The 200967-nt window shown below is 55.4% G+C and carries 145 protein-coding genes, 1 pseudogene and 1 riboswitch; of the genes and pseudogenes, 58 read left to right on the top strand and 88 right to left on the bottom strand.

Annotated features, from left to right (window positions below; genetic code table 11):
• The first annotated feature begins 267 nt into the window (after window positions 1-267).
• The gene (locus tag IE099_RS14640) at window positions 268-747 is read left to right on the top strand and encodes an FG-GAP repeat domain-containing protein (protein ID WP_189571251.1); all 480 of its coding nucleotides are present in this window, start codon (window positions 268-270) and stop codon (window positions 745-747) included.
• A 77-nt stretch (window positions 748-824) separates the two neighbouring features.
• Here the strand turns inward: IE099_RS14640 and IE099_RS14635 are convergent, their stop codons facing one another.
• The 15 genes from IE099_RS14635 to IE099_RS14565 form a co-directional block, all read right to left on the bottom strand.
• The gene (locus IE099_RS14635; protein WP_189571248.1) at window positions 825-1790 is read right to left on the bottom strand and encodes a toll/interleukin-1 receptor domain-containing protein; all 966 of its coding nucleotides are present in this window, start codon (window positions 1788-1790) and stop codon (window positions 825-827) included.
• 11 nt (window positions 1791-1801) lie between these two features.
• Window positions 1802-3076: a restriction endonuclease subunit S domain-containing protein gene (locus tag IE099_RS14630; protein ID WP_189571245.1), complete on the bottom strand. Its 1275-nt coding sequence runs from the start codon at window positions 3074-3076 to the stop codon at window positions 1802-1804.
• A complete protein-coding gene (locus IE099_RS14625; protein WP_189571242.1) occupies window positions 3073-4716 on the bottom strand; it encodes an HsdM family class I SAM-dependent methyltransferase in 1644 nt (547 codons plus the stop codon). Before IE099_RS14625 ends, IE099_RS14630 begins: the two co-directional genes overlap by 4 nt.
• A 203-nt stretch (window positions 4717-4919) precedes the next feature.
• A complete protein-coding gene (locus IE099_RS14620; RefSeq protein ID WP_189571239.1) occupies window positions 4920-8033 on the bottom strand; it encodes a type I restriction endonuclease subunit R in 3114 nt (1037 codons plus the stop codon).
• Window positions 8034-8185: 152 nt separating this feature from the next.
• On the bottom strand, window positions 8186-8896 hold the full coding sequence (locus IE099_RS14615; protein WP_189571237.1) for a 3-keto-disaccharide hydrolase: 711 nt from the start codon (window positions 8894-8896) through the stop codon (window positions 8186-8188).
• A 10-nt stretch (window positions 8897-8906) separates the two neighbouring features.
• Window positions 8907-9473: a hypothetical protein gene (locus IE099_RS14610; protein WP_189571235.1), complete on the bottom strand. Its 567-nt coding sequence runs from the start codon at window positions 9471-9473 to the stop codon at window positions 8907-8909.
• 29 nt (window positions 9474-9502) lie between these two features.
• Entirely contained in the window at window positions 9503-10651 is a 1149-nt protein-coding gene (locus IE099_RS14605; RefSeq protein ID WP_189571233.1) for an ABC transporter permease, read from the bottom strand.
• A gap of 3 nt (window positions 10652-10654) precedes the next feature.
• Window positions 10655-11791 carry an ABC transporter permease gene (locus tag IE099_RS14600; protein ID WP_189571231.1) on the bottom strand — a complete coding sequence of 379 codons (1137 nt, stop codon included), beginning with the start codon at window positions 11789-11791 and terminating at the stop codon, window positions 10655-10657.
• Window positions 11788-12474, bottom strand: a complete 687-nt coding sequence (locus tag IE099_RS14595; RefSeq protein WP_189571229.1) for an ABC transporter ATP-binding protein — start codon at window positions 12472-12474, stop codon at window positions 11788-11790. The genes IE099_RS14600 and IE099_RS14595 overlap by 4 nt, the downstream gene beginning before the upstream one ends.
• Before the next feature lie 2 nt (window positions 12475-12476).
• Window positions 12477-13877, bottom strand: a complete 1401-nt coding sequence (locus tag IE099_RS14590; RefSeq protein WP_189571227.1) for an efflux RND transporter periplasmic adaptor subunit — start codon at window positions 13875-13877, stop codon at window positions 12477-12479.
• A gap of 104 nt (window positions 13878-13981) precedes the next feature.
• Entirely contained in the window at window positions 13982-14389 is a 408-nt protein-coding gene (locus IE099_RS14585) for a hypothetical protein (RefSeq protein WP_189571225.1), read from the bottom strand.
• A 37-nt stretch (window positions 14390-14426) separates the two neighbouring features.
• Window positions 14427-17861 (bottom strand): trypsin-like serine protease, encoded by a 3435-nt coding sequence (locus IE099_RS14580; protein ID WP_189571222.1) that lies wholly within the window; start codon window positions 17859-17861, stop codon window positions 14427-14429.
• 60 nt (window positions 17862-17921) lie between these two features.
• A complete protein-coding gene (locus tag IE099_RS14575; RefSeq protein WP_189571219.1) occupies window positions 17922-18644 on the bottom strand; it encodes a metallophosphoesterase family protein in 723 nt (240 codons plus the stop codon).
• A gap of 94 nt (window positions 18645-18738) precedes the next feature.
• Complete coding sequence (locus tag IE099_RS14570) at window positions 18739-20040, bottom strand: hypothetical protein (protein WP_189571216.1); 1302 nt, start codon at window positions 20038-20040, stop codon at window positions 18739-18741.
• A gap of 245 nt (window positions 20041-20285) precedes the next feature.
• On the bottom strand, window positions 20286-22289 hold the full coding sequence (locus IE099_RS14565; protein WP_189571213.1) for an ABC-F family ATP-binding cassette domain-containing protein: 2004 nt from the start codon (window positions 22287-22289) through the stop codon (window positions 20286-20288).
• Between the two features lie 479 nt (window positions 22290-22768).
• On the opposite strand from IE099_RS14565, the gene IE099_RS20860 reads away from it, so the two are divergent.
• The gene (locus IE099_RS20860; RefSeq protein ID WP_189571210.1) at window positions 22769-22906 is read left to right on the top strand and encodes a hypothetical protein; all 138 of its coding nucleotides are present in this window, start codon (window positions 22769-22771) and stop codon (window positions 22904-22906) included.
• A 3-nt stretch (window positions 22907-22909) separates the two neighbouring features.
• Here IE099_RS20860 and IE099_RS14555 read toward each other — a convergent pair whose 3' ends face one another.
• The 4 genes and pseudogenes from IE099_RS14555 to IE099_RS14535 all read right to left on the bottom strand — a co-directional run bounded on the left by IE099_RS14555 (window position 22910) and on the right by IE099_RS14535 (window position 32313).
• On the bottom strand, window positions 22910-28834 hold the full coding sequence (locus IE099_RS14555) for a LamG domain-containing protein (protein ID WP_189571207.1): 5925 nt from the start codon (window positions 28832-28834) through the stop codon (window positions 22910-22912).
• A 17-nt stretch (window positions 28835-28851) separates the two neighbouring features.
• Complete coding sequence (locus tag IE099_RS14550; RefSeq protein ID WP_189571204.1) at window positions 28852-30288, bottom strand: hypothetical protein; 1437 nt, start codon at window positions 30286-30288, stop codon at window positions 28852-28854.
• Window positions 30289-30544: 256 nt separating this feature from the next.
• Window positions 30545-31816 (bottom strand): annotated as a pseudogene (locus IE099_RS14540) (serine/threonine protein kinase).
• A 146-nt stretch (window positions 31817-31962) separates the two neighbouring features.
• On the bottom strand, window positions 31963-32313 hold the full coding sequence (locus IE099_RS14535) for an SH3 domain-containing protein (RefSeq protein ID WP_189571201.1): 351 nt from the start codon (window positions 32311-32313) through the stop codon (window positions 31963-31965).
• A gap of 128 nt (window positions 32314-32441) precedes the next feature.
• Between IE099_RS14535 and IE099_RS14530 the strand changes: the two genes are divergently transcribed.
• Both IE099_RS14530 and IE099_RS14525 read left to right on the top strand, forming a co-directional pair.
• Window positions 32442-33854 (top strand): ATP-binding protein, encoded by a 1413-nt coding sequence (locus IE099_RS14530; protein WP_189571198.1) that lies wholly within the window; start codon window positions 32442-32444, stop codon window positions 33852-33854.
• An 18-nt stretch (window positions 33855-33872) separates the two neighbouring features.
• Window positions 33873-35129 (top strand): tetratricopeptide repeat protein, encoded by a 1257-nt coding sequence (locus IE099_RS14525; RefSeq protein WP_189571195.1) that lies wholly within the window; start codon window positions 33873-33875, stop codon window positions 35127-35129.
• 115 nt (window positions 35130-35244) lie between these two features.
• Here IE099_RS14525 and tsf read toward each other — a convergent pair whose 3' ends face one another.
• The 3 genes from tsf to IE099_RS14510 all read right to left on the bottom strand — a co-directional run bounded on the left by tsf (window position 35245) and on the right by IE099_RS14510 (window position 37260).
• Entirely contained in the window at window positions 35245-36114 is an 870-nt protein-coding gene (gene tsf, locus IE099_RS14520) for a translation elongation factor Ts (RefSeq protein WP_189571192.1), read from the bottom strand.
• Between the two features lie 38 nt (window positions 36115-36152).
• Window positions 36153-36836: a 30S ribosomal protein S2 gene (gene rpsB / locus IE099_RS14515; protein ID WP_189571190.1), complete on the bottom strand. Its 684-nt coding sequence runs from the start codon at window positions 36834-36836 to the stop codon at window positions 36153-36155.
• Window positions 36837-36999: 163 nt separating this feature from the next.
• Window positions 37000-37260 carry a TIGR03643 family protein gene (locus tag IE099_RS14510; protein ID WP_189571188.1) on the bottom strand — a complete coding sequence of 87 codons (261 nt, stop codon included), beginning with the start codon at window positions 37258-37260 and terminating at the stop codon, window positions 37000-37002.
• 259 nt (window positions 37261-37519) lie between these two features.
• Here IE099_RS14510 and IE099_RS14505 point away from each other — a divergent pair, with 259 nt between their 5' ends.
• Window positions 37520-38053: a fasciclin domain-containing protein gene (locus IE099_RS14505; RefSeq protein WP_189571186.1), complete on the top strand. Its 534-nt coding sequence runs from the start codon at window positions 37520-37522 to the stop codon at window positions 38051-38053.
• A gap of 65 nt (window positions 38054-38118) precedes the next feature.
• On the opposite strand, the gene IE099_RS14500 is transcribed toward IE099_RS14505, so the two are convergent.
• The 4 genes from IE099_RS14500 to IE099_RS14485 form a co-directional block, all read right to left on the bottom strand.
• Window positions 38119-41469: an ArnT family glycosyltransferase gene (locus tag IE099_RS14500; RefSeq protein ID WP_189571184.1), complete on the bottom strand. Its 3351-nt coding sequence runs from the start codon at window positions 41467-41469 to the stop codon at window positions 38119-38121.
• Window positions 41466-42821 (bottom strand): hypothetical protein, encoded by a 1356-nt coding sequence (locus IE099_RS14495; protein WP_189571182.1) that lies wholly within the window; start codon window positions 42819-42821, stop codon window positions 41466-41468. Before IE099_RS14495 ends, IE099_RS14500 begins: the two co-directional genes overlap by 4 nt.
• The gene (locus tag IE099_RS14490; protein WP_189571179.1) at window positions 42818-44239 is read right to left on the bottom strand and encodes a permuted SH3 domain-containing protein; all 1422 of its coding nucleotides are present in this window, start codon (window positions 44237-44239) and stop codon (window positions 42818-42820) included. Before IE099_RS14490 ends, IE099_RS14495 begins: the two co-directional genes overlap by 4 nt.
• Window positions 44240-44575: 336 nt before the next feature.
• The gene (locus IE099_RS14485; protein ID WP_189571175.1) at window positions 44576-45577 is read right to left on the bottom strand and encodes a glycosyltransferase family 2 protein; all 1002 of its coding nucleotides are present in this window, start codon (window positions 45575-45577) and stop codon (window positions 44576-44578) included.
• 241 nt (window positions 45578-45818) lie between these two features.
• On the opposite strand from IE099_RS14485, the gene IE099_RS14480 reads away from it, so the two are divergent.
• Window positions 45819-47240, top strand: coding sequence for an efflux transporter outer membrane subunit (locus IE099_RS14480; RefSeq protein ID WP_189571171.1), 1422 nt, complete (start codon window positions 45819-45821; stop codon window positions 47238-47240).
• 26 nt (window positions 47241-47266) lie between these two features.
• On the opposite strand, the gene IE099_RS14475 is transcribed toward IE099_RS14480, so the two are convergent.
• Genes IE099_RS14475 through IE099_RS14465 form a run of 3 tightly spaced genes read right to left on the bottom strand, consistent with a single transcriptional unit; the run spans window position 47267 to window position 51663 of the window.
• Entirely contained in the window at window positions 47267-49756 is a 2490-nt protein-coding gene (locus IE099_RS14475) for a PAS domain S-box protein (protein ID WP_189571169.1), read from the bottom strand.
• Window positions 49757-49758: 2 nt separating this feature from the next.
• Window positions 49759-50292: a heme NO-binding domain-containing protein gene (locus tag IE099_RS14470; protein WP_189571166.1), complete on the bottom strand. Its 534-nt coding sequence runs from the start codon at window positions 50290-50292 to the stop codon at window positions 49759-49761.
• Between the two features lie 9 nt (window positions 50293-50301).
• The gene (locus IE099_RS14465; protein WP_189571163.1) at window positions 50302-51663 is read right to left on the bottom strand and encodes a sigma-54-dependent transcriptional regulator; all 1362 of its coding nucleotides are present in this window, start codon (window positions 51661-51663) and stop codon (window positions 50302-50304) included.
• A gap of 56 nt (window positions 51664-51719) precedes the next feature.
• On the opposite strand from IE099_RS14465, the gene IE099_RS14460 reads away from it, so the two are divergent.
• Window positions 51720-52067, top strand: coding sequence for an Hpt domain-containing protein (locus IE099_RS14460; RefSeq protein WP_189571159.1), 348 nt, complete (start codon window positions 51720-51722; stop codon window positions 52065-52067).
• A 14-nt stretch (window positions 52068-52081) separates the two neighbouring features.
• Here IE099_RS14460 and IE099_RS14455 read toward each other — a convergent pair whose 3' ends face one another.
• From IE099_RS14455 to IE099_RS14440, 4 genes are read right to left on the bottom strand one after another with little or no spacing between them, the layout of a single operon-like run.
• Window positions 52082-52777: a phosphorylase family protein gene (locus IE099_RS14455; protein WP_189571157.1), complete on the bottom strand. Its 696-nt coding sequence runs from the start codon at window positions 52775-52777 to the stop codon at window positions 52082-52084.
• A gap of 4 nt (window positions 52778-52781) precedes the next feature.
• Window positions 52782-56264, bottom strand: coding sequence for an REP-associated tyrosine transposase (locus tag IE099_RS14450; protein ID WP_189571154.1), 3483 nt, complete (start codon window positions 56262-56264; stop codon window positions 52782-52784).
• A 60-nt stretch (window positions 56265-56324) separates the two neighbouring features.
• Window positions 56325-56711, bottom strand: coding sequence for a GxxExxY protein (locus IE099_RS14445; RefSeq protein ID WP_189571151.1), 387 nt, complete (start codon window positions 56709-56711; stop codon window positions 56325-56327).
• 54 nt (window positions 56712-56765) lie between these two features.
• Window positions 56766-57866: a homocysteine S-methyltransferase family protein gene (locus tag IE099_RS14440; RefSeq protein ID WP_189571148.1), complete on the bottom strand. Its 1101-nt coding sequence runs from the start codon at window positions 57864-57866 to the stop codon at window positions 56766-56768.
• A gap of 176 nt (window positions 57867-58042) precedes the next feature.
• Between IE099_RS14440 and IE099_RS14435 the strand changes: the two genes are divergently transcribed.
• Window positions 58043-59143, top strand: coding sequence for a type IV pilus twitching motility protein PilT (locus IE099_RS14435; protein WP_189571145.1), 1101 nt, complete (start codon window positions 58043-58045; stop codon window positions 59141-59143).
• Here IE099_RS14435 and IE099_RS14430 read toward each other — a convergent pair.
• The 7 genes from IE099_RS14430 to IE099_RS14400 form a co-directional block, all read right to left on the bottom strand.
• A complete protein-coding gene (locus tag IE099_RS14430; RefSeq protein ID WP_189571142.1) occupies window positions 59140-60411 on the bottom strand; it encodes a nickel-dependent putative hexonate epimerase in 1272 nt (423 codons plus the stop codon). The genes IE099_RS14435 and IE099_RS14430 overlap by 4 nt on opposite strands.
• A gap of 81 nt (window positions 60412-60492) precedes the next feature.
• Window positions 60493-64002, bottom strand: coding sequence for an ATP-binding protein (locus IE099_RS14425; protein WP_189571139.1), 3510 nt, complete (start codon window positions 64000-64002; stop codon window positions 60493-60495).
• Window positions 63999-65243 carry a metallophosphoesterase family protein gene (locus IE099_RS14420; RefSeq protein ID WP_189571136.1) on the bottom strand — a complete coding sequence of 415 codons (1245 nt, stop codon included), beginning with the start codon at window positions 65241-65243 and terminating at the stop codon, window positions 63999-64001. Before IE099_RS14420 ends, IE099_RS14425 begins: the two co-directional genes overlap by 4 nt.
• An 81-nt stretch (window positions 65244-65324) precedes the next feature.
• On the bottom strand, window positions 65325-67442 hold the full coding sequence (gene thiC, locus IE099_RS14415) for a phosphomethylpyrimidine synthase ThiC (RefSeq protein WP_189571134.1): 2118 nt from the start codon (window positions 67440-67442) through the stop codon (window positions 65325-65327).
• 98 nt (window positions 67443-67540) lie between these two features.
• A riboswitch (TPP riboswitch) is annotated at window positions 67541-67646 on the bottom strand.
• A 177-nt stretch (window positions 67647-67823) separates the two neighbouring features.
• The gene (locus IE099_RS14410) at window positions 67824-68885 is read right to left on the bottom strand and encodes an aminopeptidase (RefSeq protein ID WP_189571131.1); all 1062 of its coding nucleotides are present in this window, start codon (window positions 68883-68885) and stop codon (window positions 67824-67826) included.
• Entirely contained in the window at window positions 68882-69307 is a 426-nt protein-coding gene (locus IE099_RS14405) for a hypothetical protein (protein ID WP_189571128.1), read from the bottom strand. The genes IE099_RS14410 and IE099_RS14405 overlap by 4 nt, the downstream gene beginning before the upstream one ends.
• Window positions 69308-69521: 214 nt before the next feature.
• Window positions 69522-69869 carry a P-II family nitrogen regulator gene (locus IE099_RS14400; protein WP_189571266.1) on the bottom strand — a complete coding sequence of 116 codons (348 nt, stop codon included), beginning with the start codon at window positions 69867-69869 and terminating at the stop codon, window positions 69522-69524.
• Window positions 69870-70060: 191 nt separating this feature from the next.
• Here IE099_RS14400 and IE099_RS14395 point away from each other — a divergent pair, with 191 nt between their 5' ends.
• Window positions 70061-70399 (top strand): hypothetical protein, encoded by a 339-nt coding sequence (locus tag IE099_RS14395; protein WP_189571124.1) that lies wholly within the window; start codon window positions 70061-70063, stop codon window positions 70397-70399.
• Window positions 70400-70553: 154 nt separating this feature from the next.
• On the opposite strand, the gene IE099_RS14390 is transcribed toward IE099_RS14395, so the two are convergent.
• Together IE099_RS14390 and tig are read right to left on the bottom strand one after the other, a co-directional pair.
• Window positions 70554-71198 carry an ATP-dependent Clp protease proteolytic subunit gene (locus tag IE099_RS14390; protein ID WP_189571121.1) on the bottom strand — a complete coding sequence of 215 codons (645 nt, stop codon included), beginning with the start codon at window positions 71196-71198 and terminating at the stop codon, window positions 70554-70556.
• Window positions 71191-72537 (bottom strand): trigger factor, encoded by a 1347-nt coding sequence (tig, locus tag IE099_RS14385; protein WP_189571116.1) that lies wholly within the window; start codon window positions 72535-72537, stop codon window positions 71191-71193. Before tig ends, IE099_RS14390 begins: the two co-directional genes overlap by 8 nt.
• Window positions 72538-72720: 183 nt before the next feature.
• Here tig and IE099_RS14380 point away from each other — a divergent pair, with 183 nt between their 5' ends.
• Together IE099_RS14380 and IE099_RS14375 are read left to right on the top strand one after the other, a co-directional pair.
• Entirely contained in the window at window positions 72721-72951 is a 231-nt protein-coding gene (locus IE099_RS14380) for a hypothetical protein (protein WP_189571113.1), read from the top strand.
• Between the two features lie 77 nt (window positions 72952-73028).
• Window positions 73029-75539 carry a c-type cytochrome domain-containing protein gene (locus tag IE099_RS14375; protein WP_189571111.1) on the top strand — a complete coding sequence of 837 codons (2511 nt, stop codon included), beginning with the start codon at window positions 73029-73031 and terminating at the stop codon, window positions 75537-75539.
• A gap of 433 nt (window positions 75540-75972) precedes the next feature.
• Here IE099_RS14375 and IE099_RS14370 read toward each other — a convergent pair whose 3' ends face one another.
• On the bottom strand, window positions 75973-76476 hold the full coding sequence (locus IE099_RS14370) for a hypothetical protein (protein WP_189571107.1): 504 nt from the start codon (window positions 76474-76476) through the stop codon (window positions 75973-75975).
• Between the two features lie 103 nt (window positions 76477-76579).
• On the opposite strand from IE099_RS14370, the gene IE099_RS14365 reads away from it, so the two are divergent.
• Window positions 76580-77407: an MBL fold metallo-hydrolase gene (locus tag IE099_RS14365; protein WP_189571104.1), complete on the top strand. Its 828-nt coding sequence runs from the start codon at window positions 76580-76582 to the stop codon at window positions 77405-77407.
• A gap of 12 nt (window positions 77408-77419) precedes the next feature.
• Here the strand turns inward: IE099_RS14365 and nadA are convergent, their stop codons facing one another.
• From nadA to rpmI, 5 genes are all read right to left on the bottom strand, one after another.
• Window positions 77420-78355, bottom strand: a complete 936-nt coding sequence (nadA, locus tag IE099_RS14360) for a quinolinate synthase NadA (protein ID WP_189571101.1) — start codon at window positions 78353-78355, stop codon at window positions 77420-77422.
• A gap of 432 nt (window positions 78356-78787) precedes the next feature.
• Window positions 78788-80041 carry a M48 family metallopeptidase gene (locus tag IE099_RS14355; protein ID WP_189571098.1) on the bottom strand — a complete coding sequence of 418 codons (1254 nt, stop codon included), beginning with the start codon at window positions 80039-80041 and terminating at the stop codon, window positions 78788-78790.
• A 130-nt stretch (window positions 80042-80171) separates the two neighbouring features.
• Window positions 80172-80426 (bottom strand): 30S ribosomal protein S16, encoded by a 255-nt coding sequence (gene rpsP, locus IE099_RS14350; RefSeq protein ID WP_189571095.1) that lies wholly within the window; start codon window positions 80424-80426, stop codon window positions 80172-80174.
• 226 nt (window positions 80427-80652) lie between these two features.
• The gene (gene rplT / locus IE099_RS14345) at window positions 80653-81024 is read right to left on the bottom strand and encodes a 50S ribosomal protein L20 (protein WP_189571092.1); all 372 of its coding nucleotides are present in this window, start codon (window positions 81022-81024) and stop codon (window positions 80653-80655) included.
• Window positions 81025-81124: 100 nt separating this feature from the next.
• Complete coding sequence (gene rpmI, locus IE099_RS14340; RefSeq protein ID WP_189571089.1) at window positions 81125-81340, bottom strand: 50S ribosomal protein L35; 216 nt, start codon at window positions 81338-81340, stop codon at window positions 81125-81127.
• 649 nt (window positions 81341-81989) lie between these two features.
• On the opposite strand from rpmI, the gene IE099_RS14335 reads away from it, so the two are divergent.
• The gene (locus tag IE099_RS14335) at window positions 81990-82415 is read left to right on the top strand and encodes a hypothetical protein (RefSeq protein ID WP_189571086.1); all 426 of its coding nucleotides are present in this window, start codon (window positions 81990-81992) and stop codon (window positions 82413-82415) included.
• Between the two features lie 10 nt (window positions 82416-82425).
• On the opposite strand, the gene IE099_RS14330 is transcribed toward IE099_RS14335, so the two are convergent.
• Window positions 82426-86046 carry a zinc metalloprotease gene (locus IE099_RS14330; RefSeq protein WP_189571083.1) on the bottom strand — a complete coding sequence of 1207 codons (3621 nt, stop codon included), beginning with the start codon at window positions 86044-86046 and terminating at the stop codon, window positions 82426-82428.
• A 90-nt stretch (window positions 86047-86136) separates the two neighbouring features.
• Complete coding sequence (hemL, locus tag IE099_RS14325; protein ID WP_189571081.1) at window positions 86137-87423, bottom strand: glutamate-1-semialdehyde 2,1-aminomutase; 1287 nt, start codon at window positions 87421-87423, stop codon at window positions 86137-86139.
• Window positions 87424-87554: 131 nt separating this feature from the next.
• On the opposite strand from hemL, the gene lpxK reads away from it, so the two are divergent.
• The 5 genes from lpxK to IE099_RS14300 all read left to right on the top strand — a co-directional run bounded on the left by lpxK (window position 87555) and on the right by IE099_RS14300 (window position 93321).
• Window positions 87555-88787, top strand: coding sequence for a tetraacyldisaccharide 4'-kinase (lpxK, locus tag IE099_RS14320; RefSeq protein ID WP_229809529.1), 1233 nt, complete (start codon window positions 87555-87557; stop codon window positions 88785-88787).
• 139 nt (window positions 88788-88926) lie between these two features.
• A complete protein-coding gene (locus IE099_RS14315) occupies window positions 88927-90069 on the top strand; it encodes a DEAD/DEAH box helicase (RefSeq protein WP_189571078.1) in 1143 nt (380 codons plus the stop codon).
• Window positions 90044-90355 carry a GIY-YIG nuclease family protein gene (locus IE099_RS14310; RefSeq protein ID WP_229809528.1) on the top strand — a complete coding sequence of 104 codons (312 nt, stop codon included), beginning with the start codon at window positions 90044-90046 and terminating at the stop codon, window positions 90353-90355. Before IE099_RS14315 ends, IE099_RS14310 begins: the two co-directional genes overlap by 26 nt.
• A 67-nt stretch (window positions 90356-90422) precedes the next feature.
• Window positions 90423-92036 carry a bifunctional GNAT family N-acetyltransferase/carbon-nitrogen hydrolase family protein gene (locus IE099_RS14305; protein WP_189571074.1) on the top strand — a complete coding sequence of 538 codons (1614 nt, stop codon included), beginning with the start codon at window positions 90423-90425 and terminating at the stop codon, window positions 92034-92036.
• 775 nt (window positions 92037-92811) lie between these two features.
• Window positions 92812-93321, top strand: coding sequence for a PEP-CTERM sorting domain-containing protein (locus tag IE099_RS14300; RefSeq protein ID WP_189571071.1), 510 nt, complete (start codon window positions 92812-92814; stop codon window positions 93319-93321).
• A 38-nt stretch (window positions 93322-93359) separates the two neighbouring features.
• Here the strand turns inward: IE099_RS14300 and IE099_RS14295 are convergent, their stop codons facing one another.
• The 4 genes from IE099_RS14295 to ilvB form a co-directional block, all read right to left on the bottom strand.
• Window positions 93360-93950: a DNA-3-methyladenine glycosylase I gene (locus IE099_RS14295; protein ID WP_189571068.1), complete on the bottom strand. Its 591-nt coding sequence runs from the start codon at window positions 93948-93950 to the stop codon at window positions 93360-93362.
• A gap of 4 nt (window positions 93951-93954) precedes the next feature.
• Window positions 93955-94470 carry a DUF2059 domain-containing protein gene (locus IE099_RS14290; RefSeq protein ID WP_189571065.1) on the bottom strand — a complete coding sequence of 172 codons (516 nt, stop codon included), beginning with the start codon at window positions 94468-94470 and terminating at the stop codon, window positions 93955-93957.
• A 12-nt stretch (window positions 94471-94482) separates the two neighbouring features.
• The gene (ilvN, locus tag IE099_RS14285) at window positions 94483-95019 is read right to left on the bottom strand and encodes an acetolactate synthase small subunit (RefSeq protein ID WP_189571061.1); all 537 of its coding nucleotides are present in this window, start codon (window positions 95017-95019) and stop codon (window positions 94483-94485) included.
• A 122-nt stretch (window positions 95020-95141) separates the two neighbouring features.
• Complete coding sequence (ilvB, locus tag IE099_RS14280; protein ID WP_189571047.1) at window positions 95142-96872, bottom strand: biosynthetic-type acetolactate synthase large subunit; 1731 nt, start codon at window positions 96870-96872, stop codon at window positions 95142-95144.
• Window positions 96873-97259: 387 nt separating this feature from the next.
• Between ilvB and IE099_RS21020 the strand changes: the two genes are divergently transcribed.
• Genes IE099_RS21020 through recR form a run of 3 tightly spaced genes read left to right on the top strand, consistent with a single transcriptional unit; the run spans window position 97260 to window position 113641 of the window.
• On the top strand, window positions 97260-112184 hold the full coding sequence (locus tag IE099_RS21020; protein WP_189571044.1) for a chitobiase/beta-hexosaminidase C-terminal domain-containing protein: 14925 nt from the start codon (window positions 97260-97262) through the stop codon (window positions 112182-112184).
• A 22-nt stretch (window positions 112185-112206) separates the two neighbouring features.
• On the top strand, window positions 112207-112974 hold the full coding sequence (locus IE099_RS14270) for a hypothetical protein (RefSeq protein ID WP_189571042.1): 768 nt from the start codon (window positions 112207-112209) through the stop codon (window positions 112972-112974).
• Between the two features lie 58 nt (window positions 112975-113032).
• A complete protein-coding gene (gene recR, locus IE099_RS14265) occupies window positions 113033-113641 on the top strand; it encodes a recombination mediator RecR (protein ID WP_189571039.1) in 609 nt (202 codons plus the stop codon).
• Between the two features lie 80 nt (window positions 113642-113721).
• Here recR and rpoD read toward each other — a convergent pair whose 3' ends face one another.
• Window positions 113722-115575 (bottom strand): RNA polymerase sigma factor RpoD, encoded by a 1854-nt coding sequence (gene rpoD, locus IE099_RS21050; RefSeq protein ID WP_189571036.1) that lies wholly within the window; start codon window positions 115573-115575, stop codon window positions 113722-113724.
• 119 nt (window positions 115576-115694) lie between these two features.
• Window positions 115695-117494, bottom strand: a complete 1800-nt coding sequence (gene dnaG, locus IE099_RS14255) for a DNA primase (RefSeq protein ID WP_189571033.1) — start codon at window positions 117492-117494, stop codon at window positions 115695-115697.
• 130 nt (window positions 117495-117624) lie between these two features.
• Between dnaG and IE099_RS14250 the strand changes: the two genes are divergently transcribed.
• Window positions 117625-119142 (top strand): DUF481 domain-containing protein, encoded by a 1518-nt coding sequence (locus tag IE099_RS14250; RefSeq protein WP_189571030.1) that lies wholly within the window; start codon window positions 117625-117627, stop codon window positions 119140-119142.
• Between the two features lie 67 nt (window positions 119143-119209).
• Here IE099_RS14250 and IE099_RS14245 read toward each other — a convergent pair whose 3' ends face one another.
• The 3 genes from IE099_RS14245 to IE099_RS14235 all read right to left on the bottom strand — a co-directional run bounded on the left by IE099_RS14245 (window position 119210) and on the right by IE099_RS14235 (window position 123578).
• Entirely contained in the window at window positions 119210-121948 is a 2739-nt protein-coding gene (locus IE099_RS14245; RefSeq protein WP_189571028.1) for a vWA domain-containing protein, read from the bottom strand.
• Window positions 121949-121966: 18 nt separating this feature from the next.
• Window positions 121967-122413, bottom strand: a complete 447-nt coding sequence (locus IE099_RS14240; protein ID WP_189571025.1) for an OsmC family protein — start codon at window positions 122411-122413, stop codon at window positions 121967-121969.
• Window positions 122414-122576: 163 nt separating this feature from the next.
• On the bottom strand, window positions 122577-123578 hold the full coding sequence (locus tag IE099_RS14235; protein ID WP_189571023.1) for an endonuclease/exonuclease/phosphatase family protein: 1002 nt from the start codon (window positions 123576-123578) through the stop codon (window positions 122577-122579).
• A gap of 231 nt (window positions 123579-123809) precedes the next feature.
• Between IE099_RS14235 and IE099_RS14230 the strand changes: the two genes are divergently transcribed.
• On the top strand, window positions 123810-125651 hold the full coding sequence (locus IE099_RS14230) for a sulfatase-like hydrolase/transferase (RefSeq protein WP_189571021.1): 1842 nt from the start codon (window positions 123810-123812) through the stop codon (window positions 125649-125651).
• 117 nt (window positions 125652-125768) lie between these two features.
• Here IE099_RS14230 and IE099_RS14225 read toward each other — a convergent pair whose 3' ends face one another.
• From IE099_RS14225 to dnaX, 4 genes are all read right to left on the bottom strand, one after another.
• Window positions 125769-126056, bottom strand: coding sequence for a YbaB/EbfC family nucleoid-associated protein (locus IE099_RS14225; RefSeq protein ID WP_189571019.1), 288 nt, complete (start codon window positions 126054-126056; stop codon window positions 125769-125771).
• Between the two features lie 280 nt (window positions 126057-126336).
• Window positions 126337-126675 (bottom strand): hypothetical protein, encoded by a 339-nt coding sequence (locus IE099_RS14220; RefSeq protein ID WP_229809527.1) that lies wholly within the window; start codon window positions 126673-126675, stop codon window positions 126337-126339.
• Window positions 126676-126875: 200 nt separating this feature from the next.
• The gene (acpP, locus tag IE099_RS21090) at window positions 126876-127214 is read right to left on the bottom strand and encodes an acyl carrier protein (protein WP_189571011.1); all 339 of its coding nucleotides are present in this window, start codon (window positions 127212-127214) and stop codon (window positions 126876-126878) included.
• A gap of 12 nt (window positions 127215-127226) precedes the next feature.
• Window positions 127227-128768, bottom strand: a complete 1542-nt coding sequence (gene dnaX, locus IE099_RS14210) for a DNA polymerase III subunit gamma/tau (RefSeq protein ID WP_189571008.1) — start codon at window positions 128766-128768, stop codon at window positions 127227-127229.
• 293 nt (window positions 128769-129061) lie between these two features.
• On the opposite strand from dnaX, the gene IE099_RS14205 reads away from it, so the two are divergent.
• From IE099_RS14205 to IE099_RS14160, 10 genes are all read left to right on the top strand, one after another.
• Entirely contained in the window at window positions 129062-130579 is a 1518-nt protein-coding gene (locus tag IE099_RS14205) for a cellulose synthase family protein (RefSeq protein WP_189571003.1), read from the top strand.
• Between the two features lie 9 nt (window positions 130580-130588).
• A complete protein-coding gene (locus IE099_RS14200) occupies window positions 130589-131236 on the top strand; it encodes a L,D-transpeptidase (protein WP_189571002.1) in 648 nt (215 codons plus the stop codon).
• Window positions 131237-131298: 62 nt separating this feature from the next.
• The gene (gene rpsT / locus IE099_RS14195; RefSeq protein WP_189571001.1) at window positions 131299-131568 is read left to right on the top strand and encodes a 30S ribosomal protein S20; all 270 of its coding nucleotides are present in this window, start codon (window positions 131299-131301) and stop codon (window positions 131566-131568) included.
• Between the two features lie 678 nt (window positions 131569-132246).
• Window positions 132247-132915 carry an RNA polymerase sigma factor gene (locus IE099_RS14190; protein ID WP_229809526.1) on the top strand — a complete coding sequence of 223 codons (669 nt, stop codon included), beginning with the start codon at window positions 132247-132249 and terminating at the stop codon, window positions 132913-132915.
• Complete coding sequence (locus IE099_RS14185; RefSeq protein WP_189571000.1) at window positions 132899-133498, top strand: anti-sigma factor; 600 nt, start codon at window positions 132899-132901, stop codon at window positions 133496-133498. Before IE099_RS14190 ends, IE099_RS14185 begins: the two co-directional genes overlap by 17 nt.
• On the top strand, window positions 133499-133990 hold the full coding sequence (locus IE099_RS14180) for a hypothetical protein (RefSeq protein WP_189570999.1): 492 nt from the start codon (window positions 133499-133501) through the stop codon (window positions 133988-133990).
• A complete protein-coding gene (locus tag IE099_RS14175; RefSeq protein WP_189570998.1) occupies window positions 133987-134688 on the top strand; it encodes a DUF1573 domain-containing protein in 702 nt (233 codons plus the stop codon). The genes IE099_RS14180 and IE099_RS14175 overlap by 4 nt, the downstream gene beginning before the upstream one ends.
• Window positions 134685-135125, top strand: coding sequence for a rhodanese-like domain-containing protein (locus IE099_RS14170; RefSeq protein WP_189570997.1), 441 nt, complete (start codon window positions 134685-134687; stop codon window positions 135123-135125). The genes IE099_RS14175 and IE099_RS14170 overlap by 4 nt, the downstream gene beginning before the upstream one ends.
• A complete protein-coding gene (locus IE099_RS14165; protein WP_189570995.1) occupies window positions 135122-135559 on the top strand; it encodes a GNAT family N-acetyltransferase in 438 nt (145 codons plus the stop codon). Before IE099_RS14170 ends, IE099_RS14165 begins: the two co-directional genes overlap by 4 nt.
• Before the next feature lie 145 nt (window positions 135560-135704).
• A complete protein-coding gene (locus IE099_RS14160) occupies window positions 135705-137027 on the top strand; it encodes a sulfatase-like hydrolase/transferase (RefSeq protein WP_345778126.1) in 1323 nt (440 codons plus the stop codon).
• 267 nt (window positions 137028-137294) lie between these two features.
• Here the strand turns inward: IE099_RS14160 and IE099_RS14155 are convergent, their stop codons facing one another.
• From IE099_RS14155 to IE099_RS14130, 6 genes are all read right to left on the bottom strand, one after another.
• Window positions 137295-139706 carry a tetratricopeptide repeat protein gene (locus IE099_RS14155; RefSeq protein WP_189570992.1) on the bottom strand — a complete coding sequence of 804 codons (2412 nt, stop codon included), beginning with the start codon at window positions 139704-139706 and terminating at the stop codon, window positions 137295-137297.
• Window positions 139707-139762: 56 nt separating this feature from the next.
• Window positions 139763-141712: a VWA domain-containing protein gene (locus IE099_RS14150; protein ID WP_189570988.1), complete on the bottom strand. Its 1950-nt coding sequence runs from the start codon at window positions 141710-141712 to the stop codon at window positions 139763-139765.
• 12 nt (window positions 141713-141724) lie between these two features.
• Window positions 141725-142729: a VWA domain-containing protein gene (locus IE099_RS14145; protein ID WP_189570987.1), complete on the bottom strand. Its 1005-nt coding sequence runs from the start codon at window positions 142727-142729 to the stop codon at window positions 141725-141727.
• Window positions 142722-143378 (bottom strand): VIT1/CCC1 transporter family protein, encoded by a 657-nt coding sequence (locus IE099_RS14140; protein ID WP_189570985.1) that lies wholly within the window; start codon window positions 143376-143378, stop codon window positions 142722-142724. Before IE099_RS14140 ends, IE099_RS14145 begins: the two co-directional genes overlap by 8 nt.
• Entirely contained in the window at window positions 143375-144268 is an 894-nt protein-coding gene (locus tag IE099_RS14135; RefSeq protein ID WP_189570979.1) for a DUF58 domain-containing protein, read from the bottom strand. The genes IE099_RS14140 and IE099_RS14135 overlap by 4 nt, the downstream gene beginning before the upstream one ends.
• Window positions 144269-144353: 85 nt before the next feature.
• The gene (locus IE099_RS14130; protein WP_189570977.1) at window positions 144354-145952 is read right to left on the bottom strand and encodes a transglycosylase domain-containing protein; all 1599 of its coding nucleotides are present in this window, start codon (window positions 145950-145952) and stop codon (window positions 144354-144356) included.
• 221 nt (window positions 145953-146173) lie between these two features.
• Between IE099_RS14130 and IE099_RS14125 the strand changes: the two genes are divergently transcribed.
• Window positions 146174-148801, top strand: a complete 2628-nt coding sequence (locus IE099_RS14125) for a tetratricopeptide repeat protein (RefSeq protein ID WP_189570975.1) — start codon at window positions 146174-146176, stop codon at window positions 148799-148801.
• A gap of 4 nt (window positions 148802-148805) precedes the next feature.
• Here IE099_RS14125 and xerA read toward each other — a convergent pair whose 3' ends face one another.
• Window positions 148806-149705, bottom strand: a complete 900-nt coding sequence (gene xerA / locus IE099_RS14120; protein ID WP_189570973.1) for a site-specific tyrosine recombinase/integron integrase — start codon at window positions 149703-149705, stop codon at window positions 148806-148808.
• Window positions 149706-149968: 263 nt separating this feature from the next.
• Between xerA and IE099_RS14115 the strand changes: the two genes are divergently transcribed.
• The gene (locus IE099_RS14115) at window positions 149969-150748 is read left to right on the top strand and encodes a hypothetical protein (protein ID WP_194598392.1); all 780 of its coding nucleotides are present in this window, start codon (window positions 149969-149971) and stop codon (window positions 150746-150748) included.
• A gap of 3 nt (window positions 150749-150751) precedes the next feature.
• Here the strand turns inward: IE099_RS14115 and IE099_RS14110 are convergent, their stop codons facing one another.
• Genes IE099_RS14110 through IE099_RS14100 form a run of 3 tightly spaced genes read right to left on the bottom strand, consistent with a single transcriptional unit; the run spans window position 150752 to window position 154420 of the window.
• Window positions 150752-153133: a tetratricopeptide repeat protein gene (locus IE099_RS14110; protein WP_189570969.1), complete on the bottom strand. Its 2382-nt coding sequence runs from the start codon at window positions 153131-153133 to the stop codon at window positions 150752-150754.
• Window positions 153134-153139: 6 nt separating this feature from the next.
• Window positions 153140-153562 carry an ExbD/TolR family protein gene (locus IE099_RS14105; RefSeq protein ID WP_189570967.1) on the bottom strand — a complete coding sequence of 141 codons (423 nt, stop codon included), beginning with the start codon at window positions 153560-153562 and terminating at the stop codon, window positions 153140-153142.
• A gap of 15 nt (window positions 153563-153577) precedes the next feature.
• Window positions 153578-154420, bottom strand: a complete 843-nt coding sequence (locus IE099_RS14100) for a MotA/TolQ/ExbB proton channel family protein (protein ID WP_189570965.1) — start codon at window positions 154418-154420, stop codon at window positions 153578-153580.
• Window positions 154421-154566: 146 nt separating this feature from the next.
• On the opposite strand from IE099_RS14100, the gene IE099_RS14095 reads away from it, so the two are divergent.
• Entirely contained in the window at window positions 154567-156120 is a 1554-nt protein-coding gene (locus tag IE099_RS14095; protein ID WP_189570963.1) for an excinuclease ABC subunit UvrC, read from the top strand.
• Between the two features lie 46 nt (window positions 156121-156166).
• Here IE099_RS14095 and IE099_RS14090 read toward each other — a convergent pair whose 3' ends face one another.
• Both IE099_RS14090 and IE099_RS14085 read right to left on the bottom strand, forming a co-directional pair.
• Complete coding sequence (locus tag IE099_RS14090; protein WP_189570961.1) at window positions 156167-156781, bottom strand: hypothetical protein; 615 nt, start codon at window positions 156779-156781, stop codon at window positions 156167-156169.
• 12 nt (window positions 156782-156793) lie between these two features.
• Window positions 156794-157306, bottom strand: coding sequence for a hypothetical protein (locus tag IE099_RS14085; protein WP_189570959.1), 513 nt, complete (start codon window positions 157304-157306; stop codon window positions 156794-156796).
• Window positions 157307-157657: 351 nt separating this feature from the next.
• Here IE099_RS14085 and IE099_RS14080 point away from each other — a divergent pair, with 351 nt between their 5' ends.
• A complete protein-coding gene (locus IE099_RS14080; protein WP_189570957.1) occupies window positions 157658-157984 on the top strand; it encodes a hypothetical protein in 327 nt (108 codons plus the stop codon).
• Window positions 157985-158013: 29 nt separating this feature from the next.
• Window positions 158014-158988: a hypothetical protein gene (locus tag IE099_RS14075; protein ID WP_189570955.1), complete on the top strand. Its 975-nt coding sequence runs from the start codon at window positions 158014-158016 to the stop codon at window positions 158986-158988.
• 36 nt (window positions 158989-159024) lie between these two features.
• Here IE099_RS14075 and IE099_RS14070 read toward each other — a convergent pair whose 3' ends face one another.
• The 5 genes from IE099_RS14070 to IE099_RS14050 all read right to left on the bottom strand — a co-directional run bounded on the left by IE099_RS14070 (window position 159025) and on the right by IE099_RS14050 (window position 162608).
• A complete protein-coding gene (locus IE099_RS14070; protein WP_189570953.1) occupies window positions 159025-159588 on the bottom strand; it encodes a sugar O-acetyltransferase in 564 nt (187 codons plus the stop codon).
• Between the two features lie 157 nt (window positions 159589-159745).
• Window positions 159746-160378, bottom strand: coding sequence for a lipoyl(octanoyl) transferase LipB (gene lipB, locus IE099_RS14065; RefSeq protein WP_189570951.1), 633 nt, complete (start codon window positions 160376-160378; stop codon window positions 159746-159748).
• Between the two features lie 9 nt (window positions 160379-160387).
• Window positions 160388-160891 carry a crossover junction endodeoxyribonuclease RuvC gene (gene ruvC, locus IE099_RS14060; RefSeq protein ID WP_189570949.1) on the bottom strand — a complete coding sequence of 168 codons (504 nt, stop codon included), beginning with the start codon at window positions 160889-160891 and terminating at the stop codon, window positions 160388-160390.
• An 18-nt stretch (window positions 160892-160909) separates the two neighbouring features.
• Window positions 160910-162049: an OmpA family protein gene (locus IE099_RS14055; RefSeq protein WP_189570947.1), complete on the bottom strand. Its 1140-nt coding sequence runs from the start codon at window positions 162047-162049 to the stop codon at window positions 160910-160912.
• A gap of 133 nt (window positions 162050-162182) precedes the next feature.
• Window positions 162183-162608: a hypothetical protein gene (locus IE099_RS14050; protein ID WP_189570945.1), complete on the bottom strand. Its 426-nt coding sequence runs from the start codon at window positions 162606-162608 to the stop codon at window positions 162183-162185.
• Between the two features lie 178 nt (window positions 162609-162786).
• Here IE099_RS14050 and IE099_RS14045 point away from each other — a divergent pair, with 178 nt between their 5' ends.
• Window positions 162787-164268: a TrkH family potassium uptake protein gene (locus tag IE099_RS14045; protein WP_189570943.1), complete on the top strand. Its 1482-nt coding sequence runs from the start codon at window positions 162787-162789 to the stop codon at window positions 164266-164268.
• A 102-nt stretch (window positions 164269-164370) separates the two neighbouring features.
• On the opposite strand, the gene IE099_RS14040 is transcribed toward IE099_RS14045, so the two are convergent.
• The 3 genes from IE099_RS14040 to gltB all read right to left on the bottom strand — a co-directional run bounded on the left by IE099_RS14040 (window position 164371) and on the right by gltB (window position 170251).
• On the bottom strand, window positions 164371-164865 hold the full coding sequence (locus tag IE099_RS14040) for a hypothetical protein (protein WP_189570941.1): 495 nt from the start codon (window positions 164863-164865) through the stop codon (window positions 164371-164373).
• Window positions 164866-164901: 36 nt separating this feature from the next.
• Window positions 164902-165501, bottom strand: a complete 600-nt coding sequence (locus tag IE099_RS14035; protein WP_189570939.1) for an FHA domain-containing protein — start codon at window positions 165499-165501, stop codon at window positions 164902-164904.
• Between the two features lie 136 nt (window positions 165502-165637).
• Window positions 165638-170251: a glutamate synthase large subunit gene (gene gltB, locus IE099_RS14030; RefSeq protein ID WP_189570937.1), complete on the bottom strand. Its 4614-nt coding sequence runs from the start codon at window positions 170249-170251 to the stop codon at window positions 165638-165640.
• Window positions 170252-170663: 412 nt separating this feature from the next.
• On the opposite strand from gltB, the gene IE099_RS14025 reads away from it, so the two are divergent.
• From IE099_RS14025 to IE099_RS14010, 4 genes are all read left to right on the top strand, one after another.
• On the top strand, window positions 170664-172862 hold the full coding sequence (locus IE099_RS14025) for a bifunctional alpha,alpha-trehalose-phosphate synthase (UDP-forming)/trehalose-phosphatase (RefSeq protein ID WP_189570935.1): 2199 nt from the start codon (window positions 170664-170666) through the stop codon (window positions 172860-172862).
• Between the two features lie 9 nt (window positions 172863-172871).
• The gene (locus IE099_RS14020) at window positions 172872-174722 is read left to right on the top strand and encodes a glycoside hydrolase family 15 protein (RefSeq protein ID WP_189570933.1); all 1851 of its coding nucleotides are present in this window, start codon (window positions 172872-172874) and stop codon (window positions 174720-174722) included.
• A gap of 48 nt (window positions 174723-174770) precedes the next feature.
• Window positions 174771-175340: a DUF4256 domain-containing protein gene (locus tag IE099_RS14015; protein WP_189570931.1), complete on the top strand. Its 570-nt coding sequence runs from the start codon at window positions 174771-174773 to the stop codon at window positions 175338-175340.
• Window positions 175341-175422: 82 nt separating this feature from the next.
• Window positions 175423-177225, top strand: coding sequence for a M14 family zinc carboxypeptidase (locus tag IE099_RS14010; RefSeq protein ID WP_189570929.1), 1803 nt, complete (start codon window positions 175423-175425; stop codon window positions 177223-177225).
• Window positions 177226-177247: 22 nt separating this feature from the next.
• Here the strand turns inward: IE099_RS14010 and IE099_RS14005 are convergent, their stop codons facing one another.
• The gene (locus tag IE099_RS14005) at window positions 177248-178357 is read right to left on the bottom strand and encodes an acyltransferase family protein (RefSeq protein WP_268244923.1); all 1110 of its coding nucleotides are present in this window, start codon (window positions 178355-178357) and stop codon (window positions 177248-177250) included.
• Between the two features lie 151 nt (window positions 178358-178508).
• Here IE099_RS14005 and IE099_RS14000 point away from each other — a divergent pair, with 151 nt between their 5' ends.
• From IE099_RS14000 to ftsA, 8 genes are all read left to right on the top strand, one after another.
• The gene (locus IE099_RS14000) at window positions 178509-179498 is read left to right on the top strand and encodes a malate dehydrogenase (protein WP_229809525.1); all 990 of its coding nucleotides are present in this window, start codon (window positions 178509-178511) and stop codon (window positions 179496-179498) included.
• A 10-nt stretch (window positions 179499-179508) separates the two neighbouring features.
• The gene (locus IE099_RS13995) at window positions 179509-180291 is read left to right on the top strand and encodes a thiazole synthase (RefSeq protein WP_189570923.1); all 783 of its coding nucleotides are present in this window, start codon (window positions 179509-179511) and stop codon (window positions 180289-180291) included.
• A 208-nt stretch (window positions 180292-180499) separates the two neighbouring features.
• Window positions 180500-180871 carry a hypothetical protein gene (locus IE099_RS13990; protein ID WP_189570921.1) on the top strand — a complete coding sequence of 124 codons (372 nt, stop codon included), beginning with the start codon at window positions 180500-180502 and terminating at the stop codon, window positions 180869-180871.
• A gap of 212 nt (window positions 180872-181083) precedes the next feature.
• On the top strand, window positions 181084-184113 hold the full coding sequence (locus IE099_RS13985) for a PSD1 and planctomycete cytochrome C domain-containing protein (protein WP_308428525.1): 3030 nt from the start codon (window positions 181084-181086) through the stop codon (window positions 184111-184113).
• 36 nt (window positions 184114-184149) lie between these two features.
• Window positions 184150-185580, top strand: coding sequence for a DUF1501 domain-containing protein (locus tag IE099_RS13980; protein WP_189570917.1), 1431 nt, complete (start codon window positions 184150-184152; stop codon window positions 185578-185580).
• A 92-nt stretch (window positions 185581-185672) separates the two neighbouring features.
• Entirely contained in the window at window positions 185673-186605 is a 933-nt protein-coding gene (locus tag IE099_RS13975) for a D-alanine--D-alanine ligase (protein ID WP_189570915.1), read from the top strand.
• Between the two features lie 7 nt (window positions 186606-186612).
• Window positions 186613-187584 carry a cell division protein FtsQ/DivIB gene (locus IE099_RS13970; protein WP_189570913.1) on the top strand — a complete coding sequence of 324 codons (972 nt, stop codon included), beginning with the start codon at window positions 186613-186615 and terminating at the stop codon, window positions 187582-187584.
• A gap of 4 nt (window positions 187585-187588) precedes the next feature.
• On the top strand, window positions 187589-188803 hold the full coding sequence (gene ftsA / locus IE099_RS13965) for a cell division protein FtsA (RefSeq protein ID WP_189570911.1): 1215 nt from the start codon (window positions 187589-187591) through the stop codon (window positions 188801-188803).
• On the opposite strand, the gene IE099_RS13960 is transcribed toward ftsA, so the two are convergent.
• Entirely contained in the window at window positions 188800-189459 is a 660-nt protein-coding gene (locus IE099_RS13960; protein ID WP_189570909.1) for a class I SAM-dependent methyltransferase, read from the bottom strand. The two genes, ftsA and IE099_RS13960, sit on opposite strands and share 4 nt — an antisense overlap.
• 137 nt (window positions 189460-189596) lie before the next feature.
• Here IE099_RS13960 and IE099_RS13955 point away from each other — a divergent pair, with 137 nt between their 5' ends.
• Window positions 189597-190721 (top strand): phosphotransferase enzyme family protein, encoded by a 1125-nt coding sequence (locus IE099_RS13955; RefSeq protein WP_229809524.1) that lies wholly within the window; start codon window positions 189597-189599, stop codon window positions 190719-190721.
• Between the two features lie 592 nt (window positions 190722-191313).
• On the opposite strand, the gene lysA is transcribed toward IE099_RS13955, so the two are convergent.
• Together lysA and IE099_RS13945 are read right to left on the bottom strand one after the other, a co-directional pair.
• Window positions 191314-192603 (bottom strand): diaminopimelate decarboxylase, encoded by a 1290-nt coding sequence (gene lysA, locus IE099_RS13950; RefSeq protein WP_189570905.1) that lies wholly within the window; start codon window positions 192601-192603, stop codon window positions 191314-191316.
• A 75-nt stretch (window positions 192604-192678) separates the two neighbouring features.
• Complete coding sequence (locus IE099_RS13945; RefSeq protein WP_189570903.1) at window positions 192679-193878, bottom strand: phosphatase PAP2 family protein; 1200 nt, start codon at window positions 193876-193878, stop codon at window positions 192679-192681.
• Between the two features lie 44 nt (window positions 193879-193922).
• Here IE099_RS13945 and IE099_RS13940 point away from each other — a divergent pair, with 44 nt between their 5' ends.
• From IE099_RS13940 to IE099_RS13915, 6 genes are all read left to right on the top strand, one after another.
• Entirely contained in the window at window positions 193923-194642 is a 720-nt protein-coding gene (locus IE099_RS13940) for a phosphatase PAP2 family protein (protein ID WP_189570901.1), read from the top strand.
• Complete coding sequence (locus IE099_RS13935) at window positions 194639-195088, top strand: YiiD C-terminal domain-containing protein (RefSeq protein ID WP_189570899.1); 450 nt, start codon at window positions 194639-194641, stop codon at window positions 195086-195088. Before IE099_RS13940 ends, IE099_RS13935 begins: the two co-directional genes overlap by 4 nt.
• Before the next feature lie 47 nt (window positions 195089-195135).
• Window positions 195136-195564: an ExbD/TolR family protein gene (locus tag IE099_RS13930; RefSeq protein ID WP_189570897.1), complete on the top strand. Its 429-nt coding sequence runs from the start codon at window positions 195136-195138 to the stop codon at window positions 195562-195564.
• A gap of 68 nt (window positions 195565-195632) precedes the next feature.
• On the top strand, window positions 195633-196364 hold the full coding sequence (locus IE099_RS13925) for a L,D-transpeptidase family protein (protein WP_229809523.1): 732 nt from the start codon (window positions 195633-195635) through the stop codon (window positions 196362-196364).
• 64 nt (window positions 196365-196428) lie between these two features.
• Complete coding sequence (locus IE099_RS13920) at window positions 196429-196878, top strand: Fur family transcriptional regulator (RefSeq protein WP_189570895.1); 450 nt, start codon at window positions 196429-196431, stop codon at window positions 196876-196878.
• The gene (locus IE099_RS13915; RefSeq protein ID WP_189570893.1) at window positions 196871-197833 is read left to right on the top strand and encodes a glycosyltransferase; all 963 of its coding nucleotides are present in this window, start codon (window positions 196871-196873) and stop codon (window positions 197831-197833) included. Before IE099_RS13920 ends, IE099_RS13915 begins: the two co-directional genes overlap by 8 nt.
• Window positions 197834-197960: 127 nt before the next feature.
• Here IE099_RS13915 and IE099_RS13910 read toward each other — a convergent pair whose 3' ends face one another.
• The gene (locus tag IE099_RS13910) at window positions 197961-200747 is read right to left on the bottom strand and encodes an autotransporter-associated beta strand repeat-containing protein (RefSeq protein WP_189570891.1); all 2787 of its coding nucleotides are present in this window, start codon (window positions 200745-200747) and stop codon (window positions 197961-197963) included.
• Window positions 200748-200967: the final 220 nt, after the last annotated feature.

The raw sequence follows: 200967 nt of genomic DNA, 5'->3' as shown, positions 1-200967 counted from the left end.
AACGAGTAAGAGATGAATGGCGGAAAGTCTTCGCTCTGAACGCTTGTCCCGACAACAACTCATCGCAACTTGGATTTCCTCCAGTGAAGCGTTCTGATGATTTGGAAGCTGACGTTGACGGCCGATTTGCGATTCTCAGAAAGACACCCTAAAAGTACAGTTTGTTTTGCGTCTTTTTCGGCAACTTCATCTGGAAAACGGTCTAATCCCAAACAGAAGTGGAAACATCATTCCTATGCTTTTTCCAAAAGCCGAGGGGGAGCGTAGATGTTGACCGAGGATTGGGATGGGGATGGAGACAATGATGTCGTGACCAGTCTGGATGGCCACGGCTACGGCCTGGCCTGGTATGAGAACAAGGGAGTGGATGAAAACGGGGAAGTGAAATTTGAGGCCCACGAAATCTTGCCGAAGAATCCCGCCGAACAAGGAGTGGGTGGTCTCCAGTTCAGTCAGCTCCACGCTTTGGTAGCCGCCGATTTGAACGGGGACGGACGACGCGACTTTGTCACCGGCAAGCGCTACTGGGCCCACAATGGCAACGACCCAGGGGCCGACGGGCCGGCTCTCTTGGTGGGATTCCTTAACCGAAAGGTCGCCGCTGGAATTCGCTGGGAGGCGGTCGTGATCGATTCGGACTCGGGGGTGGGTTGCCAAGTTCAAGCTCTCGATCTGGATGGGGATGGCCGTTCCGAAATCGCCTCAGGAAACAAGAAGGGCGTTTCGGTTTTTCGCCAGGCTCTCTAGAGGTAGAGTATAGCTGCCTTTGCGCGTCCTTATCGGCGTCGCCTAAGCTGCCCGCAAGCGCTCGTAAAGAAAGAGCACTAGCGTTGTAAAGGCGCGATGAGGATGGACCAAAAGTATTCGGCGGCTCCCTGTTGGGTTAGAGCTCCTTTTCTTGCTTCGGTATGAAAGGCCATCGCCATGCCCATAGGTTTCAGGCCAAGGCTTTGTTCGCCAACTTCCACGTTTAGGGACTCGTTTATGGTGTTCCTATTGGGAGATGTACCGTAGACGATTCCTCCTCCGAATAATGAGGCTCCGCCGTGGTGAATGTAGGCTTTGGCGACCGAGTCTCCGTTGCGATAGATTTCGGAGAAAAAGCAGGTGGCATCGATAGCCTTGTGGCGGGTCTCAATATCTTCGTAGCGGTCTTGTAGTTCTTGAAGGGTGTTTTTGAAGTAAAGCGAGATATAGTCGAAGGATTCCTCCAAGAAGCGATCTTTGTCTGCTTGAGTGAAGTTTTGGCGCACGCTGAGGTTACTGCTTCGGACCATTCCTTGCACAGGCGAGGCTGGGGTGGGGATGACAAAAGCTTCCGAGGTGGGGCGCGATTGACTTTTGGGTTGAGACGGCGTTTTGGGGAGCGCGTCCTTAATTTGACGGGTCACATCGAGCAAGGCTGAGTCACGGTCTGGCCAGAGGGTGATCGCTTTCCCGTCCTTTGGTGCTGCCAGTAGTTTTCCAAACGGGGCGTCGGTCCAATCGCAAGGGCGAAGAATCACGGGGATGACCCTCGCGGATCCTTCCTGGTGTCGCTCCATCGCACGCGTCATCTCAAGCTCGTAGCAATAGCGAGATGCGAGAAAGTCTGGACTCACTAAAAGGAGGATGACGTCGGCATTTTCAAGTTCCGTGCTGATGGCGGGATCGAGTTCGTCGCCAGCCTTGATACAGCGATCGTGCCAAGATTGGATGGTTCCTGAGCGCTCCAACATGGTGAGATGTTTCTGGAGTTCGTTGCGGAGGGTTTCGTCGACGTGGGAATAGGAGAAGAAGAGAGAGGACATAAGAAACAAGGTTACGATTGCACGGTGACTTGGCCGTTCATGAGCATGGGGAGGAGCCAGTCGCGGAGGGCGGCGAGTTCTTGGTTTTGTTTTTGGTTGGTGAGTAGAAGATCGAACATTGGGGCCGTTTTTCTATGGAAGCCTTCGATTAGTTCATCGCTCGGAAAGGCCATGGGGTGAGAACCGACGACATTGGAATTGACCGCAGGATATGATGCTCCACTCGCAACGGTAGCTAACCTTTTAATGTTGTGAGCTGAAGTCAAAGTTAGATAGGTGAATTCACGGAAAATAGAGTCAATAGGAGAAAATACGGCAAAACCTGTGCTCCCAGTCAGCTGGGTCTCAGACGGACCAATGAGGCAGTAGGAGCGGTTCCCTGGTCGCACTGTGCCGATAACGGTGTCTCCATCACGAAGGATTCTCTTTGCTCGACTGGGAGCTGTTTCCCAAGAATAGTTATTCGTTCCGAGAATCTTTCCACCTTTGGCGTTGGAGAGATCAAGATAGGTGACTTTGTTAGGGGCTGTTCGGTCATTCCACTCGAGCTCGTTAAGCAGCGCTTTTGAGGAAGGTGTATTGGCAGTCCAACCCTCTGGAATCTCGCGGTTGAGTTGGTGGTTGTGGGTCATGGGGCCGCCGGAGGATTTGTAGGGTTTGCCTTCGAGGGTGGGGTCGCCCATGGCGTCGGCTTGGGCGGCGGTGATGGGAAAGTCGAATTGAACAAACCAGTAATCGTAAATCAATTTCGCCAAACTCTCCAACTCCTCGTTGATGCGATTGTTGAGTTCGATTTTTTCGTCGAGGGAACGGAGAATTGCAGCTGTTTGTTTTCGCTGATACGGTGTAATATCTGGAACCAAAAGTTCTTTTGCTGACCCAACATTGAAGTGTTTTTGGATTGCCCCAACTAGTTGACCGCTCACATGAGAGTGAGTCACTGAGTTGATATAGTAACAAATGTAGTGAGGATCAATTTCTTCGCGGCAGCGAACTATTACTAGGTCAGAGCAATTCGCTTCCGGGAGTGTGGTGGGAACAACGCAAGCAACACCAGGATTGCCTGTACGAACAACGATAACGTCTCCAGGGCTCAATCGCGACTTCTTAATTCTCTTGTCGAACTCCTCAGAGATGAATTTGATCTGATCTGGATCAAATTTGAATGGCTTCACATTTTGAGACCGTAAAAAGGGAATTCCGTTTTCGATGTATTCCTGAGCCATTGGCCCAACGTATCCTACCGTGATTTCGCGAGCTAACTCAGTAAGTGGAACAAATTTCATTCGAAGTTCAGTGAGTTGAGTTGCTTCTCAATCAGTTTTTCAAGTCGATGGGCTGCGAGAAAAGACTCAGACAATCGAGCCCTACTCGCTTTAACTTGGTTTTGGAACTCGGTTGCCGAAATATCGAGAAAGTTGATTTTTACTTCAAAATGCTGGCCGGCACTCAGCGAGTAATTCTTCTCAGCAATCTGCTCGTAACTCACCACCACTGACAAATCCTCGACCGCTCTCTTCTCATTAAAAGTGCCAATGATTTGCTCTTCTTCAGCAGCCGAAAGCAGAGTCTTCTCGTTCTTTCCCTCCTTCACTTTCTTGCCGAGCTTGGAGGCGTCTAACAGGACGACGTCGCCGTCGTTGTTGTCGTCGATGAAGAGGATGGAGACGTTGGTTCCGGTGGTGGCGAAGATGTTGCTGGGCATGGAGACCACTCCGGCGAGCATCTTGTTCTCGACGAGGTGTTGGCGAATCTTTTTGTCGATGCCGGATTGGGCAGTCAGGAAGCCGGTGGGCACAACCACGGCGGCACGGCCTCCTTTGGCGAGACTGGTGACGATGTGCTGCAGAAAGAGCTGATAGATCGCCATCTTGTCCTTGGCCTTCTTGGGGACATTGGGGAGGCCCGCGAAGAAGCGCTCTTTGTTGGCCTTGGTATCGAGGTCGTCGCGGTAGTCGGAGAAGTCGAGCTTGAAGGGAGGATTGGAGACGATGAAGTCGAACTTCTCGGGCGCGCCGTCGGTCTTGAGGTGGAAGGGGTAGGGCTCGGAGATGGTGTTGCCCTGAATGACGTTGGGGATGGAGTGGACGAGGTTGTTGAGGATGAGGTTGAGCCGCAGCAGCCCGGAAGATTTTTGGGAGATGTCCTGGGTGTAGATCGCGCAGCGGTCCTCGCCGATGGCATGGGCGAGGTTCATCAGGAGAGTGCCGGAACCAGCGGCGGGATCGTAGCAAGACACGCTGGAGAGCTTTTTCCCAGTGGAGGGCACGAGGATGGCGGCCATGATTTTGGCGACCGCGTGGGGGGTGTAATACTCGGCGTATTTGCCCCCGGCATCGCTGTTGTAATCCTTGATGAGATACTCGAAGAGGGTGGAGTAGAAGTCGAAGCCCTCCGCGAAAATGTGCTCGAAGGAGAAGGTGATGAGCTTGTTGATGAGGGCCTTGGCGAACGGATCGCGCTGGCTGGGGTCGGAGATGAACTCGGTGACGCGGTCAAAGAGCTGGATGCGCGAGCCCCCGGCAGTGCGGACGGAGAAGACTTCGCTATTGAGAGCCGCGATGCCGATAAGGGTGGCGTCGAAGGTCTTGTGGAAGTCCTTCTTGTCCTGTGAGGCGAAGAGGGTGGCGAGGAAATGTTGGGGCTGGAGCTTGGCGGTGCCGGCCCCGAGCTGCATGGTCAGCATCTCGAAGTCGTTATCGGAGAGTTCGGTAATGGCATCTTCCCAAGAGTCAGCTTGGGCGAGCGCGGGCTCGATTTGCTTGGCCTTGTAAGCGAACTTGTCGTTGAGGAACTTGTAGAGGAAAACCTGGGTGATGATCTTGAACTCGGCGGCATCGTTGCCGAGTCCGAAGCGCGCACAAACGGCCTTGAGGTCGTCGATGAGGGTGCGGGCCTGTTCCTGAAATTGGTGGGCGGTGGTCATGTGTCTTTTGAGAAAGGGAGATTCCGGCTCAAGGAGCACGGGCATCTTGCCTGTGAATCGAGGGTCTTCGCTGCGAGGTTGGTAGGCAAGCTTGGTGTGAATTCTGGGTGACAGTCTTGAGGACTATGGTGAAGGGTGGTTTGGAGGGGAGTGAACTCTTGGAGGCAACCGTTCGCAGGCGGGACGCCTACGATCCTTGAGGTCTACGCAGGCTTCTGGCCGTTGAACTCGGCGAGGTATTCCTTCATGAGGAGAGACTTGATGAAGCGGGTGTTGTCTGGATTGAGCGGGAGGTGGTGCGTCTTGTAGAATTGCTCGATGATAAGGCGTTGAAGTTCTTCCTCGGCAAAGGCGGGGACGGTGAGGAGTTGCTTGTTGTTCTGTATCCGGAGATCGGTCTCGAGCTTGAGGTCGGTGAGTGCTTCGCAGAGTTTGCGCTCGTTGTCGGTGGGGTCTTTCTTTTCGAGGAGGCGCTTGTGGATGCGGGCATACTTCTCGTCGTTGTCGTATTTGGCGAGGACCAGCTTGTTCTGGCGCTGAAGCTCGCGGTGGCGCTCGTAAATGGAATCGAGGGCGGCGATGTTGGTAGCCATCTCTTCGGCTGTGACTTCGGTGAGGTTCTTTTTCTCGAAGAGGCGTTTGAGTTCATCGTAGAGGGAGATGAACTCCGGGTCGCCGGGGTCGAAGTTTCCGCCCAAAGCTTCCCGCGTTCGACGAAGAGCTTGCTTGAGCTCGTCGGCGAGGCGGAGTTCGTGTTCGTCGGTTTTGTGGAAGGCGAAGACAATCTCTTCGAGTGCGAGATTGAGGAGGTTGGTGTTGTCGGCGTTGTTCTCGAGCGCGGCCTTTTGATTGAGTAAAGTGAGGCGGAATTCGGCAACGGTTGCGAGGGTATTGAGCTTGCGGAAGTCGAGGGCTTCGAGGTGTTCGTATTGCCCGGAGAGCCGGATGAGGTTGTAGAGGCTTCGGGCGGTATTGAGGGACTTGACGAGGTCGCGGACTTTCTCGCGGTCATTGATTTCGCTGATTTGCTGGTTGAAGACTTCGGCATTGGTGAGGTCGAAGTGGAAGAGGGCGTCTTTGATCTGTTCGATCTCGGCGGTGATTTCTTCGGGGGATTTGAAGAGCTTTTCGTAGTGTTCGAGGTCGTCGCCGAGTTCGGCTTGCAGCTCCTTGAGGTAAGCAGCGTTGGCCTTGTCGAACTCGCTCTGGATGTTGGCGAAATCGACGACATAACCGTAGCGGAACTTCTTGTAGGTTCGATTGACGCGGGTGAGGGCTTGCAGGAGGTTGTGGTCCTTGATGACGCGGCCAAGGTAGAGCTTTTTCAGGCGACGAGCGTCAAAACCCGTGAGGAGCATGTTATATACGAAGAGGAGGTCGGTCTGACCCTCGGTGAAGTCTTCGACCCAAGCTTTGCGCTCCGATTTGGAGCCTACATCATGAAGGATGAGGGAGGCAGTTTTGACTGTTCGGGCTTGCTTGGGAGTGAAGTGATAGGCAGTGGAGTGTTCGGCAACGAGGCCGGGTTGATTGTTCGCTGGTTGGGTGACAGTTCCGTGATTTTTCGCGAACTGTTTGGCCATTTCTTTCGCTTGGTCGGCGGAGTCGCAGATGACCATGCCGGCGATAGTAGAGTCATTGTTGGTAATACGAGCGGTCTCCAAGTCCTGCACGATATACTTGAGCATAGGCGCTACGAACTTGTGGTGAGCGTAGACGTAGGTGCGCTCGGAGGAGCCCTTTTGGACATCGATGGAGGCTAGTATTTCGCGGAGCTCGGCTTGGAACTGGGTCTCGATTTGCTCGCGAATGAGACGCAGAGTGTAGCCGTCGGCGATGGATGCGTTGTAGTAATATTTGTGGATGTAGTCGCCGAAGAGAACTTTGGAATCGAAGGTGATGGCCTTCTTTCCCTTTTCCTTGCTGGTCATCTTTCGCGAAAGAAGAGGGGTGCCTGTGAGGCCGATACGGATCGCTTGCGGGTCGGACTGCTGCAGGTTGGCGAGGAAGCTTCCCTCGGGATTGTAACTGCGGTGGACTTCGTCGAGGAAGTAGACGCGCTGCAGGCCGAGGGCGTAGTCTTGGTTTTTGACAACGTCGGGGTCGTCCTTGAACTTCTGAATGTTAACGACCGTGATTTCGCGCGCACCACCGTGATTGTGAGCCGCAATGTTGGATTTGATGTCTTTGGCGAAGTCCTGGCGGGAGCTAATCTTATGCACGATGAGCCCTCGGGCACTAAACTCGCGACTAGCTTGGTCTAATAGGTCGATGCGGTCGACGATGAAGTAGAACTTGGGGACGATGCCCTTGGGTTGAAAATAATGGGTGAGAAATGCGACGTTGTAATAAGCAAGGGCAGTTTTTCCGCTTCCCTGAGTGTGCCAGATGATGCCACTTCGTTTTCCTTCATCGAGGGTATTGGCAATGGCCTTGGTTGCGAAAAGCTGCGGATAGCGCATGATGTGCTTTTCGTAGCCGAGCTTGGTTTTGACATAAGTGAGGCCGAAGCGGAGAAGAAATTGAAGGCGTGCTGGAGCAAAGAGAGAGGTGAGAAGTCGGTTGGTTGCTGAGTCCGGAGATTTGTTAGTGGCGTATTCCGGTGCATGCTGGATGGACTGCAAGTTGGTGTCACTGAGAATGAAGGATTCAACTTCAGCGTCGAGTGATGGAAGGCTGGGAAGGCTCTCTTTTTCCTCCTCGCGGAAGTAGTTAAAGTGAGCAAAATCTACGGCAGTCGTTGCGTAGTAGGCCCCCTGGATGGGTTCAGGGTCGTCGTCGTCATACTCCATGTTATTGGAGAAGACCATGAGCTGCGTGGCGTTGATGAAGCGGCGGAACTTGGGATTTCGAAAGCGGACATTGATGCGGTCGCGTTCGGCAATCACTCCGTCGCGGTTGTTGGGTTTTTTGACTTCGATGAAGACGAGGGGGAGACCGTTGACGAGAAGCGTGATGTCTGGTCGGAATTCGTCGTCGCCATTCTGGCAAGTCAACTCCGTGACGGCATGGAGCGAGTTATTGGAAAAGTCCTCAAAGTCGATGAGCTTGAGTAGAGAAGTGTCGAAAAGGCGTTCGTAGAATGCTTTGCCGAGATCTTCGTTGTCTAGGAGGAGAGTGAGCTCCTGGAGGGCTCGCGCGTGGTCCTCCGCAGTTGAGGCTGGGTTGAGATTTTGGAGGGCACTAAAGAAAATCTCAGGAAAGATGTTGCTCTCTTTTTCCCAATTAGCCTTTTTGAGTGAAAGATAGCGATAGCCTAGTCGGGTGAGATGCCCCAAGGCAGGAATCTTGACGCGGGAGTCTTCGTTAAAGGCCATTTTCTGATCACGAGCTTAGTGAATCAGTTAGATTAGGCGAGCAGGTTTCTTGGCGAGTCGAGTCTTAGTGAAAACCTCGGAGGCATAACTCACTACATAAGAAAGGCCGTCCGGAGTTTCCGAACGGCCTGGGAAGTGAATGAAAAGGGAAACTACTCAGCGAGAGGGGTGAGGGTGAGCCCCTTGAACTCGACCTCAACGCCTTCGGCTTGCAGGGCAATTTGACCTTTGTCCGCGGTGCAATTGGTGCCGTGGTTGACGAGGTCGCCATTGACCCAGACCTTCAACTCGTTGCCTTTGCACTCGATGGTCATCTGGTTCCATTCGCCCACGGGTTTTTCGGAACCGTCAGTGAGGTTGAGAATGCGGCGGGCATCCTTGGCGGTTCCTCCGAACGCTTGACCTTCTTTGCGAGGGCGGCGAGCTTCCATATTCTCGACTTCGATATTTTCCGCAATGCACCAAAAGTCACCCGCGTCGCCACTATTCATCTGGACCTCAATCGATGCGGGGAACATTCCGTAAAGGGCGCGGGGAGTGGAGGTATAGACTAGAACTCCGCAGTTGCCGGGCTTGTTTGCAAAGCGATATTCCAACTCCAATCGGTAGTCCTGATAGCTGGCATCGGTGATGATGTGTCCGCGAGGAGTGCCCATGCTGACCAGCTTGCCGTCACGGACGATGAAGCTGGGTTTGATATCGGGCTTTTCATCGGCGGCAGGTACATCGACATGCCATCCCGTGAGATCGGTGCCGTTGAAAAGAGCAATGGGCTTGGTTGTGGCCTCGGGCTGCTTTTCCTCAGCTTGAGCAGAAGAAAAGAGAGCGAGCGCGAGACTGCTGAGTAGAATTGGGTACTTCATTTTGTTATGATTAATGGTTCTTGGTCATGAACTCATCTGTCTCACCAACGTGAATCCCTTCGGCGTTGATGATGAGGTTTTGTTCATTGGAGCCCTCCGCGATGGTGCCTACTACGGTGAGGGTCGTCAGCTCCTGGATGCCGCCGAGGCCTTTCAAGCCTTCCTTCACCGGCATGCCTTCATTATCGAGGATCTGGATGGTGGCGATGGAGGTCTTGATGACGTCGGGATCGTCGCAGCAGACGTCCCAGGGAGTCTCGCAATGATCGTCGTCATTGCGATTGCAGGGAATGATCTTGGTTGGGTCACCCAAGACGAGCATGGCCCGGTTTTCAACGAATGGCTCGCTACGTCCCATGACCTCACCAGTCACCGTCACCTTGGTTCCGGGAGTAGGGTTGGCGAAGACCTGCGAGATTGCGACTGGATTCTCTGGAGCTTCCTTCAACAGGTAGCTTTCAAGGCTGAGTGAAGTCTCTCCGACCTCGGTAGGTTCGACTGAGACTGTTTCTTTATCTTTACAAGAACTGAGGACCACGAGGGTACCGAGTCCGGCTAGAAGTAGGATATTGTTCATATTAGTTTGTTACGGTTTGTTTTTTCAAATTATTGCGAGCGAAGTGCTTTTGGCAAGGATGGGGCAAGGGTTCGGAAGGCGGGTGGCAGAGTTCCCACCGTGCCGAGTAAGACCCCGGCAACCAAACCCACGAGAATGACGGTGGGCGAGAGGGCGAGGACGAAGGTCCCTACCGAAAGGGAAACGGTGCGTCCTTCCAAGAGAAAGACTGCCACGAGAAAGGCCACCAGAGTTCCCGTGAGAGATGCGAGCAGCGACTCTTGCAGCAGTGATACCAGCAAGGCCTTGCGATTGTAGCCGATGGCTTGCAGGGTTGCCATTTCGCGAATGCGGGAAGCAAATGCGGCGTAGAGGGTATTGAGTCCACCGAAGATGGCCCCCGCGGCTACCAGTCCGGCGGTGAGCCAGGTCATCACTTTGATGGGACCATAGAACTGAGCCAATTTTTCATAGTAGCGGTCCTCGCGGATGGCGGAGAGTTCGAGGTCGTTGCGCTGTAGGGCAAAGACTTCGAGGTCCTCGATGCTGGCACCATCGGTCCGCACGAGAACGGCGGAAAGGCTCTCACGCTGGGTCAGGGTAGCTAGATCATTTCGGTCTAGCCACAGCTCGGATTCCATCACGGTGCCGGGGGCGGTGAAGGTGCCAGAGATGATGAAGTCCTGGTCCTCGAAGTTCAAAGTCTGTCCCTCTGCGAGATCGCTGGGGGGGACCCCGAGCGCCTTGGCAGAGAGCCGGCCCACCATGATTTCACCGGGACCGGGAAAGTGACCGGATAGTACCTGAAGCTCGGGCCGAACCAGGAGGGAGGGCGGAAGAACTCCGCGAAAGAAGGCCTGAGTCTTTTTCCCGGAAGAAGTGGTTAGTGGTGCCTGATAGACAATCTCGCCCGCAACCGCGACCTGACCCAATTGCTCGGAAAGGCCGCGCACGGAGGTGGCAACTGCGGATTCGGAGGCGAGGGGAACTTCGGAGCGTTCGATGGACTCTTCGGATCCCTTGCCGACGATGATGACGTTGCGAGGAGAACCGGAAGCGGTCAGAACTCCGTCCATTCCGTTGTTGAATGCGACTGCCGCAATGAGCAAAAGGACGACCAGAGCCGAGCCGCCAACGGTCTGTAGAAGCCGAGCGGGATCGCGCAGGAGATTGCGAACAGCATAGGTGAAAGGAAGCATGGCTTAAGAGTTGAGTGAGTTGACGAGTGGGCGGGCGGTTGCTTTCCAAGCGGGAAAGACCGAGGCGATGAGCCCCATCAGGAAGGCGACGATGAGCCCCTTGAGATGGACTTCGGGGGAGGCCTGCAGGGCGAGGGTCAGTCCTTCGTTGCCGAGGGTGAAGCTCTTGAAGTGAAAGAACAGGGCAGAGGAGATTACACCCAGAAGTCCTCCGGTTAGGCCGAGGATGATGCCTTCAATCGCCACTAGGACTCCGATGGCAGGCCGGCTGAAACCGAGGGTTTGCAGGATGGCTGTTTCCTTGACCCGACCCCTGACAACGAGGAGAACGGCGTTGGCCAAGAGGGCGAGGACCGCAACGACGGCTCCGATTCCTAACCACCGGGTGAAGCCAATGAGTTCAATCATCTGCTTGGCGGTCTCGGCGAAGAAGGCTTGCTCGGGTCGGGTTCGAGTGGGTTGTTGATCGGATTGGAAGGTTTCGTCGATTGCCTTGGCAACGCTTTCGAGTTGGTCGGCGGACTCGACTTTGACATTGAACTGGGTCACCACACCTAGACCGATGCGGGAAGCCTGTTGAAGAAAAGGCAGGTGGACATAGGCTACATTGTTGTCCTGCGGCGAGCCGGAGTGAATGATGCCATTGACGTGGACTTTCACGCCCACGGCCTCGAAGGTGTCTCCCACCTTCAGTCCCCGGCGTTGCGCAAAGTGCTCTCCGACCAGAGCTCCGTCGGTTCGTTTTGCAAAGGCGTCGAAGGAACCGCTCAGGACCTCCAAGTCGGCGGTGTAGCTTTTCAGAGTCTCCGCGGGAACGCCGCGAAAGGTGATGACGTCGAGCGACGCTCCGCAGTTGTTGACCGCGATCTGGATGGGGATCACTTCTTTCACTCCCGGGATGCGTTCGATGGTGCTGCCGTAGTGTTCCGGCAGGCGCGAGGTGGAGGGGCAAAAGCGATTCTCGCGATACACCACGAGAGTGGTTTCGTTCGCCTTGGATTGCGTCGAAGTCTCCAGCGAGTGTTGCATCGTTTCCACGGCACTGAATAGAAACATTCCGGCCGCCACACCCAAGATGGTGAGGAGGGAGCGCAAGCGGTGGCGCGTGATGTTTTTGATTGCGAGGGCGAGCAGTTTCATACGGCGGTGGCGGTGACAAGTTGGCCTTTTTCAAGGTGGAGGGTTCGTTTGGCTGCAGCGGCTGCCTTGGGGTCGTGGGTGACCATGACGATGGTCTTGCCATGGTCGTCGGCGAGGCTGGAAAGAAGGGCTAGAATGGAGTCGGCGGACTCCCGATCGAGGTCTCCGGTGGGTTCGTCCGCGACCAGCAGTTCGGGGTTGTGAACAATGGCGCGCGCGATGGCGACGCGCTGCTCTTGCCCTCCGGAGAGTTCGGTGGGGCGGTGATGGGCGCGGTCGGCTAGACCAACCAGTTCGAGCGCCGAGTTCACCTTTTCGCGGCGTTCGGCCTTGCTCATCTTGGAGAGCAAGAGGGGGAGCTCCACATTTTCAAATGCGGAAAGAATCGGCACGAGGTGATAGAGCTGGAAGATATAACCGACGTGTTTCGACCTCCACTTGGCGAGTTGCGCACGGGAGAGTTTAGCCACATCGTGGTCGCCAATTTGGAGAGTTCCACTTGTCGGGGTGTCGATGCCGGCAACGAGATTGAGCAAGGTGGTCTTGCCGGATCCCGAGGGACCCATCAGGGCGAGAAAGTCTCCTTTTTCCACATCGAGGGTCAGGCCCTCGAGCGGAGTGATGGTGACCTTGCCCTTGGTGTAGGACTTGGCGAGGTCGCGGATTTGAATGAAAGCAGACATGGTTAGAAATTGTTAGAGATGATGGAAAGGCGGGCGCCTTCGTCGAGTTTGTTGAAGGGAGGGAGGATGAGTTGTTCGCCGGATCGCAGGCCGTCGCGTACTTCGCGGAAGCCGTCTTTTTCAGAGTTGCCCAGAGTCAGGGAACGGAGTTCGGCGGTGGCCTCAGTGGTCGCGACCCAAGCTTTGGCTTGTTGACCAGAGACTTCGAAGAGGGCTTCGGATGGCGCCATCAGGACGAGGCGTTCTCCAGCGGATGGGGCTTCTTCGGTCTCGCCTGCATCTTTGACAAGAGGGTAGAACTTGGCTCTGACCAGCATCTCCGGACGCAATCGATCGTCGGGATTGGCGATGGCGACTTTGGCTTGCAGGGTATTTCTCGCCAAGTCAGCTTCGCCTGTGATGCGGGTTACCGTTCCGGTGAGAGTGATGTCGTTGAGCAGGTCGGTGGTCAGCTCGACCTCCTGTCCGACTGCCAGCCCGGAGGCCTCGTTCAGAGGGACATCGATTCGGGCCTGCATCTGGGTGGGCTGATAGAGTTCCACAATCAGGGCCGAGGTGGGGTCGTCCATGTCGAGCATACGCTTCTTGCCCGGCTGGGCGTAGAGTTCCAGCACGCGACCAGCAGTGGGGGCGGTGATGCGATGGCGGTCAAAGGCGAGCTGGGCAAGATCGCGGGCAGACTCGGCCTCGGAAAATCCGTTCCCCATTGCGATACGTTGAAAGTCGATGGTGGCAAGCTCGGCTTCCAGACGGGGGATTTCCGATTCCGCTTCGGCGACGAAGGCTTCCTGGCGGTTGGCCTGCATAATGGCAATGTTTGTCTCAGAGAGAGAGGCAGCCCCTTCGGGAAGAGCCTTCAAGCGATTGGCCGTATCCTTGAGTTCCGCCAAGCGGGCCTTCTCGGCTTCGACTTTGGCTTTCGCCGAGACGAGGCGTGCATTGATCTCCGGCACGAGAGAGCAGTGAGCGGCGATATTGGCGCGAATGGTATCAAGATTTCGCTCTGCCTTCTGCAAGTTCAAGCGAGCTTCGTCATCGACCAAGGTCGCCAGGAGGTCGCCCTTTTTGACCGATTGTCCTTCCAGAACGTGGACCTCCTCAACGACCCCATTGACTAAAGCGGGTACTTGAATTGAGTATGGATCGGGTTCCAGCCATCCGGATGCCTGAAAGAGAAGTTGGCGCGATGTGGGACTGCTCGCGGTGGAGCTGGCGTTGCCTCGCAAAGTGACGACTTGGCTGGTTCGAACCTCAACCTTGGGAAGCAAGCGCTCGCCAAACAGGAGTCCGAAGATGATTAGAAAGCCGAGAACAAGTCCGGCGGGGAGGACCCATCCCGGCAGTCCCCGGACAGGTTTGGATTGAGTTTGGGTCTCTGTTGAGACGAGAGAGGAAAGTGACATAGAGTATTCTTAAAATTCATCGGAAAAGTGCTGCTGCCCTCACACAAATGGAGGACGGAAACAAGCAGCGGTGTGCGTGCCCGGAAACCGGGTGGCACGATGAATCAAATCAGAAGGCGACTATGCCGAATGAGAATATCTTTGCCCTGTGGAGGCGGAGGTTCCAAGGGGAAGCTCAAGCGAAAAGCCAATCTGCTACAACCAGCAGGTAGGACCAGAGGAGCCAGTTCCTTGCCTGCGATGGGGGCCGGAATCTGAAAGTCGAAGCTATCACTCGACCAAACGTAATCATCGATCTCCAATTGGAGAGGGACAATGCAGTCGTCGCAAGGCTTCTGTTCGCCGGCGTCCTCATCGTGTTCACAACAATCGGAAGGGGATGATTGTGAGCAGGGATTCTTGCCCAAGAAGAGTGATTCGTGGCAGAGGCAAAAACCCAACGCCAAGTCCTTTGCTCCGACCAGAAAGGTCATGAACAGAACGAGGGTCAGGGATGACAACTTGCGAAACACTGGAGTTACCTTCTCACTGAATTCTAAAAAGTCAATCTCATGGGGTGGTGATGCGCAAACGGTAGAAGGATTCCGGATCGGCCGAGTTGTCGCTGACAGAGAGAATCGAGGTGGTGGGGTCGCTCACCTCGCCGAGAGTCAGCCAGGAATTTTCGGTCAAGTCGGAGGACCTTTGCAGTTGGATGGTGACATCGACCGCAGTGTCGTTGAGGGGGGTGCTCAACGTGAAGTCTCCGCGAGATCCTGTCCACTCGGGAGCGTGGGTTGGCTCGGCCAGATTGGGACTGAGTCCCACTGCGTATTCCATTAGGCCCGGGTTGTCATCACCATCAATTCCGGAACCCGGAGGGAGGGAGAAGGGGGACAGTCCCTGATCGATGACCCATTTCGCGTAGCCGTCCAGTCGGACATTGTCGATGAAGACTGCGTCCTCATTTTCGGAAATGGATTCGTCTTTCAGGTAGAGCCATGTGACCTCATTCCGTCCCGCTTCCAATGGGACGGTGACCTCGGTCCAGGAACTTGTTCCGGACCTGGCGGCAATTTGCCGCCCGTTGACCAAGGTGTAGGCGAGGTCGTAGCTGCCTTCTGAAGAGACCAGCCAATGAAAGCGCAGGGTGCCAGGCCCCATTACAAAGGCAGACATCTCGGCGCGCTGTTCGTCTCCAATCTCGGCACTCCTCGCGGCAGAGCCTCCGGTGATGAATAGCGAAGCTTGAGGCGCAAATCCCGGGGAACCGTTTCGCACTGGCATCCCGCTGAGATCGAGAGCAGTCTCCAGCGAAGTCGAGGGAGAGAAAGGGGATACCGTGAAAAGACGAGAGCTTGCTCCCGCGGAGTTGGTGGAGGTCGCGGTGAAGTCAAAGGGGGCAGTGGCTGCGCCGCGCAAGTGACTGTCTGACTGGAAGATCCATCCGTTCGGCAGTGGTTCTGGGTCTATTGTGTTGTTAGGGAAGTGGGTGGACAGAAGGATGGCGGACTCCGTACCGCTTTCGACCGGAATGGTGGTAGGCTGAGTGAAAACGGGGTCGGCGAGCGAGCGCAAGGTGAAGCGGTCCAGCCAAACGGTATTTTCTCCCCCATCGGCTCCATCGTCTCTAACAAGTCGATAGGTGATGGTGTGGGTGCCTGCGGGAATCTCCAGTGAAACCGGATGCCATCCCGTCTCGCCACTGATGCTGGCGACTTGACTGCTGTCGAGTGAGCAGGAAAAGGTGTCGAAGAGATGCTCGGTGGAGGCTTTCCACCAGAAGGTCAGTTCATCAGGACCATCTACAGTGAAGATGAGAGCGGTGTTGCTGGAGTCGTCGGTGTTCGCCAGGGCGATGGCATCTTCACCATCGAAACTTTCCTCTGTCTGGGCCAGACAAAGATCGGTGTCTCCAGTCATATCCACCGAGAGGGGAACCTCGAAGGCAAATTTGAGGAGGCTTTTCTCAATGATAACGGTGAAGGTTTCGTTGTCGCTTCCCGCGGGATTGGCGGCGGTGAGAGTGAAGGTGTATTCGCCCAGAATCGGGCTGGGCCACGAGATTTCTCCACTTTGGGTGTCGACCGACATTCCCGCTGGTTGGCCAGTGAGGGAATAGCTTGTCGGGGTGTTGAGAGCCTCGGTCTGATAGAGGAAGGAGCTGCCAACATTTCCTCCCGCATTCAAATCCCCCGAGATTTCGGGGGTGATGAAGTCATCGTTAGCGATCACCAGACTGAATGGTTCGGTGATATTGCAGGCCCCTGAAATATTGGAAAAGGCGAATAGGATTCGCTCATTTTCTTCCGGTTCACTATCGGGATTGATGGTGATGTCCATCGTGGCCGAAGTCTGTGGCGGGGTGATGGTGATGCTTTGGGAACCGGGGTCGAGATAGTCCAAGCCTGCTGTGGCAGAGCCTCCAGCAGTGGAGATGGTGAAACTAACAGGCTCGCTGCTGGCTTGCGATAATTCGAATTCGAGGGTCGCAGTAGTGGTGCCGCTGTCACCTTCGACAACCGCAATCTCATCGACCAGAATGCTCACCTCAAGGTCCCGGCCATCCCAAGTCATGGGGGAGGAACCATCCGGTGCCAGCCAAGTGGAAAGTTGCGAGGAAGGACTCCCTCCTCCGGTCCAAGAACGGTAGAAGTGACCATACCAGTCCGGGCGATTGCTAGTATTGCAGGATGCCAGACCTCCGTAGAGCTGACCCACAATTCGGCCACTGCCATCGAAGAGCGGAGACCCGGAGGAGCCTTGCTCGGTGGTTCCATGGTCCCAAGCCGCCACCCGTAGATAGAATCTGTTAGAGTCGGTCGTGTCCTCGTAGTAGTCGGTTATAGTAAGGGGATCGAATTCGAAGGAGATTCGCTTTTCCGCGACCCTGGGGTGATGAATCCCCACGGCTTCGGAAGGAGCACTCGGAGACCGATTCCAGCCCGCAAAGTAGGCTCCGGAATCGGGGTTGACCGGATCATCCAGTTCAATCAGGCACATGTCGGATGAGCCGGATTTTGCCCGCAAGATCGCGCCGCTGTTGAAGACTGTCAGGTCGCCATCACCGGCAGAACCACTAGCGACCGATCCCGGTTGCCGACAGGTGGAGTTTTCGAAATTCCAGTAGACGACCACTGATGGGGAGTTGAACTGCGTGATTCCGCAGTGGGCCGCTGTCAGGAAGTAGGGGGTGCAATCGCCCTCGACATTGTTGATAAGGGCTCCGGTGCAAGTATCGAGACCATTCAAAGTGTAGGCTCCCACAGAGCGAATTTGATCTCGATAGGCTTCAATCATGGCCCCAAAAGGAAGATCGCTGGCATCGCAAACAACATCCACATTGCAGTTGCCTGATAGGTCGCCGCCGATTTTGCCACTGCCTTGCTTGCGAAAGCCATAGTTGACCGCACCCAGACTGAGACGGAGTTCGGAAAGGAGAGCGAGCGGCACCCGGGCTGCCATTCGGACAGTGTCGCTAGTCAGAATCGGGGTCCAGAGCTCGCCGTGCTCGTCGTTGTCACGGGAGGTGAAGGTGATGAACTCTTCGGAGTTTGCCGCCTGCAGGGTCAACTTTCCTCCCGGGGGCATGTGATACTTTTGGAAGGCAAAGTTCAGGGATTCCGCTTGCGGGGCTGAGATTTCCAGTTCCCAAGTGGCGTATCCATTCTCGAATTTCCATTCCGCCAACTGGGAACTGCTTCGATTGATGGGAATAGGGGTGGCGAATCGGAATGGTAGCTTTTTGGCATCCCGCTCTTTCGCTTCGGCGAGTAAAGCGTCGATATCAGGGGCAGGGAGTTCCAGGCGAGAGACTTCGGATGGGCCTGAACCGGCGGCAGAGGATCGGTAGGCTCGCCGATCGGCCTCTGAGGATGTCTTTGTCGTAGGGCTTTTGCGCCCGGCTTCTGAGAGCGGAATGGATGAACCTGACTGTGAGCGGGGCCAAGAGAGGAAGACGGCCAACCCAATCAGCAGTAGGAAAAGAGCGGACAAGCGTCGCATGGCGCAAAGTTAACTGCACCTCCAAGTCTTTGACAACTTCCCATGCCCCGCAGCGGGAGATTAGCGTCCCTCGGCCAATCGTCCGGCCAACATATCGGGGAGGCCTGCTTCGAGAATCTTCTTCTGGGCAGTGACGATGTCGTATTCGAGACGCCGATAGACCAGCACGTTTGCGGGGATATCGTAAATTGCGTAGCAGGCGCGCCAGTCGCCGTTGCGGGGCTGACCGACGGAACCGACATTGATGAAGTATTTCAGGTTCTCGTCGAACTCGACCTGCTCGGCCGGCAATTCGTTGATCTTAGTATCTTTGGCAAAGACCCGGGGGACGTGGGTGTGGCCGTGGAAGCAAATCTTGGTGAACTGGTAGGAGAAGCTCGACATGGCATCGAACTTGTTCGTGACGTAGTTCCAGGTTTGGGGTTGGTCCAAGGAGGAGTGAACGATGGTGAAATCCTCAACCTGCCGGACCATGCGCAGCTTGCGCAACCAATCACGCTGCTCGTCAGTCAATTGCTTGCGAGTCCAGCGCAGGGCTTCGGCCGCCACGGGGTTCATTGCATCGAGCGAGTGCTCGCCGCCACAATCTTCATCGTGATTGCCTTTCACCACCGGACAACCGAGGTCGCGAATGATTTCGAGGCACTCGGAGGGATTGGCGTTGTAACCAACGACATCCCCCAGACAGACATAGTCGGTGCATCCCTGCTCCTTGGCGTCTGCGAGGACGGCTTCGAGGGCTTCCAAGTTGGCGTGGATGTCGGCGAATAGGGCGATGCGCATGTTCTCAGTGGTCGTAGTGGGGAGGATAGCAGGTCGGGGGGGACGTGGCCTAGCCTAAATGCGGTCAATCACAAAGGATAGAATTTTGCCTTTCTCACTTAGCTTCACCAACTTGGTCGTAATGCCATCGCTGAACCGAGTCCATCCACTCGTTGTTGAAGGGAAATTGCTCCGGGTGAAGGAGAGGGGAAAGGTGGTCGGGAACTTGCGCTTTCACGCATTGTTCTTCCAGTTGTTCCCGCACCCCGTTGCGAGGATAGTCATGGCTTTCATCGAAAAGAAAATTGGCCAGATCACGAATGGCGGTGAGCCGATCCGGAAAGATACGGGACTCGTGCACTCGCTCCTCGGGAGGCAAGCCGGCAAGATTTTGCAGGACATAGTAAAGAACCCGCATCGTGGGGAGACTGCTGCTGCCGTATTCCTCAAAGTGCCGGACGACCAGTGGCCAGTTGCCTGACTCTTCGCTGTAATTGGAGGGAAACTTCAAGGGGCTGGCCTCATAAATTTCCTCGAACATGAGGGTGACCCGCTTGATGTCGGTGTTGAGCAGAGGGTTCAGCGCCATGGGGAGCTTTAGTTCGTCCAAAGTAGCTTCGAGTTCTTCCCGCACACCAGCCATGGGAAGACCTTCATTGCGTCGCTGATAATGATTGAAAAGCCCACGCACGATCTCGCCCTTGGAGTCGTAGATCTCGTTTAAGGGAATGCCCTTTTCATCCGGAAACTCATTCTGCAGTGAGAAGAGCTGGCTCTTGATGGAGGGAAAGCGTGAGCGGGGATCGGCGTAGATCTCGCGAGTCAGCGTGAGGGCTTCGCGGCGGCGTTCCGGGACCCGCGACATGAGGTAGAGGCGCTGGCGCTTGACCACGTCAGTGGCTTTCTTGAGGGTGACGGCTTCGTCCAGGACCTCGGTCGCGGCGGCGTAGTCCACATACTCGGGTTTGTAGGTGTCGGACAGCATGCGTGCCTTCATCTCCCGTAGCTTGAGGTCCTCGGGGAGGTTCTCGATACCCTCGTCGAGGTAGGTGATTCCTTTGTTGAAAAACTCATTGCGGCGGAGTTCGCGCTGCCATTCCTCCATCCCCGGTCGATCCCGGTAATCGGAATAGGCATCGTCAGCCGCATAGCCTGCCGCAGCCTGATAGTAATAGCTGACCTGAGGTTGCAGGGTGTGGATTTGCTCGAAAATCGTAAAAATTCCCACCCAATCCTGCTCCTGCCAAGCCGGAACGACCTTGGAGAAATTCAGCACCGAAGCGACCAGCGAGCGTAGGCCTCCCAAGGCGATGGCGGCCGAGGTCTGGCCGATGGCGTCAGAGGTCTTTTGGTCGAGTGGTTCGGCCAAGATCCCGGTCTGCCGCATCTCCCGCCCCAAAGGCCTCTCCAAAGGCATTCGGGCTAATCCTGCAATCAAAAGGAAAAGCAAGAGGATTGAGACTTTCTTGGTGGAACGCATCGAACTCTTTGAAAGATAGGGTTCTCATCCGATCTCGCAAAGCGTAATTGTGAGATCCGCGCGTGAGTGGGGTGGACGTCTCGTCCACCCACCCATCCAAATGAGTGGACGGGACGTTCACTTCACCAACCCTTCGAAAAACGAATAGTAAGAACGCTCGCTCGCCAATTTTCAGGCGGTCTCTAGGACAACTTGGCTTCCAGAGATTCGATTTCGGCCGTCAGGGTGTCCCAGCGCGAGTAGGCGTGGTTGAGCTTGTCGGTGAGAGCCGAGAGGGCGTGGGTGGTTTCTTGGAACTTTTCGGTATCACCGGCCACCTCCGGGCTGGAGAGATGTTCGGAGAGCTTGGTCTGGGAGGCCTCGATTTCGGCGATCTGGGCTTCGAGCTTTTCGAGGTCACTCTTCAAGGGAGCCAGGGCCTGACGGGCAGCCGCTTCCGCCTTGCGCTGTTCCTTCCGGTTGCCGGTGGGCTGGGGCTTGGCCGGAGCGGGCTCCGCTTTAGGTGCAGCGGTTGGCTGGGGCGCCGGGGTCGGCTTCTTGGCCGGAGTGGGGGCTGGGTTGGCTTTTTCCGCCTTTTCCTCCGCTTCCACTTTGTCGAGATAGTAGCTCAGGTTGCCATGGAAGAGACGTGGGTCGTGACCCTGACGAAACTCGATGGTCTTCGAGATGATGGGATCGAGAAAGGCCCGGTTGTGGGATACGATCAGCAAAGTGCCTTCGTATTCCATCAGCGCCTGCTGCAAAATATCCTGCGAGCGCATATCGAGGTGGTTGGTAGGCTCATCCAGAATCAGGAAGTTGGCAGGCCTAACAAGCATGCGCACCAAAGCCACGCGCGAACGCTCTCCGCCGGAGAGGACTCCGATTTTCTTGAAGACATCATCACCCTTGAAGAGGAAGCAACCCAGCACATCCCGTGCGGACAGGGTGCGGCCCCGGGTGGCGACTTGCTCCACGGTCTCCAGGACGGTAAGGTTGGGGTCCAGCTCGTCGGCGTGGTTCTGGTTGAAGAAGCTCGGTAAAGTCTTTGCCCCCAGTTCGTGCGATCCACTAGTGGGCTCTTCTTCGCCAGTAATCAGGCGGCAGAAGGTCGACTTGCCCGCTCCATTTGGCCCCACGATGGCGATCTTCTCCTTGCGCTCGATCTCAAAATCAAAGCCTTCGAAAATCTTGAGACTGCCATAGTGCTTGCCCGCATTTTCCAACTTCGCCACCGACTGGGTGGTGGGCGGTGGGTCGGGGAAGCGGAAAGACACCTGGGACTCGGCCGAATCGATCTCGATGCGTTCGATCTTGGCCAGTTGCTTGATCCGTGACTGGACGAGGGAGGCCTTGTTGGCCGAGGCGCGGAAGCGGTTGATGAAGCGCTCCATCTGCTCGATCTCGCGGTCTTGCGCTTTCTTTTGCTTCAGCCGAATCTCCTGGCGCTCCGCCAGCTGGGTCTCGTAGGACGAGTAGTTGCCCTTGAATTCTTCCGCACGGCCGTGGTGGAAGGCGATGGTGCGCGTCACCAGACTATCCATCAGCGAACGGTCGTGGGAAATGAGCGCAATCGCGCCTCGGTAGGCGAACAGATAGCTTTCCATGAAGGCCTGGGCATTGATGTCGAGGTGGTTGGTGGGCTCATCCAGCAGCAGGATTTCCGGCTCGGCCAGAAAGAGCTTCGCCATCGCAATCCGCATCTGCCACCCCCCCGAGAACTCACCGCAGTCGCGCTCGAGGTCTTCTTTCTTAAAGCCCAAGCCCGCCAGCACGGATTCGATTTTGGGTCGAATCCGCGAGGGGTCAAAATGCTCCAAGGCAATATCGAGGTCGCCCATGCGCTCGAGGACTTTCGAGTAGGGATCGGACCGGGGATCGAGAACATCGAGCTCCTTCTCCAATTCGTCCAATTCCCGCTGCAATTCCTGCGCTTCCCCAAAGGCCGATTCGGTCTCCTCGTAGACCGTCTTTCCCTTCACGTGAATTCCTTCCTGCGGGAGGTACCCGATGCGATAGTGCTTGGGCTTGTTGATTTCGCCCCCATTCGGCTGCAAAGCCCCGCCGATGCACTTCATCAACGTCGACTTGCCCGCCCCATTGTGACCCGCAAAGGCAATGCGCTCCCCATCGTTGATGGAGAAGGACAAATCAGAGAACACGACCCGAGGCCCGAACTCGACGCGGAGGTTTTTGATGGAAAGCACGGGGAGGGCTTAGATCGGCTGGCTGGTCGAGAAAACAAAAAAGCCCACCATCATGGCGGGCAGTAATAGGAGTTCAAATGGGATTCCGGTTACCTCGAGTGAGTTCTCTGTCCTTTGGCCGCGCGTCGCAATGAATTCGATAGCCTTGCTCTCTACGGTGACCAGTTTTTGGGTATTGATTTAGCCGCGTTGAAAATGGCTCTGGCAGCTTCTCCCGAGAACGTTCTCTTATTGGTGATGGTCGCCCGGCTTACTTTGAATCGTAAGGAAAGCTGGAAGGTTTCTTTGTCGGGGGTGGGGTCGTATTGGGCGTGTTGCAGGTTGTTCTCTCCTTCTTGGTCTTCCGTCCTTTGGTTTTTCTTGGAGCGGGGCTCATTCTGGCTGCCATTCCCGGTGGGATGTTTTGGGACAATGAGGCGAAGCTGGGACGATTGGTTTTCGGAGGTCTGATGGGTCTCGTCTATTTCTGAGGCTTCGGCTTGTTCGGGATAGCTGCTACCACTGGAAAATTGGGTGAGACCGTTGGCTCGATGATCACGGTGGCTCTTTTGGCAGCCTTTGGTTCGACGTGGCTGGCGATGGTGTCGGCCTTGCGGCGCGGACGGGCCAATGGGTAATTCTTAATTTGTCCGGGGAGAGGAGAAGTGCTCGAACTTGATCCGGATGTCCTTCACGTCCGATAGATCTTCTTGCGAAAGATTAACGACGGGGATTTCCAGCTCCCAGCGGGTGGCAGCCACGCTCCGTTCCCGGAAGGCGGTGAAGCTGTTCTCGGGGGCGATGGCGGCGTCGTCACTCACGGTGCTTCCATCTTCCACTCGCTGGCGAACGGGAATTGAGATGGGGTTGAAGCGGACTTGGACGTAGCGGTTGGGGAGTAGGGCGGAGTCGCCGTTATTCCAATTCCCAATCGCCCAGTCCCGATTGATGTAGGTCACGAATTCATTCTGAAGCTCGTCCGGACTAGCGGGATTGAGAGTGCCGACGGTTCGGTCGCGGAAGTAGCTGACGTCGCCATAGCGGATTCTGGCCGTGATTCGGTTTTGGGCTGGGGTGTTGGCGAAGGTCATGAGCATCTTGAAGGAGCCAATCTTATCGAGGAATTCATTCTCGCTGAAAAAGGCACCCCCTTGGGGAGTGCGTAGAGTTGAGAAGACGACCCGGTAGTAGGGGGCACGGGGGCCGGTCTCAACAAGGACGAAATTCTCTTGAAACTCGGCATCTTCGAGTGTGCTGGATCCTTCGATGCCAAAGCTATCTTCCCGAAGAGAGAACCAGTCATTCTGAAGGGTGTCGGACGTGCTGGTGGCATCATCGAAAGAGATGAGTGCTTCGTAGTAATCTTCCAGTTCGGGATAGCTGCGAATTTGGAAGAGGGTCTTCAGGCTGCGCTGACCGTCGTTGAACGGTGCGTTCTTCTTGTATTCCAAGGCGCGGGTAGCGAAGAACAACCACTGCTGGGCGAGGGTGAAATCGAAAAGAAAGTCCTGATACTCCTGATGCACTTGGAGACGCTGGTTGGCATCGGCATAGACGCGGTCTTCGATGGTGTTTTCCGCCACTTTGATCTCGTTGAGAAGGCGCTGGATTTCGTCGAGAAGGGCTGCCAGGCGACCTGCTTCCTGACGGAGGTTCGAGGCTGCAATCTGGGAGTCGAGATCCAGCTCCTTCATGTCGAGGAGCCGGGTGGCAATGAAGGCCTTGCTATCAATGTCGAGCGAATCGTTATCAAGGGCCGTCTCATCTTTCATCTGCTGGGTAGCGAGTTCATCTTTCTGGCTTTCCAACTCCATCTTCCCGACCTCTGCTCCCGCTTGGGCTGCGACGTTGAAGAGTTTGGCTCCGAGCACCGCTAGTCCGAGAGGTCCGCCCGTGATGAGTTCTGGATCGAGGGCGTCGGTGATTCCACCCAAGGCGTCTTGGCTGATCTCAATCGCTGCGATTTGATCGTCGATCTTCGATACCTTGTCTCCGTATTCGATGATGAGTTCGTCCCGCTTGATATTGATTCCCTTTTGGTCCTCGACGCGTTTGATCTCGATGCGGATTTCCTGGTTGAGATTATTGATGCGGATGCGATTTCGGGTGATTTCGGCCTTTGCGCGCTCTATGTTCTGGAATTGTTCCCAAACGGCACTTCCGACGTTGAACCAAGGGGTGTCGAAGCCGGCTTCCTCGGGGAACTTGCCGGTGATTTCACGAAGGCGAGCACGGGAGGACGCGATGAGGGCGCTGGCTTCGGTCGTGAGCTTTTCCTGTGATTCTTCGAACTGGCCATTGGAATTGACAGCATCGTTGTAGGCGTCCTTGGCATTTTTTAGCAGGCTGCCCGGGCGGTCCGGGGCGAGCAATTCGATGTAACCATCAAAGGAGTGAAACTTGAGATTGTTGGTCGCCGTGGCGATGTCCGAATTGGGCAACAGCATCAGGAAATCATCGGTGAAACCCAGCGGGTTGGTCTCACCCCGCAGAAAGGACTGGGTGGTGCCGAGCTCCGTGAGTGCCTGGCGCCAGTTGGCGATCGAGCGTTCGAGGCCAGGCGTGTTGTCGTTGGAAAGAACGAGGTCGTCGCCAAAGATGGACAGAAGGGCGTCGCCCCAGCCCTGCAGCTTGACGAGATTCCGGTTTGTGACCTCGAGTGCGACAGCCTGATCGGCGGGCAGGGGATCTCCGGAGACAGGATCGATTCTTTCATCCAAAGCCCGGCGGATGAGGGTCTCAACGAGAAGATTACTACTACGACCGTAGTCGTCGAGAAGCTCGAAGAGCAGGGCCAGGTCCCGGTAGCGGGTTGATTCCCAGGAAACGAGGCCGGAGAGGCCTGCGCTGGTCGCTGCAGGCACGGCTTCGTAGCTGTCATTGTCGTCGTAAAAGTAGGTCTGATAAGGGATGCTGGGGACGAGCTCCCGAAAGGCGTTGAAGACGACGGGCTGCTTGAGGCAATCGATGTAACCCATGATTCCTTTCTCGTAGAATTCGAGGGCTTCGGTCAGCTCCGCAATCTCACTCGTCAGGTTGGTGGTGGGATTGGTGAGCGGGGCGGAGAGACAGGTTTGGTATTTGGAATCACCCTTGATGCCATAGATTGCGGCTAGGTGGTTGAGGCTGTCGAGAAGGAGGCGCTGGGTGAAGACGGAATCAGGGTCGTTCGCGGCCCGAAGCTTGAGGGGAGGGAGAGCGGCTTCGAAGGAGGCTATTTTGCTATCGGTCGCAATCTCAGAATCGAAGAGATCGTAACGCGGCTTCACCAGAGACCCTTCCTTGCGATAGAGCTGATACTGGTAGGATGTGATCGCATTGTTGTTTACGATCCCGGTGATGGGGTTGATGAAGGTGAGGAGGTCGAGAGCGACTGCGGTCTCATTGAGAATCTCGGCAGAAGGGAATCCAACGCCGTAGAAAGGGCCGTTGTTGACACCTGCGATGGGGGCGTCGAAGGGGTTATCTCCGGTATTGTCTGAGGTGTTCCCCGACAGGATGCTATCTCGGAAGGATTCGATGCGACCCTCCTCCCAAGCAAAGATCGCTCCGCCGAAACCTGCGGCCTGCGAGGTGATGGTAGTTGACCCATCCGGGTTGGTTCGAATCCGGGAACCGCCGGTTCCGCCGAGAGCGCTGTTATTCTGAAAAGCGCAGGCCTCGATGCGTAGATTCCCGCGATAGAAGAAGATTGCACCTCCCAAGGCGGCGGATCCTCCGCCGACTTTCGGGTTCTCAAATCCGGCCGCACCATCACAAGCCCCGAAACCACCCGCACCACCAAGATTTCCGGTGATGGTGCCATTGTCGTTGAAGCGCCCACCGGCGGCACCGCCGACTCCGAAAGCACCATCGCCTCCGCTTTTTCGCTGATAGAGCGGGGGATAGGTGAACACGGAATCACTATCATCGTCCCCTCGACCGGGGGTTTGTCCGAAGAAGAGTCTTCCGGTAAAGCTGAGGTCGACCGACTGGGCTCGGGCATTGTAGCTCTTGTTCACCTCAAAGGTGGGAAAACTCCCATTTTGTCCCCCGGTGTCGCAATTCTGGAACACACAGTTGCGGAGGAAGACATCTCCGGAGTGGACTTGAAGGGCGCGAGCCCGTCCATTGCTGGTATCACAATCATCAAAAAAGACGTTTTGAATCTGAACGGAGGCCCCATTGTCGACTAGAAAGCCAGAAGAATTGGTGAAAACGAGACGCCCCGCAGGGATGTCGGCAGGACCGGAGACGAGCGTATTTCGCAAGAAGGGAAAGAAGCTCGCATTGACAATGCGGAAGGTGTTGCTGGTGGATGCCGTGGCGGTGTCGGGTAGCTTCAGGCCGGTCAGGTCAAGGTGACAGACGGTGCCGTCGTTGGCCTCGGCGTTAATGGCCAGGATTGCTTCCTCGATGGCGTTTTCAGCGGAAAAGGAAAAGTTCTCTTCGAAGGGGACCCGCCAGACGTTGCCCGACCGTTGCGTTGACGATACGTTTTTGTCGTAGCGCACTTCAAAGGTTTGTCCGGTGGTCGGTTGGAGAGACAGGGCTTCGCGGGAATACGCAATGGCATAGTAGCCTGTTTTTAGGATTTCGCTCGGCCCCGTTGCCAAATTCCCAAAGTCCACCAGGGAGTCGGTGCGGTCAACGGTGGCGACAATTTGATAGCTGCTACTGCGGTCAGGACGATAGAGAAGATGGTGAACTTGATGTGGAGGGATAGTGAATCCGTCAGATGAACTCCCATGGACATTGTAGTCGAAAGAAAGGCTCACTTCGCCACCGGTAAACTCACTGCGAATGTCGAAAAACCACTCCCGGGGGACGGCATAGGCGACAGTGGAGGGCAGGAAGCGGCCCTTCACTGCACTCTGATTGTGGGCAGCGAGGAAGGAATTGCGAGGGACCCCGCTGCTACCTCCGCTTGTTTGTAAAAAGTCGACATCTGTCAGCGTCAACCCCCCACCAGTTGAAGAAGGGTGGGAGTCGGTTCCGTTGTTGAGAATCCCGATAAGGTCGTAGTCGTAGTCACCCTGGTCTGCGGCATCGCCAGCAAAGAGGTCGGGCACCGGGCGGTTGTTCCCGAACTTGGCCGCGAGGTAATTATTCAGAAGTTCTGATTCCACGTCTTTGAGCCGGCGATTGTAGAGAATCACCTCGCCGATTTCATGGGCGGGATTGCTACCGCTAGAGAAGCTATCGTTACCGATGGAAAAGGTGTCGAAACCGGAACTGCTGGTGGCAGCTATCGACGCGATGAGTCGGCCGTTTTCCCGGATTTCATTGGGTGAGGAGCCACTTCCCGACCGCATGCTCCAGATGCGGAACTGGTCTTTGGCATCGCGTCCCGAGCTCAGATAAGGGCCGCGTGCGGTATCGGGTGCCGTTGGGGAACCCGTGCTGGTCCCGCTTCCCCAGTGAAAGGTGACTTGACCGCTCGGGTCAGGGATCTGGGCGAAGAAATTCCCGTTGGAGCTTCTAAAGAGAACGCTTTGCAAGTCCCCGCTCGAGTCCGTATACTCGGGCGCATCGTAGCGAGTGACGGCGAAAATCGACATTTGTCCAGCGATATTGAGGGACTCGGCCTGCATGGTATCCCGGCCGCTTGACCGGAAGATGACGGCCGAGCGGTTGTTCAGCGGAGCCTCCTTCGCAGTCTCGATGATATCCACCAACTCGGCATCTTCGATGGCAGGAAAGGCTGTCGTTGCGTTGCGATAGACATAGAGGTCGGCGATGGCACCTTGAAAGGCGTCACTCGCATTCGGGACTTTAGCCACATAGTATCGGGTGTTGGACGGCGGTGTATTGGTATTGCCGATAAAGAGAGTGCTCGTATTGGCCGAGGTTCCAAAAACCTCTCCACCATTCACACGGACCTTGACGGATTTATTGGTTCCAAGTCTCACGATGAGATGGATGTGACTCCATTCGTTGGCCTTGAGCTTGAGATTGGTAAAGCGATAAGCGGCAGCAGCCCAATCGTTGACCAAGAGCTCACCGTCATCAAGAGCGAGGGCGAAGCCTCCGCTGGCAGAGGGTTCCGCAGTCAGGATGGGCTGTCGCCCGACCAGGGAAGAGGGCTTGACCCAGACGCTGACTTCGTAGTTACCGGTGAGGGCCTCCAAGGCTGCGTTTGCCGGCAGGGTGATACCGCTGGTGCCATCGAACTCGACTCCGGAACTCCCGTAAAATTTCACCCCGGGCTGAGGGTTTCCAAAATAGGTGCCACTGCGCGTGGAGTCGAAGCGGTCATTGGCGAGACCATTGGCGGAAGACTCGTTCAACTTCAGAGCCAGCACGCAATTGCTATTGGTCAGTGCGCGCGAATCGCGAGGCACGGTATTATCGAGAGTAACCTCCGTTGGGATTCCCTGGTTTTGAGGGGGAAAGAGCGTGCTGTTGTTGGCATGGTTGCGGATGCGGCGGGAAGTCCCGGTGACGAGGTCATATCCAAAGCGGCTGTCCATCCAGAGTTGTAAGTCGGAGCCACCTGTACCGACCCCACCGGGACCATCGCCAGCTCGAGCTACGGGCGAAGAGAAGGCGAGGAGAGCGAGGAGAAAAGAACGAGCGATTTTCACAGGAAAAGAAAGGTTGGTTAGTTGGAAGCAGGAAGAAGGGAGGCTTTGCCGTCTTGTGGCGGCAGGGGACGTTTGATGATCGCGAAGCGGCCTTCGATTGTAGTGGTGAGATGTTCTCCGGTAGTTGGAGGAGGAAGGGTTTCTGTCGAGATAGTGAGACGGTAGGGGTTCTCCGCATTTTCGAAACCATAGATCTCGACCTTGTGTGTTCCTCCGGTGGACTGAAAGGTGTATTCTTCAAAGTTTATAGTGCCTTGAGACGTGTTCAAGAGGGTGTCGCTCCCATTGTATGTTTTCATATCGAGATCGCCATCGCTGTGGAAAAACTCGATGCGGACCGTGACATCGAGTCCGCTTGGCGCATCGAAACTGAAGAAGTCGGGATCTCCTGCGATGGAAAGTCCGTTCTGGTTGAGCACCCCGGGAAGCGAACCCAGGGGAACGGCCGCACCCAAGGAGTCATTGTTCTGGCCGTCGCGGTCATACGCATCGGCTGGAGGGCCGACCACCGGATTCACCCGCCCGACTAGGTGGGTGATTGTTGCATCACCGAGATTGGCCCCTTCGTAGAGAAGGCCTCCGCTCTCCGGGCGCACGACTCCGTCGAGAGTCAAACTGTAATAAGAAGGGAAACCGAATGGGCTCTCGTCGCCGAGGCGGGTATTGCTGACCAGAGTGACCTCAATGTCATTTTCGTCAAAGGTGCTGGTGATGAACAAGCCGCCTTTGCCCGCCGGAAAAAAGTTGCTGTCGTCTGTATTGACAAGGCTCAGTAACTTGATGCTGCCGGATCTGAGTTCTTCGATACAAAAACTGAGTTCGGCTCCGTCCTCGTCGGTGAAGACTCCATCCCAAATGGCATCGTTGTCCTTGATTTCATAGGACTGGGTGACGCTTTCTCCTACAGCAGGGTCCAGACTGAGGGTAACAAAGCGACTTCCCTCAATGGCTCCATCCTCCGCTACTTGAAAGGGAATGACCGCAGTTGAAGCATTGCTCAGGTTCAGAGAGCCTTCCGTCGTCGTGCCGTCGCTTGCCAGAATACTGTAAGGGAGGTTGCCGGAGAAAGGGCTGGAGAAGGAGATGGGGAATCCTCCGTTGGTTCCTTCCAAAAACTCCGTGCCTTCGAAAGAAACCAAAATTTGGTCGCCCAATAAGATGCGATAGAAGCGGCGACCTGTATTTGGCTCCGCTGGACGCGGAACAGTGACGCGATAGGAAGGACCTCCCAGTTCCACAAAAGTAGCGTTGGATTCGATATCCCATTCTTCCGTCAGAAGGGAGTCGCTGCTCTCCAAGGTGAAACTGCTAGCCGAGGTGTTGGCCGGAGCTGCGAAGGTGATGGAAACTTCCGTCGGGGAGACCGCGGGAATTTCTGGTAGGATGGACTGACCGAATACGGCTCCAGAGGAAAAGAAACCAGCCAACAAAAGCCGGAAGAGAGTAGATTTCATGTGATTGAATTCGAAGTAGATGGGTAGGCGGAGTCGAACGATAGCATTTTTCGTGCAATGGTGAGGGTGCTTTGCTGGCTGGTAGAGTCAATGTTAAAAAGATATCATGCAGAGATGAGCTCTTTTCTTTGGTTTAGATGATTTGCAGGTTATACAAAGCAACTCCAACGATCGGCAATTTCACCGCGATAGAACCTCATTCAAAGAGCGTCCGGAGGGACGCTCTTTGAATGAGGTAAAATGGTTTCTTATCCGCTTAGCTTCCCACCGCGAAGCGGCTGAAGCGGTTGATGGTGAGGGTGTCGCCAAGCTCCTTGCCTTTGGCTTCAACGAGAGCGGAGATTCTGAGGTCGGGGTCTTTGACGAAGGCTTGGTTTACAAGGCACTGCTCGCTGTAGAACTTACCGAATTTTCCTTAGATGATCTTGTCGATGATGTTGTCGGGCTTGCCGCTGTTTTCCATTTGCTTGCGGAAGACTTCCTTCTCGGCTTCCACCAGTTCAGCGGGGATGTCGGAGCGGTTGAGTCCAGCAGGGGCAGCCGCTGCTTTGTGCCGCTTGTAAAATTGCGAGGCCAGATAAAGTCCCTCCGGTGGACGAGCGAGGATAGGCTGGTGCGTGAGATAGCGATCGAGGTCGGCTACCAGATCGGAGGGGGACTGGTAGCGACGTTGCCGGTCGACTTCGAGGCACTTGAGGGTGATGCAGTCGAGGTCGCCGCGGAGCTCAGACTTTGTCTCTCTGGTTGATTGCTGCGAGGGCTTCTTGGTGACTGTGCTTCTCTCTCTGGCGTGCGCGGTCTCGGCATCAAAGGGGAGGGTGTCTGTTAGAAGTTCGTAGAGAATCACTCCGAGGCTATAGACGTCACTTCGGGTATCGACATCGCGCGCGTCGGCGAGTTGTTCGGGGCTCATATAGGCAGGGGTGCCCATGAAACGGTCGGCTCGCGTTCTGAAGGTTTGGTCCGGAGAGCCATCGCTGGTAATCACCTTGGCGATACCGAAATCGATCACCTTTACCCGAGGGGGATCCTCGGATGAGACCAAGATGTTGGAGGGCTTGATGTCGCGATGGATGATCCCTTTCTGATGCGCGTGTTGAATTGCCAGACAGGCTTCGCGAAAGAGTTGGATCCGTCTTTCCAAGGGCAGACTGCGCTCCTGGCAATAGCGGGTGAGGGACTCCCTGGCATGGACGAGCTCCATCACGAAGTAGGGCCGCCCCGCTTCGCTGGCCCCCGCGTCGAACACTCGGGCAATGTTGGGGTGGTCCATGAGGGCCAAGGTCTGTCTTTCTTGCTCAAAGCGAGCCAGAACCTCCCCGGTATCCATTCCGATCTTCAGGATTTTCAGAGCCACTTCGCGCTGAACCGGAACGGATTGGTGGGCGCGCCAGACTGTTCCAAAGGTTCCTTCTCCGATCTTTTCCTCTAGGGTGAACGGTCCCAGGGTATCGATTTTTTGGACAGGATCTCTCTGGGTTGACTCTGTGGCAGAGTCAAATTCATCGAGAATGTCTTTGAGTTTCACTGATGCGACTTTGAGCTATCGGGGAAGCGGCAAAAAGCGAAATTCATGTGATTTGGAGAACAGACCAAGTTGGGACTCTGGCGCAGGTTTCATATCGAGCCGGAGTCGAGCCTCTCCTTGGGGATGAGTTGTTTGTCGAGGACACTCTATTCGGCCAACGCGTGGCGAAACAGGTAGTTGGGCAGCCAGCCCTTTTTTCCTTCGTCATCGTGGCACCAGTGCCATCCTCCGAGCTCGAACTCGCTTTCGATGACTTCGCCTTTGCTCACCTTCAGGATTGTGCCGTCGAATTCGTTGGTGACGGTGGCCTGGGGTGAGTTCTCGAGATCCAAATAGTTCTTTGGAACATAGCCGCTGAGTCCGTTGTCGGTTTGACACCAGATCCACTCGGGCCAAGTCGTGTCTTCCTCACCGACTGTTACCTTTTGGCCAAGCTGCAGGTTCAAGGGATTCCGGTCGAGCTCCTCGTAGTCGGCGTTGGCGGTCAGCTTTTTCATGAAGATGGTTTACGAAGATTGAGGGGAATTTGAGAAGGGGGGAAGAGCGGACTGTGTTTTGATTGGTTTTGGCCTTTGGTCCGGACAATTTCGATTGCCTTTATCTCTGCGATGAGCAGTTTTCGGGTATGGATTTAGCAGCGTTGAAAATGGCCTTGGCCGCTTCTCCGGAGAACGTGCCTTTGTTGGTTATGGTCGCCAAGGCGTGTGAGGACGAGTTTGAGCTGGAGGATGCCAAGGAGTTCTGGGAACGGGTGTTGAGCTTGGAGCCTCACAATGCGGAGGCGCAGATGGGAATGGCGCGGTTGCTGGACTTTGATGGAAAAACCTCCGAGGCGATTCTGCGGGTTGAGGTCTTGTGTGCGCAGAATCCCGCGATTGGAGAGGCTTGGATTTTGCGGGCGCGTCTTGCGCTGAAGGAAGGTGATGCGGGGGATGCGCGGGAATTTTATGAGCGGGCGATGGGTTTGGACGCTGGCCTGCGTGACGAAGATTTGCTGGAGCGTATCGTTCGGGCCGGGGGAAGCAAAGCCTCGGGCAACGAGCGCAAGAAGCGCTTGGTGATGACTGGCGACGGTCAGTATGTCGAAAAGTTTGAAGAAGATGACCCGGAGGAGGATGACGGTGAGACCGAGGGCATGGATGCGGTGATGGCTCGGGAGCTCGGTTTGGAGTTTTCCAAGAAGGGGGAAGTGAAGTTTGAGGACGTGGGAGGAATGGAAGCCGTGAAGGAGAATATCCGGATGAAAATCATCTATCCCATCGAGAAGCCTGAGCTCTTCAAAGCCTATGGAAAGAAGGCGGGCGGAGGGGTGCTGATGTATGGCCCTCCGGGATGTGGAAAAACTCTTTTGGCGAAAGCCACCGCCGGAGAAATTGAGTCGAACTTTCTCTCCGTCGGGCTCCATCAGGTGCTAGATATGTATATCGGGCAGAGCGAGCAGAAGCTGCATCAGATCTTCGAACTCGCGCGCAAGTATGCTCCCACGGTTTTGTTTTTTGACGAGGTCGATGCCCTGGCAGCCGATCGTCGCGACATGAGGCAATCCGCAGGCCGGGGTTTGATCAATCAATTGCTGGCGGAGATGGATGGCGCCAATGGAGAGAATGAAGGGGTTCTGATACTCGGGGCGACGAATGCTCCCTGGCATCTGGACTCGGCCTTTCTGCGTCCAGGACGTTTTGATCGTCTCCTCTTTGTTCCTCCGCCTGACCTCGAAGCACGGAAGGAAGTGGTCCGGATTCATGCCCGTGAAAAGCCGGTCGTCAATTTGGAGGAAGACGTCTTGGCCAAGAAAACGGACGGCTTCAGTGGCGCGGACCTGCGGGCGGTTTTCGACCAAGCGGTGGAGTCGACGATGGAGGAGGCCATGAAGAAGGGAAAGGTGATTCCCGTCACCGGCAAGATGCTCGCCAAGACTGCCAAGCAAGTGAAGCCCAGCACCCGCAAGTGGTTCGAGAGCGCGAAGAACTATGCGCTGTATGCAAATCAAAGCGGCTTCTATGATGAAGTGCTCGAGTTTATGGGAATCAAGAAGTAGAGACCCCATTACGTTACTATGAGTTTGGAAAGAGCGGTTCAACTCCGCGACATGCACCGGCCGGAAGAGGCTGAGGCGATGCTCTTGCAGCATCTGGCCGGTTCTCCCGAAGATGTCACGGGACACGTCGAATTGGCGCTGACCCGCTACCAGATGGAGGGGCGGGGGAAGGATGCGCTGGAGTCGATCCAGAGAGCGATCGGGCTGGAGCCGGATATTGCCGACTTCTTCGCGATTCAATCGTTGATCTATAACAAGCTGGGAAAGGACGGTGACTCGCTCGCTGCGGCCGAAAGAGCAATCGCGCTAGATGCGGAGATGGCCTTTGGTTGGGCCGCGAAGGGGGCAGCCTTGGGCTCGATGAAGAAATGGAGTCAGGCCGAGGAGGCTTGCCGAGAGGCGCTGAGGTTGGACGCTGACTACGAGTTCGCGTTGAATCAATTGGCCATCTTTCTGCGCATGCAGGGAAAGGTGGATGGCTCCAGTGCCGAGGTGGCCGCAAGGTTGGAGCGTGATGCCGAGGATCCGCTGGCGCACGCCAATGCGGGTTGGGCTTCTTTTCAGTCTGGAGATCTGAAGCAAGCCGAAGTCCACTTTCAAGAGGCTCTCCGACTGGACCCATCAATGGAATATGCGCGGATGGGATTGCGCGAGACTTTCAAGGCGCGTTCCGTGCTCTATCGCGGCTATTTGAAGTGGATCTTTTTTCTTCAAAAATACTCTGACAAGCAGCAGCTGCTGATCGTTCTGGGTATCTTCCTAGCCTATCGACTTGGCCGGGGGCTTCTCGCCAGTATCGATACCCGATTAGCGATTGCGTTGATGGTTCTCTATCTCTTCTTCGCTTTCGGGACCTATCTTGCCAGCGGGATTGGTGGCTTCCTCCTGCTGAGGGATAAGGCTGCCCGCTTGACGTTGAACCGGAAGGAAAAGCAGGAGGGGCTGTTTGTCGGCGGTGGATTCTTTCTCGGGCTGGCCCTCATCGGATTGTCGTTTTTTGTCTTCAGGCCTCTTGTTTTTCCCGGAGCAGCCCTAGTTTTGGCCTGTATTCCTGGAGGGATGTTTTGGGACAATGATTCCAAGGCTGGCCGATGGGTCTTTGGAGGCTTGATGACTCTTGTCTACGGCTGTGGGCTGGGTCTTTTCCTGAGCATTTTGCTGACCGGCAGCATTGGCGATACGGGTCGTAGTTTCATATCGACCGCGCTTCTGGCCTCTTTTGGTTCGACTTGGTTGGCAATGATTCCTGGCTTGCGTGGGCAGAAGGGAGAGTAGTGTTGAAGGGCTGGAGCGCGCCGAATGAGCTGGTTGTTTTCGGTTCCTTTCCAAACAAAAAAGCCCGCCAATTCAGGCGGGCTTTTGAAAGATATCAGGCGTAAGGATTGAACCCTTAGTTGCCTACCGCGAAGCGGCTGAAGCGGTTGATGGTGAGGGTGTCACCAAGCTCCTTGCCTTTCGCTTCCACGAGGGCGGAGATGCTGAGGTCGGGGTCCTTGACGAACGCTTGGTCAACGAGGCACTGCTCGCTGTAGAATTTGCCAAGCTTACCTTCGATGATTTTGTCGATGATGTTCTCGGGCTTGCCGCTGTTTTCCATTTGCTTGCGGAAGACTTCCTTCTCCGCTTCCACCAAATCGGCGGGAATGTCGGAGCGGTTGAGACCAGCAGGGGCAGCCGCTGCGATGTGCAGGGTGACGTCCTTGACGAGGTCCTTGAAAGCTTCCTGAGAAGGAGTCTCTTCCTTCTCGCAGCTGACTTCGAGGAGAACACCAACTTTGCCGCCCATGTGGATGTAGGAAGCGATGGCGCCGGCGCCTTCGACGTCGAAGCGCTCGAAGCGGGAGAACTGGAGGTTCTCACCGAGCTCAATGACCTTGGCTTTGACCGCCTCGGCCACAGTCATTTCGCCCATGGACACGTTCTGGGCTTCCTCAAGGTTCTTGGCATCGGAGCTCGCAAGCGATTCTGCGATGGAATTGAGGAATGCCATGAAGTTGTCGTTCTTGGCCACGAAATCGGTCTCGCAGTTCAGCTCGAGGAGGATGCCGGACTTGCCGTCAGCGGAGAGCTGGGCAGAGACGAGACCTTCCTTGGCGGCGCGTTCCGCTTTCTTGGCAGCCTTCAGTCCGCTCCGCTCGCGGAGAATCTTGATGGCCGCGTCCATGTCGCCGTCGGTTTCAGTAAGAGCCTTCTTGCACTCCATCATTGCCACGTTGGTGCGCTCACGGAGTTCTTTGACTTGGGATGCAGTGATAGCCATGTCTTTGAGTATTTTTTTAAGTAAGTTCTAGGAGGGGACTACTTCTTGCCTGCGGCGAGGAAGGAGTCGACGAGGTTTTGGAGAACGAGGCGGATCGAGCGCATCGAGTCATCGTTGGCAGGGATCGGGTAGTCCACGACGGAAGGGTCTCCGTTGGTGTCGACGATGCCGATGATGGGCACCTTGAGGCGGCGTGCTTCAGCCACGGCGATGGACTCGCGGGCGGTGTCGACGATGACGACGGCATCAGGCTTCTTCTCCATGCCGCGGATACCGTGCAGGTTGCGCTGGAGCTTTTCCTTCTCACGGTTCAAGGCTGCCAATTCCTTCTTGGACATGTTCTTGAACTCGGGCTGCTTCTCGATGTTTTCGAGGTAGCGAAGACGCTCAACCGACTGACGAATGGTAGTCAGGTTGGTCATCATACCACCGAGCCAGCGGTGATTGACGTAGAATTGTTCAGTGGCTTCAGCTGCCTCTTGGACTGCCTTTTGCGCCTGGTGCTTACATCCGACGAAGAGAACTTTCTTTCCCTTGGAAGAGAGGTCGGCGAGGAACTCAGAAGCTTTGTCGAGCTGACGAACGGTCTCCTCGAGGTTGATGATGAAGATTCCGCCTTTGTCTTTCATGAGGAAAGGCTTCATCTTTGGATTCCATTTGCGGGTCTGGTGTCCGTAGTGAACTCCAGCCTCTACCATCTCTTTTAATAGGTCGTTTACCATGTTTTCGGGTCCCGTGTTAAAGCACAGCGGGCGCTTGCGGATGAACTGCCGCCTTTGCCCTCCGGAATCTCATCCAATGTTGATAAAGCGGCACTAGCCGAAGGGGCGGCGGATTTAGGCGGGAACGAGCCGTTTGTCAATGAAGGGATTGGGAAAAGACGGGCTAGTCTGTCACGAATTCGTCGCTTGAATCCCGGGCCCGGCGAGAAACTCCGACACCCCGCGCTTTCATCAACCTGCGGTGTTTGGTCACTCTTCCCGAAACGCGCTTCCGCCAGAGACGAAAGCTTCTGGCGCGGAGATTGTTACGCATCACTTTGATGACCTCTGCTTCCGTATAGCCAGTAGCGCGCTCGATCTCCTCGAACGTGGTTCGGTCTTCCCAAGCCATTCGAATGATCCGGTCGCGCTCAGAGTCGTTCATGATGCAGAGTTCGGTCGCTCCCGACTTTGTCCAATGATTCTTGAGCCAAACTCGTGGGGCTTGATTGGTTGAAGTCTCAGAAATCAGTTGAAATCGAACTCTCCCGTCGAAACTTACGCCACGAAATCGTCGGGAAAATACTAGAAAAACGGTAATTACAGTTCTTTCGAAAAAAAATGAACTTTTTCCGAGACAGGATTCAATTGTGGTGTTTGTTGCAAACGTCTTCCCCAACGGAGGATTGAACCAACAAACAACTATGAAAATGAAACTAATCCCTACCTTGACCGTCTCAATTGGACTCGCCTTCACCGGAACCGCGCTTGCCGAACATCACAAGGAAGCGAAGGAAGAAAAGCCGGCCGCCGAGGCCAAGGCCCAGCCCAAGACAGTGGTGGAAGCCGCCGCTGGAAATGAAGATTTCTCTACCCTCGTGGCAGCTGTGAAGGCCGCAGGCCTGGTAGACACCCTCTCTAGCGAAGGCCCATTCACGGTATTCGCTCCAACCAATGCCGCTTTTGAAAAGTTGCCCGAGGGAACTGTTGAGACCCTTCTGAAGCCGGAGAACAAGGACAAGCTGGTGTCCATCCTGACCTACCACGTGGTGGCGGGCAAGGTCATGGCAGCTGACGTGAAGACCATGAAGGTGAAAACCGTGCAGGGAACTGAAGCTGACGTGAAGGTGGAAGACGGTAAGGTCACCATCGACAAGGCCAACGTGGTCGCGACAGACATCGTGACCGGCAATGGCGTGATTCACGTCATCGACACCGTAATTCTCCCTGCAGAGTAAGCTCCTCTCATTTCGGAAAACCTAGAACGCCCATCCTGCCACCGGCTGGATGGGCATTTTTGAACTCAGTCGACCCACGCGTTCGATTCCGAGCGGAAGGGGTGGTAGCGCCCGACCGCAGGGTCCCAGAGGTAGAGGTGCCAGAGGTGTGAGCGGTAGACCAGTTGGCAGTTCTTACGAATGAAAAGTTCCTCTCGGGCGCCGGGATATTCCCAACGTAGATTTTTCCCTCGCGAACGGAATTTTTCCCGATTGAGCAGAATCCAAACTCGATTGCCGCTGGAGAAGACGTTCTGGAGCTTGGCGAGGTTGTTGACGACTTCGGCGTCCGCGTTTCGATCTCGCAGAACTCCATTGGCCGAGCGATAGGTGAAGTCGTGTAGAAGTGGTACCACAAGATCGTAGTCGGCCTTTCCGACTTCCATCTTTGCGGCATGGGGGTGGGGTTCGGTGATCATCACCTTGTCCCCCGGGGTCTTTTGCGCTGCCACATGGCGCAGTGGCGAGATGGGATCGCCGAGGAGCTTTTCGGAGTAGGAAGGAGGAGTGCGCCAAGGGCTCCAAGAGATCGTGGTGGCGGTGGCCAGTAGCAACGTGAAGGTGCTGGCAAAGCGAAGCCGCTGTTCCTTCTCGCCAAATTTTTCGGCCAGCTTGATGGCGGTGACATGCATGCCGTGGGCCGCAAGAAGAATCCAGAGTGCGATGAGAGTATACTGATATCGAAAAGAGACTGAGGTAATCAGAAGGTTGCAAGCGGTGATACCTCCAAAGGTGAAGAAGTGGAGAGAGAGGGCTTCTCGTGAACGGTTCTTCAAGGCGGAAAAGAGGGAGACCAGCACGAAAGCGGAGAGGATGAGGTGGAGGCGGGAGTAGCCTATCGCCATGGCGAGAAAGTTACCCGGCTCCCAGAAGACCGGCGAGATTGTCGCCTCCACGTTGGGAGAGACTCCGACGGACCGGGTCATGCATTTGAGCTGAAAGAGCAGGATGTCGACGAAAATGAGAGCCCCCGCCAGGATACAGGCAATTGCGAGCCGGAAGTCGGAGGCAAAGCTGGTGCGGCGCGCAAAGAGGATGAAGACAATACCGATGACCGGACCCATTGTAATCGAGATTTCCTGGCTCAGAATCGCTGCGGTAAAGGCTGCCAAAGACCCAATGCGCCAATTGCCCTTTGGATCCTCCATGACAAATCCCCGGATGAAGGTCCAAATCCCAAAGATGAGAAAGAGCTGCTGCTGTTGATAGAACCGCGCGATGTGGGAGGAAAAAATGAGGAAAGGGTGAAGGGCGTAGAGAAACAGTGCCAGTGCCGCAAGCGTCCGGCTGTGGAAAATCATGATCGCGATTTTCCAAATGATCCAACCCGTGGCGACTCCGGCCAGAACCGACAGTCCCCGGAGGGCCCAGAGGTGGGGGCCGAAGATCCAGGCCGCGGCCCCGGCGAGGTAGTGATAGAGCGGGCTGCGTGAATACCAAATGCCTTCGCCAATCTCGGGGACGCCTTTTTCCGCAATGGCAACACTGGCCTGAATGGAGGCGAATTCATCGTCGTCGATGGGTTGAAAGTCGACCTTCCAAATTCTCAGGAAAAACACGAGAAGCAACAGGGCGGGAAGCACCAGTTGCGAGAGGGGAGGCGGACTGGGAAGGCGCTTTCTACTAGAGATGTAGTAGGTGATTGCCGCGGCCAAGAGTGCACAGCCCAGCGCGACGAGAGGCCAGTGGGGACGCATGAAAAAGAGAATTTCCGAGCGTTCCAAGAAGCTTGATTTGATACCGTAGAATGATGCGGCCGTTAGCGTAGCCGCTACCAGGGGAGGGAAGAGAAACGAGGGGACCTTTTTCCTTTTCCACAACAAGGAGCCGAAAAACACCAGGACTGCCAACGCGGGAGCCACCAGGCGGCGCTTTGATGGTCGTCCCGAGTCGCCCAGATACTTCAGCCGGGGGGCCGTGGAGAGATCCGGTTGGATCGAGGCAACCACGGGGAAGCCTTCTGTCGCATTGAGGTCGGTCTTCAACCAGTCGGAGGCGTTGGTGAATTCCTGCCACTTTCCATCATCGGCCCAACCGTCGATGGCGATGCGGGCGGCTTGATTTTTGCGGTAGTTTCCCGAGCCGCGCGAGGCCAGGCGAATGCGAAGTTCGTTCGACCCCTTCTTCAGTAATCGTCCGATGCCAAAGGCCGAGAATTCTTCCACCGAGCGTTCTTGGGAAAGGGCGAGAGGAAGACGTTTGATGGGCTCTTCCAAATATCCCTTGGGATCCGTGATGCGGCCTTTCTCTTCCTTTTCGCCATATTGGTCAAAGAGTAGTTCGCCCTGACGATTCGCGCTCGGGCGCTCTCCGGTGCGATTCATCTCATTGCGGAATCGCTGGAAGTTGTTGTCAGTGGGGTCGCCATGCTTGGGATCGAGAAAGCGTTCACCTCCCCAGGCGTCGACGGTGTCTTCGCTGTCCAGAAGCGTCGGCATCACCGCCAGGGGACGGCGTCCCTCCCAGCTGACCAACCAATCCCCGCTGGCCAAGCCGAGAGCTGCCTTGGAGTTGGGTTGAATGGGGCGCCCGTTCAACCAGGCGCGATAGGGGACGTTGGAAAGGATTCGGAGAAAGGCTTCAGTCTCTCCGGACTGGCGATCGAATTGGAAGACCAAATCCTTTTTCCCCAAGTCTTCGGTGGGGACCGAAAACAGCTTGCTGGCAAATTCTTCACGAAAGGCTCCATCCGGAATCACACGCAGGGGAGCCAGATTGGGGGCATCGGTTTGTTCGGCCCGGTGCCAGTCGCGGGGTTTCACCTCGGGGCGGGTCCATTCAAACTGGGTGACTCCTTTCGGGACGGGCTCGGCAAGCCAGGATTCGTCCGACCGCAAGGGGATGACGGAGCCGTCCACGAGTGTGATTTCGCCAAAGACGAGGACCCGGGCCCCGGGTTTGCGGGCTTCCACATCGAGCGCGAGGGTGTTGTTCCCTCCGCGAAGTGAAGGGCGAAGGTCGAACCAAACGGGAAGGGAATGATTGGCGTGAAGGGTCCATTGATACTCCCGGGGAAAGTTCAGGGCCATGGCCGAGTCTCCATTGTAGGCTCGTTGACCGGCCTCGCTCAGTCCGTTCTGAAATGGTCTGGTGGGCCGCCAGAGTGAAAAGCCCCCGACGGTGTTGCCATTGCTAATCAGCTCGAAGCCTCCTTCGCAGGCGATTGCGACCCAAGCGGATTTGATTTCATGGGAAATGGCAAAGTCCTTGCGGTAGCAGCCGGCCAGCTGGCTTTTATCCCGGGTCGTGATCCAACTGGCGTCGGGTGGCAGCTCGATGCGATAGGCCACTGTGCCGGATGGGCGCCATACCTCGGCCAAGAGAAGGCCGAAGAGGGCGGTCGCAATCGCGAGTAACAATCGGCGTGGCAGGGTCATGGCTTGCGGGATTTCTCGCGGGCTTCGGCAGCGGCAAGGGTGTGGCCGGCTTCAAGTTCGCCTTGCGCCACCATCAACCAACCGGCGGAGATGACGGCTTTCTTTTCCCGGCGTTGAAAGTTTCCGTAGAGCGAGGCAATGGTCTCGCGACAGTAACGGTTTTCCTCCAGATGATTGCCTTGCAGCGCGAGGAGTTGGAGGTGAAAGAGGGCTTGAATGGCGGTCGGCTCGCGCACACAGACCTGTCGAATGCGCCGCCGGGCCTCCGCGCTATTCCCGGCGTTGAAATCATCGATAGCCACTCGCAGGAGAGAGCGGGTCAACTCGCGATCGAGGGCGGGATTGTGGGGGCCGTCCGCAATCAGATTTTCCAACAGTTCGGCGGCGCGGTGTTGGTAGCCGTCTCTTTCGAGGTTGAGCAGATTCTGATAGCGCGCTTCGGGGACATGGCTTTCTCCCTGAGCGAGCAGGAAGGATCCTTTCTGGGCGAGAACTCCGCTATCGAAGCTCAAGGCAGGCATGGCCTTGCAGGCAGAGTTCAGGTGGTCGAGCCCCGCCTCCGCATCGTCGTTGAGGGCTGCCACGCGGGCTTTTTTCAGTGAATAGGATGCGGTGGTAATCGGGATGCAGGCCAAACCGAACCAGACTAGAAAGGCCACGCCGAAGGTCGTTGCGCAGAGCCTGAACTCGTTGGCCCGGGAGCCATGTTCCTCGTCTTTGCGCCGCCAGCCAAGCCAGCCACAGAGAAGGAAGAGCAAGCCAAGTTGGCCAAAGACCCAGCCCTTGGAGACGAATTGGCAAAAGACCGGATTGTAGCCCAACCACCAGATGAGATCGGGCACCTCTGCGATCCCGAGAGACCAGGGAGCGACGAGGGGAGGTCGGAAGGCGGCGAGTCGCATGGGGGGATCCTCCATGTCGACGGCTGGAGCCTGGCCCTGGTAGCGGGTGCCATGGGCGAGGAAAACGTCGCCGCCCAACCACGTGATGGTGTCATGCTGTTGCTGGAGCCAGGAGAGGTGACCACTGGTCTCGTCATCGAAAACGATGACTGCCTGGGGATAGGCGATGAGGAGCACGGGCATCAAGCAGACGACCCTCATGGAAAGAAAGGGACGGCCAAAGAGGCGCAGGCCCAACGCGGTTGCGAGGCCCAGGGTGAAGAGAGTTTTCCAGAGAGAGGTGGCGGGGGCATCCACTGTTTCCTCCGGCCCGAGGGGGACTTTCATCCAAGGCAAGGCGATGGCACCCAAAAGAAGAAGGATGCCTAAGGCGAGAGCCCCCAAGGCGGCAATCTTGGTGAGGGACCACTGCCATTTGGGCCATAGTTGGAGCAGTCGTTCGAGATTCATTCCCAGCCGTCTTCCGAGACAATCTCGATCTCGTCTTCAGTTTTCAACCCCCAGTGACCTTCGGAGATCACACGGTCTCCGGACTCCAAACCGCTGAGAATCTCCGCTGCGACATCATCAATCAAACCCACTCCGACCTCGCGCGGCACTCGCTGACCTTCCTCGTCGATCAACTGGACAATGGCCCGGCCCGCGGAGATGGAGAGGAGTGCTTGCCGGGGAACCGCAAGCGACTCCCGCGACGATTCGATGCGGGCGAACCCGGTCATGCCTGGTGCCAGCGCGATGTCGTCCTGCAGCTCATCAAAGGAAAGTTGTGCCGCGAAGGTTGCCGCCCACTCCGGTGCTCCGGTGCCCCGGGGACGCAGGGGGCGATTGATTTCCGGGCCTCCTTCGTTGAAGGAAATAACGGGAACAATCCGACTGACCGAAACGGGCAGCTCTCGTCCGGGGTAACTTTCAAGAAAGGCCTTTCCAGTCAACTTCTGCTTCACCCAAGCGAAATCCGACTGGTCGAAGTAGCCTTCGAACCAGAGGCCGGAGGCGATCACGAAGCCAGGTTTGCCGGCGTCCTGATTGTATTCTCCGGGCCGCATGAGAACGCGCTCGATGATGCCGTCGACGGGCGCGATGGTGACGTAATCATTCATCTCAGCCTCACGGTGCTTGACCGCTTCCTCAGCGTCTTTCACCGCGTTCTCGGCGATGGATTGGCTTTGTTTGACGCCTTTTTCCGACATTTTTAGAAAGAGGAGAGAGAGTTCCCGCTCTTGGATGGCGTCGGTGAACTCACGCTCGGCTTCTAGCAGAGTAGTCCGCGCAATGAGTCCCTTCTTTGCCGCGTTTCGGTAATGTTCTACTTTCTCGGTGGCTTGCTCAGCCCGTTGTCTGGTCGCCTCTACATTGATCTTTTCCCGATCGGGACGCTCTTGGGCCAGAACATAGGCGGAGCCGACGCGGACCCGTTCCAATTCGGCTTGGGAGGTTTTGAGGGCGAGCCTCGCGCTCTCCAATTTGATTTGAGCCTTGGTGTTGTCGAGCTCCAGCAGTGGGGTCCCTGCGGTAACGAAATCTCCCTCTTTGACGTGGACGGCAGTGACTTTTGCCATCGGGACGATGGGCACTAAAAAGGGTTCGGCGGTGCAGACTCCCTCCGCCAACATGGCGCGGGTAAAGGTGCGGGTGCGAACTTCCGCCGTTACCACGGGGAATGGTTTGCCGAGCTTGCGCATCAGGGAGGCATAGCCCAATCCGGAGTCATACATCTTCGCGCCCGGGTTTTGATAGGCGGGTTTCAGAACAAAGACTGCCAGCAGAATGGTGGCGAAGCCGAGGCAGACGAGGGCGATCAAAACTCCTCGGCTCGCCCGGAGCAAGCCTCCAAGAGAACTGAACAGAAATGAAATGACTTTGCGCATGCGACTGATTACTTAACTAATCTTGATAGTTGTGTCGAGAGCGGTCAGTGGCTTGCAAAAGAGCGCACGAGCCGACCCGGCAGTTTGGAAATGCGTGGCCTTTCTCTGGAGAGTAAGAGGGGAGGCTCGAAAGCAGTCCGCCGGAATCTCCACTTTGTCGAACCTCCCCCGTTCAAAAAGGGGTTCTTCAAAGATAGGAGATCCCGGCGGATCCTGTAGCAATCGGATGCTTGTCCAGAGCATCAATTATGAACCAATTTATTCCAATGAAAGGGGGAGAGGAGGTGGGGGCCCCCAATTTGTTTCGGGTGGGGAAAGGCCGATGGGGACCAAAAGTTAGGCGGCGAGGCTGATGTTGTTGCGGTGGTGGCGGCTGGAATTGGGGCTCAATTCCTTTCGATCGGACACGGGGAGGTCGTGCTGAATTTTCATCGACTCATAAACGCGGTGCTCGAGCTGGAGACCCATCCCAATTGACAGAACGGCCAGCATTACACCCATCATCCCTGTCATTCCGAGGAAACTGCCGACAGCGAGCCCGAGGAGTGAAGCCCCCAGTCCTGAGGCAAGGAGCAGTGTGGCGAATAGAACGGAGACCAGGGCAATGCGTCCGAAGAAGTGCATCGGGCGGTTGCGATAAGTCTTCAAGAAACTGACCGTGGTCATATCGAAGATGCCGCAGAGGATTCGCTTGACCCCATATTTGCTTTCGCCGAATTGGCGGGGATGGTGCTGAACGACCAGTTCGGCAGTCTCGAACCCCTCGAAGGAGGCGAGGGAGGGAACCATGCGGTGCATTTCTCCATACATGGGAAGGGCTTGGGTCACTTCGCGGCGGTAGGCTTTGAACCCGCAGTTGTGGTCGTGGAGTTTGACTCCTACCAATTTGCTAAGGACGGCATTGAAGACCCGGCTGGGGAGCACCTTGTGCCAAGGGTCGTAGCGCTTCTTCTTATAGCCTGTTACGATGCCGTAGCCTTCGCGGATTTTTTCGATGAAGCGGGGGATTTCATTCGGGTCATCCTGCAGGTCGGCATCCATGGTGAACACCACGTCGCCAGTAGCTTCTTCATAGCCCAAAGCGAGCGCGTCAGCCTTGCCCATATTGCGGCGGAAGCGGAAGGCGCGCACCGTGCCGGGATTGAGGGATGCCAAGCGAGACATCTCGGTCCAAGTGCGGTCGGTGCTGCCGTCGTCGATGAAAAGAACTTCGAAATCGAGGCGAAGTTCTTCCATTTGGCTGGAGATGCCGTTGAAGAGAGTCTCGAGGGTTTGTTCCTCGTTCATGGCTGGGATGACGAAGGAAACGGAATTGATTGTCTGGATAGGCAGCTTCATAAAACAGAAAGATGTGGTTCATCTCACTATTACCATTCGGCGTGCCAGTCAGGGTTGGTTGTTTTATAAAGTGTTTAAAATAAGCTTGTTGAGAGTTTTGCTGTTTTGTGCCAGTTTTTCAGGAGGGAATGGAATCCGGTAGAAATTACAGGGTCCGGTAAACTTTTCAGAAACTATTACAGCCTTGTTATTTAAGCTATCCTAAGGAATAGTTGGTTCTCGATGAAGGGCTAATTACGGAATGCGCAGGAGTAGGAGAAGATTTGTCGGAGCGCTTGCCGTTCTTCTGACTTTGCCGGGATGCTTTCAAGCTGGTCCCGACTATCAGGATCCCAAATTGCGTGTTCCCGGCTTCTGGCGTTCCTCCCGCGAGGGGGTGGTGCAAGACGATTATTGGACCGCTGCGATTACCGCGGATCAGTCAGCCAAGCGCACAGGTGCTGAGCTATGGTGGGAGAAATTTGATGACAAGACCTTGAGCCTCCTCATCAGGCATACGAGGAAGCACCATCCGACAGCCTATGCGGCACAAGCTCGCATCCGGGAAGCCCGGGCCCAGCAGAACGTGCTGGCGGCGGCATGGTTTCCTTGGTTTGGCACCAATGATGAAGCCCAGTTCGGGGAGAGCTCTTCAGCCAATTACCTGGCGGCCTTCGAGGCCGGCTGGGAAGCGGACTTGGCCGGCAAAACCAGTCGGGGAGTGGAGGCGGCCACGGCAGAATGGGAGTCGGCGATCGAGTGGCAGCGGGATTCCATGGTGGTGCTGACTGCCGATGTGGCGATGAACTACATTGCCTCGAGGACCTTGGAAGAGCGCCTGTCCAGAGCGACTGAGGCCGCGGCCGAATTTCGCGAGATTCACCGTATCCTGGTGGAAAGGGAAGAGGCTGGCGTGGCCCCTCGCAGCGATGTGATCGAGTCCCAAGCCCAACTGCAAACGCGCGAAGCCCGGCTGCCAAAGCTCCGGCAAGAACTGGAGGTCTCGAAGATTCGCCTCGCCAATAGCTGCGGCATTTATCCGGTAGCACTGGGCGATCTGATGGAAAAGAACCCCGGCATCCCCAAGCCTCCGCACAAAATTCTCCTAAGTGCCCCCGCCAATATGCTGCGCAATCGCCCGGATGTGCGCAGGGAAGAGCGCAAGCTGGCTGCGCAGACCGCGCGCATTGGACTGGCGGAGGCGGAGCTCTATCCCATTCTTTCAGTTTCCGGGGCATTGAGTTGGGAGAGCGAGTCCGCCTCGGATCTTTTCAGTCAGGTGAACCGTCTCTTTGGCTTTGGCCCAAAATTGAAGTGGCGTATTTTCGAAGCGTGCAAGATTCAGCATCGGGTCGACGAAGAGACCGCGCAGATGAATCTTCGCCTCGCGGCCTACCAACAACAGGTTCTCGACGCGGTCAGCGAGATTGAAATCGCGATGACCCGGCTGGAGACTGAGAGCGAATATGCCAATCGCCAGTTGGAAGCTGTCAATGCGCACCGGGAAAGTGTGAAGATGATTCGCGAGTCTTACTTGGCCGGCTTTGTCGATCTTCGGCGACTTCTCAATGCCTTGATCGATTACCACGACACCCGTGATGAAGAAGCCGCGGCCCAAGGACGGCGGTCGGCGTTTGCGGCAGCTCTTTTCAAGTCAATTGGGGGCGGGCAGATGGCGGATTGATGGCGGCGGATTGAGGAATCGAGCCTTTAATAGTGGCCCAATCCCATATCCACGAGACAATCGACGAGGAGCTCGGTACGAATCGGCTTGGAAAGGAAGTGAGTCATTCCTGCTGCCACACAGTTTTCGTGATCCTCGTCCATCGCGTTGGCGGTAACCGCGACGATGGGGATTTCGGAGGTCGTATCGCCAGCTTCGCCTTTGCGAATCCTACGGGTGGCCTCCAGTCCGTCCATCCGGGGCATTCGCACATCCATCAGGACGGCGTCATACCGGCGTTCGGTCGCCAATTGCTCCAGTGCTTCCTGTCCATCGTTCACGAGGTCGTATTTGATCCGGGCTTTGTCTAACATGAGGCCCAGCAAGCGCGCGTTGATCTTTTGGTCTTCGGCCACCAGAAGGCGCACGCCTTGGACAGGGCGAAAGGCCTCGAGAGGATTGCCGCTTTGAAGATTTTGAGACTCCTCGGCAGGAACCCGGAGCGGGAGATTGAAGCTGAAGCGGGAGCCAACCCCCGGAGTGGAACTGGCCTTGATGCTGCCACCCATCTGATTGACCAGCTTTCGGCAAATAGCCAGACCAAGGCCCGCTCCACCGTGGTTCTTGGTGGTGGCCTGGTCCACCTGAAAGAAATTTTCGAAAAGCAGCTCCGCGACTTCGTTGGGGAAACCAGGACCGGTATCGACGATTTCAAAGTGAAGTTTCGTGTGACGGATGGTCAGAATGAGTTCCACTGAACCCACTTCAGTAAACTTTACCGCGTTGCCGACCAGGTTGGAGATGACCTGGCGAACGCGAAGGGCGTCGCCGGTGACCAGGTCGGGCAAGTTGTTAGGAAGATTGGCTTTCAGCTCAATCCCTTTCTCTTTGGCTACTTTGCCTTGTGCGGAGAGGATGTCGTTGATGGTTTGCCGGAGATTGTAGTCGCTGTCACTCAGGACCAAGCCATCGCTTTCAATCTTGGAGAGATCCAAGAGATCGGTGATCAAGCCTAACAGTAGGTCGCCGCTGCGCTGAATCATGGCCACCGAATCCGAAGCATTGGGCGGAAGGTCTTCCGCCGCGAGAAGTTCCGCAAAGCCGATGATGCCATTGAGAGGAGTGCGGATCTCGTGACTCATGGTGGCGAGGAAGAGAGATTTCGATTTGTTTGCTCGCTCGGCTTCCTCCTTGGCCATGCGGATCTCCTCTTCCTTCCTCCGCTTCTCGGTGATGTCCCTCACGATACCTTGCACCAGAGTTTGGTTGCCCAGCTCGAAGCTACTGCAGGAGACTTCGGCAAGAAATTTGGAGCCATTTGCCCGGAGGAAGGGAATTTCGAAGCGATGCTTGCCTTGGTTGCGGACTGTTTTGATCGCGGTGCGAAAGACGGGGAGGGCGTCGGGCGGGTAGAGCTGGCAGAGCTCCATCTTTAAAAACTCTTCCCGTTCGCGGTCGACCAATCTTGCGAGAGTGGAATTCACGTCGAGGATCTGGCCGCTCATGTCGTGCAGGATGATGCCGTCGAGAGATGACTCGAAGACAGCCCTGAACTTGCGCTCTCTTTCGATCGCCGCCACTTGGGCTTCCCGTCGGCTGGAGACGTCACGGATGATTCCGTGGACGTGCGGCTTGCCGTTGATGTGGAATAGGCTGCCGACGATTTCAGCGGGGAAGGTAGACCCGTCGGAGCGCATGAGGTGTGCCTCGTAGCGACAGCGACCGCTTGTTTTCACCTGACGAAAGGCGACGCTGGTAATGTCCTTGGAATCGAGGGTGAAGAGGCGGGGGATCTTCAGCTTTCGCAGGGCCTCCCTAGTATAACCCAGCATGGCAACCGCGCTGTCGCTGGCTTCCGTTACCCGACCCCGCATGTCGTGGATAACAATGCCGTCGACCGAAGCGTGGAAAAGCTCACGGTATTTCTGTTCGCTGGCTTCCCGTTCTTTCCCTGTTCGGTTTTTGAGCTCTTCGACACCAATCGCGTGGGCGATGAGTTCCAGAATCGCCCGGCAGAGCTCATTTGCCTCTGATTCACCGGGAAAGGAAAAGATGATGAAACCGATCTGGAGCTCTCCATCGAGAATGGGGGCCGCCATAAAGGAGTGGCCGTCAAATCGGAGAAAGGAAAAGCCCTCGGTGGAAGGAATTTGAAGAAGGACCTGAGCCAAGCAATTCTCATCAATGGAATCGGGGGTCCCTTCGGGCATCCAGAAAATCTTTTCCGTCACCAACCGGTCCTCGTCGGTGAGCGCATAACATCCGCAGTGGGCTCCGGTGAGTTGACCCGCAGTCTCCAGCAGGCTGTGGATGTTGGATTGATGATTGCCGCGGAGACCGAGGACGACGTCGGCCAGTGCGGTCATTACCGTTTGATAGGTGTCCAAAGCCTTGCGTTGGATGCGCAGTGTTTCCTCCAGAGCCTGATTGGCTTCAAAGAGTTCGAGGCTCTTTTCCTCAAGAAGCCGTTCCGCTTCCAGACGGGCGGTCTTCTCTCGAAGCTGCCGTTTCACCAACCGCTCGGCTTGGCTGCTCATGGTTATTCAGTGAGGTCGATGATGAACTTGGTGCCGTCCTCAAGCGGTTCGCGGGTGATGGTTCCCTTGGCCTTGAAGTATTCCATACTCCCTTCCATCAAGCCGTGGCAGACGTCGTCGAGGTGGCGGCTCGAGCGATAGATCATCTCCAGCTTGTTCGGGCCCAAGCGTTTGGTTTCGAAGCTGGGGAGCTCGGCATCGGGATAGAGTTTCTTCACTTCCACATGGATGTAGCGCTCAACTCCTTCCAAAAATTCGAGCAAAGACAGGGACTGGTCAATGAAGTGAGGGTAGTGGTGGGCGAGGCGCCCGAATAGATGCTTGCCGTAGATATTGAGTAGTTGAGGAACCGGGACGCCTGATTTCTCGGAAAGCGCGATGACGAGGTTAACAATCTCGGTGTGGTTGTAGGTGCCAACGCTGGTGTAAGCCCCGCCGGAAGGGAGCTCGCATGCGTCGATGATGTCGTCCACCATATCTTCATCCCACTGGTCTTCGACCAAGGAGAGAAACTCGGTAAAAATGATGCCTTTCATAAGTTCTGTTTAGCTAATGTCGATATTGTGCCGACTCATCTTGTTATAGATAGTCTTCTCCGCAATGCCAAGTCGGCGGGCTGCTTCAGACTTGTTTCCCTGACATGCTTCCAAGGTCTGGCGAATTGCTTCTGCTTCGATTTGTGACAGGGTCAAGCCCGCCAGCCCTTTGGGGAGATTGCTTTGCTTCTTCTCCTCGTTCTGCTTTCGAAAGGACGGAGGAAGGTCTGTCAGCCGAATCGTCTGGCCCTCGCAAAAGGCGCTCGAACGTTCCAGAATGTTTTCCAGTTGCCGCACATTGCCGGGCCAGCGAAAGTTGGTGAGCGCTTTCATCGCGGCGGATTCCACTTTCAAGGCAGCGCCCCCACGTTGCTTGGAGATGCGTGAAAGACTGCGCTCTACCAAAGGGGGAATATCTGCGGGGCGTTCTCGCAGGGGAGGCAGCTCGAGGGGGATGACACTGAGACGGTAGTAGAGATCTTCCCGGAACTCACCGCTTTCGATTTTTTCCTCAAAGTCGATGTTGGTAGCGGCGATGAGGCGAAAGTCCGAGTCCAACCATTCTTCGCTGCCGACTCGTTGATAGCGGCGGTCTTGCAGTACATTGAGGAGCTTCGGCTGGAGGTCGAGGGGCAGGTCGCCAATCTCATCCAGAAAGAGCGTCCCACCTCGGGCCGACTCGATTTTACCAATTCGGCGTTTGAGAGCACCTGTGAAAGCTCCCTTCTCATGCCCAAAGAGCTCACTCTCTAACAATTCGCGCGGGAGGGCTGGACAGCTCACGGTCACGAAGGGTTTTTCTGAGCGCTTGCTCAGGCCATGGATGTGTCGTGCGAGTGCTCCTTTTCCCGAGCCGCTTTCCCCAGTGAGTAGAATGGTCGAGTCCAAGACCGCCACGCGCTCTGCCCGCCCCAGCATCGCCTTGCTGACTTCAGCTTCCGCCACGAAGCCATCATTCGTGACCGGCGTGGCGATTGACTCCCGGAGAGCGTCGTTCTCGCGGTGAACCTCGCGCAGCCGGGTTGCCATTCTCAGGCATTCAAAGAGTTCGCCTGGATCGAAGGGCTTGGTGAGGTAATCGAAGGCTCCGAGTTTCATCGCCTTGACCGCGTCTTCGGCCTTGTTGGCGGCAGTTAGAACAACGGAAGGGAGGCCGGGATGTTCCTTTCCCAAGGTTTCCAAGAGACCAAATCCTGACATCCCCGGAAGGCGAAGATCGAGAAGGATGACTTTGATCTCATCGTTAATGAAGCCGAGCGCTTCTTCTGCGGATTCAAAGGAGACGGGGCGAAAACCAAAATCCTTCGCCTTCAGCTCCAAGAGGCGGCGGGTGATATCTTCGTCTTCTACGATTATGAGGTCAGCGGACACGTTTTAAACAATGCTTGATTATCTGTAAAAACCAATTAACTCCAGATTAAACGAAAATGGAAGAGAAGTTAACAGTTGATTTCCAGCAAATCGAAATGCTGGGTGGACTCGCGTGTGCCGAAGTGAAGGAGATTCTCGATGACTACCTCGATTCCTTGGATGAAACCCTTGAAGGAATGTCACCCCACTTTGCGTCGGGGGATTCAGGCGCGGTTCGGGAGGAAGCCCACCGCTTGAAGGGAGCTGCCAAGATGTGTGGATTCGTGGCCTTGGGTGAGCAATTTGAGGCGCTGGAGAATGAGGCCGAGGCGGGCCGTTTACCTGAGTTTTCCCCTTGGTCGGTGACTACCAAGGAGTTGGCGCAGGCGACGCGGCGAAAGATGGCTGAGGCCTCGAGCAAATAGGGAACGACGACTAGTTAGTTGTCGAAAAGTCCCCATTCCTGCAGGGTTCTCAAGGTCACAGCAGTCACGCTCTCTGCAGCCTGCGCGAGATTGGCGTTGAACTGCTCGGCGGCGGGATGAGGGAGGTCGAAGATGTCGGTGACGACCTTGAGGCAGGTGAGGGGAATGTCATGTTGGCGGCAGACCCAGGCGAGGGCGGAGCCTTCCATGTCCTTGATTCGGGCCCCGTTCGCGAGGAAGATTTCCAGATCGCGTTCGGTGTGATCGAGGGAATTGCCCGAGGAAAGAATCGCGGTCCGCAGACCAAGCTTTTTGGCCAAGGGGGGAACCACTTCAGGCATCGGATGGGCACCCATCCCGAATTCTTCAAAGCGCGGGAGCGGGATGCGGTGGTCGTGGGAAAAGATGGTGGGCGAGACTAGGAAAGCCTCCGCGATTTGAGCTTCCAATGAGGAGTGCGCGCCACAGGTTCCGGCATTGAAAAGTTGGGTGACTCCGTGATGGACAATGAGGTCATTGGCCACGATCCCCGCAGGCTCGGTTCCGACGCAATCGACTCCGGTCGCGAGGTCTTTGCCAGAGGTTGCAATGAGAATATCCCCGGCCTGATAGTAGGTCCCGATGATGGGTTGCTGGGGCAACAGCTGAGCGTCGAGAGCATCGAGGATGCCCTGCGCCTCTGCTTCCATTGCGATGTAGAGAGCTAGCATGATCTTAATAACCAAGCCATGGACCTAACCAGCGTTCGACGTCTTCCACGCTCATCTCTTTCCGTGTGGCGTAGTCTTCGATTTGGTCTTTCTGGAGTTCGGAAATGACGAAGTAGTGGGATTCCGGATGGCTGAAGAGGAGACCGCAGACGGCTGCGCCGGGGTGCATGGCATTGGACTCGGTTAACTCGACCCCGGTTTCTGCTTCGGCGTTGAGTAGCTTGAAGAGGATGGGCTTTTCGGTGTGGTCGGGCTGGGCCGGATAGCCGGGAGCGGGGCGGATTCCTTGGTAGAGTTCCTTGATGAGCTCGTTGTGATTGAGCTGACCCGGGCGCTCGATTCCCCACGCGATTCGAGCCCGGTGGTGGAGGAGCTCCGCAAAGGCCTCCGCCAGTCGGTCGGCAATCGCTTTCACCATGATGGAGCGGTAAGGATCGTTGTTCTTCTCATACTCATCCGCCAATTCGTGGGCGCCATGAATGCCAACCACAAAGCCTCCCAGATAGTCGCCCGTGTGGTGGACGTCTCGTCCACCAGTTTCGCTTTGGTCGCTGTCGAGACCGTCTCCAATCCAAGGCCAAGCTTCCAGTCCTGCTTTGGTTGGATTGTTTAGGATATAACGGTGGTGATTAAAGAAATCATCCGCATCGCGAATCAGGTGGTCGTAATACTCACTCAACCAAAAGGTGCCTTCGCGTTGCAAAACCTTGTTCGCTTCTTTCGCGGTGAAGCTCTTGAGGCTTTGCACAATCTTCGAAAGCTCGTGTCCCTCTTTGGGTTTTAGGAGAAGGTGGACGTGGTTGGGCATCACGCACCATGCCGCAAGGTCATAGCGGTCCTCGTTGAAATGAAGAATGGCGTCGCTGACGATCTTTCCGATTTCGGGATTACTCAGATAGCATTCACCAAGGGCTTCATCGGCGGTCTTCTCAATCTTAGTTTCGTAGAGTTCCTGCAAATCCTTTTCAGCGCGAAGGCTGATGTCGGAGTCCCGGTTTTCCTTCAGTTCCAACAGACGTTTTTTCTCGGCTTCATACTCTCTCAGAATGGACTGGGGGATGGCATCGTGAAGTCGGAAGGTGACTGCGTAGGTCGCTCCTTCCTGAGTCCAGTGAGGAAGACTATTTGACTTTGTTTTGACGATGTCCGGGGAGTTTGAAGCGGTGCCCGTAGAAAGAAGCTTGTCGCGTTGGGACTGGTCTCGCGGTTCGGGTGGACGAGACGTCCACCCCACGAACGGCTTCGCCTTAGGTTTCACATAATCCGCGAGGGCCAGGTTTGGTTTGTTATCCGACTTCTTGGTTTGTTGGCGGAGGGTGTGGAAGGTGGTGTCGTGGTCGGGGAGGACGATGTCGTCGCCGCTGGCATGGGCCGGGAAAAAGCCGTAGATGCCTTTTGCAGTGAAGCTCTTGTTGGCGATAATCTCCTCTAACAGTTCCTGTGCTTCGTTGTAGAGTTTGGTCGCCTCCTCGGGGGCGCCTTCCTTGCGGGTCTTGAGAGTCTGGGTCTCGCTGTCCCATACCCCACGAAGTTCCCAAGCATGGAAAAAGGGGGTCCAGTCGATGTAGGTCGAAAGTTCGCGCAAGGATTGCTCCTTGATCGTGCGCGAGCCGGTAAACTCCGGCACGGGCGGGGTGTAGCTTTCCCAACCGGATTTTGGGACAAATTTGTTCCGCTGCGCTTCTTCCAAGGAGACCATTTCTTTCTTGGGTCCGCTGATGAAAGCAGCCCGGGCCTTTTCATGCTTGGCATTGTTCTCCGCGATGAACTGATCGCGATGTTCCTTGGAAAGGAGCGAGGTGGTGACCGGCACCGAGCGGGAAGCATCCAGTACGTGAACGAGCGGACCACTGTAGTGCTGGGCGATCTTGATCGCGGTGTGGGCTGCGGAGGTGGTGGCGCCTCCGATGAGAATGGGAACGCCTCTCTCGCCAAAGCCACGCTTCTCGGCCTCCTTGGCGACGGTGATCATTTCGTCGAGGGAAGGGGTGATGAGTCCGGAGAGTCCGATGATATCGGCTTGCTGCTCTTCAAAGGTGTCGAGGATTTTTGCGCAGGGCACCATCACGCCCATATCGACAACTTCGAAGCCGTTGCAGGCGAGTACCACCCCAACAATGTTCTTTCCGATGTCGTGGACATCGCCTTTTACCGTGGCCATGATGACCTTGCCCGCAGAGTTGCGTTTCTCGGCGAGGCGCAGGGCCTCCTCGTGGGTCAGTTCGGGCTTTTCTTCCTGAATCAAGCGGACTTGCTCAATGAGGCCGGCTTCTTTTTCGGCCTCCATGAAGGGCTCGAGATAAGCCACCGATTTCTTCATTACCCGGGCCGACTTGACCACTTGGGGAAGGAACATTTTACCCGCGCCAAAGAGATCACCCACGATGGACATTCCGTCCATGAGGGGGCCTTCGATGACGGTGAGAGGCTTTTGGTATTTCGCGAGAGCTTCCTCGGTGTCCTCAGTGACAAACTTGTCGATGCCTTTTAGGAGAGCATACTCGAGACGCTTCTCGACGGTGTCCTCCCGCCAGGAAAGGTCCTCTTCCATCTTCTTGCCTCCCTTGCCTTTGAACTCTTCCGCCAGGTCTAACAGGCGTTCGGTGGCATCGGGGTCACGGTTGAGTAGGACGTCCTCGACCGCTTTCAAGAGGTGGGGTGGGATCTCGTCGTAGACCTCTAACATTCCCGCGTTCACGATGCCCATATCCATTCCAGCTTGGGTGGCATGATAGAGAAACGCGGAGTGCATGGCCTCCCGCACGGGGTTGTTGCCCCGAAAGGAGAAAGAGATGTTAGAGACCCCGCCGGAGACCTTGGCGTAGGGCAGGTTTTCCTTAATCCACTTGGTGGCGTTGATGAAATCGAGGGCGTAGTTGTTGTGCTCCTCGATGCCGGTGGCGACTGTTAGAATGTTGGGGTCGAAGATGATGTCTTCGGGTGGAAAGCCCACTTCGTCGACGAGAATATCGTAAGCTCGCTTGCAGATGCGGATTTTCTCCTCGTAGGTGGCGGCCTGCCCGTTCTCGTCGAAAGCCATCACCACGGTAGCGGCGCCGTAGCGCATGATGTGGCGGGCATGCTTCTTGAAAACCTCTTCGCCTTCCTTCAGCGAAATCGAATTCACGATGCCCTTGCCCTGCAAATGCTTGAGGCCTTCCTCGATGATTTCCCATTTGGAGGAATCGACCATGATGGGAGCCTTTGCGATATCGGGTTCGGATTGCAGCAGGTCGAGAAAGCGAGCCATCATCGCCACGCCATCAATGAGACCGTCATCGAAACAAATGTCGATCACGTTGGCGCCGTTCTCTACCTGCTGCCGGGCGACCTCAAGGGCGGCTTCGAGATCGTTGTTTTGAACGAGCTTCCGGAAGCGGGGAGAACCCGCGACGTTCGTGCGCTCCCCGATCATGAGGAAGTTTTTGTCGGGGGTGTGGTTGTAGGTGTCGGAACCGGAGAGGCGGAGGAGGCGAGGGAGGGTCATAAGGAAATTCGGTATTTTGACGCAGAGCCGCAGAGGTCGCGGAGTGAGCGCAGAGATTTTTTAGCTAGTGTGTTTTGAGTTGATGACTCGAGTGACTCCATCTTTGAGCAGAGAGGTATTGAAGTTAATCAGTAGTCCAAGAGGTTTGCCTGTGAGAGTGAGATAGGTGAGAAGCTGGGCTTTGTGAATGGGCAAAGTCTTCTCAATGGCTTTGAGCTCTATGATTAAGGTGTCAGCCACTAAAATGTCGATGCGATAGGCGTTCTCGATGGCCAGTCCTTTATATGTAATCGGAAGCAAAACCTCGCAGCGACAAGGGATGGAGCGCAGATGAAGTTCATGGAGCAAAGCCTTTTGGTAACTTGCCTCGAGCAGGCCTGGTCCTAAAATCTTGTGAACTTCCATCGCCGCTCCAATGACAGCGTGTGACAATTCATTGAGTTCCATACTGATTCTCTGCGTCTACTTTGCGACCTCTGCGGCTCTGCGTCGAAAAACGAGTTAGCGTTCTAAAGCCGGAATAGCCCGAGGCGCGTGCCCTTTGACCGCTTGGGCGATGGCGGCGATGTGCTCGGGGGTGTTTCCGCAGCATCCTCCCGCGAGGTTGAGCAATCCCGCTTCGGCAAATTCAGTCATGAACTCGGCCATGTGAGGAGGCTCCAGGTCAAAGCCGGTGGGGGCGAGGGGATTCGGAAGGCCTGCGTTGGGATAGCAGCTCAGATGAGAGGTGACGCATTTGTCGAGGTCTTGTAAAAAGGGCTTCATGAGGTCGGGACCGAGCGAGCAGTTGAGTCCCACTGCCAGTGGTTTGACGTGGGCCACCGCGTTCCAAAGGGCCTCTCCCTTTTGCGCGGAAATCATGGTTTCGCCTCCTCGTCCCACCGCTGCGGAGATGATGATGGGAAGCTTTTGGCCGACTTCATCGAGAACCTCTTGGCAAGCAACGAGCGCGGCTTTGGCGTTGAGCGAGTCGAAAATCGTTTCGACCATCAGGATGTCGACGCCACCTTCAATCAAGGCGCGGATTTGATGCGCGTAATCGTCTTTGACCTGATCAAAAGTCACGGTACGGAAACCCGAGTCGTCGGCATCGGGACTGTTGGAGAGAGAGACTGTTAGAGGTCCAATGGCTCCTGCGACGTATCGCTTGATTCCGGTTTCTTCGCCAATCCGATCGGCTTCCTTGCGGGCCAGAATCGCGCCTTCCACATTGAGGTCGGTGGCCAGTTGGCGGAGGAAAGGGTCGTTGAGGACCTTGTCGTGAAAAAACTCGGGGTCCTTCCGGCCCGTGCCTTTTTCGCGAGGGTCCTCTACGAAAAACTCGGACTGCGAAATGGTTGTCGCGGAGAAAGTATTGGTCTCTACGATGTCGCTGCCAGCGGTGTAAAAACGCTTGTGGATGTCGCCAATAACGTCGGGTTGGGTCAGGGTGAGAATATCCCCGTTGTTGAGGAGATCTTTCTCGTTATCGGCAAAGCGAGAGCCGCGTGCCTGTTCTTCCGTCAGGCCGTAGCCTCGAATGGTCGTTCCCATGGCGCCATCGAGGACGAGAATGCGTTCGGACAGGGCTTTTTCGAGTTCTGGAGTAGGGTCGGGCTGCATGAGGCTTGGCCAGAACTTTAGACCCCCCAATTCCAGCGTCAAGACTACGCATCAACATATCATGATTTGTTGGTAGTTTGATTGAGGCTGCTCGCAAATTTCGTTGAAATCACAAATCTATCAGGCGTTGGCTTTGCTTCTTTTCGCCGGGTGAACGCTAGGCTAGGACTAGGATTGTGAATCAATCATTGGAAACGTTGGAAGACTATTTGTCAGCGGTGGTTTCGAAAAACGGCACCGACCTCCATCTGTCACCCAAGTCACCACCGGGCTATCGTATCGGCGGAAAACTGCGCCCCATTGCCGAAGGGCTGCTGAGCTCGAAGGAGATTGAGGAGATTGCCTGGTCGGTGCTCGATGCGCGACAGCGGGAGAAACTGGAGCGGGATTGGGAGTTGGATTTCGTACTCGATTCCGATCAAGGCCGGTTTCGTGGAAACGCGCACTATGCCTGCAATGGTCTGGAGTTGGCGGTGCGGGTTTTACCGCAGGAAATTCCAACCATGGAGGCGTTGGGACATCGACCGGAAGCTGTCAATCTTTGTCAGGTTCGTCAGGGGTTGATTCTCGTAACAGGAATAGCCGGAGCCGGAAAGACCACCACGCTCGCTTCCATGGTTAGAACAATTTCAAAAATTCGATCTGGAGTTATCGTAACGATTGAGGACCCGGTGGAATACATCATCGGCCACGCTGCGGCCTTGGTGAAGCAGCGGGAAATTGGAACCAGCACCAAGAGCTATGCTACCGCGTTGAAGCACGCCCTGCGTCAGGACCCTGACGTGCTCGTGGTGTCCGAGTTGCGGGATCGTGAGTCTGCGGCCATAGCGCTGACTGCGGCGGAAACTGGTCACCTCGTGATTGCGACGCTTCATACCCTGGACGCTCCGGGAACTATTGACCGCCTGATCGACCTCTTTCCCGGTAACGAGCAACCACAAATTCGTTTGCAGATCGCCACCGTGCTGCAGGGCGTTCTTTGCCAGCATCTAATCCCGCGCAAGGATCACTTTGGTGAACGGGTATTGGCGAGCGAGCTTTTGCGGATGACGACTCCGGTTCGCAGCGCCATTCGGGACAAGAAGCTTTTCAGGCTGAATGATGCGATGCAGTTGGGCACCAAGAAAGGAATGTTTTCCCTCGACCAGTCTCTGCGCGACCTCCTCGCGAAAGACCTCATTCATTATGACGATGCCCTCGCGATTTGTCACGACCCCGAGTATCTCGCCATCTTCAAGCCAGTGGAAAAGAGCGCGACTGAAGCCAAGGCGCTCTAGCCCAGACGGGACTTCGCGGCCCAGAGGCCGAGAGCGGGGTTGGGGATGTAGTAGAAGCGGTTGCCATCACGGTCGGTGTTCCATCCTTCCTTCAGGCTGTTGGGGTCGTAGTAGGCGAGAGCTTCGGTGAGGTCGCGATACTCATAGCCGACGCCTTCCACCTCTTCTCGGGTCAAATGGCCGGGGCAGTAGGTGACTTTGAAGCGGCCCTCGGAAGAACCGTGAATCAGGTGAGCCGCAGCCGAAAGGTTGGCTGCGAGGTCCTCGTTTTTTTCCACAAATTCCATCACCTCGGGTGAGGTGCGGTAGCCATACTTTCGGATGAGGCGGTCGATTTCGGGGTCTTCGCCGAATTCCTTGACCGCAGGAGCCAAGACGGTGAGTTCGCCGCCGGTTGCGATGGCCATGCGGGTCCGGTAAATGGATTTGTTCCCGAGCCAGGTGGAGTGAAATTCGGTGGGGTCGAGGTAGCAGACGATGCGTTCGGGCTCTTCGTCCAGTTGCGTAAAATTGACCTGCACCGCCAGTTCGGCAGCGGCTTCGAAAGGCTCCGAGCCTTCTCCGATGAAGATTCCTCGCGTCGCCAGGCTGCCATCGGGGCGGGGCCCAACAACGGTCTGGATATAAATGGTGGGGAGTTTTCCGCAAAAGAGTTCCTCGGCTTTATTGAGAATACGGCGCAGGGGGGTGTCGGCCTTGCCCATCATGCGCTCCATTCCGTAGGCTGCTCCAATGAAATGGGACTCGTTGATTCCGGTCACTCCGCCGGTGCCGACGAAAAGGTTCTTGTTGCCGTTGGCCATCCCGATGACCTCGTGAGGCACGACCTGTCCGACCGACAGAATCAAGTCGTGGCCACCCTCCCAGACCAGCTTATTGAGTTGGGCGGGCCACTCCTTGGTCCAGATGCCGTCGGTGACCTCACTGACGTAATCGGCAGGGACTTCGCCGATGGTGACCACATCATCGCGCCAGCGGTGGGGCCGGACTAGATCGTGGGGAAGCCCCGGAAACATCTCGTCGAGCTGATGGGCGGGCATGGGGACGTGGGTGCCGAGGGCGGGAAGCACGTCCTTCAAGTTTTCGCCATAGTAGCGATAGATCTCGCTGGTCAAAAGGCCGGCCCGAGAGTGGAAGCGGGTGAAGTCGGGAGGAATGGCGAGGACGTTCTTGCGAGGGCCCAGTTGGTCGAGGGCACTCCGCAAAGCAGCGCGCAAATCGTCGTCGGTGAGGTCGGTCGTCGGGGAGCCTTGTGAGAAGAGAAGCATGCCCGATTCTCAAGCTTCTGGGCCCTCGAACCAAGATAATTCCGAGCCAGTGCTGGAATCGCTGATGGAAATTTTCCCCGCTCAGTTCTTGGAAACCAGGCCACTCAATTCGTGAACATGCATCGCGGGGAGTGTCCGGGTGGCCACTTCGCGCAAGTGTCCGTGATGGGAGAAAATGAGGATCTGGGTCTTGCGCGAAAGGGGCTCGATGGCCCGCAGAAGGGCGGCGGTGCGATCGTCGTCGAAGGTCATCAGGACGTCGTCGAGGATGAGTGGCATGGCGGGGTGCTTTTCCAGGTGGTGCTCGATGGCGGCGAGCCGAAGAGCGAGGAAGAGCTGGTCACGCGTTCCTTCGGAAAGAGCGTTGGTGGGAATTTCGTCAGCGGGAAGTGTGGGGCTATCGGTCGGGCGGAGAGCCACGAGATGCACCGAGCCATCGTCCTGTTGCCGCGCGGCCACTCCAGAATAATTCTCGTTGGTGAGAATTTGGAAATAGCGGGAAGTAAGGCTGACGAGGGGGCCTTGTGACTGTTCTTTGAACGCTTCCACTTGTGCTTTCAGAAAGTCGATGGCGTGATGCAGGCGGATGAAGCGCTCACTGTCGGTGACGATTTCGGCTAAGGCATTCTGGGCATCCTGACGGGCCTCGGCGGCGGCGCTGCTGGCGGATTCGAGCTGGGCTTTGCGTTGCTCGTGTTTGCGCAGAGCTTCGAAGGATTGGTCGCGATTAGTTTGGAGGACTTGCAGGGTCTCCTCAATATTCGTGCGTTCTTCCTCCAGCTCATCGGGGTTTTCGGCCAAGCACTTTGCGACAAAGTCGTTCAAGCTGGACCCGCTGCCCAGACGAAGAAGCTGGCTTTCCAGTTCCTCGATTTTACTCAGGTATCTGGCTCGGTCGGAATGAAGACGGAGGGCGTCGTCGAGTTCGCTGATGTTAGGTGTCTTGGATTGTTCGGATAGTTTCTTGAGTTCGGATTCCGCCAAGATGCTTTGAGTTTCGATTTCGGAAATCTTTTCCGCAATCGTTCGTTTAGCGGATTCGAGGGTCTTGCGCTGGGCCTGATGTTCGCGGCATTCGGAGAGGAGATTCCAGAGCGTCAGCTCTTGCTTGACGGGGTCGGTTTCTTCGCGGTCTAGAAGATGGCGGGTGAAGCACTGATTGAGACGAGTGGCGAAAGAGGCCCCTTGTTCGCGATAAAGTGTGATTTGCTTCTTCTTGGCATCGAGGCCTTCGGAATCGGCCTTCAGTTTGGCGAGACTGCGGAGGCTGGCGATGGCTTCGCGGGGACTGGTGGTGGTTTCGATTCCGTGGGCGCTGATGAGTTCTTCCCAGCGTTGGCGGGAGCTCTCATTGGCGGTTGCGGCTTCTGTATTTCGCTCGGTGAGGTCTTCTTCCTGTTGGGAAAGTTTTTCCAGGTCGCGAGTGAGGGTCTTGGCCGCTCCCTGCGATTGTTCGGCGGTTGTTTTGAGCTCTTGTAGCTCGATGGCGAGGGTGGCGAGATTGGTGTCGGTCTTGCCGAGGGCGGCGCTGATTTCTTTGCCAAGGGCATGGCCAGATTCTTCAATCCGCGCGACTTCGCTACGAGCTTGGGCGAGGCGTTCGTCATTTTCCTTCCACTCTGTCAGCTTGCTCAACCAGGGATTGAGTTCGTCGGGTTGAAAGGTCAGAAGGCTCTGGAAGCTGGTGAGTTCTTCCCACTCGCTCTGCCATTCGGCTTCCTTGTCCTGACAGTTCTTCAAGCTGTCCGCATGTTGAGTGAGATGGAGTCTCTTGCGCTGAAGCTCCGACTCCTTCTGGGCGGCCTGAGCCATGTCGTCCGCATTCTTGATGAGCCGATCAGCCAAGTGGTCCGCTTTCTCGATTTGCAGTTGAAAGCTATCGGCTTGTTCGGGGGGGAGGGCGGCGCCCGAGAGAGACTTTTCCTTGAGGAGGGACCATGCTTGGTCGCGTTCGGCGCGCGCTTGGGCGAGGCTTTCGGGAGTCACCACTTCGCCGTCGCCTTGCAGCAGTTGTCTGACCTCCAGTTCCAAGAACTCGATTTCGCGAGCGACCTCGTCATGTCTGTTTTGAGCGAGTTCGCGCTCGCTGAGTCGCTTTTGATAAAGGTCAACCAGACGGGTGACTTGTTCGCGGGATGGGGGTTGAAGGTCGCGGATCGTCTCCGCGTCGGAAATGGAAAGTTGCTTGGCGAGTGCGGATGCCCGGCGTTCGAGAGTTTCGAGTTCACCTCGTAGATCCTCGGCCTTTTCCTCGCGACCTTGATGTTTGATCGCCTGTGCGAGAAGCGCGGCTAGGGAGGGTGAAAACTCGGATTGAGCCAGCTTCGCCAGTTCGCCTTTTTTCTGGTTCAGTTCGCGAACGGTGGTGGCGAGATCGTCTTGGCTTTTCTTGAGTTCAGAACGACTCGCTTCGAGGGCTTCGCGAGAGTCTTCCAAGGCGGCCAGTTGACTGTCGGAAAGGGTGCCGAAGTTGACGACAGTGTCGAGTGACTCGAGGCCTTGCCGCTGTGCTTCGTTGTTCAACAGGCTTTCTTCTTGCTCGCACTCTTGAGTGAGAGTCTCGAGCGTCTGCTGTTGATTTCGAAAGTGGTTCAGCTCGCCATGGAGCGCTTCAATTTCTGCCGCGTCCTCTAACAATTCGTGGTTGTTAGGCAGGTTTTCGAGCCCCTTGGTGGTGTCGATGAGGCTTTGCTGCAGGGGAGCAAGACTGGCGGTCGCGCGCGAGTGTTCCTGCTGCCACTTTCGCACGCGTTCCGGAAAATCTGGTGGCAGGGACGGGAGCGAGATGCCCGCGAGCGCCTCCTGCAAGCTCTCGCGTTCGCGTATGAGTGGTAGGGCATTGAGGACGGCATCGAGAAAGCGCGCCCGGCTGTGGGCTTCCTTGAGCTTGGTGGCGTGGCTTTCGTATTCTGCCTGCGCGGCGGCGAGTTCCTTCTCCAAATCTCGCCAAGCCTTGGCGGTGACGGTGTGATCCTTTTCCGTCTTCACGCATTCATTATAGCGTTTGATGGCTTCCGGGATTCGCACGTTTTTGTGAGAGCGGCCCTTGGAAAGGCTATCCGCTTCCAGTTGAAGTTTCTCGATGGCTTTGTCGATGCGATTGCCTCCCAGATTGGCGGAGAACAGCAAGTTGCCGATCTCGCCTTCGCCGGAAAGGAGCTGCTCCGCCCCCGAGCGCAGCTGTCCGGTATCGAGACCGAACATGTGCCGGAAAAAGGACTCGCTGACCGTTCCAGTGAAGCGGGTGAAGTCGCTTTCGGAAACGACTTGGGAGTCTGCATCGACGAGGGTGTTTTTGTTTCCTTTTTTTCGAAAAACGGTCAGCGCCTCGTCACCCTTGCGCAGGGTGGCTCCGATGCGGAGCTGGTTGTTTGGGTGCAGAAAGTTGTCAGTGCTGCGCGAGGGGATTCCGTAGAGAAAATGATGGAGCGAACGAAGCAAAGAGCTTTTGCCTGCCTCATTGGGACCGTGAATGAGATGGATGTCCGTCTCTCCGGCAGGGAGGTCGAGGCGGAAATCGGTGAAAGGGCCGAAGGAAGGAATCTGGACGGAGTCGAAGCGCATGGAGTTTCTAACAGATGGTGGTTTCACTCGGCAGTGGCGATGGCGTGAAGAACAATCGCGGCGATATCATCGCGGAGGTCTTGAGCAGTGTTTTCATCGGGCTCAAACTGCGGGGCCAATTCGTTGCGGGCGGGCACGGGAATCTTTCCCTGCAAGTCGCTCACCGCAGTAGGAAGCTCTCCGGGATTGAAGTGGGTTAGGGAATCCAGCACCAAGGCGGTCAGCTCATCCTGCTGGGCCAATTGCGTGGGGTCGATGCGGGTGGAAGTTTTCACTTTGACCTGCTCCAGCCAGACCAAGTCGGGACCCAGGTCGAGGGCGAGCGACTGGCATTCGGCCTGCCAGCGAGCGTGATCGGCATGAAGGATTTCGTGAAGGCTGGTGTGGCCGGTGAGAATGAGGCGAGTGCAGAGAAGGCGTCCTTCCGACGAGGCGATGGCTTGCTCGAGGGCCTGCCGAATCGCGAGAGTGAGTCCGGCTTCGTCGGTGAGGGACGAGCATTCAATTTGCAGCTGTTCCCAACGCACGCAGTCGAGGGCGTGAAACTGACAGTGGCTCACTTCTAGTTGCTCATCAACGGTCACCAGGTAGCAGCCCTTGGCACCCGTCTCCTTGACATGGCGGCCCTGGGTGTTGCCGGGGTAGATGATGTGAGGGTGTTCGTGGTGAACCTGTCGCTGGTGAATGTGGCCGAGTGCCCAATACTGATAGCCGTGGGCGACGAGTTGGGGGACGGTGCTGGGTGCATAGTTGCCGTGACCTTCGGCATCACCCAAGTTGGTGTGGAGGAGACCAATATTGAATCGCTCTTTGGCCGGAGCGGGGTAGCCGGCCGCGAGATTGTCGGTCACGGACGGAGTCGCGAAACTTTGACCATGGAGGGTGACGGGGAGGGTTGGGTGAGAGATCGAACTCGCCTTGCGGCTGCTGAAGTGATGCACGTTCTCCGGCAGAGTGAGACTCTTGGTCAGTTGCGATTCGGCATCATGGTTTCCGGAGATCAGATAGACCAGAATTCCCGCATCCCTGAGGCGTCGCATCTCCTTGACGAAAAAGAGGCCGGTGCTGAAGTCCTTCCAACTGCCATCATAAAGATCGCCCGCGATGATCACGAGGGCAACTTCTTTATCAATCGCCAAGTCCACCAAACGACTGAGGGCTTCCCGCGTGGCTTGTTTGATGGCTTCGACCGGTGCGTCTTCATGCTTGGAAAGGCCCGTGAGAGGGCTGTCGAGATGAAGGTCGGCCGCGTGGAGGAAGGTGAACATGGTGAGGGGGGGATAGTGAAAAGCGTGACCGATAGGCCACGCTTTGCAAGTGATTGATAATTAGGCGAGTTTCACGAGATGCTAGCTTTCCGCCGAATCGGCGTAGCCATTTTCCTCCGCATACTTCCGCACGTCGCCGGTGATCTTCATGCTGCAGAAGGTCGGTCCGCACATGGAGCAGAAGTGAGCGGTTTTAGCTCCTTCGGCTGGTAAGGTTTCGTCGTGGAAGGCGATGGCACGGGCGGGGTCGAGGCCGAGGGCGAATTGGTCGCGCCAACGGAACTCGAAGCGGGCCTTGGAAATGGCGTTGTCGCGTTCCTGAGCTGCAGGATGACCTTTGGCCAAGTCTGCAGCGTGAGCCGCAATCTTGTAGGTGATGACCCCTTCGCGCACGTCGTCGCGGTTGGGCAATCCGAGGTGCTCCTTGGGGGTCACGTAGCAAAGCATCGCGCAACCGTGCCAGCCGATGTGAGCGGCACCGATGCCGGAGGTGATGTGGTCGTAACCGGGGGCGATGTCGGTGGTGAGTGGCCCGAGGGTGTAGAAGGGGGCCTCGTGACACCACTCGATCTGCTTCTGCATGTTTTCTTGCACGAGGTGAAGGGGAACGTGGCCGGGGCCCTCGTTCATCACTTGGCAGCCCTTTTCCCAAGCACGCTTGGTGAGCTCGCCCTGAACCTCGAGCTCGGCGAGTTGGGCGTAGTCATTGGCGTCCGCAATGGAACCGGGGCGGAGTCCGTCGCCGATGGAGAAGCTGACGTCGTAGGCGGCGCAGATGTCACAGATCTCGTCCCAGTGGGTGTAGAGGAAGTTCTCCTTACCGTGGTGGATGGACCACTTGGCGAGGATGGAACCACCGCGGCTGACGATGCCAGTCATGCGCTTGGCGGTGGGAGCGACAAAACGGAGGAGGACGGCGGCGTGAATGGTGAAGTAGTCGACGCCTTGCTCAGCTTGCTCGATGAGGGTGTCGCGATAGAGCTCCCAAGTGAGGTCCTCGATGCGGCCATTCACTTTTTCCAAAGCCTGATAGATGGGCACGGTGCCGATGGGGACGGGGGAGTTGCGGATAATCCATTCCCGGGTGGCGTGGATGTTCTTTCCGGTGGAAAGATCCATCACGGTGTCCGCGCCCCACTTGGTCGACCAACGCATTTTTTCCACTTCTTCATCGATGGTGGAGGCCACGGCAGAGTTGCCGATGTTGGCGTTGATTTTGACTAAAAAGTTCCGTCCGATGGCCATGGGCTCATTCTCGGGGTGGTTGATGTTGGCTGGGATGATGGCCCGGCCCCGCGCCACTTCCGAACGAACGAATTCCGACGTGATGAGGTCGGGAAGAGAGGCTCCGAACGATTGGCCGGGGTGCTGGTGGTCCATGCGATTGCGGGCCACTTGGGTCTGGGGATTAATCTCGCTGGGGCGTGGCATGAAGTAGCCCTCGGGAGTGCCGGAGGGGTGGTTCAGCTTCGCTTTGGCTTCCGCGAGCTGGGCTTCCAGGTCGGCGATTTTTTCCTCCAGGGTGCTGTTCGGAGAGGCCGGCTTGGCCTCAGGGGTAGGATAGTGATCGGCGACAGTCTTGAAGGCCTCCAAGCGACCGAGGTTTTCGCGGATGGCCACGAATTCCATTTCTGGAGTGATGATGCCTTGCTCGGCATACCACTTTTGCGTGACGGGATGACCGGCGGAGGCTTTGAGAGGCTTGCGCTTGAGACCGGGGTATTCCTTCAGCTTGTTTTTCGCGGCCTTGCTGGCGTTGTAGGTCTCGGCATGCTTGTCCGAGATGTAGCCGTTGTCTTCGGGCTTTAGCTCGCGGCCGTCGTATTCCTCGACATCGCCGCGGGCGAGAATCCATTCGCGGCGCAGGTCGGGGAGGCCTTGGGTGACATCGCCCTCGAAGCAAGGGTCGCCCCAGGGTCCCGAGCAGTCGTAGACTCGGATGGGCGGATTTTCTTCCACCACGCCATTTGAGTGCATGGTGTTGTCCTGACGAATCTCGCGCATCGGGACGCGGATGTTGGGGTGAATCTGTCCCTGCACGTAAACCCGGGTGGAGTTGGGAAAGTTGGTGGGATCCTTTTCGATGGCTTCAATCTCGGCAGAGTTGTCGATGTCTTCGACGAAATTGCCGGTGTAGTCGGAACGCTGGTGGGCGTTGTCGGGAGTCAGGGTTTGGTTTTCTTCGTCGAAGGTAGACATATTGGCGGGTCGTTAGTGTTTCGTTAGGAGCAAAAAAATAGGTCGTCAGCTGAGGCGGACGACCGTGGAAGAGAGCTTCGCAAGAAAAGGGGAAAACCCTCTGTCTGACTGTGACTCCCTACGCCGGTTTTGTCCGTATCAGGTTCGAAGGGTCACGGGCGGCGGTGCCCATTCTCAGCCTCGTCGGCTCCCCTGTCTTTCGGCGAAAGTCTAGATCAGGTCTGACAGAGTGAAAGGATAATTTTGGAGCGGTCTGGTCAGCGACTTGGGGAGTTTTTGACAGAATTCTCTGAATTTACCGAATTGTGAACTTTGGTGCAGCGAAGGAGTGGCTGGGTTGCGTGCTTCTTGGAATCCAGCAAGACCGGTGAGAAGAACGGGTTAGGGAGAGGGCGGGAGGAGGCTGCCGTTTTTTTCGATGTCTTGAAAGAACGCCTCCAAGTCTCGGTCGTGGCTCTCCAGGCGTTGTTGGAGTTCGGGAACGAGGGCTTCGTAGGTGGTGAAGGAGACCAATCGCGCGTTGTTAAGCGGGGTAGAGAGAAAGTGGGAGGGCTTTTGCTGCCACCCGGCATAAAGTTTCTTCACCTCATCGTGTAGACTCTGGAGCTCGGCGGTCTTGCGTCGTCGCATTTCTTCTGCGGGGAGGGGGGTGGCGTAGAGTTTTTTCAGACGGGCGATTGAGCTCTCGATCTCGCTTCGAATGGCGGAACGCCGCTTGAGCCGGAGCTCGTAGGTGGCCAAGGCTTGGCGATCTCCTTTTTTTCGAAGCCAACGCCGAGTTCCTTCCCTGGCAACCACTTCGGCGAGCGCTTCGTTGAACGAGGTTTCTTTTTTCTCGAAATACCGCTGGTGGGTCAACTCGTGAAAGATGAGCTCCGCCAGATCCACCTCCGGGTATTCGATAAAGGTATTGAGCAAGGGGTCGTTGAAGAATCCCAGCGTGGAGTAAGCGCTCACTCCGCCGAGATAGGTGTCGAAGCCCTCCTCCTCCAACTGGGCCACGAGGTCTTTGGCATCTTCTTTCTGAAAGTATCCCCGATAGTCCTGCTCCCCGACGATGGGATACCACCAGGTCTTGGGCTCCAGCGAAAACTCGGGCGCGGCGTAGACGATGTAGGTCACATGGTCGCGTTGAAGGTCGGCGTAATGGCGATAGGAGCCGGAGGCCTCCAGGGCCAGCTCGCTCTCGGCAAAGTCCACCAGCTCTTGTGCGAGTTGTAGTTTTGCCGCCAGTTCCGGTGTCGTGGCAGGGCTTTGCAGAACCTTGAAGACGGGGACTTTGGTGAAAGTGATCTCCGCCTGACCCCGGATGGCTTGGGTATAGAAAGACAGCGCCTGACAGCTCGCCAGTGCGCTGGTCATGCAGGCTGCAAGTAGCAATCGGGCAAGGCGCTTCTCCAAGAAATCTTTGCTGGGAAGAAAAGAAAGTGGGTAGAGCTTCATGATTCGGCTCTCATTGCATCCAGCCGCTTGTTTGTTTCGTCCAAGAGAAAGACCGAGCGCTGAAAGTCGATGAGGTCATTCACCTTCTCGATCGCCTTCTTGGATTGCGCATCAATGATCAGGACCATTCTCCCGACCTCGATGCCCGGAATTTCCGAGACCAGTTCGGGGTTTTCCAGCCGAAGGATGAGTTCGGTCGGGCGGAGCCAGCGCTTCTTCAGGCTCACTTCGGCGACCGCCGGGTAGGGGATGGCGACGAGCTTCATTTCGCTGGGGCCTTTGGTGAACACATTGCCGGTCATGCGCCAATGCAGGTCGATGTGCTCGGCGTGGAAGCGCAACTGACCCTGCACTTCCTCGCGCCCGAGATGGTCTTTAGCCGGAATCGTGAAATGGATATTGAGAGGCTCGGTATTCAGCACGGGGCGAACTTAGTTGAATCCGTCGCCAACTCCAAAGGGAATTTGGAGCAGCGGTGAACTACCTTTGACCAGCTGTTGGTCAGAAAGTGACCAGCGGGGTGTCGATTGATAGCGGTGTCGGGAGGATCTTCTTTTGCAGGATGCTGCGAACTCGACACAAAAAAAGACCAACCGCAGCGGGTTGGTCTTCGTAAAAATAGTTGATAGGATCCGTTTAGTTGACGGAAACCGCTTCGCCGCCGGTCTCACCAGTCCGGATGCGGATGGCTTCTTCGACAGGGGAAAGGAAGACTTTACCGTCACCGATTTTACCGGTGTTGGCGCTTTTAACGATAGCTTCAGCAACAGCGGACGCTTCTTCGTCTTGAACCACGATCTCAATCTTCACTTTTGGAAGAAAGTCGACGGTGTATTCACTACCGCGATAAATCTCGGTGTGACCTTTCTGACGACCAAAGCCTTTTACTTCAGTGACAGTCATTCCTTGTACTCCGACCTCAGCGAGGGCTTCTTTAACTTCTTCCAATTTGAAGGGTTTGATAATGGCTTCGACCTTTTTCATAATTTGCACGTATTGTGTCTTTCTGGGAAAAGCAATTAGCGTGCCAAGCGGTTTTTCATGACAATTCGGTTCGGGGGGATGCATTTGAAAACCATTCATTTCCACCTCGCAACGAAATGCTGTTTTTTCTTTTTTTACTGGTATGAAAGTTTGAATTCATTAAGGCGGGGCACGTCAAATCGACCGCAGCTATGAAAAAACTCATTACAGTAGCCCCCCTCCTTGTTCTCGTAACAACGAGCTGTCAGCAGTTACAGCCCACCCCAACCACCTTACCCCCTGTGGTTGAGAAAGCTCCGACCGTTACCTCCAAGCCCACGCGTAGCACTCGCTCTTCGAGTAGCTCCAAGCCGAAGCCAAGTTCGACGACCACTACGGACAAAACTGAAAGCGAAATCAGTCCTTTAACTCCAGATCCAACCAAGGTCGCTACCATTGACGAAATTCCTCGCTTTGAAGTTCCCGACAATGTTCAACCCAAGGTCTCTGACGGAATCAACCAAGGCGAGTTCATCGAGCTCAAGTGGTAGTTCGTCGCGATTGATCCAATTCGCCCTCGGGCTGTGGATTCCCCTTTAACCGCAGTTAGTCGGCTTTCCCTTTAACCAAAAAAAGACCCGCGCTTCGTTCAGCGCGGGTCTTTTTGTTGGAAATGGTTATTAACGGGAAGCGCTCCCTCGCAATCTACTCCGCAGGAGCAATCACGGGGTGTTCGTTCCGGTTCTCGAGGACCTTGTCGACCAAGCCATAAGCTGCCGATTCCTCGCCAGACATGTAGTTGTCGCGGTCCGCGTCGCGCTCGACTTCCTCAATGGTTTTGCCCGTGTGTTCAGACAAAATCTTGTTGAGACGCTGCTTCAGGTTGAACATGAAGCCGATGGTGCGCTCCACATCTGAAGCGGTTCCCTGTGCGCCACCAGAGACCTGGTGAATCATCACGTGGGAGTTGGGCAGGCAGAAGCGCTTGCCTTTGGTTCCCGCAGTCAAGAGCACCGCACCCATGGAGGCTGCGATTCCGATGCAGTAGGTGTTCACGTCGCACGTGATGAACTGCATGGTGTCATAGATTGCCAAGCCGGCGGTCACCGAACCACCGGGGGAGTTGATGTAGATGTGGATGTCCTTCTTTGGATCCTGCATCTGCAAAAAGAGCAACTGGGCGATGACCGAGTTGGCAACGAAGTCATCAATACCGGTGCCGATAAAGATGATGCGATCTTTAAGCAGGCGCGAGTAAATGTCGTAGCCACGCTCGCCACGGCCATCCTGCTCGATGACAGTTGGGACGTAGTAATTGTTGCTGGGCACGGAGGAAGAAGAATTAAGCATCGGATTCGGGTTCACTGTCATTTTCAGTAGGTTCTACTTCCACGAAGTTCGCGCTCTCTAGCAAGAAGTCAACGGTCTTGCCGATCAGCATCTGATTTTTCAAAGAATCGATGCGACGCTCACGCTGCATTTGCTTGATGTAAGCTTTCAAGGGCTTGCCTTCGCGTTTGGCCATGCTGGTGATGGCGCTGAGAACCTCGTTGTCGGGAACAGTGATTTTCTCGACCTGGGCGATTTCACCCAAGAGGAACTGGGTCTTCAGATTGTTGCGCGCGCGCTCACCGGCTGTGGCAAAGATTTGCTCTTGCTCGGCTTGGAGCTGATCCTGGGTCATGCCTTGCCTCATGGCATCCTCAACCAAGCGGTCTGCCTGGCCTTGGGTCTCGGAAGCGACGTACTCCTCAGGGAGGTCGAATTCGACGGCGGTGGCGATTTGCTCGAGGAGTTTGCTTTCCTTGAACTCTTCCAGCTGACGATTCAACTGGAAGCGCATTTGGGATTCGATGGTCTCGCGGATGTCATCCATGGAGCCGCCGGGCATGAGCGCTTCGGCAAGTTCCTCATCGCTGGGCAGTTTCTGCTCCTTAATGGCTTTCAGGGTGACTTGGAAGACCAAGTCCTTTTCGCGCAAAGTCTCGAGAGGGAAGTCCTCTTGGATGGAAACCACCACCTCGCGGGACTCGCCGATCTTCATGCCGATCAGCTGGGTGGCAAAGCCGGGGAGGAAGGACTCTTCGTCCACCTTCAACCAGAAGTCTTCGCCCTTTTCCACTTGGTCCACGGGACGCTCGGCAACCTCGGAGACCGCCTTGCCGTCGCAGGTGGAGGAATAATCGATGACCACGATGTCCTCGTCTTCCACTCCGCGGTCTTCGATGTCGCTGAAGTCGGAGTGACGCTCACGCAGAGTGTCGACTTCCTTGTCAACCAACTCGGGAGTGACTTCCTGCTTGGGCACTTCAACCGTGAGACCGGTGTAGGTGGGGAGGGTGAACTCGGGAGCCAAAATCAAATTCGCCTTCAAGGTCGCGGTGCCATCCGCGTTGTGCTGCAGGCTGTCGGGCCACTTCACGTCGATGACCTTGAGAGAATCGTCCTCTTTCAAAGCAGCTTGGAACGCCTTGTCCATGAGACGGCCGTCCAATTCTTCCGAAATCGAGCTGCCGAAACGCTTCTCAATGATTTTGAGAGGAGCCTTGCCAGGGCGGAAGCCGGGGATGTTGGCTTGCTTGACGAAGGACTGCAAAAGCTGCTGACGTTCGGTGGAAACGACATCAGTCGGGATTTCCACTTCGAGAGTCGCTTGGCACTGGGGCTGTTTTTGAACCGAGATATTCATAAAGACGGGCCGGGCTTCCACCGGCGGGGCGCGGAAACTGAGGTAAAATTGGCAAAAGAGAAATGAAAAAACACCGCCAGAAGGCACAAGAGGGTCATTCTCTGCAAAAATACCCTCATTTTGTAACCGGTTGGCAGGACTTCTGTTTGTCTAAAGGGACGAAACAAGACACCTTGTAGTCCTATGAAAAAACTGATTGCCGCGTTCTTCGCTATCGCTTCGGGCCTCTATCTTCTTACGATCGGTCTCGTTCCTGCTCCGACTCCTCTCGATCCACTGCCCTTTATCGACGAAGGGGTAGTTTTTCTTATTCTGATAAACTCTTTGGCAGCACTTGGTTTAGACTTACGTCGATTCGTAGGGATGAAGGGCGGAAAAAAGAAGTCTTCAGAAAAACCAATAGACATCAATTAAGCTTGTCCGATTCCGTAAGGTTGGGGAAGTATCCCTCGTAACGAGCACCAACCCTACGACTCACTCATCCTTAACTTATGTCTGACGAACAAGATTCCCAAAACGACGACTTTGCTACCGCCCCCGAGGCCGGAGTTGAAGATTCTAACCCTGCACCGGCAGCCGATCAAAAGCCCTCTGGAGGTCTCAAGTTTCTAACCGTGCTCATGCTCTTGGCTGCGGTGAGTCTCTTTGTCCTACCCTTTGTCTGGGGCCTGGCTGATAAAAAAGAGATCAAGCCAGACCCTAGTGTTCTCAATGATTTGCTGACTTGGCTGGGCGATATGCACGTCTTGGTCCTCCACATTCCTATCGGAATTTTTACCTATGTTCTGGCGATGGAAAGCTTCAGTTTGCTTTCCTTCCGCAAGTTCAAGCCCAAGCTCGCTGGCGCGCTTTTGCTGACTTCTCTTTCTGCCATCGTGGCAGTTGTTTTTGGTTACTTCCTCTTCCTCCAGGGTGACCGAGGTTCGGCTCCGCTGAATTTCGATTGGGAAAATAATCGCATGGGAATGCATATGTGGCTTTCAACGTTCTTTGCGTTTTTCGTCATTCTGTCTTACATCTCCAAGCTCCGGGCCCAGCACTATGAGAAGTGGTCTCCTTTCTACCCGTTCTTCATGATTCTGGCTGCGGCCTCCATGACTATCGGGGCCCACATGGGTGGGGAGATGGTGCATACCGACAAGGACTTGGTCGGTGATGGCATGAAGATCTTCAAAGGGGAGCCCCTCGCGGTTGCCGCGGAAGACATTGCTACCATTCCGAGCGTGGAGGAGATTCCCGCAGAGGAGCGTCTCGTCTATGCCCAAGTGGTGCAGCCCATCTTGCAAGGCAAGTGCTGGGAGTGCCACGCTGATGCCGACCTCAACCCACTCGGAAAGAAGAAGATCAAGGGTGGTCTCGTGATGACCTCGGTTGCCGACTTGCTGAAGGGCGGCAAGGGCGGAGACGATTTCCCGGTTCTGGTTCCTGGCGATGCTGAAGCGAGTGAGATGATGGTCCGCGTTCACCTCGATGTGGATGATGACGAATTCATGCCTACTGGCAAAGAGGACGAACCTGAGATGCAGCTCACCGATGGTGAGAAGCGAATCTTGGAGTGGTGGATCAACACTGGCCCGATCGACGAAGCCGGTGACAAGCCTCTCGCCGAGGCCGAAGGATTTGAAACCATTCTCGCCGACGTTGAGGCCTTCAAATCTGTTCGTGAAGCAGCCCCTGCAATCGATGTAGAAAAAGAAGAGGCTGCCGAAGCGAAAGCTAAGACTGATGAGAAGCCAAAGAAAAGCGCTCGGGACCTCATTCAGGAAGCGAAAGCTCCTATCGATGAGACCTTGCCAGGAGCTCTCACCTTCTCGTCGAAAGATTCGGAAGAACTCTTCTTTACCGCTGTGAGTCAGGGCAAAAAGTTCGACGATGCCCGCTTGGCGACCCTCAAGCCGGTAGCCGAATCTATCGTTGATCTGGATCTGAAAAAGACCAGCGTGTCTGACGAAGGGATGAAGTCGGTGGCGACGATGTTGAACCTGAGAAAGCTCATGCTCAACGAGACTCCGATCAGCGATGCTGGCGTGAAGGCCATTGCGGTGCTTCCGAACTTGGAAAGTCTTTCTCTTTTCGGCACCAACATCACGGATGAGGGAGTCAAGGCCCTCGCGAAAACCTCGAGTTTGAAGAATGTTTACTTGAGCGGTACCAAAGCGACCCAAGCTGGGGTCGACGAGTTGCGCAAGAATTTGCCCGAGGCGAAGATTGAGTTCATGCCTCCACCCGCGCCGAAACCTGCGCCAGCGCCGAAGAAAGAAGAGCCGAAGAAAGAGGCCCCTAAGCCGGCTCCAGAGCCCAAAAAGGAAGAGCCTAAGCCTGCGCCTGCTCAACCAGAAGAAAAGAAAGCGGCTCCAGCTGAGAAGCCAGCAGGGGAGAAGCCTGAGGCGAAAAAGGCTGAAGCTCCCAAGCCGGCTCCGAAAGTAGAGGCACCGAAGCCAGCGCCTGCGCCCAAGGAAGAAAAGCCTGCACCAAAGGTGGAAGAGGCGAAGCCCAAGGCGGAGGCTCCAAAATCTGAAGCAAAGCCAGCGCCAGCCAAACCCGCTCCCGCTCCTAAAGTCGAAAAGCCAGCCCCTGCTCCCAAGCCTGAGGCTCCCAAGGCAGCGCCAACTCCCGCCCCTAAAACGGCAGAACCTGTGCCAGCGCCGAAGAAGGAAGAGCCTAAAAAAGCGGAGCCTCAGCCTACTCCAGCACCAAAGCCCGAGACACCCGCTCCAGCTAAAAAGCAAGAAGTGAAGCCGGCCGAGGTTCCTGCCAAGGAAGAAGCCAAAGCGGCTCCTAAAGAAGCAAAACCGACTCCGGCTCCGGCTCCGGCTCCGGCACCCAAGCCAGTGGAGGAGAAGAAGGAAGCTCCTGCTCCCGCCAGAGCTGAACCTGCGCAAGCTCCCGCGGATGCGAAAGAGCCAGCGGCTTCTGAGAAGCCAGCCGCAGAAAAAACTCCTGAGGAGCGCGCCAAAGAGGCTATCGAAAAGCTTCGCGAAGCCGCCAAACCTGCTAACTAGCAGTCTGAATCCATGGGCCGAGCGCTCATGAGGCAAAAATCAACTCATCGTTTTTCAAAAGGACGACCCTGAACGGGGTCGTCTTTTTTTTGGGGGGGCGGTAGGGGCTCAAACAGGGGGCAAGAAGCTGAGATGGCTTCGACTAGAAAGAAATGGAATAGAAGGGCGGCTGAGAGCGCAGGATAGTATTCTCTCTCAACCTCATGAGGTTTGAGGTCTTTTCGTGCTTATCAAGCAGGTTCAAGGGAGCTGTTCTAGCCCCTGTTGCTGTGGACCTGTTGGTGATTGGGCGATTTGTTTGAGCTAGTGCTTTCTTCCAATGGCGACCGGTCATCTTTTGAAGAAGGGAGAAACTTGAAAAATAAAAACCATCAGCGCGATTCGCACCGATGGTTCTCTCGTTAACCTGCAGGCAGGCTCTGGAAGAGGTCTTCTAGTCGTCGGAGTGCTTGTCGTCCTTTTCGTTCGACTCACCGGGCCCGGGGAGAGCGATGACCTTGCGGACAAGCTTTCGGAGACCTCCAGCGGCTTCGTCATACTCGTTCTCCGCCTGACGAAGGGCAACCTCCCATGCGGAGGCAAAACCGGGGGCTTGTTCGCGCATCAGACGCACCGCAGTTTCCATCGTGTGAAGGGCGCGCAGTTCGCTCCGGCCGGGCTTGTTCTGCAAAGCAGCCAGGTTGACCCGCAAGGTCTCGTTTTGCTCTTTCAGGTTGTCTACTTTTTCCTGGATCGAGTTATTACCCGAGGCATTGATTTTCAGCTGAGTATTGAGGTGCATCTCCAAATCCCGCATCTCGGCTTGGAGTCGCTTATTCTCTTTTTTCAAATTGCGTTTGGCCGCGATGCTGGCTTTCCAAGTGAAAAACCAAATAGCCAATCCAATAGCGAGTCCCCATGCAAACGGGCTCTTCACAAAATCCCAAAAGGTGTCCATGGATGGACTTTAAACTGGAGCTGGTCTTTTCCAACTGGAAATCGAAAGAATTACGGTCTCAAGGGTTGAGGCGGATTGCGGTCGCGTTCTACTCTAATGGCTCATGAGGTTGGCAGTGTTGGGCAGTGGAAGCGGGGGAAATGCGACTTTGCTCGATAGTGGGCAAGGCTGTCTCCTCGTAGATGCCGGATTGAGCGCCAAGCAACTGGTCCTCCGAATGCGCGAACTCGGCGTCGAGCCCGGGGACTTGACCGGAATCCTTGTGACTCATGAACACGGTGACCACGTCAAAGGTCTGGAGGTCTTTTCTCGCAAGTTCGAAGTTCCGGTCTACGCCACCGCGCTCACCCAGGAGGTGCTCGCTCGCAAGGTGACTTCGGTGAAGCAGTGGAAGCTCTTTACTGCTGGGCAGAGCTTCGAGTGCGGAGGGGTTTCGGTTGAGAGTGTTGCGATCCCCCATGATGCAGTGGACCCGGTGGGGTTTCTGTTTGAGCATCAGGGGTTGCGGGCGGGAGTTGTCACTGACTTGGGTCACGCAAGCTCCCGGCTCATTGATCGGCTGCGGGGGATCTCGGCCATGGTCCTGGAAGCCAATTATTGTGACCAGATGCTCGAGGATGATGAGGTCCGTCCGTGGTCACTAAAGCAAAGAATTTCATCGCGGCACGGTCACCTTTCCAATCATCAGGCGCGAGACCTTGCGCGGGAACTTCAGTCCTCGGGACTGGAAAGAGTTGTGCTTGGGCATCTCAGCAAGGACTGCAACCACGCTCAGGTAGCCAGCAAGGTGTTTGAAGAGCTGGGTCTCCGAGAAGTCCGGGTAGCCTCCCAAACAGAGGTGACCGGATGGATGCCGGTAGCGGAGCCCGCGCCCGTCGCGTTGTCGGTAGACGAAGCAACGGGGCAGGTGGTGATGGAGCTCTTTGGTTAAGGGAGGCCGTTCCTATCGGGATTGCTCGAGCATGCGGAGTAGTGAAACCTCGGCCTTGGCACGAACATCCTCGGGGATTTCCACTTGGGGAGAGAGATTTTCAAGGCAGGAGTGCAGTTTTTCCAAGGTGTTCATCTTCATGTAGCGGCAGTCGGCGCAAGCGCAGTTGTCGGTAGGTCCAGCAATGAGGTTCTTATCCGGACATTCTTTCCGCAGGCGATGCAGCATCCCTGACTCGGTTACCACGATGATGTTGTCAGAAGGTGCGGACTTGCAGAAGTGAATCATTTTCTCCGTCGAGCAAACTTCGTCCGCAAGCAGTCGCACTGCCTGGGTGCACTCGGGGTGGGCGACCACGAGGGCGTCGGGATATTCTTCTTTGATTTTGTGAATCGAGTCACGGGTGAACTCGACGTGCACATAACACGAGCCCTGCCAGAGATCCATCTGGCGGCCAGTTTGCTCCATTACCCACTGACCCAAATTGGCATCGGGAACGAAAAGGATAGGGCGGTCGGCGGGAGCTTTTTCGACGATGAGGGGAGCGTTGCCGGAAGTGCAGATCACGTGGCAAAGAGCCTTTACCCCTGCCGAACAATTGATGTAGGCGATGACGTAGTAGTTTTTGTCCTCGTTCTCCTTCAGGTAGGCTTCCAGTTGGTCTGCGGGGCAGGCCTGCTCCAGCGAGCAGCCTGCGTCCTTGTCGGGCAGCACGACCGTTTTGTCAGGATTGAGAATTTTAGCAGTCTCCGCCATGAAGTGCACTCCGCAGAAGGCGATGACCTCAGCATCGGTCTCGCGCGCCTGATAGGACAGGCCCAGAGAGTCTCCGACGTAATCAGCAATATCCTGAATGGGGCCGACCTGATAGTTGTGGGCGAGGATGACGGCGTTCTTCTCCTTCTTCAGGCGGAGAATGTCTTCGACGAGGTCAAGTGCAACGGGCATGGCCCAGATTAGCCTGCCTATTGCCAAGGGGATAGCGATTTTTTCCCGGTGACGCTCTTGCTTCTAACTTTTCACACGGCTTGTGAATAACTTTGTGAAGAGTGGAAAGTTTCCCGCTCTGCCTCGCGATGATGGAAGACTCAAGAAAGAAGTTTTCTGAATTTCGTTAAAGTCAGGAAAACTAAATAATTAAAGAGTTATTCGCTCTTTTTTGTAGTGTGAAAACGCGTGGAATTCATCTCTTTGGTGCTCATTTTTAATAAGTTAAATGATGGTTGTTTTTGCTTTTCCACAACTATTCACGACTTATTCACAATGGTGGGTGCGGATACGGAAACTTCCTTGGACTCTTTGTGAGAACCAACAACAAGTGGTAGAATTCGATTGTGAATAACTTGGGGACGGAGGCGCAAAGTTCCTAACTTCCGTGTCTTATGCCTCTTTGTTGAGAGCCTCCAGGCGCTGCAGGACAGGGGGGTGGGAATGGTGAAGGAAGACTTCGAGCGGGTGTGGAGTGAGATTGGAGAGGTTGTTCCGGGATAGCTTTTTCAAGGCCATGGACAGGTGTTCAGGAGTTCCCTGAACGGTCGCTGCGTAATGGTCGGCCTCGAACTCGTGCTTTCTCGAAAGCAGGCTCATTCCTATTGAGATGAGCCGGGAAATTGGCTTGAAGAGGATGAAGAAGATGACCAGTCCCACATAGACGGAGATTTGGTCCACTTTGAAAGCCTCGAAGAGGGTTTGGGTGAACGGATTGGTGGCGGTCGTCACAAGGCCGAGGAGGAAGAAGATGAGCGCCATCTGCAAGATGGAAATGGCGATTCGTTGGATAATGTGCTTCTTCTTGAAGTGTCCGATTTCGTGCGCCAGCACACCGACCAACTCCTCGGTGCTTTGGCTCTCAATCAGGGTGTCGTAGAGAGCAATTTTCTTGGTTTTGCCGAAGCCGGTAAAATAGGCGTTTGACTTCGTGGAGCGCTTGGAGCCGTCGATGACGAAGAGTCCGGCGAGGGGAAAGTCGCATTTGGCAGCCATCGCTTCGATTGCTGATTTGAGCTCCCCGTCTTCCATCGGGGTGAACTTGTTGAAAAGGGGGAGAATGAGAGATGGGGCGAGAAATTGAATTAAGAGCGAGAAGGCGGTGGTGGCGAGCCAAGCGTAAATCCAGGCGTTGGGGAAGGAGTTGAAGAGCCAGAGGATTAGGGCGATTAGGGGGATGCCGAGGAGGGCTGCCAATACAAGGCCTTTGATTTGATCGCCAATGAAGGTGGCCGGGGTGGTCTTGTTGAAGCCAAACTTTTCTTCCAAAACGAAGGTGTGATAAATGTCGAAGGGAAGCGAGAGAAGGGTGCTGAGTAGGAAGATGACCCCAATGTAGAAGATGCCGGTCCAGATCGGGGAAAGCTCGAAGGAGCGAACCCAAACGTCAATGAGCCCAAAGCCACCCGCGAACCAGAAGGCAAGTAGGCCGGTCAGGGAAACGATGGAGGAGACGATTCCAAACTGGGCCCCGGCCCGTTCGTAGGCCAAAGACTCAGCATACTTTTCTTCGTCCCAAACATCAGCAAACTCTTCAGGAAGAGCTGGCTGAAGGTTCTTGAGCGTCAGTAGGCTCGCGATGAAGTCGAGTTTCCACAAGAGGAACAGAGCGATGACGATGAGAAGGGCGAGTGAGGTTGGAGTCATGAGCTGGGAGAAGTGATTCCACAGATTGGGGTCTGCGGCTAGGTCGCAAGGCAAAAAAAATCGACCCGTTCGAATGGGCCGATATGAGGCTCCATGGTCGGATGGACCGATGGAAGTGTAAAAGAGGTGCTTAAGCGCTAGCCTTCGCTGCCTTGCGGGCTTTGCGAATGATGCTGTTCACGGTTTCGGATGGCTGGGCGCCATTCGAAAGCCATTTGTCGGTCTTTTCCAAGTCGATGGTGTAGTTCACACCTTCTTCCATGGGGTTGTATGTGCCAACTTGCTCGATAGGACGCCCGTCGCGACGGTCACGGCTATCGATGGCTACGATCTTGTAATAGGGACGGTCTTTCGAGCCTTTGCGAGTCAGTCTGAGTGCTACCATATCTGTTCTTTTGTGGGCGGCGGAACTTGGGGGAATAGCTGCGCTTTGCCAAGTTAAATTTTGCGGGAGGAGTGATTTATATCCGGGTTGTGACATCCGGAGAGAAAAAGAGCCACCATAATTGGTGGCTCTTTTCAAATCTCGTTGTCCGACTTAGTGTGTGCGGTCGGCCGGTCGACGAGATGTTAGATTTCTAGAATAAGGCAAAAGGAGCCTTCAGGGCAGCCTATTTAGCTGCTTTTTGTTCGAGACCTTGTTTGGCCGCGTCGCAAAAAGTATTGAAGGCGTCGATATCGTTGACCGCGAGGTCGGCGAGAACCTTGCGGTCCACTGCGATGTTGGAAGCATTCAATCCCTCAATAAAGCGGGAGTAGGTCAATCCCTGTGCCCGGGTGCCAGCATTGATACGCTGGATCCAAAGACGACGGAATTGCCCTTTGCGTTTTTTGCGGTCGCGATACTCATACTGACGTGCCTTGTAGACAGCGTCTTTGGCATAGCGAAACAGTTTGGAGCGGAAGCCGCGAAAACCCTTGGCGCGCAATAATACGCGTTTCCGACGTTTCCGGGAAGCTGGTCCATTTGTAGCTCTTGGCATTTGTTATTTTCTACTTGAATAAACGGTTTGTGTTTGTTCGTCCCCGGCCGTCTCGTTTATTCGGTTTCCATCGGAAACAGGCGGCGCGGGGGATTCCTATCTATCGTTTCCCGAAGGGCAGGTTCTCGCGAATGGCCTTGAGATTAGTCTCATCAGCCAACACTGCTTTGCCGAGTGAACGCTTACGCTTACGAGATTTCTTCGTAAGAATGTGACGTTTACCCTGCTTGCGGCGCAAGATCTTGCCCGAGCCAGTCACTTTGAATCGTTTAGCGACTGCTTTGCGGGTTTTGGCTTTGCCAGATGTTCTTGCCATGGGGCGGCGGAAACTAGGGATTTCTTGTGGAAGATCAAGGGGATTCTCTGCAGGTGACTCTTTTTTTCTGAATGCAGGGAAGACTGTGGTCAAGAGAAGCGATGTCTCCCTGGCTGTCGGCGGGGTGGGTGAGGGGTGTTTTGGTCCTTGTTTTGGGAGGCGGAAAAGGTCGGGCAGGAGGGAAATGGCCTATCTTATGAGCGAGTTTTGTGTGCTCCCTGAAGTTTATTCATAATTCAAGCAAGTATAGTTCTTCGATTCTTTGCTAATGAGGGAAAATATTTTTAATAAGCAATTTTATGAAATTCGAGGGGAGTCGTCCGGTTTGAGGGATGATGACTTCTTACTTTGCTCCGATCGGGCCGTGCATCCCCCTAGAACACAGACAAAAAAATCTGTTAGACACCTCGGAGAAATTCAGTAGGTTCCTCGGAATGACATTCCTTTTCAGTTCAATTTGTGACGAAGAGACTGATTAGGGTTGTCTACTGATTGCCTTGAACTTAGAAAGCCTAACCCAACTTTCGATGTGTGAAGAAGCTATCTGTAAAGAACCGTTTAGCACAATTAAAAATATACCCCCCAATTGTCAATGTTGCCAACGAAATCAAACGCTCCTTCCTTTCGAGCTAGTAGGAAGGTTTCCGGGATGAATTCTTCCAATTCATCCTCAAGCGGTGGTCGTCGAAATGTCGTTTCGCGAGGCCGTTACTTTGTCGCCGCTTTTTGCTTTCTGGCCTCACGGGTCTCGCTCTTTTTGTTTGGCGGATTGATTTTGTGGGTTCTCCTCGTTGATGGAGCCAGCGCTAAGAAAGAAATTCTCTACGCCTTGGCTGCCAGCTTTGCCGTGTTTGTGGTCACTGGAATCAATGTCTTGGCGAATGCCCGCCGGGTGACCTGTCCGCTCTGCAAGGCCTCCCTTTTTATGTCGACCAAGAACTTGGTGAAACCTGGTGTGCCCAAGCTTTTGGGCTCGGCCAAGGTTCCGTTGGCCTTTTCTTTGCTCACTGTGCCCAAGGTGATGAGCTGTCCTTGCTGCGCCGAGAGGGTCAGGCTGATTCGTAGCGGCCAGTAAGCTCCGGCGATTACGGAAGGAATTCGACCTGAAAGCGATAGAAGCCCCGGCTCTCCGCGGGCTCTTCGTCTTGGAAGAGATGCGTGTCCATGGTGGGCACGAAGCCTTCCTCAATAGTGGTCCACGGACCAGCCAGACTTGCCGCTCTTTCCAAGAGATAGCTTTGGTTGTCGAGCAATTCGGATACTGCCACTTCGATGCCGGTGGTTGAGAAGGAGATGGAGTCGACCTTGGGCAAAATGGGGATCCGGGTCGGGTCGTCCAAATTGATGGCATGGGGGTCCAAATAGAGATTGTCGAGATAGTAGACTTCCCCGAGCCCCAAGGTGGCGTCGGGTTGAATGAGGAATGTGCGTAAAAAATTGCCACTGGTATCTCGGAACGGAAAGAGGTTCCGGAATTCACTCGCTGAGAGTTGTTGCGGGGAGCTTGCGCCGGGCTCTTGAACATGCAGTTCGAACGCTTTGGCGTCGTTGTGAACGACAAGCCATACTTTCAGCCATTGGTCCTCGATAGGTTTGAAGAAGGTGTTGAGGTCTTCCGCCCAGTCCCAAGCGAATAGGAACTGATTGATTCGAATTTCTGCCTGAAAATCGTCTCGCTGGCTGGGTGACGGGCGGTCGGAAAGACCGAGTGATAGGAGCCCTCCGCGGTCGGGACGAATCTCAAAAAACAGAGTGCCCGATGAACGGTCGGAGATGGCCAGAGGCATTCGGAGGAAGCTCTCCGCCGTTTCGCTGACTCCATTCACTGCAGCAACCCGATTGGCGGATTGGTCGGGGTCCTTAACAACCGTCAGAGAGGCGGGCGCATCTTCCGCGTTCCAGCTTCGTTCGTGATGGACGCTGGCTCCGAGGGTAAACTCTTCTCCCTCAAAATTTTCCAAAAGCAGGAACCCCGGTGGCTCGAGGTGGGTTGGGTTTCGATGGCTCTGTTCCGTTGGGTGAAGGTAAAGGTTGTCGAGGTGAATGCGCTCGCCTGATTGGAGGGCGCTACTCGTGCGGATTCCGAAGCTTTGCAAGGGATCCAAGGTGCCGTTGCGGAAGTTAAATTCAGAGATCTCACCGGAGACTAGCTGGACCCTCGGAGGGGAAGGCTCGGTTGGAGTCGCGAAATTCTGCACATGGACTTTGAAAGTGTCGTTCGCATTGTTGACTTGGAGCCAAACCCGAACCCAATGCTCAGCGGGAAAAGCGTCTCCCGCGACGAGTTCGACTCCGGCATGATTGACGTAGGTGGCCTCTTTCAATTGAAGGTGCGCTTCGTAATTGCTCCAGACATAGGGCGAAGCCACATCGGTAAGGCCGATTGTCGTATTGTTGATTCCCCCAAGACGAAGTTCAAAGTAGAGAGTCGCCTCTGCATCAGCCCCAATCATGTTGGGGAGATTGAGGAATACATCAATAGCCGAGCCTTGACCATTGATGGCGCCCACCCGGTTTCCGGAGAGGTCGGGATCGGGCTCAACGGTGAGCCCGTTCGGGTCGTCCGGGGTGTTCCAACTGCGGATGTTTCTCGCGCTGCCATTGAGGGGAAAGAGGGTGCTTTCGAAGTCTTCCAAAAGGATGAAGCCATGATTGGAAGGGTAGTAGTCGCCGCGATTGGGATCGGTTCCGGCGGCGACTTCCAGTGCATCGCTGTAACCATCGTCATCGCTGTCGGCATCATCCGGATTGGTTCCTGTGTCGTTGATGCTCACGAAGATACCGGTGTTGCTCTCCAAGGTATTCGCCAAGCCGTCGCCATCATCGTCATCCGCGAGGGAATAGATCTGAAAAGGGGCGCTAGACCTCGACATCTCGCCAGCCAAGGTGACGCGGATTGAGTAATCGTTGCCAGTGGGAGTCGCTGGAATAGTCCACGAAAAGAAGCGTTGATAGGCGGGGACATTTCGGGCGATCTCAGCGATGAAGACGTCGCCTCGAAGAAGGTCGATATTCACATTATCAGAGTGGCCGCCACCTCTCCAATAGATCGTTTCCGTGCTGCCCCGCTCCCACTGGTCGCTTCCGGAGGGTTCCAGTACGACCAGCGGCTCGCGCCTATCGCGATTGCCCAAAAGGAAAGCGGTTTCCGTCACATAGGGACCGTTGCGGGCCCCCAGGGTTGCGCGACTGCCATCGAAGCCAGTCCCGGCATTTCCAATATAGCCACCGTGGGCGTAGCGATAGTCTCCCGTTGATTGGGTCGTGACAATGGAGCCGTCGTAGGCTCCGGTTCGAGCTCCCCGGTAAAAGACATCTGGATTGGCAAAATAGGGGATGACTGCGCCTCTTCCCCAATTCCAGTCATAGGCCATGATTGTGCGGACCCCCTCCGAGCTCGGTGGCTTGAAGCGCCAGCCGTAACTGTGGCCGTTCTCCAAGTCAGAGAGCGAGTCGCCCCAAGAGTGTTTGCAGCCGATGTTGTGGCCCAACTCGTGCGGAAAAACGAGACGGGTCGAGGTCATGTAGTCCCGCGCCGCAATCATCGAGTGGCCCGGTCGGTAGGCGATTCCGGCAGAGCCATCCGCTTGTTTGACCACCATCGTCTGTTGATCGGCTCCCAGGTCCAGAGCGAGTTGCGAGATGGTATCCAGCACTCCGTCGCCGTGGACCTCGAGGTCTCCCAGCTCGTCAGAGGACCCCATGTTCCCCGTGTAAAGTCCGGGAAAGTTGTAGTCGGGGTCTTCCGCCGTCGCAAGGAGGGTGAAGTAAACGGCCCCGGCATTGCTATTGGCAAAGGCCAGATTGGTGCGGTCCACGGAGGCCAGGATGAGGGCTTCGATCGCCGCAATTCCACCCTGAGCTTCCCGGGCCTCGACTCCATAGCCAACCACGCCATCGATGACATGGGCGCCTGGGGGAGGAGAGATTAATTTTTCGCTACCCTGGGCCTCTGGAGTCTCTAAGGAGGCTTTCGTCGGGAGAGCATTGGGATTTCCGCAAGGGGCGTGGTAGCTCTCGGGATCGAGATGCCGGATCGCGACATCACCGTTGCCGGCCATGGCAAACTGATAATGGATATTCTGGTCCAAGAACGCCACCGAACCACTCACCGCGCCATCATGTGTCACCAGAAGGACATCGCCGTAGGGGTTGTCCACCACCGAACCAGTCAGGGTCCGGGTGAGGGGGCCGCGGGAAAGAATGGAGCTCACTCGGACCAAGACCTCCATTTCGGCATTGAGGGGAAGGACTAGGATTTCGTCCGCAGAGTCGAGAAACCGTTCCAAAGCCTCCACATCGAGGCGGCCTTCCACCGCGGAGAGGGAATGCTCGTCGAGGGTGAGCGGACCAACGGGACTTCCTCCTCGAACGGAGAAAACCCGTTCTGGGGAAAGACTGCCTGCGACAACTTCGCGGTGCAGTTTCTCAACATCGTTCCACAGCAAACGTTGGTTGGCTCCTCGCTTCAGCTGGCTCGCTACGTGTTGAGGTGGATTGGTTTCCTTGGGGGCGGTGCTCTTTCGCGCTCCTCTAAGGGACCGCGCCCGGTCTCTGCTCGCGGAGTCTTTCTGGGAGGACTTGGTGAAAGCGGTGGTCTCTTGTCCGGGTGGAATATCTGTAGCCCATCGTAAACTCCAGAACCACAGTCCGAGAACGAGGAGGAGAACTGCAGTGCAAGCGAGGAGAGGAGTGGGGCGCTTCATGTCGAGCCGAGCAGTTGGGTGCTCGTGATCTGGATGAACCAGGACCGAACGCCGGAGTCTAACAGAGACTCCAGTATCGACAAGGATGCGCTACCATTTTGAAACCACTTTTTCTATCACTTCGATCGTTTCATCAAGGTCTTCAATCGAGTGAGCCATGGAGATGAAGCCTGTTTCGTAGAGGCTGGGTGCGAGATAGATACCTTCTTCCAAACAGCCCCAAAAGAGTTTTTTGAAAACATCGAAGTCTTGCTTTTGCACAGTCTCGACATTGACGATTTCTTCATCGAGGAAGTAGAGGCAGAACATCGAGCCCACCCGATTGAGCCGATGGGGGATGCCTTTGGCTGAAAGAACGGAGGTTAGACCCTGTTCGAAGTGCGCGCCGAGTTGGTCCAGATGCACGAATCCATTGTTGTGCTCGAGTTCACGCAGTTGGGTCAAGCCCGCCACCATCGCCAGCGGATTGCCCGACAGCGTCCCGGCTTGATAGACGGGACCCACTGGCGCGAGGTGATCCATGATGTCGGCCCGACCACCAAAGGCACCCACTGGCAATCCGCCGCCGATGACCTTGCCCATCGCCACAAGATCCGCGGTGAAACCTTCCAGCTCCTGAACTCCGCCCTTCGCGAGACGGAATCCAGTCATCACTTCGTCGAAAATCAGCAACGCGCCATGCTTCCGAGTGAGATCGCGCATCAATTGAAGGAATCCAGCCCGAGGAAAAATGAGCCCTGCGTTGGCTGGATAAGATTCGGTAATCACCGCCGCAATCTGTTCACCGTATTGAGCGAAGGCTTCCTCCAGCTTTTCGGGTTGATTGTAAGGGAGAGTAATGGTCTCGGCCGCAAAGCTCTTCGGGACGCCGGCGGAATCCGGTTCGCCAAGAGTGAGCGCTCCTGAACCTGCCGAAACCAGCAGGGAGTCCACATGACCATGATAGTGGCCTTCGAATTTGATAATCTTATCCCGCCCCGTAAATCCTCGAGCCAATCGCACGCAAGACATCGTCGCCTCAGTGCCCGAGTTCGTCATCCGCACCTTCTCGACCGAAGGCACCCAATCGATGATCTTCTGAGCCATCTCCACCTCGCCCAAATTGGGGATTCCATACGAAATGCCGTCCTTGGCGGCCTCGTGGATCGCGTTCGTCACAGGAATCGGGGCGTGACCCAGAATGTTGGGCCCCCAAGAGCCGATGTAATCGATGTAGTGCTTGCCATCGATATCCTCAATGCGCGAGCCCTTGGCGCGACGGACAAAAAACGGATCGCCATCAACGTTCTTAAAGGCACGGACAGGGGAGTTCACTCCACCTGGAATCAAGGTCTTGGCTCGGGCAAAAATCTTCTGGGAAAGGGGTCCAACTGACATCGGCGTCAACTTGAACCAACCCGCCTCCGAGGTCCAGTGGGGAGTTGCTCAACCGAGCTTGGTTTGTGGGTTGCATCGGGACCGTTCCTGCTGCTACGTCAGACTTCGAGGTTTCGTTTCTGGGCTTCCCAGTGTTTCATTCCACTGTGTCCAGCATGGGTCAAGATTTGGAAAAATGGGGGGCGGATGTCATTTTTGGACGCGAGAAGGGTTTCGCGGCAGGGGTGGCTCGGCTGGTTTTTCGGGTTTTCTCTTGGATCTTTGCCGTGGTGGTGCGGATTCGGCTCCTTCTCTTTCGGCTCGGCTTGAAGGGACAGGCGCGCCTGGGGGTGAAGGTCGTGAGCATCGGAAATTTAACAATGGGTGGCACAGGCAAGACTCCGGTGGTGGAATTCTTCTGCAAGGCCCTCATCAAACGTGGCCGCAAGCCCGTGATTCTCAGTCGAGGTTATAAAAGTCGAAAGCTGGAAGAGCGGCAGGTGTGGCGAGGGCAACGGGAGGAGGAGCCGGGAGATTTTCCCAAAGTTGTGAGTGATGGAGAAAGACTGCGGTTGGCGGTGGAGTTCGCAGGGGATGAGCCCTACATGTTGGCCAAGAATTTACTGCCCGGCGTGGGAGTGGTTGTGGATCGTGACCGCGTCAAGGGCGGCCGCTTCGCGGTGAAGGAATTGGGGGCGGATATCCTCTTGTTGGATGATGGGCTGCAATATCTGAAGTTGGATCATGCGGTCGATGTCGTTCTGGTGGATGCGGAGCGCCCCTTCGGGACCGATGCTCTCATTCCCCGGGGCACTTTGCGCGAGCCTCCGGCGAACTTGAGCCGGGCGAACTATATCTTTGTTACCCGCTGTCATCAGCCGCTCAGCGATGCGCAGATAGGGCGGCTGCAGAAATACAACAAGACCGCGCCCATCATCCAGACTCGGCACGCTCCGCAGTATCTGGAGGATGTCTTCATCGAAGGAAAGCGTCTGGAATTGTCGGACCTGAAGGGCAAGTATGTTGCGGCGATGAGCGGGATTGCAGTGCCGGAGAGTTTCGAGCGCCTGCTGACCGAGCTCGGTGCCGACGTCATGTTTCATCGCACTTTTGGTGACCATCAGGTATTTCCACAGAAGGATGTCGATGCGGTCTTCACCCGGGCGCTGGAACGCGACGTGGATTTCATCGTGACGACTGAAAAGGACGCCGTCCGTTTTCCTCGCCCAACGGAGATAAACGTGCCGCTCTATTTTCTACGCATCGAAGTGGAGATCATCGAAGGGGAAGAGGAATGGGAAGCCTGCTTGGAGCGTTTGTGCAACCCTCCTGAGCTCACCGCATGCGAGTGGTGGCGCCAGCGTTCCTTGGCCGGAATCTCGTAGCGACCCGAAAGCTGACAAGTGGGGGTGATGGGAGAGGCAATCTGGCCATATCTACCAGGAGAAGCTTTTCCCCTCCAGTATTCCCTGATATTCCCACTGAACCAGAGCCAAATCCTTTTGAAAGGCTCTGACTTTTATCATGTCTTTTCATTCCTTCGGCTTGCTGCCCCAGCTTTTGGCTCTTCTTGAAAAGTCGTCCTTCCGAGAAGCGACTCCGATTCAGGCGGGGGCGATTCCGGCGGTGTTGGCGGGGAGGGATGTGCTTGGGATTGCTCGGACCGGTTCGGGTAAGACTGCGAGCTATGTTCTGCCGATTTTGCAAAACATGAGTGGTCGCGCGCTGGCTACCCATCGCGAGCCCACCGTGTTGGTGCTGGTTCCCACTCGTGAGTTGGCTGACCAAGTTCACCACGTCTTTCAGAATTTTGTGGCGGCGCTTCCTCAAATGGTTCGCTGCCGGGCAGTTTACGGAGGCGTCTCCATCAATCCACAAATGAAAGCCTTGGCGAAGGTGGATATTCTGGTGGCAACTCCCGGCCGGTTATTGGACTTGGTGGAGAGCAATGCTGTCCAATTGTCTGCGGTCTCGACTTTGGTTCTCGATGAGGCCGACAAGATTCTCAACTTGGGTTTTCAATCCGAGGTTAACCGCATCTTGTCCCTTCTGCCCAAGAAGCGACAGAATCTCCTTTTTTCAGCGACTTTAAGCGCGGATCTGAGCCAAGTTCAGCAGGTCTTGTTAGAGGAGCCGGTGGTGGTGAAGATTGAGCCTGAATCCCAAGACACGGAACTCATTGAGCAAGTCGCCTATGCGGTCACGGAAGAGCGCAAGGGGCCTCTCTTGCGCTATCTCCTGCGGGAGCAAAAGATGAAGCAGGCGCTTGTCTTCGCCTCCTCGACGTTCCGCGTGGATGCCATCGTGGTGAAGCTTTGCCGGAATCAAATACGGGCGGGGGCCATTCACTCCAAGATGGCGCAACAGACCCGCCAGATTACCTTGCGGCAATTCAAGGAAGGTCTTCTTCCTGTCTTGGTTTCCACGGACTTGTTAGCTCGTGGAGTCGATATTGAAGAACTGCCCTATGTGATCAACTATGAACTCCCGCGTTCGCCCAAGGATTATATCCATCGCATTGGTAGAACAGGCCGGGCTGACCGAAGTGGGGTTGCGATTTCACTGGTTAGTCCCGAGGAGGAGCATCACTTCAAAGTCATCCAGAAAAAGATGAAGAAGCGGGTGCCGTTGATAGATACTGGTGAAATGGCCCTCAATGGCTTCTGACAAGTTAGAGCAGGCGAAGCCTGTCGTGATCTGGTGGGTCTACATGATTCGCTGCGGTGATGGTTCGCTCTATACTGGCATTGCGACGGACGTCGCGAGACGTTTCGCCGAGCACGAGTCGCAAGGCCCCAAGGGGGCGAAATATACGAGAGGCAAGCTGCCTTTGGAGCTGGTCTTTCGAAAGGAGATCGGGAGTCGGTCCGAGGCTTGCAAGGAGGAGCTCCGCATCAAGGCTCTGACCCGGAGGCAGAAGTTGGCCTTGATCTCTTCCAGCGAGGGCGGGTGATAAAAGAGGGCGAGCACTCAATTCGCGCTTTCTTCTCTAAAAAAGCGTCTTAGTTTGCGCGCAGTCCATGAATACTACTTCCCACCCAACGCCCCGGGGGCTGGTCACTCTGCGCTCAGCTGAGGCTACCGATATCGACTATTTGGTCGAACTCAACAAACGGTGCTTTCCTGCGATGGCGGAGGAGAATGTGGTGTGGACGCGGGGTCATCTCCTGACCCATCAACGCCTTTTCCCTGCAGGTCAGATTGTGGCCGTCCTGGACGGAGTGATTGTTGGCGCGGTTTGCTCGCTGATTGTCACGCTCGGTGACGATCCTTATCGCCCTCACACCTACGCCGGGATCACAGATGGGGGGTTCTTTCACAATCATGACCCGCAGGGCGATACGCTCTATGGGGCGGATGTTTTCGTCGACCCCGAGGTGCGCGGGGCGGGAGTGGGCTCCATTCTTTATGAGGCCCGCCGCGAGCTTTGCCGCAGTCTTAATCTCCGGCGTATCCTGGCCGGCGGCCGTCTCCACGGTTATGCCGAGGTGGCGGGTGAGATGACTCCCGAAGAGTATATCCACAAAGTCGAACTGGGAGAGATTCGCGACCTTGTGCTCTCATTCCAGTTGCGGGAGGGCTTTGTGGTGAGGGGCTTGCTGAAGCATTATATCACCGACCCCAACAGCAAGAACAACGCATCGCTCATTGAATGGCTCAATCCTGACTACGTGCCGATAGAGGACGAGGATCAGCGCAAGGTCCGTGTTGCGGCAGTGCAGTATCAGGTTCGCAAAATCAATTCCTTTCAGGAGTTCGCAGACCAGGTGGAGTACTTCGTGGAGACCGCGCACGACTATCGGGCGGATTTCGTGCTTTTCCCCGAATTCTTTTCCGTTCAGCTGCTCTCGCAGGATGCGCTCAAGAATCTACCCGCACCTGAGGGCATCTCCCGTCTTGCTGATATGGAAGAAGAGTTCATCGAGCTTATGTCCCGCATGGCGCGTGAGTATGGGCTCTATATTGTGGCGGGTAGCCATCCCATGCGCCGGGGAGATACCATCTACAACGCCTGTCCCATTTTCTCGCCGGACGGGAGTCATGTCTCGCAGCCCAAGTTGCACATCACCCCGTCAGAAGTGAAATACTGGGGCATCACCGGCGGCAGCGAGTTGAGGGTGTTTGATACTCCCAAGGCTCGCATCGGGGTCCTCATTTGCTATGACTCCGAGTTCCCTGAAGCTGCTCGCTATCTCTCTGACCAAGGGGCGGAGATCATCTTTGTTCCTTACTGCACTGATGATCGTCCCGGTTATCAGCGGGTGAGGATTTGTTCGCAGGCTCGGGCAGTAGAGAATCAACTCTACGTTGTCACTGCCGGGGTGGTGGGGAACCTTCCGAGTGTTCCGGCGATGGATATTCACTATGGGCGGGCAGGGGTCTTTACGCCCAGTGACTCCGAGTTCGCGCGGGATGGAATCCTAGCCGAAGCGGATCCGAACGTGGAGATGATGCTGGTGAGCGACCTCGACATCAACGATCTCTATCGCTCGCGCAGCTCTGGAAGTGTTCGGCAAATCCTCGACAGGCGCCGCGACCTGTTCAGCTTTTCCAGCAACTTGAAAAATGATCTTCCGGGGCTTGCCGACGAGGACTTCACCCCAGTCAATATCTTTGATCCGGAGGAGGAATAGAAAGGTTTCTTCCTATTTCTTTCGACAAGTTCATCTGGCAAACGGTCTTATTTTGATTTCGCTGCTTCAATGATTTCAGGAAGCGATCTCGCGCTCTCAACTGGGCAACGAACTTTTATCAAAGAGATGAATCTTTCTGATGGTGGGGAGGAAAGTATGATAGTCCGAACAGTAGAAGGGAGTCCGGTTAAGGGGACTCCCGGAATAGAGCCTGCACGCCTGCCTCTGGATGGGATGGCCAATGGTAATATTCCCTTTCAGTTTAACAACAAGAGTTACTCTTTCCCTTGAGGAGAGGTAAGTGCCACCCCTACTTGGGGAGCGCACGCTGGCGAATACTGTGTGTATTGGAGGTGAGGAAGGTCTGGTGACTGGGACTGTTGCAAGCGGAATCTTCAACGTCCGGGTTGATGAAACCACGGCAAGTTCCGAGCCTTTGTCAATATCGCCAAGCAAGGATTTCCGAGTTGCGAAAGTGCACCCTAGCTATCAGTCTCTCTAGCAGAAATCTATGAAGAGAAATAGGCTAAGCTTGTTTTGCTTTGTTTCCATTGCAGCCTGCCTTTTGGGGCAGGCTGCTTTGGTCACTCACATTACGAGTCAATTTCCGGGTCAATTGGTTTTCGATATCGGCCTTGGCGAAGGAAATGCGAGTGGAGGTTTAGAAGTCGCAGGTTTTGGGGGCTTCTGTTCTCAGTCGATTTGTGATATTCTAATTGATTTGGATCGGGATGGAAACAATGACGTTCTGATCACAGGGATATCGGCAAACACAATGATCGCTGTCCCTCTTGGGGGAAGTGAATTTGTCACTTGGTTTCTTCCCAAAGGAACGCCTCTAGGAGGAGGGGTGGTCACTGGAGATGAAAACAATTACGGAATCCCAGCATCGAGGTTTGACATTCTTGGTCCTGATACTGTCGAGCTTCGTAATGCTTCTGAAGGCTGGGCTCCCGGACTCGGCTGGAAAGGACAAGACAGTGCTCAACTTTACAGCGCTAGTGGAGGCCTCGTTGGGGGAGGGGTAGAGGTCTCGGGTTTCTTCACAAGCCAGAGTGACTATCCTTTTCTTCAGGTCCGGCTTCCAGGCGAATCAGAAGGCGACTGGCACTATGCTTGGGTTTCTATTTTTCCGCTTCGTGATGGCTCGGGTTTTGTTCCTGGGTGGGGTTATGAAACTGAGCCCAATGTTCCAATTGTCGTCGGTGCCTTCTCCATCCCCGAGCCCTCCACAGGAATGCTTTTGGGCTTGTGCTGTCTGGTCTTGGTCAGACGCCGAAGATAAATATGGAACAAGAGCAAGAGTCCTCTTGAGGATCTTTCTCATCGGAAGGAGCAGCCTTCGAGGTGGTCGTTGACCATCCCGCAGGCCTGCATCAGCGAATAGGCGGTGGTGGGGCCCACGAACTTCCAGCCTCGCCTTTTGAGCTCCTTGGAAAGCCGCATGGAGGTTGGGCTCTGCGAGGGGATAGAGGTTTTGTCGAGTCGTTCAGGACGTTCTTCTGCGGGGGGAGTGAACTGCCAAAAGAACGCGTCGAGACTGCCGTATTCCTCCACAAGCTCGCAGGCCCGCTGGGCATTGTTGATAGTGGCTTCGATTTTTCCCCGGTGTCGAATGATGCCCGCGTCCCCCAAGAGGCGGGCGACATCGTCCTCGTCGAACAGGGCGACTTTTTCGAAATCAAACTTCGCAAAGGCTGCGCGAAAGTTCTCTCTTTTTCGCAAGATTGTCAGCCAGCTCAAACCTGACTGAAAGCTCTCCAGTGCCACCTTTTGAAACAACAGGTGGTCGTCGTGAACCGGCTGGCCCCACTCATGATCATGATAATGCCGATAGTCATCAAAAGAATTGCCCCACCAGCAGCGGGGCAATTGATCGGGGCCCAGTTCGAGCCCTTCAGCGAGATTGGTCACGAGTTTACTCGGCCGGAGCTTCTTCCGCAGGGGCCTTTTGCTTGCTGACCTTTTCTTCGAAAGCTTTCATCTTGGCCATCAACTCGGGCTGCTTGGCTTGTGCTGCTTCCATCCCGATTTGCATTCCCTTTTGGGTCAGCTCAGGCATGAGGTGAAGCATCTTCTTCCCGAGGGGAGTCTGATAAAAAAGCTCCAGCTCGGTGAGTTCCTCCGCAGTGAAAGTCTCCGCGTAGACGTTCTTAAACTTTTCAATGACCGCTTCCTGATCGACATCTTCTTCCCACCAGCTGGTGAAGATTTCGTTGAGTTCCGCAACTTGCTCAGGATTGAGACCCAGCTGCTGGATCATGGGCTGGAGCATGGGCTCCATCGCGGCTTTGAAGCCGGTAGCCATCTCCTGGCGGACCTCCATGGTCTCAATGAGCTTGGCTGCGGCTGCGAGGCTCTCTTCGTTCGCTTCCTGTGCAGAGGAAAAGGCAGTGAGAAGAGCAAGGGTAGTAGATGCAATCAGTGCTTTCATAGCGCGGGAACTCTAGGTTGGTTGTTCGCCTCTGGCCATGACAACTTTACCGGTCCGGACAGTTTCGATGATTTTGAAACTGGACATCATTCCGATGGCAGCATCGATTTTCGGGCTATCGCCTTGGAACATGGCAATCATGGAGGTCGGGGTCAGGTCGAGAGCCTTGCCACCGAAGTGGTCGACAATCTGGAGTGCTTCGGTGCGCTTGTCGGAGTCGACGAGTGCTTTTACCAAAAGCATTTCCTTGACCACTGCGTTTTCCGCGCTGTGCTCGAAGCAATGGATCACGTCGATGAGCTTGTTGACCTGTTTGATGATTTGCTCCAAGCCCTCGGGATCTCCCGAGATACCGATCGTCATGCGGGAGAAGTCTTTGGTCCGTCCTTGGGAAACAACCAGGGAATCGATATTGAAGCCTCGTCGGGCAAAGACCTGACAGATGCGCATCAAAACGCCGGGGTCATTATTGACGAGAACTGAAAGCGTGTGAGTTCCGCCGCGAGTCATGTCGGCAGCCGGAGTGTCAGTGGTGACAATTGTTTTCATGAGAAAGTGTGATTAAGAATAGGTGATTGAAAGTTTGCGGTCTTGTTTTTTAAATGCGCCGGATTGTCAGGTTTGAGTCTCTCGAGGAACTGGCAAACCGGCGCGAAGTCAAACTTTCCGGCCTAGGTGGAGCCAACAGGCTTGGCCATCTTGGTCTTGGGCGTCTCGGTGATCATATCCTCGAGCGCCGCACCGGCGGGAATCATTGGGAAAACATTCTCGGTTTTGACACACTCCGCGTGAATGAGGATGGGGCCATCGTTGTAGGCGAGAGCTTCTTCAATCTTGCGGGCCACGTCAGCCGGGCGCTTGATGTTGACACTCGGGATGTCGTATGCGGCGGCCAACTTGCAGAAGTCGGGGTTACCGAGCAGATCTACTCCGGACTCGCGGTTGTCGAAGAAGAGTTCCTGCCACTGACGAACCATGCCGAGGTAGTGGTTGTTGAGAACTACGATCTTGATCGGCAACTTGTGGATCTGCGCCGTCGCGAGTTCGAACAAAGTCATCTGGAAGCCGCCATCGCCGGAGATGGAGATTACCGTCTTGTCTGGTTGAGCGAGTTGAGCGCCGATTGCGGCAGGGAATCCAAAGCCCATGGTGCCTGCTCCGCCGGAGGACAGCCAGTGATAGGATTCGTCATTCTTATAGAACTGCGCGGCCCACATCTGGTGCTGACCCACGTCGGTTGAGACGATGGCTTTACCCTCGGTTTGCTCGTAGAGTTCGTGAATCACCTGCTGCATGCGCAGGCCGCCCTGCTTGCGGAAGGTGAGGGGATACTTTTTCTTGTAGCCGTCGAGGTGAGTGAGCCAATCGGTGGTTTCGAGCGGCTGCACCTTCTCCAAAAGCTGGGTCAGGGCTGCTTTGGCGTCGCCCACGATCTGCACGTCGGGACGGATCATCTTGTCCATCTCCGCCGGGTCGATGTCGATGTGAATGATTTTCGCGCTGGAGCAGAACTTCTCGGCATTACCAATGATGCGGTCGTCGAAGCGGGAACCGACATTGATGAGCAGGTCGCACTCGACCATAGCCTTGTTGGCGTAGGCGGTGCCGTGCATGCCGAGCATTCCCAGCGAGAGGTCATGCGTCTCGGGGAAGACTCCTTTACCCAGAAGGGTGGAGGTCACCGGGCAGCCAAGAGTAGTCGCCAGTTGCATCAATTCCTTGTCGGCGCGGGAGATCATGCAGCCTTGTCCCGCAAGGATGACGGGGCGTTTGGCCAAGGCGATCATGCCAGCCGCTTCCTCAATCCCAGTGGGATCGATATTGAGAGACTCATATGGATCGTAACCGGGGAGATCGAGCTCTCCGTCCATCTCTCCGGTGAATTCTCCGGAGGAGATGTTCTTGGGGATGTCGATGAGAACCGGACCGGGGCGACCTGTGGTGGAAATGTGGTAAGCCTCGCGAGCGATACGGGCCAGCGCGTTCGTGTCCTTGACCAAGTAGTTATGCTTAACAACCGGGATAGTGATTCCGAAAATGTCCGCCTCTTGGAAAGCGTCTTTCCCAAGCATCCATGTCACTTGTTGCCCGCAGAGCACAATCATCGGGACCGAGTCCATCATGGCGGTCATGAGACCGGTGACGGTGTTTCCTGCCCCGGGGCCGGAAGTGACCAACACCGCTGCGGGTTTCCCTGTGGCACGGGCGTACCCGTCTGCCATGTGAACAGCCCCTTGTTCGTGCCGGACCAAAATAAACTTCATCTTAGTCTTGACCGTTTCAAGGGCGTCAAAGATTGGAATGGCTGCTCCGCCTGAGTAACCGAAGATATATTCTATACCCAAGTCGTCGAGGGTCTTGATGAGAGCCTGAGCTCCGTCGAGTGCTTGTTTTTTTGCCATAAGAGTCGCTACGCCCTTCTTTTGCCTCGGAGGGGGTGATTTGCAAGGCGAAAATGGCTGTTTTTCGGTAAAAACGCGCTTTTTTAAAGTGCTGAAAACGGAAAAAATAGAAGAAATTCTCTAAACGGGCGATTTCTGGCGTTTTTCGAAACTGGAAAACAAGGTCTGTTCGGTGAAACAGGGCTTCGGCTCCAAAATAGCCAATCTCCACACTGTTAGGGAATTATTCAAGATTAGTAAGACTTTTTTCCGGCTGCTTCGCAAAGTTTGCTGAAGTCGTAAAGGACTCTCTTTAGGTAGATTAGAAGATTGAGGAGTTCTCTGTGACTGAAGGAGAATTGTGGGGAATTTGGATATTTGGTAGCGAATTCTACGGAACACAACGCTATGAAATTTCGAAAACTCTCAACTGGGTTTGTCGCATGGATCCTCTTGTCCACGGCTCAAATGTTTGCTCAGTCTCCCCCTATCTCGGATCCGGCTGTTTGGTTGAGAGGAGATATGGGAATCATTACTGATGGTGCGGGTCTGATTGAGCGTTGGGAAGATCAGTCCGGCAATGGCAATCACTTCGAACAAAGCGATGAATCCAAGCGACCAGCCATCGTTACCAATGCTTTCACCTCCGGTGGAGGACAGCTTTCGCGAATCGCGCTGAACGCAAATGGCAACAGTAGCTACACGGGGACCGTCGGAACGGATTTTGTTGTTGATGAGGAGATCCAAGTGACCGAATTGGGGGTCTTCGACAACAATCGAGACGGGCTTTCTGAATCAATTACGGTGGCCATTTGGCAGCGGCTTGAGAACGGAACTCCTGAGATCACCACGGATGACGGTGAAGGAGCGATTTTGACTCAGCTGGAATTTACTGTCGCTGAACCCGGCGATCTGGAGGGGAACCAGCGTTGGAAGAGCCTGGCTGCTCCCGTGACCCTGGCCCCCGGAAGCTACTACATCGGAGCCTGGGGATATGGCAGCCAGAGCTACCATGTTGCTTCCAATGATTCCGGTAGTGCCGTTCGTGCGGTGCGGAGAGTCGGGAAAGGGCGTTACTCCCCAGCAGGTTCTCCCGGGGCCTGGGGGACAAGTTTTTCGTCATATGATGATCGTTATGCGAGCGCCGCAAACTTCCGCTTCACGATATCTGGTGAGACTCTGTTCGAACGGGCGGCGGTCCGGTTCGATGGCAGCAATGATGGCTTGCAAGCTCCCGAAACTCTCTCTCTTTCCCGGCCGGGAAGTATTTTTATTGTCTATGAGAGAGACTGGAATGATGGCGGATTCATCATGCAGAATAGTTCCGGCGGTCCCCATTGGTATCTGAGCCAGAACTTGGCTTACTGCAATGGTGTTGTCCGGAATCAGGAACGGGACTGGCGCGAACCCTGGTTCGTGGAAATGGAAAACCAAGCCGCAGGTACCCGAGTGAGGGTGAACGGGGAGGACTGGACGCACTTCGGGAACTTCAACGCTGCAAATCCCGGTCGCTTGGCAATCGGCGGAGGAGTAGGCCGCTCCACCTCACCGGTTGCGGCGAGGATTGCGGAAATCCTGGCCTATGAGAAAGAATTGACCGACAGCGAGCGGTGGGTGGTTAACAATTACTTGGCCGAGCGCTATGGGTTTGATGCTTTGCCGGTCGATACTCCGGTAATTTCGCCAAGTGCGGCTCTTGGTAGCTCGCCGGTATCAGTAACGATTTCCTGCGCCACGCCGGGAGCTGCGATTCGCTATACTCTGGATGGAAGTGAGCCCGATACTGCTTCCCCGCTCTATTCTGCGGCTATCAGTGTGGCCCGTGGAACGGAAGTGCGGGCTAAGGCCTTTCTTGCCAGTAATCCCGAGAGTGGGGTTGCCGCTCGCTACTATGAAGATAGTAGTGCCAGCGAGGTGCCCGTGGGCGGTGCCAATCTGTGGCTGCGCGCTGATCGGGGGGTCGAGCTCGATTCCGAGGGCCGCGTGATGCAGTGGCAGGATCTCAGCGGGAACGGAAGAGACTTTGAACAAGGCACCGGCTATCAGCGGCCTGCGCTTGAACCCATAGGACTGAGTGTAGGCGGGGGAACCGCCATTCAGACCTCAACAAATACGAATGCAGGCGTCTACGCCCACAATGGAACTCTCGGGATGGATTTCATTGTCACGGAAGAAATTGAAATTACAGAATTGCAGGCATTCGATCATTTGGGGGACGGATTTGCAACTGCGGTCACGGTCGCCATCTGGGAGCGCAACGAGAGCGGAACACCACGGACCCCGGAGGACGATCTTGCGGGAACTTCCCTGGTTGAAGTTGAGTTTACTCCCGCGGAGCCGGGGACCTTGGGGGCGGATAGCTTGAGGAGTAAGACCCTGCCTTCTCCTCTGATTCTAACGCCTGGCAGTTACACTCTGTTAGGGTGGGGCTTTTCGGGAACCAATCTTTACAAGAACTCTACCAGTGGTTCGTGGTTAAGTGGGCAAGGTATCGAGTTTGTCAATCGCTCGCGCTATATCTCCACCCTGGGGGCTTGGCCGACTAATTTGGATAGTGACGAGGTGAAGTATGAGGGTTCGGCGAACTTCGTATTCAATCGGACCAGTGGAACGGTGTCCTCCTTGCCCACGGTCAGTTTCGACGGTGTGAATGATGGTCTGTGGGCGGTGCCTGGCTCTGAAATTGATCGGCCTGCTACGGTCTTTGTCGTTTTTGAGCGGAAGGGGACAAGCGGTGGTTATGTGATGCAAAGCAGCCCGGGCGACGCCAACTGGTGGATGCTCCGCAACGATGGCTTCTACAATACCAACTGGGTCAACAATCGCACCATTCCCCGAGCCGAGGTTGCCATCGCCGGAATGACAATGGAAGGGGCAGGAAGCCGCTTTTTCATGAACGGGGAGGATTGGACCGAGCATGAAACAAGAGTGGGTTCGCCCAACCGGCTGACTTTGGGAGGAGGAGTTGGAAATTCTTACAGCCCGTTGTGGGTTGAGATTGCGGAGGTGCTCTCCTTTGACCGCGTCCTGAATGAAAGTGAAATGCTCTCGGTGGAAAATTGGTTGGAGAGTCGCTATCTCGGTGAGCCGCGGAGTGCTCCGGAAGTGGCATTTTCGCCGGAAGGAGATTTTGGAACGGGCGCAGTGTCCGTGACGCTCGAGTCTGCTGTGGGTGCGGAAATTCGGTATACGCTGGATGGGAGCGAGCCGAGCGAGGCCAGTCCTCTCTACACTGGGGCGCTTGCGGTTGCACGCGGGACCAAGGTTCGCGCTCGTGCTTACTTGGCTGGACTGGGTGGTTCTGTTAGAGATGAGTTTTATGGTGATTCTGGTGGGATTGAGTTGCCCGTTGCCGATGCGACGATGTGGTTGCGCGCCGATTGCGGGTTGACTGTAGATGGAGAAGGACGGGTCTCATCCTGGAGCGATTTGACCGGGAACGGGAACGATGTTTTGCAGAGCATTTCCTCCCTGCGTCCCACCCTTGTGAGCGATGGCATCAACGATACGAGCCGGGGAGCGATTCGAATCACGGATGATATTGGAACTCGAAACTACTCCGGAAGTCTGGGTAATGACCTCACCGTCCATAGCGAGATCGAGCTCACTCACTTGGGAGCGTTCGACCACCTGGGTGACGGCTTTAGTGGAACCATCACAGTGGAAGTGTGGACTCGCGACGACAATGGAACGGCTGCCCGGGGCGATGATTCCGGAGGAGTTCTGCTTGCATCCGAAACCTTCACGCAAGCTTCTCCCGGCGAGCTGGTGGGCACCCAGCAACGGTTCAAGCCTCTTCCGAGTCCTGTGACTCTCGGTCCTGGGGAATACACTGTCTTTGCCTGGGGTTACACAGGGGGAGATCGTTATCGCGAGAGCCAGGGATCCAACACGATCTCCGACGATAGATTTTCTTTTCCGACCTGCGTCTACAACGGCACGGCAGGAGCGTTCCCGACGATTGTCGATGGCAGTGGACCGTTGGACTACAATGGGGTCGCTAACTTCAGGGTCGCTCCAGAGGGTGGTTCAGCATCTGTTCCTGCTGTCGTATTTGATGGGGTCGATGATGCCTTGCATGGGGTGGAGGCAATGGACTTTGGCCGGCCCTCCACGGTCTTTGTGACCTTTGAGGTAGACCGCGAAGACAATGGCGATGTGCTGCAGAATTCCTCCGGGAGCAACTGGTCGATTGATCGTCGCGGCTTTTACGCCGGAGGATGGGTGCGGGAGGAAAGCTTCGAGTTGAGAACGCCGATGCTGGCCGCAATGGTCAATGACACGGATCAAACGACGGCCTGGAGAAATGGAAACAATGTGACCGTTAATCCGTTTCTCTCGTCGGCCTCGCCAGGGCGTTTGCTTCTGGGGGGAGGAGAAAATGGGGTTTCATTCGATCCGATCGCAGTCCGGATTTCCGAAGTGGTGGTTTACGACCGGGCGCTTGATGAAAGCGAGATCAGTCTCGTGTCCAATTACCTCGCCGCTCGCAGCGGAGTCTATCCCGCGCGGGCAGAAACTCCCGAGATCGGACCTTTCGCCAGCTACGGGTCGAATTCGGTGGAGGTCAGTATCTCGTCTGTGACACCAGGCGTGGAGATTCGCTATACTTTGGATGGCAGCGAGCCCACTGCAGGGTCGGCCCTCTATGCGGGGCCATTCTCCGTCCCGCGAGGAACGCTTGTGAAGGCCAAAGCATTCGGTCCGGGGCTGGAGGCCAGTCCGGTCGCCGAAACGTTCTATGGGGACGAAAACGAGCACCCGCTTCCCGTGTCAGATCCTGCCTTCTGGATCACAGGAGATGTGGGAGTTGAATTGGGTACATCCGGCAGGGTCGAACGCTGGCGGGATCTCTCTGGGCACGGGAGGGACGTTTATCAAGTATCGGAAGAACGTGCCCCGGCATTGGTAGAAGATGCCTTTGGGGGAGAAGGCAAGAGCCGCCTGCTGGCACCTTATACGTCATCGAGCCTGACCGGAGGTTACAGCGGGTTTATAGGAAGCGACTTCCAAGTGGACCGTTCTTTGGAGGTGACTCATTTAGGTGCATTGGATGCCTATGGTGATGGCATCAAGGGGTCGATCACAGTCAAGTTGATTGAGATGGATGACGGTGGGACAAGTGGCAACACATCCGCAGACCGATCCGATGATACTGCTGGGGCTCTCCTCGCAGAGTTGACCTTTACGGATGCGAATCCCGGAGTCTTGGAGGAAGGCATTCGGCTTCTTCCTTTGCCGAGCCCCATTTTACTTCAGCCGGGAACCTATGCCTTGTATGCAACTGGCTATACTGGCGATGACATTTACCTCAGCCAAGATCTGAACAATCAGCCGGTCAACTTTGGGATCACATACCTTAATCGCAGTCGCTATTCGCAAAATGAAGCGACGCTTTACCCGGGGACCGCGGTCAATGATGACCGCTACCTTATGACGGCGAATTGCCGCTTTCGGATCCCCAATCTCACCGCAGCTCAGCCGCCGACCAATGCCGTCAGATTTGACGGGGTCAATGATGGTCTTTTAGGTCCAGTCGATTACCTCGTGGAAAGACCTTCGACAGTCTTCATGGTGTTGGAGCATCTGGGAGGCTCGTATGGCCGATTGTTGCAAAGCGCCAGCGGGAACAACTGGTTGTTGGGGCCGCACTCGGGGACACAGGGCTTCTACGCTGACGGATGGATTTCGCAAACTCCGCTGCCGTCTGACCAGCCTGTTCTCGTGATTGGCGAACAAGGGGAGGGTGGCAGTCGATACTTCTTTGCCGGGAGAGATTCCACGCAGAACCCATCGTATGTCGGGAACTTGGGACGGATCGCATTGGGGGGCGGAGAGGGTGTCTACAATCAACCGGTCAATGCCGACCTCGCTGAGTTGATCATCTATGATCGGGTCCTAACGCCGGGTGAACGCCAGGCGGTTGCCAAGGCTCTTTCCGACAAGCACGGTCTGACGCCCGAAGCGCTTCCGGAACCGGGGATGACTCCTCGTGGAGGCCTTTTTGCTACCAGTCAAACGATCACGCTGGAGGGACAGGTGCCGGGGGCGGAGATTCGCTACACCTTGGATGGGAGCGAACCGACAGAGAGCTCGACGCTATATGCCGGTAGCTTTACGGTGTCAGCCAATACCACCGTCAAAGCTCGTTCGTTCCTTTCCGGATACCTGGCCAGCCCAGTTACCACCGGGGTCTTTTTCATCGATGGAGCGGCGCCTGTTCCTCCGTCGAGGGACAATCTGACTCTGTGGTTGAGCGGAACTTACGGGGTTGAAGTCGATGGTTCGGAGGTGACCACCTGGCGCGATCTATCTGGTCAGGGAGCAGATGCCGTAGTGGCTGCTTCCAGCAGTGCTCCGACCTTTAGCGCGACGGCTATTGGGAACTCGGGAGGGGTGCTCTTCGATGGAGTCGATGACTATTTGTCTGTTAGGCCGGGATTTGAAGACTTTGAAAATGGTCTCACCGCCATTTTCGTCACTTCGCCAGATGAGTCTCTATCTTCCTGGGAGCGATTGATCGATTTCGGCCAAGGAACCAACAACGACAATATTTTCTTTGCTCGCGAAGCCACCTCAACGAATTTTCACTTCGGTCTTCGGCGTGGTGGATCATCTTCGGGGATCTCCTCTACCGATTCCCTGCGTTCACTCACCGACCAAATCCTGACCGTAGTGCAGGAGCCGGATGGGCGAACCCGAATCTATCGAAACGGGAATCTGGAGGTAGAAGGCAATGTCGATCTGCCATTCAATGTGATTCGCCATCTCAACTATGTGGGGCGGAGCAATTGGTCGAATGATGCTTACTTCTCGGGGGCGATGAGTGAAGTGATTCTCTTCAAAGGGACGCTCAACGATTTTGACCGGGAGGTCTTTGAGGACGAGATACGGGCAACCTATGGAATAGCGAGTTCGGCAACCGGAGTGGTTGGCTTTTCGCCAAGTGGGGGAGGACTCCACCCGGGTGGAGTCACTGTCGAGTTGCAGAGCGCGAGTCCGGGGGCTGCTATCTACTATACCTTGGATGGCTCGGTGCCGGATGAGAGCTCGACCTTGTATGAAGCTTCCATCGTTCTAACCGCTTCCGCCCGAGTTCGTGCGCGCGCGTTCTTGGACGGCTTCAATCCCAGTAATCTTTCGGAAGCGACTTATCTCATTGGCGATCCTCCGGGAGGGGGCGACGGACTATTGGGAACCTATTATGACAATGAGGATTTCACGGGGGCATCCTTGACTCGCTTGGATCCCAACGTGGATTTCAATTGGGGTGGGGGAAGTCCTGACCCGGCTATCGGACCGGACTACTTCTCGGTGCGATGGACAGGGCAAATCCTTCCTCGTTTCTCAGAAGAATACATTTTCTCTACTCGTGATGATGGATCCCGCCTGATGATCGATCTGGACCGAAATGGAACCTTCGAGCCTTCGGAGGTGCTGATCGATGAGCTGGATTCGAGCAGTCTGGTGGAACGGTTTGCGGCTCCAGTGACGTTGGAGGCGGGGGTGCTCTATGACATCCAGCTAGAGTATGTCGAGGAGGTGAGCAGCGCGGTCATCAGCTTCCGGTGGGAGTCGTTTAGCGAACCCTTTGCAGCAGTGCCCCAGAGTCAGCTCTTTAGCGATGCGGAGTTTAGTCAAACCGTTTCCACTCCAGTGATTTCTCCTGCGGGAGGGACCTACACGTCAGCGGTTGAGGTGAGCATCGAGACCAGCACGGATGGAGCAACTCTTTACGTGACCACCGATGGGAGCATTCCTGACCAAGGGTCTCCTGTCTATACCGGTTCTTTCACGGTGCCAGCGGATGCAACCGTGCGGGCGCGCGGTTACAAGGCGGGATTCAATCCTTCCGGAGTTGCCAGCGCAGCCTACGATATCGACGCCCAGCCTCCGACAATTACTTCTTTCAGTTGGAATGGAAGTCCGCTGTTGGGAGGTGAGGTCTTGACCGAGTCTGGGCAGCTGAGCGTGACTGCTACAGATAATCAGGGGGTTGCCTCTGCCGAGTTCTACTATCAACCTGTCGGTGCCCAGAATCAGGTTCTCATCGGTCGTGATACTTTTGAGGGTAATGGATTGTTAGCTAACTGGAATGTCGGCAGTGTTCCTGACGGTTCCTACAATTTGATAGCGCGGGTTTTCGACACTGCAGGCACTTTCTCTGAAGAACAAATCGAGATTTCAGTCAATTTGGCAACCTTGCCCGCACCTGTTATTTCCCAGCCGGGCACTGGGGTGGAAGTGGAGGAGCCCACTGTCACCTTGCAAATCACGACTGTTCCTTCGGCGAATGTGAGAATCCGTCGGGATGGGACTTTGATTTTCTCTGGCTATGCAAATTCGGGAGGATTCCTGAACTATACCGCCAGCCTTCCAGTTGGATTGAGCTCCTTCGTCGCGACGGCCGTGAATCGAGCGGGTAGCAGTCCTAATTCCAACGCGGTATCTGTGACTCGGGTCAGAGAGTTTCCTCAACTCACCTTGGCCTTCCCGAGCGACACCTTGGCGGAAGGGGCTCCCCTGCAAGGACAGGTTTCCATCCCCTCAGCCGTGGCCGAAGACGTCTCCGTGGTGGTGGGCACCAATCGGGCGGGAGAAGTGGAAACCCTGCAGCCAATTCTGATTCCAGCGGGTAGCACTAGCGCGGATTTTATTCTAACAGCAATTCAGGATTCGCGGGTAGAGGCACCGAGTACGGTGACAGTGAACGCAACCGCACTCAATCACAGGGATGCGACTAGTAACCTGTTTTTGTTGGACGATGACACCCCGGTGCTGACTCTGGAAGTTGATGAAACAAGTGTTTCCGAGGATTTCGGAGCCGTTACAGCACGGGTGCGCCGGGCTGATGCGAGTAGTTTGTCACAGCGCGTCTACCTTTCAAACACAGCCCCTGACCAAGCGACCGTGCCCTCGTTTGTGACTATCCCGGCTGGTCAATTGGAGATCGGTTTTGTGGTGTCGATCATCGACAATAGTCTGGCCGATGGGAACCAGTTCTTGGACCTGCAAGCTCGGGTTGAGGCGGGCTCCCAAGTGGTATCAACTTCTTCCATCTCGACATTGGAAGTGCGCGATAACGAGGGGCCATCGTTGACGCTGTTGCCAGATGCCTCCCTATTGAATGAGGGAAGTATTCATAGCTTTACCCTCAGGCGAGGCGGGCTTGAACCTGTTGATGCCCTGACTGTGGATTTGACCCAGACGCCCATGGGTGAAATTTCGGCTCCCAGCAGCGTGACTTTCCCTGCGGGGGTATCTGAAGTTCCGGTATCTGTGACTGCTCTAAATAGTGTGTCGTCGGGAACCCGAACGGTCATTCTGAGGGCTTCGGCACCGGGCTACACTGATGGCTTGGCAAGGTTCTCGGTGACGGACGAGGCTCTTCCGGACTTTGCTCCCGACCAGCTGAGCGCCCCTCTCACCGCGAAGTCCGAGAGCACGATTTCGGTCGGCTATCGAGTTCGGAATCTGGGCTTGGAAGACTCAATCGAAAACATCTTCCTTGAGCGGGTGTATCTTTCCACCGATCCTTCGCCGAGTGAAGATGATGTGATTCTCCGGCAAATTGAACAGACCGGCGATGTCTTGGCCAATGGGAGCTATAGTCGAAATGTTTCCATCTTCGTTCCGCGAGAGGTTGGAGAATACTATCTCATTGTGACGGTCGATCCCGCGAATACCGTGGAGGAGGTTCTCGAGACGAACAATACGGCGGTGAGGGCGATTCCGTTAGAGGTGATTCCTGCCTATAACGTCGTGGTTCAAGCTGAAGAAACGACTATTCCGGCTAATACCCCAATCGAGTTCACAGGATCGGCTACTACTCCGGAGGGATTGGACGCGTCCTTCTCAATGGTGAATATTCACATCAGGATGGGTGAGACCGAACGGGTCATCTCGGCCTTCACGGACTCGAACGGCGACTTCACCACTACTTGGACTCCGCTGCCGAATGAAGGTGGTTCGTATACGATTGGAGCGACTCACCCCGGAACTTCGAGCGCTCCGGTGCAAGATGCTTTTGAGATTCTGACGATTGGATTCAGCCAACCTCCAGCAGTCCGACTGAATGAAGGGGAAACGGTCGTGGTGCAAACCACTCTATCCAATCCTAACAGTCAGGATTTAACGGGGGTGGATTTGTCGGTCGTTAGCGACCTTCCTTCAGGGCTGACCATCAGCCCGATGGCTCCTGGCACTATGATTCCTGCCGGAGGAGAAATGGTAGTGCCAATCTCCGTTTCTGCAGCGGCAGGTTTTTCGGGCACCGGGTTGTTTGGACTTGAAGTCAATACTGCGGAAGGAGTTTTGCGAGCGCGGGGAATCTCGGTTCGAGCGGATCGGCTGGTTCCCGTGCTCACTCTGGACCCGTCCAGTTTGGATTGTTCGGTGCTACGGGGGACTTCGAAGTCTGCGAGCTTCCAAGTCACCAATACAGGAGGTCTTGCCACCGGACCGATTCAGGTGCTTCTGCCAGATGTTCCCTGGATGTCGCTGTCATCCAGTAATCCGATCGCCTCGCTGGACCCCGGAGAGAGCACTACGGTCTCTCTTCAACTGGCACCCGATGCCACGGTGGACTTGACTCTTTTCACGGGCAATCTGGCGCTGAATGCGGCCAATGGAGGGTCTCGCAATATCAACTATCGCTTCCGGGTGGTCTCCGATTTGATGGGAGATCTCGACATCAAAGTGGTGGACGAACTTTACTACTTTACCGAGGAAGCTCCGGCTCTTGAGGGTGCCACAGTGGTTGTGCGCGATGCCATCTCCTCCCAGCAAATCGCTACGGTGACCACAGGACTGGACGGTGTGGCAAGCTTCCCTGACTTGATGGAGGGATGGTATCGGGTGGAAGTCACCGCGCCGCAGCATGAGCGCTATTCGAATAATATTTTCGTTAATGCCGGGGTGCTAACCACCGAGTTGGCCTTCATCTCCAAGCAACTGGTTACCTACACTTGGACGGTAGAGGAGGTGGAGATCGAAGATACCTACCGCATTACTGTGGAGACCACTTTCGAAACCAATGTTCCCGCGCCGGTGGTCACTCTCTCACCTGCCAGCATCGATGTGGAAGATCTTCGAGCGCTGGGGCAGGGTAAGGTGGTCAATGTGACAATCACCAACCAAGGCTTCATCGACGCACAGAATAGTGAATTCGAATTCTCAAGCCATCCCTTCTATCGCTTCACTCCGCTGATTCAAAACGTGGGAACCATTCCCGCGAAGAGTTCGCTTGTGGTGCCAGTGAGCATCACGCGCATTGGCATCTTTGACGAAGAAGGCAATGTCGTCACCTTGGATGAGGGTGGGCTAAAGTCTGTTAGAAAGCTCAAAAAAGGAGAGAAGGCCGCCAGCGTGCCGTGTGGTGCGGGAGGCAAGTTGGTATGGTCCTACCCCTGCGGTCCCAATGATGTCGGCAAGTCTTCCGGAATTGGGTTCAGTGGAGTTGTTGGAAATTGTGGCGGCGGCGGAGGAGGTGGCGGTGGAGGCTACCTTGGCTTCCACGGTGGCTACTTCGGCAGCGGAGGTGGCGGCGGTGGAGGTGGCGGCGGAGCGAGTGGCTCGTCGTCTTCCTTCTCCTCCCTGGACGCTTGCGACCCTTGTGTGCAGAAGGCTGCGCTCGATTGCGTAATTGGCTACATTCCAATCATCGGAGACCTCTACAGTGCCTGGAACTGCGGGTATAATACCGGCACGGCAATCATGACTGGTGAAGGAGGCGCGCGAGCGGCAGGGGATTGCGCTCTCGCTGCTGCCGGATTCTTTGACCCGACTCCCGCCACGGCGACAATTGCTTGCCTTGAGGCGATGCGGAGGTGTGCGGCCGATGCTGGAGGAGGCGGCGGCGGAGGTGCTGGAGGCGGAGGGGGCCCGGGAGGTCCCTTCGGAGGAGGTTCCGCGAAGTTGGCCTCTTTCAAAGAGCGGAAAGGCGACAAGTCGGGTGCTGCCGTTGTCATTGGAGTTCCTTGGTATGAATATCTAAGTGTCGAGCAGAGGCAGTTTGCCTTGGAAGCCACTCCGGGATTCTCTCGTCTCGAAACCTACTTTGATGTTCCGGCTGTTATCTTCGGCTCGCGGGAAAGGGTTTTCCTGATGACCTATGATGAGGGAATCGCCTGGCATGCCCGCTTTGTCCAAGCCATTCAGAATGACTCACCGGACGAAGTGTTTATCTCTGCTGCCGAGGCTGCCGAGTTGGCGACCTTGGCTGAGCCGTTTGATTCCTATGCCCCCGAATTCGCGGCAATCGTGGCAAGATGGAACCGAACCTGGGAATACTCCCTACTCGATATCTTTGAACCAGAAGATGTGCCGGAGGGTGATAGCGTGGACTTCATCTACGACAGCCAATTGAAGGAGGCCGTTGGTAACTTCATTGAGGCGGTGGATGAGAGTCGCGAGGAAGGGTTCCTGGATCCCCTTGAGCAATCAATCAAGGGAGTGCAGGAAGTTCAAGAGGCCCTCGCCGATGGACAAGGCGGGGCTTGCGCACGGGTGAAAATCGAGATCTCTCAAGACCTCATGCTGACCCGCACAGCCTTCGAGGCGACCTTGGTATTGGAGAACGAGCGAGACGATGCCAACGTTACCGATGTCGGCTTTGACCTTCAGATTCGTGACTTGTTGGGTGAGCCTTCGGAGGACCTGTTCAATATTCAGGTGAGTCGGTTGGATGGTCTTGATAGCATCGAGGGTTCAGGAACAATTGACGAGAGTAGCTCTGGGACAGTGCAATGGACGCTGATTCCACGGGACACCGCTGCATTGACTGAGGAGAAGCAGTATACGGTTGGTGGAGTGATCACCTTTGAGCAGGACGGTCTCGAGTTCACCATACCGGTCGAGAATGTGCCCATCACGGTTCGTCCCGATGCGGCGCTTTCGCTGAAGTATTTCCATCAGCGCGATGTCTATGCCGACGATCCTTACACCGATGCGATTGAGCCTTCTGTTCCTTACAAGTTGGCAGTGTTGGTAGAAAACAGCGGCTATGGAACCGCTCGCGACTTAAAGATTATTTCCGGCCAACCCGAGATTGTGGAAAACGAGAAAGGTCTCTTTGTCGACTTCAAGATTATCGCGACACAAGTCGATGGCGAATCCGTGACCCCATCTCTAACAGCGGACTTCGGAGATCTTGGTCCGCAGGAAAATGCGATTGCCACGTGGTTCATGACCTCGACGTTGCAAGGCCTCTTTATCGATTACGATGCAACCTTCGAGCACGTGACAGGCCTGGGAGATTCCCGGATCTCGCTACTGCAGAATGTGGAAATTCACGAGATGATTCGGGTGATCGACGCCAAGGATGGCTCGACCGCCTTTCTCGTGAATGATGTGGTGGATGTGAACGATTACCCGGACACGATCCACTTCCAAGATGGGGAGATTGAGTTGGTGACAGTGCAAGAAAGTGGTTCTGTGACCGGGACTCTTGGTAGCGGAAACTTCTCAGTCACGCTCAATACGGGGGCCTTTAGTGGCTGGAACTACATTCGGATTCCTGATCCCGGCGATGGGGATTTCAATTTGGTCAGTGTGGCGCGTTCAGATGGTGAGATCTTGCAGTTGGATTCCAACGCCTGGAGCACGGACCGTACCTTTATTGGTCAAGGACGACGACCCATCTACGAGAACATCCTCCACCTGGTGGATTGTGACAGCCCGGGGACCTACACGCTGACCTATGAGGTGAATCCCGAAGCGGACTCTGTGCCTCCCACCAGTTCGATGGCGGCGCTGCCGGCTAACAGCCCGGCAGATATCCCAGTCTTCTGGAGCGGGAGTGACAACGTGGGAGTGGCTCTCTACGATGTCTATGTCTCAGCCAATGGTAGTGCTTGGTCGTTGTGGAAAGACAACACGCCTGAGGCTGGAGCGGTCTATCCCGGCACGGTAGGGGAGACCTACTCATTCTATTCCGTAGCCATCGACCATGCCGGCAACAACGAGGTCAAATCTCCTGTCGCGGAGGCGACAACGACCGTGGTGGATGAGAATCTGCCGCCAACGATATCGCCAATCGCCGATCAGAGTATCCAAGAAGGGCAGACCTTTATCCTGCAGGCCTATGCCAATGACCCGGATGGGAACAATGGCGATCTGAGGTTCTCAGTGGGAACGACGGCGACAGGTCTGACCATCAATCCCATTACTGGCGAGATGCGTTGGGTGACGGGAGAAACTTCTGGAGGAAGCACAATTACAGTTGTCGTGGTAGCTCAGGATGCCGCCGAACCAGCCGGTGTAGCCAATGAGGAATTTACCATTACGGTGCAGGATACCAACAGTGCTCCGACCTTGAATTCGGTCAGTCCCCGGACGCTTTCAGCCGGAGGAGTGCTCATCGTTGATATGGATGCTTCGGATGGTGACGTGCCCATTCAGCAGTTGACCTACTCGCTGGGAAGCAACGCGCCGACAGGTGCGGCGATAGACTCTGCGACGGGGGTGGTCACTTGGATGCCTACTAATGAACAAGCAGGAAAGAGTCACATCATCACCGTCATGGCTACGGATAATGGGAGCCCGAATCTGATGGCTCAATCCAGCTTCTCTGTGACGGTTGTCGATGTGGAAGAGGACCTTCCTCCTGCCTTTGCACCTATCCCGGTGCTTCTCTGGCTGGAGGGCCGCAGCTACAGCTTTGATGTGGTCGCCGTTGATCCGGATGGAGATCCGATTGTGCTCGGGGCGAATGTCTCGGGTGCGCCCGGTTCGTCATTCTCTGATTTGGGAGGAGGAGTTGGTCGGGTTGCTTGGGATACTTCCGGAGTAGCAGCAGCAAGCTATCAGATTCCTCTCACCGCGACAGCCAACGGCCTCACTACCACGGGACAATTGGTCATTCAGGTGGCGGAAGACGATCTCTACTGGTCTTGGGTCACCGAAGCCTTCGGGGAAGAATTGCCCTCCGACGTTTCATTGGGAGATCTGGGACCTGATGCGGATCCTGATGGTGACCAAAGAGCAAACGTCTACGAGATGGCCATGCTCACCAATCCATTGACCGATGATGAACCACCTATCGCGATAGAATTGTCGGAGCAAGGGTCTTTCCGTCTGGTGCAGATCACCATGCATCGCCGCAAAGGATCCGAAGACTATGTGGAATTTGCACCACAGCGAAGTTCGGACATTGGAGGAGGCTGGGAAGAGATTCCGAGTTTCGATTGGAATGCGAGCATCGACCTCTTCGGCGACGATGACGGCCGCCCGGAGACCGAGTCAATGGACTTTACCATATTTGAATTCGATCCCGCCGAGTTGCCCGAAAAGTACTTCTTCCGACTGAATGCGACTGAGGCCGCTGCTGAATGAGCCGAACAGTTAGAGTAATCCTATGAAATCGATTCAGGTGTTTCTTTTGGTAAAGGTTTCCATTGCCGCCTTGCCCTGCGTGCAGGCGCAGGCGGAGCCCGTTGACTGGTTGACTCCTTCCGGGGTCACAAATGGTGACTTCTTCCTCTTGGACGATTCGGACTCAGTTCTTGCTGAAGTTTCATTGGCGGTCTTGGCAGGATTCCCGTTGGAAGTTGGCACCGCGAATCGCCTCGACGGAGTCCAATGGGAAGACGGGGACTTGGTGCCGACCAATACGGTGGGAGACCGTGCAGTCGACGGATTTTTAGTGCGGGTGGCTCCCATTGGTTCGGTACCCTCGTGGACGATCACGCTGGATCTCAGTCAACCCGGGGATTGGTGGCTTGCGGTGGGAAGTCTCTACCGGGATGACAGCTTCCAGCACGGTCCCTTGGGAATTCTCGCCAATGATGGAGCGAGAAACGTTCCCTTGGAGTATCAGGGGATGCAGGGCTGGAACGGTGGCGCGGGCGCGCTTACGGGAGCGATGGAGTGGAATGCAACGAACGGCCAATTGCAACCCGGCAGCGGCAATGATGGCGAGTCCGGGGTTGCCTTTTTCAATCTGAAAGACTTCGGCGGTTCGGGCTCGCAGGTTACCATCGAGATGCCCTCTGGTTTTGCGGCTGGGGCGGCCGGGGATGATGTCTTCTTTGCGCTGGGTTATAGTCCTCCTGCCATTCCTGAACCTGCGAGCGGAATTCTTTGTTCAATCGCTGCGGTGGGGCTTTGGCGACGGCGGCGATAATCGAGATTCTGACGAAGGTTTTTTTCGCACCGAAGCGGGGATGCGCTAGACTGCCGAAATGGCGAGAGTGGACTATCCGGGTGTCGTGGGCGAATTGATCGGTGAGCTGAAGCGTTTGCCGGGAGTGGGACCACGCAGTGCGGAGCGGATCGCGATATGGTTGTTGCAGAACGAGCGGGCCAATCCGCTGGAGCTTGCCGCTGCCCTTCACACCGCCAAGACCGAGGTGCGGAGTTGCCCCTTGTGCGGGTTTTTCGCGACCTCGACAGGGTGCTCGGTTTGTGATGACACGCGCCGGGACGACGCCCGGCTCTGTGTGGTGGAGCAACCGGCGGAGGTGCTGCCAATCGAGCGTTCCGGAGCCTTCAATGGACGCTACCATTGCTTGGGCGGAAAGCTTTCTCCGCTGGACAACGTCACTCCCGAGGATTTGCGAATTGGAGAACTCGTAAGACGAGTGTCCGCCAGTGCGGAGCCGGTCGAGGTCGTCCTCGCGGTGGGTGCTGATGTGGAAGGCGAAGCGACGGCGAGTTATCTTGCTGATGTCCTTCGGGGAAAGAACTGTCAAGTGACCCGTCTTGCGCAAGGGCTTCCGGCAGGGGGTGGGCTGGAATTTGCTGATGACCTGACCTTGACGAGAGCTTTTGAAGGTCGGAAAAATTTCTAGGCGCGATCCTACCAGGCAAACAAAAGCCCGAACCGCAGGAGCTGCAGTTCGGGCCTGAAAATTGGGTTCGTGAGAGGCGACTAGTCGGTTGGCAACTCGATGAAGCCTTCCAACTTCCGGATCCGGGTTGGGTGGCGCATCTTACGAAGGGCCTTGGCTTCGATCTGGCGAATTCGTTCGCGGGTTACTTGGAACTGACGGCCGACTTCTTCGAGGGTGCGGCTGTAGCCGTCCTTGAGTCCAAAGCGTTGTTCGAGAACTTCGCGCTCACGTTCGGTGAGGGAGTCGAGGACTTCGATGATTTTGTCCTTCAACATCGCAAAGCCCGCTTCTTCCATCGGGTTGTCCGCGGCTTTATCCTCAATGAAGTCTCCGAAGGAGGTGTCGTCGGAATCGCCAACGGGAGCCTGCAGCGAAATCGGCTGCTGGGCCATCTTGAGGACGGCGCGCACCCGCTCGACGGGCAAGTGAATCTCCTCCGCGATTTCGTCGGGGGATGGCTCACGACCATACTCCTGAACCAACTGCTTCTGCACGCGCATCAGCTTGTTGATGGTCTCGATCATATGGACCGGGATCCGGATTGTCCGGGCCTGGTCCGCAATGGAACGGGTGATGGCCTGACGAATCCACCAAGTGGCGTAGGTTGAGAATTTGTAACCGCGACGATACTCGAACTTTTCCACCGCCTTCATGAGGCCCATGTTGCCTTCCTGAATGAGGTCCAGGAATGAAAGGCCGCGGTTGGTGTATTTCTTCGCGATGGAAATCACGAGACGCAGGTTGGCTTCGACCATTTCGGTCTTGGCCTTGTGGGCTTCGCGCATCCAGTGGCGGAGGTCGCTTTTGTTTTGCTCGAAGGATTCGCTGGTGCACCAGGTCTCCTGTTGAATCTCGCGCAATTTGGTCTCGAATTCATCGGCATCCTTGCCTCCGGCTTCGACCTTGCGGGTGTAGCGCCAGAACTTGGTCTCGTAGTCGTCCACCTGGTCGCAGAAGTCCTCCACGACCTTCTGCTTGTAGTAGTAGCGTCCGTACTGGCGGGCGAGGTTGGTGAGATTCTTGGCGAACTGGTCCTCCAGCTTTTTCTTGCCGCGGGGATTCTTGGCGGAAAGTTTGCGCCAGATCGTTGAGGTTTCCTCGTGGAGTTGCTGGACGGAGAGGCAGAGCTTGGGCAGAACCTTCATGTAGCGCTCGCGGCTCTCGATCTTTTTGTCGAGAATCACCCGGTCGAAGCGCTCTTTGCCGCGCTCCAGCTTTTGCGCGAGTTCCAGATAGCACTGGGCCACGTAGCCGAAGCGATGGAGATACTTCTGAACATTGATTTCGGCATCTTCGATGCGCTTGGAGATTTCCACCTCTTGCTCACGGGTCAGCAGGGGAACCTGGCCCATCTGCTTGAGATACATGCGGACGGGGTCATCGAGGATATCGAGCTTCTCGGTCTTTCCATCGTCGGAACTGGCGGCATCATCGCTCTTCTTATCTTTAAAGCGGTCCACATCGGAGGCGTCGATGATGTCGAACTCCATGCTGCGGAGACGTTCGTAGATTCCCTCGATGTCGGAGGGCTCGACCATGTCCTTGGGCAGGAGGTCGTTGACGTCATCGTGGGTCAGGTAGCCCTGCTCCTTGGCGAGCTTGATCAGTTCGCGAATGACTTCTTGAATCTCAGGGGAGTCGAGCCGGCTCTTTCCGGTTGGAGCTTCCTCCGTCTTGGCAGCGTTGGCTTCTTCCTTGGCTGGAGCCGCTGCTTTCTTGGCCGCCTTCTTTGGAGCGGCTTTTTTGTCTGCGGCAGTCGTTTTCTTAGCGGCAGGCTTCTTGGCGGCGGTTTTTTTTGCTGCAGGCTTCGTCGCGCTCGTTTTTTTGGAAGCTGTCTTCTTTTTAGCCGTAGGAGTGGGAGTCTTTTTTGCAGCTACCTTTTTTTTCGCCATGATGATATTGGGAGGATGAGAAGTAAGGGTGAGTCGTTCGCGAATGGCTACAATTCACCTATTATAGCAAGCTCTGGAGCCCGCGAAGGCGAGACTCTTGGAGAAAGGTATGATCTTCGTCAAGGATTATTGCTGTCTCGTAGTGTCTTGCTGATTTCATTGGCCTCCGTCATGAGGGCTAAAATTTGCGCTGAATCGAGGCTGGAATCGCGCAATTGGGAGGAAATTTCGCTTCGTCGTTTTTCCAATGACTTGCGTGACAAGAGGTTAAGTTCCCGGATGGCATGTTCCAGTGGATTGGGCGGAGCGGGTTTCTCCAGTGCGGAGGCCAGGGTCAGGCTGTCTGCCGGCTCGCACTCGCCGAGAAAGCGATTGATCGAGGCAGGTTGCGCGGGATCGGGGCGTTGTCCCAGAATGCGCACCAAAGTGTCTTGGCCCGGCAGGTTGGCCAGGGTTTCGATGAGGCTTTCCGTTTGCTCGCAAAGCCAGTCCTGCACCTCCATGGATTGGAGAGCCAGCAGGCAGAGGAGGAGCACGGAGTCGTTGTAGACCCGTGGTTCGACCCGTTGCTGTTCGCCATCGTCTTTCGGCGCGTAGCTGCGCTCTTCCTTGGTGCGGTTCAGGGTTTCGCGGAATTCAGGCAGTCCCAGACCCAGGCGGGTGGCGCAGTGGGCCATCAGGGAGTCGCGGGTGACGGGTTCGGCAACCTTCTTGAGATAGACGGCCAGGTCGCGAGCGAGGTTGGCCTTTTTGACCGGTTGGGAAAGGTCGCTGGTGAGGATGGCATGGTCGATCTGGTAGTCGAAGAAGCCACTCGCTTTGTCTAGTAGGGCGCGGAAGGCCTCGACGCCCTGCGACTTGATGAGGGAGTCGGGATCTTGTCCCTCGGGCAGGGTGGCGACCCGAACCTCTAGGCCAAGAGCGGCACATTCGCTGAAGATCTTGGCAATGGCTTTGTGACCAGCGGAATCAGAGTCGAAACAAGCTACGACCGATTCGGTGTAGCGTTTGAGCATGCGAGCATGGTCCGGCGTTGTAGCGGTGCCCATGGTGCCTATCGTGTTCTCAAGCCCTGCCTCGTGACAGGCTATCACATCAATTTGCCCCTCGGTAATCAGAGCAAACTTTTCTCTTCCTATTGCTCGACGCGCCTTGTCGAGGCCAAAGAAAACACGGGACTTTTTAAACAAAGCGGTTTCCGGCGAATTGACATACTTGCCCGACTTTTTGTCCTCGACCAGCTGTCGACCCGAAAAGCCGATAATGTCTCCGTAGTCGTTCTTAATCGGAAACATCAAGCGGTCGCGAAATCTCACATAAAGTCCCGCGCGTGGATTCCCTTCGTCTTTTTGCGAAGCCATGCCGGTGCCGCAAAGTTCGCGTCCACTAAAACCCGCGTCTTTGGCCCAGTTCAAAAACATACGCGGGTTGCCTGGCATCCAACCAACTTCCCATTTTTCAGCCATTTCTTTACCATAACCTCGTCCTTTTAGATACGCACGAGCGTGTTCGGCGTCGGGATGGCTGAGCAAGAGTTCGTGCATGTAGCGGGTCGCCTTGTTCTGCAGCTCTAACAGTCTGGAGCGGATTTGTCTGGCGCGGATGGCTTCGGGATCCTCGACTTCCTCGATGATGGTCACGCCAGCCTTGGTCGCCAATTCCCGCAAGGCGTCGGGGAAGGGCATGTTCTTGAACTTCATCAAGAATGAGATGGCGTCACCACCCTCGCCGCAGCCGAAGCACTTGTAACGCTGCATGGCGGGGTTGACGTTGAAGGACGGGGTCTTTTCGGTATGAAAAGGGCAGTTGGCTTTGAAGACCGAACCTGCACGGCGCAACGGAACATAGCCGTTGATCAGATCGACGATGTCGGTCTGGGCAAGAATGAGCTCTTTGGTTTCGGGAGGAATCTGGGCCACGCGCGGGTCAGGATTGAACGCTTGGGGGCGCTGATTTGCAAGGTTAGCAGATGAAAAATCCTCTGAATTGTCAGAACAAAAACAATGATGACTTTTTGCCGGTGCGGGGAGTCCAAAGGAGGCATTCAAGATGGCTACAAAAACCAAATCAATTCTGACAGTCTTGCCGTTGGCGAGCATCCTTCCGGTATTCGCCGGCACCTCGGCTTTCGGTCCCCTCAATGGCGATGGCGGCACGAACTCGGGCGACTTCGCCAGTAATTTGGGCGGGGCCGGGTCCGTCGGGAGTCCTTGGGACGTCACTGCGGCGGCCAATATGGCTCTTGCTCAGGGCAATTCCGATAGCATGGCTTACTCCTTGCAGGGGCTCGCAACCTATGAGGGAACAGTCTGGGAGGGGCTCGTTGGCGCTGACTATCTTTATTCCGAGAATGATGGGGTGGCTGCTACTGATTCGTTGCGAGTTTTCGCGCAGGGGCAACGGCTTCTCACCGACCGGATTTATCTGGGGCTGGCGGCGTCCTACTATTCCGACGAGCTTGCGGATGTGGACTACCGGGTCGATCTGGCGGGGGTTCTTGGTTATCATTTGATAAAGAACGACCGGACCAAACTCTCCTTTGAGGTCGGGCCAGGTTATGGCTGGGAACAACAGGGGGGACAGAGCGAAAACTTCACCACCATTCGTTTTGGCCAACACTTTGAGCATCAACTGAACTCGCGTTCCAAGATTTGGCAGAACGCAGTATTCACTCCCCGCATGGAGGACTTTGGCGACTATTTTCTCACCGTGGACGCGGGTATCGACACTCTTTTGACTGAGCGATGGGCGGTGCGCACCAGTCTGCGTTACCTTTTCGATAGCACTCCAACGGCAGGGAAAGGAGAAGACGACATCGCTCTCCTCTTTGGTCTTTCATACTCTTTGGGAGGGTTTCCCGAACCCGAAGCGGAAGGCCGGCGAACCTTGAAGCCTGCTGATGCCGCTCCGGGAGACCCCGCAATGGGATGGGTGACGACGGCAGCACTGGGCTTGTCATTGGCGAAAGGAAACTCCGACAGCTTGCAGGCCTCGCTTGCCTACGACACGGCTTACCGGTCCGCCAGCAACGAGTTCTTTCTGAGTGCGGCCTATTCCTATGGCGAGACTGACAGCACCACCTCGTCCGATGCTCTCGCGGCCTCGGCGCGATACAATCGTCTGTTGAATGAACGGCTGTATCTTGGCGCTGGCTTGGGGTTCCTGCGAGATGATATCGCGCAAGTCAGTTACCGACTGACGCCCAATGCGCTCTTGGGCTACTACCTCATCAAGAATGAGCGTATGACCCTCGCGCTCGAAGGAGGTCCGGCTTATGTCTTCGAAGAAGTCGCCGGGGTGGAAGACAGTTACTTCGCCCTACGGGCTGCGGAGAGGTTCACTTGGAATATTGGGCCCCGTCTGACCTTCAACCAGTCGCTGGTAGCTGATGCCGACCCGAACGATTTTGATAACACGCTCTATACCTTCAATGCGTATTTGGATGCGGACATCACGAGCCATCTTTCTTGGCGTTTGGCGGGAACTTACGTGTATGACAACCAGCCCGCTGCCGGTTTGGAGAAAGACGATTTGACGCTGACCTCCGGAATCGCAGTGCAGTTCTAACAGGCTGCCGCTTACTGTTCTTTTTTCGATAAGGTCACCGATTCGGTGGCCTTATTTTTTTAGAGAGCTACTTGCGACGCTTCGCCCGGTCAAAGCGCGAAGTGCGGCCCGTTGGTGAGGTGGGGGGTGGGGCCCCGGTGGAACTGGAGGTCTCGTCGGGAAGAGGCCGGGAGGTCGGCTTGGCGGAGGCTGATTCGCTTGTCGGCGCCGTGGATGCTTGGGTGACCTCGCGGGTCTTGACGACCTTGCCCTGAGGCAAAGCGAATTGCGGTAAAGTCCAGCCCATGCGTGAGATCAAAGCGTCCAGGAGCATGAGCAGTAGCGCGATGACGACGAGTGGAATACGGAGGTCGGTGGCATAGCTTGCGGGAGGGCGTAGCCAAGCCTTTGACAGGTCGATGAGCTCGCGTCCTCCAGTTGCTGCTGATGCAGCGCGGAGCTCGGCGAGACGGTCTGCGTCGAAGGTCCATTCTGTCGAAGAACCGACCGCCAGAGGGCCGAAGGGGAGGGCGTGGCGTCCAGCCTGAATGGACCCCCGCACCACAGAGCCTTCCTCCAGTTCGCGAGTGAGGGTGAAGTGACCCGGAGCCAGTCTTTTCCACGTCACTTCATAAGGCTCGCCGCCTCCATAGCCGTCGAGCATTTTGATGGTAGGGGGACTCTGCGAGAAGCGCTCGGTCCATTCATCCAGATCATAGAGCAAGTCCAGGGTCAGGGTGGTGCCTTCCAGACGGTTGCGCATGCCCAGGCCGGGTGGAATCGCATCTCCGGCAATCCAATTGCCGACAGACTGGAGAAAATTGCCGTAGCCATCCCAGTCGCGGGTGCGCTGCGAGAATTCCCCACCCAGAGGGAAGGAGATTGCCATCGTGCGTCCGAGTCCACGACGGGCGTGCGCCACCAGGGGGGCGAGGTATTCATCTTGCGCGACCAGGGAGGTGGTCGCGTCGGGGCGGGCGTAGGAAAGATTGTAACCGTCCACCGCAGGCAACCAGTTGACTTGGCGTTGAAAAATCTCGGCCCCGCGGCCAGTAGGCTGGGTCTTGATAGGGTCTGTTAGGAAAGCCGAGCGCGCGATGGTCACGGTCTCTTGCGCAAAGAGCTTGGGGATGGAAAGGGGGCGGTCGGTGAAGAACATGCGACCATTTCCCAGCTTGGCGATGTCTTCTAACAGTCTTGCATCGGGGTCTGTCTTGGAGCCCAGACCAATCACGGAGACCGTAGCTCCCGCCGCATCCATTTCCTTGAGAAGATTTTTGTAATCCCCGGGCTCCTCGGAGTCGGCGGCATCGGAGAATAGAATGATGTGTTTGGTGCCGACCTTGGATTTCTTGAGCTGGTCCCAAGCGGCCTTCAGCCCTCGATAGACATAGATCCCTCCGCCTTGGGACTGCATGCGGCGGGCCTTGCCCATGAGGTCGTTCTTTTTGTTTCCGATTTGGGTGAGCTTGACGATGTTGTGGGGCTCCGAGTCGACGGCTAAAATGGCGATTTCGTCCATTGCTCCCAGAAGCTTGATGGCCTCGGCAGTTCCGTTGTTGGCCAATTGCATCTTGGTGATGGGCTTGCCGCCACCGTTTACGGTCATGGACATGGAGCCGGAGCGGTCGATGACGACGGCCATGGCGACCGCAAGCTTGCGGTGCTCGTTCTTCAGCTCCATCGAGATCGGGAGAAGATCGTCGATGGCAGATTGATAATAGCCTCCTGAACCGAAGGACTGTTTGCCGCCGGCCATGAGGAAGCCTCCGCCTTGTTCTTCGACGTAAAAGGGAATTGCGTCGAGAAAGTCGCCGGGAATCTCGAAGGCTGGGACATTGTTGAAGATGACTGCTTTAGCTCCAGCGAGTTGTCCAACCCGGAGCTTGGAAGAGTCGCGCACGACCTCCAGAGAATAGCTCTGGTTGGCGAGGACTTTCTCCAGAGGATCGGGATTGTATTTGGTAACCAAAAGAACGCGTGGACCTCCTGTGATCTGGATCCAGCGGTCGGTGGAATTGTTGCCGGGGTGCGCGTCCTCGATGGCAGGTTCGGCAGCGGCGGGGACGATTTCGGCCCGGTATTGGTAGGAGCCCGTGCGGGCCAAGCGGTCGGTGAACTCGGTTTTCGCCACTCCGTTGATCAAGGTGACCCGCGTGTCGCTGAGGAGGGCGTCATTGCGATAGATTTTCAACGGGATCTCCCGGTCCTCCGCCCCGCGAACGGTGATGCCGATGACAAAGGGTTCGCCCGTCTGGGCACGCGAAGGAATGGTGAAGCGCGAGATGGAATAGTCGTCAGCGGTCTCGTCACGAACCAAGCGGTAGTCCAGTGGGACTCCCTGCGCCTTCAGCTTGGCAGTTGCAGAGGCCAGGGATTCGGTTGCAAAACCGTCCGAAAACACCAGCACCCGTGAGGGCCGGTCACTCTCGGCCAGCGCCAGCGCGTTCTGGATGGCCAGACCCGTGCGGGTGAGTTTGCGCGAACCCGTATAAACAGCCCGGTCGTTCTGTTCCTGCTCGATGACCTCGGCGGCATAATCAATATAGCGGAGGCGGTCTTTGCGAGTCGGCTTGGAGTCCTCCAGAAGCTCGGTCCACTCCGGCAGGCTTTGGTCGACCAAATCTTCGGTGGATTCCGAGCGGTCCAACAGCACCCAAAGGTCCAGAGCCTTTTGCTGCTTCGTGATTCGCGGATCGGCCAAAAGCAGGGTGAGGACCGCCAGAATCGCCAGCCTGAGTGGCTGAAAGAGGTGCAAGCGCTTCCAGACAAATCCCAGAACGAGAAGAGCGGGGAAGAGAATGAGGAATTCCGGGCGTTCGAACACAGGGCGAGCTTGGCCGAATTAGAGGATGGTCACAATCTCGGTCTTCACGGAGTTTGCCAAGAAGCATTCCTCGTGGGCCTTGTGGTGCAGTTCGGCGAGCTTTTCGGCTGAAACTTCCACGCCGTCAGCAAAAACCGTCTTCGGATGAAGTTCTACCCTGGCGAGGACCGGCTTTCCGTTTTCGCCCTTTTCCAAGAATCCCACCGCCTCGTCGGAGTAGCTGTCGAGAGTTAGCTTTTGGAGAGAGCAAAAGGCCAAAAAGGTGAGCATGTGGCAGCTGGAAAGTGAGCCGACAAAGGCTTGCTCAGGATCGGGGAGGTCGGGATTGCCCAGATATTCGGCAGCAGCGGTGCAAGGGATGGTGTGGCCGTTTCCGAAGTCGATTTGATGCTCGCGGGGATACTCTTTGTAGGCAAAGGACGAATCATTGCGGGACCAAGCGAGCTGGGTGGTGTGCTGTGACATGGCGAAAGTGTGGCGTGGGATGGATGAAAACGAAACGGAAAATTTAGGCGACTGTAGGCGATGTTTTAAGCGGTGTGTTTGGACTGCTTTGCAAACAAATGAGTTCCACAGCGCTTGAGCATTCTGTTGACGGGCAGAGCCCGGTCTAGTCGGCCGATTTACCTTATTCCAATAGTAGATCGCTCACGACCATCCGGTGCTCGGATTCCTCAATCGTGACCGCCCGGGAGCGCAATGGCAGGAAGTGATGGGAGGCGTGAATTTGATCGAGACGGAGGAGGGGAAAACGGCGGTGATAGGTATTGCCCCATCCCGTACCCACTGCTTCAAACGTGTCGGTGAAGTCTCGTGCAAGAACGTCGGATGCGCCATCCGTGGCAGGGGCGTTGAAGTCCCCGGCAATGAGGGTTGGACGATTGGGAAAGGGGGTGTATTCGTTGAGAAAAGCGAGGGCAAACTGGAGTTCACTACGACGTCGCATCCGGTTCTGTCGATGCTCTTTCCAGCAGGAAGGACTCCATAAGGAGAGATTGGTGGAGGCGGGTTGCAGATGGATATTGGCCAGTTCGATGAGGTTTCCGTTGGGGAGTCGGGCGGTGAGATACTGCGAGCGATATTGAGGCTCCAGGAGCGCTTTTTTAATTCGTCCCCGGAGGACAACTCCGCAGGCGTGGTTCTCATCGTAGCGATAGTCACCGGTGTTGCCGTAGAGGGTGTCCGCGAGTTGCTTGATGAGATAGGGGTGGGGCATCTCCTGAATGAAAACAATATCGGGTTCCCACGGCGCAATTGCCGGTCCAATGGGACGGCTGTCGCTGGACCAATTGCAGGTGATCACTCGAAGAGGTTGGCGATTGAGGTAGGGGGCCGCCCGGCCATCCTCCGGCGTGGTCTGCCCGAAACGGACCAGGCCCGGTGCCTCGTCGGAAAGCACGAGAATCACTAGAAACCACATCGTGGAGGTAAACAGCGAGAGTGGAGACCTGAAGAGAAAGTAGGAAGCGAGAGAAAAGAGGAGACCGAGCGCTCCCCACAGCCAAATGGGTAGAACCGTGAAGGCCGCAAAGGTATCCGGCTGCTGCACATACAGAACAACGGAGATGAAGTTGAGGACGAGTGAGAGCAAAACCAGGACGAGGCCAACGGGGTGCCGGGTTTTGTTCATTGGGAAAAGGGTGGTGGGGAAAGACCCTCTTGGCCGTTCCTGTGGGGGCATTTTGTCAGCGCTAGGGGCCTTGTCAATTTACTAGGAGTTCAGCACGAGGCTGGGAGGCTGAGGTCCAGTGTTCCCGCATTTCGACACAATCCCACTGCAGGTTCGGGTCGGCTGGAGACGTTTCCTTTGCGAGAATCAAGTAGGCTCAAGGAAAGTTGGCCTGCTCTGAATAAGAACCCGATGAAGACAGAAAAATTAAGATTGCTCGTGGCATTGGCCGCAGGAGGATGGACGGCGACAGCAGCAGTGGCGGCAGAAAAGCAACCGAACGTGCTCTGGCTGGTGACTGACGACCAGCGCTACGATTCCATCAGAGCCTTCAATCGAATTGTCGACGGGCGGGAACATAGTGAACTGGGCTATGTGGAATCTCCTCAAGTCGATAAATTGGCAGCGCGAGGAACCACCTTTATCAATACCTATTGTCATTCGCCAGGCTGTGCTCCTTCCAGGGCGGCGATGCATTTTGGCCGCTATCCGTGGCACTCGGGAATTTATGAGTTCGAGTATCACAACAGCAGCGCGGAGCATTGGAAGCCTCCCTTTCCCGAGCAGTTGGTGAACTTGGGTTATCAGACTTTTCATGTCGGGAAGCTGGGAGTTCGCCTGAAAAAAATCGATGAGAGTGGGAAGTGGGCCAAGGGCTATCCCGTGTATCAACAAAGCGCCGACTTCAAGGGACTGCATCGCGATGGCCTGACGGCCTGGGGTAAAGATTGGTTCAATTCAATCGATGGCAAAAAATTGGAGAAGCCGATTCCGAACTTGGAGTTTCTTTATACCCCGGAGGATGGATTCACCTATCTTTCGCTGGAGGTCGAAAAGATGTTTCCGAAGTATGCGGGGCGAACCCAGGCGGCGACTGAGAAGTATGAGTTCTTGCGGCACTATAACGAAAAGAAGGGAAGGCATCTCGATAGCGGAATGATTCTGGCCGGGGTCAGCTCCCGCCCGGCGGGAAAGACCCGGGACGGTTACTATGCATCGGTTCTGGGGCAGTATCTCGAGAATCAGGAGAAAACCTTCGAGGCCGGTAGCCGGACCTTCCGTGGGCCGGACCCGAAGAAGCCGGTTTTTGCCCATGTTGGTTTCGACTTCCCTCATACTCCGGTTCTCCCTCCTGCCGACTATCGGGCGAAGTTCCAGTCACACACTTATCAGATTCCCGAAGTGATTGGTGATGAGTTGAAAACGATGCCCAAGCAACTGCGCAAACAGGTCAATGTCGGTTTCAGTGACCACTTTTCAGAAGAGGAAAAGCAGACGATGATTCAGGACTACTTCGCCTTTTGCGCCTATGGTGATTCGCTTGTGGGGCAAGCGGCGGACTCCTTTGTGGAATATAGTGAGAAGAACGGGCAAGAGTGGATGATTGTCTATGTCTGTGGCGACCACGGTTGGAAGTTGAACGACCACGGTTCGGTCTCGAAGTTCTCTCCGTGGCGAATCGATACTCTCAATCCAGTCATTGTCGTGAGTTCAGATCAAGAGGCCTTTCCCGCTGGCAAGGTCGTGACGGACTTTACCGAATTCGTTGATATTGCGCCGACTATTTTGGCTGCAGCTGGTGCTGATTTGGAGGCTGACCAGTTTTCCTATCTAAATGGGCGGGATCTTGGCAAGGTGGCTTCCGGGGAGTCGTCTCCGCGCGACTATATCGTGGGGGAAAGTCATGCTGTCACTGGACCACGCGCCTTTATCCGCACGAAAGACTATTGCTTTTCCATGCAAACCCGCCCGAGTTCCAAGCGCGGCGCAAATCTGGATTGGGCTTTGCAGGCCAGCTATGAAGAGTTGGATCCGGGCCTTTATCATCTCCCGTCGGATCCGAAGGAAGTGAAGAATCTCGCTTACGACGAAGAGCACCGCAAGGTCGCGATGAAGATGAAGAAAAAGCTGATGGATATCGTCTTGGGCGACGACCGGGTTGAGGTGAATTGGGGCGGTCCCAAGGCCTTGGGCACCGAAGTCTTTCGCCAGACTTTCGCCTCCGGGTCCAATGATGGAAAGCTGAAGCTATAGCGCCCGGCGTCTGCCTGAATTCGTCCAGATTGGCATTCTGACAGAAAAAAGAGAGGGGAGGGCTCGAGGCCAAGTTGTCAAAGGCCCTTCCCGTCAAGTGAATGAGGTAAAGGCCTGCTAGCCCAAGCCGGGAATGTTGAGATTGGCTGCCATATCCTTTGCCGCACTCTCGCGGGCCTCCTTCAGGGCGGAGTTGCAGGTGCTCATCACCAGGTTCTGAAGAAATTCAGTGTCGTCGGCTGAAACAATTGCAGGGTCAATGGTCAGGGATTGAATCTCGCCAGCCCCGTTGGCCACCACGGTGACTTTTCCGGAAGGGTCCGAAGCTTCGACAGTTTTGCTTGAGAGATCGGCTTGAGCTTCTTGCAGCTTTTTAGCCTGTTCCATGAGTTTGGCGATGTTCATCGTAGTATTTGTCTAGGGAGTTGAGTTGCGAACCCTTGGATCAACTCCGGAGAAGACTTTTGCAATAAGTTCTTTTGTGATTTTCGGGTCCTCGATGGACAGTGGACCTCACCAGACCGTTCTCTTAGACACTGTCCTCCTTGAAACAAGGGGCTGCGAGCGGATGATGTACCCGCAACTATCGGATGGCATCGGTCCGTTTGTCCGGGGGCGAGAGACAGAGCAAAAGTCAGTGGGAGGAGTGAAATAGGGAAGGACTCACCCCTCACTTCTGCGAAGCTTATGATGCCACCTCGTCTGGATTGGCATTGGCGGCTTCGGCTTCGGCTTCGGCTTCGGCGATGAATTTTTCGACTTTCAGTTTCAGATTGTCGTCTCCAATCAGGAAGATTCGATTGGTCCTTGGGTCCGGCGTGAGAGTAAACTCCGCCGTCTCATTTGATAGAAGTTTCTCCAGTTGCGCCGCTATCCGCTCGCAGTCAGTGAAGCCGAGTTGGAAGAAGTGAGTGGGGACTGAAATGTGGGGGAGATCGATTCGAGAAATAAGGGAGAGGGCCTTTGTCAGAGCCGTGAGTTCGTCCGAAGAGACCAAGATAATCGCATCGCCGGATTTTTTCACCCGGAGGTCTCCCTCAAACAATTGCTCAAGGGCTCGGCCTGCTTGTTCAGAATTTAGGTAAGTGAGGCTGATTGACGCTTGGTGCTTCCTCTGTTCGGCTGCGGAAAGAGGAAGGAAAAGAAAGAGAATCAGGGCAAGCTTGGACACACCCATGCAATGCCTCTCGGAGGTCGAATTGTCGACGCAAGTTGTCGGCAGCGTCAGGTTCTTGGGGACTTCAAGTAAGCAATTAAAGCTCCGACGGTTGTGAGTTCAACGGCTTCGGAATCTGGGATGGTGATTCCGAACTCCTCTTCCGTAGCCATGATGAGTTCGACGAAATCGAGTGAATCTGCGCCCAAGTCCGCGATGAAAGAATCGCCGGGCTGAATTTGCGAGGGAGGGACTTCGAGAAGTTCAGAGATGAGCTCTTTAATCCTAAGAGTGGTAGCGCTGGTGTTTTCGACCTGCTGCGGAACCTTGCCTTCTCCGTTCGGTTGACAGCTGAGAGTGAAGATCGTCGTGCCGGCCAGAGCCGTAGCGAGAAGAATGCTTTTCATTCGATGGCAGCTTTAGCTTTTTAACTTCCCCTTAAAGACTTCGATCGCGTCTTTGATTAACGGGTCGTTGTGGAAGTCGTCTGCGGGTGGCTGGGGTTTCGCTTCAGCAGCAGGTTCTTCCTTTTGAGGAGCTTGAGTGGCTGCCGATGGTGCGGGTTCCGGTTCGGGCTCGTCCTCCCGTTCGTCCGGCGCATCTTGCATCAGGCGCTCGATAGGGCTGAGGATGACATCATCCTCGCCGGAGGTGGTGGCCGACGCGGACTGGGCGGCGGCGGGCTGGGCCTCGGAGGATTCTGCGGTAGCGCTTTCCGCGTGCGGAGCTGCGGGAGATTCTGTAGCCGGTTCAGAAGGGGCCTGAGGTGTTGCTTCGGTTGCCTGAGCCGGAGCCTGCTGGGTGGGAAGACTTGGCAGGTCATCGGAGAGGCCTCCTTTTTCCAATGCTTTGATGACATCGGAGATGCGGATCTCATCCAATGCTTCCACCGAGCGTATCAATGCCAATTCGAGATGAAGTTGCTTGTTCGCGGCCCATCGCATTCCGGCTTCAGCGGTCGAGAGGATGTCCATCAGTGCAAGCAGGCGGTCGGCAGGAGACTTTTCGGTAAGAGCGGTCAGTTTGTTCCAGACCTCATCCGAAAGTCCTTCGCGGCCCGCCTTGGGATCGATCTTGTGAATGAGTAAGGCTCGCAGGGTATTGATCAGCTCTTGCAGGAGCTGGGAAAGATTTTTTCCTGAAGCCGCCAGGTCGTTTAGTAGATTGAGAAGCTGCGAAGTGTCTTTCTGGAAAAGGGAGGACACCAATGTGGCGATCGTTTCGCCTGAGGTGAAGCCGAAGATGTGTTGAACGTCATCCTCCTTGATTTGCTCGCCGCAGAAGGCGACCAGCTGGTCCAGCATCGATTGGGCATCCCGCATCCCGCCATCCGCTCCTTTGGCAATTGCCCAAGCTGCGGACTCGTCCAGTGCCACGCCTTCTTCGGAGGCAATGTGAAGCAGCTGTTTGGCAATGATGTCGGTTGGAATGGGCCGGAGGTCAAATCTCTGACAACGGGAGATAATGGTCGGCAGGATCTTGTTCGGTTCGGTGGTTGCGAAGATGAACTTCACGTGCGCAGGCGGTTCCTCGAGAGTCTTCAGGAGGGCATTGAAGGCCGCATTGGAGAGCATGTGAACCTCATCGATGTAGTAAATTTTGAAAGGGGACTTGGCGGGAGCGTATTGCACGGTCTCGCGCAGTTGGCGAACCTGCTCGACCCCGTTGTTGGAGGCACCATCGATCTCCAGGACGTCCAGCGAAGTCCCTTCCGCGATTTCGAGCAAATCCGGATCGTCGGGATCGAAGTCGATGGAAGGGCCGCCTGGGCTATTGAGAGCCTTTGCGAAGATACGGGCGGTCGAGGTCTTTCCCGTGCCGCGGGGGCCAACAAACAGGTAGGCATGTGCCAACCGTCCCTGCTCAATGGCGTTCCGTAGGGTGCGAACGACATGGTCCTGACCCAAAACATCTTTGAAGGTCCTAGGGCGATACTTGCGGGCGAAGACTTGGTAACTCAAAACGTGGGGCCAGCTTAGGGTTGCGCAAAGGACGGTGACAACGCCGAATAACGAAGATCGCCATCAAAGTTCGTCCTCACGCCAAAGCCGTCCTCGAATTCATCCGAAAAAGGTCACAATAAAAATTATTTTGGCTTCCTTGAAAATCAAAATAAAATTCATAAAATGCTCATAATCAATGGTTAAGTTCATCTTCCGCAGTCAGAGAAAGTATCTCGGTTGGCTTGACAAAAGAAAAAAAGTCGAGCAAACGAACGGCTCACGGGTCTACGAGAGTGTTCCCCAAGATTATTATGGAAGCAATCAACTGGTTCTGGTTCATCAGCTATGTCTTGGTCCTCGTCGGACTAAGCGCCTATAGCTTGCACCGCTTGGGTATCATCGTCCTCTACCTTAAGCATTCGCGGAAGAAGCCGATTGCTAAGTCGACCTTCGAAGAGCTGCCGGTTGTGACGGTTCAGCTTCCGGTTTTCAACGAACGTCACGTGGTCAAGCGTCTCCTGAAGGCGGTTTCCGAAATGGACTACCCCGTGGAAAAGCTTCAGGTTCAGTTCTTGGACGATTCCACGGACGATACGACTGAGATTGCGCGAGAAGAGTGCGAACGCCTGAGCGCGCAAGGATTCGACGTTGATTTCATCCACCGCACCGACCGCTCGGGATTCAAGGCGGGGGCTCTTGAGAATGGGATGAAGCGCGCCAAAGGGGAGTTCATCTTCATTCTGGATGCTGACTTCGTTCCCAAGAAAGAGGTGTTGATGGAAATGATTCATCACTTCACGGATGAGCGGGTGGGTTTGATTCAGACTCGCTGGGGTCACCTCAACCGCACATTCAACCTCCTGACCCGCGTCCAAGCCATGTTCTTGGACGGTCACTTGGAGCTGGAGCAGACGGCGCGCAATCGCAGTGGCCGATTCTTCACTTTCAACGGGACGGCTGGAATTTGGCGCAAGAGTTGCATCGAAGATGCTGGCGGCTGGGAACACGATACTCTCACTGAGGACATGGACCTCAGCTACCGGGCCCAGTTGAAGGGATGGAAATTCATCTTCCTCAATGAGGTGGAGACTCCAGCCGAGCTTCCAGTCGACATGAACGGATTCAAGAATCAGCAGCATCGCTGGACGAAGGGTTCGATTCAGGTTTGTAAGAAGGTTCTCCCCGCCATTTGGAAGAGCAAGTTTCCACTTTATGTCAAAATGGAGGCGACTGCTCACTTGACTGCCAACTTCGCCTATTTGCTGCTTTTCCTCCTTCTTTTCCTGATTTTCCCGAATCAGAAGTTTCAGCCAGATATGCCGGGTTGGGCCCAGCAGCTCATCTATCTCCCGATCATGTTCTTCGGGATGTCCTCCATCTTGTTCTTCTACGTGACTTCGCAAAAGGCGCTCCGACCGGACTCTTGGCTTGGGGAGTTGAAGTATCTTCCGCTCTTGATTGCCTTGGGGATCGGGATGTCGGTCAATAACGCAAAGGCTGTCATCGAGGCTATTTTCAATCGTGAGTCAGGATTCGTCAGAACCCCGAAATATGGGGACTCTGCTCAAACGGGGGGCACTGTTCAGAAGCGGACAGGATCTTACAAGGCGCACAAATCCATTACGCCTCTAGTGGAATTCCTCTTCGGTTGCTTCTTTTTGTTCGTTGTAGCCGATGCGCTCGCGACAGGTAATTTAGTTTCCTTTATATTTTTGCTTCCTTTCCCAATTGGATTCTTGTATACGTCACTTGCATCTTTGGCCGGAATTCTGCTAGAGAGCGGTGTCGGTCGCAAAAAGTCACCTTTATCAGCGTCATCTTCAAAATAATTTAATATTGTGAATTACGGAAAAAAACTTCTCAAAGCCGTTACTCTTGGTGCAGCCGCGCTTGCTCTAGTCGGACTCTCTAGCTGCGGGTCCAACAATGCCACCGTTGACAACGACAGTGAAATGATTGTCAGTGTTCGCGATCAATCCATGTTGTTGGTTAAAGGCGGAAAGGCGACCAAGATTTATCCGATTTCCACTTCGAAGTTCGGTATCGGGAGTGACCCCGGAAGTAATCGCACTCCGCTTGGTAAGCTTGAGATTGCCCAGAAGATTGGCGGCAATGCGCGTCCGGGAACCGTATTCAAAGGCCGTCGTCCCACCGGTGAAGTTCTGAAGCCCAATACTCCTGGTCGTGACCCAATCGTGACTCGAATCCTTTGGTTGCGGGGCAAGGAAGCAAACAACTCCAATACTTTTCGCCGCTTGATTTACATTCACGGTACTCCTGAAGAGAAGAATATCGGTCGTCCGGCCAGCTATGGCTGCATTCGGATGAAGTCGAATGATGTGATGGACCTCTACCGTCGTGTAGGTGTGGGAGCAGATGTGAAAATCATCCGTGGCTCCTTGGACCGCACTCCAGAAGGTCGCAAGTATTACGCCAAATACGGCCGTCCGGCTCACACCAAATACCTGAGTTTGAAATACAACTAATCCTTTTCTTGACACTGGGCGCGGTCCTTCTAGGTTCGCGCCCCTTTCTGCTTAAAAACATCATGGCAAACAATCCATCAGCCCTCAAGCGCGTCCGCCAAATCGAGACCCGCACCACAAACAATCGTGTCCTCAAAACCAAGGTGAAAAACCTTCGCAAGGGGATTGACACCGCAACTGAAGCCGGTGACGAGAAAGCAATCTCCGAAGCATTGGCGAAGTATTCTTCTGCCGTTGACCGTGCTGCCAAGAAAAGCGTGTTCCATAAGAACAAAGCCGCTAACTTGAAGAGCAAGGCTGCCGCTGCGGTAAAAGCTGCCAGCAGCAAATAGCGTAGGATTGAACAGGCAATGGGGGATTCTGCTATTCAGAATAGGGCTGCGAAAGCGCGCGAAATCGCGTCCAGCCCAAACAACTTTCAAGTTTGTGAAGGTTGCGACTCCATTGTTGGGGCCCAGGTGGCAATTTGTCCCAACTGTCATAGCTATCGCTTTGACACCTCAGCGCCCCGCGTGATTGAGCAGGCACTGGTCCTAGGTTCCCGTGAGCAGCAGTCCGTTACTGCCGCCGACCTTCAATAGAGCGCGTTTCTTTATTCTTTGATTGGACAATCGGTCCAAGTAGCTCGACCCCGTATTCAACACGGGGTCGTTTTGCGTTTGCTGGGGCGCATTGTGGAGGGAGGAACACCGAAATGGTTTGGAGCGCCCGTTAGGGGTGGACGGTGTCCGTTCCTTGGAATCGGGTAAGCTGGCAAAGAGTCGATAAACAAACTGGGGAAGCCAGTTACGGCTTCCCCAGTTAGGTTTGTAGAGGGTTGTTCAGGTCCCCTACGGTGTTCACCCTTTATATGAAGACTGCAACAAACAGACGCTTGTTACATTAGGAGTAGACTGACCAGAACGGGATTCGTTCAAAGATTTAGCGGCTTTTTCTGACTTTATTTTCGACTGAGCCACGTCTTGCCTTTTGAGGGGCAATTGGGCATTCTTCGAATTCGTTAAATTTTGATGAATTTATTCAGCAGGTCAGCGTCGAAAGGGGTGATGGCGGAAGACTCCGGTGCCACTGCTGGAGGAGGAGGTGAAGAGGAACAAGACGCGGAAAGCGACTTGGAGCTCGTCGCTCGCAGTCAGGGAGGCGACTCCCGGGCTTTTGAGGACCTTGTTGTCCGTCATCGTGGAAGGGTTTATGCGATGATACAGAACATGGTGAAAAACGAAGCTGACGCTTGGGACTTGTCCCAAGTCGTCTTCGTGAAGGTTTGGAAAGCTCTTCCGAAGTTTGAGGCTCGTGCCAAGTTTTCAACTTGGCTCTATCGAATCGTCCACAACGTGGTCTATGACTGGATGCGGAAGCGGAAGTTGGAGAGCGCGGGGGAATTCGATGACCAGCTGATGAAGGAAAGCCAAATCGCGGCGGGTGCCCGGACGATGCCGAGCCAGGATTCACGACCGGACGAAGCTTTGAGAAATGATGAGCTCAGGGTGCGTATAGAAGACGCGATGGCGAAACTTTCCCCCGAGCATCAGGAGATCGTGCTTCTGAGGGAGGTTCAAGGAATGGATTACAAGGAAATTGCGGATGTGATGGAAATTTCGATGGGAACGGTGATGAGCCGTTTGTTCTATGCACGTAAGAAACTACAAGGATTATTAAGTGATGAAGCAGGAGCGTAAAGAAGAGCTGGTAATACGGTGGATGGACGACGAGGTGTTGTCTGCCAGCGAGAATGAAGAGTTGAAACGCATTCTGGAAGCTGAGCCTGAGCTGGCTACCATGCGTGCTGGCCATTCTCAGGTCCGGGAAGACTTGTTGGCGGTTTACGCCGAGCCTGCGGATGTGCCCTACGGCGACTTTTTCCAGACAAAGTTGGAGCAAGCGATTCGGGATGCAGATGAAGCTGATCATCCGCCTGCGAAACCTGCGGCTTCATCTTGGCGTGACGCGTTACGCTGGTGGTTGGCTCCGGTAGCGGTGGGGGCGATGGCGGTTGCGTTTCTGGCTGGCACCCGGGTGGGGAACTCGCCTACGCCTGAACGGTTGGTCGTGTCACAGAATCGCTCGGTCGTCTATACGCCGGAAGGCGGAGTCACGGCAAGTATCGTAAATGCGGATGGGGCGGGGACGAGTGTGATCGTTCTGGATGGTCTGCAGCCTATTCCCGATTCCTTTGACCTGATGGCCGGAGGACAAAGCTTCAATGAGTCCGATAGCGCGGTTCAGCTGATTTCGACCCAACGCTCAGTTCAAGTGTACTAGATGAAAGCCGTAGCTACATTTTCGCTCTGGTTTCTTCTAGTCGCCGTCGGATTCGCGCAGGATCCGGGTAAAGAGACCGTGGCCCGCTTGCGGACGGTGCTTTTATTCGGCACGAATGATAACTTGGCGGAGGTCGTGCCCGATGTTCCGGTCGCAGACAAGGGCCACGCCGGGCGAATGGAGCTACTAAAGAATCTGCACTTCAAGAATTATGGTCTGCTGGGTTCGGAGGTGAAGCCGATTTGGAGGAGTTACACCAACTGGTCCTCTCCGATGAAAGGGTCGGACGAGATTCTGCTCAGCTTCGAGCCCAATAGTCAGGCAGAGGCTGACGGGGTTAAGCTTGATCTGGAACTCTGGCAGGGAAAAAGAAAGGTCATGAAGACGACTCATCCGTTGAAAAATGGAAAGTGGCTCTACATCGCCGGACCCGATTGGAGAGGTGGAAGGTTGATTCTTGGCATTGAGTTGCTACCTTTGAGCGAGAAATGAAAAGAACAATTCTAACAGGCCTGACCACTTGGTTCCTTGTTGCGGCAGGCGCAAATGCGGGAGAGCTGACTTTCGAGAAGACTCTCATTGAAGTCACAGCGAAACCTGACCAGGAGCAGATCGAAGCTGACTTTGTCTTTACGAGCAGCGGTGATAGCCCTGCCACCATCAAACGTTACGACGCTCCTTGCTCATGTCTGGAGGCCCAGATTAGCGATGGGGGCCGTTTGGTTTGGGCTGCTGGTGAGAAGGGAACCGTGCGGGGATTGTTTAAGGTAGGTAACTTTCGCGGAACGGTCGACAAACAGATCTCCATCCTTATGGATGACGGCACCCGCCACGATCTCACCGTTAGAATGACCATGCCGGAGTTGGTCAAAATTGAGCCCAAGACCCTGAAATGGGAAGAGGGTGGCGCGGCTGAGACAAAGGTTTTTGAAATCACCATCAATTCGCCTGATCCACTGAAAATATTGGATGTAACGGCAACCAACGGGGAGAAGTTTCCCTACAGTCTCAAGACCATCGAGGAAGGCAAGAGCTACCGGCTTGAAGTGACTCCAACTGATACGGAGACGCGAGGTTTTGGTCTTTTGCGGGTCGCCACGGACAGCAAGTATAAGAAGCACCAGAACTACCAGGCTTATGTGGTGGTAACCAAGCCAAGTATGGTTCCAGCAACTGCGGCCAAGCCATGATCGCGCGAGCGATGCTGGAACTACTTGTGATTGTTGCGCTCTCTGGAGCTGCTGCGGTCGGAACTTGGGCCGTCACAGGGGGGCCGGACGTCGAAGCGGTTTGTGACCCCGCGGATCTGAAGGAGGGTTATATCTGTTTTGCTGATGCGGCAAAATTGCCAGGAGTGGTGTGGGTTGATGCTCGAACCCGAGAGTTGTGGCAAAAGAATGGCCATCCGGGATCGGTTCTTCTCACAGATCATCCTTCGGAAGATTTTCCATCTTTGATGAGTGAGGCCTTCGAAAGCCTCGCCAGTGCGGAATCGGTTGTGGTCTATTGCGCGACCGAAGGCTGCGGTTCCAGTGAGCCCGTCGCGCAGAAAATCAAGGAGCTCGGGCTTCTTCCGGAAGATCAAATTTTCGTGCTAGCAGGTGGATGGAAGGCTCTTCAGCCGTGAGAGTTTGCGAAATAGGATATGGGACCGACGAGTATCGGGAAGAATGTCTGTTGCGGGACAAAGTTCTGCGCGAGCCGCTGGGTCTCTCTCTATTTGACGAGGATCTCACGGAGGAGGACTCCCAGATTCATTTCGGTCTGTTTTCCGACGAGCAGAAACTCATCGCCTGCGCGATCGGGGTTCCGCTTCATGAGTCTTTAGTCAAAATTCGCCAAGTGGCGGTGAGTTCTGAGGTTCAGCGTCAGGGAGTGGGAGCTCGTCTGATGACGGAACTGGAGCACGAGCTCTTCAGGCGAGGATTCCGTCACTTTACCCTTCACGTCAGGTTGGCGGTGAAGGGGTTTTATGATGCTTTAGGGTATGTCCAGGTTGGCTCGGAGTTTGAGGAAGTCGGCTTGCCTCATTTGAAAATGTCGAAGCATCTCGAGCTCTAACAGGAGGATACTCGGCATCCGGTTTCTCCGGAATTGTGCTCTTTTTCGAAGTGGCTAGAGTGTGGTCATGAATCTTAGACCTCTCGCCGTCAGCGCCTTATTTTGCGTTTTTCCAGTAGCTGCGAAGGCCGAACCTCCCAATGTCATTCTGCTGATGAGCGATGATCAGGGGTGGGGAGATGTTGGTTTCAACGGCCATCCTGATCTCTTGACTCCCAATTTGGATGAGATGGCACGCAGTGGTGCAAAGTTCGAGCGCTTCTATGCGGCTTCCCCCCTGTGTTCTCCTACTCGGGGGAGTTGTCTCACCGGTCGCTATCCGTTTCGGTATGGAATATTGGCCGCGCACACCGGAGGAATGAGGGTGGGGGAAATCACGGTCGCGGAGATGGTGAAGGAGAAGGGATATCAAACCGGTTTTTTTGGGAAATGGCACATTGGCTGGGTCGACCCTGATGATGTGGGTTCCAGAGGCTACTATTCGCCACCAGGGCACCACGGCTTTGACTACAGCTTTGCAACCACTAGCGCGGTTCCAACTTGGGACCCCGGGATCACGCCAAAGGGCTGGAGCCAGTGGGGGCAAAAAGAAGGGGAACCTTGGAAAGGTGGCGCGCCTTATTTTGAGAACGGCAAGCCAGTGAGCGAGAATATGAGCGGTGATGATAGCCGCATCATTATGGACCGGGTCATTCCCTTTATTGAGAAGAACAAGGAGCAGCCCTTTCTCGCCACGGTCTGGTTTCACGCCCCCCATGATCCAGTTGTGGCAGGTCCTGAATACAAGAAGCTCTACCGGGAATTTGGTTCCACCCGCCAGAATTACTATGGTTGCATCACTGCGATGGACGAGCAGATCGGGCGGTTGCGGAGCAAGCTTCGGGAGCTGGGGCTCGAAAAAAAGACAGTTGTTTTCTTTTGTAGCGACAATGGTCCGTCCGATGGAGCTACGAGAAAAGGGATTGCTTCGGCCGGGCCATTCAAAGGGCATAAACATACGATGTATGAGGGGGGAACTCTCGTTCCTGCCTGTGCGGAATGGCCAGGTGTGATTCAGCCGGAAACCATTGTTTCGGCCAGATGTGCCACGGTGGATTTTTTTCCAACGATTGCAGGGTTAGTGGATTTTAGCTTTTCCTCAAAAGAGAGGCGTCCCATCGATGGCGTGGATCTCATGCCCTTTATGAAAAATGACAAGCAAACGCGCGAAGGAGAACTCTTTTTTGGTTTCCGTCGACTTGTTCAAGAAATTGATGGAAAGGCACTGATAAGCGGGGACTATAAACTTCTTCAGGAGGCGAAAAAGGGCGGTGGTCGGATTCGACTTTACAACATCGCCGAGGACCCTTTTGAGGAACGTGACCTTGCGAAGGATAAGCCAGCGCTTGTTAAAGAACTGTTTGAGAAAGTGGAGGCAATTGAGCGTTCTTGCCAGGTCAGTCGCGATGGCGCGGATTATCGATATTGAGGACGGTTGATCTATTTAAACTCAGGAGCTCAACGCGTTTTCGCTTATTTTCGAAACGGGTAAATACCGTTGCCGCGACTTGGACTGAGAAGGTTCTCGCACTGATCCGGAGACTCTCAATGAGGTCAGCCGGGGAAGGATTGGTTGGAAGGAAGCCGCGGCAATTGGAGATAACTCTGATTTTGATCCTTATGACACGAGGACGAACGGTGGTGAGCTCGCAAGATAAAGGCTCGCAACTCCTCTTTGGTCCAGGGCCGGAGTTGATTATGATTGATTTTCGGGAAAAGCGATCGGCTCAAGGGCATCGCTTTCAATCCAGCCCCGGGTTTGATTGGGAAGCTCGATATACGACCAGTTTCCGCGCTGGGTGAGGACCCGGCAGGCGGTGGATGGGTTGGCATTCAAGATCTCGCTGCCTCCCGATGAAGGTTCAGTTCGAACCTCGGTGGGTTCATCACTGATGAGGACCGTATCGAGTTCGACGATCTCTTCTTTGCCGGGATGGAAGAACAGCAAGACCCCGAACAGAATCCCCATGAGCCCGGTCCCGATCATGGTCAGGGTCGAGAGCTGCTGGACTCGCGAGCTGCGGAGGACGAATCGAATCAAAACGGCGATGAGAAAGAGCCACACCAGGCCAAGGAGAAGGTTGGTAAGAAGAGGGGTAGTGAGCTTCTTGGACCAAGCGGGAAGGTCGCTCTCGGGCGTTGGGATTGCTCCCATTTTGCGCTCTAAAAATGCGAGATTCTGAAGCGATTCCGGATGGCTCGGATTCAGCTCTAGGGCTCGCCGGTAAAAGAGTGCGGCTTTGCCCGGTTGATCAAGCCGGTAGTAACAGTTCGCGATGTTGTAGAGAAGGTCCGGAGTTTTCTCATCTTTGAGTGATAGTTGATAGGCATCCAGTGCCTCCTGATAGTTGCCCTCATCCCAGGCTGCCTGAGCCTTGTCGTGAAAGGCTTCTGCGGTCGTTGGTTGCCAGACAAGGAAGAGGGTCAGAAGCATGATCCCAAGACTGAGTTTTTCTCTCAGGTTCTTGAGAATTTCCTGTCGGCGACTGTTCTCCAACTTTCCGGGTTGTTCACCTGGTTGGAAGCAAAAGCGGTCCCGCTCTTCGATGAGATCCGCCACAAATTCGTCGCCGGCTAGTCCATGGCTTTCAGCCAGATGTGCAGCTGCCCGGAGAAATTCCGAGGGTGTGCCAAGCTCTTCCAACTCCTTGAGCTCGGTGTGAAGCCGGGTCTTTTCCGGATTGTTGGACTGGAGGCGGGGGAGCTGACGTTTAATAAGCAAAAAGGCAAGGACTGCGACGATGGCGGCAGGGAAAATCTGCCACCAGAGACCAAGCTGAATCCCGTCTTTGGAGCGAAATGGCTGGGGCTCAATGAGTCCGAGGATGTCTTGCATCTCGGCAATGGGCACGAGCCCAGCTTGCGGAACCCCTGCGGATTGGCTGACAACTGGGGAAAGATTGAGCGGGATGGGGGCGCTGCGAAGAGTCTCGTACTTCGCGGTCTTGGGGTTGAAGAATGGAAGGGTGAAGGCGGGGACTTCCTTGATCGGAACCCGAGGGCGCAGAATCTGGGTGAAGACGACCGTTCCTTGATTGGTCCGGCGTGCTCCGTCTTTCTCATTTCGCGACGACGGATAGATTTTCCAGTTGGATTCCGGGGCATCCAGAACAGGAGGGGCAAGGGTGTCGAGGTTGCCTTCTCCCGAAACGGTGAGACTTAGCATCACAGGGTCCCCGGGTTTCAGTTCGGAAGTGACATCGAGGGCGGCCTCTAGAGTGAAGTCACCCACGGCGCCTTGGAAGTCCGCGGGAGCGCCCTTGGGGAGGGCCGTGGCAGAGAAGGTGACCTCCGGAAGGTCCAGCTCAAGGTTGTAGCTGCGGCTGAAGCTACCGAAGAACCCGCGGGCTTGGTTTGTTCGGGTGGTTACCTGCACTTGAAGCCCTTGGATTTTACCCGGGCCGACCTTCACCGCACCGTCTTTGAGGGGGGCAGCAAAGGTGACGTAGTTGATGGCATGGTAGCGTTCGCCATCAATACGCACTTCGCGAGGTTGGATGGCATTTGGAGAACGGGGGGATACTTGCTGGTCGTAATTGGGGGGGAGGGGAGCTTCCATTCGCCAAGCTCCGATGTTCTCCTTTTCAATTTCCGCGAAGCCAGTGCTACCGACAGGGAGTGCGACAGGAACGAGGACCTTCGCGGTTAAGGGTATCGACTGTCCTGCGTAGATGGTCCCCCTGGGGTGAAGGAGAGTGGAGCCGATTTTATAGGTCTGGTCTCCTATCCTCAGATTTTGCCAGGTCAGTCCATCGGTGGGAAAGACTTCCATGGTAAAGGTGCGGGTCGTCTTGTCGCCGGACTTCAAAGGAACGGTAAAGGAGGGAACCGTAAAGGTCCCGGTCGTGGCGGAACTAACCCCGAGATTGGCAGAAAACACTTCGCGCCGCCCCAGAATGTCCGGTTGCAGGGTGCGGAAGGATAAGGGGCTAGCTTCGGTTGACTTGAGTGGCGAGGAAGGTTGCTCGCCATAGATCTGAATGTTGAGAAGTGCCTCTTCTCCGACCAAGACCTGTTGCAAGGGGAGCGACGATGAAACGTCGCCCAACTCTTGGGTAAAGAGACGAGCGGAGAGAGCGAAAATAAAAAGGATAATGGAGCGGGTCATCTTAAAATTGAAAATCTAGCTTGGGTTTCACATTGGCCGAACAAGTCGGTGGTCATTTACCAATCCTTGGTCGGGGCTGCCTGGCGTCCCCGTTTGCGCAGCGCGTCTTTTTGAAAGTCAGCATTTTCCTCCAGAATGCGGCGGGCAAATTCCTCGGCGGTCTCATCTTCCCGTGGGGCTGGTCCTTGCTGGCTTTGCTGAGCTTGGTTTTGTTGGCCTTCTTCCTGGCCCTCTTGTCCCGACTGCTGCTCTCCGTCTTGACCATCCTCTTCGCCCTCCTCCTGGCCGTTGCCATTTTCATCTTGCTCTCCTTCTTCACCTTCTTGGCCTTCGCCGTCTTGTTCGCCTTCCTCGCCGTCTTCTTCCTCGCCTTGTTCTCCTTCTTGATTCTCTCCGTTCTCTCCTTGTTGATCGGACTCTTGGGGCTCGCCCTCTTCCTCTTCTCCCTCCTCGCCGGATTCTTGTTGCTCTTGTTCTTGCTGTTCCTGCTGCTGCTGTTGGACTTGTTTCAGTTGTTCAAGGGCTTGTTCGGTGGCCTTTCGGTTTTGAGTGGAAGCCTTGTGCTTGGAATCAATTTCCAATGCGGAATCGTAGTGCTCCAGAGCATCTTCCATCAGGTCGATTCGTTCTTCCAATGGGATGCCGTCGCTACTGTCGGGGGACATTGCCCGGTGGTAAAGGGTGTTGGCGAGTTGGCTGTAAGCATCGCGCTGCAGGCTTGATTCCTTGCTTAGAAGTGCATCCGCAAAGGCATCGGCGGCCTTTTCATAATTTCCGGCGCGATAACTGGCTGCTCCTTGACCGTAGCGGATGCGGGCCAGTTCTTCTGGGGAGGCGTCTTCGGCGGCCTTTTCAAAGTGTTCCAATGCTTTTGCGGTGTCTCCTTTTTTCAAGGCTCGCGAGCCAAAAAATCCTTCCAAAGGATTGTTCCAGGCGGAACTCTCCGGGGAGGCTCCAAACAATGCGATTAACACCAAGAGTGTGGTGGTTGGGGTGGCTGTAACCGCGCGGGGGCGGGCTGGCACCCAAAGGAAGCGGAGGAGGAGGCTGGCTATCATAAAGAGCATGGCTGGGATGAGAAACCATTGAAAGCGGGGGATGGGACGCTTCTGAACTCGACCCTCATCTTCAAAAGCGTCGAGCCGACTGATCACGGTTTCAATTTTTTTTGTAAAGTCTCCGCTCACTCCCTCGAGATAAAGGCCTCCGGTATCTCCGGCGAGGGTTCGTAATGGGGCTGGATTGAGTCGAGATAAGACCGGTCTGCCACTGCGATCACGAAAGCGTCCATCGGTCTCCTCGGGGTCGGGGACAAAGTCGCCCTCCAAGGTTCCGACCCCAATGGTCACGATAAAGACGCCTTCTTGCCGAGCATCGAAGGAGGCATCCTCGAGCTCTCCCTCATGGAGTTCTCCGTCGGAGATGACGATGAGACCGTGAGTGCGTTGGCCGGTTTCTTTGAAGGTTTTGGTTGCGAGATTGATGGCGTCCGCGAGGTTGGAACCACCCGACGGGACGTTCGTTTCGTCGAGTTGATCGAGGGTCTCCCGAAGGGCATTGTGGTCGATGGTCAGAGGGGCTTGTAGAGAAGCGCTGCCGGCAAAGGCGAGAAGGCCAATGCGGTCGTTGGGAAAGTGTTCAAGTAGCTCGTAGACTGCCGTCTTGGCTGCGTTCAGCCGATCCGGCGCGACGTCCCTCACCAGCATGGAGCGGGAAGCGTCGACTGCGATGATGATATTGCGGCCGCGCACCTGGGAGGTGGTTTCCACCTCGCCGGCGATGGGTTGGGCGAGGGTTACCACCAATAAACAAAGACCAATCAATCCGCAGCCCAGGGAAAGCCAGCGGCCCAGAGGGGAAGCAGGGGCGGCCAATTTGCGGCGCAGTCTGGGGGCGACCAAGCTCTGCCAAGCAACCCTCCGCTGGCGGTCTGCCAGCCAAGCACCAAGCGCGAGGAGCGGGACTAGGAGAAGAAAGAACAGGAAGGCAGGTTCGGCGAGAGTCATGTCAATCTGCTGTTAGGGTTGGGGAGGAAGAGCGATGGCGTGCACCACATAGGCGGCAAAGGCCAGGAGTGCGGCAAGTCCGCACACCCACGGATAAAAGTCAGTTTCTTGAACTGTGCTGGAGACTCGGGCTTCGGATTTTTCTAGTTTATCAATGCTCGAAAAAGTCTCTTCCAGAGCTTCGAAGTTCTTGGCGCGGAAGAATTCTCCACCGGTCACTCTCGCGATTTCCTGTAGGGTCTCCACATCGAATTCCTGGCGGGGAATCGACATCACGTTACGGCCAACCCGTCCATCTTCGGTTCCGATGGCGATGGTGTAGATTTTGATGCCTAGTTCGGCAGCGAGTTCAGCGGCTTGTTTGGGGGACAGTTTGCCTGAGTTGGATGCTCCGTCAGTGATTAGAACAATGATTTTGGATTTGGAATCCCGGGCGTCCAAGCGCGTGGCTGCCGCTGCGATTGCGGACCCGATGGCCGTGCCTTGTTCGGTGATGTCGTTGATCTGAACCCGCTCGATGGACTCTTGCAACCAGTCGTGGTCCAGCGTGAGGGGGCAGACGGGATAGGGCTGCCCCGAGAAGATCACCAGCCCCATCCGATCATTGGGACGGTGGCGGATGAAGGGCTTGAGCACGAGTTTGGCAGCGCTGATCCGCGGGATGGTTCGTCGGGCTTGGGGAGGGAGAAAGTCACGGATGTTCATCGATTCCGAGAGGTCGAGAGTCAGCAAAATGTCGATGCCCGAAGCCTTGCGGGCGGTGAAGGTTTCGCGGTGCTGAGGTCGGGCCAAGGCGACAAAGCAGAGAGCCAGCGCGAGCGAAAGAAGGAGGGCGGAGAGTCCTCCGGGGCGGAGCTTTGGCTTCGAGCCAAGGGAGCCTAGAATCGAAAGAGACGAGAAGGCTATCGACGACTTAGCCCCTTCCCGACGCTGCAAGAACCAGAGTGCCGGAATGACTAACAATCCAACAAACCAAAAGGGAGCGGCGAAGCTGAGCTTTTGAAAAAATTCAAGCATGATCGGCTGGCGAGGGGCTAGGTTCGGCTAGGTTGTGGAGGATTCGGATGCCTTGGTCGATGAGCTTTGTCACTTCTTCCGGATCGCTGGTAGGAGGGGCGTATTGCAGGGAGGAGAGTTCGGCGAGAAAATCTGCGGTTTGGCTGCGGACGGGTTCTTCAACGTGACGCAGCCGCTCTTCGTCTGTTAGGAATTCCTCGCGGGTCTGATAGAGCGCGGAATCCGACTTTGATGCCGCAAGATAGCCCCGCAGGGCGAGAGAGATTCGAGTCGTTATTTCGGCCAGAGGGGTGTTCTCTGGCAAAGCCCGAAAAGACTCGAGTTGCTGGAGGGCAAATTGGAAAGGGCTTTGACGGTGGGTGAGGGTAGTTTCGTTATTGCGGCTGAGGTGAATCACGAGGGCCACGACCCCGGCCGCGATGGCTAGGGCTATCCCAATCAATAGCAGCATGACCCAACCGGGTAGGCCGGGAAGGTGGGGGGAGGGGTCAATGAGTTCCACCGGCAGAGAAGGACTCTCGGGTTGCTCGGCGACGGGCGATAGGCCTTCTTGCGCTCCCACCGGCAACCAAGCCAAGCCCATGGATGCCGCCAACACGTATCCCCACCGCCTTGCGTCAAGGAGACGCCTCTTCGCTTCTCTTCTCATGCGTTCTTCCGTTTTGAGCGTCGTTGAAAAAGCCCGTGCATGGCTTTGAAGGGGTCTTCGTCGGTTGCGAGGGAAGCGAAGTCGATGTCGTAGCGTTTGAAAATCTTCAGCACTCCCTCGCGATGGCGTCGGGTCAATTTTGCAAATCCCATTCGCACGTTGCTGTTGGAAGTATTCACCACTCGCTCGAAGCCGGTCTCGGGGTCGATGAGAGTGACCTTTCCGACCGAGGGCAGCTCCCGTTCGACAGGGTCAAAGATGCGTAAGGCGACCAGGTCGTGTTTTTGCGAAAGGGTGGCAATGGATTTGGAAAAGTCGGCCCCGATGAAGTCAGACACCAGAAAGACCAGCGACTTTTGCCGGATGGCTTTCATCATGACCTTGGTGGCTAGGGGGAAGTTCACCGCTCCAGCGGGTGCCGGGGTGGCTAGAATCTCCCGGATGCAGCGCAGGATGTGCTTCGTCCCTTTCGCCGGGGGAAGATAGAGCACAGGCTCATTGGCAAAGAGGAGCAGTCCCACCTTGTCGCCATTGTCACGGGCTGAAAAGGCGATGAGGGCCGTGATTTCCGCCGCGAGCTCACGCTTCGACAAGCGCACCGAGCCGTAGTCCATGGAGGCGGAGATATCCACTGCAATGACGGCCGAGAGTTCGCGCTCCTCGCGGAACTTCCGAATAAAGGGCGTCCCCAGCCGGGCAGTCACGTTCCAATCGATGAAACGAATTTCGTCTCCGTGCTGGTACTCGCGGAACTCGTCGAAATCCAGGCCCTGACCCTTGAACGAGGAATGGTAGTCACCCGCAAAAGTTTCTTTCACCAGTCGCTTCGCCCGCAGCTCCAAGCGTCGGACACGGGCCATGATCTCTTCGATGTCGTCGGGTTCGGTCAAAAGGATAAAAGTGTTTCTGGGAGAACGATAGAGCCCCTCGAAATTGTCTCAAGTGTGGAGAGTGCTTACTTTTCCCCGAGATCAGTTAGTTTGTAGACTCGAATTCCAAAGCCGCCTTTTGCGCTGCTTCCTCAGCGGCCTGCTCCTCGGCTTGCACAGTGGCGATGCGGGAGAGGGCGCTGACCAGGGCCGAGGCGCCATTCTCTAGCAAATCCGCGCTGGGGAGGTCGGCGGGGTCGTCGAATCCCAGCCACAGAGCGACCGCCAGTTCTTCTCCGCTGTGCAGGGCCCACAAGTCGTTGGCCGGGTGGTTGAGCGCGGACCAAGTTCGCTTTTTCGTGATGTCGAAGGGACTTTCTGCGGCGAAGGAATCGAGCACCAGCTTTGCGGAGGGCTTTTGCTCGAATAGGACTGCGCCTTCAGAGTCAAGGAGCCTCTGGACGAGGTAGGTGGTCGGTTTCTCGCCTTCATTGGAAAGGACGGTGAGCGCGGTAGCGACCTCCAGAGGGGTGGCTTGCAGGTTGCCACGGGCCAGTTCGTCACCGCTGGTGAAAGGACCGCCCAAGCCGATGCGCCTCGCGAGGCGTTCAATCTCGCCTTTCGGGAGTTGGCGGGCGGTTTGAATGGGTTGGTCGGGAATGGGAAGGCGACCTCTTTCCGCTGAAAAAGCATAGAGAAACGGTTGGAAAACCGGGCCCAATTGGCGCCTGGTATCAAAGGCCCGGTTGAATTGGGACGAGTCCGGATCGCGGGCAGTAATGACCGCTCGAATTGCGCCGCTGGAAGGCTCGATGGCAACCAGGGCGGCCTGTAAGTTGGGGAACGGGGCCACGAGTTCGTCGATGCCATCGCGGGCGAGCTTTTGTATTTCGGGGTCGATGGTGGAGGTGGTGGTGAGCCCACCCGAAAGGAAGTCGTTTTTGTCCAGCAACTCGTTGAGGTGGCGTCGCACGCAGCGAATCGCGTCCGTCTGGGACTCGCGGAGGGGAAGGAGATGCAGGGGAGCTTGGAGATACTGGTCGCGTTGTTCGAAGGTGATCTGGCCATCATCGGCCATCCTCCTGAGAACTTCATCCCGCTCCCGCAAGGCGGCCTCCTCGTCGTTGCGGGGCGAGAAATCGTGTGGAGCGCGGATGATACCCACCAGCAGGGCCGCTTCCGGCACGGTGAGATCGGAGGTCTTTTTACCAAAATAGGATTGGGAGGCCTGCTCGATGCCGAAAGCTCCGGAGCCAAAATAAATCCGGTTGAGATAGGCTGTTAGAATCTCGTCCTTGGAGTAATTGGCCTCGATCCGGAAGGCGATGGCCATCTCCAAGAGTTTGCGATGAAGTGACATTTGTCTCAGCTCGAAGGTGTTGCGAGCCAACTGCATCGTGATTGTGGAGGCACCCTGGCTGACCCTGCGATCGGTGAGGTTGCGCAACGTGGCTCGAGCAACCCCGCGCAGGTGCACGCCTCCGTGCTTAAAGAAATCCTTGTCCTCACGCGTGGTCAGGGCTTTGACGAGGTGGTTGGGGATCTCCGAGCGGGTGATGAGACGTCGACGTGAGCCGTGAATGGCTGCCAGCTCTTTGCCAGTGCGATCCAAGAGCAGGGTTCTCTCCGGCATGGAGACCACCTCCTTCATCTGGTAGCGGGAGGCCATCACCCAGTAGCCAACCCCGACGAGGATCGCGAGCACGAGGGCGACGAGCGATACTCTTAAAAAGATTCGCCACAGTGCCCCTACCCACGGTGGGATCTGCTCCCAAAGTCCCGGTTCATCTTCAGCCTGCCAAGTCATTGTCCTGTTCCCAATTCGTTCTCTTGCTTGATTATCGTCAACACTACGAGAAAAAGTTTTGATCTTGCTCAAAGAAGAGTGGTTGGTGCTTACGTTAATCTAAGGTAAGAATGTTGGAAGTGAAGAGACTATTGCTCCTTGGCCTCTGTGGCTCGTGTTTTGGTGGTTTGGCCCTTGCGGACGACGCGGAGTCCGTGGCTGAGAGTGCGTTGGGCGATGGCACCTACTTGGAAAGAGAGCAGGCCAAGCAAGAACTGTGGGCACGGGGCAAAGAATCGCAGAAGCTGTTGGATACTCTCGCGAACTCCGATGATCCGGAGGTTGCTTGGCGCGCCCGTCAAATCTTGCGTTGGGTCGACTTGGAAATCACTCCGGACACTCCAAAGGATATCGTTTCGCTCATTGAGGACTATCTTGATGCGACGAATGCTCAGGAGCGGGAGCGCATCTATAACGACCTGTTGGAGAAAGAGGCTTACGTTCAACTGTTTCGATTGCCTCGCCACATTTCGGACGAGGTTGTCTCGCGCAGTCTCGCCGAACGCGTTGCGGAATTGGCCGGGCAGGTTGCGGAGGAAAAAATTCTAGAGGGCAAGGATATGGAGGCTCTTTCGATTCTGGAAGATGCCAAGGATGCCGAGACAGGGAACTTGCGTTGGGTTGCCCTCGCCAGTGCGCTTGGACTGAAGGAACAATTGTGGCCCGACTTGAGCGAAGAGGACCGCATGCGCTTCGCCCGCTGGGAGGGGGATCTCGACCTGATTCGGAAGCTGGCGCCCGCCACTCACGAGATTCAAACGACTCTTCAACTCATTGATGGGAATGTCATGCCTTATCTGGACAAGCGTTCCACCAGCAATGACCAGCAGGGACTGCGCGCGCGTCTTGCCAAGTCGTTTTGGTCGGGAGAGGAAGACAGCGAGCGGATCCAGAAGCTGAAAGACGATCTCCTAACAGCTCTCAAGAAAAATGGCGTGGAGGAGTCACCTGACGTCCTCGTCTTATTGGCTCAGTTGGGATACGCGGAGGAGACTTTGCCCTATTTTGAGGACAATTCTCCTCTCGATCTCTTCGAGTATTATCACGGATTCGAATTGCTGGATGAGGCCTTTGATGCCATCGGCTTGAAAGCTGGGGAGCCTATTCCTGACAGCTGGGTCGAGAAAGTTGTGGACGAGATTGGAGCGGAATTCGACCTCTCCAATGATGGTTGCCGGGCCTTGATTAGTGTCGGCCTTTTTCTTGTGGAAAAGGATCGGCTGACTGAAGCGGAAAGACTGTTCGATGTTCTCTTGTCGGAGATGGATGACCTCGGCATCAATGAGGTGAACAGCATGATCGCATTCTTGGCTGGGCGTCAGTCTGCGACCGGTTATGGAGGTTATCCCGAGTATGCCATCCAGGCTGCTTCCGAGCGGGATGAAGGACTCTTCGAGCCTGATAGTTTTCTATCCGAATCCTTTTTTGCCGAGGAGAGTGTGAATGAGTTCTACCGCTTCCTCGCGGAATACGACGAAGAGATGGATGATTGGGAGCGGGTGAGGGGAGTCTTTGCTTTCTTCGGCCGTCCCGTCAAATTTCCCAAGGAGAAGTTTGCCGAAATTCTGGAACAGTTCGAGAAAGAGGCTGCGGAAGAAAACTCGAGTGAGCGGTGGGATATGTTGATGCAATCGGCTTCGGTGAGAGGTGATATCCCGGCGATGGAACGAGCGATTCGCGCGATGGTCGCGCTGGACAACGAAGACGAGTCCAGTCTCACCAATCTCGCTTCACTACTCTTTTCCGATGGACGATTTGGCGAAGCCGTCACTCTGTTGGAAGACTTGTTGGAAAAGGAACCGTCGCGCTTTGATTTGATGGAATACCTGGCGGTGACTTTGGAAGCGGCGGGCAGAAGCGAGGATGCCAAAGAATGGCTCAAGATGTTGGAGAAGCTGGCCTTGGGCGATGGTTCCTGGCTGACTTCGCTGGGAGGGATTTGGGGAGAACTGGGAGACTATCAGCGCCAGCACGAACTCTATCAGCGAGCCTTCCTTCTTCTGCCCGCAGAGAGTAGTGGCTGGATTCGCCATTTGTATATCTTGTCGGAATCCGCCCGCATGGCAGGCAAATGGGAGCAGGCGGCGGCGTGTCGGGAAGCTTATCAAACCTTCCTGGTCTTCGAACTGGGCGGGAGTCCTCGTTCGTATTTCCTGGGACGCGGACATGTTGATTTCAGTCGCGCGATGGCTGCTTTTGAGAACGGAGAGATGGAAAAGGGTGATGCTATTCTCGAGCGCTTGGTTGGCTATGCGGGTCACGACTCATTCTTTGCGGATGACGTTTTTCCCGCCTTGCGTCGGGCGGGGCTACACGAGCAGGCAGAGCGGGTCTGGGCGCGGGTTTCGCCTGCCTATCGTCGTTCGATGGAATTGTATCCGAAGGGCCACAATACTTTTAACACCGCCGCTTGGGTGGCCTCGCGTGCAGCCTGCGATTTGGATGACGCAGCTCTTTGGGTAGAAAAGGCGTTGGAAGGCAAGCCGGGCTCGTCCGCCTACCTCGATACCCGGGCTGAAGTTGCCTTCGCTCGAGGTGAGCGGGAGCAGGCCCTGAAGATGTCTGAGGAAGCCTGTAAGAAGTCAGAGGGGATGGCGACTCTGGGGATGCTAAGAGTGCAATACCGGCACTTCCGCGATGACCCCTTTCCTCTCCCTCAAGAAAAGCCCGAGCCCGAGCCAGCGCGCCAAGAAGAGCCCAACGAGTAAGCGTCTACTTGGCCCGGGGGTGGGCGTTGCGATAGGCTTCCTGTAGTCGCGTCTTGGTCACGGCGGTGTAGATTTGGGTAGTGGAAAGAGAGGCGTGGCCGAGCAGGGACTGCACGGCCCGCAAATCCGCACCACTATCGAGCAAGTGAGTGGCGAAGGAATGCCGGAGCTTGTGGGGAGTCACCGCAAAGGGGATCTCGGACTGCGCGAGGTACTTTTTGAGAAGCTGGTCAATCGCTCGGGGAGACAGGCGTTTGCGTAGTTTTGAGATGAAGAGGGGGCCTTCGTGAACTTGAGCTTCGAAGCGATATTTTTGAATCGCTTTGGACGCGTAGGAGCCAACAGGCACCAAGCGTTCTTTGGAACCCTTTCCCATCACGCGCAAGGTCGTCGTGGTGGAGTCTACTTGCTCGGCATTCAGGCTGGTGAGCTCCGACAATCGCAAGCCGGTGGAGTAAAAGAGTTCCAGGATGGCGGTGTCGCGAAAAGGGAGCCAGTCGGGTGCCTGCTTCGCGACCGGCAGCTGCAGAGGGATAGCCAGGAGGTGCTCGATCTGTTTGAGGCTTAGGGTCACGGGGAGCTTCTTTTCCGCCTTGGGCAATTGGACCTCAGCGAGTGGATTCTTGGGCAGACCCTGCCGATGGGTGAGGTATTTGTAGAACGATCGAAGGGCCGCGAAACGCAGGCGGATGGTCGAACGGGCGGTCTCGGCCTTCATCAGGTCAAAGAGGTAGCGTCGAAAGTGATCGGCACCCATATCGGTCCAGTTGGTGAACTTGTCGCCCATGGCCTCACGAAAGAATCGGAGGGAACGCTCATAGTTGTTGAGGGTGTGGGGAGAGGCGTTCTTTTCGGTCGAGAGAAACTCGAGAAAAGCGTCCTCCAACAATTCGGCAGCAGGCATTAGTTAGGAGAACTTAACAAAATAGAATAGTATCGGCAAGGAGCGACTTGAGAAGACAGCTCGCCCGTTTCCTCCGGCCGGAACGTTTGCTTTCTCGCAGGCTCGTAGTCTGGGGTAAAGGACCAGTGGCACAAGATTAACCACTTGAGTTATCCCCAAAGTAACTGAATCTTATCAACGATATGATGAAACGTCCTTTTTTATGTGTGAGCTTGCTCGCCTTTGCCACCTCAGCCTCAATATTCGCGGAAGAGGTTAAGTTCATGCTAAAATTTGAACCCGGTAAGTCCTATATTACCGAGTCCCAGATTGAACAGGCTTCAAGCATGCAGATGGCCGGTCAAAACATTGACTCCAAGGTGAGCATGAAGATGGTGACCTCTCAAGTGGTGAGCAAAAGTGAGGAGGGCCTCGACATCGTTCAGGAGATCGATTCTTTGAAAATGGATATGCTCGCAGCTGGGATGGAGCTCAAATTCGACTCGGAGAATCCTGGAGGCGGAATGTTGGATGCCATGATCAGCCCCATGATGAAGTCTAAAAGCACACTGACCCTCGATGGGGATGGCAAGGTGGTCGAGGTGGTCGCCGAAGTCGCTCCGGGAATGGAGAACATGGGGATGGGAGAAGCTGAGGTAACCCAGTCCGCTCGCGAAGTCTTCGACCTCATGCCGAACAAAGTCATCAGCGAAGGGGACTCCTGGAAGAGCACTTCGAACTTCCCGACCGGGGGAATGACTGAGGCCCCAGTCCCAATCAATTATGTCCTGACCTTCGATAGTATGGTGGAGAAAGACGGTCACAAGATGGCCAAAGTGATCATCAAGGGAACAATTGACGACGGCGATGAGAACCTTCAGGTCACTTCCCGCGAGCTGGGAGGGGAAATGCTTTTTGACCCGGCAATTGGGCAACCTCGCGAGGTGATGATGAACTTCGATGTCGAAATCGGTTTGCCGGAAGGTATAGAGGTCGCCGAAGGGGCAGCCGGCAAGATGCCCCTCGTGATGAAGACCGTTTCCAAGTTGAAGGAGATTAAATAGCGGTCACTTCAACAGTTGCTTGTATTTAGCCGACGCCGCCAGTGAGGTGGCGTCGCCCTTCTCTTCGTAGGCCTCGATCGCTCTTCTGATCGCGGCGGTCTTGGTGTCACCTGTGCCGATGATTTCCGCGACAACGACGTAGTGGCTGAGTGCTCCATCAAGATCACCCTGACTGCGGGCGATGTCCCCAAGCGTGACGCGAAGTTGCGCGTTCAATTCGCCTTGAGGTTTGAGTTCAAGCGCTTGTTTGGCAACTTCGCTCGCGCTGCGGTATTGTCGAAGCCCGAGAAGGGCTTTGGACTTGCGGTGAAGGAGGACGGCCCGGAGGTAGGCGCTTTCTTCCAGCGGGAGAAGAATGTCACAAGCTTGAAGTGTCTCCTGATGGTGTCCCAGGGCTTCTGCTGAGAGGGCGTAGGCTTTCCATACTGCAGGTTTTGTGTCTCCTGGTTTGTTAGGAGTGACCGCCTTGTTGAGATACTTCCAAGCCTCCGCGTAGGCTCCATCCGATGCTCGCTTGGCACCGAGCCATGCATATACCGGGCGAGGCAAACCAGAGTCGGGGAATTCCTTCAGCAGTCGGTCGAGTTCGGGTTGCAGGGCCTTTTCGTCTTGGCGCGCAAAGTAGATGAGCGCGAGATGAATGGTCGCATCTTTGCCAAGTCCGGAAGGATTGAGCTGGCGAGCTTGTTGAAACTGGGGCAATGCAAGGTCCGTTTGGTCCTGCTTGAAGTAGGACCAGCCCAAGATGAAGTGTGAGGCTGCTACCTCGCGGACCGGACGTTTGGGAAACTCTTTCAACAGGCGCTGATGGGTGGAGATCAGCTTGGGGAAGTTCTCCTTCTTGCGAAAGAGCTCAGCCATTCCGGATAGCGCTTGGAGGCGAAAGGCCGCTTCGTTCGTGCGAGAGAGCAGGAGTTCGTAGTCCGCAGTGGCTGCTTCTTCCGCTCCCAGCGCGACCTGGATCGCAGCCCGATGAGCCAGCGCACGCACCGCATTCTTGTCCGCAGGGTGTTTCTCCAAGAATACATTAAAGGAGTCCCGCGCACCCTTGCGGTCGCCGCTTTTCATCCGCGCATAGGCGAGGCGATAGCGCACTCGGGGAATATTGGCAGCGTCGATGCGGGAGAGATTGATGCTTCCGTACTGTTGGGCTGCCTTGGTGTAATTCCGGCTGGCGGAATACTTCTCTGCCAACATGAGGTGAACGTTATCCACCCGCGGATCCTCGTTGTGGGCGGCTTCATATTTCTTGAGGAAATCTTCGCCGGCCTTCAAGAAGCTGGCTTGTCCCTTCTGATACTCGCGGGTAAGAACCGCATAGCCGGCATCGAAGGCTTGATTCTTGTTGGTAGAGACCTTGGAAAGCCGCGCGTAGAGCTCATTGGCGGTATCGCCATCGCCTGTTAGACGATAGGCTTCTGCCGCCATCGCGATGCGTTGGGCATCCTGATCGCGCGGGAGCTTGTAGTTCCCCCGTTCATAGAGTTTGATGATTTGAGGGTAGTCCTTGGCATCGTAGGCCTGCGACATGAGAGTCAACTGGGCTTTGCCATGCCACTCCGCCAGTTGCGGATTTTGTAATATACGGACGAACCACTGATTACTCTCCGGTTTCTTCAATTCACGGGCGAGCAAGGCGCTCTGAAGAGTCGCGTCGGCGGCGACTTTGGCGTCTTTGGATTCTGCTAGAATCTTGTAGTTGGAATAGGCTCGGCTCTTCTCACCAGTCTTCACATAGAGTGCGGAGATGGCCGCGCGTGCTTTCTCCTGATAGGGGGATCCCGAGTCAAAGACTACCGCCCGTAAGGCTGCCTTCAGGTCATCGGTGCGGTCGAGGTGTTGAAGGCAAAGAGCTCTTTGAAAGAGGGCAATATGGCGCGTCTCTGCCTTGGTTGCCACGGTGGCCAAGCGGGCAAACAGGGGCTCGGCTGCTTCGTAATTCTTGTTCTGGTAGTAGGTGTTGGCCACTTGTTGGGCGGCGGCTTCTACGAGAGGTCCGCTCGCTCCAGAATTCGCCAAAGAAGTGTAGACCGAGAGAGCCTGATCGTTGTTCCCCAGTTTCTCGTAACAAGATGCGATGTAAAATTGGGCCTCGGTGGCCCGTCTGTCATTGGGAAAGGCCTTCCGAAATCGCTCGAAGGTCCGGAGGGAGCTTTCATACGCAATCTTGCGTGCATCGGATTGTTTGGCTGACTTGGCTTCAGCGTAAGCCAGTTGGGCGGCCTCGTAGAGGTCACGAGCCGGGTCCGCGGTGAGGGGAGCTGGCTCGGGGGGCGCTGGGGCAGGTTGGGGTTGTTGAGCCTCAGCGGAAGAAAGCACAGCCCACCCGGTTAAGAAGCACAGCGTGGAGCGGTTTTTGGAAAAGGCGGTGGGGGAAAAGTTCATGAACTATTAACTCGAGGAACCGGGGGCCTGGGTCGCAAAGGAAATATTCCACACCCCGGCCCGAGTGCAAATGTCCATCACCCGCACCACGTGTTGGAAGTCGGTGTCCGCATCGCCACGGACACGGATTGGTTGGTTGCGTTCGACCCGGGTAATGGCGGAAAGTTTGTCGAAGAGCGCATCATCGCTCAACTGCTGTCCGTTCACGTAGGTGCTTCCGTCCGCGCGGACGTTGATAATGATTTCCAAATAGGTGCGACTTTCCCGCTCCTTGCTGTCAGTGGAAGAGGGAACGGAGACCTTGAGGTCGAGCTCGGAGCGAGAAAACTGCCAGGTGACAATGAAGAAAATGAGAAGAAGAAAGACGATGTCGATCATTGGCGCCAGCTGGAAGCCGGCGGGTTCGGGTTCTGGTCTTTTAAATTTCAAAGCGGTAGAGGCAAATTATTGACCGTGGGGCATCACCACATCCTGTGGGGCATACATTTCCCCTGTTTGAGGATGGGGGTGGGGATGGACGGGCGCGACCTGCTGTCCGGTGACTCCCGGAGTGGCCTGATTTTTCAATTGGGAGGTGAGGAGCGAGATCAAGTGCGTGGAGGCCGCTTCGAATTCGGAGAGCAAGCGATTGACGCGCCCCTTGAAGTAGGAGTGGAAGACCATCGCGGTAATGCCCACGACCAGACCGCTGGCAGTTGTGACCAGGGCCTCGGAGACTCCGGAGGCCAGCTGCATCGGTAGGTTGCCGACCGATCCTTGTGAGATGAGCATAAAGGACTTAATCATTCCGATTACCGTTCCCAGCAGACCGAGCATGGGAGCGATTGCTCCGATGTCTGCCAGCCAGGTGATCCGCTGGGCGAGGATGCTGGACTGGCGCGAGCCTTCGGTCTCCGCGACATCCTTGACCTCGTCCACCGAGGCGGTGGGATTCTCGGTGACAAATTGGAGAGATTTGGCGCAGAGCCGGGCGACCATCTCGGAACGTCGGTGACTGTAGGAGAGCAAGCCCATGAAGTCGCGTTTGCGCAGCATGGAGTCTGCCGCATTCATGAAGCGATTGGTCACCACGGTGGCCCGACGGATGGTCAGCATGTAAAGAATGATCAGGATGAGCGCCAACAACGCCAGCGCGGCAAGAGGAATCATCATCACTCCTCCCTGGCCCATAATGTCAATCAAGGGAACCGCAGGAGCAGCGGTCTCTGTTTCTGTGGGGACGGCAGGGGTGGTCTGGGCCAAAGCCAGTCCAGAGGACAGAATCAGGAGCAGGGGGAGATATTTCATAGAACTTTCTGGGTTGGAGCTTAGCAACTCCCGCCCTATCCGCAAGAGCTGCGCTCGCGGCGGATTCGACTGAAAAGCGCCCCCCTTCATTCAATTTGTCTGACGGACCGCCGGAGTGTGCTATCATCCCACCCCGAAACTTTCCCATGGCAGTCGATCTCAAAGAGCAACTTCGCACCGTTCCACACAAGCCCGGCGTCTATCTGATGAAGGACAGATTGGGCTCGATCATCTACGTGGGGAAGGCGCGAGACCTGAAAAAACGGCTTTCCTGCTACTTCATGCCTTCCAAAAAGATGCGCGCGGATCTGAAAACCCGGGCGCTCATCGACTCCATCTGTGACTTCGAGATTCACGAGGTTCGCAATGAACCCGAGTCGCTTCTCTTGGAGGGGAAGCTCATCAAGCAGTATCGACCGCGCTACAACGTGGCTTTCCGTGATGACAAACGTTTTCTCCTCGTTCGAATCGATTTGGAGGAACCGTGGCCCAAGTTTACCACCACGCGTTTGAAGAAAGAGGACAGTGCGAGGTATTTTGGACCATTCGCGCATTCCGGAGCCCTCCGCTCGACTCTGGCGTGGTTGCATCGCGAGTTCGGCTTGCGAAGTTGTCAGCCCAAGAATCCGGGGGAGCAGGACTACAAGCATTGCAATGCCGACATCATCAGAAATTGCACTGCTCCCTGTATCGATAAAATCAGCCGCGAAGAATATCTCGAGCGGGCTATGGAAGCTTGTGATTTGCTGGAGGGAAAGGGCCGTCGGGAGCGATTGCGGGGATTGCGAAAGGAGATGGAGGCGGCGTCCGTGAGGATGGACTTCGAGCGCGCGGCCAAACTGCGAGACATCATGCAGAATTTGGAAAAGACGCTCAGCCCGACCCGTCAGTTCACTCGCGGGCGGGGAGTTCCCACTACGGTCAAGCCCACCGAAGACCTTGAAGAACTCGGTCGGTTGATGAATCTGCCGGGACCTCCCGAGATTATGGAGTGCTTCGATATTTCCAATATTTCCGACACTCACATCGTGGCCAGCATGGTGCGCTTTCGAGGGGGGGCACCGGACAATCAGAACTATCGCCGCTATCGCATCAAGACGGTCAAAGGACAGGATGACTTTGCCAGTATGGCCGAAGTGGTGCGGCGGCGGTATGCGCGGATTCTCATGGAAAATGGGGAAGCCAACCCGGAAGTCGCGGAGGCGAACCAGGAACGTCCTCTCGAAGCTTTGAGGCGGTTGGCGAAGGAAGGAAAGAGTCCCATCACCATTCCGGACCTCGTGATTGTGGATGGTGGCAAGGGCCAGCTGTCTTCCGCGGTGGCTGAACTGGAGCGCTTGGGGCTTGGAGAGCTGACCATCGTGGGGCTCGCAAAGCAGCGGGAGGAGATTTTTTTTCCAGGTGAAAGCGAGCCCTTGTTGCTTTCCCACGAAACGGGAGCCCTCAAGCTGATGCAACGGATCCGTGACGAGGCCCACCGCTTCGCCAACGGCTATAATGAACTACTTTTGCGCAAGCGGATGAAAGAGAGCCTCCTCGACGAGTGTCCCGGGGTGTCTCCGCGTCGCAAGGCCGCCCTTCTGAAAAAGTTTGGCAGTGTGGCGCGCCTACGGGAAGCCAGCGCGACCGAAATAGCCACCCTGCCGGGAATTTCCGAGAAGACGGCGGAAGGAATACTGGAGTGGCTCGATAATCTCTAACATGGGGCCCATCGCAACGCCCGGCATTATGGAATTTCTTCTCCGTTTACTTGCCGAAAAGAGCTTTCACGCAATGGGCGGACCAAGTTTCCAGATGAGGGAAAAGCTCACCTAAGAGTCGCTCTTCAGATTGAAAGGCCAGATTGGCCAAAGCATCTTCATTGGAGGCGACTTCGGAGCTTTCCAGGTCGACCAAATGCACGATGCCCAGGTGAACCTGTCCCACGGGATTGGAGTCGTCGTTAATCAGTCCCACGATGCGATTGCTGAAGTCGCCAGCGATATTGAGCTCCTCGTCGATCTCACGATCAACTGCAGCATAATAGGTGGCCTGCCCCAGATGTTGCTCGCCGGCATCGATGGGGTTGATGTGTCCACCGACCCCGACCGACCCTTGGGCATGAAGCCGCGACTCGCCCGAGGATTTGCCCCGCGTGTAATGGAGCACCTGGCCTTCGTGATGAAAGACGCAGTAGGGGATGATCTGCTTGTGGGTGGGGTCTTCCTCCGCCTCCGCGCGGTCCATGAAGAAGTTGTTCTTCGGATTGAGAAGGGTATCCACATAGTGGCTCCAGTCGGAGTTGAACCCTTGGAAGTCACCCAGCTCGTCGAAGAGTGAACGAGGAACCACGAGAATTTGTTCGCCCTGATATTTTGACATAAAAAGTCCGGGTTAGGAGTGCGAACGGACGTAGGCCGCGATTTTGGAATTGTCGCCATCGGCAGCCCAAACATTTCGCAGGAAATCGGCGGGGTGGATATTGCCGTTCTTGCGCAGAAAGTTCCGATCGCCTCCACAGCCATACATAATGTTGGGGTCGAGCTCACCCCGCAGCTTGTGTTCAGCCTTCTTGATGATGCGCGGCAGGTAGGTCATGCCTTCCAATTCGTCGCCAAAAGTCGGCAGATCTTGGGAGGTGATTTCGTGGTCGGAGTGTTCTCCATTCTGCACCACGAGGAGATAGTCGCGCCGAACGGCAGCAACGAGAAGAGCCGTGGAAGCTGCCGGCTGCCCCTCGTCCACCAGGTCTTCCACAAAGTCAAAGAGCTCGCGCGGCTTGTATCCAATTGACTTCAAAAAAGCCAAGTCGGAGTCGGAGTAGTATGCGTTGAAGTCGGAATCGCCTCCCTGATAGCGTTTCAGGCAGCGTTCGAAAAGAGTGAGAAATTGTTCGTCCCAAGTCATGTTGAGAGAGAAAGTGACGAGTTGGAACCCACTTGAAAAGGGCGAAGTCCGCTTGTCGAGTGGCAGCGAACCTTTCTGGGAAGTTCAGCTACTCCGAGAGAGTGTCATCCTCCCGAGTGGCTGCGCGTGCCGCTTTCCTGAGTTGGAACGCAATCTGCTCGATAATGTGCTTTTTTCTTTAAAAAACCAAAAGAACAGAAAGCCGCGGAAACAAAGGTTTTGCGTAGTTGGGAAAGAGCTCCGATTCTATTCTTTGTTCATTTTTAAAGTCACGAACTTGTCATGTCTTTTTGTGTGTTTTGCCATTCATTAAGCTTGGCTTTTCGTCTCTTGTCGAAATAGGGTGCCCGCATGTGTGCCCGTCTATTTGTTTTGCTAACCGCGCTGGCGATTCCGCTCCTCGTTTCGTGCAAAGATGAAGAATTGGTAACTCAAAGCCGTGAGCAGGAGCGACGAATCCAAGCTCTTCGTGCTGAGTTGGCAATGGTTAAAGTGAAGTTGGATGCCAACTGGTCGAAGGACCTCTCTCGCCTGCTGGAGGAGGAGGAGTATGCAATCGGGGACTTGAAGGGAGTGATTTCGGATCTGGAAAGCGAACTTGAGCAATTGCATAAGGATCGTGAGAAGGCCGAAAAAGCCTTCAACGATTACAAGGCAAAGTATCCGGTGGGACTATAGATTTTTGAAGCTCGAATAGAATAAGAATTATGTCTGGTTTTTTTGATAGTGCGCGCTCTCCGGGAGTCATTGGAGTGGTGTTAGGTTTAGTGGTCCTATGTGCCTTCGGAGGGCTCTCAATGGCTGTCTTCGATCCTCGTTTGAACGGGGATGCCGCGGCGGCTTTGAAGGATGAGGTCTCGGAGCAAAGCTTGGAAATCTTCTCTCTGGAAGATGAGATTGAGCGCACCGAGAAGACCATTGTGGAGCAAAAGCGAAATCAGGAAGTCGCCAAGAAATTGGCTGTTGCTGAGAAAACCTTCGAGCTCTTGGAGGAGAAAAAAGCGACTCTTGAAGAAGAGATCGAGCAGGCTAAGGAAGAAATTGTCAAATTCGGCGAGGACCAGTTGGCCTACCGCGATGAATACCGTCTCTACGAACGCCAGCGAGCGATTGGAGAAACCTTCGACGAAATTGAGCTGACCAATGGCAAAGTACTGAAGAAAGCTGAGATCAAAGAGCTGCAGACGAACAAGGTTCGTTTCACCACTGAATTCGGGAGTTCGACGGCGACTTGGGACGAGCTACCCCAGAGTTGGCGGGATCGTTTCCAAATTGGAGAAGGGGAGCTCGAGGTCGCGCAGGCAAAATTGGATGAAGCCCGCAAGCAGCGGAGTGAAGCCGCCGCTGTCGTGCGTGCCAGCCGAAGCAAGGAGCTCCGTGAGATGGAATTGAAAAAGTCACTCAGCCGCATCAAGAAAGCGATCAGCGCTAAAAAAGTGGAAGTAGAAAACGCTCGTGCGAAAGTGACCATTCTTCGTGGAAAAGCCCGCGATTACCGCCAAAAGGCCAACGAAGCTCGTGCTCGTGGCAATACTTCCAGTCACTCGAATAGCGCCCAAAAGGCCGAGGCTTCAGCTGAGAAGCTCAATGCGGGGCTGCGGATTCAAGAGGACAATATCAGAGCCTTGGAAAAAGAGCTTAGCCAAGTCGAAAGCGATCTTCGCCGCCTCGAGCGCGATTGATCAAACCTGAGGCGCAAGCCTTTGGTTGGCCGCTAGCTAGCCTTTCGGCTGCAATTCGCGAATCGCCCGGGCGGGATTCCCAGCAACCACGACGTCGCTGGGGACGTCACGGGTGACCACGCTGCCCGCACCGATGATCGAGCGGTCTCCAATGCTGACGCCCGGGCATATAATTGCTCCGCCACCGACCCAGACGTCGGACCCGATGGTGATTGGCTTGGCGAACTCCAGCCCACTACGACGTTCGTCGGCGTCGGTAGGGTGAGTGGCGGTGTAGATTTGGACCGCAGGAGCAAAGAGCGTGTTGTCACCAATGGTGACCTTTGCGCAATCGAGCACCACGCAGTTGAAGTTGAAAAAGACGTTGCTTCCGAGCTCGATGTTGGTGCCGTAATCGCAGAAAAAGGGGGGCTGAATCCAAGCGACCGTTTTCTTTCCGAAAAGTTCGGCTAGGAGGCGCTTGCGTTCCTTCTTTTCATCCTCGCGAGTGGAGTTGAGCTTCAAAAGAATGTCCCGGCAGCTGTTGCGTTCTTTTCTGAGTTCCGCGTCCAGGGCATCATAGAGTTCTCCTGCCAGCATCTTGTCCCGTTCGCTCTTCATCGTGGGAGTCTCCACAGGGAACGGGTTCTTGGCAACTGCGGGTCCTGATAATTGACCCTGGGCAACCTAACTAGCCCGTTGTATTTAAAAGGTAGTTCAGTCCTTATCAGAGAGGAGCCCGCTGCCCTTCACCAGTTTGGACTCGGACAAGCAGGTCTTAGGTCAGGGAGGCGAGTTCTTTTTCTAGAAAGGCCGGATAGTGACGGGCGCAATCTTGCAGGTCGAGCGAAGGTGCCCCTTCTTTCGTGAGACAGGTCATGGAAACGCCGGAGAGACCGCAGGGAGTGATGGCCTCAAAAGGGCCCAGGGATTCGGGTCGGAGGTTGAGAGCAAAGCCGTGGTAGGTGATCCACTTGCGCACGCCAACCCCGATGGATGCGAGCTTGCGGTCTTCCACCCAAATGCCAGTGAGACCTTCCCGTTGGATGGCTGGGACCTTGAAGTGTCGGCAAAAGTTCTCGAGCGAGTTTTCGATTGCGCGAAGGTAGTGGTGCAAGTCTTTGCCCAGAGGATTGAGGTCGACGATGGGGTAACCGACAAGTTGTCCGGGGCCGTGATAGGTGGCCTGTCCTCCGCGCGAAATCTCGTGAACTGTATGGGGAAGCTTCTCGGGATTCTGCAGCGAAGACTGATCACGGGTGCGACCGATGGTGTAGACTGGAGCGTGCTCGAGTAGAAGAAGGGTGTCCGGAATGTCGCCCGCCAATCGTTGGCTCACGAGCTCTTGCTGAAGCTCAAGAGCGTCAGAGTAGGGGACATCGGTTCCGAGAATCTGGAGTTCGAGATTCATGGTTGCTTGTTAGATTTCCTTTCGCTCGAGCGCTTTCGCTTTGAGCGGGTCGGAGGCGTAAAGATGCGCCAGCGCAATGGCGAGAGCATCGGCCGCGTCCGCAGGGGGAGTTTCCGAGAGACCGAGCAGAGCGCGCACCATGAAGGCAACTTGCGCTTTGTCGGCCGAACCTTTTCCCACCACCGCAAGCTTCACCTTGCGGGGAGCATACTCGTAGATGGGGAGTCCCCGGTCGGCGGCGGCGATGAGAGTGGCGGCGCGGGCGGCCCCCATCGAGATGGCGGTGCGGTGTGACTGGACGAAGATGATGCCTTCGACCGCTACGACATCGGGTTCCCACTTCTCAATCTGATTCGCAATTCCCGTCCGCACCGCAGCGAGCGCCCGGGATTGGGGGAGCCGTTGTGGGATGGTGATAACGTCGTAGGCGAGCGCCCTTTGTTGATAGGCATCACCCTCGATGACCGCAAAACCAGTGTTGCGAATCGCGGGGTCGATAGCCAGAACGCGCATTGCGGAGAAATCGGACAATCAGGGGCGGATTTCCCAGATTTCGCAGATTTGGTTGAGTGTCTCCTGCTCCTTCGAGAATCGGCTGGTTTCGTTCAAAAAGACTGCCCGAACGCTCTGGGTATTCTTTTTGTCGGCATTGACCTGAGAGGCTACGGAAGTGGCCCGGTCGGAGGAGAGCTTGCGATTGAGCTCGAACTCGCCAGTCTTGGAGGCATAGCCAACTACGAGGAGAAAAGCCTCGGGGTGAGTCACCCGCAGATCGTTCTTGATGATGCTGACCTTTTCACTCGTGAGCTGGGAGGAGCCGGTTTCGAAGTTGATCGAACGAAGGGGACGGGCATTGAGTTCCATCTCGATGCGCTTGTACTGGTCGGCCAAGGCGGCGGGGCTGAACTCCTCAAGACGTTCCAGTTCGCGGAAAAGTCTCTGCGCTAGAGCTGGCAGGGCGTCGGCGCTTTCAACAAAGAGGGTTGAGCGATCCAAGAGGTTGCGCAGGCGCCGGACTTCAGCTCGCAGCTGGGCATTTTCAGCGTCCAATTCGCTGAGATCCGCCACGCGGGCCCGCAGCTCATCATTTTGGCGGCGAAGTTCGTCGAGGGTCGCCACGTCGGGGCGTTTGCGCAGCTCCTCAATCTGGCGTTGGGCGTTGTCGTAGAGAGTCTTCAGAGATTCCAACTCGTTGCGCAATTTCGCTGCCTCATTGGAATTGGCCAGAAGGTCGCTGTTCTGCCGTTGAAGGTCCTGAATGCGGCGGTTGAGAAGAGTTTCCGTGTCCCGTGCGGTCTGCAGGAGAGCTTCTTTGGTCTGGATTTCAGAAGCGAAGTTGCCGATGAGACCAGCGAGGGTGTTGGCTTCAGTGGAAATCTCTTCGGCGAGCTTCAGAGGGTCGACTCCGTAGTTGTTGGCACCTGCTCCCATGTTCTGTTGAGCGGGAAGTTGGTTGCCTTCGCGTTTGAGGTTGGCGATTCGTTCTTTCAACTCGGCAACTTCATCGTAATCACTGCTGCTGTTGCTGCTATTGTTCTGGTTATTAAAAACGAGAAAAACGAGCAGGAGGATTGCAGCCCCCATAACCAGACCAATGATAAGGTTCTGATTGGAAGCCGGAGTCACTTGGGAACCGGAATTGGAGGGGGATTGATTGGAATCGTCGGACATTTTTGAAATGCAGGTGTGTTGCGTGGCTGGGGGAAGTAGCAGAACTCCGAGCCCCCTGCAAGAAAGACTCCTCAAGACCCCGATTGTTCAAAAGCGGGATTCTTGAGGAGAGTGAGAGGAAAGCGGGAGTTTCCTAGAAAAGCATCGCAATGACTTCTTCATCGGAGAAGAGGCCGGGCTTGTCGGCTGCTGCGATGAGAAGCTCGGACTCGAGCGAGATTTCCAAGGACTCGACCACTTCTGCGGGGAGTTCGTTGGAGTGGGAGGCCTGCGCATCAGTTTCCGCCTCAGGACCAAAGAGTGACGGCCAAGCCACCACGAGAGCGAGAGCCATCGCGGATGGGACCAGACAACGCGGAGTCAGCAGAGCGCGCCAGAACGGGACTTTTGCCGTCGCCTCGCTCTCTTCCAAGCGGATCTCGCGCATGACATTGCGGCTGAACAGCGGGCTGGCCTCGTCCGAGGTGGAGTTTCCCAGCAAATCCCAAAGCTCCTGATCATGAGAGAGTTCAAAATCCTCGGGAGCGGGGGAATGGGTTGATTTATCGGACTTGCTCATCGTTCTTGCCCATAAAAACACCATCTAATGGGAAAAGTTGCACGTTTATTTCCTGTTTTCGTCGTCCGGTGGGAGCGGGGAGGCTGACTTGTTACCGGAGGGTCTTCCGGGAGAAGAGGGCGATAGGGTGGCAATCTTTTGGATTGGGATTTGAGGCTGATACGCTTGGATAGCGGCAGTGAATTACAAGCTGCTGGCGAGAGTGCTCGGACTCTTATTGATGATGGAGAGTTTGGCTCTTCTGGTCTGCTTTCTCTTTGCCGTCTTTGACGTGGGAATCGGGGACTCGTCCTCTTTTGCTCTGGGGACGGCTACTTCCACCGCTTTGCTGTTCGGCTTGTTGTTGGTTTTCTTCGGTCGCGGAAAGTATGATCGGATTCCCCGTCGCGAGGGGGTTTTGATCGTGGGGGTTGGTTGGCTCGCCTCGGGAGTCATCGGCTCCATCCCGTTCCTTCTGGCCGAACCCGGTCTAACGGTGGCTGGAGCTTTTTTCGAATCCGTCTCCGGGTTGACCACCACGGGGTCGACCGTAATTGCTGATTTGAGTGAGTGGCCGCGTGGGATACTCCTCTGGCGGTCCATATCCCAATGGCTGGGTGGTTTGGGGATTCTGGTTCTTTTCGTCGCCCTCCTGTCGAGTTTGGGAGCCGGGACCAAGTCGCTCTTCCGCAATGAGTCTTCGTTCGAAGCGGCGGAGGTTTCCAATGCGAAAATTCGCGATACCGCTCTTTTGCTTTGGAAGATCTATCTGGCGCTTACTTTGGTTTGTCTCTTTGGGCTCAAGGCGCTCGGGATGTCTTGGTTCGATGCTGTCTCGCATGCCATGACCTGTCTTTCCACTGGAGGATTCTCCAATCACAACGAGAGTATCGGGTATTTTTCCGGATGGCGTACTGGGCTGGCCATTGAGATGTGGCTGACCCTTTTCATGCTACTCGGCAGTATCAGTTTCCTAGTCTACGTGGTGATCATCCAGCGCAATTGGAAGCGGTTGCGGAACGAGGAGGAGGGGAAATGGTATCTCATCCTCATCGTGCTCTCGGTGATTGGTATTGTGGCGATCAAGTATGTCTTGGGCGGACGGGAGTTGGGGGAGAGCTTCCGGGGAGCCATCTTTACGGTAGTTTCCATCGTATCCTCCACAGGGTATGGCACTGCGGACTTCGAGCAATGGCCGGTAGGAACCCACTTCATTATCCTGGGGCTGATGTTGATGGGAGGGTGCGCGGGCTCGACTGCGGGGGGGGCGAAGGTGAGCCGCGTGATCTTGTTAGTTCGTTCCGTTCATCAGGAAATTATCCAAGCCTTTCGCCCTCATCAGGTCTTCCGCCTTCATGTAAATGGGAATTCGATCAACGACCAGAGCCGGGCGCAAACGGTTCTCTTCGTGGCACTCTTCTGGTTCATTGCGATTGTCTCGATGATGGTTGTTGCCATTCTGGAAACCGCTCATGGGGTGGACTTCGAGACAACAGTGGCAGCGGTTCTAACCACGCTGTCGAATATTGGACCTGGATTTGGCGATGTGGGTCCAACCGACAATTTCAGCCATCTGCGGCAACCCACTCAGATCTATCTCGCTTTGCTCATGGTGATGGGGCGCTTGGAGATTTTTGCTTTTCTGGTTCTCTTCGTCCCCGCTGCGTGGCGTAAGTTCTAGCGGGCAGACGGAGACGGAGGGCACTGAGAGAGGTCCGTTTCATTATTACCTGAAGCTCCGAATCCTTGGAGAGGCGAATGAGTGGCGGCTCCTCTACGGTCTTCATTGAGGGGCTAGAAAGGCCCCGAATTTTGGGCTTTCTTTGCTGAGATTCATCAAGCGCTTTTCGAGAAATGTGGAAATCTGTCCACCCTCCCAATTGAACTCAGCGTTGATTTGTTCCGCACTGCTTTTGCCAGGCTCAAAAGTAACGAGTAAGACTCGCCCCTCCTTTAATGAATAAGATGATTTTCCTACTGTGGCGGAGTCATCTGAATATCGAAAGTCAAGGGCTCCCAAATCTGGAGGAGAGAGAACGAACTTGCCAGGGGTCCAAGCTGAAACCGCCATGGTCGATTGCGAAGAGCGAGTTATGATGAGGTAAATGAGCTTTCCCTCTACGAAGGAAAAGTCCACCCGACTTCCTTTGGAAAAGTGACTCCCGCTCAGAATGGTGCTCTCGCTCAATTCTGCCGAAGGATTCTTCTCACCGTAAACGAGTGGTGATGATGCGCCGAGTAGAACGGCAGAGACTTGGGGGCAAATGACTTTCATCATCGGTTCGGACCGAAATGGAGTGCGGTTGGAAATGAACTATTTCCCGTCTTCGGAGGAAGCGGACATGTCCTTAAGCAGGGAACGACCGGAACGCTCGTCCGCGGGAATGCTCGCTCGGTGGGCACTATTCAGCCCGAAGCAAAATGCAAAGATTGCGAGGATTGCAAAGATGAGAAAGATAATGAATTCCTGAGCTCCGTTATCACTCTTGGATGCGACCAAGGTGGGACTGCTCTGGGGCATTGGCGGGCGAGCGGGAGGAGGAGTCGCTACCGCTTTTTTCTTTTTCTTCTTTTTCTGATGGGGCTTGAATTTTTCGCTCCCCAATTCGTCCTGCTCTTCCTCGGTCAGTTGATAGTTGAAAAGAACATCGCCGACCTCGGCATCCATCCCGTCCTTAAGGTCAATGACTTCCATCTCCTCTTCATCGAGGTGGATGCCATTGGTCGAATCGAGATCGGCCAGAATGAATCCACCGGGGACTCGTCTCATCTCGCAGTGACGAGAGGAAACCGAGCCGTGGTCGATAACTACATCATTGGCCGCTGAGCGACCGATGGTGACCACCTCCGTATCGAGAGGAAAACGATACGGTTGAGGGGTCTTGGCCGGGATGGTAATACAAATTCGAGGCATTCTTGTTATCTACGTTGGAAGCAAAGATTATCTTAGCGGCAAGTTTGACAACAGGAAGCCGCAAGATGGAGCGATTACGCCATACTGCGACTTCTTATTGATTTGAATGTCTCCGCTAAACCTTTGTCGCGAAGCACTAGTTCACCGGTTCAACGGCAGACTCGTGCTTAGCTTCCTCAAGTTCCAAAGTGTGACGATCCTTCGGAATCACTCGCAAGAGTCGGAGGAGGGTTCCTTCCCAATCCGCCAGAAGCTGACTGGTGACAGGAGAGCCGGTCTTTTGCAGGTGGAGCTCCATCAGTTTCTTAACCTCGGCGATGTCCTGCTCGCGAGCGACAGGAAGAGCGACCACCATTTCAGAATTCAGGCGAGACTGGAAGAGGCCGTCTTCGTCAAGGACGTAGGCGACTCCGCCTGACATCCCGGCTCCGAAGTTTTTGCCGGTGAGTCCCAGAATCACAACCAAGCCATTGGTCATGTATTCGCAACCATGGTCGCCAACCCCTTCGCATACCGCAGTTGCTCCGGAGTTTCGCACACAGAAGCGTTCACCCGCCCGCCCGTTGACGAAGAGCTCGCCGCCGGTGGCACCGTAGAGCACCGTGTTCCCGACGATGGAGTTTTGCGAAGGCTCGAAGCTGGTGGACATGTCCGATGGGGGATGGACGATGATGGTTCCTCCAGCCATTCCCTTGCCAGTGTAGTCGTTGCCTTCTCCAATCAGGGTCAGAGTTACTCCTCCGCAGAGGAAGGTTCCGAAGGACTGGCCGGCCGAACCTGTGAAGGTGAGATTGATCGTTCCCTCCGGCAGACCGTTGTTGCCGAACGCTTCCGCGATCCGTCCAGACAGTCTGGTGCCAATATTACGATCGGTGTTCACGACGGAATAAGTCTTCTCGAAAGGAGCACAGTCCATCAGGAGACGGGCGGGGTTCTCGTCAGTTGCCACACCGGTGTGGGAGCGCAAATCATCGAGAATCTCGAGATCGAGAGCGGGCTTGTGGATTCCGGTATTGCGTTCAAAGGTGCGGAAACGTGATGAGCCCTCCCGTGGAACGGCCTCCTTGAGAACCTTTGAAAGGTCGATGGTGGCGGCTTTCGGATGGTTCGGGACTTCCCGTTGACGCAGGTAGGTGGTGTGACCGATCATCTCCTCGATGGTGCGAATGCCGAGACTGGCCATGTGCTGGCGGGCTTCCTCGGCTACTCCCATCATGAAGTTGACCACGTGATCAGGGGTGCCCTTGAACTTGGCCCGCCACTTTGGATCCGTGGTTGCCACACCGACCGGGCAGTTGTTGAGGTGGCACTTGCGAACGTAGACACAGCCCATCGCAATCATTGCGATTGTTCCGAAGTTGAATTGCTCAGCACCCAGCATAGCGCCGATGACCACGTCACGTCCGTTGCGGAAGCCACCGTCGGTTCGGAGAACGACCCGGTCCCGGAGGTTGTTCATGACGAGGGTCTGCTGTGCTTCGGCAACCCCAAGCTCCCAGGGGAGACCGCAGTGCTTGGTGGAGGAAAGGGGGGATGCGGCAGTTCCGCCATCGTGACCCGAGACGAGAATGTTGTCCGCGCAGGCCTTTGCCACCCCGGCAGCTACCGTTCCCACACCTGCTTCAGCCACCAGTTTGACGGTGATTCGGGCCGAAGGATTCACTTCCTTGAGGTCGTGAATCAACTGCGCCAAATCCTCAATACTGTAAATATCGTGGTGAGGGGGAGGTGAGATGAGCTGGACCCCCGGTTGGGTGTTGCGCAGACGGGCAATCAGACCGTTGACCTTGTGACCCGGCAGCTGACCGCCCTCACCTGGCTTGGCGCCTTGTGCCATCTTGATTTCGATCTCGTCGCAATTCACCAGGTAGTGCGCGCTGACGCCGAAACGTCCGGAGGCAACCTGCTTGATAGCCGAACGGGCGCTGTCCCCGTTCGGGTAGGGCTCGAAGCGTCGGGTGTCTTCCCCGCCTTCGCCAGAATCAGACTTTCCGCCCAAGCGGTTCATCGCGATGGCCAAGGTCTCATGTGCTTCCGGAGACAGGGCTCCCAACGACATCGCCGCCGTCGTGAAACGCTTCACGATGTCTTCGGCAGGTTCCACCTCATCGATTGAAATGGCGGTGGTTCCCTCGGTGTTAAACTCCAGCAAATCCTTGATGGTAATCGGATTGTTGGTCAGAGAGGCCTTCACGTAATCTTCGTAATCCTCCATCTTGTTGTGCTTAACAAAGGTGTGAAGATTGCTGATGACCTCGGTGGAGATTGCGTGTGATTCGCCAGCCTTGCGATATCGGTTGTAGCCGGGATCGCCCAGGTCGAGAGGCTCGCTGACAGGTTCCGCGTAGGCGGTCTGGTGACGGGTCAGGGTCTCGTGAGCAATCTCGTTGAAGCCTACCCCGCCAATCCGGGTTACCGTTCCGGTGAAGCAGAGATCCACCACTTCGGTTCCCACTCCGAGGGCTTCGAAGATTTGAGCTCCCTGATAAGAGTTGAGAACGGAAATGCCCATTTTGGACATAATCTTCAGCAAGCCCTTCTCCAAAGCCTTGCGATAGTTCGCCATTGCGATTTCGGGAGTGAGCTCTTCAGTGAACTTGTGCTTCTTGATGAGCTTCTCATCCTTCAGAATCGCCCGGGCGGTCGCGTAGCCGAGATAAGGGCAAACCGCAGTGGCTCCGTAGCCAAAGAGACATGCGAGTTGGTGGGTGTCGCGCGCTTCGCCCGTTTCCACAATCAGGGAGGTGCGCAAGCGCTTGCGGGTCTTGCTGAGATGGTGGTGAACCGCGCCCGTGACCATGAGAGATGGAATCGGGACTCGGTCGGCGGAGACTTTTTTGTCGGAAAGAATAATGATTTCGACGCCGTCCTCGACTGCTTGTTCGGCAGTTTTGCAGAGAGCTTCCACTGCCACACGAAGACCGAAAGCCCCGTTTTCAACCGGATAGGTGGTGTCGAGAACACAGGATTTGAAGCCATGGGAGGAGCGCTCGGCGATGTATTCGACCTCTTGTTCGAAGAGGATGGCCGACTCCAAGTGAAGAATGCGACCGTGCTCAGGAGACTCGCTCAGGATATTGAGTTCGCGTCCCAAACCGGCTCCCAAAGTCATGACTGCCCATTCCCGGATAGGGTCGATGGGAGGGTTGGTCACTTGGGCAAACAGCTGCTTGAAGTAGGTGAAAAGTAGGCGCGGGTAGCGGGACAGGGGAGCGAGCGGAATGTCGTCACCCATTGAGAAAACCGCCTCCTGCGAGCCCTTTACCATGGGAGGAAAGACCATATCGAGATCCTCCGCAGTCACCCCGTGAGTGACCTGAAGCTGGGAAAGTTCGATCGGGTCGAAATCGCAAGTTGGAGAATGAGGCTCGTGCGAAACGAATTTGCGCAATTCCACGCGGTTTTCATCCACCCACTTGCCGTAGTTCTGTTGGGCCGCGAGGTCGTTTTTGATTTCGCGATCGAAAAGCAAATCGCCGGTGACGGTGTTGGCAGAGATCATTTGCCCTGGCCCCAGGCGGCCGCGGCGGGCGATTTGATTGTTTTCGATGGGGCTTGTTCCGGACTCCGAACCGATGATGAGAAGGCCCTCCTGGCTCAAGGTGTAGCGGGAAGGGCGGAGACCGTTTCGGTCGAGAGACGCGCACACTTTCTCGCCATCGGTAAAGACGAGACCGGCTGGGCCATCCCATGGTTCAGCAAAGGAACGGTGGTAGTGGAAGAAGTCGCGAACTTCTTCGGAAATCTCCTGATCGTGTCGGAAAGCGGGAGGAACCAGCATGCACATGGCGTGTTCGAGAGAACGCCCAGAGAGAACCAGAATTTCGAGTGCGTGGTCCAAGGAGGCCGAATCGGACTCACGTCCGGACATCACCCCTTTAAGGAGGTCGACGTCCTCACCCCAGAGTTCACTTTCGAAGAATTCCTCGCGAGATGACCACCAGTTGCGATTGCCGCGAACCGTGTTGATCTCGCCGTTGTGGCACATCATGCGGAAGGGCTGCCCCAAAGGCCAGGCGGGAAAGGTATTGGTCGAGAAACGCTGGTGATAGAGAGCCAGCGCCACTTGGAAGTCAGAGTCCTGCAAATCACTATAGAAGGCCCGCAGAGTCGCCGGCATCGCCAGGCCTTTGTAGGAGATGAGGCGGGAGGAGAGGGTGGGGATGTAAAAGTTGGAGACCTCCGCAAACTGGCGTTCGATGGTCCGGCGGCAAAGATAGAGCTGGCGCTCGAAGAGGTCGCTTTCCCACTCGCGGGGACGTTCGAGGAGGAGGTGTTGGATATTTGGGCGACTCTTTGCTGCCAATTCGCCCAATTCGTCAGGATTGACGGGAACTTCCCGCCAGCCGAGAACCTTGATGCCCCGCTTGGTCGCAATTGACACAGCTGCCTCCTGAATAGACTTCGCCGCCGCGGCATCATCGGCAGGTAGAAAGAAGACTCCCACCGCCAAATCGTTGATATCCCTGATGGCGTGTCCCAGACGGCTTAGTTCCCGGGAAAAAAGAGTGCGGGGGATCTGGGTCAAGACGCCCGAACCGTCACCAGTCTTGCCATCGGCATCAATTGCGCCCCGGTGGGTCATGTTGCAAACTGAATCAATCGCGCGCTCAATGATCTCGTAGGATTTTGCTCCACCCAGGTGGGCAATGGCACCCATACCACAGTTGTCCTTCTCGTTTTCAAAGGAGTGCAATGTTCCGGTGGAATCGGGAGTGAAATCGGGATGGTAGGGAGACTGGCTGGTCATTGAATGGTGTTGGGCTGAAGTGCTGTTCAGTGCTTCTAAGCAGGTTACGGGTCTGCAATCATCTCGGAGAGCAAAAAATTCAAGTCAATTTCAAAGCTCCAAGCGCCCTGCAGGGCGGCGCAAAATAGAGGAGAGCAGATGGTCTGCCAAGAACTACGTGAGCTTAGAGAATTAGAATGCGGAAAACCTATTGAGTTCGGGCCTTGTTGCTGGTTCGTATTGTAGGAGAACCTAGATGAAATGACTTAATCGAACTCTTGGTTTACTTTTTAGATGGGAGAATTTTCGAATTCTGTTTCAGGCGAAGAGAGGGAGGGAGGAAAAACTTTTTTAGTCATAGGGTGGATCTCTCGTGATTGTGACTTAGGATGGGCCGGAACAACCTTTTTAAGGCATTCGCCGCTCATAAATTATGAAAAAACGACTTCTCATGGTATCCAACCGTCTTCCGGTCAAGATCGCTGCCGATGGCACTGCCACTCGCACTGCCGGAGGACTCGCGAGTGCTCTGGAAGGAGCGGAGCTGGAAAATGAACAGATATGGGTTGGTTGGCCGGGAGGAGCGGAGGAAGAATTTGATGATCCGGAGGCGATTTCCAAGCAGCTCAACGAGCAGAATACTTGGCCGGTCTTTCTGTCCCAGGCAGAATTGGATGGATTTTATGAGGGTTACGCCAACTCCACTCTTTGGCCGATTCTACACTACATGGTGGAGCGGGCGAAATTTTCACAAGAGTGGTGGGACTCTTACAAAGCGGTGAACCAAAAGTTCGCGGACGTGATTCTCAGTATCGCCCAGGACGGGGACATGATTTGGATCCACGACTATCATCTCTTCCTCCTTCCCGAGCTGCTGAGAGGAACGAATATGAATCTGCGGGTGGGATTCTTTTTACATACACCGTTTTGTAGTAGTGAGGTTTTTCGCGTGCTTCCGCACCGCGCCGAGTTGCTGCGCGGAGTGCTGGGGGCGGATATCATTGGGTTCCATACCAGCTCCTATTTACGACACTTCCGGTCCACCTTGTTGCGGGTGCTTGGGAAGGAGTCTGAGATGGATTCCATTTGGTATGGGGGGCGTGAGGTTCGATTGCTTGCTGCTCCAATCGGTCACAATCACTTGGGGTTCCAGAAGTGTATGGAGCGTGAAGACTTCGGCGAGATCGTGGCTGAGCACCGGGAGGAGTTGAATGGCAAACGACTGGTATTGAGCGTTGAACGCTTGGACTACACGAAAGGGGTTCCGCAAAAGCTGACTGCCATCCATCGCTTTCTCAAAGACAATCCGGAATGGTGCGACGAGGTGATCTTCGTCCTGATTTCGGTCCCTTCCCGACAGGGGGTCGAGGAGTATGACCAGCTCACCGAAGAAGTGCAACGGGCGGTAGGAGCGATTAATGGGGAGTTCGGCTCGGTGGGACATTCACCGGTTCAGTTTTTGCATCGGGGTTTTCCTCCAGCGGATTTGGCGGCTCTTTATGCGCTTTCGGAACTTTGCCTCGTGACCCCTCTGCGGGACGGGATGAATTTGGTGGCAAAGGAGTTTCTGGATTGTCAGCGTGAGGAGATTGCGGGGCGTCCGGGCGTTCTGATTCTCAGTGAACTCGCGGGAGCTGCGGAGGAACTTTCCAATGCGATTCAGGTAAATCCGCACAACACCGAAGAGGTGGCCGACGCGATTGCGCGGGCTCTCGAGATGCCGGACGAAGAGCGGAAGTTCCGCATCGAGGCCATGCAACGGCGTCTCCGTCTTCGGCATAGTGGTCCTTGGGCGCAAAGTTTCGTTGAGGACTTGGAGAAAGTGCCCGCTCGCGAACAGCGGGTGGCGGTCTTTGAAATGGTGCCCCTGGCTAAGGAAATTGCGGAGCGCTGGCGCAAGGGCGCGACGGTTGGTCTCTTCTTGGACTATGATGGAACATTGCGTGAATTTGTCGACAAGCCGGAGGACGCAATTCCTGATTCGGAGTTGCCGCCCCTGCTCAAATCCTTGGGCGATACCGAGCGGCTCAACGTCGGAATCGTGAGCGGGCGGCCACCATCTTTTCTCGAGAAACATTTGGGTGGGCTGGGGCTTAGCCTGGTCGGGGAGCATGGCTATCGTTGGCTGAACGAGGGAAAAGGGGAGTGGGAACTTTTCAATCCCCATGTCGACACTGAGTGGAGGGAACAGATTCGCGAGCATCTCGAGCAAGCAGCATTGCTGACGCCGGGGACCCATGTTGAGGAAAAGCAGTCGGCGGTGGTGTGGCACTATCGCAAGGCGGAACCTGAGTTTGGTCTCTGGCGGGCACGGGGATTGCTCGATGAGCTCACGTCCATGGCTGCCAATCTTCCTGTTACAGTTCATCACGGGAAAAAGATTGTTGAAGTTTCCAGTCTCCAGGTGAGCAAGGGGGCGGCAGTGGACCATCTGATGAAATACTGGCACACCGACGTTGCTTTCGCGGCCGGTGATGACCAGACCGATGAGACAATGTTCTCGCTTGTTCCCGATGGAGCCGATTTCTACACCGTCAAAGTGGGCGCGGGAACGACTCGCGCCAAGTATCGAACTGATACCAGTGGAGTCCGCGTTTTCCTCGAAAGCCTCCAGCATGAACTCTCCCTCTAACCACTCTACATGATCCCTGTTCTACCTGCCGGCAAGCCCGGCCTGCACGATGACTATCACATGGCTTTAATCGGCAACGGGCGCACCTGCGCGCTGGTCGATGCGCTTGGTAGTGTTGTTTTCGCCTGTCTCCCTGACTTTGATTCCGGCACCGTATTCGCTTCCCTTTTGGATGAGGAGAAAGGCGGCCGCTTCGGCATCGAGATGGTCGATGGCCAAGTGGTTTCCCAAGCTTATGAACGAAATACGAATATCTTCGTAACTCGTTTCGAGGGGGAGTCGGGAGCCTTTGAGGTGATTGATTTCATGCCCCGCTACACTTGGGACGGCCGTGCCGGCACCCGGAGTGATGTGGGTTCCGATATCGTCAGGGTCATCCGGCTTAGCTCGGGACGGCCCAAGGTGAAGGTCAACTTCGACCCCAGATTGGAATATGCCCAGAATGCGACCAAAGTGGAACCTTACCATGCGGGCTTGAAGGCGACGACGGAATGGAAGACGCCGGGTGGAGATGTTTACGAGTCAGTCTATCTCTACACCAACATGGATTCCAAGGCGATCGCTCGAAGCGAGGAGATCGAGCTTCGGGATGATGCTTATTTGTTCCTGAGTTATCATGACAAGGTGCAAGAACCGGATCGGGATACGGTGGAGCTGATGTTGCAGCGGACTCGTTCCTATTGGCTCCTTTGGGTTGCTAGAACTCATAAGACGGTTCAATACCAAGAGGAAATGATTCGGAGCGCGCTCCTTCTCAAGCTTCTTCAATACAGTCCAACTGGAGCTCTTGTGGCAGCTGCCACAACTTCTCTCCCCGAAACCATCGGGGAGGAGCGCAATTGGGACTACCGTTTCTGTTGGATTCGTGATGCGTCGATGACGGTAGCTGTCCTTCACAAAATTGGTCACCCTTCGATGGCAAGTCGCTTCATTGATTGGATGATGCATACCATGCCTACCAAGGATGATTCCTTGCAGATCATGTATGGCCTGAGAGGGGAGCGGGACCTAACCGAGCAGACTCTGGATCATCTTAGTGGTTACCAGGGCTCGAGCCCTGTTCGCGTTGGCAATGCCGCTTACACTCAAGCTCAGCACGATATCTATGGCGTGATGTTGGACGTGATCTATCAGGATCTGCTGCAGCGGCAGCGGACGCCGGAGTCTCTGGATCGAATCTGGACCCGGGTTCGTTCGGTATCCCGTATTGTTCTGCATACTTGGCAGAAGGCAGATAAGGGGATTTGGGAGATTCGCGGTGAGAAGCGTCACTTTGTCTTTTCCAAGATGCTCTGTTGGGTGGCGATGGACCGGGCGATCAAGATCGCTGAGCTCTTGGGGAAAGACGAGTGGGCGGAGATGCAGCGTCCTGCTCTGGCCCAGATTCACGAAGATATCCACAAGCGGGGCTGGAACGAAGAGAAGGGGGCGTTTGTGCAAGCTTACGGTGCGGACGATCTGGATGCGTCGAACCTGCTGATGGCGGAGTATGGCTTCATCGAGCCGACCCACCCTCGTTTCATCGCAACGGTTGAAAAGTCTCAAGAAGAACTCTGTGAGGACGGGCTGATGTTTCGCTATCGCAATCAGGATGACTTTGGCGAACCAAAGAGCGCCTTCACGGTCTGTTCCTTTTGGTTGGTGAAAGCCTTGGTGCAAATCAAGAAGAAGGCGGAAGCTCGCGAGATGTTTGAGCAGTTGCTCGCGGCTAGCAATGAGCACAAGCTGTATGGGGAAGACCTCGATATTGAGACTCGCCGACATCTTGGGAACTTCCCGCAAGCATACTGTCACCTGGCACTCATCGATTGCGCGCTGGCACTCTCCAAAGAAGAAGACGATGAAATGATTCAGGCGTGAGCTTGGCTTTGCCTAAAGATAAATTTCAGGCAGAATAGGAACAACGAAATGAAGTCCTCTGCAGGCAAAAAGTTGACCGCGAGCGATTCGCAGATTTTGTTCTCGGTCTTGCGGAAACGCTTCGAGGATAATGCGGGGCGCCACCCTGATCTTCCCTGGGGTGAGGTGGAAGCCAGGCTCGAGGCAGATGCTGATAAACTCTGGTCTCTCGCTCAGATGGAGGCGACTGGTGGAGAGCCTGATGTGGTGGGCAGAGACGAGGAGACAGGTGCCTTTTTCTTCTACGATTGTAGCCCTCAGAGCCCAAAAGAACGGTGTCGTCTTTGCTACGATCGCGAGGCGCTGGAATCGCGAAAGGCGCAAAAGCCCGTTGACTCAGCTGTTGATTTTGCCGCGGCGATGGGGGTGAGACTCTTGACGGAAAATGAATACGCTCATTTGCAGACTTTGGGCGAATTCGATACGAAGAGCTCCAGCTGGTTGGAGACTCCTCCGGAAATGAGGGTGCTGGGTGGCGCTCTTTTTGGTGACCGTCGGTTTGGTCGAGTCTTCTTTTATCACAATGGGGCTGAGTCCTATTATTCCGGACGAGGCTTTCGAGCGTGCTTGAAAGTTTGAGGTCATCGCGTCGGGCGAGCGTGGCAGGAAGTTTCTAAGGGTTGGACCAATGGGGGTGCGCAGGGTAAGAGGTCTGGTCTCCATGAATTCACTTGTGCGCTCGTTCCTCGTATTTCTGCACGTGGTTTTTTGCCTCAGTGCTGACGGCGAAAGGAGCTTTGAACATCGGGGGGTGGAGGTCGATTTCGGAGAGGAGAGGGGAAGGGAGTTGTTGTTGGCGGGTGACTATATCATCGATAATATTTGGGAAGACGGAGCCCGTCTCTACGTGACTCGCGAGGAGCGGATTCAGCTCAGGGATGCGGGGTGGACCTATCGAGAATTACCCTCACCCCAGCTTCGGAAAAAAATAGGGGGCAAGGCCCAACTTGGCGAGTATCACAGTTATAGCGAAGTGCTTTCGTTTCTTAGCGATATGCAGACTGCCTATCCCGGGATTTGTCAGGTTTCCAACATTGGGCAGTCGGTGGAGGGACGTGATTTGCGGGTGATCAAGATTACGGATAATCCCACCGAGGAAGAAGATGAACCTGAGTTCAAATACGTCGCGACTATGCATGGCGACGAGCTTCTCAGGACTGAGATGTGTCTTTATTTCATCGATGAACTCCTTTCCAACTATGGTAGCGACCCAACGATAACGAACCTCATCAACACGACGGAAATTTGGATTCTTCCGCTTATGAATCCTGACGGGAGGGAAGTTCTTGATCGCTTTAATGCCGAAGGGGACGATTTGAATCGAACGTTCCCTGACGGTTCCAATGAAGAAATCGGGAATCTTTTTGACGGTCCGGAACCTGACCTCATCGAGCTTCCTCCGGAAGTTGCTCATGTCATCACTTGGTCGGCAGCCAATTCCTTTGTGCTTTCTGCAAACTTCCATGGCGGCGCCTTGGTCGCCAATTACCCCTACGACAACGATGGCCTCGGTAGTGTGGATTCGCCAACGAGCGACGACGCCTTATTCGAGTTTTTGGCGCTGACCTATTCGATCCATAATCCTCCGATGTGGAATTCACCCTTTTTCGAGAATGGGATCTCCAATGGAGCCGCTTGGTTTTCGATTGATGGAGGGATGCAGGATTGGAATTACCGCTACCTTTCTTGTAACGAGATTACAATGGAGATTTCAAATCAGTTCATTCCTCCCCAATCTCAGATTCCCCAATTTTGGACGGAAAACAGGGACTCCATGATGGCTTATTTGGAAGCAGTCCATCTCGGGATTCGAGGGGTGATAACTGATGGCGACACCGGGGAACCGGTCTTTGCCAAAGTCCTCGTGGAGGGAAACACGCAAGCGGTCTACACCGATCCCCAGGTGGGAGACTATCATCGCATGCTTTTGCCCGGCACATATTCGCTAAGTTATCACGCGGATGGATACGTCCCTGCATCTGTGGAAGATTTGACCGTAAACGCCGAGTCAGCTACTCGGGCTGACCTCGTCTTGTATCAGACAGTGCGGCCTGATTTTGACGACGATGGGTTTCCGGATGGGGAGGACCCTGATGATGATGACGATGGTCTGCCGGATAATTGGGAGCTCGCCTACGGTCTCAATCCTTACGATTCAGCGGACGCGTTGTTGGATGGTGATGGGGACGGGCTTGCAAACCTCGGGGAGTATTTGGCCGGAACTCTGCCCGATGATGGTTCTTCATTTTTGCAAATTATCGCCATGACCTTGAGTGATACTGGTAGTCATTTGACTTGGATCAGCGTGCCGGGGCGAAGCTATCGCATCTCGCATAGCGACGCTTTGGATGAGCCTTTTGTCCCAGTGGTCGAGGGAGTTGTTGCCTTGTCGGGGGAAACCAGCGAGGCGTTGCCGTTTTCGAGCGAAGCTACGCGGGGCTTCTTTCGGGTCGATGTTGAATAGCCGTTCTTCGGCTACGCCTTGCTCAACGAGGAGCGAGTTGGGGTGCTTTCGGATCTGGTTTGCGGGTGTAGGGAAACTTGGACTTCTTTTTGTAAATGGGTTCTTCCAAATACTTCCAGGAAAGGGAGGCCAAGCCCCACACAAGGGCTGAACAGGCAAGAAACACGACAGGAAACCAAGCCATCCCGATCTTGTGCTGAATGAAGGCCATATAGAACAGCCCCCCCACCAAATTGTGATAGAGATAGAGTCCGTAGGACTTGGTGCCAATCGATTGCGTGATGGGGTGCTCAAGGAGCTTTCCAATCGATCCGGGGATGCCGTTGGCCGCGAGATGAACGACCCAGAGAGTGCCGATGATGAGGAAGAACTGTTGCAACCCTTTCACCTGAACTGGCAAGTAATCGTTGAGGTAGCCGGTGCGAACAACCAGATAGACCAAAGCTGAAATTGCCCCCACAATGAGGGCTGGTTTTTTCGGCAATGTCCATCCTTCGTGCCGTCCATAGGCATAGATGCAACCCGCGGCGATATAATCGAATGCGTTCCAAGTGAGTTTGCCCGTCATGGTGAGATCTTGGCCGAAAAGGGTCCCGGGACGAAGGAGGGAGGAGAGCGCATTGTCTCCCACGAAGGCGGGGAGCGAGCGAGCGAGGCACGGGAGCAAGAGGCTCAGCCACAATAACAGGAGGGCTCCTTTGCGCGGGAGGAAGAGCAATGCCAATCCCCAGAGAATGTAGAATTGTTGCTCGATCGCCAAGGTCCAGAACTGATCCGCGCCTCCCTGCCAGCCGTGAAAAGCAAAGTTGATATTCACAATTCCGAAGAGATACCAAAGGATGTTCTCGCGGACATCGGCCTGATTGAGAAGAAGGTGGATGGCGAGAATCAGAAGGTAGCCGGGAAAGATGCGTAAGGAGCGGCGGATGATAAAGTTGCGATAGGTGTGGGGCAGATTCTGTGACTTGTCCTTTGCATGCAGCAGAATGCGGGTGATGAGAAAGCCAGAGAGGACGAAGAAAAAGAAGGCACCCGCTTCGAAGGGGAAGCGGAAGTGCACGAAAGCTCCTGTCCAGTGGTGAAAAATCACGACGAGGACACAAAATGCGCGAAGACCATTCAATTGCGGCACGTGGGAGAGGATGGGGGAACTTGAGGAAAGTAGGAATGGAAATCAGTGTCGGCAGAGCTGGCCCGCGCAATCTCTGCGCCAGACCTCGCGTTGCTTGCGACTTTCGCGGTCGACTATTGACCGCAGGGAGCAGGGCGGATATTCAAAAGGGGTGAAGGAAGCCATTACAGTTTCAGTGACAGGGGCAGCGGGTCAAATCGGTTACGCCCTCCTATTTCGTATCGCTAGCGGCTCCATGTTTGGGCCCGACCAACCGGTCAATCTCCGGCTCATCGAGATCGAGCCCGGGATGGCGGCTTTGGAAGGAGTTATTATGGAGCTGGACGATTGCGCATTCCCACTGCTGAACAGTGTCCATGGCACCTCAGACCTCGAAGACGGGTTCAAGGACACCAACTGGGCCTTGCTCGTTGGTTCTGTTCCTCGGAAGGCTGGTATGGAGCGCAACGATTTGCTCGGTATCAATGGAAAGATTTTCACCGGACAAGGGCAGGCTATCGCCAAGGCGGCCGCTCCCAATGTGCGCACCTTGGTGGTGGGTAATCCCTGCAATACCAACGCGCTCATCGCGATGAACAATGCGGCCGGCGTGCCCAACGAGCAATTCTTTGCCATGACCCGACTCGACGAGAATCGCGCCAAGAGCCAGCTCGCAGCCAAGGCTGGAGTTCACTCGAGTGACGTGACCAATCTCTGCATCTGGGGCAATCACTCCGCGACCCAGTATCCTGACTTCACCAATGCTAAAATCAAAGGTCAGCCCTTGACCTCCGTCATCACCGACCAGAATTGGTTGGAAGGCGAGTTCATCTCGACGGTGCAGCAGCGTGGTGCGGCGATTATCAAGGCCCGGGGCGCGAGTTCGGCTGCGTCTGCTGCCAATGCGGTCGTAGACACCGTGTCGAGCCTGACCACGGAAACTCCGGCCGGCGACTGGCACTCGGTTGCGGTTTGTTCGCCGGGCGCCTATGGTATTCGGGAAGGTCTCATCGCCTCCATGCCCATTCGCACCAATGCCGATGGCTCCTGGAGTGTGGTGGAACGCGTTCCGGTTGATGAATTCTCCCAAGGGAAAATCGATGCCACCATCAACGAGCTTCTCGAAGAGCGCGAGGCGGTCAAAGACCTCATCCCAGCCTAGATTTTTTTTAATGAGTGACCCCTTGGTGATTGCGGGACGCGAGTTCCGCTCACGTCTCATGTTGGGAACCGGCAAGTTCGGTTCGCCCTCCGCGATGAAGGATGCCCTCGAAGCGAGTGGCACCGAAATTGTGACTGTGGCTCTTCGTCGAGCGAATTTGACTGGAGAGAAAGATCCCTTTGCGGATATCCTAGAACACGTCGATCCGGAGAGGTATCTCGTGCTGGCCAATACCAGTGGAGCGATGGACGCGGCCGAGGCGGTTCGTCTAGCCAAGTTGGCGGCCGCCGCAGGTTTGCCGAAGTGGATCAAACTGGAGATTCACCCCGATCCCAATTACCTTCTGCCCGATCCAATCGAGACCCTGAAGGCCGCCGAAGAGTTGGTGAAAGAAGGCTTTGTTGTTTTGCCCTACATCAACGCTGATCCGGTTCTCGCCAAGCGTTTGCAGGAAGTCGGAACCGCCACCGTGATGCCTTTGGGTGCGCCCATTGGGTCGAATCGAGGCATCTCGACCCGTGACCAGGTGCGCATCATTGTCGAGCAAGCGACGGTTCCCGTCGTGGTCGACGCGGGACTGGGAGTTCCCAGCCACGCTGCCGAGGCGATGGAGCTGGGGGCTGATGCAGTCCTCGTCAATACCGCAATCGCAGTGGCAAGCGACCCTTCCGGCATGGCCCGCGCGTTCGCCATGGCCACTGAAGCGGGTCGTATGGCCTTTGAAATGGGTCTTCCCGATCAACTCGACAATGCCGAGGCCACTAGCCCATTGACGGGATTTTTGCAGGGTTAGAATCGATCCGGGTCCGAAGTCGGGAGCTCAGGGAACTTGAAAAGAGCCACGGCAGCGGATCCTGTGAGCGTGCTCTGTTTTCAGTCGCTTCGAACCAGCAGGTCGGAGCTACTCATTCGTGTCCAGTAGAAGTGGAAGCGTAGCTTCGACTACTATTTCATGCCGGTTTGTAATTCTAGCCCTGTGGGAGAACTGATATTGCTTGCCGATGAACTGCACAAGGTGTGGAACCGAGTTAAAGTATACCGGAGATCGAGAATTTCACGAAGGTCCTCGTTGGGGGGCTCTGGGTGAGATTGGAGAACTGATGGTCAACAAGCTGATTTTCTCGCTCTTTCTTTGTGAGTCGTGTGGGGAAGTTTCGTTTTTTGATCCTGCTTATCTCGAGCCGGACTCTAGCGCAGAGGCAGAAGTCGTGGTCGAATCCGAAGTCGAGGCTCGGCAACCTGAAAAGAGCATTGAGGAGCTTGTCAGAGAGGATGTTCACTTTCGGAAATGGTTGAACGATCATCCTGAAATGGAGGGGCGGGATGGGGTCGATCAGATCGCTCTTTATCGGGATTTTGAGGCAGGACGGTAGCACTCAAAAGGTCAGGACAAGTCAGAGTGCCACAAATTTGGTAGGCCATCGTTTTGGGGAGGCTTGCGTTTTGACGATTGGAGAAACAGGAGGGCGCCACTTTTCGAACGGTCCTATCTATTTTAGGATGAGTCGGGTTTCGGTATTTGATTTTTTTCGTCAAGAGAGTGCGGCGACGGGTGACGTTTTTTTGCTCTTAAAATGAAATTGGAGTGATAGCCAAACCCTTGGTTTTCAGTATAAAGGGTGTGACGTTTCGACTGACAACCACTCTTTCCGCTCTCGGGTGCTGGGCTACGATTTCCGCAGAAGAAGATATACTGCAGTTCAATCGAGATATTAGACCGATAATTTCTGAAAAGTGCATCGCGTGCCATGGTCCCGATGGAAAAAAGCGTGAGGCTGGCCTGCGGCTTGATACGCAGGAAGGGGCCTTTGCTCCTTTGAAAGAAGGGGAAGGATACGCCATTGTGCCGGGTAAGCCGGAAGATTCCGTTCTTCTGCATCGCATCGACACCACGGATGAAGACGAGGTGATGCCTCCGCATCACTTTCACAAGGAGGTCACCAAAGAAGAGCGGAAGATTCTTGAGCAGTGGATTCGCGAAGGCGCGGAGTATGAAGCGCATTGGTCCTACACCCCGATTGTGAGGCCTCCTGTTCCTGCGGTCGAAAAGCATCAGGAGCTGGTGAGGAATCCCATCGATCAATTTATTTTCCGGCGTTTGGAGAAAGAAGGAGTCGAGCCATCGCCCCTTGCGGACGAAGCCACTCTCGTGCGGCGGCTCTCGCTAGACCTCACTGGATTGCCGCCCGGGCCGGGTGCCGCAAGTGACCCCGAACAGGTGATCGAGGAGAGTTTGAATTCGCCAGCCTACGGAGAACGGATGGCGGTTCCGTGGCTGGATGTGGTTCGCTTCGCGGACACGGTGGGTTATCACGGGGACCAGAATCAGCGAATCTTTCCCTATCGAGATTATGTGATTCAGAGTTTCAACGACAACAAGCCGTTCAGCCAGTTTGTGATTGAGCAGATCGCGGGAGATCTCCTCCCCAATCCAACTGAGGAGCAAATTGTGGCGACTGGCTACAATCGCCTGAACTTGGTTACGCGGGAGGGAGGAGCTCAGCCCAAGGAGTATATTAAAAAGTATGCCGCTGACCGGGTTCGTTCCATTGGAACCTCTTTTCTCGGGCAGACCACGGGATGCGCAGAATGCCACGACCACAAATATGATCCCATCAGCGCGAAGGACTTTTACTCGCTCGCGGCATTTTTCGATGATTTGCAGCAATGGGGCGTCTATCAAAACTACAATCGCTCGACCCCGGACTTGAACGGTTTCAACAACGACCATCCGTTCCCTCCTGAGCTTGTGACTCGCTCATCATCTCTGTTGGAACGAATTCAGTTTCTTGAGTCCCAGGCTGTGGAGTTGCTCGCTCAACAGGGCATTCCTGAGGAGGGTGAGGAGAAGCTGATTGAGCTGAAGGATTTCATGGAGAAGCACCCAGACGGCTGGTCGGTGATGGAGACGAAGGCTTTTCAAAGTAGTCAGAATACACCGGGCAAAGTTCTTCCGGATGACCAGTCGATTCTTCTAACCGGCAGTCCAAGGAAGGATGATGTTCTATCGGTAGAGCTGCAGCCGAAGGGAAGGAACTTGGGCTCGATTCGGCTCGAGGCGCTGCCTGATGCGGCGAATGCTGGTCACGTGGGGCGGGATGCTTCGGGGCGGTTCAGTCTCTCGCCATCATTTGAGCTGCTTGTTCCCGGAGAGGACGCGCGTCCTTTGAAGGTCCGGTTCGCCCAGGCTGACCTCGATCGACCCGCCAAGTATGCGAATGGAGACCGGAGGTCGCTCTCTTTTGACGGCACCTGGTTTTCTGCGCCGGCTCGATTCGAGCTGCCTTCGGACCTGACTCGAAAGAAAGCCACCGCCGTCTTCTGTCTCGAGCAAGCGATTGAAATTCCGGCGGGGGCAATAGTGCGGGCGAAAATCGCTTCGGCAGATATAGGAAGAATGCGTTTTTCCCTTTCCCCTCGTCTCGATCCGGTTCCTGGCCACGATGCCTTTTCCCCCCAGTTTCGGGCCGCCCTCGAGTCTTCTCAAGAAAATGCGGCCTTCCACTTGTGTTTCACGCCTCCAGCCAAGCTGGGGGCTGGCTATGGGAACGTTCTTGCCGGCATCCGCGATGCACGTGGTGGTTGGACCCGCACCGTGGTGAGTAACTCGATAGACAAGCCGGCGTACCCAAGCCGGGTGCTCAATCGAGGAGATTGGCAGGATGAATCCGGCGAGCTCGTGGAGCCGGCGGTGCTCTCGTTTTTACCCTCTGATTCTCTTCCCTCGGATCGGCGTTTGACCCGACTGGACTTGGCCAACTGGATTGTTGCGGACGAGAACCCTTTGACCGCTCGACACTTCGTCAATCGGCTTTGGAAGCAGTTTTTTGGAAGCGGGCTTTCCAACGTGCTGGACGATCTTGGAGGACAGGGCGAGCCCCCCAGCCATCCTGATCTTCTCGATTGGTTGGCTGCCGAGTTCCGGGATTCGGGGTGGAATGTGAAGCATATGGTGAGGCTCATCACCGAATCCCACACCTATCGCCAGGCCGCGGCTCACCGGGAGGATTTGCTGGAAAAAGATCCCTACAATCGGCTCCTGGCCCAGCAAGGCGGGCGTCGCCTGGACGCTGAATTTGTTCGGGACAATGCTCTTTCAGTGGCCGGTCTGCTCGAGCAGAGGCTCGTGGGTGGGCCTTCGGTTTTCCCATATCAACCAGCGGGCTACTATGAGCCGCTGAACTTTCCCACCCGGAAATATCGCGCCAGCGGGAGCTTCCAGCAGCATCGGCGGAGCGTCTACGCCCATTGGCAGCGCACCTTCCTCCATCCCACTATGGCGAGCTTCGATGCTCCCGCGCGGGACGAGTGCGCGGCGGACCGGCCAATGGCCAACTCGCCGCAGCAAGCTCTCGCTCTCTTGAATGATCCTATCTTTGTCGAGGCAGCCCAAGCGCTCGGTGAGGTGGTGACGAGAGAGTTGCCCGAAGGGAGTGACCAACAGCGTATCGAGTTTCTTTTCCAGCGCGTGCTCAATCGAGCGCCCGACGAGGTGGAGCTGGCGAGTTTCGGGAAGGTCCTGGACTCGATCCGAGAAGGAGAGAGTGAGCTTTCACCTTGGTTCCAAGTCTCCCGACTCATCCTCAATTTGCACGAAACAATTACCCGATACTAGATTTCTAGTATTTCAGAACCCGAATCTTTTTATCTTATGTTGTTTACCCCAGAACACGCTCTTTCAATCAATCGCCGGACCTTTCTCGACCGTTCATTCGCAGGTATCGGAGGAATGGCGTTGGCTTCGCTTGTGGCGCGCACAAACGCCTCTCAAACGCCTTGGCCGGGAACCTATGACAATGTTCTCCACTATGCGCCAAAGGCGAAGCGAGTGATTCACCTCTGTATGGCGGGAGGTCCTTCGCATCTGGAGACCTTTGACCACAAACCCGAGCTCACTAAACTCGATGGGCAGCCCTTTCCCGAGTCTTTCACCGCCGGTCAGCAGTTGGCGCAGTTACAGGGGAAAAAGTTGACGGCCCGGGGAGCTGTTGCGGGCTTTTCCCAACACGGACAATCCGGTCTTTGGATCTCCGATTTGTTTCCGCATCTCGCAGGGGTGGCGGATGATCTTTGCATCATCAACTCGATGAAGACCGAGCAGATCAATCACGATCCAGCTCACGCATTTTTCAACACAGGTTCGATTGTGAAGGGGCGTCCTTCCATGGGATCCTGGATGCTCTATGGCCTGGGGGCGGAGACGGAAGAATTGCCGGGTTACGTGGTCTTGGTCTCTCACCCGGGACAAGGCAATTCGGCTCAGCCCATTTCCTCCCGGCAATGGTCCTCGGGATTTTTGCCTAGCAAGTTTCAGGGAATCCAGTTCCAGTCGAAAGGGAATGCCGTTCACTTTGTGGGGAATCCGGAAGGGGTCTGCCAATCGACCCAGCGACAGCTGATTGATGAGATTCAAAAGCTCAACCAGCATCTGCGCTCATCGCGAGTTGATCCGGAAATTGATACCCGCATCTCTCAATACGAGATGGCCTTTCGGATGCAAAGTTCAGTTCCTGAACTCACGGATATGAGCGGCGAGTCGCAATCGACTCTCGACATGTATGGTCTCGAGCAGCCCGGGGATGGCTCTTTCGCTTCGAACTGCCTCCTGGCGCGTCGCATGCTCGAGCGGGGAGTGCGCTTTGTTCAGCTCTATCACCGTGGTTGGGACCACCATGGGGGAATCGAAAAGCAGATGAAGGTATCGGCCAAATCCAGCGATCAAGCTTCGGCAGCACTCATCAAAGACCTCAAAGAGCGAGGCATGCTTGAGGACACTTTGGTGATTTGGGGAGGAGAGTTTGGTCGGACTCCGATGGGGCAGGGCAGCGGGCGTGACCATCACATCAACGCATTCTCCATCGTATTGGCGGGTGGAGGAGTGAAGAGTGGGATGAGCTACGGTGCTACAGATGAGCTTGGCTACGGAGTCGCGGAGAATCCGGTGAGCGTCCACGATTTGCATGCCACCATGCTGCGTCTTTGCGGGATCGATGATGCGCGTTACACCTACAAGTTTCAAGGACTGGACTTTAAGTTGTCGGGGGTCGAGCCGGCGAAAGTCGTTGAGGACATTCTGGCGTGAGGAACAGAGGAGGCTTGTGCTTCACGGTGAACAAATTAAGAACCCCTTAGGACTCGACTTGGCGCAAGGTCGGGGGAGAATTGCGCCGCGTTATGGATGAGTCGATTTTGATTGCGGTTTTGATGGGCGGACCAGGTTCCGAACGGGAAGTCTCCTTGGCTTCTGGCAAAGCCGTCTTACAAGCTTTGCAGGAGGAAGGGCTCACCGCAGTCGGGGTGGATGTGACTGATACTACTCCCGCTTTGCCTGAAAACACTGGACTGGTATTCAACGTCATCCACGGGACTTTCGGCGAAGACGGCGAACTGCAGGCCTATTTGGAAAGTCTGGGCGTGCCCTACACGGGAGCGGGGGTGGAAGACAGCCGGATTGCCTTTGACAAGGCCCTGAGCAAAGCGGTTTTCCTCGAGAAGGAGGTGCCAACTCCTCGTTCCGAAATTCTGGATGTTTCCGGAGGGGCGAAATTACCCTCAATCCCGGTGCCCTTCGTAGTGAAGCCCCCTCGGGAAGGCAGCAGCGTTGGGATTGAGATTGTGAAGGAGCAGGCGGAGGCTCTTCCGGCAATCGAGCGGGGCGCGAAATTTTGTGATGATTTGCTAATTGAGGAGTTTGTGGAGGGACGAGAGTTGACGGTCGGGGTCCTGGATGGCGTGGCTCTTCCCGTCGTCGAGATCATCCCGCCGGATGGAGGAAGTTACGACTTTGCGACCAAATACACTTGGTTGAGTGGGCAAAAGAACGCCAGCAACTATATCTGCCCAGCCGAGATTTCGCCCGAAGAGACAGCGATTGTTCAGGCAGCGGCTTTGAAAGCGCACGAATCGTTAGGAATTGGAGTTTACTCGCGGGTAGATGTTCTGTTAAATTACTTAGGTAATCCTTACGTTTTGGAAGCCAATACTATTCCTGGAATGACCGCGAGCAGCCTTTTGCCTATGGGCGCAAAGGCTGCGGGCTATTCTTTCGGTGGCCTGTGCCGTCGCATCTCGGAGTTATCCTGGCAACAGCGTGGGGTGAAAGCCTGAGCCATCCATGTCACGCAAACGAACCAGCAAAGTTAGAAAGCAAGCCTCCGGGCCGAGGACAGTCAACTTGCGCGCGTCCAGCGGTCGGGTGATGTGGTGTCGCACCAAGGCCGGCACTTGGCGGGCTGCCAAATGGCTGGTCTTTCTCGCTGTTCTGGGGGTAGGAGTGGTGATCGGGAAGTCCACCCTGCAGAAGGTCTTTCTGGATAGCGAAGAGTTTGCGCTCAAAAGAGTTGAGCTCTGGCAATGGGAGGGGGAAGAAATGCCCCGCCTGGTCGACCATGCCCGTTTGGCGGAGGTGACCGGTTTGGATCCCCGCGCAAGCATCTTCGCCTTTCAATTGGGCGAAGTGGAAAATCAGTTGGCCGCGTTGCCGGAAGTTAAAAGAGTGCGCGCCACCCGCCGCCTGCCTGACGTTCTCCGCATCCGGGTGGAGGAACGCGAACCGGTGGCTTGGGTGGAGTCTCCCCGCCAGCGTATTATTGGGCGAAACTACGATCACGGAATGCTGGTGGATGCCGACGGCTACTGCTTCCAGCCCTCCCGCGCGATGATGGAGGTTGTCAACGACCTGCCAGTAATCACCACGGGTGATCGCGGAAAAGATGATTTTGTTTCGGGTCAGAAGGTGAAAGGCCGCGAGTTCCTGCGCGCGCTGGAGTTGGTCAAGCTTTCCAAGCGCTATCTTGCAGAAGCGGGCTGGAGTCTTCCCGCCATTGGGTTGCGCAATGACTTTTCGTTGATGGCGAAAACCCACACGGGAACAGTAGTGACCTTCGGGCTCTATGAACATGAACGTCAATTGGAGGACCTCCTTCTCATTCTCGACCACGCTCGCAAAACTTCCCGGGGAGTGGAGCGGGTGAACCTGATTCCTGAGCGCAACATTCCGGTTGTTTTTGCGCATGCGGGGGGGAATCTCGAAGCACCGGGCTCACCTCTGGAGAGCAGTTTGGAAGCAATTTTGACCCGCAGTTAAAGACATGGCAAAGACCCGTATTCACGTTGGATTGGAAATTGGAACCACCAAGACCTGTATGGTCGTGGCGGAGGTGAAGCCGGATGGCTCCGTCAAGATTCTAGGAGTAGGCGAAGGCCGTTCGGCTGGAGTGCGCAAAGGGGAAATCGCAGATTTCCTGCAGGTCAAGGCTTGCGTGAAGTCCGCTCTGCTAGAGGCTGAAGATGCCAGTGATGTCGAAATCAACAGCGTTTTCCTCGCGGTGACCGGTAGCCACATTCAGGGCGTGAACAACGTGGGAACGTTTCGTTTGCCCGATAACGAGAAGGAAGTTTCATTGGAGCACGTCGAGGAGGTCAAAGAGATTGCCGCCGACATGCAGCTGCCTGTGGAGCATGTTTACCTCCATAATCTTGTTCGTCATTTTAGCCTTGATGGGCAACAGCATGCGAATAGTCCCGTGGGGCTGATTGGCCGGACCTTGGAGGCTGACTTCCACATCGTGCACGGGATGGAGACCCGAATTCAAAATTCCATCAAATGTGTTCGCGAGACACCGCTAGATGTCGATGACGTGGTCTTTGCTCCAGTGGCTTCGGCTCAAATTGCTCTAACCAAAGCCCGCAAGGAAGCGGGCGCGATGGTTATTGATATCGGGGGCGGAACGACGGATTATATTCTCTATATCGATGGTGCGATTGCTGCCTCGGGCTGTGTTCCGGTGGGTGGAGATCACATCACAAATGACATTCACCTGGTCACTCATGTGCCACTTTCCAAGTCGGAAAAACTCAAGGTGACCGAGGCCGATGTCTCGGGCGATCCGGCCAAGTCTGTCGGCACAGTGAAGGTCACGGACGACAAAGGTTTCCCCGATGTGGAAGTCCAACGGCAGGAACTCAACGATGTGGCGCGGTGGCGTTTGGAAGAAACCTTCGAGATTGTTCGAGGCAAGCTGCCCGAAGGATGGAAAGAGAATGTGGGGACGGGAGTCTTTCTAACAGGAGGAACCAGCCTGATGAATGGAATCGGTGAGCTTGCCTGCGAGGTCTTTGGTCTTCCTGTCTATCGTCCCGAGCGTCCCGAGGTCAGTGGAGTTCACGCTTACTTCAAGGACCCGCAGTATTCCACCGCACTAGGTTTGATTCGCTATGCCCAGATTCTTGACGAAGAACGTCCGGAAAAGGGGGGTGGACTTGGGACTTTCTTCAAAGCTCTTCTTCCGTTCGGACACCGTTAGCGGGATGGGACGATAATGCGCTGGGTCCCGGGCCTTGGATTGAGGGCAAAGACCGCGAGATGTCGATCGACGGACTTTCCTTCGGTTTGAATCACGGGACGGGATTGGGGATTCCTGACCGTTGTTAGCAAATGCGCCCCCAGAGATTCCATCGCACTGAGGGCTAGAAGGTGTTCCTTGTCGAAATAGGAGGTGATGATGAGCAAGCCTTCGGGGTCGAGTTGGTGCAAGGCGTGGTCGAAGAGAGAAGTCCAAAGTTGAGGCCCGTTCCAGAAATTCTGGTGCCGGAAAAAGGCCAGATGAGTAGGACTGGGAATTTCCTTCAGTAGTGGCAGCTTTGAGGCATCCAAGTTGAGAAAGTTCGCTCTCAGTTTGGAGGACGACTGGTTTTGGGCTGACCATCTGGCGGAAGCCTCGTCCAATTCCGCAGCCCGAATATCAATTCCGGTGAACTGGGTTTCGCCAAATGGGTCGGCAAAGAGATCGGCCAAAAGGCCAGTCTCATCCGAGCGGCCGCAAGCGAGGTTCAGAATGTGGCGCTGGCTGGGGAGGTTCTTGCCAAGAAACGGAATTGCGTGGTTTTCCAGTAAACTCCGCAGAGCTGCCAAGTCCTCGGGCGTCTCCCGGTAAGAAAATGGACGATTTGGCAGGTGCATGGTCCCGACTTAGCAACCAAAATAGCCGAAAACGAGAGAAAACGCCCTTTGGTGTCCTGCTCTCCTTCGAAACCATCGTTTTTACGACGCTCTTGGTAGTTGTGATTCTTTCAAAAGTGTTGGTAATCTTCTCTTTAGTGAGTGAAGCGGCCGAAGAACAAATTGGAGAGATTGCAGATCTGTTTGCGATTGAGGGCGAATTCTTAGGCGCGGAGGAGGTCGAAACTGGTCTTATCAATTCAACTTGGTTGGCCAGCTATGAGAAGGAAGATGGAGAAAGGATTCGCTTCATCCTGCAGCGAATCAACGAATCGGTCTTTGGTGATCCGCTGGTGGTGATGCGCAATGTGGAATGCGTCACCAGACATATCAATTGGAAGGTCCTTCGGGTGAAGAAAGACTTCGGCGGTCACACCCTCAATCTCTACCCCGGTCGGGGAGGCAATAGTTTTGTGAAAGGGCCCGGGGGAGGAATTTGGCGTTGCTATAACTATATCGAAGGGTGTCGGACCTATGATGTTGTCGAGAACACCCGGCAGGCTTATCAGGCTGGTCATGCCTTTGGAGCTTTTCAAGATTTGGTTAGTGACCTTTCACCCGAGGATATCGTCGAGGTGATTCCGGATTTTCACAACACGCCCCGTCGTCATCGTCGCTTGCTGGAGGCAGTGGAGGCGGACCTCGCGGGCAGAGTCCACGAGGTTCAGGCGGAGTTGGATCTTGTGGCCGGAATGTCGGCGGAGATGAGCTTGATTGCCGGAATGGTGGAGAATGGAAAGTTGCCAATTCGCGTGACCCATAACGATACCAAGATTAATAACGTACTCTTCGATGTCGATTCGGATGAAGCCATGTGTGTAATCGATCTCGATACGGTGATGCCGGGGGTCTCACTCTACGACTTTGGCGATCTGGTAAGAACTGCGACTAATCCGGCTGCCGAAGACGAGCGGGACTTGTCCAAAGTTGAGATGAGAATGCCAATCTTCGAGGCGCTGGTAGAAGGCTACCTCGAGTCGGCGCGCGATGTTCTGACCGATGAGGAGGTGAAGCTCCTTCCCTTTTCGGGCAAATTAATAGCTCTCGAATTGGGAATGCGTTTCCTAACAGATTACCTCAACGGGGACCAGTATTTCAAAGTCAAACGCGAAGGGCAAAATTTGGACCGGGCCCGAACCCAGCTGAAGTTGGCGGTTGAGATAGGAAAGGCTCAAGAGGCGATGAACAACTACGTTGCCAAGGTCGCCAAGACTTCGAGTTAGCCTTTCTCATGTGATTCGAGACCCCCTTGTTAGAAGGAACTGATGGAATCTCGAGGAACGGGCTGACGGGCCGGTGCCTGCGGCGGCGGTGTCGGATTTTCAATGCGGCGATCATCTTCGAAAAAGGCCGATTCGAATCCGACCAAAAATCCAAAGCAGCAAGAGAACAAAAGTGCTTGCGAAAACACTCGGTGAGTCAGCAGATTTCACAGGACCGATTCGCAGAAAAAAACGGTGCTCTATGACTAGTAAAGCCGTGATGTAGGAACCGACGAACAGGACTCTACTTTTGATTCTGGCTCTCTTTTGCCTGTCTCTCCGGGCATCGGTCGACTCAGCGAGTGACTTGGGACCTTTGTAGGGATCTTGGTTCAATAAAATCAAGTCAACTGGTTCGCGCTCTCTCGAATGGGGTGCCCGGGTTCTTCCAATAACGGAGATTGCTTTCAGTCAAACAAGTCAATCGGCGCTGCCGGTAGGCCAGTTCAGGCTTCAAGGCTGCCACGAGTATGAAAGAGAGAGGCGCGCTCTTTCCCCAAATTGCAGGGAAGAGCGCTTTGTCCTGAAGCGTTCGAATAAACGGGATATCCGGTTAAAAAATCTCCTGCGCCAGAATGTCGTCCATGGTCTGGCGCTTGCGAATCACGGTTGCCTGATCGCCGTCTACGAGAACCTCGGTGGGAAGGGGGCGCGAGTTGTAGGTCGAGCCCATCACCGCACCGTAGGCACCTGCGGACATGAGTGCGAGAAGCTCTCCTTCCTCGAAGTCTGGGAGCTCACGATCTTGGCAAAAGAAGTCTCCGGTTTCGCAGACTGGTCCCACGACATCGGTCTTCACCGTGCTACGCGGACCGCCTTGGGTTAGGGGAACAATCTCGTGGTAGCCCTGATAAAGCGCGGGACGAATCAAGTCGTTCATGCCAGCATCGACAATTTTGAAGGTCTTGGCCTTGCCGCGCTTTTCATAGAGGCAGCGGGTGATCATCACGCCGGCATTGCCCACGATGTAGCGACCGGGCTCAAGAAGGATTTTCAGACCCAGCGGTTTGAGGATGGGGATGAGTTCCGAGGCATACTTCTCGGTGGTGAGAGGCATATCCTCCGGGTGGTTCGCATCCCACCAATCGGGGCTGCCGGACTCCAGCGCGGGGTCGTAGATGATGCCGATTCCCCCTCCGATGGAGAAGAATTCGATACCATACTTTTCCTTCAAATCGGCTGCGAGCGGGGCGACCTTGGTCACGGCATCACGGAACGGTTGCACGGTCGTGAGTTGGGAACCGATGTGCATCTGGAGTCCCTTCAGCTGAACGTGTTCCATCTTCGAGGCCCGCTCGAAGACGTCGGCGATCACATCGAAGTCGATGCCGAACTTGTTCTCCGACTTGCCGGTCGAAATGTATTTATGGGTCTTGGCGTCCACATTGGGATTGACCCGGATGGAGACTGGCGCGGTCTTTCCCATCTCCCCGGCGACCTTGTTGATGAAGTTGAGTTCTGCCTCCGACTCCACGTTGAAAGCGTGGATGCCAAGTTCCAGCGCATACTCGATCTCTTCCCGGGTTTTTCCGACTCCGGCGAAGGTGCATTTGGCCGGATCTCCACCGGCTTTCACCACGCGGTAGAGCTCACCTCCCGATACGATATCGAAGGATGCTCCCATCTCATTGAGAAGGGACAGAACCGCCACATTGGAATTGGCTTTAACGGCATAGGCCACTTCATGGTCGATCGGGGCCAAGGCGTCATCGAGGCGCTTGTAGTGCTCGCGGATGGTGTTGGCTGAGTAGACGAAAGTCGGAGTGCCTTGTTGCTCGGCAATCTCGACGAGAGACACTTGTTCCGCGTGAAGGGCGTTATCGTGAAATGAGAAGTAATGCATGACCTTGGACGGGGCGGACTATGGGATTCCCTGCCAAATTGGGCAAGAGGGGAAGTTGTCTTTGCGGAACTGACTTTAGCGCTTCAGGACCTTGGTCTCCGGGGAGAGCTCCAGCTGGGGCTCGATTCCTTCTTTGGGAAGAACAAGACGAGTCAGTTCTTCGCTCCCTACGATCGTTAAGGAAAGCCCCTCGGGCACCGTAACGACGGTGCGAACATTGAGCTCGGAGAAAAAGCCCTCCCGTCGATAGTCGACGCGGATGGTGGGTGGACCGTCGGTGAAGGTGCTGCTTGCCCGCAGCCGGCTCTTGGGCGCGCGATGACCATCGGTGAAGCTTGTGATGGAAAACTCTTTGCCCGGCACGATTTCAAGAATGTCCTCTCCATTGAAATCCAAACGCAATTCTTCCAGAGGCGGGAGGTCGTCTGGGGTTGCGGTGAGTCTTTTGTCGTAGGGCCAAATGGTTCCAACCAGAGCAAGAATCAAGACCACGACCGGAGCGGAAGCCCAGCGAACCCATTTGGGCAGGGGCTTGGTCCCTTCTTTTGCTTGCCAGTAGAGGGATTGGTCAAGTCGAAGGAGTTTGTAGAAAAGCAGCGAAGTGAACCACATCACTGCGGCGGCCCAGATGACGTCGGAGGCAAAATGCCCTCCTTGGGTCATCCTTGCAATGCCGATGAGGAGGCCCAACAAAAGCGAGAGAATGAGAGCCCACCACCGACGCCGACCTTTCAAGAGGGGAACCAGGGCCAAGAAGTAAAATCCGACGGTGGCATGGCCACAGGGAAAAGACTTTCCTGTTGATTCGGGTTCGTAGTGGAGCAGTCGCTCGAAGCTTTCTGTTCCGTCGAAAGCGGTCACTTGCTTGGGGCGGGGGCGCCCCCACTGGTCCTTCAATATGGAGTTGGTAATGAGACCGGCCCCAATGAGTAATACGAAGAAGAAGTAAGCGCTGAGCTTTCGGTATTTTGCCAAGCTCTGATTTCCAAAGCCTAGCATGAGGGTGAAGATGGAGACGACCCCGAGCAGAATGGCTGGGACGGGACCGATGGTGTAAAAGAAACGCCAAATGGGGGAATCGCCAACCGGCCATCGATTGTCACCTCCGTAAAAAGGCTCCTGAAGCGCGAGGTCGAGGTCGGAGAATAGGAAAGGCAGGGAAAGAGCGGCCAGAATGGCGATGGGTAGGTAGATAGCGGCGCGCACGACCAGAGTTTGACTCGCTTGGGGCCACTTGTCAGCAGTCACTTTGGTCACCCTGCTTGCTTCTGTCACGTTCTGGACTGGTGCGAGAGCGTTTCATCGGTTCCATTCAGTCCGTGTCGCAATTCACTGCAGATTGGAAGGCCTGTTGGGCCGATTTTGCCTGGCGTTGGAACTCGGGGTTCAAGCGTGGCCTCCTCTTTCTGTTAGGATGGGTCGCAATGACTTGGCTCCTATTCGGATGGTTCGACGAGCCGCTCCTGCTTTGGATTCAAGGTCGTAGCGGAGCTGACCTGAATGTGAAAAGGGTGATCGCACCGAATCAGGAAGGGCTTGTGGCTTTTTGCAAGTGGTTGCGGGTCTACTCGGATTTTCTTTGGTTTAATTTTTTTGGGGGCTTGGCTTTGCTCGGATACGGCTTTTGGAAGAAGAAGGTTCACTGGCGACGCGCTGGGTTGGCTTTCTTTTTGGCGGGAGCAATGGCCGGAGTGACAGTGCAAACTCTGAAGACCTTTTCCGGGCGTCCCCGTCCTTCTACCCTAGCAAAAAGTGAAGAAGCGCAAACTGCCTATGACTTCCGCGGGATCACCTTCAAAGGGGGGTGGAGAGGTTACCCCAGTGGACATTCGGCAGCGGTCTGGGCCAGTTGCATTGCACTGGGACTACGGTTTCGGAGGGCTCTGGTTCCACTTCTTATCTTTGCCTCCATCGTGGGCTGGTCGCGAATCTATGGCAATTATCACTGGCCGACCGATGTCTTGTCCGGCGCGGCATTGGGGACGCTGATAGGTTGGTTTTGGGGGGCGATGCGAGGGGAGCGGGAGGTGATGGAATGATAACGGTCGATGAATTGACTAATTATCTTCATCTCCATATTCCGCTGAGTGCGGCCATGGGGGTGACTGCGCTGCAGGCCTCGTCCAGTGAGGTTCGGCTCAATGCTCTCTTCGAACCAAATATCAATCATCAGGCAACGGTCTTTGGCGGGAGCGCATCCGCAGTGGCTATTCTTGCTGCCTGGAGCCTGATGCATGTGCGCTTGCGGGAAGCTGGCTTGAATTGCGAATTGGTGATTCAACGTAACTCGATGGAATACCTTCTCCCGTTCGACAAGGATTTCGAAGCGGTCTGCACCTATGTGGACGAGGAAGCGTGGCTGCGTTTTCTTAAGCTCTATGAGCGGCGTGGGCGAGCGCGTCTGGTGGTGCAAGCCCGTTTGTTCTGCGAGGGAGATCTTGTTGGGGAGTTGGAAGGAGCTTTTGTCGCCCTGAAACGCGGGTAGCGAAATTCTTTCTAATTCTTGTTCCCGCCTGGCCGTTGTTTCCAGGTATGAGAAGAAGGAAAGAAATCGGAGAAATTTTAGCGCAACCGCGAGTGGATGTCAGTTCGTTGGTGGATATCAGTTTTTTGCTACTGATTTATTTTTTGGTGACTACCACTTTGTTTGCCAAAGAGCAGGATATGCCCCTGACCTTGCCGGGTAGCGGACTTGCGAGCGAGTTGGCTCCTATCGAAGTCCGAATCGAAAGTGACAACCGGGTGATTTTGCATGCGGGCCAGCCTTTCGCTGAAGAGGTGGGTGCGACCAGCGATGGGCGCGAGCTTCCGCGTTTGGCTGAGCATCTCGCGCTTTTGCGGGTGGCTAACCAAACGGTCGAACTCGACGTGGCGCAGGGAGCGGACTACCAGCGCTTTATGGATGTGCTCAACTGTCTCCGGGGCGAAGGTTTCGACGAGATTGGAATCTGCCAGCACTAGAAGTGGTCGGAACCTGGCGACAGAGAGAGGGATTTACGAAGCCCCCAATCAAGCGCTATAGTTCAGGAATGATGGGAAAGAGGTTGCTGAAAAGGGTTGTGCTTGGCTTTGTGCTTTGCCTCGCCACTCTGGCGGCTGTGAATGGTGATGAGGATCGGGCTGCGAAGGTTGCATTGCGGGTGGGGCCAACCCTCAGTGAGAACCTGGAGGGGGCTGGCCTTTCGATGGGGAGTCCGGTTTTCATCCGCGTCTTCAAGGAGGAGCGGGAATTGGAGCTCTGGTTGAAAAAGGGTGACCTCTATCAGCTTTTTCGCACTTATCCCATCGCGGCGATGTCGGGCGAACTTGGCCCCAAGCTCGCGGAGGGCGATCGACAGGCTCCGGAAGGCTTTTACTTCGTCCCTTCCTCCGCGATGAATCCACGAAGCGCGTTCCACCTGTCATTTAATATTGGGTATCCCAATGCCTATGACCGGGCCCACGGACGGACGGGGACTTTCATCATGGTTCATGGTGACCGCCAGTCCATTGGCTGTTTCGCGATGACTGATGAGAAGATTGAGGAGATCTATACCCTGTGCAATGCGGCTTTGAAAAACGGGCAACCTTTTTTCCGAGTTCATTGTTTTCCCTTCCGGATGAGCGTCGAGAGGATGAAGCGTGCTGAAGGGCACCGGTGGGAATCCTTTTGGAAAGAGCTGCAATCCGGTTACGACTGGTTTGAGGAAAAGAAAGTGCCGCCCAATGTGGAGGTGCGGGAAAAGCGCTATCAGTTCGGTCCCATTCGAGGGGAATCGTGACATGATTCGACCGCAACAGATCCTTCTGTGTTGAAATGAGGGCGTTCCGAGCCAACTCTCTGGCATGGACCGCTGCGAACACGGGCACTATGTCTGCGCTGATACTATTCTGGCGAGAGCCAAGGAATCAGGGTTGAGGAAAACCAAGGCCTTGGAGGCCGTCGTTGAAGCGATGGCTGCTGCGGGGACCCCCATGCCGTTGTCCGAGTTGGAGAAGGTGCCCTCGGTTGCGGGAATTTGTGACCGCACGACACTCTTCCGTCTTTTGAATCGTCTGGGGGAGCATGGATTGGTCCGCCGTCTGGGGCTGCACGAGCGCGCGGCATTTTTCACTCTGGCAATGCCCGGCGGACATCACGACTACCTGATTTGCAAAGAGTGTGGTTCGGTGGAGCTGCTCAAAGTTGACTGTCCGGTGAGGGAGCTGGAGAACGAAGTCGCCAAAACAAGTGGATACACCCAATTGTATCACGAACTTGAGATCTACGGTGTTTGCCCCAATTGCAATGATTAGTTCTCCACCCCGGCACATCGGCATCACAATTCCTCCCAACCATGGCATAGGAACCGGGAATTTGCGCACCGCTCAGCGCTTGCTTAAGTTTTTAGCCAATCAAGGCCATCGCGTCGAGCTCTTGCCTGCGGATGGGTTGGCAGATTGCGAGGTGTTGATTGCCTTGAATGCGGTAAAGAGCTTTCCGGCCATCTCGCGCTTTCATCGGTCCGGACAGGGCAAGCTCGTCGTGGTAGTTACTGGCACAGATCTCAATCGCCGGGATTCGGAGGAGTGGAACCAGGCTCTCACGTGGGCCGATCGAATAGTCGTATTGCAGGAAAGAGCAAAGGCCGTGCTTTCGCCTGAATTTCAGAAAAAGACAGAGGTCATCATCCAAAGCGTGAGGCCTCTACCTGAAGCTGGGGAACGGGGAGAGAGGTCGGGCTTTCAGGTTTGCGTGGTCGGTCATTTCCGCGAAGAAAAGGACCCGATGCTCACCGCGTTGGCCTCCAGGCTTCTCGACTTCGAGTCTGCGATTCAGATTCGGCAAGCGGGCGCTATATTGGAAGAGAGGTTTCTCCGCGAGATTGAGGATGAGAGATTTCTCAATCCCCGTTATCAATGGTTGGGCGAATTGGGAAGAGTCGAAGCGCAACGGCTCATTAGTGAAAGTGATCTAATGGTTCTCAGCTCGACTTCGGAAGGCGGCCCGGCAGTAGTTGGCGAAGCGGTGGTGGCAGGCACACCCATTCTTGCAACTCGGATTGACGGGGTGGTTGGATTGCTCGGTGAAGACTATCCGGGATATTTCGAGCCCCACGATCTTGTGGGCTTGTCCAAGCTTATGGCAAAGGCCGAGAGCGATCAGGGCTTCTATCAGGAACTCAAGAGAGCGGTCAGCCTCAAGAAAGAGCAGTATGACCCCGCAAGGGAAAGTCTGAATTGGGCCGCGCTCTTGAGGAAGATCGAATAAGAAGTCCTTTGGCTCTTTTCTGTTGTTAGCCTGAAGGTGAAAAAAAAACGAGCCGCAATCCCGAAGGAAAGCGGCTCGCGGATTTCTGCGAAAACAAGAGAGTTCGAGTGACCCTCCGGATTAATCTCTATTCGAGCAAGGTCGCATTGAGGCGCACGAAGAGCTTTCCGTCGGGTTCGCCGAGCGTCTTGCTAATGGCGACCGAGATGGCCTGAACTCCATCGACTGCCTCTCCGACCGTTACCTCAGGGTCAGCAACACCACTGACAAAAACATCGGTCCAATTGTCGGGTTGCAAATCAGTGCTGTATTGGAAGAGGAGGTCGACATCCATGTCGGAAATTTCCAAGCGGTCAAAGGAAAAGACAAGGTCAGCTCCTGAGATGTCATAGGTCGGAAGAATGGACGTATCAGCAACCTCGGGATCACCGTTCAGAACGTATTCCAGAACATTGGCGATTCCGTCTCCATCACTATCATCTTCTGGGCTGGTTCCATCCAGAGAGGGGAAGTCCGCGGCCCAAGTGGCGTAGGAGAAACCTTCGAAAGTCGATTCGACTGTTAGAAGGCCGGTGCCTTCTTGGAAGGTCCATACAGTCGAGTCGGCATCAGCAGTATCGTAGACCCATACTCCCGAGTCAGCAGGACTTTCGACGAAGTCAGGTCCACCCAGAGCTCCCACCGAGAAGGTGGCTCCATAGGTTTCGTCGAGGAATTCGTTTTCCACGATCACCCAACTGTTGCCATCAATCTTTTCGGCCCCTGAGAGGTCGAAGAGAATCTTTCCATCCAAATTGACCGCTCCACTCGTGAGCTCGCCTCCCAAAACGGCATTGCTGACGTTGTTGGCACCGGGGGCGAAGATGAGACTGCTCGTCGTGCTGGTGAAGGTCAGGGTTCCATCTTCAATCACGGTGTTACCAGTGTAGGTATTCTCCCCGGCGAGGATTTGCGTCCCGGTTCCGATTTTACGGATATTGCCTGTGCGAAGGACTTCGGTGCCGGATGAAGGGGTGTCAATGATAGCACCATTAAAGGTCGCGTCTCCATTGGACACTCCGATCGTGGCTTGCACGTAGCCTGCCGCTTCGAAGCCGGTTCTGAAGGTTCCTTCACCGGTAAGGGTGTCGAAGACAACGTTGGCCTCGGTTCCGGCGAAAAGAGCACCTGCGGCAAGGTTCAGGTCGCAAAGATTGTTCGCCCAGTTTTCGTTGGCATTTGAGCCACCAATGAAGGTGCCCCCCTGCACATCGATCAGAGCGTCTTCATTGAGGTTGAAAGTGCCAACCTCTTTTCCCCAGCGAATCGTTCCCTCTCCGGTTTTTCGGATAGTGCCCGATCCCGTAAAGGTCGACGTCGGGAAGCTGGTGGTTCCGCCCGCAACCCCAATTTCCAAAGTGCTGCCACTGGCGATATCGAACGATGACGAGTTGGAGTTGGCGTTCATGACCAAAGTCCCTTCGGTGATAGTCGTGCTACCGGAGTAGCCTGCAAAGCTATCGAACGCTAGAGTGCCTGCACCGATTTTCTCGAAATCTCCCGAACCCGAGTAGATGGATGCAGTCGAAATGATTACCGTCTCGGTAGCCGCAGAGGTATCGTAAATAACGTTACTATCGGTGAGAATGGCGACTGGACTATTGAGCAGTTCTCCCACGGCGGTGCTGTTTCCCAGGATTAGAGTGCTGCCGTTTGAGAGAGTGGTGTCGCCAAAGTATTCATGCTGTCCAAGCAAAGTCACGGTTCCGCCTGCCGAGATATCAACAAAGGTATCTTCGGAAGCATCGGGATCGCTGATCCCTACCGCGTCGTTGCTGGCGACCACGTAGGGGACCGACACGTTGATGAACTCGATGAGGCCAGCCTCAACGACTTGGCCGGCAGGAATATTGACGGTCGCTGTGGCAACTGCCGGGGTTGAACCTCCGGCGGCGTAGGTATCGGCAAAGGTGGGAACTCCCGAGCCCGCAATTACGTCGGCGAAAGTCCCTGAGATCAAGGCTTCGGACGGAGAATTCAAGGTGAAGTTGGCAGTCGTGCTGGTATCCCAATCGTTGCCATTGATCCCGGTCCAAAAATTACGTTCAACTACTGGAGGGGTCACAGCAGTGACCGTAAAGGTCCCGTCCAAATTGTCGGTTGCCTCGAGGCTGACTCCGGAGGCTGCTGTGAAGTCATCTCCAAAAAGAGATTCCACTGCCACAATGTCCGCTCCAATATCTCCACCAAACGGAGCAGTGAAGGAGCCGCCAATCGTTTCGAAGTGAATGAAACAATTGGCAATGTCGAGGTCAGAGACGGGAGAGGTAACGACCACCGGGGCGTTATCGATATACATCTGGGTGACTCGATTCGATCGAGCCCAAGCCAGGTTCGTGCCGCTTGCAGGCTGGAGGGTGAGAGTGCCGTCTGGCCGCACCCGGATCGAATTGACCACACCATCGCCATGGCGCCCAAGCTGGCCAAGGCCATCGATAGTGACGTTCACTTCTTCCGCCGGGCCGACGCCGTCTCCCACAACGATGATGTCGCGGGTGGTCGGGTTCAGGTTGGTCCACCAAGTGTTTTGAGACGGGAGAGTAAAGGTTCCGGGGGTGTGGAAAATATAGGAGGGACTGTCGTAGATTGCAGTCTGTCCTGTGGCGTCACCAGAGTAGCTGCCGCCCATGGTGGGAACATTGACCGTGGGATAAGCTGTCGCCGTCGGGCTGAAGATGATGTTGCTTCCTGGCGTTACGCTCAATGCTCCGCCGGGAGCATCGTCGACAGGGACGCCGTTTGCGTCCCAGTTGGCGGGATTGTTCCAATCACCGTCCGCAGGATCGGCTGCTCCGGTCCAAGTGTAATCTGTCTGAGCAAACAAGCAGATGGTTGCTGCGAAAGACGCCGTAAGCGCTAATATCGTTTTTTTCATGGTTTTTTGGGGTTTGGTCCGTTCTATGCTTCTAGTTCAGGGAAGCCTCTTGCGAGCAAGCCAAGTCCAAGGCTTGGCTCGATGGGATGGAGAAAGGCTTTTCTGAGGGTTTAGTCTGCCAAGATAGGCGAGTTGCATAGAGTTGTCTTGAATGCTTTTGGTGATTTTTTGAAGAAATTCGTCAAAACGGGTCCTTGATGAGTAAGGGTTCGGGGAGAAC

Origin of the sequence: Roseibacillus persicicus (genome assembly GCF_014651675.1) — a bacterium.
Classification (GTDB): domain Bacteria; phylum Verrucomicrobiota; class Verrucomicrobiia; order Verrucomicrobiales; family Akkermansiaceae; genus Roseibacillus; species Roseibacillus persicicus.
This window is presented reverse-complemented; position numbering and strand designations above follow the sequence as displayed.

Bases quoted from the DNA above. Each gene is read 5' to 3' on its own strand.
- IE099_RS14640 (WP_189571251.1), top strand. From the start codon at position 268: ATGTTGACCGAGGATTGGGATGGGGATGGAGACAATGATGTCGTGACC.
- IE099_RS14635 (WP_189571248.1), bottom strand. From the start codon at position 1,790: ATGTCCTCTCTCTTCTTCTCCTATTCCCACGTCGACGAAACCCTCCGC.
- IE099_RS14630 (WP_189571245.1), bottom strand. From the start codon at position 3,076: ATGAAATTTGTTCCACTTACTGAGTTAGCTCGCGAAATCACGGTAGGA.
- IE099_RS14625 (WP_189571242.1), bottom strand. From the start codon at position 4,716: ATGACCACCGCCCACCAATTTCAGGAACAGGCCCGCACCCTCATCGAC.
- IE099_RS14620 (WP_189571239.1), bottom strand. From the start codon at position 8,033: ATGGCCTTTAACGAAGACTCCCGCGTCAAGATTCCTGCCTTGGGGCAT.
- IE099_RS14615 (WP_189571237.1), bottom strand. From the start codon at position 8,896: ATGAAGTACCCAATTCTACTCAGCAGTCTCGCGCTCGCTCTCTTTTCT.
- IE099_RS14610 (WP_189571235.1), bottom strand. From the start codon at position 9,473: ATGAACAATATCCTACTTCTAGCCGGACTCGGTACCCTCGTGGTCCTC.
- IE099_RS14605 (WP_189571233.1), bottom strand. From the start codon at position 10,651: ATGCTTCCTTTCACCTATGCTGTTCGCAATCTCCTGCGCGATCCCGCT.
- IE099_RS14600 (WP_189571231.1), bottom strand. From the start codon at position 11,791: ATGAAACTGCTCGCCCTCGCAATCAAAAACATCACGCGCCACCGCTTG.
- IE099_RS14595 (WP_189571229.1), bottom strand. From the start codon at position 12,474: ATGTCTGCTTTCATTCAAATCCGCGACCTCGCCAAGTCCTACACCAAG.
- IE099_RS14590 (WP_189571227.1), bottom strand. From the start codon at position 13,877: ATGTCACTTTCCTCTCTCGTCTCAACAGAGACCCAAACTCAATCCAAA.
- IE099_RS14580 (WP_189571222.1), bottom strand. From the start codon at position 17,861: ATGCGACGCTTGTCCGCTCTTTTCCTACTGCTGATTGGGTTGGCCGTC.
- IE099_RS14575 (WP_189571219.1), bottom strand. From the start codon at position 18,644: ATGCGCATCGCCCTATTCGCCGACATCCACGCCAACTTGGAAGCCCTC.
- IE099_RS14570 (WP_189571216.1), bottom strand. From the start codon at position 20,040: ATGCCTTTGGAGAGGCCTTTGGGGCGGGAGATGCGGCAGACCGGGATC.
- IE099_RS14550 (WP_189571204.1), bottom strand. From the start codon at position 30,288: ATGAAATCTACTCTCTTCCGGCTTTTGTTGGCTGGTTTCTTTTCCTCT.
- IE099_RS14535 (WP_189571201.1), bottom strand. From the start codon at position 32,313: ATGAAAAAGCTGACCGCCAACGCCGACTACGAGGAGCTCGACCGGAAT.
- IE099_RS14530 (WP_189571198.1), top strand. From the start codon at position 32,442: ATGGATTTAGCAGCGTTGAAAATGGCCTTGGCCGCTTCTCCGGAGAAC.
- IE099_RS14525 (WP_189571195.1), top strand. From the start codon at position 33,873: ATGAGTTTGGAAAGAGCGGTTCAACTCCGCGACATGCACCGGCCGGAA.
- tsf (WP_189571192.1), bottom strand. From the start codon at position 36,114: ATGGCTATCACTGCATCCCAAGTCAAAGAACTCCGTGAGCGCACCAAC.
- rpsB (WP_189571190.1), bottom strand. From the start codon at position 36,836: ATGGTAAACGACCTATTAAAAGAGATGGTAGAGGCTGGAGTTCACTAC.
- IE099_RS14510 (WP_189571188.1), bottom strand. From the start codon at position 37,260: ATGAACGACTCTGAGCGCGACCGGATCATTCGAATGGCTTGGGAAGAC.
- IE099_RS14505 (WP_189571186.1), top strand. From the start codon at position 37,520: ATGAAAATGAAACTAATCCCTACCTTGACCGTCTCAATTGGACTCGCC.
- IE099_RS14500 (WP_189571184.1), bottom strand. From the start codon at position 41,469: ATGACCCTGCCACGCCGATTGTTACTCGCGATTGCGACCGCCCTCTTC.
- IE099_RS14495 (WP_189571182.1), bottom strand. From the start codon at position 42,821: ATGAATCTCGAACGACTGCTCCAACTATGGCCCAAATGGCAGTGGTCC.
- IE099_RS14490 (WP_189571179.1), bottom strand. From the start codon at position 44,239: ATGCGCAAAGTCATTTCATTTCTGTTCAGTTCTCTTGGAGGCTTGCTC.
- IE099_RS14485 (WP_189571175.1), bottom strand. From the start codon at position 45,577: ATGAAGCTGCCTATCCAGACAATCAATTCCGTTTCCTTCGTCATCCCA.
- IE099_RS14480 (WP_189571171.1), top strand. From the start codon at position 45,819: ATGCGCAGGAGTAGGAGAAGATTTGTCGGAGCGCTTGCCGTTCTTCTG.
- IE099_RS14475 (WP_189571169.1), bottom strand. From the start codon at position 49,756: ATGAGCAGCCAAGCCGAGCGGTTGGTGAAACGGCAGCTTCGAGAGAAG.
- IE099_RS14470 (WP_189571166.1), bottom strand. From the start codon at position 50,292: ATGAAAGGCATCATTTTTACCGAGTTTCTCTCCTTGGTCGAAGACCAG.
- IE099_RS14460 (WP_189571159.1), top strand. From the start codon at position 51,720: ATGGAAGAGAAGTTAACAGTTGATTTCCAGCAAATCGAAATGCTGGGT.
- IE099_RS14455 (WP_189571157.1), bottom strand. From the start codon at position 52,777: ATGCTAGCTCTCTACATCGCAATGGAAGCAGAGGCGCAGGGCATCCTC.
- IE099_RS14450 (WP_189571154.1), bottom strand. From the start codon at position 56,264: ATGACCCTCCCTCGCCTCCTCCGCCTCTCCGGTTCCGACACCTACAAC.
- IE099_RS14445 (WP_189571151.1), bottom strand. From the start codon at position 56,711: ATGGAACTCAATGAATTGTCACACGCTGTCATTGGAGCGGCGATGGAA.
- IE099_RS14440 (WP_189571148.1), bottom strand. From the start codon at position 57,866: ATGCAGCCCGACCCTACTCCAGAACTCGAAAAAGCCCTGTCCGAACGC.
- IE099_RS14430 (WP_189571142.1), bottom strand. From the start codon at position 60,411: ATGCTTCTCTTCTCACAAGGCTCCCCGACGACCGACCTCACCGACGAC.
- IE099_RS14420 (WP_189571136.1), bottom strand. From the start codon at position 65,243: ATGTTCACCTTCCTCCACGCGGCCGACCTTCATCTCGACAGCCCTCTC.
- thiC (WP_189571134.1), bottom strand. From the start codon at position 67,442: ATGTCTACCTTCGACGAAGAAAACCAAACCCTGACTCCCGACAACGCC.
- IE099_RS14410 (WP_189571131.1), bottom strand. From the start codon at position 68,885: ATGAAGCTCTACCCACTTTCTTTTCTTCCCAGCAAAGATTTCTTGGAG.
- IE099_RS14400 (WP_189571266.1), bottom strand. From the start codon at position 69,869: ATGAAAAAGGTCGAAGCCATTATCAAACCCTTCAAATTGGAAGAAGTT.
- IE099_RS14395 (WP_189571124.1), top strand. From the start codon at position 70,061: ATGAAAAAACTCATTACAGTAGCCCCCCTCCTTGTTCTCGTAACAACG.
- IE099_RS14390 (WP_189571121.1), bottom strand. From the start codon at position 71,198: ATGCTTAATTCTTCTTCCTCCGTGCCCAGCAACAATTACTACGTCCCA.
- tig (WP_189571116.1), bottom strand. From the start codon at position 72,537: ATGAATATCTCGGTTCAAAAACAGCCCCAGTGCCAAGCGACTCTCGAA.
- IE099_RS14380 (WP_189571113.1), top strand. From the start codon at position 72,721: ATGAAAAAACTGATTGCCGCGTTCTTCGCTATCGCTTCGGGCCTCTAT.
- IE099_RS14375 (WP_189571111.1), top strand. From the start codon at position 73,029: ATGTCTGACGAACAAGATTCCCAAAACGACGACTTTGCTACCGCCCCC.
- IE099_RS14370 (WP_189571107.1), bottom strand. From the start codon at position 76,476: ATGGACACCTTTTGGGATTTTGTGAAGAGCCCGTTTGCATGGGGACTC.
- IE099_RS14365 (WP_189571104.1), top strand. From the start codon at position 76,580: ATGAGGTTGGCAGTGTTGGGCAGTGGAAGCGGGGGAAATGCGACTTTG.
- nadA (WP_189571101.1), bottom strand. From the start codon at position 78,355: ATGCCCGTTGCACTTGACCTCGTCGAAGACATTCTCCGCCTGAAGAAG.
- IE099_RS14355 (WP_189571098.1), bottom strand. From the start codon at position 80,041: ATGACTCCAACCTCACTCGCCCTTCTCATCGTCATCGCTCTGTTCCTC.
- rpsP (WP_189571095.1), bottom strand. From the start codon at position 80,426: ATGGTAGCACTCAGACTGACTCGCAAAGGCTCGAAAGACCGTCCCTAT.
- rplT (WP_189571092.1), bottom strand. From the start codon at position 81,024: ATGCCAAGAGCTACAAATGGACCAGCTTCCCGGAAACGTCGGAAACGC.
- rpmI (WP_189571089.1), bottom strand. From the start codon at position 81,340: ATGGCAAGAACATCTGGCAAAGCCAAAACCCGCAAAGCAGTCGCTAAA.
- IE099_RS14335 (WP_189571086.1), top strand. From the start codon at position 81,990: ATGAATTCTTCCAATTCATCCTCAAGCGGTGGTCGTCGAAATGTCGTT.
- IE099_RS14330 (WP_189571083.1), bottom strand. From the start codon at position 86,046: ATGAAGCGCCCCACTCCTCTCCTCGCTTGCACTGCAGTTCTCCTCCTC.
- hemL (WP_189571081.1), bottom strand. From the start codon at position 87,423: ATGTCAGTTGGACCCCTTTCCCAGAAGATTTTTGCCCGAGCCAAGACC.
- IE099_RS14315 (WP_189571078.1), top strand. From the start codon at position 88,927: ATGTCTTTTCATTCCTTCGGCTTGCTGCCCCAGCTTTTGGCTCTTCTT.
- IE099_RS14305 (WP_189571074.1), top strand. From the start codon at position 90,423: ATGAATACTACTTCCCACCCAACGCCCCGGGGGCTGGTCACTCTGCGC.
- IE099_RS14300 (WP_189571071.1), top strand. From the start codon at position 92,812: ATGATCGCTGTCCCTCTTGGGGGAAGTGAATTTGTCACTTGGTTTCTT.
- IE099_RS14290 (WP_189571065.1), bottom strand. From the start codon at position 94,470: ATGAAAGCACTGATTGCATCTACTACCCTTGCTCTTCTCACTGCCTTT.
- ilvN (WP_189571061.1), bottom strand. From the start codon at position 95,019: ATGAAAACAATTGTCACCACTGACACTCCGGCTGCCGACATGACTCGC.
- ilvB (WP_189571047.1), bottom strand. From the start codon at position 96,872: ATGGCAAAAAAACAAGCACTCGACGGAGCTCAGGCTCTCATCAAGACC.
- IE099_RS21020 (WP_189571044.1), top strand. From the start codon at position 97,260: ATGAAATTTCGAAAACTCTCAACTGGGTTTGTCGCATGGATCCTCTTG.
- IE099_RS14270 (WP_189571042.1), top strand. From the start codon at position 112,207: ATGAAATCGATTCAGGTGTTTCTTTTGGTAAAGGTTTCCATTGCCGCC.
- recR (WP_189571039.1), top strand. From the start codon at position 113,033: ATGGCGAGAGTGGACTATCCGGGTGTCGTGGGCGAATTGATCGGTGAG.
- rpoD (WP_189571036.1), bottom strand. From the start codon at position 115,575: ATGGCGAAAAAAAAGGTAGCTGCAAAAAAGACTCCCACTCCTACGGCT.
- IE099_RS14250 (WP_189571030.1), top strand. From the start codon at position 117,625: ATGGCTACAAAAACCAAATCAATTCTGACAGTCTTGCCGTTGGCGAGC.
- IE099_RS14240 (WP_189571025.1), bottom strand. From the start codon at position 122,413: ATGTCACAGCACACCACCCAGCTCGCTTGGTCCCGCAATGATTCGTCC.
- IE099_RS14235 (WP_189571023.1), bottom strand. From the start codon at position 123,578: ATGAACAAAACCCGGCACCCCGTTGGCCTCGTCCTGGTTTTGCTCTCA.
- IE099_RS14230 (WP_189571021.1), top strand. From the start codon at position 123,810: ATGAAGACAGAAAAATTAAGATTGCTCGTGGCATTGGCCGCAGGAGGA.
- IE099_RS14225 (WP_189571019.1), bottom strand. From the start codon at position 126,056: ATGAACATCGCCAAACTCATGGAACAGGCTAAAAAGCTGCAAGAAGCT.
- acpP (WP_189571011.1), bottom strand. From the start codon at position 127,214: ATGAAAAGCATTCTTCTCGCTACGGCTCTGGCCGGCACGACGATCTTC.
- IE099_RS14205 (WP_189571003.1), top strand. From the start codon at position 129,062: ATGGAAGCAATCAACTGGTTCTGGTTCATCAGCTATGTCTTGGTCCTC.
- rpsT (WP_189571001.1), top strand. From the start codon at position 131,299: ATGGCAAACAATCCATCAGCCCTCAAGCGCGTCCGCCAAATCGAGACC.
- IE099_RS14190 (WP_229809526.1), top strand. From the start codon at position 132,247: ATGAATTTATTCAGCAGGTCAGCGTCGAAAGGGGTGATGGCGGAAGAC.
- IE099_RS14185 (WP_189571000.1), top strand. From the start codon at position 132,899: ATGAAGCAGGAGCGTAAAGAAGAGCTGGTAATACGGTGGATGGACGAC.
- IE099_RS14180 (WP_189570999.1), top strand. From the start codon at position 133,499: ATGAAAGCCGTAGCTACATTTTCGCTCTGGTTTCTTCTAGTCGCCGTC.
- IE099_RS14175 (WP_189570998.1), top strand. From the start codon at position 133,987: ATGAAAAGAACAATTCTAACAGGCCTGACCACTTGGTTCCTTGTTGCG.
- IE099_RS14170 (WP_189570997.1), top strand. From the start codon at position 134,685: ATGATCGCGCGAGCGATGCTGGAACTACTTGTGATTGTTGCGCTCTCT.
- IE099_RS14155 (WP_189570992.1), bottom strand. From the start codon at position 139,706: ATGACCCGCTCCATTATCCTTTTTATTTTCGCTCTCTCCGCTCGTCTC.
- IE099_RS14150 (WP_189570988.1), bottom strand. From the start codon at position 141,712: ATGACTCTCGCCGAACCTGCCTTCCTGTTCTTTCTTCTCCTAGTCCCG.
- IE099_RS14145 (WP_189570987.1), bottom strand. From the start codon at position 142,729: ATGCTTGAATTTTTTCAAAAGCTCAGCTTCGCCGCTCCCTTTTGGTTT.
- IE099_RS14140 (WP_189570985.1), bottom strand. From the start codon at position 143,378: ATGAGAAGAGAAGCGAAGAGGCGTCTCCTTGACGCAAGGCGGTGGGGA.
- xerA (WP_189570973.1), bottom strand. From the start codon at position 149,705: ATGCCTGCTGCCGAATTGTTGGAGGACGCTTTTCTCGAGTTTCTCTCG.
- IE099_RS14115 (WP_194598392.1), top strand. From the start codon at position 149,969: ATGCTAAAATTTGAACCCGGTAAGTCCTATATTACCGAGTCCCAGATT.
- IE099_RS14110 (WP_189570969.1), bottom strand. From the start codon at position 153,133: ATGAACTTTTCCCCCACCGCCTTTTCCAAAAACCGCTCCACGCTGTGC.
- IE099_RS14100 (WP_189570965.1), bottom strand. From the start codon at position 154,420: ATGAAATATCTCCCCCTGCTCCTGATTCTGTCCTCTGGACTGGCTTTG.
- IE099_RS14095 (WP_189570963.1), top strand. From the start codon at position 154,567: ATGGCAGTCGATCTCAAAGAGCAACTTCGCACCGTTCCACACAAGCCC.
- IE099_RS14090 (WP_189570961.1), bottom strand. From the start codon at position 156,781: ATGTCAAAATATCAGGGCGAACAAATTCTCGTGGTTCCTCGTTCACTC.
- IE099_RS14085 (WP_189570959.1), bottom strand. From the start codon at position 157,306: ATGACTTGGGACGAACAATTTCTCACTCTTTTCGAACGCTGCCTGAAA.
- IE099_RS14080 (WP_189570957.1), top strand. From the start codon at position 157,658: ATGTGTGCCCGTCTATTTGTTTTGCTAACCGCGCTGGCGATTCCGCTC.
- IE099_RS14075 (WP_189570955.1), top strand. From the start codon at position 158,014: ATGTCTGGTTTTTTTGATAGTGCGCGCTCTCCGGGAGTCATTGGAGTG.
- IE099_RS14070 (WP_189570953.1), bottom strand. From the start codon at position 159,588: ATGAAGAGCGAACGGGACAAGATGCTGGCAGGAGAACTCTATGATGCC.
- lipB (WP_189570951.1), bottom strand. From the start codon at position 160,378: ATGAATCTCGAACTCCAGATTCTCGGAACCGATGTCCCCTACTCTGAC.
- ruvC (WP_189570949.1), bottom strand. From the start codon at position 160,891: ATGCGCGTTCTGGCTATCGACCCCGCGATTCGCAACACTGGTTTTGCG.
- IE099_RS14055 (WP_189570947.1), bottom strand. From the start codon at position 162,049: ATGTCCGACGATTCCAATCAATCCCCCTCCAATTCCGGTTCCCAAGTG.
- IE099_RS14050 (WP_189570945.1), bottom strand. From the start codon at position 162,608: ATGAGCAAGTCCGATAAATCAACCCATTCCCCCGCTCCCGAGGATTTT.
- IE099_RS14040 (WP_189570941.1), bottom strand. From the start codon at position 164,865: ATGATGAAAGTCATTTGCCCCCAAGTCTCTGCCGTTCTACTCGGCGCA.
- IE099_RS14035 (WP_189570939.1), bottom strand. From the start codon at position 165,501: ATGCCTCGAATTTGTATTACCATCCCGGCCAAGACCCCTCAACCGTAT.
- gltB (WP_189570937.1), bottom strand. From the start codon at position 170,251: ATGACCAGCCAGTCTCCCTACCATCCCGATTTCACTCCCGATTCCACC.
- IE099_RS14025 (WP_189570935.1), top strand. From the start codon at position 170,664: ATGAAAAAACGACTTCTCATGGTATCCAACCGTCTTCCGGTCAAGATC.
- IE099_RS14020 (WP_189570933.1), top strand. From the start codon at position 172,872: ATGATCCCTGTTCTACCTGCCGGCAAGCCCGGCCTGCACGATGACTAT.
- IE099_RS14015 (WP_189570931.1), top strand. From the start codon at position 174,771: ATGAAGTCCTCTGCAGGCAAAAAGTTGACCGCGAGCGATTCGCAGATT.
- IE099_RS14010 (WP_189570929.1), top strand. From the start codon at position 175,423: ATGAATTCACTTGTGCGCTCGTTCCTCGTATTTCTGCACGTGGTTTTT.
- IE099_RS13995 (WP_189570923.1), top strand. From the start codon at position 179,509: ATGAGTGACCCCTTGGTGATTGCGGGACGCGAGTTCCGCTCACGTCTC.
- IE099_RS13990 (WP_189570921.1), top strand. From the start codon at position 180,500: ATGAACTGCACAAGGTGTGGAACCGAGTTAAAGTATACCGGAGATCGA.
- IE099_RS13980 (WP_189570917.1), top strand. From the start codon at position 184,150: ATGTTGTTTACCCCAGAACACGCTCTTTCAATCAATCGCCGGACCTTT.
- IE099_RS13975 (WP_189570915.1), top strand. From the start codon at position 185,673: ATGGATGAGTCGATTTTGATTGCGGTTTTGATGGGCGGACCAGGTTCC.
- IE099_RS13970 (WP_189570913.1), top strand. From the start codon at position 186,613: ATGTCACGCAAACGAACCAGCAAAGTTAGAAAGCAAGCCTCCGGGCCG.
- ftsA (WP_189570911.1), top strand. From the start codon at position 187,589: ATGGCAAAGACCCGTATTCACGTTGGATTGGAAATTGGAACCACCAAG.
- IE099_RS13960 (WP_189570909.1), bottom strand. From the start codon at position 189,459: ATGCACCTGCCAAATCGTCCATTTTCTTACCGGGAGACGCCCGAGGAC.
- lysA (WP_189570905.1), bottom strand. From the start codon at position 192,603: ATGCATTACTTCTCATTTCACGATAACGCCCTTCACGCGGAACAAGTG.
- IE099_RS13935 (WP_189570899.1), top strand. From the start codon at position 194,639: ATGATAACGGTCGATGAATTGACTAATTATCTTCATCTCCATATTCCG.
- IE099_RS13930 (WP_189570897.1), top strand. From the start codon at position 195,136: ATGAGAAGAAGGAAAGAAATCGGAGAAATTTTAGCGCAACCGCGAGTG.
- IE099_RS13925 (WP_229809523.1), top strand. From the start codon at position 195,633: ATGATGGGAAAGAGGTTGCTGAAAAGGGTTGTGCTTGGCTTTGTGCTT.
- IE099_RS13920 (WP_189570895.1), top strand. From the start codon at position 196,429: ATGGACCGCTGCGAACACGGGCACTATGTCTGCGCTGATACTATTCTG.
- IE099_RS13915 (WP_189570893.1), top strand. From the start codon at position 196,871: ATGATTAGTTCTCCACCCCGGCACATCGGCATCACAATTCCTCCCAAC.
- IE099_RS13910 (WP_189570891.1), bottom strand. From the start codon at position 200,747: ATGAAAAAAACGATATTAGCGCTTACGGCGTCTTTCGCAGCAACCATC.